General features: G+C 33.7%; 158 protein-coding genes and 2 pseudogenes (1 of these 160 cut by a window edge). 96 read left to right on the top strand and 64 right to left on the bottom strand.

The window, feature by feature from the left end:
* Positions 1–283: 283 nt before the first annotated feature.
* Entirely contained in the window at positions 284–676 is a 393-nt protein-coding gene (locus tag IPK88_03340; protein MBK8242436.1) for a DUF559 domain-containing protein, read from the bottom strand.
* Positions 677–1,065: 389 nt separating this feature from the next.
* On the bottom strand, positions 1,066–4,002 hold the full coding sequence (locus tag IPK88_03335; protein ID MBK8242435.1) for a DNA polymerase III subunit alpha: 2,937 nt from the start codon (positions 4,000–4,002) through the stop codon (positions 1,066–1,068).
* A 297-nt stretch (positions 4,003–4,299) separates the two neighbouring features.
* Here IPK88_03335 and IPK88_03330 point away from each other — a divergent pair, with 297 nt between their 5' ends.
* Positions 4,300–6,570: a hypothetical protein gene (locus tag IPK88_03330; protein ID MBK8242434.1), complete on the top strand. Its 2,271-nt coding sequence runs from the start codon at positions 4,300–4,302 to the stop codon at positions 6,568–6,570.
* 140 nt (positions 6,571–6,710) lie between these two features.
* Here IPK88_03330 and IPK88_03325 read toward each other — a convergent pair whose 3' ends face one another.
* Both IPK88_03325 and IPK88_03320 read right to left on the bottom strand, forming a co-directional pair.
* A complete protein-coding gene (locus IPK88_03325) occupies positions 6,711–9,017 on the bottom strand; it encodes a T9SS type A sorting domain-containing protein (GenBank protein MBK8242433.1) in 2,307 nt (768 codons plus the stop codon).
* A gap of 428 nt (positions 9,018–9,445) precedes the next feature.
* Positions 9,446–11,533: a S9 family peptidase gene (locus IPK88_03320; protein MBK8242432.1), complete on the bottom strand. Its 2,088-nt coding sequence runs from the start codon at positions 11,531–11,533 to the stop codon at positions 9,446–9,448.
* A gap of 174 nt (positions 11,534–11,707) precedes the next feature.
* On the opposite strand from IPK88_03320, the gene IPK88_03315 reads away from it, so the two are divergent.
* The 5 genes from IPK88_03315 (at position 11,708) to IPK88_03295 (ending at position 16,170) form a co-directional block, all read left to right on the top strand.
* A complete protein-coding gene (locus tag IPK88_03315) occupies positions 11,708–11,908 on the top strand; it encodes a dodecin domain-containing protein (protein MBK8242431.1) in 201 nt (66 codons plus the stop codon).
* A gap of 72 nt (positions 11,909–11,980) precedes the next feature.
* Positions 11,981–13,900: a threonine--tRNA ligase gene (thrS, locus tag IPK88_03310; GenBank protein MBK8242430.1), complete on the top strand. Its 1,920-nt coding sequence runs from the start codon at positions 11,981–11,983 to the stop codon at positions 13,898–13,900.
* A gap of 4 nt (positions 13,901–13,904) precedes the next feature.
* Positions 13,905–14,588 carry a DUF4918 family protein gene (locus tag IPK88_03305; GenBank protein MBK8242429.1) on the top strand — a complete coding sequence of 228 codons (684 nt, stop codon included), beginning with the start codon at positions 13,905–13,907 and terminating at the stop codon, positions 14,586–14,588.
* A gap of 85 nt (positions 14,589–14,673) precedes the next feature.
* Positions 14,674–15,201 (top strand): hypothetical protein, encoded by a 528-nt coding sequence (locus tag IPK88_03300; protein ID MBK8242428.1) that lies wholly within the window; start codon positions 14,674–14,676, stop codon positions 15,199–15,201.
* 186 nt (positions 15,202–15,387) lie between these two features.
* Entirely contained in the window at positions 15,388–16,170 is a 783-nt protein-coding gene (locus IPK88_03295; GenBank protein MBK8242427.1) for a class I SAM-dependent methyltransferase, read from the top strand.
* A gap of 141 nt (positions 16,171–16,311) precedes the next feature.
* Here the strand turns inward: IPK88_03295 and mce are convergent, their stop codons facing one another.
* The 6 genes from mce to IPK88_03265 form a co-directional block, all read right to left on the bottom strand.
* Positions 16,312–16,716, bottom strand: a complete 405-nt coding sequence (mce, locus tag IPK88_03290) for a methylmalonyl-CoA epimerase (GenBank protein MBK8242426.1) — start codon at positions 16,714–16,716, stop codon at positions 16,312–16,314.
* Between the two features lie 33 nt (positions 16,717–16,749).
* Entirely contained in the window at positions 16,750–17,496 is a 747-nt protein-coding gene (locus tag IPK88_03285; protein ID MBK8242425.1) for an FAD-dependent oxidoreductase, read from the bottom strand.
* 64 nt (positions 17,497–17,560) lie between these two features.
* Positions 17,561–18,442, bottom strand: a complete 882-nt coding sequence (locus IPK88_03280) for a GHMP kinase (GenBank protein ID MBK8242424.1) — start codon at positions 18,440–18,442, stop codon at positions 17,561–17,563.
* Positions 18,443–18,824: 382 nt separating this feature from the next.
* Positions 18,825–23,396, bottom strand: a complete 4,572-nt coding sequence (locus IPK88_03275) for a lamin tail domain-containing protein (protein MBK8242423.1) — start codon at positions 23,394–23,396, stop codon at positions 18,825–18,827.
* A gap of 374 nt (positions 23,397–23,770) precedes the next feature.
* Positions 23,771–24,112, bottom strand: a complete 342-nt coding sequence (locus tag IPK88_03270) for a hypothetical protein (GenBank protein MBK8242422.1) — start codon at positions 24,110–24,112, stop codon at positions 23,771–23,773.
* A 680-nt stretch (positions 24,113–24,792) separates the two neighbouring features.
* A complete protein-coding gene (locus IPK88_03265) occupies positions 24,793–26,967 on the bottom strand; it encodes a hypothetical protein (protein ID MBK8242421.1) in 2,175 nt (724 codons plus the stop codon).
* 161 nt (positions 26,968–27,128) lie between these two features.
* Between IPK88_03265 and IPK88_03260 the strand changes: the two genes are divergently transcribed.
* Positions 27,129–28,529, top strand: a complete 1,401-nt coding sequence (locus IPK88_03260) for a hypothetical protein (GenBank protein MBK8242420.1) — start codon at positions 27,129–27,131, stop codon at positions 28,527–28,529.
* Positions 28,530–28,576: 47 nt separating this feature from the next.
* Here IPK88_03260 and IPK88_03255 read toward each other — a convergent pair whose 3' ends face one another.
* From IPK88_03255 to IPK88_03245, 3 genes are read right to left on the bottom strand one after another with little or no spacing between them, the layout of a single operon-like run.
* Entirely contained in the window at positions 28,577–29,242 is a 666-nt protein-coding gene (locus tag IPK88_03255; protein ID MBK8242419.1) for a hypothetical protein, read from the bottom strand.
* A gap of 5 nt (positions 29,243–29,247) precedes the next feature.
* Positions 29,248–30,084 carry an ABC transporter permease subunit gene (locus IPK88_03250; GenBank protein MBK8242418.1) on the bottom strand — a complete coding sequence of 279 codons (837 nt, stop codon included), beginning with the start codon at positions 30,082–30,084 and terminating at the stop codon, positions 29,248–29,250.
* Positions 30,084–30,992, bottom strand: a complete 909-nt coding sequence (locus tag IPK88_03245; protein ID MBK8242417.1) for an ABC transporter ATP-binding protein — start codon at positions 30,990–30,992, stop codon at positions 30,084–30,086. The genes IPK88_03250 and IPK88_03245 overlap by 1 nt, the downstream gene beginning before the upstream one ends.
* 155 nt (positions 30,993–31,147) lie before the next feature.
* On the opposite strand from IPK88_03245, the gene IPK88_03240 reads away from it, so the two are divergent.
* From IPK88_03240 to IPK88_03210, 7 genes are all read left to right on the top strand, one after another.
* Positions 31,148–32,470 (top strand): DEAD/DEAH box helicase, encoded by a 1,323-nt coding sequence (locus IPK88_03240; GenBank protein ID MBK8242416.1) that lies wholly within the window; start codon positions 31,148–31,150, stop codon positions 32,468–32,470.
* Between the two features lie 38 nt (positions 32,471–32,508).
* Positions 32,509–32,769, top strand: a complete 261-nt coding sequence (locus IPK88_03235; protein ID MBK8242415.1) for a DUF2132 domain-containing protein — start codon at positions 32,509–32,511, stop codon at positions 32,767–32,769.
* Between the two features lie 33 nt (positions 32,770–32,802).
* Positions 32,803–35,007: a radical SAM protein gene (locus IPK88_03230; protein ID MBK8242414.1), complete on the top strand. Its 2,205-nt coding sequence runs from the start codon at positions 32,803–32,805 to the stop codon at positions 35,005–35,007.
* Positions 35,008–35,176: 169 nt separating this feature from the next.
* Positions 35,177–35,884, top strand: coding sequence for a hypothetical protein (locus tag IPK88_03225; protein ID MBK8242413.1), 708 nt, complete (start codon positions 35,177–35,179; stop codon positions 35,882–35,884).
* A gap of 1 nt (position 35,885) precedes the next feature.
* Positions 35,886–36,512, top strand: coding sequence for a hypothetical protein (locus IPK88_03220; protein MBK8242412.1), 627 nt, complete (start codon positions 35,886–35,888; stop codon positions 36,510–36,512).
* A 60-nt stretch (positions 36,513–36,572) separates the two neighbouring features.
* Positions 36,573–37,385, top strand: a complete 813-nt coding sequence (locus IPK88_03215; protein ID MBK8242411.1) for a TIGR02757 family protein — start codon at positions 36,573–36,575, stop codon at positions 37,383–37,385.
* Between the two features lie 184 nt (positions 37,386–37,569).
* A complete protein-coding gene (locus IPK88_03210; protein MBK8242410.1) occupies positions 37,570–40,269 on the top strand; it encodes an insulinase family protein in 2,700 nt (899 codons plus the stop codon).
* Between the two features lie 80 nt (positions 40,270–40,349).
* Here IPK88_03210 and IPK88_03205 read toward each other — a convergent pair whose 3' ends face one another.
* From IPK88_03205 to IPK88_03195, 3 genes are all read right to left on the bottom strand, one after another.
* Positions 40,350–40,715, bottom strand: a complete 366-nt coding sequence (locus IPK88_03205; protein ID MBK8242409.1) for a hypothetical protein — start codon at positions 40,713–40,715, stop codon at positions 40,350–40,352.
* Positions 40,716–40,748: 33 nt separating this feature from the next.
* Positions 40,749–43,142, bottom strand: a complete 2,394-nt coding sequence (locus IPK88_03200) for a hypothetical protein (GenBank protein ID MBK8242408.1) — start codon at positions 43,140–43,142, stop codon at positions 40,749–40,751.
* A gap of 313 nt (positions 43,143–43,455) precedes the next feature.
* A complete protein-coding gene (locus IPK88_03195; GenBank protein MBK8242407.1) occupies positions 43,456–44,802 on the bottom strand; it encodes a hypothetical protein in 1,347 nt (448 codons plus the stop codon).
* Positions 44,803–44,907: 105 nt separating this feature from the next.
* On the opposite strand from IPK88_03195, the gene IPK88_03190 reads away from it, so the two are divergent.
* Together IPK88_03190 and atpC are read left to right on the top strand one after the other, a co-directional pair.
* A complete protein-coding gene (locus tag IPK88_03190; protein MBK8242406.1) occupies positions 44,908–46,422 on the top strand; it encodes a F0F1 ATP synthase subunit beta in 1,515 nt (504 codons plus the stop codon).
* A 5-nt stretch (positions 46,423–46,427) separates the two neighbouring features.
* The gene (gene atpC / locus IPK88_03185) at positions 46,428–46,670 is read left to right on the top strand and encodes an ATP synthase F1 subunit epsilon (protein MBK8242405.1); all 243 of its coding nucleotides are present in this window, start codon (positions 46,428–46,430) and stop codon (positions 46,668–46,670) included.
* Between the two features lie 156 nt (positions 46,671–46,826).
* On the opposite strand, the gene frr is transcribed toward atpC, so the two are convergent.
* The 3 genes from frr to serS form a co-directional block, all read right to left on the bottom strand.
* Positions 46,827–47,390 carry a ribosome recycling factor gene (frr, locus tag IPK88_03180; GenBank protein ID MBK8242404.1) on the bottom strand — a complete coding sequence of 188 codons (564 nt, stop codon included), beginning with the start codon at positions 47,388–47,390 and terminating at the stop codon, positions 46,827–46,829.
* A gap of 27 nt (positions 47,391–47,417) precedes the next feature.
* Positions 47,418–48,098 (bottom strand): zinc metallopeptidase, encoded by a 681-nt coding sequence (locus IPK88_03175; protein ID MBK8242403.1) that lies wholly within the window; start codon positions 48,096–48,098, stop codon positions 47,418–47,420.
* Positions 48,099–48,215: 117 nt separating this feature from the next.
* Positions 48,216–49,496, bottom strand: coding sequence for a serine--tRNA ligase (gene serS, locus IPK88_03170; protein ID MBK8242402.1), 1,281 nt, complete (start codon positions 49,494–49,496; stop codon positions 48,216–48,218).
* A gap of 258 nt (positions 49,497–49,754) precedes the next feature.
* On the opposite strand from serS, the gene rho reads away from it, so the two are divergent.
* The 6 genes and pseudogenes from rho to IPK88_03140 all read left to right on the top strand — a co-directional run bounded on the left by rho (position 49,755) and on the right by IPK88_03140 (position 55,927).
* Positions 49,755–51,575 (top strand): transcription termination factor Rho, encoded by a 1,821-nt coding sequence (gene rho, locus IPK88_03165; protein ID MBK8242401.1) that lies wholly within the window; start codon positions 49,755–49,757, stop codon positions 51,573–51,575.
* A gap of 84 nt (positions 51,576–51,659) precedes the next feature.
* Complete coding sequence (gene rpmH / locus IPK88_03160) at positions 51,660–51,815, top strand: 50S ribosomal protein L34 (protein MBK8242400.1); 156 nt, start codon at positions 51,660–51,662, stop codon at positions 51,813–51,815.
* Positions 51,816–51,832: 17 nt separating this feature from the next.
* A complete protein-coding gene (gene rnpA / locus IPK88_03155) occupies positions 51,833–52,228 on the top strand; it encodes a ribonuclease P protein component (protein MBK8242399.1) in 396 nt (131 codons plus the stop codon).
* Positions 52,229–52,367: 139 nt separating this feature from the next.
* Positions 52,368–52,454 (top strand): annotated as a pseudogene (locus IPK88_03150) (PKD domain-containing protein).
* Between the two features lie 21 nt (positions 52,455–52,475).
* Positions 52,476–52,757, top strand: a complete 282-nt coding sequence (locus IPK88_03145; GenBank protein MBK8242398.1) for a T9SS type A sorting domain-containing protein — start codon at positions 52,476–52,478, stop codon at positions 52,755–52,757.
* 980 nt (positions 52,758–53,737) lie between these two features.
* Entirely contained in the window at positions 53,738–55,927 is a 2,190-nt protein-coding gene (locus IPK88_03140) for a T9SS type A sorting domain-containing protein (protein ID MBK8242397.1), read from the top strand.
* Between the two features lie 127 nt (positions 55,928–56,054).
* Here the strand turns inward: IPK88_03140 and IPK88_03135 are convergent, their stop codons facing one another.
* The 4 genes from IPK88_03135 to IPK88_03120 all read right to left on the bottom strand — a co-directional run bounded on the left by IPK88_03135 (position 56,055) and on the right by IPK88_03120 (position 60,892).
* Positions 56,055–58,646: a T9SS type A sorting domain-containing protein gene (locus IPK88_03135; GenBank protein MBK8242396.1), complete on the bottom strand. Its 2,592-nt coding sequence runs from the start codon at positions 58,644–58,646 to the stop codon at positions 56,055–56,057.
* An 89-nt stretch (positions 58,647–58,735) separates the two neighbouring features.
* Entirely contained in the window at positions 58,736–59,098 is a 363-nt protein-coding gene (locus IPK88_03130; GenBank protein ID MBK8242395.1) for a CoA-binding protein, read from the bottom strand.
* 67 nt (positions 59,099–59,165) lie between these two features.
* Positions 59,166–59,921 (bottom strand): glycosyltransferase family 2 protein, encoded by a 756-nt coding sequence (locus IPK88_03125; GenBank protein MBK8242394.1) that lies wholly within the window; start codon positions 59,919–59,921, stop codon positions 59,166–59,168.
* Positions 59,922–60,055: 134 nt separating this feature from the next.
* On the bottom strand, positions 60,056–60,892 hold the full coding sequence (locus IPK88_03120; protein ID MBK8242393.1) for a T9SS type A sorting domain-containing protein: 837 nt from the start codon (positions 60,890–60,892) through the stop codon (positions 60,056–60,058).
* 462 nt (positions 60,893–61,354) lie between these two features.
* Between IPK88_03120 and IPK88_03115 the strand changes: the two genes are divergently transcribed.
* On the top strand, positions 61,355–67,384 hold the full coding sequence (locus IPK88_03115; protein MBK8242392.1) for an HYR domain-containing protein: 6,030 nt from the start codon (positions 61,355–61,357) through the stop codon (positions 67,382–67,384).
* A gap of 413 nt (positions 67,385–67,797) precedes the next feature.
* A complete protein-coding gene (locus IPK88_03110; GenBank protein MBK8242391.1) occupies positions 67,798–74,139 on the top strand; it encodes an HYR domain-containing protein in 6,342 nt (2,113 codons plus the stop codon).
* Between the two features lie 252 nt (positions 74,140–74,391).
* Here IPK88_03110 and IPK88_03105 read toward each other — a convergent pair whose 3' ends face one another.
* A complete protein-coding gene (locus IPK88_03105; GenBank protein ID MBK8242390.1) occupies positions 74,392–74,988 on the bottom strand; it encodes an outer membrane beta-barrel protein in 597 nt (198 codons plus the stop codon).
* Between the two features lie 480 nt (positions 74,989–75,468).
* Between IPK88_03105 and IPK88_03100 the strand changes: the two genes are divergently transcribed.
* Entirely contained in the window at positions 75,469–76,194 is a 726-nt protein-coding gene (locus IPK88_03100) for a hypothetical protein (GenBank protein ID MBK8242389.1), read from the top strand.
* 164 nt (positions 76,195–76,358) lie between these two features.
* On the opposite strand, the gene IPK88_03095 is transcribed toward IPK88_03100, so the two are convergent.
* From IPK88_03095 to IPK88_03065, 7 genes are all read right to left on the bottom strand, one after another.
* Positions 76,359–77,072 (bottom strand): endonuclease/exonuclease/phosphatase family protein, encoded by a 714-nt coding sequence (locus IPK88_03095; GenBank protein ID MBK8242388.1) that lies wholly within the window; start codon positions 77,070–77,072, stop codon positions 76,359–76,361.
* A 74-nt stretch (positions 77,073–77,146) separates the two neighbouring features.
* Positions 77,147–77,470, bottom strand: a complete 324-nt coding sequence (locus IPK88_03090; protein MBK8242387.1) for a hypothetical protein — start codon at positions 77,468–77,470, stop codon at positions 77,147–77,149.
* Between the two features lie 321 nt (positions 77,471–77,791).
* Positions 77,792–78,304 carry a hypothetical protein gene (locus IPK88_03085; GenBank protein MBK8242386.1) on the bottom strand — a complete coding sequence of 171 codons (513 nt, stop codon included), beginning with the start codon at positions 78,302–78,304 and terminating at the stop codon, positions 77,792–77,794.
* 10 nt (positions 78,305–78,314) lie between these two features.
* Positions 78,315–78,908: a hypothetical protein gene (locus IPK88_03080; protein ID MBK8242385.1), complete on the bottom strand. Its 594-nt coding sequence runs from the start codon at positions 78,906–78,908 to the stop codon at positions 78,315–78,317.
* Positions 78,909–78,932: 24 nt separating this feature from the next.
* Positions 78,933–79,412: a hypothetical protein gene (locus IPK88_03075; GenBank protein MBK8242384.1), complete on the bottom strand. Its 480-nt coding sequence runs from the start codon at positions 79,410–79,412 to the stop codon at positions 78,933–78,935.
* Between the two features lie 229 nt (positions 79,413–79,641).
* Positions 79,642–80,040, bottom strand: coding sequence for a hypothetical protein (locus IPK88_03070; GenBank protein ID MBK8242383.1), 399 nt, complete (start codon positions 80,038–80,040; stop codon positions 79,642–79,644).
* Between the two features lie 969 nt (positions 80,041–81,009).
* Positions 81,010–82,290, bottom strand: a complete 1,281-nt coding sequence (locus IPK88_03065; protein MBK8242382.1) for an acetyl-CoA hydrolase/transferase family protein — start codon at positions 82,288–82,290, stop codon at positions 81,010–81,012.
* Between the two features lie 243 nt (positions 82,291–82,533).
* Here IPK88_03065 and IPK88_03060 point away from each other — a divergent pair, with 243 nt between their 5' ends.
* The gene (locus tag IPK88_03060) at positions 82,534–84,279 is read left to right on the top strand and encodes a DUF885 domain-containing protein (GenBank protein MBK8242381.1); all 1,746 of its coding nucleotides are present in this window, start codon (positions 82,534–82,536) and stop codon (positions 84,277–84,279) included.
* 10 nt (positions 84,280–84,289) lie between these two features.
* Here the strand turns inward: IPK88_03060 and IPK88_03055 are convergent, their stop codons facing one another.
* The 15 genes from IPK88_03055 to IPK88_02985 form a co-directional block, all read right to left on the bottom strand.
* Positions 84,290–84,640 (bottom strand): MmcQ/YjbR family DNA-binding protein, encoded by a 351-nt coding sequence (locus IPK88_03055; GenBank protein ID MBK8242380.1) that lies wholly within the window; start codon positions 84,638–84,640, stop codon positions 84,290–84,292.
* Between the two features lie 138 nt (positions 84,641–84,778).
* Entirely contained in the window at positions 84,779–85,354 is a 576-nt protein-coding gene (locus IPK88_03050; protein ID MBK8242379.1) for a hypothetical protein, read from the bottom strand.
* A gap of 74 nt (positions 85,355–85,428) precedes the next feature.
* Complete coding sequence (locus IPK88_03045; protein ID MBK8242378.1) at positions 85,429–86,871, bottom strand: hypothetical protein; 1,443 nt, start codon at positions 86,869–86,871, stop codon at positions 85,429–85,431.
* A gap of 19 nt (positions 86,872–86,890) precedes the next feature.
* Positions 86,891–87,469, bottom strand: coding sequence for a YceI family protein (locus IPK88_03040; protein ID MBK8242377.1), 579 nt, complete (start codon positions 87,467–87,469; stop codon positions 86,891–86,893).
* 516 nt (positions 87,470–87,985) lie between these two features.
* Positions 87,986–88,198 (bottom strand): hypothetical protein, encoded by a 213-nt coding sequence (locus IPK88_03035; protein ID MBK8242376.1) that lies wholly within the window; start codon positions 88,196–88,198, stop codon positions 87,986–87,988.
* A gap of 76 nt (positions 88,199–88,274) precedes the next feature.
* The gene (locus tag IPK88_03030; protein ID MBK8242375.1) at positions 88,275–88,796 is read right to left on the bottom strand and encodes a nuclear transport factor 2 family protein; all 522 of its coding nucleotides are present in this window, start codon (positions 88,794–88,796) and stop codon (positions 88,275–88,277) included.
* Between the two features lie 314 nt (positions 88,797–89,110).
* Positions 89,111–89,962, bottom strand: a complete 852-nt coding sequence (locus IPK88_03025; protein ID MBK8242374.1) for a pentapeptide repeat-containing protein — start codon at positions 89,960–89,962, stop codon at positions 89,111–89,113.
* Positions 89,963–90,129: 167 nt separating this feature from the next.
* Positions 90,130–91,761 carry a C1 family peptidase gene (locus IPK88_03020; protein ID MBK8242373.1) on the bottom strand — a complete coding sequence of 544 codons (1,632 nt, stop codon included), beginning with the start codon at positions 91,759–91,761 and terminating at the stop codon, positions 90,130–90,132.
* Between the two features lie 243 nt (positions 91,762–92,004).
* Positions 92,005–92,643 (bottom strand): response regulator transcription factor, encoded by a 639-nt coding sequence (locus IPK88_03015; protein MBK8242372.1) that lies wholly within the window; start codon positions 92,641–92,643, stop codon positions 92,005–92,007.
* Between the two features lie 9 nt (positions 92,644–92,652).
* Positions 92,653–94,596 (bottom strand): sensor histidine kinase, encoded by a 1,944-nt coding sequence (locus IPK88_03010; protein MBK8242371.1) that lies wholly within the window; start codon positions 94,594–94,596, stop codon positions 92,653–92,655.
* Between the two features lie 184 nt (positions 94,597–94,780).
* Entirely contained in the window at positions 94,781–95,359 is a 579-nt protein-coding gene (locus tag IPK88_03005; GenBank protein ID MBK8242370.1) for a nitroreductase family protein, read from the bottom strand.
* Positions 95,360–95,361: 2 nt separating this feature from the next.
* A complete protein-coding gene (locus IPK88_03000; protein ID MBK8242369.1) occupies positions 95,362–96,078 on the bottom strand; it encodes a pirin family protein in 717 nt (238 codons plus the stop codon).
* 133 nt (positions 96,079–96,211) lie between these two features.
* Entirely contained in the window at positions 96,212–96,886 is a 675-nt protein-coding gene (locus tag IPK88_02995) for a hypothetical protein (GenBank protein ID MBK8242368.1), read from the bottom strand.
* Positions 96,887–96,913: 27 nt separating this feature from the next.
* On the bottom strand, positions 96,914–97,309 hold the full coding sequence (locus IPK88_02990; GenBank protein ID MBK8242367.1) for an OsmC family protein: 396 nt from the start codon (positions 97,307–97,309) through the stop codon (positions 96,914–96,916).
* Between the two features lie 56 nt (positions 97,310–97,365).
* Positions 97,366–97,932, bottom strand: a complete 567-nt coding sequence (locus IPK88_02985; protein ID MBK8242366.1) for a hypothetical protein — start codon at positions 97,930–97,932, stop codon at positions 97,366–97,368.
* Positions 97,933–98,038: 106 nt separating this feature from the next.
* On the opposite strand from IPK88_02985, the gene IPK88_02980 reads away from it, so the two are divergent.
* The 12 genes from IPK88_02980 to IPK88_02925 all read left to right on the top strand — a co-directional run bounded on the left by IPK88_02980 (position 98,039) and on the right by IPK88_02925 (position 111,239).
* The gene (locus IPK88_02980; protein MBK8242365.1) at positions 98,039–99,193 is read left to right on the top strand and encodes a prolipoprotein diacylglyceryl transferase; all 1,155 of its coding nucleotides are present in this window, start codon (positions 98,039–98,041) and stop codon (positions 99,191–99,193) included.
* 73 nt (positions 99,194–99,266) lie between these two features.
* Positions 99,267–100,223, top strand: coding sequence for a methylenetetrahydrofolate reductase [NAD(P)H] (gene metF, locus IPK88_02975; GenBank protein MBK8242364.1), 957 nt, complete (start codon positions 99,267–99,269; stop codon positions 100,221–100,223).
* Between the two features lie 70 nt (positions 100,224–100,293).
* Entirely contained in the window at positions 100,294–101,583 is a 1,290-nt protein-coding gene (locus tag IPK88_02970; GenBank protein ID MBK8242363.1) for a nucleotide sugar dehydrogenase, read from the top strand.
* Between the two features lie 9 nt (positions 101,584–101,592).
* Entirely contained in the window at positions 101,593–102,897 is a 1,305-nt protein-coding gene (locus IPK88_02965; protein MBK8242362.1) for a UDP-glucose/GDP-mannose dehydrogenase family protein, read from the top strand.
* 9 nt (positions 102,898–102,906) lie between these two features.
* Entirely contained in the window at positions 102,907–104,031 is a 1,125-nt protein-coding gene (locus tag IPK88_02960) for a DegT/DnrJ/EryC1/StrS family aminotransferase (GenBank protein MBK8242361.1), read from the top strand.
* Positions 104,032–104,040: 9 nt separating this feature from the next.
* Positions 104,041–104,625: an N-acetyltransferase gene (locus IPK88_02955; protein MBK8242360.1), complete on the top strand. Its 585-nt coding sequence runs from the start codon at positions 104,041–104,043 to the stop codon at positions 104,623–104,625.
* A complete protein-coding gene (locus tag IPK88_02950) occupies positions 104,622–105,587 on the top strand; it encodes a Gfo/Idh/MocA family oxidoreductase (protein ID MBK8242359.1) in 966 nt (321 codons plus the stop codon). Before IPK88_02955 ends, IPK88_02950 begins: the two co-directional genes overlap by 4 nt.
* Positions 105,588–105,646: 59 nt before the next feature.
* Complete coding sequence (gene wecB, locus IPK88_02945; GenBank protein MBK8242358.1) at positions 105,647–106,744, top strand: UDP-N-acetylglucosamine 2-epimerase (non-hydrolyzing); 1,098 nt, start codon at positions 105,647–105,649, stop codon at positions 106,742–106,744.
* A 129-nt stretch (positions 106,745–106,873) separates the two neighbouring features.
* Positions 106,874–108,331: a heparinase II/III family protein gene (locus tag IPK88_02940; GenBank protein MBK8242357.1), complete on the top strand. Its 1,458-nt coding sequence runs from the start codon at positions 106,874–106,876 to the stop codon at positions 108,329–108,331.
* Positions 108,324–109,508, top strand: a complete 1,185-nt coding sequence (locus tag IPK88_02935) for a glycosyltransferase family 4 protein (GenBank protein ID MBK8242356.1) — start codon at positions 108,324–108,326, stop codon at positions 109,506–109,508. The genes IPK88_02940 and IPK88_02935 overlap by 8 nt, the downstream gene beginning before the upstream one ends.
* 2 nt (positions 109,509–109,510) lie before the next feature.
* Positions 109,511–110,620 (top strand): glycosyltransferase family 4 protein, encoded by a 1,110-nt coding sequence (locus IPK88_02930; protein ID MBK8242355.1) that lies wholly within the window; start codon positions 109,511–109,513, stop codon positions 110,618–110,620.
* A 424-nt stretch (positions 110,621–111,044) separates the two neighbouring features.
* The gene (locus IPK88_02925; protein MBK8242354.1) at positions 111,045–111,239 is read left to right on the top strand and encodes a hypothetical protein; all 195 of its coding nucleotides are present in this window, start codon (positions 111,045–111,047) and stop codon (positions 111,237–111,239) included.
* 121 nt (positions 111,240–111,360) lie between these two features.
* Here the strand turns inward: IPK88_02925 and IPK88_02920 are convergent, their stop codons facing one another.
* The 3 genes from IPK88_02920 to IPK88_02910 form a co-directional block, all read right to left on the bottom strand.
* Positions 111,361–112,761: a tetratricopeptide repeat protein gene (locus IPK88_02920; protein MBK8242353.1), complete on the bottom strand. Its 1,401-nt coding sequence runs from the start codon at positions 112,759–112,761 to the stop codon at positions 111,361–111,363.
* Between the two features lie 237 nt (positions 112,762–112,998).
* Entirely contained in the window at positions 112,999–113,910 is a 912-nt protein-coding gene (locus IPK88_02915; GenBank protein ID MBK8242352.1) for a DMT family transporter, read from the bottom strand.
* Between the two features lie 5 nt (positions 113,911–113,915).
* Positions 113,916–115,157 (bottom strand): O-antigen ligase family protein, encoded by a 1,242-nt coding sequence (locus IPK88_02910; GenBank protein MBK8242351.1) that lies wholly within the window; start codon positions 115,155–115,157, stop codon positions 113,916–113,918.
* Between the two features lie 202 nt (positions 115,158–115,359).
* On the opposite strand from IPK88_02910, the gene pheS reads away from it, so the two are divergent.
* From pheS to IPK88_02855, 11 genes are all read left to right on the top strand, one after another.
* Positions 115,360–116,391 (top strand): phenylalanine--tRNA ligase subunit alpha, encoded by a 1,032-nt coding sequence (gene pheS, locus IPK88_02905; protein MBK8242350.1) that lies wholly within the window; start codon positions 115,360–115,362, stop codon positions 116,389–116,391.
* 3 nt (positions 116,392–116,394) lie between these two features.
* A complete protein-coding gene (locus tag IPK88_02900) occupies positions 116,395–117,732 on the top strand; it encodes a histidine--tRNA ligase (protein ID MBK8242349.1) in 1,338 nt (445 codons plus the stop codon).
* A gap of 212 nt (positions 117,733–117,944) precedes the next feature.
* Complete coding sequence (locus IPK88_02895) at positions 117,945–119,243, top strand: transglycosylase SLT domain-containing protein (GenBank protein ID MBK8242348.1); 1,299 nt, start codon at positions 117,945–117,947, stop codon at positions 119,241–119,243.
* 511 nt (positions 119,244–119,754) lie between these two features.
* Positions 119,755–120,381 carry a sigma-70 family RNA polymerase sigma factor gene (locus IPK88_02890; GenBank protein ID MBK8242347.1) on the top strand — a complete coding sequence of 209 codons (627 nt, stop codon included), beginning with the start codon at positions 119,755–119,757 and terminating at the stop codon, positions 120,379–120,381.
* The gene (locus IPK88_02885) at positions 120,359–121,273 is read left to right on the top strand and encodes a tetratricopeptide repeat protein (protein ID MBK8242346.1); all 915 of its coding nucleotides are present in this window, start codon (positions 120,359–120,361) and stop codon (positions 121,271–121,273) included. The genes IPK88_02890 and IPK88_02885 overlap by 23 nt, the downstream gene beginning before the upstream one ends.
* A 100-nt stretch (positions 121,274–121,373) precedes the next feature.
* Complete coding sequence (locus tag IPK88_02880; protein MBK8242345.1) at positions 121,374–124,652, top strand: CHAT domain-containing protein; 3,279 nt, start codon at positions 121,374–121,376, stop codon at positions 124,650–124,652.
* 457 nt (positions 124,653–125,109) lie between these two features.
* Positions 125,110–125,604: a hypothetical protein gene (locus IPK88_02875; GenBank protein ID MBK8242344.1), complete on the top strand. Its 495-nt coding sequence runs from the start codon at positions 125,110–125,112 to the stop codon at positions 125,602–125,604.
* Between the two features lie 139 nt (positions 125,605–125,743).
* Positions 125,744–127,576, top strand: coding sequence for a SprB repeat-containing protein (locus IPK88_02870; protein MBK8242343.1), 1,833 nt, complete (start codon positions 125,744–125,746; stop codon positions 127,574–127,576).
* Between the two features lie 380 nt (positions 127,577–127,956).
* Positions 127,957–128,517 (top strand): hypothetical protein, encoded by a 561-nt coding sequence (locus tag IPK88_02865; GenBank protein MBK8242342.1) that lies wholly within the window; start codon positions 127,957–127,959, stop codon positions 128,515–128,517.
* 59 nt (positions 128,518–128,576) lie between these two features.
* The gene (locus tag IPK88_02860) at positions 128,577–129,062 is read left to right on the top strand and encodes a T9SS type A sorting domain-containing protein (GenBank protein ID MBK8242341.1); all 486 of its coding nucleotides are present in this window, start codon (positions 128,577–128,579) and stop codon (positions 129,060–129,062) included.
* A 5-nt stretch (positions 129,063–129,067) separates the two neighbouring features.
* Entirely contained in the window at positions 129,068–130,762 is a 1,695-nt protein-coding gene (locus IPK88_02855) for a tail fiber domain-containing protein (GenBank protein MBK8242340.1), read from the top strand.
* A gap of 98 nt (positions 130,763–130,860) precedes the next feature.
* On the opposite strand, the gene IPK88_02850 is transcribed toward IPK88_02855, so the two are convergent.
* Complete coding sequence (locus tag IPK88_02850; GenBank protein MBK8242339.1) at positions 130,861–132,636, bottom strand: T9SS type A sorting domain-containing protein; 1,776 nt, start codon at positions 132,634–132,636, stop codon at positions 130,861–130,863.
* An 871-nt stretch (positions 132,637–133,507) separates the two neighbouring features.
* Between IPK88_02850 and IPK88_02845 the strand changes: the two genes are divergently transcribed.
* From IPK88_02845 to creD, 3 genes are all read left to right on the top strand, one after another.
* Positions 133,508–134,143, top strand: coding sequence for a hypothetical protein (locus IPK88_02845; GenBank protein ID MBK8242338.1), 636 nt, complete (start codon positions 133,508–133,510; stop codon positions 134,141–134,143).
* Between the two features lie 2 nt (positions 134,144–134,145).
* A complete protein-coding gene (locus IPK88_02840; protein MBK8242337.1) occupies positions 134,146–134,442 on the top strand; it encodes a transcriptional regulator in 297 nt (98 codons plus the stop codon).
* 92 nt (positions 134,443–134,534) lie between these two features.
* On the top strand, positions 134,535–135,875 hold the full coding sequence (creD, locus tag IPK88_02835) for a cell envelope integrity protein CreD (protein ID MBK8242336.1): 1,341 nt from the start codon (positions 134,535–134,537) through the stop codon (positions 135,873–135,875).
* Positions 135,876–135,885: 10 nt separating this feature from the next.
* On the opposite strand, the gene IPK88_02830 is transcribed toward creD, so the two are convergent.
* Positions 135,886–138,771 (bottom strand): glycoside hydrolase, encoded by a 2,886-nt coding sequence (locus IPK88_02830; GenBank protein MBK8242335.1) that lies wholly within the window; start codon positions 138,769–138,771, stop codon positions 135,886–135,888.
* Between the two features lie 170 nt (positions 138,772–138,941).
* On the opposite strand from IPK88_02830, the gene IPK88_02825 reads away from it, so the two are divergent.
* On the top strand, positions 138,942–139,307 hold the full coding sequence (locus tag IPK88_02825; GenBank protein ID MBK8242334.1) for a hypothetical protein: 366 nt from the start codon (positions 138,942–138,944) through the stop codon (positions 139,305–139,307).
* A gap of 44 nt (positions 139,308–139,351) precedes the next feature.
* Complete coding sequence (locus IPK88_02820; protein ID MBK8242333.1) at positions 139,352–140,212, top strand: GNAT family N-acetyltransferase; 861 nt, start codon at positions 139,352–139,354, stop codon at positions 140,210–140,212.
* Between the two features lie 3 nt (positions 140,213–140,215).
* On the opposite strand, the gene IPK88_02815 is transcribed toward IPK88_02820, so the two are convergent.
* Complete coding sequence (locus IPK88_02815) at positions 140,216–141,715, bottom strand: right-handed parallel beta-helix repeat-containing protein (protein ID MBK8242332.1); 1,500 nt, start codon at positions 141,713–141,715, stop codon at positions 140,216–140,218.
* A 71-nt stretch (positions 141,716–141,786) separates the two neighbouring features.
* Between IPK88_02815 and IPK88_02810 the strand changes: the two genes are divergently transcribed.
* The 6 genes from IPK88_02810 (at position 141,787) to IPK88_02785 (ending at position 148,137) form a co-directional block, all read left to right on the top strand.
* On the top strand, positions 141,787–141,942 hold the full coding sequence (locus tag IPK88_02810) for a hypothetical protein (GenBank protein ID MBK8242331.1): 156 nt from the start codon (positions 141,787–141,789) through the stop codon (positions 141,940–141,942).
* Between the two features lie 35 nt (positions 141,943–141,977).
* Positions 141,978–142,667 (top strand): glycosyltransferase family 2 protein, encoded by a 690-nt coding sequence (locus IPK88_02805; protein MBK8242330.1) that lies wholly within the window; start codon positions 141,978–141,980, stop codon positions 142,665–142,667.
* 200 nt (positions 142,668–142,867) lie between these two features.
* On the top strand, positions 142,868–144,421 hold the full coding sequence (locus tag IPK88_02800) for a hypothetical protein (GenBank protein ID MBK8242329.1): 1,554 nt from the start codon (positions 142,868–142,870) through the stop codon (positions 144,419–144,421).
* A gap of 70 nt (positions 144,422–144,491) precedes the next feature.
* Positions 144,492–144,923: a DUF1761 domain-containing protein gene (locus tag IPK88_02795; protein ID MBK8242328.1), complete on the top strand. Its 432-nt coding sequence runs from the start codon at positions 144,492–144,494 to the stop codon at positions 144,921–144,923.
* 338 nt (positions 144,924–145,261) lie between these two features.
* Complete coding sequence (locus tag IPK88_02790; protein MBK8242327.1) at positions 145,262–146,740, top strand: glycosyltransferase; 1,479 nt, start codon at positions 145,262–145,264, stop codon at positions 146,738–146,740.
* Between the two features lie 59 nt (positions 146,741–146,799).
* Positions 146,800–148,137 (top strand): DUF2029 domain-containing protein, encoded by a 1,338-nt coding sequence (locus tag IPK88_02785; GenBank protein MBK8242326.1) that lies wholly within the window; start codon positions 146,800–146,802, stop codon positions 148,135–148,137.
* 26 nt (positions 148,138–148,163) lie between these two features.
* On the opposite strand, the gene IPK88_02780 is transcribed toward IPK88_02785, so the two are convergent.
* Complete coding sequence (locus IPK88_02780; protein MBK8242325.1) at positions 148,164–150,950, bottom strand: TonB-dependent receptor; 2,787 nt, start codon at positions 150,948–150,950, stop codon at positions 148,164–148,166.
* A 223-nt stretch (positions 150,951–151,173) separates the two neighbouring features.
* Here IPK88_02780 and IPK88_02775 point away from each other — a divergent pair, with 223 nt between their 5' ends.
* From IPK88_02775 to IPK88_02750, 6 genes and pseudogenes are all read left to right on the top strand, one after another.
* Positions 151,174–151,491 (top strand): DUF3467 domain-containing protein, encoded by a 318-nt coding sequence (locus IPK88_02775; protein MBK8242324.1) that lies wholly within the window; start codon positions 151,174–151,176, stop codon positions 151,489–151,491.
* Between the two features lie 57 nt (positions 151,492–151,548).
* Complete coding sequence (locus tag IPK88_02770; protein MBK8242323.1) at positions 151,549–153,561, top strand: S9 family peptidase; 2,013 nt, start codon at positions 151,549–151,551, stop codon at positions 153,559–153,561.
* Between the two features lie 65 nt (positions 153,562–153,626).
* Entirely contained in the window at positions 153,627–154,055 is a 429-nt protein-coding gene (locus tag IPK88_02765; GenBank protein ID MBK8242322.1) for a phosphoheptose isomerase, read from the top strand.
* Between the two features lie 199 nt (positions 154,056–154,254).
* Positions 154,255–154,698, top strand: a pseudogene (locus tag IPK88_02760) (GxxExxY protein).
* Complete coding sequence (locus IPK88_02755) at positions 154,649–155,284, top strand: ribonuclease H family protein (protein ID MBK8242321.1); 636 nt, start codon at positions 154,649–154,651, stop codon at positions 155,282–155,284. Before IPK88_02760 ends, IPK88_02755 begins: the two are co-directional and overlap by 50 nt.
* Positions 155,285–155,402: 118 nt before the next feature.
* Complete coding sequence (locus IPK88_02750) at positions 155,403–158,087, top strand: response regulator (GenBank protein ID MBK8242320.1); 2,685 nt, start codon at positions 155,403–155,405, stop codon at positions 158,085–158,087.
* 3 nt (positions 158,088–158,090) lie between these two features.
* Here the strand turns inward: IPK88_02750 and IPK88_02745 are convergent, their stop codons facing one another.
* Positions 158,091–158,789 (bottom strand): response regulator transcription factor, encoded by a 699-nt coding sequence (locus IPK88_02745; GenBank protein ID MBK8242319.1) that lies wholly within the window; start codon positions 158,787–158,789, stop codon positions 158,091–158,093.
* Between the two features lie 305 nt (positions 158,790–159,094).
* On the opposite strand from IPK88_02745, the gene IPK88_02740 reads away from it, so the two are divergent.
* From IPK88_02740 to IPK88_02725, 4 genes are all read left to right on the top strand, one after another.
* Positions 159,095–160,525, top strand: coding sequence for a vanadium-dependent haloperoxidase (locus tag IPK88_02740; protein ID MBK8242318.1), 1,431 nt, complete (start codon positions 159,095–159,097; stop codon positions 160,523–160,525).
* A 49-nt stretch (positions 160,526–160,574) separates the two neighbouring features.
* Complete coding sequence (locus IPK88_02735) at positions 160,575–161,510, top strand: transporter (protein MBK8242317.1); 936 nt, start codon at positions 160,575–160,577, stop codon at positions 161,508–161,510.
* 6 nt (positions 161,511–161,516) lie between these two features.
* A complete protein-coding gene (locus IPK88_02730; GenBank protein ID MBK8242316.1) occupies positions 161,517–163,055 on the top strand; it encodes a phosphatase PAP2 family protein in 1,539 nt (512 codons plus the stop codon).
* Positions 163,056–163,167: 112 nt separating this feature from the next.
* Entirely contained in the window at positions 163,168–163,584 is a 417-nt protein-coding gene (locus IPK88_02725) for a hypothetical protein (GenBank protein MBK8242315.1), read from the top strand.
* 5 nt (positions 163,585–163,589) lie between these two features.
* Here the strand turns inward: IPK88_02725 and IPK88_02720 are convergent, their stop codons facing one another.
* From IPK88_02720 to IPK88_02710, 3 genes are all read right to left on the bottom strand, one after another.
* On the bottom strand, positions 163,590–164,942 hold the full coding sequence (locus IPK88_02720; GenBank protein ID MBK8242314.1) for a vanadium-dependent haloperoxidase: 1,353 nt from the start codon (positions 164,940–164,942) through the stop codon (positions 163,590–163,592).
* Between the two features lie 208 nt (positions 164,943–165,150).
* On the bottom strand, positions 165,151–166,530 hold the full coding sequence (locus IPK88_02715; GenBank protein ID MBK8242313.1) for a HAMP domain-containing protein: 1,380 nt from the start codon (positions 166,528–166,530) through the stop codon (positions 165,151–165,153).
* Positions 166,531–166,537: 7 nt separating this feature from the next.
* A complete protein-coding gene (locus IPK88_02710) occupies positions 166,538–167,215 on the bottom strand; it encodes a response regulator transcription factor (protein ID MBK8242312.1) in 678 nt (225 codons plus the stop codon).
* Between the two features lie 178 nt (positions 167,216–167,393).
* Between IPK88_02710 and IPK88_02705 the strand changes: the two genes are divergently transcribed.
* Together IPK88_02705 and IPK88_02700 are read left to right on the top strand one after the other, a co-directional pair.
* Complete coding sequence (locus IPK88_02705) at positions 167,394–168,758, top strand: vanadium-dependent haloperoxidase (GenBank protein ID MBK8242311.1); 1,365 nt, start codon at positions 167,394–167,396, stop codon at positions 168,756–168,758.
* 441 nt (positions 168,759–169,199) lie between these two features.
* The gene (locus tag IPK88_02700; GenBank protein ID MBK8242310.1) at positions 169,200–171,383 is read left to right on the top strand and encodes a TonB-dependent receptor; all 2,184 of its coding nucleotides are present in this window, start codon (positions 169,200–169,202) and stop codon (positions 171,381–171,383) included.
* A gap of 454 nt (positions 171,384–171,837) precedes the next feature.
* Here IPK88_02700 and IPK88_02695 read toward each other — a convergent pair whose 3' ends face one another.
* A complete protein-coding gene (locus tag IPK88_02695) occupies positions 171,838–171,990 on the bottom strand; it encodes a hypothetical protein (protein ID MBK8242309.1) in 153 nt (50 codons plus the stop codon).
* A gap of 69 nt (positions 171,991–172,059) precedes the next feature.
* Between IPK88_02695 and IPK88_02690 the strand changes: the two genes are divergently transcribed.
* From IPK88_02690 to IPK88_02660, 7 genes are all read left to right on the top strand, one after another.
* Positions 172,060–172,443, top strand: a complete 384-nt coding sequence (locus IPK88_02690; protein ID MBK8242308.1) for a hypothetical protein — start codon at positions 172,060–172,062, stop codon at positions 172,441–172,443.
* A 24-nt stretch (positions 172,444–172,467) separates the two neighbouring features.
* Positions 172,468–173,208, top strand: a complete 741-nt coding sequence (locus tag IPK88_02685; protein ID MBK8242307.1) for a hypothetical protein — start codon at positions 172,468–172,470, stop codon at positions 173,206–173,208.
* A gap of 255 nt (positions 173,209–173,463) precedes the next feature.
* Positions 173,464–173,982 (top strand): archaeosortase/exosortase family protein, encoded by a 519-nt coding sequence (locus tag IPK88_02680; protein MBK8242306.1) that lies wholly within the window; start codon positions 173,464–173,466, stop codon positions 173,980–173,982.
* 9 nt (positions 173,983–173,991) lie between these two features.
* The gene (locus tag IPK88_02675; GenBank protein MBK8242305.1) at positions 173,992–174,651 is read left to right on the top strand and encodes a hypothetical protein; all 660 of its coding nucleotides are present in this window, start codon (positions 173,992–173,994) and stop codon (positions 174,649–174,651) included.
* Between the two features lie 88 nt (positions 174,652–174,739).
* Positions 174,740–175,282 (top strand): hypothetical protein, encoded by a 543-nt coding sequence (locus tag IPK88_02670; GenBank protein MBK8242304.1) that lies wholly within the window; start codon positions 174,740–174,742, stop codon positions 175,280–175,282.
* Position 175,283: 1 nt separating this feature from the next.
* Entirely contained in the window at positions 175,284–179,288 is a 4,005-nt protein-coding gene (locus tag IPK88_02665) for a S8 family serine peptidase (GenBank protein MBK8242303.1), read from the top strand.
* Positions 179,289–179,435: 147 nt separating this feature from the next.
* A complete protein-coding gene (locus tag IPK88_02660) occupies positions 179,436–181,856 on the top strand; it encodes a T9SS type A sorting domain-containing protein (GenBank protein MBK8242302.1) in 2,421 nt (806 codons plus the stop codon).
* A gap of 39 nt (positions 181,857–181,895) precedes the next feature.
* On the opposite strand, the gene IPK88_02655 is transcribed toward IPK88_02660, so the two are convergent.
* Positions 181,896–182,243 carry a 4Fe-4S dicluster domain-containing protein gene (locus tag IPK88_02655; protein ID MBK8242301.1) on the bottom strand — a complete coding sequence of 116 codons (348 nt, stop codon included), beginning with the start codon at positions 182,241–182,243 and terminating at the stop codon, positions 181,896–181,898.
* A gap of 368 nt (positions 182,244–182,611) precedes the next feature.
* On the opposite strand from IPK88_02655, the gene IPK88_02650 reads away from it, so the two are divergent.
* The 6 genes from IPK88_02650 (at position 182,612) to IPK88_02625 (ending at position 206,136) form a co-directional block, all read left to right on the top strand.
* Complete coding sequence (locus tag IPK88_02650; protein ID MBK8242300.1) at positions 182,612–185,557, top strand: hypothetical protein; 2,946 nt, start codon at positions 182,612–182,614, stop codon at positions 185,555–185,557.
* A 74-nt stretch (positions 185,558–185,631) separates the two neighbouring features.
* Positions 185,632–187,920, top strand: coding sequence for a T9SS type A sorting domain-containing protein (locus IPK88_02645; protein ID MBK8242299.1), 2,289 nt, complete (start codon positions 185,632–185,634; stop codon positions 187,918–187,920).
* A gap of 386 nt (positions 187,921–188,306) precedes the next feature.
* Positions 188,307–192,845 carry a T9SS type A sorting domain-containing protein gene (locus tag IPK88_02640; protein ID MBK8242298.1) on the top strand — a complete coding sequence of 1,513 codons (4,539 nt, stop codon included), beginning with the start codon at positions 188,307–188,309 and terminating at the stop codon, positions 192,843–192,845.
* Between the two features lie 102 nt (positions 192,846–192,947).
* Positions 192,948–193,493, top strand: a complete 546-nt coding sequence (locus IPK88_02635) for a GNAT family N-acetyltransferase (GenBank protein MBK8242297.1) — start codon at positions 192,948–192,950, stop codon at positions 193,491–193,493.
* Positions 193,494–193,893: 400 nt separating this feature from the next.
* Positions 193,894–202,713 carry a T9SS type A sorting domain-containing protein gene (locus tag IPK88_02630; protein MBK8242296.1) on the top strand — a complete coding sequence of 2,940 codons (8,820 nt, stop codon included), beginning with the start codon at positions 193,894–193,896 and terminating at the stop codon, positions 202,711–202,713.
* A 171-nt stretch (positions 202,714–202,884) separates the two neighbouring features.
* On the top strand, positions 202,885–206,136 hold the full coding sequence (locus IPK88_02625) for a M36 family metallopeptidase (GenBank protein ID MBK8242295.1): 3,252 nt from the start codon (positions 202,885–202,887) through the stop codon (positions 206,134–206,136).
* Between the two features lie 40 nt (positions 206,137–206,176).
* Here IPK88_02625 and IPK88_02620 read toward each other — a convergent pair whose 3' ends face one another.
* On the bottom strand, positions 206,177–206,617 hold the full coding sequence (locus IPK88_02620) for a helix-turn-helix transcriptional regulator (protein MBK8242294.1): 441 nt from the start codon (positions 206,615–206,617) through the stop codon (positions 206,177–206,179).
* A gap of 369 nt (positions 206,618–206,986) precedes the next feature.
* Here IPK88_02620 and IPK88_02615 point away from each other — a divergent pair, with 369 nt between their 5' ends.
* The 4 genes from IPK88_02615 to IPK88_02600 all read left to right on the top strand — a co-directional run bounded on the left by IPK88_02615 (position 206,987) and on the right by IPK88_02600 (position 216,488).
* On the top strand, positions 206,987–210,130 hold the full coding sequence (locus tag IPK88_02615) for a T9SS type A sorting domain-containing protein (GenBank protein ID MBK8242293.1): 3,144 nt from the start codon (positions 206,987–206,989) through the stop codon (positions 210,128–210,130).
* A gap of 58 nt (positions 210,131–210,188) precedes the next feature.
* Complete coding sequence (locus IPK88_02610; GenBank protein MBK8242292.1) at positions 210,189–211,694, top strand: T9SS type A sorting domain-containing protein; 1,506 nt, start codon at positions 210,189–210,191, stop codon at positions 211,692–211,694.
* A 187-nt stretch (positions 211,695–211,881) separates the two neighbouring features.
* Entirely contained in the window at positions 211,882–213,828 is a 1,947-nt protein-coding gene (locus IPK88_02605; GenBank protein MBK8242291.1) for a hypothetical protein, read from the top strand.
* 206 nt (positions 213,829–214,034) lie between these two features.
* The gene (locus tag IPK88_02600; GenBank protein MBK8242290.1) at positions 214,035–216,488 is read left to right on the top strand and encodes a PKD domain-containing protein; all 2,454 of its coding nucleotides are present in this window, start codon (positions 214,035–214,037) and stop codon (positions 216,486–216,488) included.
* A 571-nt stretch (positions 216,489–217,059) separates the two neighbouring features.
* On the opposite strand, the gene IPK88_02595 is transcribed toward IPK88_02600, so the two are convergent.
* From IPK88_02595 to IPK88_02585, 3 genes are all read right to left on the bottom strand, one after another.
* Positions 217,060–217,674 carry a GNAT family N-acetyltransferase gene (locus tag IPK88_02595; protein MBK8242289.1) on the bottom strand — a complete coding sequence of 205 codons (615 nt, stop codon included), beginning with the start codon at positions 217,672–217,674 and terminating at the stop codon, positions 217,060–217,062.
* A 4-nt stretch (positions 217,675–217,678) separates the two neighbouring features.
* On the bottom strand, positions 217,679–218,722 hold the full coding sequence (locus IPK88_02590) for a hypothetical protein (protein MBK8242288.1): 1,044 nt from the start codon (positions 218,720–218,722) through the stop codon (positions 217,679–217,681).
* A 241-nt stretch (positions 218,723–218,963) separates the two neighbouring features.
* Positions 218,964–221,459, bottom strand: a complete 2,496-nt coding sequence (locus tag IPK88_02585) for a hypothetical protein (protein ID MBK8242287.1) — start codon at positions 221,457–221,459, stop codon at positions 218,964–218,966.
* A gap of 174 nt (positions 221,460–221,633) precedes the next feature.
* Between IPK88_02585 and IPK88_02580 the strand changes: the two genes are divergently transcribed.
* From IPK88_02580 to IPK88_02550, 7 genes are all read left to right on the top strand, one after another.
* Positions 221,634–222,416 carry a nitrilase family protein gene (locus IPK88_02580; GenBank protein MBK8242286.1) on the top strand — a complete coding sequence of 261 codons (783 nt, stop codon included), beginning with the start codon at positions 221,634–221,636 and terminating at the stop codon, positions 222,414–222,416.
* A 50-nt stretch (positions 222,417–222,466) separates the two neighbouring features.
* Positions 222,467–223,009: a C40 family peptidase gene (locus IPK88_02575; GenBank protein MBK8242285.1), complete on the top strand. Its 543-nt coding sequence runs from the start codon at positions 222,467–222,469 to the stop codon at positions 223,007–223,009.
* Positions 223,010–223,261: 252 nt separating this feature from the next.
* Positions 223,262–223,834, top strand: a complete 573-nt coding sequence (locus IPK88_02570; protein ID MBK8242284.1) for an adenylate kinase — start codon at positions 223,262–223,264, stop codon at positions 223,832–223,834.
* Positions 223,835–223,900: 66 nt separating this feature from the next.
* Complete coding sequence (gene obgE, locus IPK88_02565) at positions 223,901–224,893, top strand: GTPase ObgE (GenBank protein ID MBK8242283.1); 993 nt, start codon at positions 223,901–223,903, stop codon at positions 224,891–224,893.
* Between the two features lie 257 nt (positions 224,894–225,150).
* Positions 225,151–227,577, top strand: coding sequence for a T9SS type A sorting domain-containing protein (locus IPK88_02560; protein ID MBK8242282.1), 2,427 nt, complete (start codon positions 225,151–225,153; stop codon positions 227,575–227,577).
* A 15-nt stretch (positions 227,578–227,592) separates the two neighbouring features.
* Positions 227,593–228,273, top strand: coding sequence for a hypothetical protein (locus IPK88_02555; protein ID MBK8242281.1), 681 nt, complete (start codon positions 227,593–227,595; stop codon positions 228,271–228,273).
* Complete coding sequence (locus IPK88_02550) at positions 228,270–228,683, top strand: hypothetical protein (protein MBK8242280.1); 414 nt, start codon at positions 228,270–228,272, stop codon at positions 228,681–228,683. Before IPK88_02555 ends, IPK88_02550 begins: the two co-directional genes overlap by 4 nt.
* A 304-nt stretch (positions 228,684–228,987) precedes the next feature.
* Here the strand turns inward: IPK88_02550 and IPK88_02545 are convergent, their stop codons facing one another.
* Positions 228,988–230,686, bottom strand: partial view of a PKD domain-containing protein gene (locus tag IPK88_02545; GenBank protein ID MBK8242279.1) — the 3' end only. 2,120 nt of this gene lie beyond the right edge of the window; the window shows 1,699 of its 3,819 coding nt (coding positions 2,121–3,819); the start codon falls outside the window, past its right edge; it ends in the stop codon at positions 228,988–228,990.

Below are 230,686 nucleotides of genomic sequence, written 5' to 3'. Positions count from 1 at the left end.
GATCATCGATATTGAATTCACTCTGAATTTGAACATATATTGCAAATGCATGACACAATACCATTGGGAAAATATCATGCTATTAATTGATTGATTTGAAATAGTTGAATGCTCAGTGTTATTTTATTATGGAGGGTGGGATCATGTTGCAAAGAGAGAGAATTTGGTGAATATGCGGGAACCCATCCCCGACCCTTCCCTTGGAAAGGGAAGGGAGTGTATACTGATATTTTTAAGTTGAGAATTGACCATAAACTCATTTAATGGAACTTTCAAGACTAGTTTAAAATGTATCGTTATTCTTTTCTAATAATAATTTTTTGCAATAAGTTTCTAATGTTTGCATAATATCAATAGATTTTATCTCCTCATTTTTAATTCTATATACATTATATCCCATCTGGGTTAATATGTCTTCTCTTTCCTGATCATATTCTTTTTGTAATAGGTGAATTTCTCCATCCACCTCAATAATCAACTTTAGTTCGTGACAATATAAATCAACAAAAAAATAATTTTTTATGCTCATGATATTGGAATGTTCAATTCGATATTGCCTTAGAAAACGCAGTCCAAGTAATCTTTTTTTTCTAATCAATTTCCAAAGGAATATTTCTGAAGTAGTTTGATCTTTTCTAAGCTCTCTTGCAAAATACAATGCATCATTTTGTTTCATAGTATTAATATTTTTACTTGAAAATATTCATCAAAATACTAAATTTTTATTTTTAATGTAACTAGCTCCCTTCCCTTTTCAAGGGAAGGGCCGGGGATGGGTTTTCTCTTTTATTCATAATTTCTTTATCCACTTCTCAAACTCCATCTTCTCAATAAACTAATTTATTCTAAAAATCAAAACATTCAATTTGTAAATAGCGTTTCGGATAGTCCCTTGTAAGTCTGAAATAAATTCATGCATAAAAATAGGGTTTGTTCAAATGAATACTTTTTTGGATACCCTTTGACCTCCATTTCCCTAAAACTTTTTACATATTCCATATACATTTTTATTTATTATTTAAATCCACTTACCTGATTACCTGATTACCCGATTACCCTTCCTACCTAATACCTTTCATCCTTAATAAAAGGCAACTTCACCATACTATAAACCTCTACACTCGGAAAATCAAAATCAACCGTTACCTTACCTACAATCTTATAGCATCCACGTCCCTGAAAAGGACTTCGTTCCAGACTCGGTGGAAAGTGTGTGGTGTCAAAGAAGTGGCCGGCGGAATCTACCCAGGTTCCGAAAGCCATCAGACTGCCTTTAATCGTGGTGACGTGTTTGCGGGTGACATAATAACCTATCATCGTTACTGAGCGTCCTATAGAGGTCTGGAGGTCTTTGGCCTGATTGTGGTCTTGCGGTTGTTGGGCCAATAAGTCAAAGGGGCTACACAAGGGGAATCCTAACAGCTCCATTTCGTCAAAAGCCTGATCATAGCGACCTTCTTCGAGTGTTGGGAGCACAAAGACGTCTTCTTCATGAGCAAACATGGGTTTGGAACCATACCAGTGTGTTCTGGGTTCGTGTACCACATTCTTGTCCCACATGAGTTCACATTTGGTCTTGCCCGTAAAGCGAAAGGCACCAATGCGGACCAGTAAGTGCAGTTGTTCACGGCCTATTTTGATCCTTTGAGTGAAATCATCTAAGCCGGTATAAAGACCGTGTTGTTCGCGTTCTCGGACGATTCGTCTGCCGAGGTCTTGTTCGAGAGATTGGATGTGAATGAATCCAATCCAGATGTTATGACCTTGGAGATCAGTCAAATAGTTGCTATTATTGATACATGGTGCTTCGATGTGCGCTCCTTGCATTCGCGCCTCGTGGACATAGAGTTCGGTATTATAGAATCCACCAAAATTATTGATCACCGCCACCATAAATTCGAGTGGATAATGGGATTTCAAATACAAGCTTTGAAACGATTCTACAGCATAAGATGCGGAGTGTGCTTTACAGAAAGAATAACCGCTAAAACTCTCGATTTGGCGCCAAACCTCGTGCGTTAGTTCGTCGGAATAACCACGTTCCTTACAATTCCGAAAATACTTCTCCATGAGATTGCGAAAGGTGTCGGAGGATTTCTTTTTGCCGGTCATGATGCGGCGCAAAACATCAGATTCATCGAGATCCAATCCTGCAAAATGGTGGACGATTTTCATCACATCCTCTTGATAGACCATCACACCAAATGTCTCCTGAAGGTTGTCCTTGAATACAGGATGCAGATACTTGACTTTATCAGGAGCGTGAAATCGTTCTATGTATTCGCGCATCATGCCCGATTTAGCGACACCGGGTCGAATGATGGAACTGGCAGCTACTAAGTGAACATAATTATCACAATGAAGCTTGGTCAAGAGACCGCGCATAGCCGGAGATTCTATATAAAAACATCCGATACAGTTTCCTGAAAAAAGTTGTGCCTTGACCTTCGCATTTTCCTTGATCGACGCGATGTTGTGAATTTCGACACTCTTACCCTGATTGCGTCGGACCAGATCAACAGCGTCTTTGATGTGTCCGAGACCCCGTTGGCTGAGAATATCGTATTTATGAAAGTGAAGATCTTCCGCTCCATACATGTCAAAATGGGTGACCGGAAATCCCTTGGGCATCTGCAACAAGGCGGTGTGGTAGTTCAGCGGTCGTTCCGAAATGATGACCCCGCCGGCATGGATAGACAAGTAATTCGGGAAGCCTTCCATTTTTTTGCCATAATGGAAGATGTGTTTTGCATAGGGGTGGTGTTTTTCGGTAGCTAATGCCTGATCTACGATGATGTCGATATCTGCTTTTGGGAGACCGAATACTTTACCCAGTTCGCGAACAATGGATTTGCCCTTGAAGGTATTGTATGTGGCGAGTAATGCGGTATAATCCCGACCATAGCGTTCGAAAATGTATTCGGTCACATCATCCCGGTCACTCCATGAAAAATCAATATCAAAATCCGGTGGTGAGGTCCTGTGTGGATTGATGAACCGTTCGAAATAGAGATCCAGTTCCAGGGGATCGACGTCCGTAATATACAGGCAAAAAGCGACTATACTATTAGCTCCACTACCACGTCCGACATGATAATATCCCGCACTCTGACCGTAGCGGACGATATCCCAGGTAATTAAAAAGTAAGCTGAAAAATGCATCCTATAAATCACTTGCAATTCACGTTTTACGCGTTCTTTGGCCTTCTCGTTATGATCCCCATATCGCCTCCGGCAACCCTGGAAAGCCAGTTTGGAAAGGAGTTTATAATCACTCTCTTTTTGTCCGGTAAAGGTCCTGCGGTTATTATCATCGTGGGAAGGCATATCGGTATGGCAATCCGCCAATAATCGATGCGTGTTTTCTAAAATAATAGGATAAGGTTCAAAGGCTTGTTCCAGAGCTTCAGGGGTATAAAAGACCTCGTCTTTAGGCGCACAGGAATGCGGATCCAGCTTGCCAATAATCGTATTGCGGTCTATGCAGCGAAGCAATTTGTGGACTTTCCATCCATCCTCATCTAGAAAGGTCACCGGAGCAAAGACGACCAATTTGTTGTGATGTTTTTTTAAGGGTCCGTTGTAGAGCGTGTGTAATTCAGCGGGTTTTATTCCCAGATACTCATGGTCCAGGTAGGAGTCGATGGGTCGATCAAGGTCCCGATAGATGACATAACAATGTTCCCATTTGGGCGCATGAGGCGGCATCGGTTCTTTTGAAAAAGAATAGTTGCTCAGGTGGCTCGTTAGTTCGCGAATGCCCTCATTGTTTTTCGCTATGCCGATATAAAGCAGCTGGTCTTCATTGCGAAATTCGATGCCAAACACTGCTTTAATCCCGTATTTCTGGCATATCACGGCAAACTGGTAGTAGGTAGAAGTATTGTTGATATCTGTCAGGGCCAATTCCCGAACACCAAGGCGATGGGCTTCAGCTGCCAGTTGTTCTGGAGATAGGGTCCCATAGCGGAGTGAATAATAGGAATGGCAATTGAGATACATGACGAATTATTCGACAAATGTAATCAATAATTATTATATGTCGAATAATTCGGCATATAATAATTCAAATACCCTAGGCCTTGTTTATTTAAATAAAGTGGAACGGTTAGGATACTGTTTCAAAGAGATATGATATTGCTGGATTAACTTACAGTCAATTAAATTTATGAGTGGCAGTTGAGATAGAATTCATGTATAGACAATATAAATCACGTTCCTTGTGTCTACTATAATAAGTAAATATACCCTGTACTGAATAAACTCATTTATACATTTTAGGTGTAACTTTGTAATCACATGGAGACTCAAACTAAAATCATACTTATTTTATTGATCTTGATCCCTTCGTTAGGCGAAAGTCAAGTGTCTTGGTCCAGGAGAAATACTCCGCAAAAATATGAATTAGGAGATATACTGATTTCTCCTGAGGGTTATTATTTCATTAGTTTATCTCAAAATTCACCTGTTTATATTTCCACTGATGAAGGTGACAATTGGAAAGATATTGCAGACAAAACACAATTGTATTATTCATTTTATTCAGGAAGTAAATTACTTAAATTAATTAATGGTACAGTTTATTATGGGAAATGCAATGGTTTATGTAAGCCATATATTTTAATAAATGGAAAATTCAATATCAAGCCAGGTATAACTTCAAATTTTGAGAAATTGTATACAGACTCAAATAATTCGATTTATTATGTAGACGAATTTAACATATATCAAACAGATAGCAATTGGAGAGCCGATAATACTCAGAATTCATGGAAAACTCAAGATAATAGAATAATGGATGCTTTCTTCTTTCAGCATGATATAAATTATGTTGTTACAGATGCATACGATAAATCCAACCCTTCTAGTGAAAATGTAAGAATTTATTACCTGAATACAGAAAAGATGACTTCTACTCTATATTCAAAAATTAGAGCACTAGTTCAGAAAGATCAAGTATTAATTTCTAAAGAAGGTAATATTTGTATTAATGTTACCTATTGGAATAGGAATCAATTATTGTATGCAAATTCAGCAAATCCAAATGTATTTAAGGAAATTATCTTAGATTCACAGAACTTAAATATAAATGTCCAATATCTTGGTTCTGCCGACGATGGAACTTATTATGCCATAACAAACGCAGGAGTTTATTTTAGTGATGGTATTGATTTTTCAATCTGGAAAAAGGTTTTTTACATGAGTCAGAATTTACCTTCATTGAATTATTTTAGTATAGAGAATAAATACTATTTTAAAGATAGCTTAACCGCTATAATAAATTATGGAAACAATTGTGGAGAATCTAATGCCTATATCTTTAATAAAAAATATCTACAATGGAAACCAATTAATCTAGATATAAATATTAACAATCTTGACAATCTCCAAAAAGATGTACACGGAAATTTATATGCTTTTAGCCCTTGTAGAAATTATCCTGCTCGTGAATATTATCGGATAAGTGAAGATGATGGTAAAACTTGGGAGCTATTTTTTATAAATGGTGAATATGTTCGATCTGTAGGAATAAACAAAGATAAAGCAGCAATTGTGTTAGCAGGTGAAAATTTATTTTTACAGAATAGCTTAGACAAAACTTGGAAGTTTATCCAAAATCCAATACCAGATTCAGGTATTTTTTCATCCTTATTTTTTTATTCGAGCAATGGGATTTTATTTTTTGAAGCATATTATCTTAGTAAGGATGGATTCAATAAAATTGGGTTTTACTTTTCTAAAGATGGTGGATTGAACTGGAAAGAATTTAGTCCTTTCCATCAATCATCAACTGATAATTACAATGATCGCAATATTTTAGTTACTAAAGATAGATGGATAGCATATAGCTATTTATCTGACCCTACTGTTTTTAGTGAAGATGAAGGCAAAACATGGCAATTAGATCCCATGTTTGTAGGGTGCGATCATATCACGCAAATGGCTTTGTTACCGGATAACAGATTGCTTATTAGTTGCCAAGCAAAGAATGAATTCGGTGTGTTTGTATCTAATTCAAATAATGAATTAGAATTATTGTCACCCTATTTTAGAGGTAAGTTGAACACGGTAAATTTTAATGCTCCTTCATATATATTTGGGTATCATGATTTGAATTCATTGCCATTTTTTAGCAAGGATTTAGGTAAAAGTGTATTGGAATTAGACCAGGGTATAAATCCAATTATTAGTGATTATAGATATTTTACAAGTTCTTTATTAGATGCCAATAATAGAGCATATCTTACGATTCAAAATGATGGATTGTATGTAACCGACACTAATGTTTTTACTCATATTAAAGAAGAAAATATTAAGAAGAATCATGCAAACATTTATCTTCAACAAATAGGGAAAAATCTTCAAATAAGTATTCAAAATGAAATCTCTGAGGTAAATAATTATAAGTATTATATTTATAATCAATTGTCTCAAATTGTTGCTCAAGGCCTTTTGAACCACAATTCAACTTTAATTAATTTAGAAGACTTTACATCTGGAATTTATTTTTTTCAAATTGTTGACAAAACAAACCAATCGCATATTTTAAAATTAGCATATATCGAATAACTTATGAAGAGAATTTTTGATTAAAGTGTTGTTCCATAATGATGTATGGCTAGATATTGGAACTATGATCAATAATGCAAATTGTCTTTCTAGTTATGTACTGCATTGAATAGTATAGAATAATAACTCATAATTCACCATCACCTCACCATCACGATCATTTTATCCACACCTATAAATTTCCCTTTTCCATAGGCTTGGATAAAATATAATCCATTATTGATATCGTTTATTTGGAGTAGTTTGGTGTCCTGGATTTCAATGGTTCTGATTATGTCACCACTTGCTGAAGTTATCAGTAATTTATCGATGGATGGATCTACAGTTATATTTAAATCTCCATTTGAAGGATTTGGTGTTATGGTCATGATGGAGATATAATTTTTATTGGCATCTTTCGTTTCAACTAACCGATCACAGTCCACAACCCATATGGTTTGAGTGGCATTTGTTATAGAACCATTCGGACCATTTACTGAAATCAAGCGTTGAATTTCACCAAGTCCATTGATTCGCAAATCTTTTATTACAATGTTAATATTTTTTACTTCACATGAGGATAATGCATATCCATCAAAACCCCAAACTAATTCGTACTTTCGATTGAAATGAGCCGTGTCAAACAATTGATTGTAAAAAATACATGCTTGATTTGGTGCAGGTACCGGCACTTGATTCGTTTGTACATATCCGGGATAACCGGTTTTATTATTTGGTTCACAGTACCGATGACATACATAGTCTATTGTAAATACTCTTTGTCTGGCAGAAAGGGTAGTTACGATTCGTCCAAAAGTTGGATCATCGGCTTGCGTTAATTTATTGATGTCTAACGTAAACGTACTGCTTACAACCATATTCGGTGGAGCAACTAAAGTGGGTACAGATTTGTCCTGGACATCTACGACGGTAATACAATCGCTAAATTTTCCATACAGTGGACTGGAAGGATTAGCCATTAGTTCAGGATCAATAGGTCCATCACCCGGATTAACGTTAAATGCTCTAAGTACAATTTGAATTTTTTTACCAATATCATTGCAACAAAAAATTGCAAAGTCATCAAAATACATTTGTTGCCCAATTCGAATGCTATCATCATCTGTATCTAATCCATCACAACTTATAATTTGATCAGCATGACTACCATCTTTGGTTCCCAATAAGGCTTCGAGTCTAATTACTTTGTACCATAATTGGACATGGCAACTATCAACAGTTTTATCTATTGAATCTGCAACTATTTTTGCAATATTAAACCCAGGAGTCAGTGTACCATTTAGACTTACTACTGTGGTGTCACAAATTGGCATGGGAAGGATTTGTTTTACATTGACAATAATTTTCTTAATGGTTTTATTGCCGACAAGGTCCGTGGCTATTATGTGGGCGATATTTGTGCCTCCGGGAATATTAATAACTTTGAAACCAATAAATTCATCACCTAAAATAGTGCCGTGATTTATGTCCAGGGTATATCGAATATCTTGAAAACAATTATCTGTGATTTTAGGAATAGGAACTTCCCATATACCTTGGCATGTACCTACATCCGGAATCAATGATATGGTATCCGGAAAAATAATGCGAGGAGGAATAGTATCCTTAATAATGCCATGACTCCAACATGAATTTCCGGTTATTGGATCCCGAACCGTAAATTTAAATTCCTTGGATAAATCACCAAAACCTAGTTGCACACCTTTTTTTATAGTGTCTCTATCAATCAGTCCTCCTGAACCAGTTGTCGTCCAGTATCTTGCTTCAACAATATATTGTTGCCAACATCCATAAGTTTGTCCTTCAAGAAACATATCAGCAGTAAGCGTTACCATACAATTTGAATCTAATGAAATCTCTACGTTATCAATGCATTCCAATATTCCTGTTGAATTGGAACTATATTCGCAATCCACTACCCAAATGGTTTGGGTATCTTTAAGCGTGAGATTATTATGATCCAATATTTGTATAACCCTTAAAATGGGTCCATGAAGATTATTTGTAAACTTATTTAGAATTCTGTTATCTAATACAGTTATAGTTGGTGGATTACCATTCTTATTTATTACATATCCATCTTTACCCCAAATTAACTTATAAACGCTATTTTTACGAGCTGTATCAAATAAATTATTATAATACCTACAAGCTAAATCCCAAGTAGGATTAAGTTGGCCTCTTTCAAAATATCCAGTGCAGGGATTATAAGCACAGTAATTATAACAGACGAAGTCTCTGGTAATGATATCTTTTCTTTCAGCAATACTGTTTGCAATCTTTCCAAATGTTGTATCTAATGGGTCTTTTAGTTGAGTTAAATCAACTTTAAATTTATGACTTATAACGACATCCGCAGGCGCGACTAACGTGTCATTTTGGGAATAGACCTGATGCATGTTGAATATCATCAGACAAGTAAGTAAAAGAGTGACTTGATTTTTCATAGTAAAATAATTTATTTGTTTAACATTTGAATTCCTCTACATTAATATAATTAAGCTCAAATTGCTTCTATTAAAATCAATTTGCAATTCAAATAGGTTATTAGTCTGAAGATTTTTAAAATAGAAATCCTATTGAAAAAAAACTACTGCCTATTTTTCACAATTGAGTTTAAAATATGAAATGTTTAGATTTATGGAGGTTTATACTAAATAGAATGCCCAAGTTTAATTAGGACCAATCAAGATAAATTTATGTGTTTAGTTGACTATTGAGATTAATATGTAAACTAATTATAGAAAAATTAAGTTTCACTTATTAAGTATAACAAAGTTATAGAGACTTTGCAACAATTCCAAATTTATTTTTGTAATTGTGTTTTATTAATGCTTAGAAACTATGATTAGTTAATTTAAACTCACCATATCATTTATTCAGACATCCCTTCCAGCATCAAATAAAAAGCATACTTCAAAGCAATTTCTTCAAGATATTTATAGCGTCCTGATTTGCCGCCATGTCCTGCTTCCATATTGGTTTTTAGTAAAAGCACATTTTGATCTGTCTTGAGTGTGCGAATTTTTGCGACCCATTTGGCAGGTTCGAAATATTGAACCTGACTGTCATGAAGCCCAGTTGTGACCAGCATATGTGGATAATCCTGTACTTTTAGATTATCATAAGGTGCATATTGCTTCATATAGAAATAATCTTTTTCATTCGCAGGATTGCCCCATTCATCATATTCATTAGTGGTCAATGGAATCGTTGGATCGCTCATCGTAGTAAGCACATCAACAAAAGGGACATCAGCAATAATGCCGTGATATAAATCGGGGCGGAAATTGACTATTGCGCCCATCAATAATCCTCCCGCACTACCACCATTTGCATACAGATGAGGTGCGGAGGTATATTGTTGATTAATTAAGTATTCAGCACAATCATTGAAGTCCGTGAACGTATTCATTTTATGATGCATTTTTCCTGATTCATACCAATGACGACCCATTTCCTGTCCTCCGCGTATGTGTGCAATGGCATAAACAAATCCGCGATTCAGTAGACTTAATCTATTCGAATTAAAGGTAGCATCAACGCTTAATCCATAAGATCCGTAAGCATAAAGCAGACAAGGAGCTTGACCGTTTTTCTCGAAGCCTTTTTTGTAGACCAATGAAATGGGAACTAGCGTTCCATCAGTTACTTTTACGAAATGTCGTTCAGAAATATATTCCGTTTTATCATATCCACCAATAACTTCTTGCTGTTTCATAATGGTTTTTTCTTTCGTTACCATATGATAGTCATATACAGTTGCTGGTGTGATCAAAGAGTTATAATTAAATCTCAATAATGAATAATCATATTCAGCATTAGCAAATGTTCCTGCATCATAAGTGGTTTCATCGAATTCAATATGGTAATCTTGTTGATCTATTAGATTGCGAACATGAAGTTGGACCAAACCATTTTTTCTTTCTGTTAGTACCCAGAAGTTTCGAAACACATCTATGCCTTCTATGAGTACATCAGCACGATGCGGAATGACTTCTGTCCAGTTATTCACTTGGGTATGTATTAATGGACAAGACATGAGTTTGAAGTTCTGTGCTTGCAGATTTGTAATCATTAGAAATTGATCTTGTTGGTGATACACATCGTACAAGACTTCTTTCATTCTTTCCTGAAATAAAATAAATGTCCCCTGTGGATCATTCGCTGATAAATATTTTACTTCTGATGAAAGCGTCGATGAAGAATTTATAAAAATATATTGACCTGATTTACTTCGCTCCACACTGATGTAATTACTTTGATCCATCTCTCGATATACGATGACATCCAGATCACATTCAGTACCAATAATATGTTTTTTTATTTCTTCGGATAAGAGCGTAACAGGATGTTTTGAAGTATAAAAAAATGTTGCGTTGTCATTAGCCCATACGCCATAACCTTCGGTATTGTGTATGACATCCTTTAGTAATTCTCCTGTCTCCAGATTTTTAATGTAAAGGTCATATTGTCTACGAGAAACTGTGTCAACAGCATAAAGTAAAAAACGATTATCCGGACTTATACTAAAACCACTGGCAGAATAATAATCAAAACCTTTGGCCATTTCATTGACATCCAAGAGAATTTCCTCGGGAGCTGACAGCGTTGCTTTTTTACGACAATATAAAAAATAGTCTGTTCCTTCTACTGTACGTGTGTAGTAGAAATACCCGTTTTTGTACATAGGTACACTCTCATCTTCATCCTTAATTCTTGATTTGAGTTCATGATATAACGCTCTTTGTAATGTTTGGGTATGATGCATCATCGTATCCAAATAGGCATTTTCTTGATTTAAATATTCGATGACATGATCACTATCAGGACCTTTTAGCCAGAAATCATTCAACCAATAATAGGGATCTGAACGCAAATCTCCATGCGCTATCATATGGTGTTCCTTGGTGGGACAAACTGGAGGCTTAATTCCTTGGGGCAGACTTTTCAATGATTTCATGCAAAACGATTTCAAAATTGAATAAACAACAAATTGAATTAGAATAATTAATAAAAGTGGTCGATTGTTCAAATAGTTCTCAATGGAACTGGTTTTTGTGAAAATCGAAGATTGAAACTTTTATTCAGATTTATTTGTTTCTTTTTTTTTAATTGTGAATAAAATAGAATTAAAATGAGTGTATTGAAAGTTATTGAAGTTATGGCGAGTTCTTCTAAAAGTTGGGAAGACGCTACAAGCAAAGCTGTTGAAAAAGCATCTAAATCCGTTAAAAATATAAGATCTGCCTGGGTTCAAGATCAAAGTGTATCTGTAGAAAAGGGTAAAATCAAGGAATACAGAGTTACTTTGAAACTCAGCTTTGAAGTAGTTTAGACTCAGGAGATCTCTAACCTTTATTTTTGCAAGACAATTATGTTAACTTTGCGCTTGTAAAGAGATTTTTATATGATAAATATTACTTTTCCAGATGGTAGGGTTCAAGAATATGCCTCTGGAGTTAGCGCTTTTCAAATTGCGCAATCCATTAGTGAAGGATTGGCCCGCAACGTATTATCAGCCAAGGTTAATGGCGAAGTTATTGATGCATCGAGGCCTATCACTCAAGATTCCACCTTGCAGTTATTAACCTGGAATGATTTGGAAGGCAAAGCCACGTATTGGCATTCTTCAGCTCATCTTATGGCAGAGGCTTTAGAAAGTCTTTATCCTGATACCAAATTTGGAATTGGTCCAGCTATCGAGCATGGTTTTTATTATGATATTGACACGAATGGTGTTGCGCTCTCTTCCCACGAATTAGGGCAGATTGAAGCCAAAATGATAGAATTGGCGCGACAAAATAACGTTTATACGCGTCGGGAAGTCTCTAAAATAGAAGCAATTGCATATTTTACAGAAAAGAATGATCCCTATAAATTAGAATTATTACAAGATCTTGAAGATGGTAAAATTACCTTTTATACCCAAGGTCAATTCACAGATCTATGCAAAGGGCCTCATATTCCTAACACCGGTTTTATTAAAGCTGCAAAATTATTAAATGTGGCCGGCGCATATTGGCGCGGAGATGAATCCAGACCACAAATGACCCGAATTTATGGGATTACTTTTCCTAAAGCTAAAGAACTTGAGGATTACCTATTTATGCTTGAAGAAGCTAAAAAACGGGATCATAGGAAATTGGGTGTCGAATTAGAATTATTCATGTTTTCGGAACGCGTTGGGGCTGGATTACCTATTTGGTTACCAAAGGGAACGGCACTGCGCCAAAGACTTGAAGATTTTCTTAAAGCAGAGCAATTAAAGCGGGGATACACTCCGGTTATTACCCCACATATTGGACATAAAAATCTATACATAACAAGCGGACACTGGGAAAAATACGGTGAAGACTCTTTTCAGCCTATTCGTACACCTCGTGAAGGTGAAGAATTTCTCCTTAAACCTATGAATTGTCCGCATCATTGTGAAATCTACGGACATAAGCCAAGGTCTTATCGGGATTTACCATTAAGGATTGCAGAATTTGGAACCGTTTATCGATATGAACAAAGTGGTGAATTACATGGATTAACTCGAGTTCGGTGTTTTACTCAAGACGATGCGCATATATTCTGTACACCGGATCAGGTTAAAGGTGAGTTCTTGAATGTGTTAGATCTTACCATGCATGTTATTAAGAAATTGGGTTTTGATCATTTTACAGCCCAAATTTCCTTAAGAGATCCTCTGAACAAAGCTAAATATATTGGTTCTGATGAAAATTGGGAAAAGGCAGAGCAAGCTATTATTGATGCAACTAAAGAAGTAGCATTGACGACAACTACAGTTTTAGGTGAAGCAGCTTTTTATGGACCTAAACTGGACTTTATGGTAAAAGATGCACTGGGCCGAAGCTGGCAATTGGGTACGATTCAAGTTGACTATAATTTACCCGAACGATTTGAACTAGAGTATATCGGTGCAGATAATTCCAAGCACAGACCAGTTATGATACATAGAGCACCATTCGGTTCTATGGAGCGTTTCATAGGCGTGCTTACAGAGCACTGTGCAGGTAAATTTCCATTGTGGTTGACTCCTGATCAGTTTGCGATTTTGCCGATTAGTGATAAATATATAGACTATGCGAAATCCGTTTTGGACACTTTGAATCAAGCTGGATTAAGAGGATATATAGACGATCGTGTGGAATCTATTGGAAAGAAAATACGCGATAACGAATTAAAGAAAATACCTTTCATGCTCATCGTCGGAGAAAAGGAACAGAATGAAAAAAATATATCCGTTAGGCGACAAGGTTCCGGAGATCAGGGAGCTGAAGATATACAACAGTTTATTAGTCAATTATTAGAAATGATGTAAGCTTTTGGATCAAGACTTATATTTTCAAAAGATCTTAATTTATTATCGTCAAATCAAGGATCATATACCCAATTTACCTAAGGGAATAGCGATATTGAATCCTTATGATGCTCCGGAAGTCCAAGCTTTAATGTATTCATTCTACAGCAAATATTATGCTGATGATAAAATCAGAAAACTAATCATTGGAATTAATCCTGGACGTCTTGGAGCAGGAACTACGGGAATTCCATTTACTGATCCTGTAAGACTGGTAAAGGATTGTAACATCCCTTGTGAACTCAAAAGTTACGAACCATCTTCTTCCTTTGTGTATCAAATGATTCAGGCTTTTGGAGGGGTAGCGTCCTTTTACAATACATTTTTAATATCCTCGGTGTCACCCATAGGTTTTACAAAAGACGGCAAGAATTTCAACTATTATGACGACCCTCAAGTTTTTAAAATATTAAAACCCTATATCGTTCATCAAATGGAGTCTTTGATCCAATTACCTTTGGACACCGATAAGATCTACTGTTGGGGTGAAGGCAAAAACTACAAACATATATCACTATTAAACAAAGAATTCAAGTGGTTCAAAACCATAATCCCTATGGCACACCCCAGGTATATCATGCAATATAAACAGAAGCAAATTGAAGTTTATATAGATCAATATTTAGAAATATTTGCAAACAAGCATTAACTAAGTATTGACGAAAAGTTAATCACTGTTAACAGCCGCAACTTTGGAATAGGATATCTTTGCACAAAATTAAAAAACAAATAAAATGAAAAAATTAATTCTTCTTATCGCTCCTGTATTATTTATTATTGCTTGCAAGAATGTAGAACAATTTCGTGCTCCTATCGAAGCTTTGACTGCTGATTGGGCTAAGGCTGGTGCTTCTGTAACTGAAGTAGGTAGTTTATTAAATACAACTCAAGTAATGATGGCATCTATGTCTGATAGTTTAGTAGTTGCTCCAACTGCAAAATTAAAACCAGGTGTAATGGCTTCTTTGGACAGCATCAAAACTATTTATACTAACCAACTTGCTGGATTAGGAACATTGGGTAATGACTTAAAAGCTTTTTCTTCTAGCTGGCAAGAAATGTCAACTAAAGTTGATGCTTTAAGCGCTGGTTTAAAATCAGGTAAATTAGATGGAGATGTTATGGCTCAAATCAATGAATTAAAAACTGCAAGCACTGACGCAATGTCTAAAGCTGATGGTTGGAAATCTGCTATTGAAGCTGCAAAAACAGCTGCAATGGGTGCTTATGATTTATACAAAACAACTTCAATGTCTAAATAAGACTTTGAACATATTATAAGGATGAATACTCCTAAAAGATAAAGGGACTTCGATTTGAGGTCCCTTTTTCTTTTTATCCAATACATTGATTAGCTTAGTATTCATTCGTATTCCTTTCACGCTTATCTTTACTCATCAAAAGAAGAATTGATTTCATTCTAAATTTAACTTTTAGTATTTAATTGTATGCAGGAAAGACATTTCAATCGTAAGCAATATTTTGATGAGCAAGGGATTACAACTGCAGCTTACGTTATACCCTATATTAATGACATTAAACCAATAACTTCAACATTAAAAATATTAGAAGTCGGTTGCGGAGAAGGCGGGAATATGAAACCTTTTTTGGACATGGGGTGTGAAGTTTATGGAATCGATATATTAGCACACCAAATTGCTATTGCAGAAGGTTTTTATGCAGATCATATAAATAAAAAAAACCTACATTTAATAGCAAGCGATATTTATAAAATTGATTCAACGACCTTGCCATTGTTTGATGTGATCATGCTGAGAGATGTAATTGAACACATTCCTAATCAAATACAATTTTTGGAATTCATTAAAACATTTATGGCTCCTCGTGGAATTATTTTTTTTGGTTTTCCACCTTGGTGTATGCCATTTGGTGGTCACCAACAAGTATGTAAATCTAAGGTCACTGCTTTAATGCCTTATTACCACATTTTGCCAAAGTTCTTATACAATGGCATCTTAAAATTATTTGGCGAACTTCCTGAAACAATTATTGGACTTAATGAAGTAAAAGATACAGGCCTAAGTATTCCAGCATTTCATAGGATGATTAAAAAATTAAATTATAAGATAGTCAAAGAGACGCACTATCTGATTAATCCAAATTATGAGACTAAGTTTAAACTTAAGAAAAGAGAATTGCCCAAGTTATTTCAAATATCATACCTAAGCGATTTTTATACTACTGCTGTATATTGTATTATTTCTTTATAATATCTGATATTAGGTATTCTCTTTTTAGACTGATATGACTTAAAAAAAGGTCATGAATAGTACTTTGGAACCAAGAAATACAGCTTCAAACATTATACTATAAGTTTAATCTGTTAATTAATATCTACCAAGTAATTACATTTATGGTTTTATACTTTGACATAATTCAATGAGTACACCATGTGTGGATTTGGGATGTACAAAACAAACTAATTTTTGGTCTGCACCTTTTTTGGGAACGTCATTGATTAATCTAAAACCAGCTTTTTTTAGTCGTTCCATTTCTTCAATAATATTCTCTACTTCAAAGGCGATATGATGAATACCTTCTCCTTTTTTTTCAATAAATTGATAAATAGAACTAACTGGATCTGTCGCTTCAAGAAGTTCAATTTTGTTGATTCCTACTTTGAAAAAAGAGGTATTAACGTGTTCAGAATCAACAAGCTCTTCTTTGTAAGGGCCAACACCAAGAAGTGATGTATACAAAGAATTGGCATCGGTTAAATTTTTGACTGCAATACCAATATGATCAATATGTAACATAGATTTTAATTGAGTAAAGGGAAATAAAACCGATCAACCAAAAAGTTCATATTTGATTTGGGTACGATCTATTTTTAAAGTATTTACCAAATGTGCCACAGCTTCATCTATCATCCCTGACCATCCACAAATCATAAATACTTCATTTTTCTTATCTGAATATTTTTTATTGAGATACACTTGATGTACATGTCCTTCAAAAAAATCCATATTATTTTTAGGTTTAGGTAATTTGGTTTCTTTGGACAAGCAAATACTGGTTGTAAAATGGTCTATGAAGTGGGACCAATCTTCCAACTCTTCATAAAAAAGTATGGTTTTCTCTTTTCTGGCACCAAAAATGAGGTGTACCGATTTGTATTTCAATTTTTCTTGTTCAATTTGTTGAATCATTGCTCTGAAAGGAACCAAACCAGCACCGGTGGCAATGAATACTAAAGATTTCGATGTGTCCTCAGGGAGTATAAAATTTCCTTCAGGGCCTTTGCATTTTACAACATCACCTTTATTGATATCATTAAACAAATATTGACTTGCGACGCCACCTTTTTCATAGGTGATGCATAATTCCAATATATTCGAGCCATCGTAAATATTTGCTATGCTATAACTACGCCAGCGATCGGCTCTTTTTTCTCCAGATGGAAGATCAAATACAAAAAACTGTCCAGGCTTATATGCAACAGGGGAATCCGACTTCAATTTGAACCAAAACCGATTGGTTCCTGAGACTTCTACTTTTTGTCCTATAAATTCAGCATCGTACCACACTGTTGACATGTTTTATACATTTTGTTGGTATAAAAAATTGTTTCAAACTTAGCTAATAATCTAAAACAAGAAATTATAATATTAGTTCTTTGTACGGGATTAATACACCAAATCCTTTGGATTTGAAATATTCTTCAGTATCGCTTTTTGAGTGATTACTTGTAACTAAAACGAGGTCCCCGCCCCATGCTCCAAGTGATTTCACTGCGCCCCAATAATCTGCAAAACGTGTATCCTTGACTTTTTTTTCAGATATAAATGATGAAATGATATTCTCATGTTCTACAATCCAATCTTCGAATGAATTCAGAGTTTTAAGCTCCAATACTTTTTCTGCGAGATCAGATATTTTATTAATTAATGATTTTTCGGGAACTTTTTTCTTAGCAATTTTGACGGCCTCTCTACTATCCGTTTTCTGATTTAGAGGCAAGAAATAGATTTGATCTTGAAAAGATGGCTTGAATTCTACCTGCTCGAGATCGATACTACCATCGCCCAGAGTATATAAAATCGGTCCCTTGGCTCCAGCACAAGCAATATCATATCCTGAACCATCCTCAATATCAAAATACAAATGGTATGGATTCACATCAGCCCAAAGTGCCATGTTATAAATCAATGTGGATGAAGAACCCAAACCCCAGCTAATTGGGAATTCCAGGTAATGATCTATCTTATATTTTTTCCAATGTGAGAGAAATTCAGAATTGTTATTACAACAGGCTCTAAATAATTTTTTAATAAATTTAGCTGTATCAGGATCTGAACTTTCGACCACATCAAGACCCATGAGGTCGATTTCTGCTTCAAACCATTTTTTTCCCTGGTGGTCAAAACTATTCCATAACACTTCGGACCCAGATAACTCTTGAATTTTCATGCGCTGACCCATTTTTGTAGGCAAAGCCAATGCAGTGGCACCTTGTACAACGAGGTATTCTGAACTTAACAATACCTTTCCTCGGGCGAAATATTCAGCTTTTATATATATAAAATTTAAAAATTCATGCGAAGATACATTGAAGATTTTGATTATATATCATTTTTCAATAAAATATAGAATAATTGGAAAATAAGCGGTTAGAAATGGAAAAAAAGTCGTCAAATAACTTTCAAATTTGATTTCTTAAACCATTTGAATGGATAAAATGGAATTTTTTAGTACATCAAATATTCATAATATTAAGCTAAATAACGAAATGCAAATAAATTCTGGTCAACATATTCGTTAAATGTAATTGAATTCAACAAACGGATCTGGTAAAAATCCATTATTATTTATGATAAATATACCTAAATCAAGTGGTGAAAAGTTGAATTTTTCAGATATGATTTTAAGGTATTAAATTCAATAATTGACTTGATTTTTGTCCTGATGCCGTTAGATAACTGAGTAAAATTATTCCGCTTTGTAACTTTAGTTGATCCGCATCAATATAAATGCGATGTTCTGTACCAAGCGTTTTCATACTGAAAACGGATTGTCCTAATTCGTTATACAAATTTAATATGCCTTCTTCATGATTATGGTTGAACACAACATAAAATCCGTGCCTGGCAGGATTAGGGATAACCTGGAAATCGAACTTAAAATAATCTAACGTTGAAGTAGAGAAATCAACTATTCCCGGAGTGCCGTCTTGGTGATTGCTTTCCCTCCAGCTCGTACCAAAATGGTTATCCAATTGATCTGAAACAATTTCAATAGATTTCCCTTGAAGATTACTGGACTTGGGCCATGGGGATTTATTATTGTAATTTACAAAATCCACCAATATGCCATCAGCATCAAATAAATTTATAGCCTCACCTTCATTTCGTAATTTTCCAGTGGTCCATTCAAATACTTGATAATTCTGACCAATAAATTTTGATTTATCTAATGTTACTATAACCGCTTCATGAGGAGCTATTTTCGTTCCTGATGGGAAACTAAAATCTATGGCAAGACTTATGGTATAATTGCTCATGTTGATTTCTTTATTTCCAGGGTTATATATTTCTATATATTCAGCAAGGCCACTTAATGAATCATCATAAAATATTTCTGAAATCATTAATTGCGGTTCTTGTAAATATTTGGGCAAGCTTAATGCTCCAAGGTCTTTTCCATCAGTTGCCCTATTCTTAGCAGGCGAATTGGATTTTAAATTAAAATTATATAGCGTAGGTTGTTCAAAGATCGGATTTGAAATGATTGTTCCTTGTGAGTTGCCTGACGAATCTAAATCGGAAAGACAAGATTTTAGATTTAATGTCGAATAGGAATCAGATAAATAGGCATCTGAAGATTCATTACTAACAATACAATTTTCAATATTACCATGGCCACCTAAATACCCGGCATTTTTTTCATATGCTGAGATACCAACTTGATTGCCGAATAAGGTACAATGGTTGATGGTTACTAAACTTTCATCTTTAAGTGCAATTCCAATAGCAGTATAGGCTATGGTATTATCTATAATATGAGCAGAAGATTGTTGGCCTACAGATATTCCTTTATCAAAACAATGATAAATAAAATTATTTTCAATGATCAAATTTTCACACTGTTCGCCAATATCTAAACCATCGCAATTATCTCCACGAAAATCATGAATAATATTATTTCGAATAATACCACCTTGCACACCATCAAAGTCTATCCCATCCATATCAGCTTCTCTACCACCAACAAATTCACATTGTTCGACAAGTCCGTATCCTTGTTTTATATTTATACAATCGCCGGTAACATTGGATTTCAAAATCGAATGGGTAAGTTCAACATTAGAGTATCTTGCAAATATGGGATTATCGGTAATCTTAGTTAAATCTAAATGATCCATCTTAAGATTTGCATGATAAGCACTGATGGCTGCTGGAAAATAAGTACGATCGATACCAGCACTTGCATTTTCGATTTTAGTATAATGCAAATTTGATAAGGCAGTCGTATTTCTTAAAAAAATTCCACCCCAGTCTTGTTGATTATCTGTTCCTTTTATGATTACCGGATTACTTTCAGTACCATTTATTTGAAGATCACCATCAATAAATAAATTTGCATGAGCCGGAAATAATAGTTCAACTCCCTTCTCAATAGTTAATGTCACATTGGGTTTAACATAAACATTACCGGATGCAACATATGGCGAACATTGTGAAGTTAATGTCAATGGTGTAAGTACTGAATCAGGAAGAATACCACAAGATCCATTAGATTCAAAAACTGCTTGTAAAGAAGTGGGTGTAGAATCTAACATAGTCGTATATATGTTATTCATGCTAAGGATAGAAGAGGCGCCGATTACATTCATTATAACTTCCCCGTCAAAACTTATATCAGAACTATTTCTGGCATTTTGATGTACTTCAACAGCAATTTTATTTTTTCCATTGATTAGTGCTTTGGATAAAATATTTATTTCATTCCAATCATTTTCTGCAGTGCCACTTATAGCAGAGAGTGCCAAAGAGTCAAAGGAAATAGTTACTGGAAATGGCGCCATATTGATACGCCAAATTTCTTTTCCATTTAGAAAAACAACGGCTCCATCGTCGACTTTCAATCTTAAAATCACGCTGGCTGTTTTTGTTAGGTCGGCGATATTAAATTCAGTTCTGAAATAATAGCTAGGTGTTTTGTTGTTTTGATCTGTTCCATAATTAAGGGTGGTGGTTTCATCTCCATCACCATATCCAAACTCTCCGTTTCCGGTTGCCCAGGATAAGTCATTATAGGTAGCAGAAAACCAATTTGATGGTGGCGCAACTGCGGCATCACGATATTTCCATTTTGATTTTGTTGGAATTAAGGTAGTTTGAACATAAGTCATTTTGGTCCAATGAGAAAACTGAAACCCAGGTTTAGCTTCTGCGGTTAAGGTAACATTCCGATGTTGGAAGTAAGTACCAGTCCATGGGTAATTGGGTATTTTTATTTCATGAAGTCGAATGGTTCCATGATTATTATCACTTACGTCCAGACTTAATGATGTCAAGCCATTTAAATTAAAAAAAGAATTTAAATCGTTCCACATATGGGCATTTCGTTGGACACCAAACAGTTTTAATTTTTCAACCTCAGATTCCCAATAAGCAAATGAAGGTATGGCATCGCCGTAACTCGACATAGTACCTTTCCATCTATCTATTTGGTAAGGCATTTCATTAACAATTAGTTGCTTGTGATCATTAACTTTTTTATTTATCGTTTGGGGATGATAAGTCACATATAAATGTTCTGCAAATCGGTCAATAAATCGTTGTTTAAAATTTTCATTTTCTAGCATTCTTCTCAAAAATAATGTAGCCCATGCAGGATTTTCAGAGGGTTGACCATTGGTTGCCGTAGCCCAACTCATATCAATGGAATTTACATTTGATAAATTAAAACCCCTGTCATAATCATGTAAAAGCCAACGCCATCGGCCGTTCTGGCTTCGTTTGCGAAAGCAAGAAATATTATGACCCCAACTTGTATTTGCGGAAAAAATTTGAGATATAATATAGTCAGTATAATTTTTAGTATCTGCAACCTGATCAAATGTATTAAATGCGGCATCTGATTTTATGCCTGTATTTAATTGATTCAGCATTTCTTTATACGCTAAATCATTGCCTTCATCAATGGTTGTGTTATTCTCTATGTAATCCAAGCTATCAGGATCAATGTTATGATAATATTCGCAATAATCAGCATCTTGTTTTTCACGAATGTTTTGCATACCTAAATAGGCTCCATTAAAATAGATCGAGCAGGGTCTAAAATCCTGTCCATCTAAATCTGCATAATCTTTGATGAGGCTTTGCATCATGCCATCTCTAAAAAATGTATTGGACCAATCATTGCCTGAACATCGCAAAGCAAAATCGCTGTTTGTTTTTCTTGGATTATTTGGAAATAATTGAAAGTCAAAATGACCTGCGCCGTAAATTTTTCTGGAATAAATATTTAATAATTTTTGTGGAAGTATCCAGGCATTTTCTCCACCCACGGCCATTCCAGCATCATGATGGAATCCCAATAATCCATCGGGCTGATAAAATTCAAGGTGTACTGGATATTCCCAAAGTGGTTTAAAGTTTTGTACATAAAGACCGCTGTCTTTATTATAAAAATATTCCGAATGGGTAGATAATGAAATGACTGGCAATTTTCGTTGATCAAAATGCTCATTGATAAAATAAGTGTTTGTAACTACCGGGCCAGGTATTTGATTGGGATAAAACATTCTTGCCTTAACAACGGTAGTTTTTGATAATGTTAAAGCTTGACCGAATTGAGGACTTTTTTCATTGGGTTCAGAGCCATCAATAGTGTACCGGATGATCCCTTTTTTATATAGATCTTGAATATTTACGATAACATTGGAAGTAAAGAAGCCTCCTGATATTGAAAAAATCGGAACCTGTTCGACAAAGTTGGTATAGAAAATTCCTTTATTATTAGTGCTTCCTGGAGTAGGAATATTAAAAAATCCTAAAACAGCATCTCCATCTGTTTTCCTACCATATGAGACATCTGTTTGTTGCATTGAAAATTGAATTAAATCCATTTGATTTCCTGATGGATCCAATAATATAATTTCTTCGCCAGTGGCACTTAGCTTAAAATTGGTATGCAGCTTTTGATCCATTCCATCTGCCCAAAATATTAAATATCCTTTAGCAGGGATAATGGTCCCATTAGGAATTTTCCAATTTAAAGTAGCATTGGATTGATCATTGAGATACCACCCACTGATATCCACAGGACTATTTTTTGAATTGTACAGTTCTATCCAGTCAGAATAACTATTAAAATCAGGATCAATAATATTGGCACTATTGGAAGCTAAAAATTCATTAATAAATATTTGTGCATGAAGATTTTGTGTATAAACTATTGGTAAGATAAAGTAAATAAAATATTTTTTCATAAGAATTAATGCTTTCAAAAGGTTAATGACAGGGCATAATTTGAATACTTTTAATCGAGTGGTTTTTATCCAATGCCAAGATAGAAAATATTAGATCTATTCTATTCAAACCGCTCATATAAAATGAACACCCATCTATGAATGATCGTTCATAAAGTATGAAATTATATATTACAAACTGTAAATTAATATTATATATATATATTAAATTTATATCCATGAATCAATAGATCGCTCTGGCGTTAATAATATTGTTGAAATCGCAAGTTAATTGAATTTGTTACAAACAGGAACGTAACGACTTTTATCTTTAATTCAATGAATAATATGACAACATAAATGCATTCAAATATTACTCAATGTGCAGGAAAGTATTAATAACTTCCAAATAGGCCTTTGTTTCTAAACCAAAAATAAAATATACTTAGGAATCCACAGGTAAAAAAGATTAAAGCAATGCTACTGGAGTTAACGTGTAAATAAAATTCTCCTATCATCCAAATGGAATTTGCAGTAATCCAAAATACAGTTGCTAAGTTATACCAGAAATCTGAAGTGTTCTGCTTGCATTTATAAGTAATCCAAATAGAAAGAAGAATGGTTGGAATGGCCAAAAAAGCACCAATATATTTCCATCCCATCATCCAACTCATATCTTTCATAAGCCATAACAGTACAAGTATCATATCGAACTCTCTAATGCTTAATGTTTTCATTTTTGAAATAATTTTCAAAGCTAGTAAAATATAGAAGGTAAATATTAATGAAATGAATAAATATAGAAATTGTTGAATAATTTAATACTTTCAAAAAATGACATACCTGAGATACCAGATTATAAAGTTAGTTGGAAAATGGTAAATGAGTGTGTAATAGATTTTAAACAAGTTTATATTCCTTTTAAGAGCAAAAGGATCTCAAATTCGAAATTCAATAAAACAGATTAAAAAATCTGATTAGTACTAACCATGTAATTGGAGATCATTCCTAATTATGAAATTTGATCAAAAAAAAACTCCGACCTTTGTCGGAGTGTAGAATTTTTTTTAGAAAATTCTCGGATAAACCACATAAATCAAAACAAAAAATATAAATACGTCTTTAATTGATATCTACAATGTATGATAGCAAAAATTCTTTTTTATATAAATCCGAATATTGTAAAAATTTATTACCTGGCTACTGACGAATGCAAGTCTGGTTTGGATATGCATATATGGCCAAGCGATTGGATGTTCGCTTAGTGAATTTGGTTTTAGATGCATAAAATAAATCATTCGGTTTCGCCAAGTAATAAAAAGGTTAGCGATAGTAAAATAAATATTGTTTATTGTAAAAATACAAATTGCAGTTTTTATTAATAGGGTTGTATGTATATTAAAACATTTAAGCATAATTACATTTTTATCAATTTTCCTGAAGAAATAATATGTTCATCAGTATATATTTTAAATAAATATGTTTCTTTATTTAATTCACGATCTAATTGAATATTTAATGTTGATCCAATTCCTTTTACTTTTTGAATGCTACGACCTTGAAGATCTAACAATTCAAAATAATATGGAGTATTGATAGATTGATTTAAATCGATTGAAAAGTGATTAATAAAAGGGTTTGGTGATACTGTAACTTTTGATTTTTCTCGGCCATGATCAATAACAGCCGTGTATAGAATTCGACCAATCGTATGAAAATAAGTGTTTGTTGACACTGGAGGATTGATATCAAAATAGATATCTGCCTTATTTGGAATAACGGATTGTAATGGAATATTTTTAATTGGTTTAATGGAGAAATGAATATATCCGTGTGAATTCACCTGATCCGTTGTACTATCAGGCAATTCAATATTTTGAAATCTGAAAGTTAATTTTCTATCAGCATTTAATGTCCATGTAAATGGGTGACTTGCTCCAAGTATTTGTAAAGTAGAAAGATCAAGTAATGGGTCTATAGCATCTTCAATGGACACTAGAAATGCGGTATCATTTCCAGTATTTTGAAATCTAACCAGATAAGGAATACGATCATTAGGCTCGATAATGTGAGCTATTCCGGAACCTTCCAATACTGCAATTTTATCATTTGGGTCGTAAGCAGCTTTTACTTCACCACAATAAGTGGAAATATAAGGGGCCTGATCACCAAGTGCAAAGTTATTAAGATATCCGGTTGTAAATCCTCCAGAAGGCAAGGTCCCACATGCTTCTATTGCCGATGATGCTTTAACTTGAAATGGATTTAACGGGATAGTATCAAAAATAATTCTTAAAGAATGACCATTGGCTGGGTAAATAAAATCTTTGCTTTCATTCATTTTAAGATTTATTTTCCCAGAGAATCCCGGCATTACATCATCTTCTACAGTTGCAAAATTTAAGTCTTGCTGCAAATCTCCGGACCCAATATTTTTGACAGAAAAAACGATGGTGCCATTATCACATTTTGATGTTATTGATAATTCAGCTTTTGAAAAATTAGTATGTGCATTACAAATACTATCAGGATAAATGTGAGCCGAAGCACATAACGTGCGTTTGAGCCAACTGATATCACAAGTTGATTGGGTAATAACTGTAAATTGTCCTGCTTCTAAAGCCTTAATGGTACCTAAAATAAACCTAAAAACATTCCCAGTAATGGGTTGATAAGGAATATTAGCAGATTTCAATTGCAAGCTATCATCCAAAGTGACATCTACATATGCATTAAGCGCATCTTTCGAACCAAAGTTACTGTAGTTAATTTTAAAAATTTGTTCAGAACATAGTCTAATGAATGGTGTAGAAATATTTACAGATAAAAATGGACAATCAAAATTGGGCTTTGCAGTTTCATTGACATTGATAACTTGCTTTGTTGAAGTATAATTTAGTGTGTTTATTGTATTACAAGATGTCCAAAGGTTATCATTGTTATAAATAGAAACATTGTATGTTGCTAAAGGAAGGAACGTGTAGAAAGAACCATCAGACCTGGTTTGGGTGAAATATTCGATGGGTCCATTTTTAAAGCGAACTTGCATTTCAGGTATTCCTTTAAAAGTGGATTGAGCATTGCAATTATTATCATCATCTCTTCGCACAAAACCTTGAGCGATTACATAATTGAAATTGCCGCAACCTGATATTCCGCGTGAAGGAATGGTTTGTAGTTGGGAAGTAACAAATTCAACCTGTGCAGAGGCAACTTGAGAATATGCAAAACAAAAAGTTGTTGCATTGCTAAGTATTTTAAATTTTACTTTAATTAAAGTTGAGAAATCCGGTAAGTTTTCGGGTTTTGAATTAGGTGAAACCCATGAATATCTGACAGTGGTATCTACTTCTACTTGAGCGTCGTTAGTAAATACCGGGAATTCACTAGAAATATAACTCAAATCAAATTTCGAAACTGTAATTGCAAATTTTCCAGAAATTATATCATTGGCGTTAATGGCATTGATGGATAAAGTTAGGGTATCATTGCTTACCTGATATTCATTTAATAGATAGACTGAATCCTTGCCCTGAGCAAAAATATGGAAGGTGCTGAGTACGAAGAAGATCAAGAATATTACAGATTTCATAATCTAGGGTTTAAATCCGATGTAAAAGTCCAAAGAATGTCTTTTGAAATCAAAGACAATTATTTGCAATTGTACATGAATATTTAAAAAAAATTACTATATTATACTGTTTATCAATAATTTATGATTATTTTTATACTTGATATTATGTAAAAATTAATATGAAGCTTATAAAATTATTGCAAACATTTGATAATCAGCAAATTAAATCCTTTGACAGGTACTTAAAATCGCCTTATTTTTGTACGGACACACTCATGGAACAATTATTTTCTGTGTTAATTAACACACAGTTGAAAAAAAACACAGAATTAGATAAAGAAATGACCTTCAAATCATTGTTCGGCAAGATCCCTTACAATGACACCAGAATGCGGTTATTGTTGAGCAGGTTGTTTAAATATGCAGAAGCATTTCTTGTCCAGGAACAACAAATGCTTCAATGTAAAACCGATTTATTGTTAAAATCATACCGTCATAAATCGTTAGATAAGTTATTTCAGGAAACCATGGCTTCCATTGATGAAGAGCAAAAAAGCCAATTTCCAAAAAATGAATCATTTTATGATGATCAATACTTAATAGCTATAGAACATTATGAGTATTTAGTCAGTAAAAAGCGTCAGGGAGAATTTAACTTAAAGGACATTTCGGATGCCATGGAAACGGCATATATTATAAAAAAATTAAGACATTGTTGCCGGGTTATGCATGTTCATTCCGTTTATAAACTAGAAACTCCTTTTCCATTTATTGATCAGATTTTAAGTTTTGTAGCGGAAAATAAATTGTATGAAATACCAGTATTGGGATTTTATTATTATAATTATTTGTCGATCATTTTTGGAGCAAAGGATGAATATTTTCAAAAATGTTTATCCTTGCATCAATTGTACGAAAACCATTTTGAACAAGATGAACGAAGGGAAATTTATTTAAATTTATTAAACTATTGCATACGAAAAGTAAATGAAGGTCAAAGTCAATATAATGCAACAGTTTTTGAATTATACATGAAAGGATTGGAAAAGGATTTTTTATTAGATCAAGGGAAATTATCCAGATTCACTTATCGAAATATTGCTGAAATCGGGATTAATCTCAAAGAATATGATTGGGTCAATTCTTTTCTGGAGAGATATCAATCTAAATTGGAGAAAAATCATCAGAATTCATTTTACCTGTTAGAAAAGGCAAGAGTTCTTAGTGATCAACGTAATTATCATCAGGCTGTTGCATTGCTCGCTAATTTAAGTTTTGATGACCATATTATCGAATTATCAACAAGATTAGAACGTATTCGTATTTTTTATGAAATGGAAGAATTGGAGCTATCTCAATATCATATTGAATCCATGGAAATCTATTTGCGGAGAAAAAATAATTTTGGATATCACTCTGAACATTACAAAGCGTTTATTCATTTTATGCGTAAAATTTTGAAGCAAATGAACCCTAATAAACTTCAATGGACTGCTCTAAGAAAACAAATTGAACAAGAAGAAAAATTGACAGGAAGGAAATGGTTGTTGGAAAAAGTAGATCAAAAAATACTGAAATAAATTAAAGTGATTAACGTTTTTTCTCTACGCGCTTCAATAGATCAATCTCATATTTCTGTAACAGGTATGTTAATTTGATATTCAGTAAAAAGCATTTGAATGGTTCCTGTATTCGCACCGGTAGATTTTTTTACTTTTTTCTTTCCATTCAGGTCTACAGCAAGCGCTTTTGGAATTTTGAATTTATTCATTTCTATTTCATAAATTGTTTTGTCAGGTAATCCTGATTTAATATATGAACCATAATAATAATCTGCCAATATGGTTCCATTCGATTTAGTAGTTAATTGAATTTTATAAATTAATTGATTCCGATCCTCTATCCATAATTTACAAAGAATAATATCTTCTTGTTTTGTAGGGACTACTAAGATGATTTTACATTTTTTTTGTTGGACTATTTCTTCATTAACTAAAACAGCAGTATATGCATTTGTATCTCTAAGCAAATCAAAACTTTCATATGGATTTTGCTTGGGTAAAAAAAGTATTCCTTGCGACTTAATCTTGAATTTATTGGGCTTTTTATAATAGACTTTTGCGTCTCTCGATTTCATATTGATATCAGGTAAATCAAAATCCAGATGAACCTTAGCCTTATAAGAATTAATTAATTCAAATTTTTTTACGCAGGAATGTACGATTTGTTTTGGTGATTGGGCATCGACAGAGAACGCAATGCATAAGAGTATAAATCCTAAATAATATTTCATCTTCATTAATTCAATATATCTTTATGTTTAAAATGGTACCATCCCACCCAATAGAATACGATAATATGAATAATCAAAACAATGGATGATTTCCAAATGAGTAAAAAATCTAATTGTTGATCAAACATATTTTTCCAAATAATCATGTGAGTTGTGAATAGATATGGTCGTATCAAATCGAATAAGGGCACATCCATAGTGCCAATAATGGTAAAAAGTATAATGATAGCCATAGTTAGAATGATTGGACTTATGGAATTATCCACGTAAGTCGATATCATCATGGACAGTGTCGCTACAACACTTAGTCCTAATATTGCGAAACAAAATGAAAGTCCAAATCGCCAAATAAGATCTTGAGATTGAATAATTTCTACACCATCACTTTTTAACACCATGAGATCACCTATACCAAATAAGAGGACACCACATAACAGAGATATGATTCCTAATATCATTACAATACTGGCAGTATATAATTCACCACTGATCCATTTTGAAAAAAAGATGGCTGAACGAGAGTTGGGCTTTGTTAAGAGGATTTTTATTGTTCCACTGGAAGCTTCACCTGAAATTAGATCACCAGTAACTAATGCAACCAACAATGGCATTTGGATAATTAGTGTTTGTAAGATGATGAATGATACCATATATCCATTGAGAATATTACCTTCTAAAACAAAACTATCCTTAAATGTATTGAGTATAAAATCAAGATATTCCTCGCCACTAGCCTTAAGTGCGAACTCGATGAGAAAGATGATAATTAATATAGATCCATAGGCTATATAAGTCCGTGGTTTCGAAAATATTTTATACAATTCAAAAGTGATGAGTTTCATTAGATGTTCGTGGTTATATTTAAATACAATTCTTCTAATCCTCTTTTTGAATCTAAACGAAATATTTTAATTTGGTGCTGTACCAAAGTATTTACAAGAGATGGTATATTATTTTTATTTAATTTAAACTGAATAAATAGATCATCAGATTTCACGTTAATGCCAAAGGTTTCTTGAATAATTGCTATACATCTTGATACATCATCTACTTCAAGATGTATGATCATATCTTCCTCATTTAATAATTGCATGATATTGCCTTGGGAAATTAATTTCCCTTTATTGATAATGATAATATGATCGGCGACTAATTCTATTTCACTTAAAATGTGGCTGCTTAACAATATAGTTTTCTTGAATTCATCGCGAAGTCGTATGATCAATTGTCTGAATTCAATAATACCCTCCGGATCAAGACCTGTAGTTGGTTCATCAAGTATAATGATTTCAGGATCATGGATTAGACATTGTGCAATTCCTAATCTTTGTTTCATTCCATGTGAGAAGGTCTTTACTTTATCTTTTTCTCTGCCTGTCAATCCAACTAAGTCAATACATTTTTGAATATTTGATATAGCCTGATCACTTTTGCTAATCATGGCCAATAATTCAAGATTTTTTTTAGCTGTTAAATAAGTATAGAAATCTGGTTTTTCAATAATGCAACCTATATCTTTAAAAATGTTATGTTTATTACCAACCAAAGATTGATTCAAAATATTTATATAGCCGGTAGTCGGTTTGATTAATCCTAAGATACATCTCATCAAAGTACTTTTACCAGCACCGTTGGGGCCTAATAAGCCAGTGATTTTTCCTTTTGGTACCTCAATGCTCAGATCATGCAAGGCTTCAAAGTGGCCGTAACTTTTATATAGATTTTTGACAGAAATAGCTGACGTATGCATGATCAAAAGTTAACAGTAATGCGTGATTTTTGTTTATGTTTTGTACCTAATTAACAAATATTTCTTAGGCCATAATTGCATAAAATATTAGATTCTTATTTGATTCTTGGCTAAAACAGTTTTTCTAAAAATTTAATGTGTATCTTTGTGTAAATATGTCTAATTTAATACAAGAGAAAGTACTTTTATCCAATTTAGGAATTGAGGCTTTTAATGAAATGCAAACTAAATCATTTCAAACGATCCAAGATCAAAATGAAGTGGTATTATTAGCACCAACAGGATCCGGAAAAACTTTAGCTTTTTTGTGGCCTATCATCAACCAATTGAACCCGGAGATTAAACAAGTTCAATGCTTGATATTAGCCCCAACCAGGGAGTTGGCATTACAAATAGAACAAGTGTGGAAAAAACTGGGAACTGGGTATAAAGTAAATGTTTGTTATGGAGGCCACTCCATGCAAACCGAAATCCAAAATCTTACTGCGCCTCCAGCCTTACTTATTGGAACTCCCGGGCGAATTGAAGATCATTTGGTTAGAGATTCTTTCAGGACTCAGGATATTAAGTTATTAATATTGGATGAATTCGATAAATCATTGCAGTTGGGATTTCATGAACAAATGGCTACTATTATCCAACGGTTGAGTCACTTGAAGAAAAAAGTTCTTGTTTCTGCAACGCCTTGTCCTGATGTACCTGACTTTGTTAAGTTGAAACATCCGGTAACTTTGGACTATATTGTAAATGACCAACACAATAATAAATTACAATTACACTGGGTCCGTAGTACAGATTCCAATCGCAATAAAATTGTTGTCCAACTGTTAAGTACATTTAAAGATGAGACCGCATTGATTTTTTGTAATCAAAGAGAGACCGCAGAAAGTTTATGTAATTATATTTTATCACATAACATTGCAGCCACATTTTATCATGGAAAATTGGAACAGGAAGATCGTGAATTAGCTTTAATCAGATTTAGAAATAGTAGTGTGCATTTTTTAATTTCAACTGATTTGGCATCCAGGGGTTTGGATATTCCGGAAATGAAACATGTAATTCATTATGATCTGCCTGGTAAATTGGATGAATTTACACATCGCAATGGTCGAACAGCCCGTATGTATGAATCAGGATCAGTTTATGTTTTAGCAAGTCATGTAGATCATTTACCAAAATACATAGATCCGAATATTCCTGAATTTGTATTACCTACAGCTACTTCAATTCCTCTGGCTCCTCAATTTACAACAGTCTATATTAGTGGAGGAAAAAAAGATAAAATTAATAAAGTTGATATCGTTGGTTTTTTCTTACAGAAGGGGAAATTAGCCAAAGAAGATCTTGGATTAATTGATATTAAGGACCACTATTCTTTTGCGGCAATTAAAAACAACAAGGTGAATAGTTTATTAAAAAATGTGTACGAAGAAAAAATGAAAGGTAAAAAATATCGGATTCAAATTGCAAAATAGTAGTGAAATGATTTTTTTGAATTGATTAGATACGTTTTATGGAACCAAAATTACCTAATAAAAAAGATCCATTGCATGGTGTGACATTGGAAGTTATCGTAAATCATTTAGTCAACACGTATGGTTGGAAAGAACTTGGTCAACGAATTACGATCAATTGTTTTATCCATGATCAAAGTATTCCTTCTAGTTTAAAATTTTTAAGAAAAATGCCTTGGGCTAGAAAGAAAGTTGAAGATTTTTATTTGTATACACTTCGTCAAGATAGAAAGATTCAAAATAATACCACTGAAAAATAGTATTGGCCAATTGATTATAAATAAAAAGGTTTTGTGAATCCGAAAGTTGTCATCGTTACCCCACCTTTTACTCAGTTAAATACGCCTTATCCTGCTTCTGCATATCTTAAAGGTTTTTTAAACACTAAAGGTATTACTTCGGTTCAATGGGACTTGGGAATTGAAGTTGTATTAGATCTGTTTTCATCAAAAGGATTGTTGGCTTTGTTTGAAGATGTTTATCGAACAGAGAACACTATGGAATCCGAAATCGCAGTGAGAATATTTCAATTGAGATCTGAATATATTCAAACTATAGATCACGTAATACACTTTCTTCAAGGTAAACTTCCAGAATTAGCACATCGAATCGTTCAAGGTCATTTTTTACCGGAAGCATCTCGTTTTAGTCAATTGGATGATCTTGATTGGGCATTTGGTCGAATGGGTATTCAGGATAAAGCTAAACATTTAGCCACCCTTTATTTAGAGGATTTATCAGATTTTATTCAATTATGTGTTGATTCCCATTTTGGTTTTAGTAGGTACGCGGAACATCTTGGTAGATCTGCACATTCTTTTGATGATATTTATGACCTGTTAAATAGTCCACCATCTTATATTGACCAGATTTTACTAAAATTATTGACTGATAAATTAAATCTAATATCACCAAAGTTAGTTGCCATCTCAGTTCCTTTTCCGGGTAATTTACTCTCAGCTTTTAGAATTGCACAATGGATAAAAAATCATCGACCAGAAATAAAATTAGCTATGGGTGGTGGCTTCCCCAATACAGAGTTAAGATCAGTTTCTGATGTTAGAGTATTTGAATTTTTTGATTTCATATCATTAGATGATGGAGAAGCACCAATAGAACATATCATAGAGTATTTAGATGGAAAAAGACCTATAGAATTATTAAAACGAACTTTTGTTTTACAAGATAAAAAAGTGAGTTATTCCAATTTGAGTTTAAATAAGGATTATTCACAAGCAGATACTGGGACTCCGGATTACAGTGATCTATTAATGGACCAATACATTTCTGTTATTGAAATGGCTAATCCTATGCATAGTCTTTGGAGTGATGGCACATGGAATAAATTGACGATGGCACATGGATGTTATTGGGGTAAATGTACTTTTTGTGATATCTCATTAGATTATATTAAGGTGTATGAACCGATTACAGCGAGTTTATTATGTGATCGAATGGAGATTCTGATTGCACAGAACGGAATTCGGGGATTTCATTTTGTAGATGAAGCGGCACCTCCAGCATTAATGCGTGCCTTAGCCTTGGAAATCTTAAGACGGAAATTAGTTGTCAGTTGGTGGACTAATATACGGTTTGAAAAGAATTTTTCCAGAGATTTATGTTTATTATTAAGTGCTTCTGGATGTATTGCAGTTTCTGGAGGATTGGAAGTAGCTTCAGATCGTTTGCTCGATTTAATTAAAAAGGGGGTCACTGTATCGCAAGTAGCACAGGTAACAAGAAATTTTTCAGAAGCCAATATTATGGTGCATTCTTATCTGATGTATGGATTTCCGACTCAGACAAAACAAGAGATTATAGATTCTCTGGAAATGGTGCGACAGCTCTTTGAACTCAATGTTTTACAATCTGGTTTTTGGCATCAATTCGCAATGACAGCACATAGTCCCGTTGGTTTGAGACCTCAAGATTTTGGGATTCAAAAATATAATACAGATATTGGTGCTTTTGCAAATAACGATATGGAATATATAGATCCTTTGGGCATTGATTATAGCCAATTTAGTTTTGGATTAAAGAAATCATTGTTGAATTATATGCATGGGATTGGTTTTGAGTTTCCTTTACAGGATTGGTTTGATATGAAGGTTCCGAAAACGAAAGTGGATCGTGATTTTATATTGAACGCTATTCAGGAAAGTCCATTTGTTGAGATTAAATCCAGTGCAAAAATAATTTTTTTAGGTGGAGCTCCTTTATTAAAATGCATGCATAAAATTAAGAAAGGTCAATCCATGGAATATATTGAATTAATTTTTCACACTAAAGTAAGCACTATTGTATTATTATTAGAATCAAATGATGCCAGGTGGCTTTTACAAATATTAGATAAGCTTTCAATTGGTCCATCTGAGGTATTAACTTTTGAAGATGTAAAGAATGATTATATGTCCTATGGATTGGGAGCGTTTGATGTTTTATGGTTTGGTAAGGAAATGGATCAATTGAGAGAAGCTGGTCTATTATTAGTAGTCTAGTTAATAACAAATCAAAATTATAAACAAATAAATGTGATCTAGCTGTTAGACATTTTCGCTTCTAATTGAGTGGTTATTAGGAGAATTAATTGTTATTTATTTAAAAATTTTCAATATGTCAACTATATATTTACTTTTGTGAGATTAATATTAGGTAAATAATCCAATTATGAGTCAAGCTTTTAAATTCTTTATTTTTAAACCACTTTGCGTTTTTATACTTTTTAGTCTAACCTGGTTGACCTCATGCCGAATTATTGATAATAATGTGGAGGTGGTGTATCAATTTAAACAGCATCTGAACATTTACCCAGAAAAGAAAATCTATCATATTGGTGATACCATTTGGGTAAGTAATAGTTCTCATGAACCCTTTATCATCAATGAAATAAATCAAGAAAAAATTTCCTTGAGTGATAAATTGCTTAATATTCATTTTAGAATTTATGATGCCGAATTTAAATCCCAATGGTTCTATCCAAATAAACCATTTGATATCTATATTGAAACTAAAGTGGCACAATTGCTAGAAAATGTTGATACAAACAATCAGTATTTTTATTTTAATTATGGATGTCCTGAGAAATCTATTTATTTTAAATTTGGTGTTATTCCAAAAACCAAAGGTATTTTTATAATAGCGCCAGATAATAATTCATTTCAATATCATACATTCCAACAAACAGATTCATTTTGTAATTATACTGGAAATCAATATGATGCGTATTTTGGACAAATTACGGAATATATTTACTATTTCGATGTAGCTAACAATAATGGAGAATTAAATAGTTCCAATCCTATCGACGAAAAGGAAAAGGAGCATTTAAAGAAACTAACAGAGAACAAACATATTTATTGGTTTAAAGTAGATTAATATGAAAAACATTAGAATACTGGGCTTTATTTGTTGCTGTTGTATTTTAGATATAAAAGCTCAGTTGCATCAGAATGCTGTTCAATTGAGTTCGAGTGTGGTGACAGGTGCATTTGATGATTATAAGGGTAAATTATTTTTAGATGGCATCAGCATAGCTTATCTGATTCCTTTTAAAAATATTAGAAAGTATAAGTATATTGAATTAACGGATTTAATACTTGGCACATATCATAATCAAAAATCAGATATTAAAGTATTAGGTTTGGGAATGAGTTTTGGATATGGGTTTTTTATGAAACAAACAATGAAAAGTTTAATTAAAGTTGTTTTTGATTTTCAATTAGGTATTAAGTATCAAAAGCAATTTGAACATTCCATTACAAGTTACGGGGCTGATAGTAAAAGTAAGTATTTTGGAATGAATTTGTATATTAATCCACAAGCCAATTATAATATTTCAAAAAATTGGAGTTGCTTTCTGGGTATTTCTAATAAACTTGATGTTGGATTAAAATATAAAACAATCTTTTCAGAACTTAAATTCAATAATATTAGTAATGAAATTTTTAACCCAAGTGCTACTTTTAACAAAGGTATTCGGTTTGGAATAATATATAGATTTTAATTTTGCAACTTGTGACTTTAGGATTATTAATAATAATTTGACCATGCATCCATTTTTTAAATGCATCAAGACAATATAAAAGAATTTCTCGATTTCTATTCTGATAAATATAATCATCGGGCATTTATTGAACATGATCCTATCTCTATTCCACATCAATTTTCAAAGAAACAGGATATTGAGATTATAGGCTTTTGGGTGGCCATGCTTTCATGGGGTAATCGGAAGACCATTATTAATAAAGGGCTTGAATTATGTGAGCGGATGGACCATGCTCCGTATGATTTTGTAGTGAATCATCAGGAAGAAGACCGTCGAAAGTTTGAGACTTTTGTTCAGCGAACATTTAATTATACGGATAGCTTATATTTTTTAAGTTTTTTTCAATCATGGTATAAAACACATGACAGCCTAGAAGAGGCATTCATTGGTTTCGAAGAACATCCATTTATGAATTTGGAGGCGAGTTTAGAATCATTGAATCAACATTTTTTTAGTGGAGATGAGGTGCCTCAGAGAACTCGAAAACATGTCTCTAAGCCTTCATCCGGATCCAGGTGCAAACGGATCCTTATGTTTTTAAGATGGATGGTTCGAAAGGATGACAGGGGTGTGGACTTTGGTATTTGGAAAAAGTTGCAACCTTCGCAACTAATGCTGCCTCTAGACGTTCATGTAGAGCGGACAGCTAGATTGTTGGGGCTATTGAAGCGCAACATTTTAGACTGGAAGGCTGTGATTGAAATATCTGAGGCTTGTAGAGCTATGAGACCCGAAGATCCTGCCTTTTATGACTATGGATTGTTTGGAATCAGTCTAGCCATGAAACAAGAAGAACCCGATATTTTAAAGTTTCTACGAAATAATTCGTAGATTTCTTGACAATCTGAGTTTGTTGATATTATCTTGCAAAAAAATTGTTGAAATCTTAAAATTTATAAACATGCGAAATCAGTTTTTAATTCTTTTGGCCTTGCTATTCTTGTGTCCAAATATTGGTGAGACCCAGGCTAATGCAGGTTCAGGTAAAAAATCAAACAAATCTGCTTCCAAGCCAATGGAGCAGAAAATGAAAGTTGGATCTAACACCTCATCGGTGGTAGCCACTAAATTATCCACAGTAGAAGGAATCACAGAATATTCATTACCTAATGGTATGAACTTTTTACTGTTTCCCGATCAGTCTAAACAAACCATTACCGTGAACATTACCTACAAAGTAGGATCCAGACATGAAGGATATGGAGAGACTGGTATGGCTCATTTATTGGAACATATGGTCTTCAAAGGGACGCCTAAGCATCCAGATATCCCTAACGAATTATCTAGTCATGGTGCTAGACCCAACGGTACTACCTGGCTCGATAGAACCAATTATTTTGAAACATTTTCAGCCACTGAAGAAAACTTAAAATGGGCATTGGATTTAGAATCAGATCGGATGATCAATTCTTATATAGCCAAAAAAGACCTTGATAAAGAAATGAGCGTAGTGCGCAATGAATTTGAGATGGGAGAGAATGATCCCGGAAGCATACTTTCAGAACGGGTCATGTCCACCGCCTTTTTATGGCACAATTATGGAAAATCAACGATCGGAGCGCGATCAGATATTGAAAAAGTTCCTATTGAGCGTTTACAAGCATTCTATCACAAATATTATCAACCGGACAATGCTGTATTAATGGTCGCCGGTAAGTTTGATGAAAAAAAAGTAGTAGAATTAGTTACTTCCTATTTCGGAAAGATTCCAAGACCAACAAGACAATTAATTCCTACTTATACGGAAGAGCCTATTCAAGATGGAGAAAGAAATGTAGTTTTAAAGCGAGTTGGGGATGTACAAGTTGCTACTTGTCTGTATCACATTCCTGCTGGGTCACATCCTGATGCGGCAGCTGTTGATTTATTAACAGACATCATGACGATTGAACCGTCCGGAAGATTATATAAATCATTAATTGAAACAAAAAAAGCTTCCAGTCAATACGGTTGGTGTGCTTCAATGAACGAACCTGGTTTTGTAATTTTTTCAACTCAGGTTAGGAAAGAAAATAATTTAGAAGAGGCTAAGAATGTACTTTTAAATACCTTGGATGATATAAATAAAAATCCAGTAACTAAGGAAGAAGTAGAGCGTGCTAAAGCAAAACAACTCAAAGATTTTGATATGTTGTTTAACAATACAGAAGCTTTAGGTCGAATTATTAGTGAGTATATTGGAATGGGGGATTGGAGATTATTATTCATCTATCGAGATAATATTCGTAAAGCAACAGTTGAAGATGTTCAAAGAGTAGCATACAGTTATTTTAAACCATCCAACAGGACAACAGGCGTTTTTATTCCTGAGGAAAAACCTGATAGATCAGAAATTCCAAAACCATTAGATATTGCATCAATGGTAAAAGATTATAAAGGTGATGCGCCAAAAGCAGAAGGTGAAGAATTTGACCCAAGCCCAATGAACATAGAAAAAAGAACTCATCGGGGACAAGAAGCGAATTCATTCAAATGGTCATTCTTGCCAAAATTAACCAAAGGAAATGTAGTTAATGCTACTTTAACCTTTAGAATGGGCGACGAAAATAGTTTAAATGGAATGGCTACTGCAAGTTCATTTGCAGCATCTTTATTGAATCGCGGAACTAAAACGATGACACGTCAGCAAATTAAAGATGAATTAGATCAATTGAAAGCCAGAGTTTCTTTTAATGGAAGCGGTGGTACAGTTACGGCAAGTATTCAATCCACTAAGGAGAATTTACCTGCAGTCATCAAAATGGTTACTGATATGCTGAAAAATCCGATTTTTCCAGAAAAAGAATTTGAGGAGTTAAAAAACGAACAATTGGCTGGGATAGAAGAACAAAGATCTGATCCACAAGCTATGGTTGGAAATGCGTTTAGCAGACATCTTAATCCGTATCCAAAGAATGATATTCGTTACGTCATGACTCCGGATGAAGAAATAGCAGCAGTTAAGAATTTGAAATTGGATGAGGTTAAGAAATTTCACAGTGAATTCTATGGTGCGAATAATGCAACCGTTTCAGTAGTAGGAGATTTCAATGAAGTAGAAATTAAACATTTAGTTAAGTCTGAATTAGGACAATGGAAGAGTCAAAAACCTTATGCAAGAATTGAAGATAAATTCATTGATGTTCCGAAAACGGATCAAAATATTGAAGCACCAGATAAGGCTAATGCAATGTTTTTAGCAGGATGTAATTTGAAAATTAGAGATGATGATCCAGATTATGCTGCTATGGTAATGGGGAATTATATTCTGGGAGGTGGCTTTTTAAATAGTCGTCTTGCAACACGTATTCGTCAAAAAGAAGGATTAAGTTATGGTGTAGGATCGCAATTTAATGCTGACGCTTTAGATCAATCCGGAGGATTCACTGTATATGCTATTTATGCTCCTGAAAATAGAGATAAATTGGAAGCAGCATTTAAAGAAGAAATAGCGAGAATGCTCAAAGATGGTTTTACCGATAAAGAATTGGTTGATGCCAAAACAGGATTATTACAGTCGAGAAAAGTAACGCGTTCTCAGGATAACAATCTGGCCAATATGTTGGGAGGATTTAGTTATCTTAATAGAACGATGCAGTTTACTGAAGATTTTGAGAAAAAGTTAAATGCACTTACAGTCGATCAGGTGAATCAAGCAATGAGAAAGCACATTAGCTTAGATAAGATAAGTACATTTAAGGGTGGAGATTTTGCAAACAAATTGAAAAAGCCATAAAGCAATTATTGATTTAAAAAGTTTGAGCGGCAATGAGTATTACTCATTGCCGTTTTTTATTAATTTGTTTTTTTATAACTTTAATTTTTAGTTATCCAAACTCTAATTATAGTTGCATTGTTTTTACCTGGAATATTATTGTAATCCACATGAACTCTAAAATTATTAGCTAATGCATCTCTTAATAAATCGACCATACCTTGATGCACTAATTTATTATTATTGTCTCTGAGTTGGAAACCAAAAGCTCTGGTCGGTTGTGAATCCAATTGGAAAATAACTTCAGAGTCAATTTGATCATTAGGTGGACCATATTTAGTTCCGACATCATGAATTCTCAATAAACTTATTTTTCCACTTGTATTTAACAATTGAGCATTTGCATAATGCGAAGTAAATAAAAAGAAAAGGCATACAGTGATGCTTAATTTGATTAATTGTTTCATATGATTTATTTTAATTTTTACTTAATAATATTTTTATAGAAGTATAACTCTAAATATTTCTCCAGAATGAATACCCGTTTTAATATATTCTATTTTTACGGGTAAATCTTTTTTAAATGCAAATCGAAGTGTTTCTAAAAAATGTTTATGAGTTAGCCCATTAGTTCCTATTCGCATTTTGAATCCAAAATATTTATTGGGTTCAGAATTTAAAGTGATTACAACCTCCACATCTAAGGCGTCTGAAGATGGTCCATATCCAGTGCCAACATCATGAACTCTTAATAAATTAATTTTATCCTTAATATCCAAAACAGAACCTATTGGATAATCTGAATGAACTTCAAACGCACCCCTTCCGAAAGTGGCAATTCTCATGATACCAGTTTTAGGATTTATATCAATATCTCTTACATCTACAGCTTGTGGCATACCATTACTATATAGACTCCAAGTCCATGTGAGTCCTTCATCAAAAGATTTACCGCAATACAATCCTTCATTAGTTCCAATATAAATTCGATTTTTATGATTCAAATCTTTTGCGATGGTTTTAACCAATAAATTTTCTGGCAAATTACTTGTAATATCACTTGATGAAAAAGTTAACGGATTTTGATTAGTCCTTTTATATTGGAATACTCGATTCTGTCTTGATCCATTAAAAACTGCAAAAAATTGATTACTATTATCTATATCTATTTCAATGTCGTTGCATGGTTGATTGAAAGGATGAGTAAATACTTCTATCCAATTTAAACCTGATATTCCAATATAAATACTACCTCTAGTTGTTGAAGAAATATAATAGTCATTTTTGGGTTCAATGTTAATACAATTAGCATTGCCTATGGGTGGTGTAAAAATAATTGAAAATGGATTGCCTTTCCAAACCGAATGACAAGTAGCCAACATAATATTTGGATGTAATGGATGAATAATAAATTGATTCAGTGTTGTTCCAGGGGTTTCTCCAGCTTTAATATCGCAATCTGTTTGAAAGTTTGTAGATATTGTGCTCCAACCAGATCCACCATTTGATGAAGTATGCAATTGGTGCATGGATTGGCCAATTTCAAATAAATTGTTGGAATTATTAGGATCAACCTCAACGAATTCTGAATCCCCCCCAGTAAGATATTTCCATATTGTGTTTCCAGGATTGTATTTTGAAGTTCCATTATCTTGAGTCCCACCTATAAGTAAATTGGAGTTACTTACACCATCAGCAATTTCATAGAATTCTACATTGGAAATTCCTTCTCCAATAAATTGCCAACTACCTGTTTTACCATTTTCAGTTGAAGTATATATACCACCATCATTTCCAAGGAATATTTTATTTGGAGATATTGGATAGAATAAAAATGCATGTTGATCTGCATGCATTTCATTAAGTACCTGAAATGATTCACCTCCGTTATCAGATCTGTATAATTGTGTACCGCAAATGAATATTAATTTGGGATTTATTGGATTTGAATGGAGTCCACTCCATAATTTTTTATAATGTAATGCATTTCCTTCATCTGTTGGAGCAGTCCAAATTAATTTCCAAGCACGCTCTATTAAACCTATATCATTAAGACATGTTGATGTTTTTTGACTGTATAAAAAATAACCATCAGCAGTTTTAAAACTGGCAAAAAGCGTATTAGAAGAAAGCGAAATGTGAATAGTATTTTCAATATTTAGTACTGGTAATAGGCCATCCAGGCATCCCTTAAGAATTTGCCATGAAACACCTAAATTTGTACTAACATATATACCAGCCCTCATTGCTGTATTTCCGGATAATGAAGCATACAATATATTTGAATTGCTTGGATCCATAATTAGATCCGAAGGATTAACCCCTTGTAGTGAAATTTGCCAATTTTCTCCACCATCCAAAGATTTATAAATGCCACTTGGAATTGCACATTTGCCTACACCAAAAATAATATCTGGATTTGTTGGGTGGACAATTAAATGGGCACCTCCAAAACCATTAAAGCAGAAATTTCTATTGGAAATTAATGTCCAGTGTTCGCCAAAATCATTTGATCTATAAATACCCTTTGGTGTAGTTATGTAAACACGTGAAGGTGAAGATGGTGCAATTGCAATTGCTTGGATAGTTAAAGTAGAAAGTTGATCGGAGATAGGGGACCATGATATTCCACCATTTGTTGTTTTCCAAACGCCTGAACCTCGTGCACCGACATACATTACTTGTGGATTCTGAGGATGTACGGCAATACTTGTAATTCGACCAATATATTTTCTCCCACCTGATATTACGGTAGGGCCTAAAGGCTTCCATTGATCAATATTTATTTGATCTTGAGCTATAATATGATCAAAGGCCATAATCAAAGTAGAAAAAAAAAATGTCTTAACCATTCTCAGAACTATATTATTATTAAGTAGCTTTAAAATTTTCATTTTTCATTAATTTTAGAATATCAAAAGTAGGAGGTTTATGGTGTCCAGCTTATAGGAAAAATACCCTTTATTTTGAGGTATTTTTCCTAATCATTAATCTAGTGTAAAGGGTATGGAATAAATTTTATTTTATTTTCAATAATTTGAGAAATGTTTTAACGACACCATTAATTGTAAATCAAATTCAGTATTTGTAATTGTCAATTTTGCATTACCAATTGAATTTTTATCGTTTAAATACAAACACAAATTCAATCAAATGATTTAAATTATAGAGTATAATAGAAACAATTCACATTATACTTATAGAAATTTATTTTCTTAAATCTTGTCTGAATTTAATGATTTGGTTAAAGTCAAAATGTGGATCTTCACTGAATTGAATTTGTTTATGAATTTTGCCCAATTGTTTTGAATTGGGATTAATCTTGTAGGGTATTTTTTCAAAAAAGACTTCAAGATTATATTCTTTTACCAATCGTTTGTATTCTGAAAAAGAGAGAATTCCAAGTAACAAATCGTCTGACCAAAAATGTTTTTCAACGCGTATGAATTTTAGAAAAGCTTCTAGGTCTATATCGCCTTTATTGCTTTTGATCCAATATAAGGCTAATTGATTGAACGTCTCGTAATTTAATAGTTCCGAAATCTTTTCTACAGGAATTAGTTCCGTAAATAACTTTTGATCAATCAGAAATTTAGCAAAATCAAGAGCACTCAGTTCATCTTGATATTGTGATAGACAATCTATGAATTCTGTAATCCAGCCAAATTTTATGAGTTGATTATACACTTCAATTTTTCGGGTGCTCGTATTATACCAGGAAGGAGGAATAGTTCCTAATATTTTTTTAAATTCCAAAGGTTTTTTTGATTTTTTGATTGCCGGAACTTCAATGGTTTCTATTTTGGTTGTATGGAATTTTTGATCAAATTCAGATTTAAATTTTTGTGTTATTTCATGATCTGGAAATTGAAATACCAACCGTAATAAATGCAAACCAGAAGTAGTATTCAAACCATTTAAAGCATTCATAATTAACGGCTCATGTTCATGCTGAATATTTTTTAATATTATTGAACAAGATAGACCGAGTTCTTTTTCAGTCCATGATGTTATATTTTTAAAAAAATACAATATCGCTTCCCCGGTGTTTTGTTTAACATACATTTCAAAAGCGAACATTCTTTGGAGCGATGCCTTAAATGAACATGCATCATTCCAATAATCAGGATGCAACCAATGCCATTCTTTATTTTTATTGCAAATAAAATATCCGGTTTCTCCCAGAACGGGAACAATGTAAGCCGCCAATTGAGGATGATGATGACAACATTCAATGGCTTCAATCAGTAAGTTTACCGGTAGACTGGAGTCCCTACGCACGAGAATCGCACAATATTCATAGATGAGATCATACTGAAGATTATGAAAAATATGATGCAGTAAGCCAGCCCATTCTTTTACAATGTATCCTTTTGGGATGAATTCAGTAGTGGTGGTGCTAAGTTTTTTATAAGTTCCGGCTTTTCTGATCAAATTTAAATAAGCCAGCTGATGAGCTGATTGAATTGGCTCTGAACTTGGTAAATGAAGTTGATTTAATAACTTGGACCAATCATCAAATGGGTTATCAGCAGAATCTATAAGTTTAATCATTATTAACAAAATTAAGGCTTTTTCCTCATATTTTTATTTGGTATTAGCTGTGTTGCGGTCTATCTTTGCGGCGTTTTTGAAGATAAACTGAATAAAATTTTAATTATGGCAAATATCGGTCGCGTAAGTCAAATCATTGGTCCAGTAGTAGATGTTTCTTTTTCTGAAGAGGGTTCTGTCCTTCCTGAAATTTATAATGCATTATGTATCAAACGTCCGGGAAAGGATGATTTGATCCTTGAAGTTCAGCTTCATTTAGGTGAAGACAGTGTTCGGGCTATTGCAATGGATTCAACAGATGGTTTGACTCGTGGTGCAGAAGTTATAGACATGAATGAGACCATCGCAATGCCTGTGGGTGATGAGATTAAAGGTCGCTTATTCAATGTTGTGGGCCAGGCGATAGATGGTTTAGGTGAAGTGTCAAGAAAGAATACCTATTCGATTCATCAAAAACCACCAACGTATGAAGATTTATCAACTGAAACAGAGGTTTTGTACACTGGTATCAAGGTTATTGATCTAATTGAACCTTATTCTAAAGGGGGTAAGATTGGACTTTTCGGAGGAGCAGGTGTTGGTAAAACAGTATTAATTCAAGAGTTGATTAATAATATTGCTAAAGGTTATGGAGGTTTGTCAGTATTTGCCGGTGTAGGTGAGCGTACACGTGAAGGTAATGACTTACTTCGTGAGATGATTGAAGCAGGTATTATTAACTATGGAGATAAATTCAAACACAGTATGGAAGAAGGAGGATGGGATCTTTCTGCTGTTGATAAAAAAGGATTGGAAGATTCAAAAGCTACCTTTATTTTTGGTCAGATGAACGAACCTCCTGGTGCTCGTGCGCGAGTTGCATTATCTGGACTTACTGTTGCTGAATATTTTAGAGATGGAGATCTTAATGATCCTGCAGGAGGAAAAGACATTTTATTTTTTATCGACAATATCTTCCGTTTTACACAAGCCGGATCCGAGGTATCAGCGCTACTTGGAAGGATGCCATCAGCGGTAGGGTATCAACCAACATTAGCTACTGAAATGGGTCTAATGCAAGAGCGTATTACTTCAACTAAGCGAGGATCTATTACTTCGGTTCAGGCTGTATATGTACCTGCGGATGACCTTACCGATCCAGCACCGGCAACTACATTCGCTCACTTAGATGCTACCACAGTATTGAGCCGTAAAATTGCTTCATTGGGTATTTATCCAGCGGTGGATCCTTTGGATTCAACGTCCAGAATTTTGGATCCACTTATTATTGGAGAACATCACTATAATACTGCACAAAGAGTTAAAAATACATTACAGAGATATAACGAATTACTTGATATCATTGCGATATTAGGTATGGAAGAATTATCTGAAGAAGATAAATTAATCGTACACCGTGCGCGTAGGGTTCAAAGATTTTTATCACAACCTTTCCATGTTGCTGAACAATTTACCGGGATGAAAGGAGTACTTGTTCCGATTGAAGAAACCATTAGAGGCTTTAATATGATTATGGATGGGGAGGTAGATCAATATCCTGAAGCGGCATTCAACTTAGTTGGAACCATTGATGATGCTATTGAAAAAGGTAAGAAAATATTAGCAGAAGGTTCAAACTAATACCTATGAAAGTTACGATACTTACACCAGAGGCCCAGTTATATGAAGGACACGCCAAAGCCATTATATTGCCTGGTTTAGATGGTCAATTTGAAATATTGGATCGACATGCCCCTTTAATTTCTGCGCTGGATAACGGCACTGTTAACCTTACCGATGAAAAGGGTCAAAAACACTTATTTCCAATTGTGAATGGCTTTGTGGAGGTGCTGAGAAATGAAGTTAATATTCTAGTTCAAAAGAAATAAATCTACAGTTATTTCTAAACCTTTTTTATAGAACAGAAGAATCTGTGCCTTAATTTAGGCATAAAAAAAACCCAATTATTAAATATTATTTTAATAATTGCCAAATCTTGTTCTAGAAATTAAATCTTCAATACTCCTATAGAATTCCTATAAGTATTACACCGTCATGATTTCCTTTTCTTTCGACTCTACGATTTTATCTATTTTTGAAGAATACTCTGTAACCTTTGCTTGAATTTCAGTTTCTCTTCGCTTGGCGATATCTTCAGCAAGACCATTTTTTTGTTCTTTCTTGATGAATTCCAGTACTTTATGTCTACTGGATCTTACACTTACCTTGCCTTCCTCACCATATTGCTTTATATGTTTGACGAATTCCTTACGTCGTTCTTCGGTTAAAGGCGGTATCGTAATTCGAATCATTTCACCATCATTCTGAGGAGTTATTCCCAAATTGGATTCAAAAATGGCTTTTTCAATGTCGCCGATTACTTTTTTCTCGAAAGGCTGTATGGCAATGGTTCGTGAATCAGATAAACTGATATTGGCCACCTGATTAATTGGAACATTGGAGCCATAATAATTAACTAATATGCCGTCAACGATATTTGTGGATGCCTTGCCTGTTCTGACTTTTTGTAATTCCTTTTGTAAATGATCTATTGCTCGGTCAAATTCCGTTAAACTATGTTTTATAAATGCATCCAGTTCAGCTGACATATTAAATAATTTAGATATATGATTGAATTAATCTCTATTTCCAGTTGTGTAGCGCAAAATTAAGAAAATTAACATTACCAGAGAAGATAAAGCCGCAACAACATAAGTCATAGCTGCCCATTTTAAGGCATCTTTTGCGCCTTCATGTTCTGCACCCTGGGCTGATCCAGTACTATCCAACCACACCAATGCCCTCCTACTCGCATCAAATTCCACAGGAAGTGTGATCAAACTAAATATAGTGGTGATCATAAAAGCAATGATCGTAATAAGTAACAATGATGGAAATGTGTTTGCTAACATAAAGGCGAACATCAATAAGAACTGTTGGGCCATTGATGCTACTTTGACTACGGGTACGATTTTAGAACGCAATTGGAGCATAGCATATGCCGTGTTATGTTGGACCGCGTGACCGCATTCGTGCGAGGCTACAGCAGCTGAAGCTACAGATCTTCCATGATAGACATCTGGACTTAAATTAACCGTTTTATCTGCAGGATTATAATGGTCTGATAAAAATCCTTGAGATTCTAATACTTGTACGTCGTGAATCCCATAATACTTCAACATATTTTCTGCTATTTCTTTACCTGACGCATTAGAACGTAAGCCAACCTGACTATAATGTTGAAATTTAGACTTGAGTTTATTACTTATGATCCAACCTACTCCGGACATTGCTAAAGCCAAAATGTTGAATATCATATAATCCGCATTCATTATCATAATGTAAATTTTTGTGATTTAAAATTCAAGCTTATTAACAAGTAGATCTTGAAAAGATTTCAAAAAAAGATTATTTTTTTCTTAAAATTTAAAAATTTAAGAAATCATTTCTTTTCCAAAATAGGACTGAAGGGCTAAAGGTATCCTTATACCATCGGATGTTTGATGGTTTTCAAGAATGGACGCTACAATTCTGGCAAGGGCTAAAGCGCTACCATTTAAGGTATGAGCGTAACGCATTTCTCCTTTATCTGTTTTGAACCGCAGCTTCATTCTATTGCTTTGAAAAGTTTCAAAATTAGAAACCGAGCTTACTTCAAGCCAGCGCTGTTGTGCAGCAGAAAACACTTCGAAGTCATAAGTTATTGAAGATGCAAATCCCATATCTCCCCCACACAATCTAAGTATGCGATAGGGCAATTCCAATTTGATCAAAAGTCCTTCCACATGTGCGATCATGCCCTCAAGTGCTTTTTCTGATTGGTCAGGATGCTCTATTCTGACGATTTCAACTTTATCAAACTGATGCACCCGATTGAGTCCTTTAACATGAGCGCCATAGGAGCCTGCTTCTCTTCGAAAGCAAGGTGAATAACCAGTCATAGTGATCGGAAAATCCTGTTCTTTAAGGATCACATCTCTATAAATATTAGTCACTGGAACTTCAGCTGTCGGAATCATGTATAAGTCATCCTTCTCCATATAATACATTTGTGCTTCTTTGTCCGGAAGTTGACCTGTCGCTCTAGCACTTTCTGCATTTACCATATAGGGGGTCTGAACTTCTTCATAGCCAGCTTTAGTTGCTTCATCCAGAAAGAAATTAATCAATGCCCGCTGGAGTTTAGCACCTTGATTGCGATACAAAATAAACCCGGAGCCGGTTATTTTTACACCCAACTCCATATCAAAAAGATTGTATTTTTTAGCTAATTCCCAGTGCATCAGTGGATTAGGAGGTAAGTCAGGCATGGGTTTATCCCATGCTTTATATATAAAATTATCATCCGGAGTAAGTCCTTCCGGAACCAATTTATGAGGAACATTAGGGAGTTGGAGCAATTTGGACTCAATACTGGATTCTATTTCCTGAAGTTTTGATTCCATGGCTTTAGTTTCTTCTTTTAGAGAAGCCACTTCAGCCTTAAGGGATATGGTTTGGTTCTGAGCTCCAGATTTCATCAATGTACCAATTTCCCGGGAGACTTCATTTATTCTGGCAAGGCGTTGATCCAGTGTGGCTTGTGTTGTTTTTCTTAAATCGTCCAGAACGATAATTTCTGGTACTAGAGCCAGTTGGTCTTCTTTCAGATTTCGTTTCTTATAGCCTTCAAGAACGCGTTCTTGTTCATTTCTAATAATTCTTACTTCTACCATACCTGTATATTTAGGGCAATTTTACGAGAATATAATGATTTTTTTGTAAAAAACGAATATTTGGAAATATTTATTCTTATATTTGCATCGTCAGAGTAAATCCACTCTTACCGTTATCACTTCCATAGAATTTTACATTTATTTTAGATTGTTATCTTGATAATTATTAATAAAATTTCTATTGGAAGGTTTTGATAAAAACCTTTTTTCCATTTTAATTTTCATTTTTTTTTTTATAAAATACACATACAGTATCCTATGTACGACATTTTGCAACTTAATGATATGCTCGTTCCTGAGCTGAAAGAAATTGCTGAAAAATTATCTATAGCCAATGCCAAAAAACTGACCAAACAAGATCTTATTTACAAGATTTTGGATCAGCAGGCCCTACAAGTCTCTGCAAAATCTGAATCCCCTTCTACAGATCAGTCTTCAAGCCAGGTTGATACAACGCCGAGTTATGAAATCCTTGAGGATGAAAATAATTTGCGAAACAAACGTAAAAGGGTCATCAAGCCTGTAGAAGTACCTGCACCTGAAGCTATTGTTGAAGAACCAAAGCCTGAATTAGTCCAAGAAGCAAAACCACAGGAAGAAGTGCAGGAACAACCGATAGTTAGCCCAAGAGTAGGTAAAAGACCAACCGCTGAGGAAATTATTGAAAAAATATTTGGTGAAGATCCCAAAAAGGAAGATAAGAATAAGGCAAATAATGAAAATGGAAGTGTAGAAGAAGCCAATCAAAATAATGGACAACAAGATAAAGTCCCAGCTCATAAACCAAGAAAAGAACCTGTACATCAGAACAGACACCAAAATAAACATCCAAAAAACAATCCACAGGAGCGCAATGAATCAACTGAGTCCAATAATGAATCGGGATCTAGTGAATTTACTGCAGATACCATTCCGGCGCCACCCGTACAACCCGCAGAACCTGTATTTGTAGTTGAATTAGAAGGTGTTATCGAAGGGCAAGGGGTACTTGAAATGATGCCAGATGGATATGGATTTTTGAGAAGTTCAGATTATAATTACCTATCATCACCGGATGATATTTATGTTTCACCATCCCAAATCAAGCTTTTTGGAGTGAAGACGGGTGATACTATGGTAGGGGCAATACGTCCTCCAAAAGAAGGTGAGAAATATTTTGCATTATTAAAAGTATCCAGGATTAATGGTTTGGAACCTAAGTTGATCAGAGATCGGGTGCCATTCGATTACTTAACGCCCTTATTTCCAAACGAAAAATTCAAATTAACGACTTCGCCTACGGGAAAAGATTACGGAAACAGAATGATTGACCTGTTTACACCAATAGGTAAAGGACAACGTGGACTTATTGTAGCACAGCCCAAGACCGGTAAAACATTCTTATTAAAAGATATTGCCAATGCCATTTCAGCGAATCACCCAGAGTGTTATCTGATCATATTATTAGTGGATGAGCGTCCTGAAGAGGTAACAGACATGAAGCGAAGTGTTAATGCTGAGGTTATTTCTTCAACATTCGATGAACCGGCAGACAACCATACCCGTGTGGCCAATATTGTATTGGAAAAAGCGAAAAGATTGGTAGAGTGTGGGCATGATGTCGTTATACTTTTGGATTCCATCACACGTTTGGCCCGGGCATATAACACCGTAGCACCATCATCAGGTAAGGTATTATCGGGAGGGGTGGAAGCGAATGCGCTCCAAAAACCTAAAAAATTCTTTGGTGCTGCCCGTAAGATTGAGAATGGCGGTTCATTGACCATATTAGCTACAGCCTTGATCGATACTGGATCCAAGATGGATAGTGTGATCTTTGAGGAGTTCAAAGGTACAGGTAATATGGAGTTGCAATTGGATAGAGCATTGGCTAATAAGCGTATCTATCCTTCTATAGACCTGACTAAATCGAGTACTCGTCGGGAAGACTTGTTATTGGATGATGCCATTGTACAGAGAATGTTTGTTCTACGTAACCATCTGGCTGATATGAAGCCTGAAGAAGCAGTGGATTTCATCAAAAAGCACATGGTTGGAACGGTTAAGAACGAAGACTTCTTGATTTCGATGAATAGTTAGAAAAAAAATAGTTTGTAGTATAATAAATTTATTTACCTTTGCAATCCCTTAGACTAAGGGGTATTCAAAATATGATTTTAAGCCATGAAACGTACATTTCAGCCATCTAGAAGAAAAAGAGCCAATAAACATGGATTCAGAACCCGTATGAAGTCCAAAAATGGCCGTAGAATCCTTGCTCGACGTAGATCTAGAGGTCGTCTTAAGCTTACCGTATCTGACGAAAGCAAGGCAAAATAATTGAATAAATGGCCGATGTGAGCCATCGTCACAAATTTCCTGCTACTTTAAGACTTAAATCTAAAAAGCAAATAGCTAGCTTATTTACCAATAAGACAAGCGTTTTCAATCATCCACTTTTATTAAAATACAACATTGAACCTACTGAAGGCCTGCCTCAGGTAGCTTTTTCCGTATCCAAAAAATTATTTAAATCAGCGGTCATACGCAATCATATCAAGCGTAAAATGCTTGAATCCTACCGTCTGGAATGGCGCGATCATTTAATTGATATCGGTCCCCAGAAACTTGTAGTGATGTGGATATATATTGGTAAGACCGATCTGGATTATTGTGAGATTCGTTCAGGTATGGTAAAAGCGATGAAGGAATTAAATCGAAGAGTTCTTGACTTTGAACCTAAAAAACTATAACTCAAAAAATGGTATTTGGTGAATTGGATCATATTTTAAATACTCAAATAAAATATGATTAACCGAATACCCTAAGAGGTAAAACTTGTAACTAAAATTTAAATCTTCGGTATTCTAAAATTGGGATTTTGGTGATGGGATTACAAGTAGAGATACCAATCCTTCGCATACCTATTCTAAGAATGGCGTTTATGAATTATGTCTCATCGTTAAGAATAAGAATGGGGTTGATACATTATACAGGACATTGTATATTGGTGTGGTCAGTAATTATGATCAAAATGAAAATATTGATTTTCAATTGTTTCCAAATCCTTCTACTGTATTTTTGATCATCAATGTGAACGATTACCTTCCTTCGAAAATGTTAATAACATTGTATGACTTGCAAAGCAAAGAAGTGCTCCAAAAAAGATTATATCAAGGAAGTAATATGATTGATTTAGAGGAGGTGAACACAAGAGTTTATGTAGTGGAGATTAGGGAGCGCGGGATAATGGTGAAGAGTGAGAAGTTGGTGAAAATGTAGATGTCTGAATAGGGATTTATGGGATGTTTGTGATTTTTGAGCTCAATATTTTTGGTTTTCATGATCAAATTTAGTTTTTAAAATTAAACAATTCTGTAGAAAGTAAATGCAAAAATTGGAAATTATCCCAAGAATCAATTGAATCTTATAAATCCCATCAGTCAGCTGACTGACAGGGCTCAGACCATTTTTTAATTCGTAAATTCTCGCATTCCCGACCTTGAATCGCTTCCTTGTTAAACTACTTAAAGGGCTAGTGTAATATATCCATCTAGTCTATCACGTAGAGTACACTAAACAAGTTAGAATCGTTCGGTCATCATGAAAAGGGAAGGGAGTAATTCAGTACAAAAATTACATCTTTTCAACACATGATAGTAGAATAATGGTTATGCATATTATAAATTTATTAAAGGATGAGAATAATTTTATTTTAACGTTAGTGGGTCCTCCCTTTTCAAGCTTGTCCAACTCAAAATGGTGGAGGAGGATATAGGTGGGTTATATTTTTGTGATTTAATCGTTCATTCAAATTGGAAAGGAAAGAGAAAAACTCAATGATTTGGATGAAGAAGAGAACCCATCCCCGACCCTTCCCTTGGAAAGGGAAGGGAGTGCCTCAGTGCAATAATTATATTTTCCTTACTAATATTTTTAATTAATATCTGCATCAATTTACAATTAAATGAATGATGTAAACAATAATGATAAACGGGAACAAGTCATCCTTTTCATTCATGCGGAGCTAGAAGGGATGGAAAGGGATATAAATGGATCGAACAATTTTTTATGTGGATTGGAATCACCCTAAATTTTATTTAATGGCTCTTAAATATGTTGCTTGTCTCTTTTTTTTGTTGGCTAAAGCCAAGTTACCAAAGCGAGAACTCTCAAAACTGCAATTGGTTATACACACTAATTTATTTGGATTTTAAGTAAGTATGAATTTTTATGTATCTTTAATTCTCAACTCATAGTTTATGCTTAAGTACAGGATCTTAGTAATAGCTTTTTTATTGAGTCATTATTCTTTATCTGCGCAATTACCCAATGGAAGTACCGCGCCGGATTTTACAGTAAATGATATAAATGGGAATGGGTTCAGCTTATACAGTGCAATGGCGGGTGGTAAGTCAGCTTGTGTTGAATTTTTTAAAACCTCATGTACTTTTTGTTGGCATTTTCATAACAGTGGTGTGCTTCATGATGTACAAAGCAATCTAGGGTATACTACAGCTGTAGTCATGCTAGAAGCTGATTTGAATACAAATGTCGAATGTTTTTATGGACCTAATAATTGCAATGATTACACTTTTGGAAATTGGGTGGCTGGAGCCAACTATCAACAAGTTAATTTAGAACCCGGCAATGGCGAACAAATTCCAGGGGAATATAACTTTGCTTATTATCCTACGCTTTATGTTATTTCTCCTGATTACAGAACGTGGCTCATTGATGCACGTACGTATCAAAACTATTACAATTGGATCATCCATAGCTTCTCTTTAGATGCGACAAGTACCGTATCCCATTCAGATTGTGGAGATAATGGAAAAATCATAATGAATGTTACTGGCGGGTACAGTTTATTAAAATATAAATGGAGCAATGGGGCAAAAACAAAAGATATATCAAATATTCCCGGTGGAACTTATTCCGTAACGGTAACAGACGCCAATGGTTATTTTAAGTCCTTTGGTCCTTGGGTGGTCAATGGACCAGTAAAACGAACAACAATTATCAATCAAAATGTAACGAACAACAAATGTTATGGCGAACAGCAAGGAAAAATAGCTATAAACCTTGATTATGGTACTCCGCCCTATTCATACAATTGGAGTAATTTTGAAAAAACGAATCCATTGCTTAATCTAACAGCAGGGGATTATAAAGTGACGATTACGGATGCAAATAATTGCAATATAATTCAAACATATGTTATCACTGAGCCCAATCCAATAACAGCCACTTTAGTAAAAAAAGATGAGACCTGTGATGAACAGAATGGAAGTATAAGCATTCAAGCGAAAGGTGGTGTGCAACCCTATGAATATGTATTGGGAACAAAAAGACAAACCACTGATCAATTTATAAATTTGATTGGTGGAACTTATGATGTAAGCATCATTGATAAAAATTTATGTGAGAAAAAACAAAACATTACATTAAGTGCGACCCATAGTCCAACAATAAATTTGAATACCAGAGATCGTATAAATTGTGTAAAAGATACTGCTTTTTTAAATGCTTCCAATGGATCATCAAAAGGATCTGAATTCAGTTATCATTGGTCTACAAAAAATGGAATAATAATCGGAAAAATAAATTCATTGGAAGTGCAAGCAGTGCGTGGTGGAACTTATTATTTTAAAATCAGCAATACGGTGAATCATTGTGAAAGCAATGATAGTGTTATCGTTGACGATATCCGTTATTTTCCAAATATCAATGGGTCTGGTGATGGTTACCTCGATTGTAAACATATTGTAAAGACATTAATTGGAAATACGAGTGATACAGGTGTGCAATATTATTGGACAAAATTGGATGATCCATTTCTGGATACATCCAGAATGATTCAAGTATCAGAAGCAGGAAAGTATGTTTTTAATGTGAAGGATACTTTCTCGCAGTGTATTTCGAAGGACACTGTAGATATTGTAGCGTATTCGGAATTGTTTTTAGCAGGACATCACATTGTCAACAATAATTCAAGTACACCTTCAGGAAGTATAGACATAGACATACAAGGAGGACGTTCGCCTTATCGTTTCGAATGGAGCCATGGAGCTACAAGTCAACAAGTCAAAGATCTTAAAGCAGGAATTTATTTTGTAAAAGTTATAGATGCCAATGATTGTGAAAATACCTTCGGACCCTTTGAAGTAGGAGCACTTACCGTTACGAATTCAACAGAAAAAATAGAACCATTTATATTGATACCGAATCCAGCTTCAAATGAAATTGAAATAACTAACAAGACTTCAGTTTCAGGAAATTACTCTGGCTATTTTTATTCTATTGAACAAAAATTAATTAAGGAAATTATTATTAATTCTACAAGTAGAAATAAAGTCGATCTCACAAGTATTCCGAATGGTATATATATAATTAGAATACTTAAAGATGGCGCTACTGTTCAAATACAAAAATTGATCATTCATAAATAGTTTAAGAAATACCTTCAGTTAGACTATTCGATGTTAAAGGGTGTGTTTCTGTAAAACACACCTGTGGATGTTTGAAAATCAACAAATCTTTTGTAAAAATGAACCATTCCTTGATTGATTTTAATTTTTATTTAATAAATTTTATGACCTGATTGTATTGATCCTGTACAATACTTAAGTAGTAAGTTCCTGAAGCTAATGTTTGAACTTGAATTGAAAATTCTGAATGATTTAGTGGTTCATGTTTTTGTTCAAAAATGGTTTTGCCTAGAGCATCGATAATGCCAATATGGAAAGGTTTATGTTCGAAGTTAAGGCATGACAATCTTAAATTGTTTTGAACTGGATTTTGTTGGATGAAGCAATGACATTGATGATTTACTTGGTCTGTATGGACAGGTTTTTGGTAGAGTACAACATGGTGTGCAGATAATGGTCGAACCTGTATATTGAGTTCGTTTTGTTTCATATTTCCTTTTGGTCCTGCTACTAAATCTTTTTGTCCGTTCCAGAACCCAAAGGACTCATATCTATCATAATCGATACTTCCATCAAGATTTAAATTGATGTCTAGAGAATCATCTTGATTTTTATTCAATATGATAAGGTGGATATTTTTTAATTCGTCTTGTGCTGCATATAAACTGCTATTTTTATAATCGGTATAATGTACTTTAAGACCCTTGTTAGGAAATTTTAATCCTTTGCCATTTGCATCAAGATACAAGTCATAAGCAGATACTAGGTAATCAGAAATGTCATACCATTTAGAAGCGAAAAACACTTTTTCTTTTCCAAAAATTCCTAAAGCATCCGCTTGTGCAATGCCTCCTGATATATGATTGGCACCACCGTAACTATATTCCGTAACTGCTAATTTAGTATCGGGAAAATAAGTATCGATGGATTTATGAATGGATCTTAATATTTCTACACCGCCAAAATATTGTCCAATCCATGTTGGTTCTTTGTAGCTACTATCCCAAAGTGTTCGAGGCAATTGCATTCTGATAAATGATTGTGACTTGCTTGTATCAGTTGCCATTCCAGGGACATCAGGATACCAATGGGTATCGAAAACATCGAGTAATCTTCTGCCGGCGGATTTACTTGCCGTATTCATTTTATCCAAATAAACATCAGTGAACCGTGGGTATGAATTTTTAAATTGATCCCAATCCGGTGCATCTAATAAATTTAATAAAGCCGGAAATCCGAAAACTGCAGGTCCAAATATTAATGCATCAGGATCAACTTGTTTCACTGCGTCGCTGGTGCGAATTGATTTATCTATTAATTCTTGAATGCGCGTAGGCGTTGGATGAATTCTAGGATGTGTGCTGGTCCATAATGAAGGCTCATTATCCAATGAATACGCTTTAATTCCTTTAGTTGATAAACTGTTCCCAAATTTTTGAACCAGAAAATGAACAGATTCATCAACATATATTTTTCCATCTGTTGTATTTGGATTTAAAGAAAATCCTGATGGTTTTTTTTCGATGACCTGATCCCATCTCTCGGAAGGTGCTGTTTCAGTTATCGAAACATTTCCATTTTTATCATGTGATACAAAACCAGCCATTGGAAGTGTGATTAATGACATCACAGATCGATCTATAGCTTGTTGGTGGAAATGGGAAAGAACGGCACCAACTTTATTATAGTCAGCCGTAGGTAATCCAACAGCATAAGGCATGAAGTCATCACTTGAATGAAAATAATCCTGGCCGGCATTACTTGCATTATTTTCCCAATTGTAACCTGTCATTCTGTTCCCTCCTAAACGAAGTGCAGTACTTTTTTTATAATCAGTGGTGTTAGCGCCATAAATAAAGGGACTTATTGTAAAGGAATCTGTTAGATTGATATTGGCTGTTACAGGTATTTTTTTTGGGACATGAATAACAGTTATACTTCGTTTATTTGAAGTTGTTGCTTTAAATTCATTATCGATTGCAATTGCATACACTTCATAGGTTCCTTCTTCCCAAGGTGAAGCAGACCATGTGTAAGGACTTGATAAATCACTGCCCAATAATTCGTTGTATCGATAGAACAATACCTCCTGAATACTGCCGTCAGAATCTGATGCAGTTGCTTCGAAGTTAATCATTTGATCATCTGTAAATTGAGCTCCTAGAGATGGATTAATTAACTTAACTATTGGAGCTTTATTATTGGGATTTGATGGTATCAGTTCAATAGCATCTATTCGAAGTGTGCCTGTTCCTGTTTCTACATTTCCAATACCAATTTGAATGACAGAAATTTGGCTTAGGTCAATGTTGCTGCTTCCTTTCAAATTTTGGATAGGAATGGTTTGATATTCATAAGATTGATTTTTTTTGCCAAGAGCAAATGGATTGGTCGAATTATTTTTTTTATCTACTAATACGATATAGACTTCTTGATCATCAGCTAATCCTTGGTAAGCAATTCCTAAATGTGTATAGGGTAAAAAATTCAGAGGTGTACCATTACCCCAGTCATCTAAATTAAGTCCAAAGCCCGCCCAAAAATTATTGACTTTGTAATCAAACAAATAATGTTCATTTCCTTCAAAAGCCCCAGTACCCAATACTTCTGTAAGCGTACCCTGATCATTCCATGTACCTGTAATTTGTGAAGTTCCATTTTTGTATATGGGATTATTCTGAGCTTGGATTTCAAGAGTAGTAAATATTGTGATCAAAATGGTAATGAATCTTATATACATATTTTAGTATTTAGATCTATAAAAATAAATCAACTGGTTTTTAAAAAATAGGATTCGGTTATTTATTTTATTAAAAGTAAAGATATGCATTAATACTGTCCTGTAGATAACATAACCAGAGTGCATGCTTCAATGGTTTCTATACCATGGGCATTGGCTATTGTTTCAAAAGTTTCATTTTCAGTGCCGGGATTAAAAATGATTCTACGTGGATGCAAGGACAAAATATAATCATACCATTTCTCTTGAAGTGTTGGATTGATATACAAGGTTACGGTATCTACATCCTTAAAATAATCTGGTTGGGTTATTATTTCAAGGCCGTCTACTATGCCTTTTTTTATCCCAACAGGGATGACATTATGGTGGTAGGAAAGCAACATATGGATTGCTTTATTGGAATAGCGATCTGGATTCTCACTTGCACCTAAGACAAGGGTAATTTTATTCATAATGATCTAAGACAAAAATAAATAAAAAGTTCAATAAAAATCGAATTTTTGCTTTAGAAATGATTTTCTAGGATCGATTCAGCAAATGCAGTTTATGATATTTTAAAAATTGGCCATAAGCGGATAGTAATGCTATCGTAAATCCAGTTTTTCCATCTAAAATTCCTAATTTATAAATATATATTTCTAGAAATTTAATCACATAAGACCATTGAGCCTGGAAGAGGAATGATTTTTTTCCCTGGTCAAAATATTTTTTGGCAGCCATGGTGCTAAATCGATCCAATTGGTTGAGGTGATCTTGGGTTGTTTTGTAACTATAATGAAGGATGTTTCCCTTTAATAATTGAGTTGGTGTATGAGGATTATTGGGTAATACGGTCTCATGGAGTTTATCCAATGACCAATTGGCATGGATTCGATTCCATAAGCGTAATTTTTTATCAGGGTACCAACCACAATATTTAACCCAATGACCGCAATAAAATGTTTTTCTTTTAATTAAATACAATTCATCAAAACCATTGCGTTTTAAATTTTGTATTTCTGCAATGGCTTCTTCATCCAAACTTTCATCTGCATCAAGTGAAAGAATCATATCATGAGTTGCTAAATTTGCTGCATAACTTTTTTGCTGACCATACCCTTCGAAGGCATGAGTAAATACTTTAGCTCCGGCAGCTTCACAAAGTTCTCTGGTACGATCTGTACTGTATGAATCTACTACAATGATTTCATCTGCAATACGCTTTAGGGAATTAAGGCAAGAAGAGATATTTATTTCTTCATTGTAAGTAATAATAATAGCAGATAACGAATTCATGAATCATTTAAAATGGATGCTGCAAAGAAACGCATGATTTGTCAATTGATCACTATATCCTAAAGGTATTTAGTGTGTTGCTTTTTGTTAAAATAATTCTGTTTTGGACAGCTTTAGGAATTCACACAGTCCATTTATTGTTTCATCCATTTAAAGATAAATCTTTTCCCTTGATGATTCATTTCTAAGTAATACATGCCTGGATTTAAATTTTTGATATCGAATATCCATTGATCATCATTTTGGTGATGTGCTAAAGGAATATTAAGTCCATGAACATTGACACAATCTGTAAATAATGATTCATGTGGAAAATTCAAAGCTAAAAATTCTGAAGCAGGATTAGGATAAAGTAAATATTCTAAGTTGGGCACAATATTGGTATTGACTTTTATATCACAATAAACATTGAAGACATATAATTTAGGGGCTTTACCACCAATACTAACTTTAACATAATCTTGACCTTGATATCCTTTATTTGGAATATAAAGAACACCGGCGCCATCTGTGGGTTCTAGAATTATTTTGGCAAATCCATGAAGTGGGTTAGTTATGATTTGAGGCTGCCAGAATGCATTTAAGTTATTTATATAAATAGAATCCATGCAATCTACTTCGTGTGTTGTAAAATCCGGTGTACTTGAAGTGCACGATATATCAAAAATATAGATACCAGTATCGCAAGTGATTTGTGTGGCTTTGGCACAAAGCACCATAATGGTATCACTTCCGATCAGACAGGGCGGGGCGGTGTATTTCATGGTATTTTCAAAAGATTTATCGCCAATCAAAATAGCATGCCCAAGCTTAGGTCTTTGAATGATTTTGGGTGGATTCCAGCTGGGATATCCCAGTCCAGTGATGTTAATGGAATCACCACATGGGATAGATTTTACAATGGTAAATGTTTGGGCCATTAAACCATGCAACAAGAAAATACTGAGCAGGGTTAATTTTAATTTTATCATATAACAAATTTACACTTTAATGGACACTTTTGACTATCTAAATGGTTGGGTGCTTTATATACAAAATATTGGGAATCTAAGTTTTATTCATTTAATTTGAGAAAGATATCTTTTGTTGGATTTACGTATTTAAATTATTTTTCATATTTACATTATTCAATTTTTTTTTGACCCCTATATTTTTAAATTATTGATATGTTAAAAATGCTATGTGTTTTTTTTTATTTGTTTAATAAATATTAATTGTGCATCATTACACATTATCTTTTTTGATAAATTAAATATTTTTTAAATACTAAAAAAATTACATATAAAGTACCTGATATTTTTTTATCATTTATTGCTATTAATTTTGGAAAATACTTAATTACCTTTACATCAATAAGAACACCAATCCTCAATTTCTCATAGTCTTTTATATCACTTCCAACAAAGTAATTTATTGGAACAAACTAAATGTTTATGAAGAAAAATTGGACACTCATTGCTGGATTTCTGATTTTGGAATTCTTAAATTTTGAACAATCATTTTGTCAAACTACGATGCCTACTGAAGCTAAGGTTTTCAAGGCATTGGTTGATTGCGACAATCCACCGAATATTATTTGTGCACATGATTTTCATGGTTGTCCGGGAGGCCCTGAAGATCCAAATGCTACAGGTTATGCCAAGGCTTCACCAGGTGGACCAAATTGCTCAACACCTTTGGTCAGTTTTAGCGATAGAATAATTTCTACTGGACCTTGTGTAGGTCAAAAAACGATACAGCGAATCTGGGTAGCTGAGGATCCTGAAAAACCTAATTTAAGAAATTTCTGTATTCAATATTTATATTTTCAAGATAGTATTGCTCCTGTTTTTGCACATTGCCCAAAAGATACCGTAGTCAATTCGAATGAAAATTGTGTTGCATTGGTGAGATGGGAATCTCCTTTTGTTAGTGATGCTTGCGGCAAGGTTTGTGTAGAGAGTACATTGGCCAGTGGTAGTTCATTTACAGAAGGTAAACACATCGTAACATATACGGCAACGGATGCTTGTGGAAATAAATCCACATGCTCATTTTCAATAACTGTAGTTGCCACCTGTTGTACTGCACCACCAGTGATTCATTGTCCAAATGATTTTAACGGATGTCCACAAGGCACAGAGCCAGGTATTACCGGAAATGCAACTGCAAGTCCGGGAAGTCCATTTTGTGCAACACCTATTTTGACTTTTAGAGATTCAATTATTGAAGCAAGTGGCTGCACTTTGAAATTAATCAGAATATGGACTGCTACAGATCCTGATCATCCACTATTAAGGTCTACTTGTTTACAAAAAATAGATCAAAGTGATACTCAAAAACCATCTATAATTTGTCCGCCAAATCTAACCTTACAATCAGATCCGGATTGTAAAGCAGTTGCTACCTGGGTTGATCCTGTTGTATCGGATAATTGTAGCAATACTACCTTAGCTGGTTCACATGTTTCAGGCAATAGATTTAATTCAGGAATTACTACAGTTACTTATACTGCGACAGATGATTGTGGAAATTCGGCAAGTTGTAGTTTTACCATTACAGTTATTGCTAACTGTTGTAATAACAATCCAATTATAGTTTGTCCATCCGACTTCAATGGATGCCCGCAAGGAATAGAGCCGGCCATAACGGGTACTGCCATTGGTAAACCATTCCAAGCAGGATGCCCTGATCCGGTCATTTCTTTTACAGATCAAATCTTATATCAACAAGGATGTTCATTAAGAGTGGTGCGTACATGGGTAGCTCAAGATCCGACAAATATTAATTTAAGTACTTCATGTGCTCAAGTGATCGACCTTCACGATAATGAATCACCAAATATTATTTGCCCGGCTAATATTACAGTAGCATCTAATCTGAACTGTAAAGCAATAGTACAGTGGATTGAGCCAGCTACCTCTGATAATTGCAGTCGTGTGACAATGACCAGTTCAGTAATTTCAGGAAGTGAATTTAGTATTGGAACTACACCCGTGAATTATACAGCAACTGATGCTTGTGGAAATACTGCCACCTGTCGATTTAACATCACTGTTGATGATAGTTGTTGTAATAACAATCCAATTATAATATGTCCTCCGGATTTCAATGGATGTCCGCAAGGAATTGAACCGGCAATTACAGGCAATGCTATTGGAAAACCATATAGAGTGGGATGTCCAGAGCCAGTAATATCATTTACAGATCTAATTACATACCAACAAGGATGCTCGTTGCGAGTAGTGCGTACTTGGCTAGCTCAAGACCCAACAAATATTAATTTAAGTACTTCATGTGCTCAAGTGATCGACCTTCATGATAATGAATCACCAAATATTATTTGCCCTGCAAATATTACAGTAGCATCTAATCTGAACTGCAAAGCGATAGTACAATGGACGGAGCCAACTACTTCTGATAATTGCAGTCGTGTTACTTTAAGTGGTTCATTAATTTCTGGAAGTGAATTTAGTATTGGAACTTCAACAGTGGCTTATACAGCGTCAGATGCTTGTGGAAATACTGCTACCTGTCGATTTAACATCACTGTTGAAGATAGCTGTTGTAATCACAATCCAATTATAATATGTCCTGCGGATTTCAATGGATGTCCACAAGGAATTGAACCGGCTATTACAGGTAATGCCATTGGAAAGCCATATAGAGTGGGATGTCCAGAGCCAGTTGTATCATTTACAGATCTAATCACATACCAACAAGGATGCTCGTTGCGAGTAGTGCGTACTTGGCTAGCTCAAGACCCAACAAATATTAATTTAAGTGCTTCGTGTGATCAATTGATCGACCTTCATGATAATGAATCACCAAATATTATTTGCCCTGCAAATATTACTGTACAATCTAATTTGAATTGTAAAGCCATTGTGCAATGGACGGAGCCAACTACTTCTGATAACTGCAGTCGTGTTAATTTGACAAGTTCAATTCTTTCAGGAAGTGAATTGAATCTGGGTAATACCGATGTAATTTATACCGCAACTGATGCTTGCGGAAATACGGCTACTTGTCAATTTACTATTACCGTAGAGGAAAATTGTTGTAATCAAAATCCTACAATTGTGTGTCCGCCTGATTTCTTTGGATGTCCTCAAGGGATAGAACCTGCGATTACAGGATCCGCAACTTCGACCAGATTAAATCCAAATTGTCAACCAGCAATTATATCATTTAAGGATGAAATTATGTATCAGCAGGGTTGTTCATTGCGAGTGGAAAGAACATGGACCGCAGCAGATTCAATTCATCCTAATTTATTGGCTTCATGTGTTCAAACGATTGATTTAAAGGATATAGAATCACCAAATATTATTTGCCCTGCTAATATTACAGCTCAACCTGACCTGCAATGTAATGCGGTAGTCAGCTGGAATAATCCAGGCATTTCTGATAATTGTAGTAGGGTATCGTTAAATAGTAATCATGTGAACGGAGGTGTCTTTACTGTAGGTATTACAGATGTTATTTATACAGCAACTGATGCTTGTGGTAATTCTGCTACTTGTACATTTAGAGTTACGGTGACAGATGATTGTTGTAATAAACCACCTATAATTGTTTGTCCTAGAGATTATAATGGATGTCCTCAAAGTACTGATCCTTCCAATACAGGTATTGCAACTGGGCGAGCTGCCAAAGTAGGGTGCCCGGATCCAATTATTAGCTATACGGATGAAATTATTTATCAACAACCTTGCTCATTGCGTTTAGCTAGAACTTGGAGAGCTACAGATCCAAATGATGTCCAATTATTTGCTGTGTGTGCTCAAGTCATTGATATGTATGACAAAGACGGACCGAATATTACTTGCCCATCTGAGATTTTCGTTATGTCAGATTTAAATTGTTCTGCAAGAATATTTTGGAGTGAACCATTAGTAACGGACGAGTGTAGTATTTTTACGATCACCAGTACACATCAACCTGGAGATTCTTTTGGTTTAAATACAACCGTTGTAACTTATACTGCAACAGATGCATGCGGGAATTTAAGTTCTTGTAGTTTTAATGTGAATGTCATAGAAAATTGTTGTTATAAACCTCCAGTTATAACATGTGTACCGGATTATTTTTCATGTCCGGGTTCGACAGATCCAATCCGTACAGGAACTCCGTTAGTGACTAAAGGAAATAACGCTTGTGGAACGCCGCTGTTAACTTACCGGGATGATACATTGAAGATATCATCATGTATACTCATACTATCAAGAACTTGGATAGCACAAGATTCAGCCAATAGCAATTTATTTTCAACTTGTATTCAGAATATAGCATTGGTTGATACTGTCGCTCCGGTGATGACTAATTGCCCTGCGAATTTTACTATCAATCCAAATTATAATTGTGATGCATTTCCAATTTGGACACCACCTATTTTTATAGATCAATGCAGCAGTACTTCAATAACTACAAATCATGAAATCGGTAGTCCATTTAATATTGGAAGTACAGAAGTTATTTATACAGCGACAGATGCATGTGGAAATAGTTCTACCTGTTCGTTTGTGGTTACAGTGACGGATAGTTGTTGTAATAAGCCTCCAACTTTAGTTTGTCCAAACAATTACCAAGCATGTCCTAGTTTGTCCATTCAACCTGAAGCAACAGGTTTTGCAATTGCTGTACCTGGATCTGATTTTTGTGGTTCGCTTGTACTTAGTTATAGAGATAGTGTAATCACTACAGGGCCTTGTGCAGGAGCACTTAAAATAGCGAGAACATGGATTGCTAAAGATTCCATATTGTCTCAATTATCGAGTCAATGCAAACAAATTATTGAATTAAGTGATCAACAAGTGCCCAGGTTTACGAGTACTCCAAGAAATATTACAGTTGATGCCAATGGAAATTGTGAAGCAGTAGCACATTGGACCATTCCAGTGGCACTTGATAATTGTGGTATTGCATCACTAACTAGTAATTATAGTTCAGGATCCAGTTTTACAGCAGGAAATTGGAATATTATTTATACGGTAACGGATTATTGTGGTAATTCTGCGACTACTGGTTTTACAGTAAGTGTACAAAATACAGAAATTGGAATTTCATGTCCTAATGATACTGTAGTATACCGTCTTAATCCACAAATAAATGGTGCTGTTGTAGATTGGCAATATCCAAGTGTCAAACATTGTAATCCATGTATTGAAACATTACCAGGATTCATTTATATGGGCGAGCATAACGGGCACCGATATTTTTGTTCTAAGGGGCCTGAATCATGGGTCAATGCTCAAATTTTATGTGATATCAACGGAGGTAAATTGGCAGTTATAGAAGATGCTGATGAAAATCAATTTATCGCCAGTAAATTAAACGGTCAGACAGCATGGATAGGTGGTACGGATAGAAGAATTGAAGGTTTATTTGAATGGCATGATGGCACATTATTTAAATATCAAAACTGGATGCCTGGTCAACCGAATCATGTTCGTGCGAATGATGATTACATAGAACTATTTCCTGATGGTACTTGGAATGATCAGGATGGAAATGAATCTCGTGAATTTGTATGTGAAATTACTTGTTTTGATTTAAAACAAATTGCCGGACCAGCGAGAGGAACAGTGGTGCCATGTGGACATTCCACAATAACCTATGTTGCTTCAAAGGATGGTAAAAAAGATACCTGTAGTTTTGATATAAAAGTGGACTGTGATTCTATTACTAAGTACTGTAATGTTAAAGCAGAAAATAGTAAATTAATGTGGATCGATCGTTTGGTATTTGCAAATATTGATAATCGATCTGGAGACAATGGAGGGTATCATTATTTTAATACCCAATGCGGTGAATTGACATCAGGACAGAATTATAATCTTTGTGTAACACCTGGATTTTTAAATACCATTTATAATGTTTATTGGAAAATATGGATAGACTATAATGCAGATGGGTTCTTTAGCAATAATGAACAGATCGTATATGGATATGGTAACACAACGATGTGTGCTAATATACAAATGCCTCCAACATTTGCACCACATCTTGTGAGAATGCGAATAGCTATGTCATATGGTTCCTATCCAAAAGATGCATGCAGTAATATTTTGTTTGGAGAAATTGAAGATTATTGTATTTCATTAGATGGTGGAACTGAATTAAAAGTTGATGGATCATTCCATGAAGGTGCTGTAGCATTAAAATGTTTAGGTATTTGTGATCAGCCGGATGATATAGCAAACATTGACCTTTTTGATCCTCTTGAATTGATTTCAAGGCCTGTTGATGTTCGTGTAATTCCAAATCCAGCAAATGAAGAGATACAGATTAAAATAAGTAAAGGTCAATTTAGTACCATGTCTATTTTTAATTCGGATGGGAAGATGGTATTAAAGAAATTAAATGAACAAGAATTTATTGAACCAATCAATACCTATGATTGGAATAACGGAATGTATTTTTTATTGCTAGAAACAGAGCAAAAGGAACAAATCTTAAAGCGATTTGTGATACAACATTGAAATCATTTTAAATAGATATGAAAAGCAAGACCACTCCATTTGGAGTGGTTTTTTTTATATAACAAAAATTACCAGAATGAAAAAAAAGTCTCAGTATTTCGGCATTTTAGCGTTCTTTTCAATGCGCTTATTGAGGCCAATTCAAAGTAAAAAAATGCTTGCTGAATTAATACAAGAATACCTAAATTCTTATCATGAAAATTAGAAAAAAATACATAACAATTATTCATCATTTGAGATCATTATTCATTCATATTAATGATTTATATAAAGGATAAAAATTACAATTATAGTATACTATATAATTTTTTTTATTCATATAACATTTTTAAAAAAAAATCATACAATAGTTGTAATTTTCGAACTGGAATTGAAACTTCCACCCATTTAATCAAGCAAAATATAGTTTTAAAATGAAAGTTAAATTAGCATTAACCGGCCTGTTATTCTGTTGCTTACTTTTTGTTATACTTCAAGCTAGACAAGAATTTTTTGAATTACCTGTAGGTAGTCAGTCTAGAATCCAAAAAGTATTTTCCGCTGCAACTTTAGATTTGAACAGTTCCAAGCAACATTTCCAAGCAGCCCCAGGGAATGAGATCGATTTTATAAATCCTGTATTACCAAAGGTCGTTGCATGTGGCGAGACTGCGTTGGCGGTGATCGATGTTGTAAAATTAAATACTGGAAAAACCAGTTCAAGTATGCAGCTATCCATTGCATTAGATAAAGGATTAAGGTTTTCAGGCCAATTTTTTGCTGTAGGGTGTACTGGCATTCAATCCAATGTAAAATTCAGAAATGATCTTTCAACAGCACAAAATATTGTATTCGACTTTCCTGATATGCAAACAGGTGTTTGTTCTATGATCAAATTTAGTTTTGGGCTCAAGGTAGATTGTGAAGTCATTCAAATAATAAATACCAACCCTAATGAAGTTTTCAATTGGTCATACAAAATGAATTACACCGGTGGATTCGATACTAAGGAAGAAAGTCCAATACCTATCAATAAACCTAAACTTACCATAACTGATCCTGGTTCCGCAATAGCATCGCCGGGTTCTATATTGACAAGAAGTTTTACCATTTGTCAAACGGGCGTGGATGCCTATTTATTAGATTCTCTTATCATTAATGATTTTGGCGCTTCTGATATCAATATTAAAGGAGTAAAAATTAATGGAGGAGTAGAAAAAAGTCAATATGTTTCCGGCTTACCCGGAAATCAAACCATTACGATTCCTGCATCTGAATTTGTCAATGCAACACTTTCTGGAACGAATAATTTAGGAAATGCAAATACTAAATTTGATGGACCTGAGGGAGGTAATCCTAATTCAAAGGCGGAGTGTTTAGTTATAACAGAGGTGATTGAAATTAATGGTTGCAAGAGCAATAGTTTATCATCTCAGGTTGTAGCAGGTTGGGGATGTGGTGGTAACATTTGTCAATATTCTGATCCGGTAAATCCTAATATCTCCATAGAAATTTCTGGAGGACCTAAATTAACTATTTCAGAAGAGGTTGGATCTGAATTGTGCTTAGGTAGAAGTTACCAACATTCAGTAACCGTACAAAATGAAGGAACCAGTATTGCGACCAATATAGATTTTGATGTCTACTTATGGTCGAATACCATAGATCAATTAGCTGATTGTAATGGTGGATCTTTAGATTCTAACGCATTCCAAATAAGTATTAATAATGGAGGTTTTCAATCCATTAAACCGATAAAAGTCCAAACCAAAAATTGTAATGGATTTCTTTCTTGTTATACCCAAGATATTGTATTGGGATCAACATTAAGGTTGCCGGAGATGAGACCCAATGATCGTATAGAAATCAGGTACACCAAAAAATTATGTTGCCCTTCCTCAACCGGATATTATAATGCAAGTGGAGATGCTATAAAGGCTGATTATATGGACCGTTGTGGCAATCTAAATAATATTTTACCTACTCTGGTAACTGATCAAATATTTTTTACTAAAGGAGAAATTTCAAATGAAACACCTGGAGCTTTTCGGGATGGAGTCTTTTCAGAATTAACACTCATTTATAGAGAATTAATTATCAGTAATTATAATGCGAATTCTTTGATTGAATTGGAGATCACTTTACCTCCAGGATTTAGTTGGTCTGGAAATATTTCTGATATCATGTGGACTGATGCTGCAAGAAGAGTTTGGCAAACAAAATCATTGAACTTCAATAATGGTGTCATTAGAGCGCGATTCAATGTTCAAGAATTACAAACGATGCTGTTTTCAAAAGTTAATTCAGAAATCAAATTGAAGAATTTAGTATTGGATTGTAATCAATTGGGCTCAGCAAATCCATTGTTTACTGAATTTGGAGTTGAAGTTAAATTTTTTCCTGATCCGAATAATTGTGATTGTGAAATTCCATTAGCATCGAATAAAGTGATCAATGAAATATTCTGCCCTATTATTAATAATGACCAATGTAGAGGAGTATTTTTCTATGATTTTGATGTTAAAAGGACTACCTATGGATTGCAGGATAGTAATGATGATGAACTTCCGGATAATAATAATATTGCAGATCCAAATATCGACCCAATAAAAACCATTCGCGCAATGGCAGGTGATGAAATTACAGCTCGTTATAGTGGTGTAATAGAGGATACTGTAGATGTATTTCCAATGCATCAATATTTATATGCCGAAAGTAATTTTCCAAGTGCTTCTGAAATGATAGTTGCTAATGCATCTGCTGAAATTTATGATGCAAGTCGTAATGTTGTTATCCATTGTCAGGATATTAAATCAGAATATTTGGGAAATGATGTATGGAAATTTGATTTAAGTAGACCAGCCATTTTAGCTGCGGGTTGTGCAGATCCCAATTTAGCCGGCTTTGGTGGTTATGAAAAAAATGATACCGTTAAATTAAAAGTGATTTACAGAATCAATAAAAATATTCCGAACGTAGTAGTCGAAAATTTAATGTTAAACCGATTATACGTTTCGAGTATTCCGGATCCCATAAATGATATTGACAAGAAACAATGTTATAATAGATTTGGAAGATTTATTTACATTGGTTATTATTTAACTAATAATGGTATACCGGCTGTATTCGAAGGTTGTGAGAATGATTTCGTTGCTGTGAATTTCGAATATCACAATATTCCCACAAGTACATCTACAGGTTCTAATTTATTTCCATTTGAATATCGTCCTCAAATAGTATTGGATCAAATGGAAGTTAAGTTACCTGCGGGATATTCGTATGTAAGTTCAGAAGCAGTTCTTTCTGTGGGGAGGGGTTCCGGAATTCCTGTTAACCTTAGAGCAAATGTAGCTCCTGTTAATCCGAATGTTTCAAATCTGGTTTTTGATTTAAGACCATTATTTAAATCAAATAATCCAAATGGTCCATGGGATGATCCTGATGATGCATTTATTGTTGAAATTCGGGTATTTATTAATCCGGATTGTCAAGTCCCTAAGATATCAAAATTCTCTGGTCGAACGATTGCTAGTCGAAGAGGATTTTTACTCAACATTCCGGCCAATGGAAATAATACGGAACCTATCGATAATGAAGACCAAGTGTTGGATCCTTCAAACACCGCATTCAATTTGACTTTTGTAAGGCCTCACCTTGCTTTGCAATCGAGTAACCAAACCGTTAATGGGATAACTTCTAATTTTAATTGGCCTTTAAATATATATAATACTGCAGCTAATACTCAAGCTAGAAATGTTTGGTTGTATTTTAAGAATCCATCTGGACAAATTGCTATTAATGAATTAAAAATTGGAAATACAAAAATCAATGCATCAGCAGGTGGCTTTTTCCAATTGGGAAATTTAACTTCTCAAGGTGGACAATTAAATTTGGAAATTAATGGAAGCAGTAATTTCTTATGTAATTTAGATAGTGTTATTGTTTATGCCGGTTGGAATTGTGTAGGTTATCCAACACAATTTGAAGCAGATCTCTGTGATAAAGCTGAATATACCTTGTACATAAAACCCTTTAGTACAAACATGAGTATAACCAGTCTATTGCCCATTGAAAATGCATCTAAAATTTACAAATTATGTGAAAACATTGAATTTGTTGTACAAGTTGATAATATTGGTCAATCCAATGCTTCAAACATTGATTTTGACTTTATAGCTCCACCGGGATTCGAATACATACCGGATAGTACTTATATTGAATATCGGATAAAATCTGTAATTCCACCTAGCCCTAATGTTAGAAGTGGAAATTGGAGAAAAATTGGCAACCCTGTCATTGTAGGAAATGATCCTTTGGGTGTTATCCATAGATTTGACATAACTAAACAGTGGAACGCTGCTACAGGACAAAACACACTTGGTGGTGTTAATGGTTCGCTGCCATATACGGTAATTAATCCGGACTCTAGTAAATTCTATATTCGGTTTATGGCCAAAGCAAGATGTGGTTTTAATCCTGGAACACGAATACCATATCGGGTTTCAGCTCAATCAACTTGTCAATTGGGATCCAATCAAAAAGAAATTTCAATTACTGAATTTTCTGTTCCTATTAACAGTACAAATCTTAAAGATCCAAATTATTCCAACATTACCTGTCCACCCAACATTACGATTGCATCAGGACCTGATTGCAGTGTTAATGTCAATTGGATTGAACCTGCACCAAAAGATTTATGTAATCCAGTAACCGTTAAAGGAACGCATAAGCCTGGTGATCGATTTAATATAGGAACAACTACCGTTAGTTATACGGGTACCGATGCATGTGGTAATCAAAATACATGTAGTTTCACCATCACAGTGACAGAGAATTGTTGTAACAACAAACCTATCATAACATGCCCTGCAAATATTTCGGGATGTCCAGGAGGATCTATTCATCCTGATATTACAGGATACGCAACGGCAAGACCGCTCATTTCAACTTGTCTTCCTCCGATTATGACTTATACAGATAAAACGATTTATGCGGGACCTTGTAAAGGTGCTATAAAAATTGAAAGAACATGGAGAGCAGCAGTTCCTGGTATACCTACTACATTTAGTGAGTGTATCCAAACGATAGAATATAAAGATGACATAGCCCCTGTATTTACTAGTATTCCGAAGAACATTACCATTCAGGTTTTTGGTGCTTGTGATGGAATTGCAACTTGGGTAGATCCCATTGCGACTGATAAATGTGGTGGTGTTACGATTACAAGTAATAGATCATCAGGAAGTAAGTTTTTAGTAGGTGTAACTAAAGTTGTATTTACTGCGACAGATTTATGTGGTAATACAAGTACTGCTAGTATGTTAGTAAATGTAGATGGAAATGAAATAGAAGTATTTTGTCCAAACGATACAACAGTATTTAGAACAAATGTTTATTTGAATGGAACTTATTATACTTGGCCTTTGCCAACAGTGAAGTATTGTACTCCTTGTATTGATAGTATGGCTGGATTTATTTATATGGGCGAATACAATGGTCATCGATATTTTTGTTCAAAGGCGGCAGAGACATGGAATACTGCAAAATTAATTTGTGAATTAAATGGTGGAAAATTGGCGATCATGAATGACGCACAAGAAAATCAATTTCTATCAAAAAAATTAATGGGACAAACAGCTTGGATCGGTGGCACAGATGCTAGAATTGAAGGTGTGTTTGAATGGCATGATCGTACACCTTTCGTGTACACCAATTGGAAAAAAGGAGAGCCTAATAAATTAACTTCTAATGATGATTATATTGAAATGTTTCCTGATGGAACATGGAATGATCAGGATGGAAAAGTATCACGGGAATTTGTTTGCGAATTTACTTGTTTCGATTTAACTCAAATAGCAGGGCCAAAAAGAGGAACATTAATTCCTTGTGGAAATTCTATTATAAAATATGAAGCACTTAAAAATGGAAAACGGGATACCTGTGAATTTAATGTAAATATAGATTGCGATTCGATCAGTAAGTATTGCAACACAAGAGCAGAAAACAGTCAATTGATGTGGATCCAAAATGTAACTATAGCAAATATTAATAATACTTCAGGGGATAACAATGGCTACAAATATTTTAATACGAATTGTGGGCAATTGTCCAATGGACAAAAAACATCTATATGGCTGACTCCGGGTTTTAAAGCAACTACCTACAATGTATATTGGAAGGCATGGATCGATTATAATGCGGATGGATTTTTTAGTAATAATGAACTCATCATAACAGGATCAGGAAAAAATACGATAAACGCAAATGTAACTGTACCAAATAAATTACTCCCAAGACTGGTAAGAATGAGAGTCATGATGTCATACGGAACTTACCCAGCTGGTGAATGTAGTAAAATATTATATGGTGAAGTTGAAGATTATTGTATTTCAATTAATGGTGGAACCAGTTTCAGTAATTTCTTGAATGAGGAATTGGAATCATTTTTAACTCCAAATGATAACAAGGAAATTGAAATTAAAGAAGACTATTCGATAGGTACAGAATTACAAACGTATCGACCAATCAATCCGCTATTTTTGGTGGATATATTGCCAAATCCTGCAAATAATGAAATTACATTACATGTTAATCAGGGTGATATACAATCTGTATTTATTTATGATATCTATGGAAATGAAGTCATTAAAATGCAAGACCAGCAACATGTTACCTATTTGTTTGATGTTTCTAATTGGAATAATGGAGTCTATGTATTCGTCATGAGAAATACCAAGGGAGAGCAGTTGGTCAAGAGAATAGTGGTTCAGCACTAAGAATAAATTAGGAGCGTCAATACAAGTAAATGATATTTTGATTTACTTGTATTGATTCTATTTTTTATAAAATTATTGAATGTACTTAATGCGAGGCAGTATTATTTTTATTGCAACTTAAGGGTATATTATATTAGAGTAGATTATTTGTGGGTCTGATCAGACAAGTACAAAAAAGCATGATGTGAATTAGGCTTCGATTAGAAAATCTCATGCAAGAAATGGGTTTATTGTAGTTTGATGTTATGAGTTTTAAATAACGTAAACTAATCTTGCTGCCAATGTCCAATTTAGTCCTTCAATTCTAATAGGTAAAGAGGCTTTAAGGTTGAGCCCAATATTTTTTGTAAAATTATAGATTGTTCCGGCCTGTAATAAAATAGCTTGCTTATTTTCATAGCTGATAAGATCATTGACATTTACTTTGTCATTGTTTTCAATATTATAATTAAGTAAACGTGTATAGGCTATACCTATATTTAAATTCCAGTCGTAAAATTTGTTCCTTTGAAATACACCAATAAGCCAGTCGAAATGAATGGGCACTTCAATATGATTTAACCATATTTGTCCATATTGAAGTGCAGGATAAGACTTTGGTAAAATATATTCTCCATTTTGGCTAAATAAAATTTCCATTCCTAATTGTGTGTGTTTTGAAAGTCTTGCTGTGCCTATTAACCCAGCATTAAGTCCAAGGTAATCAGTAATTTCATCACCCTCCAATTCAGAAAAATTCAAACCAGCAACAACCCCAGTTTTAAATCTTGATGATTGAGCAAAACAATCGCAAGAATACAAACCTATAAATATGAAGCTTATTAATAATAATTTTGTTTGACTTTTCATGTGTTTGCCATTTATAATGAATAGAAAAACGGATCTAAAGTTTAAATATTGTAATTCAATTAAATTTTGATGCTTATATTGTTATTTTTTAAATATATCCTAACACGATAGATCATTTATTATTGTTCTGAAGTATGGTGTTTTGAAATGTATATATTGTAAAATCTATCTTAGATAATTTATTGTTATTGGGGTAATTCATAACATTTTCTGTGAGTTCAATTTATTGTTTCAAAAAATTCATTACTATTAAATGTTTTTCATCATGCTGTAAAAGGCAATTTGATCAATATCACTTTAGTATTATCTCATGTTAGGAAATCAAATTTTTATGTATGAAATTTCAATATTTTATTCTTTGGTTTTAATTCCATTATTTATGCATTGTTATTTATAAATTCAATTCAGCCAAATCATTATTTGTAAGATTAGGAGATGGAAATCAGGAATTTATTATATTTGTAATCAAACGTATAGACCATGCCAGATATTCATGCTGTAATTTCCGATGCCGACCGATATAATATTGTTGTAACAATAGTTGTCCGCGACCCGGAAGGCGTGCGGAAAGTCCGATTAATAGACCGTTTCGGAGTCGATATAGGTTCCAGAGATGGAGATTGTACAGATACTTTGATTTATGTTACAGATGCAATTCCTCGCGGAAGATGTCCTTTTCAAGTAGAAGTAACAACTTGTAATTCTGGGATGGTAACCATATCCAACCCCTATTTTTCACCAGAACCTGGTGCATCATCTCCAATGCCATGCAGTCCTGTCATGTGTGAAGAGCGATCAACGTGCAGAGACAAACAGAATGAATTAATCAGACAACGGAACTTAATATTACTAATGTGTGAAAGAGTAAATCGATATCGGTCCAAAATTAGAGAATTGCTTACTTTGATGCTTACTTTTTATACCATTGCATTTGTATTAGCTGCTGCAGCGATTGCAGTTGCATTTATTCCATATGTGGGGCCAATTATTGCTGCTGGATTAGCTGCATTGGCAGCAGTTGCATTGGGTTTAGCCATCTTCTTCAATTATCATTTAAATAATGTTCGAAAATTCCTTGATGAACAACTCCGCGAAATGGATGAAGCAAAAATTAGATTTACAGATATAGTAGACGAAATTATTGCAAATTGTTGTTCTGGATGCATTGATGTGGATTTGGAACTTCCCAGGTGTCCTTCGAGTTAAAGTTTTTACTTAATAATCTTGGAGCATTGGATTTGTTAAAATTTAATGTTTTATTAATGATTCAAATAAATTCAATAATCTGGAATTGTATGCATTTGGTGTCAATGGTTGAATTGATGATTACATTCAACAATCTTTAGGCTTTGTGGTATCCTTGTTTGAGATTATAGATCAAAGGAAATGATTATTGGTGTGTGATCACTATGTTGAATCCAATTTTCGAAAGATCCAATTTGAATATTTGTGACTTTGTCGTAAAGATCTTTTGATGCAAAGCAATAGTCCAGATGATATGGTTTATTTTTGTTGCGTTGTAAGAAAAAGGTAGGATGATCTTCCTTTCCTTGTACTTGATTAAAGTATCTATGGTATGCACTATAAATATTTTTGAGTGCTAGTTTATCAACAACAGCAGAATGGTTAGCCATTCTATTTTTTCTATCCCAAATGGTATTGCTGTTGAAATCACCCGTTAATATGGTTCGTCCGTTATTTAAAAGATGGTCGTATTGATGAATGGCTTTCCATACCTGCTCAACGTATTGTCCATCTGGATCATTGGGATTGTGAGCCCAAATGGCAAACAGTGTAAAATTAATGCGTTCTCCTATAACGGAAATGGGTGAAATGATTTTAATCTCCGGATTGTGATCGTCTAATAATTCTAATTTGTAATCACCGTATGAAAAAACTCCAAGGCCTTTATGTTTGTTGTTACCAAACCATAGATAGTCCTTTGGTTTTGGAGTTGATGAATTGAAAATCAATAGATCTGGATGTTCACATTCCTGGACAACCAGTAGATCTGGTAGTTGAAGTAATATGGTATCGGCTTTTTTTCTAAATGCTCCTTGGCAATTCCAGCTAATTAGTTTCATTTTGAGAAAATGGATTTGATGTGTGGCTCATTCAATGATTTCAAACTTTGGTATCAATTTATTATATTGTATGATTAGTTGTTTTCAAATTTTAATTTTGCTTCTTTCCAGCTTATCAAGTCCTCAGTATGAATTCGTAGAGAATGAATGTTTGATGAAAATGTTTTGGATTGTTTCATTGCTTCTAAATGGGTTCCGTTTTGATAAAATTCATTGATCTCATATACATTTTCCCATAAAGTCATAGTGTACCAAATTTTCAAATTCCAATTGGGTGTCAATTTATATTTTATGCACTTTGATTGTTTCAGCTCTTTAATTATTTGGCCATTAAATTTTAGAAATGCAAGCAATTTAGAATAGGAGTTGAGTTCAATTTTTGTTATAGATACGATCATTGGGTATATTTGATGGGACTTTGATTTATATAATAACCAAAAACTAGTTGAAAAGTTAATATCAAAACTAAACGTATTCCATTATACTATAATTTTGTTGAAGTGATTTGTGCCAATGAAATTTTAGTATTGATATAGGCGAATCATTGAAGTCAATTTCAACAATATCCCAGAATTAATTCGAGAAATCCGAAAATTGTTACCTATATAATTGGAAGGTCTTTCATAATTTATTTCTAACTTAGTGTTATGTTTAAGAGTATAATGCTCTTTAAAGACCAAAAGAGTATTTTGATTTTGAAATATACATTTTTTATCATATTACGCATTAGAATCTTTAATCCGATTGAGAATATCGATTGTTGTCTCATATTTTCCAATTTTACTTTCAATTGTAAATAAATAATTTGAGTGAATATCTTCGAATTTATTGTAATCAAAGTTATCTAATGATTTTGCATTACTTAAATGAAATTCTATGTTAGCGCTTAATTGATTCATGATGCCAATTGTACTTTTACTTTCAGTTGTGAATATTTGTATTCCAGTGTTTAAATCGAATTTGTCAAATAGAAATTCAAAATTATGTCTAGTCAAATATTTTTTTAATCTGTCCGGTAATTGTTTAATTGCAAGATTTAAAGATTTGGTTGGACAAATTATGGAAATCTTTGCATTATTATGAAAAAACAACACTACTAACCTTCCAAAATGGCCAGTTTTTACAGTTTTTGCATACCAATCTCCAGGTAAAATATCATTAGAAGCATCATTAAACTTTACAGGTTTAATACCAGAAATATTTAATAATTTTTTTGTGGCTCTAATAGTCATATTAAATAATTTAATTTTTATTTCTTTTTGTATCTAGAATGTTAATTATTCTATCAAAATAATCTTTGAATGACTCTGTTTTACTTTTAGGATGATTTTTTATTGAAGATTCAAATTCATTTATCAAATTGGTATAAAGCTTAAATTGTTCTTCCAAAATGGATTCGTCTTCTGATTCCCAATAATAACCTTCATCTGAAAGATGAAATTCTTGAAAATAGATTTTATTTAAATATTTGAATAGATGTATAATTATTTTGTGAATGGTACTTCCGGCAAATTGAGTTTTGGTACTCAACATGTATAGATATTGTTTATCTTTTTCCATATCTGAATGACCAAAACATTTTAATCCAAAGCCACTACACATTTTACCATTAGATAAAAAAGTCAAGGAAATAGTTTCGCAATCCGGTGGAGTTAATGAAATGCCATATAGCTGTCCATCATACGCTTCTATTCCAAAAGTACTTTCTGGAAAATGTATGTTGTGAATAAAATATTTCCATTCATAGATTTGAGCAATGTCTTTCACTTCTTCAATCATTCTTTCTAATGAGGCTTCTTGTTTGAAACTACCACTATAGTGTATACTTAATCCCATGTTTTAATTTAATTAAAAATTGAATCATTTTTTGCCAAAAGGAGATTCATTGAATTGTACGTTTTCCAATTCAAATACTTCACTTTTCATGTTATATTTATAGTTAATATTATAGTCATATTGGTGGTCAAATCCATTGGAAAAAACTACAAAAATAAATTCTGCTTTTTCTCTATCAACCCAACCCATTATGTTAATATATATCCTTGACTTTCGCGATTTTTGTGATATCTCCGCAAGCTTAGGAGTAATAAGAACGATTTGTGTATTTTCAATTTTTTCAGGTAGATCAATATCTGGGAAGTCTTCAGGTTGATCCATTTTTCGATTTGCTATGAATAGAGTATCAAAAATGGTCGTGTTTTTTTTATTTGCAACTTTAATAAAATCTGCAATGGCTTGGATATAAATATTTGATAAGACAAGTTTATTTGTATGGGATTTATTCGTTTGTGCGCAAGCAGAATGTAAAACTATTAAATTAAATAGGAATAACCTGAACATGATATGGTGAGTATATTTTTATTGTTATCAGTTAAATAGAATATTAAGATTTTTTTTTTGCCATTCTTCAAATCAATCAAATTAGGACCATAAAGACTATTTGATTATCATATTAATTGATCTGACAACACAAATCTAGTAAAATGGGGGCAAATTTCATATTTTCTTAATTCAGTATTTAAGTGTTTTACTTTTATGAGTAAATTACTAAAAAAATTTGAAATTGTTGTCAATATGTCCAATCAATCAGAGTCTCTAAATATAGTATTAATGATTCAGCTAATGGGCTAATGGACATGTTAACAAATCTGGTTTCATAATGTAATTCATTGGCTTTTATTACACTCTTGCTTCCTAGCTTTATAAGTCGATGTAATCGTTTGGCATTTCGATAATCTTGTAAAGCAACGGCGTCACCAAATGCAAAGGCATTTGCAGGTATACTATATCCTAGGAATATGGGTCCACTGTCTAAATCACCTTCAGTCGTTTCATTATTATTATATCGCTCCTTAAAACAACTAATAAATATCAATTGAGTACTGAATTTATTTTTATAATGTTCATAAAGTTCTCTTGCAAATTTCTTGTCAAAATAATTTATAAATAATATGCTCCAACCTATCATGCTGCCACGTGCCTCTTCAAGTTGCATGCCATTATCTATATTAACCATAGAACATAACAAACCGGTATGATGTTCTATCCAGTTAATTTTTGCATACTTAACCCAATCCTCAAATATGTTATCATAGCTAATTCCACTATTCAGACTGTGTATCTTAAGTGATGCTAAAGCGGTGGTGTTATCTGGAATCCATATCAATTCCGAATAAGATTCTAGACATTTAAATTTTGCAGATAAAAAACGTCTTTGTAAATTACTTGACAAACTATCATTTAATGAATTGTATTTGGAATTCTTTGATAATATGCGATAACAACCAAGCATCATATTCAAGTGGCCATAATAGAGAACAGAACCGTTTGTATCTAATTTTGGAAAGAATGGATGATCTCCTGAAAAATAGCATTTATAAACAGTATCAGTTATTGCCTTTTGAATAGCTAAATCAATCAATTCAATCGATTGTTGCTTGAAAGTTGGATCTAAAAATGAAATATTAGTCAAAGCAAAACTGGCAAATGAAAAGGTAAATAAATTCCATTCAGAATTTTGTTTTTCTATTTTTGGAATGTCTATATTTGTTAAAAAAGGTTGATTTATTACCTTAGACAAATAATTTATTTTTAATTGGATTTCGGTTCTATTTGGATATTTATATTTTTGAAGTCCAATAATTAATATGCATATTGATAGTACAATGAGTACTGATATTTTTGTTTTAAGATGTTGCAATATGTACTTAATAAATTTGATATTACGGAATTATTACCTTAGAGATCAATGTCTCAGTGAATCATACATAAATTTTATCCTTATGGTCTTTTTTTCTTTTTACAAGCTTATAACGAATTGTACTTGCAATTTATTTAGAAATTACTTAGGATAGTCATTATTTACTTCAATAGTTTAGATATTTTAATATCAAACACAAAATATGATAAACTGTGATACATGTTGACAAAGCAGCTTTTAATGCACCAACTTTCCAAATCGCTTGATGGTTTCTGCTTCAAGCCATTCTCTGTGTGCGGGATGGGCTATATTTAATAGGGCATGAGCCCTTTGGCATAAATTTTTTCCGAATAAGTAGGCTACGCCATATTCTGTAACAACATAATGTACATGTGCCCTTGTAGTTACAACGGACCCACCTTCTTTAAGGAAAGGTACTATTTTAGATTCGCCATTCTTTGTAGTGGATGGCAATGCAATGATAGGCTTGCCGCCTTCTGATAAAGCAGCTCCACGAATGAAATCCATTTGTCCTCCGACACCGGAATATTGATAGATACCCAGAGAATCAGAACATACCTGACCGGTCAAATCGATTTCTAAGGCAGAATTAATGGCGATCATTTTGGGATTAGATCGGATGACTTTAGTGTCATTGACATAATCGATTTCCAAAAAAAGAACTTCCGGATTATCATCTACAAAATCGTATAATTTTTTTGTACCTATGGCAAAACTTGTTACTATTTTTCCACGATGCTTACCTTTATAAGTATTGGTGATAATACCTTTCTCAACTAATGGCAATAAACCGTCTGAAAACATTTCGGTATGAATGCCCAAATCTTTGTGATTGCCCAAACATGATAAAACAGCATCAGGAATAGCCCCAATACCCATTTGTAAAGTAGAACGATCCTCTATTAATTCAGCACAATATTTACCTATGGCATTTGTGATTTCATTTCGATCATGATCATAACTTACTTCAGGTAGAGCTTCATCGATTTCTATATAGGTATTGATTTCAGAAATATGAATCTGTCCATCACCATGGGTTCTGGGCATTTGTTTATTGATTTGCGCAATTGTGTATTTGGCATATTTGACAGCTGCGCGTGTTATATCTACAGAAGTTCCCAGCGAACAAAAACCATGTTTGTCCGGTGGAGAAACATGTATCAACGCCACATCCAATGGAAGAATATTATTTTTAAAGAGTAAATGTATTTCGCTTAAAAATATCGGCACGTAATCCCCATATTCGGTATTTACCATGTCTCTGACGTTTTTAGAAACAAAGAGAGAATTGACAAAAAAACTGTCTTTTATCTCTTCCGTATCGAAGACCAGATTTCCTAAGGTGCTTATACTCAACAATTCTACATTTTTTAGCTCATTTTTCCTATTAAACAAAGCTTTCATTAAGGAAGTTGGTGTGGCTACTCCACCTTGGAAAAAAACTCTATTTCCGCTGTTGATCCTATTCACTGCGTGCTCTGCTGACTGGATTTTCATATGTTGGATTATGGAATATGGTTTGATTTCTGATAAGGAACAATACGATGCATAAAGAGTTTTACCTTTAAAAAAATTTAATATAGGATCTAATTGGATTGTTGTTTGGTGCAACGATTTCCTTCAATTTAACATTTTGGACTTAAGGTATTTATGGGAAATGCCAGATTATATACATACATATTAACGCACATATTATGATATACGAAAGTTATCGTATATTTGCAATCTAAACAAAAAAGGATGATTAAATACCTAGGGATTTTTCTAATTGTAATAGCTAGCTCTTGCAGCCAACAAAAAAACAGTCAAACTCCAATTACACCATTTGCAGATTTCTTAAAACAGTATCATGAAGAACGCCAAACTTTTTATCCTTTGGAGAGTACATATGCTGGTGAAACTAAATTAAATCATCTGCTTCCAATAGATATTTCACAGAAATTTATTCATGATTTAAAATCAATGTACTTGAAATATCAGCAAGGCCTTGCAAATTATGATGTTTCGAAATTTTCAGAAGTTGATCAACTTAGTTATGATATCTTAAAATGGGAATGTGAAGTTAATTTGGATGATGAGCAATTTGAGAATTACCTGATACCCATCAATCAGTTTAATTCTTTACATCTTACTATGGGGACTTTTGCATCGGGGGAGGGCACTCAGCCTTTTAAGACTGTAAAAGATTATGACAACTGGTTACAACGATTGGATGCTTATGTAATATGGCTCGATACAGCTATGGTCAATATGCATCTTGGAATTCAAAAAGGAATCGTTTTACCAAAAGCCTTAACAAAAAAATTGATACCACAATTTGAGGCAATGACCATTACAGATATGGAAAAACACCTTTACTATAGCCCAATTAGGAGGATACCTGCAGATTTTAGTTCAGAAGATAAATCCAGATTATCTAGTGCTTATGAATCGATGATCAAAGATAAATTGGTACCCAGATTTAAGGCTATGACCGAATTTTTAAAGGGTGATTATTTGACTGCATCTAGAGAAAGTTCAGGGATCAGTGAATTGACTAATGGAAAAATCTATTATGCAGCAAAATTGAAAGAGCAGACTACAACTCATTTAACGCCAGAGGAGATTCATCAGTTAGGCCTTAATGAAGTGAGTAGAATAAAAACAGAAATGGAGAAAGTCATGGCGCAGGTTGGATTTAAGGGTAGCTTAAAAGAATTTTTTGATCATGTTAGACAAAAAAAAGAATTAATGCCATTTAATGAACCGAAACAAGTGATTGATAATTTTTATGCCATTTATGAAAAAATGAAACCCAATTTATCAAAATTGTTTGATCTGGAACCCAAGTCAAAATTTGAAATCAGAAGAACAGAAGCATTCAGAGAAGCAAGTGCAAGTGCAGAATACAATCAAGGATCCATAGATGGTACGAGACCAGGCATATTTTATGTGCCCATTCCAAATGTGAAAACGTATAATTTGTATTCAGACGAAGATTTATTTTTACACGAAGCTATTCCAGGGCATCACTACCAAATATCCTTAGCTCAAGAGAATACATCTTTACCTGAATTTCGAAAATTATTATGGTACGGAGCGTATGGTGAAGGATGGGCATTATACAGTGAATCATTAGGTCAAGAACTTGGATTATACCAAGACCCTTATCAATATTTTGGTATGTTGGGTGCAGAAATGCATCGATCCATTAGATTAGTGGTTGATACCGGAATGCACGCTTTCGGATGGTCAAGAGAAAAAGCAATCCAGTATTCCATAGAGAATGAGGCAGAGAGTGAAGAAAGTATTATCAGTGAAATAGAACGATATATGGCTTGGCCTGGACAGGCCTGCAGTTATAAAATTGGACAACTTAAAATTCGAGAGTTGCGAAGTATTCTTGAAAAAAGAGATGGTCAGTCATTTGATGTGAAAAAATTTCATCGAATGGTTTTAGAATCCGGATGTTTGCCTTTAGCTGTTTTAGAAAAAAGACTAATATAAACTAATCTTTTTATCTATCACCCAGGGTCTTAATAAAGGCATCGGATATTTTTTTTGGCGCTACTTCACAATAGGCAGCTAATAAAGAGTCGTACAGTAATTCATTAGAAATAGTTTCCAGATTGACCAAGGTCCATCCTTGTTTTCCCCATTTGTTGGGAACAGGATAAATTACAGTTGGATCAAAAGAGGAGAAGACATTCTGATCTATTTCGGAAAGTTTTACACAAATTCTATTTTCTTTCAAATTGTGGGTAGCAAATATTTTTTTACCTATTCTAAAAGACGGCTTATCAAAATGAGACTGCTCGGAAGTTTGTGGAAAGGAGAGGGCTATGTGTTTAATAACATCTTTGTCCATTGATTTTAATTTGGTGTAAATATATGATCCATATGACTTAAAAAATTTAAATGCAATAAAATATAGAATGAAAATGCAAAATATTGAAATAGATATTGGAAAAAAATGTAAAACGAATTAGTTAAAATAAAATTGCGACTATTCAATGATTTCGATTGATAAGTCAAAATGAAAAACGATATAGTCTTCAACTTGAACTAGACCAAAAAGGATTTGAGGTACCACCACATTATAGTCTTTCATACTTAAAGTTTGTGATCCTTTTATACGGTATTTATTTGGTGATATTCTGATTCCCTGAGCAAATATTTGTTTATTTTGTTTAGTATCTTTAATGGTTAAATTGGTGTTAGCTATAACATCAAACCATTGAGTTTCATTCATAAACATCGAGTAGTCAGATTTCCAAGCTTCTAATAAATCTATAGAAATAAAGGGAAATTTATCTGACTCTAGGCCTTTTTTTAAATTATAGTTATAAAGATCTCGGTGACATTCAATATTTGAAGTTGATATCTTCATTCTTATGTTTTGAAATACCGTTTTTTGATTTTGAAAATCAAAACAAAGTGGAATATATACTTGTGGGGTTTCACAATCACAAGTATATAAACCAACATTTGTTTTTCCAGTCAAATACATTTTGCTATCTGACGAGAATAATATTTTGCTGTCTGGATATACAAATGGAATGCTTGGTTTATTTGTATTCATCAAATAACTATATGGAAACAAGCAAAGTAATATAAATCTTGTCAGCAACATTTTGTTTATAATAACTTAGTTGATTAGAAACTTACAGCAGCTTCTAATACAAAGCCACTAAATTCGCCATCTTTTCTATAATCTTTGAAGTCGTTATATTTTTGCATAACATATTCACCTTTGATTTGTAAATTATGTAGTGGAAACCATCCAGCAGCAATAGCAAGTCTTGTAATTGTACCATCTTCGGTTGCAGCAGGTGGTGGTGCAAATGCAGATGAAGCAACAAATGGAGTGCCTGTCATTGAATTATATCGAACACCTAGATAGCATTGTTCTTTTTTACAAAAACGATAGACTAACTCAGTAGAGTATTGTGAAACTTTTCTTGGTTCATCTTTTCTTAAATAGAAAGGAAGTTCAACTCTACCTTCAGCACTTTCAAAAGTACCAAAAAACTCTAGCCCCATATATTTAACGAAAGCATTAACCATAAAACTATTTACTTCACTATTAAATACTGGAATGAATCGTCCGGAATCTTTATTGTTGCGATAGGTACTTTGTCCTATACCTTGTGAAATTCCATCAACCCGAATTTCAGAACGGTTTTGTTCCATCACCATAAAATAGTGTGATCCTGCTCTGTCACCATAATATAATGTATGATTAGGGCTTCCACCATTCTGATAAATCGAAGCAGAAAGACGATATCTCAATTTATTGATCGAATTGTCATAAGCAACTTTTGCTAAAAACGAAGGCTTACGTTTAGTTTTATCAAATGTAAATGGTTCTGGTCTGGCATCAGATACATCAATATTACCTTCCAAGGTTCCTCCCGTCATTCCTACCATTAACATAAGGCCTTTAATTGGAAAAACATATGCTTCACCACCAATTTCAGTAGTAAATGCGTCTAATATATTATTCTCAACAAATGGATTATACATCGTATTTCCTCCATCTGATCTGCGGAATTGCATATCACCATAATTCGGTTGGAAGTGTCCAACTTTTAATCTTAAGTATTTTTTGAACCACTCAGGATTTCCAAACATGGGTAATTTGTCTACTTGGATATATCCACCTTTTACCCAGAATTCATTATGATGTCTTGTTGACATATACGATTCCACACACATCCTGATTCCATCACCTAATTGAACATCTAAATTTAGATTGGCCATTGCTGTATTAAAACCAGTGAGCGTTGCTGTGGTAGAATCTGAAGTAGTAGTGCCATAAAGTAAATTGGTGTTAAAATTGGGGTCTCTAGGGTCAATAGCAAATGTAGGCGTATTGGAATGTTTCAAAGATTGAAAATCTTGTGTAAAACTGGCTCCGAATTTAAAGTGTAAACCTTTAAATTCGGGTTGATCAGCTGTTTTTGAAGGTTCAAAAACGTTGATACCACTTTTGTTGTTGTCTCTGTAGTACTGAATTCCTGAATCCTGTGCTGACAGGTTGAAACTAATAAAGCCGATTAGGCAAATCAAAAAATGGGTTAGTTGTTTGTTTTTCATTGTAAAAATATTTAATTAATTAATTTTTTTGCAATACCATTTCAAAAGTTACGGTAACTTCATCACCAGATGTTATAGCACCTAGCATGGCACTTGGAGGTTTGATTTTGTAATCCGTCATCTTTATTTTTTTACTTCCAGTGCATGTTATTGTGGCATCTGAATTTATTTTGGTATGGACCGTTAAACTTTCGTCCTTATTTGTCCCAGCAATGTTAAATACGCCTTGAGTATTTAAAGTATTACCATTTTGATCTGTGGTATTAGAGATGATTTGATTGAATTGGTAGGTAATGGTTGGACATTTAATGATATTTAGCGCCTCATAAATTTTTTGATCCATTCCTTTACTTTTCTTATCGCTTTTCAATTCTGGGCCTTCTATAGCTACACGCATCGATTTAATTTCTTTAATTTTAATGCCTTCTAGTACAAAAACTCCGCTTGCAGAAGCCTTATTTGCTGTAATACTCCAATCATGTAATGTTGAAGTTCCATATATTTTTATTACATGTGATTTAAGAGTGTAGGAGACTTGGGCTGTTGTACGAATTGTATTTATCCCAAAAATCATTGATAAAATGAGGAAATATTTCATTTAATTAATTAAAGCTTGATATTAAAAAATTTGGTATTTAGATGATATTTATAAATTTCATCAGGTCGAAATTAATGATTTTTTTGGAATTACCCTAAAAAAAGACTTTTATTGGCTTTATTTGAAAAATGGGGTAAACTATAATTGTATAATTATATAAAATAGTGATATAATATTTAAAAAATATAACATAAATAATTGATTATAAATATTATATATATAATTAATTAAAAAAATATTTAAACCAACTAAGAATTTGAACTATAAGTAACAAGCAACTTATAAAATGAATCTTGTTTATTTTATAAGTGTTTATCCAAATTGTAACAATTAAAAATAGCTCAATTACCATAGAATAAACAAGATCACTAAATAAAGGATTCATTGAAATTACAGAGTTGATCGCCAAAATAGAAATGAAAACATGTTCTCAAATTTTTCTGAAATGGATTCACATGTATTATTCAAAATATGTTGAATGTCAGTAATCGTTCTATCAAAATTTGATGAAAACTCCTATGTACTGAAAGCTAATATTGTGTTAGTGTTATCATTTTGGATCTGTTTGTTATTTAATATCCAAATTCTAGCTTTTGGTGTAGCATGGGTATTGGTTTGTGAGATGGCTTTAAGACTTCCAGCCCAAATGCCACCACCTGGCTGAGCATGTAAATTTGATGAGCAAATGAGTATTAATATGAATGCTAATGTTTTTAATAAATGGTTCATAATAAAATAGTTTAATAAATGATATAAAAAATGAATTTTATAAAAATTAGATATAACACAAGACATATAATTGAGATCACTTTTGTGTTTCCGGCATAGGGATTACTGGTGTCAGTGAATCAAATTCAATGAACCACTGACCCTTGATTTTTCGAACGACTGCCATGCCTTTTGTTTTACCTCCCAATTGTTTACCACCCATTTGGATGTCGGCTGAAGAGTCCCATACGATCAAGGCAATGTCATTGGTCAATATGCGAACCTGTGGGTCCCCATATGTAAAACTTGGTGCTTTATCTGCCATTTTCATAAATGCCTCCCAAGAAGCTTTCAATGCTTTTTTACCGTAAGTGATGTTGCCATCAGGACTGATTTCTGCAGCATCATTAGTATAAGCCGCCCACATTTTTTTGTTGTCACCCGCTTGATAAGCATCCCAGGTATCTTTCCACATTTTGTGGATAGCAGTAGCATTGGAATTAACTAAGCCTTTTGTAGTTTTACTTCCAACCCAAAAACCTCCAGCAGTTTGAGCTTTTGATTGTAATGAAGTAATAAGTAAAGTGAATATTAACATGGATTTTAATAAATGATTCATAAAAAAATAGTTTTAATAAATGAAATAATGTTTGTAATTTAAATTAGAAAATCTTGCATTTGATATTCTAAATTTGATGATACAAAGATGCACTGAGGAAGAGGGGATATTAATCAGTAGGTTTGTGTAAAATCACTACATAGATCTACGTATTTTTTATTTATAAATACACGGACTAAATGAAATATTCAAGACAGTAGATATTATGGAAAAGAGTGATAGGTAAATTAGTCGCTGTACATTGTATTCAAACCAGAGTAGTTGAATACGATGAACTATCGATTATTTGTTCTGAACTTAGTGCTTGATCAATATTAATTTTTATATATTGTTACCACTTCATTTACCGTTAGATTTTCTTTCTGAATGGTGCATTGATCCAGAGGAATAGCTTGCGTAAAAAAAGTAACACGATCCCAAATAGCTTTTCCTGATATAGCAGCGTTCACAAAAGATGCTAAGCCTCTAAATTGTGTATTCTTAAATTCTACATGATACATTTTGGTATCATTCCATTCTGCCCGATTATTAAAAACACATTGATTGAATATAGCTTTTTTCTGAAAAATCGAATAATTAAAAAACACATTTTCATGAAATTGACAGATACCGAAATCGCAATATTCTAAAAATTTAATATTACTCAATTGGGCATCCCCTCTAAAACTAGATCCCTGAAAACTTGCCACTTTGGTGAATTCACATCCCAGCATATTGAGTCTTCTTTGGAATACTGCATTTTGGAAACGCACTTCTTCATTGAAGATGGATTTTGAAAAATTAACATCGTGATTCGCATTGATGTCTTCAAAGTTGGCTAATTTACTAAAAGTACATGAAGGGAAGGAAAGTATTCCCGATATATCTAAAGATTTAGCCATGAATTCAGCATCAAAACCACAATTGACAAAACTTATAGTGGCATTTATTTTTCCACTGATCATTTTGTTTTTTTCTTGCTTGAAGAATATAATTTTTCCTAAAAAACGACAATTTGAAAAATGCATACCTGAATTGATAATATATTGGTCCAATGATTCATTGACTTGGTCTGCATTTGAAATGGTAGTGAAATCAAGGTCGTCTTGTATAGTTCTATTTTGAATATTGACAGGCTTTTGACTATTAATTAATCCTATTATTTCTTTGGCAGAAATGGAATTCATTTTACTTTTTTTTTGGGCTTGACAAGAATTCAAAAGAAATAAAGAAGTTAGGGCAAGTATCCAATGTAATCTTTTTTTGTGGTCGAAGGTCATTGTTGTTATTTTTTCTTTGAATAAAAAAACAGAACCAGGCCGTATTGACCTGGTTCAGATATAATCATCAATAATTATTTAGCAGCATTAATTTTTGTGTTTTGCTTTGGAAGACTTTTTACCATTCGATCTATTTGACCTGATTTCTTTTGATATTTAACGAATTGTACAATTTCTTCAGGAGTATAGGCATTTCTATGCTTGGCATTAACAGCCGAATGATATTTGCATTGCTCAATATTTGATGAAGTTGCCTTTAATGGATTTAGGAAGTCAAAATTCTTATTGGAATCTGTTCTTTGTGTTGGCCCAGATTTTAATTCTCCGTAACCATCAATAAATTCTATAGGTTCATCAGAAGAATAATATAGATTATTCAATTCATCGTCTTCCTGAATGACATCATCTCCATCCGCTAACAATAACAAATAATAATCGCCTGTAATATCAGCCATCTTATAGGTCTGACGAATACCTAATGTTCCAATACCAAAGAGAACTTCAGCCAGATTTTTTCCGGAATTGACTACATAATTAATTTTGCAATTATTTCCATTACATGATATCGTATTACTTGGAATGCTCTGCGTGAACTCATCATAAAATATTACACCATAATCATCGGCATCATACGCATTGTAATAGATATAATAGATTCTCCAACCTGTTGCAGGAGATATATTAGAATTTCCAATATTATAAATATTGAATTCTGTTGATCGGGCTAGAGGATCGCCGGTGTTATCATATTCTGATAGATCAGAAAAAATCCAACCCGCAAGGTCAGCACTGCTACCGCCTGGATTAGGATCTGGTTTTTTGCCATCACCTTTTTCATTTGCTGCTATGTAAAAATTATTATTAAACTGGAAATCATTAACCATGAAATTATAATCGACCCAAATATACCCTTTGCTACCCCATGTTTGTCCCCATGAATTCACTACTTTGAATGCACCATTTGGACCTTTGTCGTCATCATAACCTAAAATAGCTAATGCATGATAGGCATGCTGACCCGTATTATTGTAGGTTGTATTGGATGAGATCACCTCATCTGAATTCCAAGACATAAAATTATCACTTAGTTTCGCTCCTAAAATAATCGGGACATTATTTGCCAGCTGTTCCTTTATGGTATTCACTTTTGGATCTACCTTTCTATAGTACTTTATTTTATTGGATGCAGCTTCTGCTGTCCAAGATGACTGCACCTGACTTTTATCACAATTACCTAAATTGGTATAAGGAACTGTAGCTAATGTAGCAACTCCTCTGTTTTGTATGAGATCTAAAGCGTTGTCAAAACCAGTACCATTACAATTAGCGCCTTTTAGATTATTATCTATAGATACAAACAAATCCTTAGGACTAAATTGATTTCTTGAATCTTTAAGGTCATTAGTTGAATAATTATTATCTATGCCATTAATCGCTGTTTTAACATTATAGGCAGTAGCCCAACCAACACAAGTTCCATATTGCCCTTGATCTCCAATTGGAGGAAATTTGCTGGTTAAATCAACGGATTTTGGTAGGTTAGAATTACCATTTCCAAAAACAACTTTTGAAGGTACTTTGGAAGCATCATCGTTACCATCCCAACCAAAGGTATATGGATTATTCCCAGGGCCGTTATCAATAACATCCTCTTCCTTACAGGAAAAGATGAATAAGAATAAAGTGAAGTAAAGTAAATTTTTCATAATAATAGTTTTAATGGTTTTTTTAATGAATGATAAAGTTTAAACATGTGATGTAATCATAAATCGAAAATTACAAATTTGATTACGATGCAAAGTTGAGCTTTAATAATTCAATGTAGTATCCGTAAATCTTTGTAATTTACTACAAAGATCTACGTAAAGTTAAAATATGTGCACTGGATTGGGGTAGCAAGTTAGTTTTTTTAGTTAGAAAAAGCTAACTTTCCTTTATTTTTTAAATTTTTACACCAATTTAGCTTTAATGGCAAATCGAACCAATCCTGCAACCCCATTTACCTGAAGTTTTTGGATAATATTGTTGCGATGGGTATCGACAGTCCTTGGACTGATAAATAATTGTTGTCCAATTTCTGTGCTGGAATACCCTCCAGCCACGAGTTTTAAAATTTCAATCTCCCGAGGAGACAATTGATATAATGCTGAATCTTCAAAGGAAGTTGATTTACTAAGTAAGGTAAGTGTTACTTCTTCAGAAAAATAATGACCGCCATCTGCAACTTTTCGAATAGCGTCTCCAAGTTCTGACATTGATGCATTTTTAAATAAATATCCTTTGGCACCTTTTTCTATACAATTTTGGATGATATCTTTGTTATTGACCATAGAAAGCATGATGACTTTAATACCAAAATAATCTTTTGAAATAATCTCAGTTGTTTCAAGTCCTCCCATTACAGGCATTTCAACATCCATCAATATAATTTGAGGCCTCAATCCATTACGCAATAATTGTAAAGCTTGTTTTCCATCAGCAGCTTCTCCTATAAGTTCTACAAAATCCATATCAGTAAGCAAAGATTTAAACCCTTCTCTGACTAACAAATGATCATCAACTAAAATTAATTTAATTTTGGATTGCATGGATTCATATTATAGTGGAATTCTAATCGTAGATATAGTCCCATGGGGTTCTGCAGGTTCTGTATTAAATGTCCCGCCCAGCGTAATAACCCGACTAAGAATATTCAACAAGCCCATACTGCCCTTATTCCTTTCATGATGATAATCAAAACCAATGCCATCGTCCTCTAAACGCATGATGAGATTTTGATTGGCTTGATAGAACTGCAACATTAAATGATTTGCCTGAGCATGTTTAATAACATTATTTAATAATTCTTGTACAATGCGATATAATCCGGTTTCTATTTTTTTATCCAGATTAGAAGGCAATACACCCAATTCAATTTGAGCCTTAATATTAGAATGTTGCATAACATTATGAAGTAAGGTCTCCAATGCAGAAATTAAACCGGCTTGTTCCAATGCAGGGGGCATCATTATGTGTGAAATGTTCCGAACCTCAGTACAGGAATTGTTTAACTGATTTTCAAGTTCTAACATAAGTGCAGCTTCGGTAGGTGCATGACCTTCAATTCTGTTTCTTAATTTAGTAAAACCCAATTTCAATGCAACAAGTTCCTGTGCTATACTATCGTGAAGATCTTTAGCGATTCGTTTGCGTTCATTTTCCTGGGCTTCAATGACGGCATTTAATCCTTGTCGTTGTTCTTGAATAATTGCAGCATCTAATTCTGCTTTTTTACGCAATCGGAATCGATTATAAAACAACCATGCTAGAACAACAAAGGCAATTAGGCTCGCAAGTAAACTATAATTTATCGTATTTTTTTTAAATATTTCTGATTGTTGAGCACTGATTTGTAATTTCTTTTCTGCAATTTCTTTTTCTTTTTGAGCAGTTTCATATTGAACTTGATATTCGCTTATTTGGTCCAAAACGTTTTTGTTCAGTATGGTATCCTCATAGGATTTAGATAATTCTTTATAAGTTTTTGCTTTTTCATAATCGCCTGTTAAACAACTTAAATCATTCAAATTACTATACACTTCTTTTAAAATAGCTGGTAAACTTGAATTTTTAGATATTTTTTCTGCTTGTTTAAAGTAATTAAAAGCTTCATCATAATGCTGATGCTGCATTTCTAATATTCCCAAACCATTCAATGACACACAGCTTAATTCAGGGTCTTGAACTGATTTGTTCATTTCTAAAATTTCTTTAAAAGTATTTTGGGCTTCATTGAAATGGTTGCTTTTCATATATGTGCCAGCCAAAGCAGCATTAGCAAATAAAACACCTGAAGGGTATTTGAATTTTGAAAAATATTCTTTTCCTTTAACGAAATTCGAAATGGCCTCATTGTATCGCTTTTGACTAACATAAACTTCACCTAAATTAACACTTACACGACCATATTCAAAAAGACGTGTTGGAAGAAATTGGAGTAAATCAATTTCTTGTTGATATACTTTGATAGCTTCTTCATATTGATGTAAATCTTTATATGCAGCAGCTATAATTTCTAAGGCATCTAACATACCTACAGAATCTTTTATTTCCTCAGAAATCTTAAGTGCTTCTTGTGCATAAGGTAAGGCTTTAACAATTTGTTTCATTCCACCGTAAGCGGTAGCTTTAAATCCTAAACATTCCACTAATTGTACTTTATTTCCATTTTTTCGAGTGATTTCAATACCCCTATCTATGTATTGAAGACTTTTTTGACGTTCTCCTGCATGTTGAAGAGCTCCGGATAAGTTATTTAAACTTCTTACCAAAAAGGTGTCATTGTTCAGTTTTTCTGCTTCTACAACGGATTCTCTAGCATATTCCAAGGATTTTACTTTGTCTGCTCCAATATAGGCCCGACTCAAATGACGTAATGTCTCTACTCGATCAGTGCCAGTTGTGTGCTCTAAAACCTGCAATAAGGAGTCCGCTTTATATCTTTGCTGAGCGCAAAGAACATCTGAAAAAAAAATAAAAAGACTGCAAAAAAAGAATTTCATATTCAACGGAATATTTAAGGATCTATATATCTTGATATGCCATTGCAAAATAAGGAATATACTCCAAATGGAAATATAATTGTATTAAAAAATTACGATTATTTCCTTGCCAGTGATTTTATTTTATGTTAAAACGTGACGGCGAAATTCATGACTTTGTATTAAATAGATATAAATTTTTTATTTATTTTATTTTGGTCGCAAATTGTGAAACGGCGTTTCGGGTACGAGGAGTCAATTCTCTTGTTTTGAAGGGTTCTTCAAGGGTTTCTGCATTTGACAGATAGCCCAGAGCAATAATGCACACCGGATCAAGGAGTTCTTCAATGTTTAGGGTTTCTCTTAGTTTGATTTTATCAAAACCGGCCATCGGATGTGAATAAATATCCATAGATCTAGCTTGAAGCAATAAATGAGCATTGGCCATACCTAAATCATGATGGGCTAAAAAATTAACTTTCTGATTGGAATGGAATGTTGTGCGAGCCATTGAAACTACAAATGTACCTGCATGAATGGCCCAAGGTTGGTTCCCGGGCATCAAACAATTCCATATTTGTTTAAATCCTTCACTTCCTCTGTGGGCATAAATATATTGCCAGGGTTGTTCGTTATTAGCACTTGCTGCCCAGCTTGCAGCTTCCAGCAAAGTATCAATTTGGGTATCCGTAATTATTTCTGGAGCGAATGCTCTTGCACTCCATCTGTTTTTGATGATGTCAAGAACAGGAAATTCGGTTATAGGTATTTTAATAGAATTCATATTTATAAGTTCATGGGTAAGTCCATTAATAAAAACGAGGTGTTAGCGGTGACATTAATGTCTATTTGATCTGTATCCCAAATTCCAAGCCCATCTCTCGAATGAAGTGTCAAATCATTAATTTGTATTTGGCCATTTAAGATAAAAATATACAATCCATTTTCTTTAGATTTTATGGAATAGCTTAGGCTAAAATCAGTATCAAAATCTGCAAGATAAAACCATGCATTCTGATGAATCCATATTCCGGCATCATTTGGATTTGGAGAAATAATTTGTTGTAACTGGTTTTTTCTGTCTAGGGGATTTAAAGTGATTTGATCATATCGAGGTGTAACATTTTTTTTATTGGGTATAATCCAAATTTGTAAAAATTTAACTTCAGCATCCTTGTTTTTATTGTATTCACTATGCTGAATGCCTGTTCCGGCACTCATGATTTGTATGTCGCCTTTACGGATTACAGTTGTGTTACCCATACTATCCTTGTGTTCAAGATCACCTTCCAATGGAATACTTATGATTTCCATATTGTTATGTGAATGGGTTCCGAATCCCATTCCTGCTGATACCGTATCATCGTTTAATACACGTAAAACTCCAAAATGCATTCTGTTAGCATCATAATAGTTGGCAAAACTGAATGTGTGTTTGCTGTGTAGCCATCCATGATTGGCATCCCCTCTGGTTTCTGCTTTATGTAAAGTATATTGTAACATGTTAAATGGAATGAAATGGAATTGAAATATTATAAATTCAGTACTTCCAATAATAAAGGTTATTTAAAGAAATATCTAAAACATTTTTTATTGATCAACAGAACTAAGCAATAATTGTTTTACGAATAATGCATCAATTTTTTAAAAATTGACATGCCTTCCACACATATTCTTTTGGAAATTCTCCAAAATAGCTTTCAAATTGTCCTTGTTGAGAAATGACAACAAAACTGTTGCAAGGATATGAGTATTTAAAAAAAGTTTTTTCAATAATATTCAAAGGGTCTTTATACCACACCATGTGCTTGCCATATTTTTCTATGGCATCATCTTTTTTGTAAATGTAAATCGGTTTTGTCTGAGTAATTTGAAATACACCTGATTCGAGTTCTTCATACCATTTTTCAAAATACTCAACATTTTGTGAGCCATTTGAATTACATGCATCTTTCCCGGGATAGTATATGATAATGAGCGGTTTTTTATAATCTAATTTTTGTTTTAATTCGACTTCAAAAGTATGATATAACAATGCAATATTTTCTATTTGACCACTTTGAGCTCTTGCTATCAATTTTATGCAATGGATTGAGTCTCCAGGAATTTCTAAATAGTTTTTTGAATTCAGTTTATGATTATATTGTTTTTTAGAGATTTCAATATTTTCTTCATCAAAATATTTTATCTTTTGCGCAATGATGGAATCTGGAAGAAACCAAATGAATGCCAATATTCCAATTACAGTAGAAATGACTTTTATTTGATTATCTACAATTTGAATGGTCAAATTTATTGTATTAAATCGCATAATTTGGAAGACATGAAATCTCTAATTTTATGAAATCGATGTATTAATATAAATGCCATTACTGAGTGTTTTATGTATTGGACATACATTAGCAATCTCTAGTAAACGATCACGTTGTTCATCACTTAAATGACCATGTACTGTTATACTTCGCTCAAAGTGAGTAGAAGCTAAAACTTTATCTTTTGAAATAGAAACCTGAACATCAATTTTTTCAATAGGCCATTGTTTGCGTTCTGCATACATTCGAAGTGTGATACATGTACAAGAGGCAAGTGACGCAGCCAAAAGTTCATGTGGATTGAATCCGGTCCCACCGCCACCTACAGAGACTGCTTCATCTGATATCAGTTCATTGAGTTCTGACTTGATTATTGTTTTGTAATTTTCTGTTTGGATTGAGGCTGTAACATGGGTATGCATAGGAAGCTAAGTTTTAATACGTTTCAAAAAATGAATATTAAGAATAAGTAAATTATTTAAAAGAAAAAACCAGCAGACATGATCCAATAATTAGCTTCAAAACCAGTATCAGTATAGAGTTCAGTAATGCCTTTTTCATAACTGAGATCTAAGGTGAAGTTATTCAGATCTATTCCAATAGTTCCCAAAATTCCGAATTGCAAATCACTCATGGTGTTATGATTCAGATTTTGATCATTATCCTGAATGACAGAGATATAACTAACTTGTCCACCTGCAGCTAACCTTAATTTGAATAAATCGGTCTTGATGAGCCGTGCACCAATTTGAACAGGAATCTTTAGCATATAGGTGTGAGGAATGTCTTGAAATAATTCGATGGTGTTGGATGAACTCAAGGATATCTTGTGAAGTTCCAGTCCTGTTCTTAGATACCAAAAATCAGGTCCAAAACGAGCTGTTAATGATGCATGCCAGCCGTTATGATGTTGTCCACTCTTGGTAACTTTAGGATTTTGCGAATCCATTAGGCTTAAACCCACAGAAAGTACTGCTCCACTTTGAGCAAAAGTCCCGCTAATACTCAAAAGGACAACAATTATTGGTGATAATATCCATTTCATTATACAAAGAAACAATATTTATATTATAAATTATACTTATATATAAGTTTTTACATATCTATACCCAAAAAACCCCTACCTTAGCCGCGTTCTAATCAAAGAATTCATGTATCCAGATTTATCTTACATTTTACACGCATTGATAGGTACCCAGCCTGATAATGCTTTTTCGATTATCAAGAGTTTTGGCTTGTTTTTAGGGTTTTCCTTCCTAGCCAGCGGGTATTTATTGTATTTAGAATTAAAACGAAAGGAAAAATCAGGCCAAATTGTAGGTCGAATGGAGAACATTATCGTTTATAAACCCATTGATTGGCAGGAAATTGGTATTCAAACCTTTGTAAATTTTCTTTTTGGTTTTAAATTAGGTCTAATCGTTTCCGATTTTGCAGCATTCAAATCCAGTCCAGAGAAGGCCATTTTTTCACTAAATGGGAATTGGTTTTGGGGATTAGGATTTGCTGTACTTACTGCAGGATATTGGATTTATAAAATGAATCAACAAAAAGATAAAGAGATTCAGAGAAAAGATGTATTCATTACACCGCAATCAAGGCTTTTCGATATTACAGGTATTGCTGCTTTATCGGGTATTATTGGATCGAAATTATTTTCCATATTGGAGAATCTTGGTGATTTCTTTAGAGATCCCATAGGTACTTTTTTTTCTGGAAGTGGATTGACTATATACGGTGGGTTAATTTTAGCCTTTATTATAGTATTTCGTTATGTTAAATCTAAAGGTTTACATCCCATTCATATGATGGACGCGATTGCACCAACATTAATGATTGGTTATTGTGTTGGAAGAATGGGCTGTCATATTTCAGGAGACGGGGATTGGGGAATTGTCAATGAGATGGCTAAACCAGGATGGTTTTTGCTTCCGGACTCCTGGTGGGCGTTTTCATATCCACATAATGTAATCGAAGAAGGAGTCAAAATAGAAGGATGCACTTGGCATTATTGTACTGAATTAATACCTAAAGTGTTTCCTACCCCTTTATATGAATCCATTTTGGCATTATTGATTACAGGTATATTATGGTTTCTTCGGACACGAATTCCATATGCAGGTGTGCTCTTTTTTATCTATGCCTTATTGAATGGCATTGAGCGGTTTTTTATTGAAATGATACGAGTGAATCCAAGATACAATATATTGGGAATGAATCCTTCAATGTCTCAAGGCATTGCATTGTTGTTAATTTTTACGGGCATCATTGGAATTGTTATTTTTTGGCGTAAAAAAATTCAATAATTTTTTACATAAAAAGATTATTTAAGAATTTCATTTTGTCGAAACATAATCACGAATAATTGTTATTAAAAGTATGAAAGTTACAGAATATTTTGAAAAAGCAAAAGGCAAAACGTTAGTGTCTTTTGAAGTATTACCTCCACTCAAAGGAGGTAGTATCCATTCATTATTCGATCAATTAGATCCACTCATGGAATTTCAACCTCCTTTTATTGATGTTACATACCATCGAGAGGAGTTTATTTATAATCTACAACCGAGTGGTTATTATCAGAAAATTGCCATTCGAAAACGTCCTGGTACCGTTGGTATTTGTGCGGCAATCATGAACCGTTACAAAGTCGAAGCAGTGCCCCATTTAATATGTGGTGGATTTACTAAAGAGGATACAGAAAACGCATTAATTGATTTGCATTTTCTTCAGATTAACAATGTGTTGGCATTAAGAGGTGATGCACGAAAATTTGATGATAAATTTATACCCGAAACTGGTGGGCATGAGCATGCTATTGATTTGATCAAACAGATAGATTCAATGAATCAAGGCATTTATTTAGATAGTAATATCTCTAACGGTTCCCCTGTTGACTTTTGCATTGGTGTAGCCGGTTATCCTGAAAAGCATTTTGAATCTCCAAGTTTAAAATCTGATTTGAAATTTCTAAAGAAAAAAATGGATGCAGGAGGAGATTATATTGTGACGCAAATGTTTTTTGACAACCAAAAGTATTTTGATTACGTCAAATTGTGTAGAGAAGAGGGTATCGATGTTCCTATAGTACCTGGCATCAAACCCATAACTAAGAAATATCAATTGACAGCCATTCCTCGAAATTTTTTTATTGAAATGCCAAATGATTTAGTAAAGTCAATACAAAAAGCAAAATCAGATGAAGCCATTAAAGAAGCTGGAATAGAGTGGTGTGTGCATCAGTCTATAGAACTTAAAAAAGCTGGTGTGCCATGCATACATTATTATACCATGAGCGATCGTGAAGTCATCAGTAAAATAGTAAAACAAATTATGTAAATTTTAACTCACAAATACCATAAATTTAGGAATTTCGTTTAGGCATGTGTGATCGTATAAATTAGTATTCATGTATCAGGATTTATTAGAAAAAAAGAAATCAATTGCAGTCGTTGGATTAGGATATGTCGGTCTTCCTTTGGCCTTAGTTTTTGCTAAGAAGTTTAAAGTCATCGGCTTCGATATCAATCAAAAAAGAATTGATATGATGAAAAACAAAATAGATCCTTCTAAGGAATTATTGAGTACTGCTTTTGAAAATGTTGATATTGAATTTACAACATCCCTTGATATTTTGGCTAAAGCCAGCTTTTACATTGTGGCAGTTCCGACACCGGTGGATGAACATAAGGTGCCAGATCTTAAGCCAATATTAGGGGCATCACACACTGTAGGTAAAGTGCTTAAAAAAGGAGATTATGTAGTTTATGAATCCACAGTTTACCCTGGTTGCACTGAAGAAGACTGTAAGCCGGTTTTAGAATTAGAGTCAGGTCTTACTTTTGGTCCTGACTTCAAACTGGGATATTCACCTGAACGGATTAATCCGGGGGATAAAGAAAGAACAGTAGAGCATATTTTAAAAATTGTATCCGGCAGTGATCCTGAAGCAACAGAAGAAGTCGCTAAGGTTTATAGTGCAATAATAAAAGCTGGAATCTATAAAGCTACAAGTATTAAAGTAGCAGAAGCTGCTAAAGTCATTGAAAATACCCAACGTGATTTGAACATTTCATTCATGAATGAACTATCCATTATTTTTGACCGCATGGGCATTGATACAAGGGAAGTTTTGGAGGCAGCAGGAACTAAATGGAATTTTTTGAAATTTTATCCAGGTTTAGTGGGTGGACATTGTATTGGTGTCGATCCTTATTATTTACTGCATAAATCGAAAGAATTGGGCTATGATCCTGAAGTCATTTTGAGTGGCCGACGAATCAACGATCAAATGCCCGCTTTTGTAGCTAAAAAATTAGTACAATTATTAATTTCAAAGGATAAAAATCTTAAACAATGTAAAGTACTTATTTTGGGAATTACATTCAAAGAAAATGTATCTGACATTCGTAATTCTAAAGTTGCTGATTTATATCATGAATTAGCTGCATATTCCATTAAAATGGATTTGGTGGATTCTTGCGCTTGTTCTGATGAAGTGCTACATGAGTATAATATTCAATTAAAGAATCAAATTGAATCCAATTATGACGCTGTGGTAGTTGCTGTTGCACATGATGAGTATAAACACTTAACAATTGAAGATTTTAAAAAAATAATGAACATCAATCCAATATTAATTGACCTCAAAGGTATTTATCAAAGACCTGACGATTCAGTGCATTATTGGCGCTTATAAAGTAATATTATGAAAATAGGAGTAATAGGGACTGGATATGTTGGATTGGTAACAGGGACTTGTTTTGCAGAGACCGGGAATCATGTTATTTGTATGGATAATAATGAAGCCAAAGTGAGTCAATTGAAAGCAGGTAAAATCCCTATTTTTGAACCAGGTTTGGAATTATTATTTGATCGTAATACTCATGATCAACGATTAGAAATTACATCTAATCTGGATACACTTGTTGATTTTGCAGAAATTATTTTTTTAGCTTTGCCTACACCTCCGGGTGAAGATGGTTCAGCTGACTTGAGTTATGTATTGAGTGTAGCGGAATCTCTAGCCCGAAAAATAAAGCGATATACGATTATTGTCAATAAAAGTACAGTACCTGTTGGTACAGCCGAAAAAGTAAAGGACATTTTATTACAATATCTCGACACATCTTTATTTGATGTGGTGTCTAATCCGGAATTTCTTAGAGAGGGAGTAGCTGTAGATGATTTTTTAAGACCAGATCGTGTCGTGATTGGAGCAGATTCAGATCGTGCAGTTGCAAAAATGAAGGAACTTTATGAACCTTTTGTACGACAGGGAAATCCCATTTATATTATGGATTTACGCAGTGCAGAACTTACTAAATATGCTGCCAATGCCTACCTGGCTGCGCGTATTAGTTTTATGAATGAAATAGCTAATCTATGTGAGGCTACGGGAGGAAATGTCGATATGGTTCGTATAGGTATGGGAAGCGATAATCGAATAGGCAAACGATTTTTATTTCCAGGTGTAGGGTATGGAGGGAGTTGTTTTCCAAAAGATGTTAAAGCACTTAATCATATAGCAGAAAGTCATGACTATTCATTTAAAATTCTTAAATCAGTTATGGAAGTTAATGCTATCCAGAAAAGAATTTTAAGTGATAAAATTATTCGATTTTTTAAAGGAGATCTAAAGAATAAGAAAATCGCGGTTTGGGGTTTAGCATTCAAACCAAATACAGATGATATTAGAGATGCTCCTGCCCTTGACATAATAGAAGCATTACTTGACGCAGGTGCTCAAATTAGTTGTTATGATCCTGAAGCAATGAATCATGTTAAACATATATTTGGATCGCGAATCCAATATGGGGAACATATGTATCAAATTTTAGATCAGGCTGATGCCTTAGCAATAATAACAGAATGGAGTGTCTTCAGGTCGCCGGAATTTGATGAGATCAAATCGAGAATGAATCAAGCAGTTATTTTCGATGGTCGCAATTTATATGAACCTGAAAAAATAAAATCATTAGGAATAAATTATTTTAGTATCGGAAGAAATTAAATATACAATATGGCAAAATTACAAATGGTGGATCTTGCATCCCAATATGCTAAAATCAAAACAGAAATAGATCAAGCAGTATTGGATGTGATTGCTTCCACTTCTTTTATTGGAGGAGCTCCGATAAAAACATTTAAACATAATCTAGAACAGTATTTAGGAGTCAACCATGTCATTCCGTGTGCAAATGGTACAGATGCTTTGCAGATTGCATTAATGGCATTGGAATTACAACCGGGTGACGAAGTCATAGTTCCTGCATTTACCTATGTTGCTACAGCAGAAGTGATTGCTTTGCTTCAATTGAAACCAATTATGGTGGATGTGCGAATGGATGATTTTAATATTGATGTTGAAGGAATCAGAGCAGCTATTACGCCTCGTACTAAAGCTATTGTGCCGGTTCATTTATTTGGTCAATGCGCCCAAATGGATGAAATTATGTCCATTGCTCAAGAGTATGGGATCTATGTAGTAGAAGATAATGCTCAAGCCATTGGTGCTTATTATCAACATGCTAATGGTCAGAAACAACGAGCAGGTGGTATTGGACACATTGGAACCACATCTTTTTTTCCATCAAAAAATTTAGGATGTTATGGTGATGGCGGAGCTATTTTTACCAATGATGATGCATTGGCAAAAAAGATGACCATGATCGCCAATCATGGACAATCAGTACAGTATTATCATGAGGTGGTAGGCGTTAACTCCCGCTTGGATACTATACAAGCTGCAATATTGGATATCAAATTAAAACATCTTGATGAATATGCTCGTGCAAGAAATGAAGCAGCAAATTATTATGACAGGGCATTTGCTAATCATCCACATATAATAACTCCTCGAAGATCAAAGCATAGTGATCATATTTTTCATCAATACACAATGAGAATTACGAATGGTACGAGAGACGCATTAAAAGAATATTTAACGCTGAAAGGTATTCCTTGCGCCATTTATTATCCTGTACCCTTGTATAAGCAAAAAGCTTTTGCACCTTTCAGAGGAAGTATAGATTTTTTACCCGTAACAGAACAATTATGTAAAGAGGTGATTTCATTGGCTATACACACTGAAATGACACCTGCTATTCAATATGAAATCATTCAAGCAGTGCTTTCTTTTTTTTAAATCAGAATAATGAATCAGGATCCTATTTATTTTGTCCATGAAAGTGCTTATGTCGATGAAGGATGTGAGATTGGTGCTGGCACTAAAATATGGCATTTTAGTCATATCATGTCACATTGTAAAATTGGGAATAGGTGCAATATTGGTCAGAATGTTGTAATCTCTCCGGAAGTGATTTTAGGAGATAATGTAAAAATTCAAAATAACGTTTCCATTTATACAGGTGTGATTTGTGAAGATGATGTTTTTCTCGGCCCTTCCATGGTTTTTACGAATGTCATTAATCCAAGGAGTGCGGTAAATCGCAAAAGTGAATACGCAAAAACCATCGTTCGAAAAGGCGCTTCTATTGGTGCGAATGCTACAATAGTATGTGGAAATAATATTGGAAAGTATGCATTTATTGGAGCCGGAGCTGTAGTCACCAAAGAAGTTCCGGATTATGCCTTGGTAATGGGAAATCCAGCAAAACAGACAGGATGGATGAGTGCTTTCGGGCACAAATTAATTTTTGACAAAAATGGATTTGCTATCTGTCCGGAATCCAATGAACAATATAAATTAGAAAATGGTAGAGTAATTCAAGTGATATGAGTAAACGATTCGCATTAATTGGTGCAGGAGGTTATATCGCACCTCGTCATATGAAAGCTATTAAGGAAACAGGAAATAACCTGGTAGCAGCTATAGATAAAAATGATTCTGTAGGTATAATGGATAGTTATTTTCCCGGGGCAGATTTTTTTACGGAATTCGAAAGATTTGATCGTCATTTGGAGAAATTAAAAAGAGCACAACAACCAGTTGATTTTATGAGCATTTGTTCACCAAATTATTTGCACGACTCTCACATGCGATTTGGATTAAGATTGGGTGCAGATGTTATTTGTGAAAAACCCTTAGTGCTCAATCCTTGGAATATCGATGCATTACAAGAAATAGAATTGGAGACCAACAAGAAAGTAAATACTATTCTTCAATTGCGATTACATCCCAAAGTACAAGAATTACGAAAAAAAATTCAATCTGAAAATGCGCTCCATAAATATGAAGTTGATTTAGTTTATATCACCTCCCGAGGTAAATGGTATTTTACTTCATGGAAAGGAGATTTGCAAAAATCCGGAGGAATTGCAACAAATATTGGTGTGCATTTTTATGATTTATTGGGTTGGTTGTTTGGAAAAGTACAACAGAATATAGTACACGTCCAACAACACGATCGCGTCGCCGGATATCTGGAATATGAACAAGCCAGAGTTCGATATTTTTTAAGTATTAATGAACAAACACTCCCACAAGAGTTATTAGATGCCGGAAAAAAAACATTTCGTTCACTTCAAATTGGTGGAGAAGAATTTGAATTTAGTGAAGGTTTTGGTGACTTACACACAGTTTCATATCAAGAAATTTTAAATGGAAATGGATTTGGATTGAATGAATCCAAACAATCCATTGAGACCGTGCATAATATTCGCAATGCTCAACCTGTTGGATTGGTTGGCGATTATCATCCTTTTGCTTCAAAGCCATTATCAAGACATCCATTTGAATAATACTATGCTTTTAATCAGATCGCTCAAATTGTATTTTTTTATAAGTTAAGTTGTGAGGCATGAAAATCATAAGTATAGTTGGAGCACGTCCGAATTTTATGAAAGTAGCTCCATTACATAGAGCGTTTAAGCAAAATCAATCCATTCAATCTAAAATCATTCACACAGGCCAGCATTTTGATCGGGCTATGAGTGCCATTTTTTTTGAAGAATTAGAATTACCTGAACCAGATTATTTTCTGGGTGTAGGTTCTGGTACTCATTCGATCATTACGGCTAAAATTATGACAGCCATTGAACCCATTTTACAATCAGAACGTCCTGATCTGGTAATTGTTGTAGGTGATGTCACCTCAACTTTAGCTTGTGCTTTAGTGGCTAATAGAAATGGTATACCGGTAGCACATGTTGAAGCAGGATTACGAAGTTTTGATCGAAGTATGCCGGAAGAAATCAATCGTTTGCTCACAGATCAAATCTCTGATCTTTTATTTACAACAGAACGACTGGCCACGGATCACTTGATTAAAGAAAATATTTCGCCTGATAAAATTCATTTTGTAGGCAATTGTATGATTGATTCCCTTCATTATTATCAAAAGAAAACAAGTGATCAATCCATATTGAAACAATTTAATTTGGTACCCGCGTCTTATGTCATCATGACCATGCATAGACCATCGAATGTTGATACACTTGAAGGCTTGCAGAAACTTATTCATTTGCTCTCAGTAATTTGTACAATGAGAACTGTTTTATTGCCGCTGCATCCTAGAACAAAGGATCGGTTAAATCATTTTGGATTACTGAATACATTGACACAAATTCCAAACCTGATCATAACGGAACCACTTGGATATATTGAATTTATTACCTTAATCCGTTACAGCCAATTGATATTAACAGACTCAGGAGGTGTTCAGGAAGAAACCACTTATTTAGGTGTTCCATGTTTGACGTTTAGAAGATCTACTGAACGACCCATTACTGTTGATGTTGGAACAAATATATTATTGGACGATTTAAATCCGGAAGTCGCTATTCACCACGTAAGAGAAATATTAGATGGTCATATTAAACAAGGACAAATACCTGAATTGTGGGATGGACAAGCTGCCTTTAGGATTAGGGATATTTTATTGAATCAGTTCGGTTAACTTATGTTGCGAACGATTTCATTATATTTCCATACCATTAGATATCTGAAATGTTCCCAGGTCTTTTTTCAACTTTGGTATCCAATTAAAAACCTATGTATTAATTCGTGGTACCCATATTCAAAATATGTGAATGCTAAATTATTGACATTTTCAAATATCAGCACCTATTCGGAAACAGGAAGCTATAATTCCGTAAGCAAAACATTTACGTTCTTGAATAAAACACATACTTTTTCTGATCGCATAGATTGGCAATTCATGGGTCACGGTAAATTGTGGAATTACCATTTACAATACCTGAATTATTTAAATGATGATACAACAAGTATTTCAGAAAGGAATAAAGTATTAATTCAATTATCTGAATCGGTTAATGCCTCTGCATTCAAATTAGAAGCCTATCCGGTTTCATTACGCATTATTAACACACTGTTGTTTTATGAATATGTCACAACAGATCAAAAATCTATTAACCGTGCACTCTTTAGACAAATCCATTTTTTGGAGAACAATCTGGAATATCAGATTCTCGCCAATCATTTGTTAGAGAATTATATAGCCTTATGTATGGCAGCGCTCTATATGAATGATGACCGTTTGTGGAATAAATGTTATGCCAAATTATGTTCTGAATTAGAGGAGCAAATTTTAGCAGATGGAGCCCATTATGAGCGATCACCTATGTACCACAGTATTATTTTATATCGATTAATATTGTTGTACCAAGTTTTAATAAAAAGCAATAAGGGAGATTACGATCTTATAAGGTATTATATTCAGAAGATGGCAACTTGGTTGTTTACAATTTGTTTGCCTAATGGTCGGTATCCACTTTTTCAAGATAGTTGTAACTCCGGTGCCCCGCCCGCTTCATGGATATTTGATACGTTAAGTCTGTTAAATATGGAAGTCCATCAGGGAATATTAAGTGATAGCGCATATTTTAAATTTGAACATGATCCTATTGTTTTATATGTCAACGCAGGAAATGTTGTTCCAACTTATCAGCCCGGTCACGCACATGCTGACATGTTGCATTTTGATCTTTATTTTAAAGCCCAACCCATATTTGTAGATTATGGAATTTCTACATATGAATCTGGTCCACAACGTCAATATGAGCGATCAACTCAAGCGCATAATACAGTTGTTATTAATGGGTTAAATCAATCAGAAATATGGTCTCAGTTTAGAATGGCACAACGTGCAGACATCAAAGTAAGTCGAGTGGATCAACATCATCTTGAAGGTGAGATTAATCATTATGCTGGTCAAGCATGGAGCCACAAAAGAATTTTTGATGTACACCCCAATCAATTGATCATCGAGGATCTTGTATTAACAAATGAAACTGTATCGTCTGTTATGTATTTACATTGTCATCATAATGTGGGTAACGTTGATTTGGATTTTGAAAAAAGTAAAATAAATATTGCTGGAATGCAATTATTAATATTAGGTGCTCATAAAATTGTAATAGAGGATATGGATGAAGCTTTAGATTTTAATGTCTACGTTAAATCCAAGCGTATTTCTATTATTTTTGAGAAACAAATAAAAACCATAATAACCTGGCATGATTAAAAGAATACTATTCTTGTCATATTATTATACACCTGATTTGGGGCCGGGAGCTTTTCGGAATACGGCTTTGGTCGAATCTATATTAAAAGAAATCCATGAAGATACTATCTTGGATGTGATGACCACAATGCCTAATCGATACCAATCTTTCAATGACGAAGTACCAGCTCATGTTAACTCAGGTTCTCTGCGATTACATCGATTTGCAGTTCCTCAGCATACCAATGGATTTTGGAAACAAATAAAATCTTTTATATCTTATAGAAAACAGGTGCTACAAGCTACTAAGGCTAATGATTATGATTTGGTTTTTGCATCCAGTTCTAAATTATTCACGGCTTATTTAGCTTTCCAAATTGCAAAGAAAAGGCGCTTGCCCTTATATATCGATCTACGAGATTTGTTCGCTGAAAATATAAGAGAACTGATAAAATGGCCATTTATAGCTTATCCATTAAGTTGGATATTAAAAATATTTTTTGAAAAACCATGTTTGAAATATGCTACACACATCAATGTTAATTCTGAAGGATTTCTAAAGTCACTGGATTATATTAAACATGAGCGAATTAGTTTTTTCCCAAATGGTATTGACGATCTGTTTCTAAATGTTCCACCAAGTCAGATGGCGCAGTCGAATATTAGAATCGTTTGTTATGCAGGTAATATTGGAGAAGGTCAGGGATTAGATAAAGTAATTCCACCTTTAGCACAAAAACTGGGTTCTGGATTTATGTTTTATATCATTGGTGCGGGAAATACAAAACAAAAACTTATCGATGCCTTACATAGCTTGGATATTCAGAATGTTAAATTGATATCACCTGTTAAAAGAGCTGAATTAATGCAATATTATCAACAATCACATTACTTGTTTCTTCACTTAAATGATTTCGAAGCTTTTAGAAAAGTATTACCCTCTAAACTATTTGAATATGGTGCGTTGGACAAGCCTATTCTTGCAGGTGTTGCGGGATATGCTAAAGAATTTATTGAAAAACATATACAATCCAATTATTTTGTTTTCGAACCCTGTGATTGGAAGTCGGCTTACCATTATTTAGTTAATGATCATTATCAAGTAATGACTCGTCCTACGTTTATTGCCAAGTTTAGAAGAGAAACGATTTCTGTTCAAATGGCTAAATCAATACTTTTTTATGTGCCTAAAAACTGAATATGAAAGTAGCCATTGTTGCTAATTCATGCTGGAATTTATTTAATTATAGACGAGAGTTAATACAGGCTATACATTCAGAATTTGGAGAAGTCGTACTAATCGCTCCTGAAGATAGATATGCTTCAATGCTTCCAAAAGGACAGGGTATACATTATATTCCGGTACTTCATTTAAATAAGACAAGTTCTAATTTAATTAAGGAATTTAGATTTATTATAGAATTATTTAGAATTTATTATCGTGAGAAACCGGATCTTGTATTGCATTATACCATTAAACCTAATGTTTTTGGTAGTGTGATCGCTCATGTTTTGGGTATTCCTAGTATAGCTACGGTTACAGGATTGGGAAGTTCATTCACTAAACATAATAGATTAAGTTTACTAATAAATTGGTTATATAAGTTAGCTTTTAGGTATAATAAAAAAAACATTTTTCAAAACCATACAGATAGAAATTTCTTTCTGCAAAAGAAGTTAGTAAATGAAATTAATTCTGGTGTCATTTTAGGGTCTGGAGTTGATTGTAATTATTTTGTACCTCGTGCAAAATCTGAATCAAACAAATTTATTTTTTTATTTATTGGGAGGTTAATTCGGAGCAAAGGAATAGTAGAGTATTTAAAAGCAGCTTCGATTATAAAAAGTAAATGGCCAGATATTGAATGTCAGGTAGTGGGTAGTTATGATTCGACTCATCCGGATCGAATGTTCAAAAAAGAATTGGACGAAGCATTGAATCAGAATGATATTCGATGGTTTGATCATGTTGATGATGTACGTGATCTGATAGCTGCGGCCGATGTTGTAGTCTTGCCTTCGTATCGTGAAGGAATGCCAAGGTCTATTCTGGAATCCATGGCTATGGGTAAACCAATAATTACAACAAATGTTGCCGGTTGTAATGAGACAGTCGTCAATGGAATAAATGGATATATAATTCCAATGCAAGATGTTGATTCATTAATTAATGCTATGATTGACATGTCTTCTTTAGCTCAAGAAGTGCGATTACAAATGGGGAAAGAGAGTAGAGCAATAGCATTGGATCAATTCGAAGTTAAACATATTATTGCAAACTATTTACAGGAAATATCAGCATTAAGATGAAATTTTATTTTTAAATTCGATGAAGTTAGTTTGTTATTTTATGTTCTGGGCGCCCAAATCATTGAAGAAATCTTAATTTAAACGAATAGATAAAATTCAAAATTTTTTGTAATTCTGAGAAAAAGTTCAATGATTGCATCCTTATACAATGGTACCCAACATTAGATTGTTAACCTTAATTTAACACCCAACTTTTATTATTTTTATTGAAATTAGAAATTTCGATTACCTTTGCACTATGATTTTAATTCAAAAATATTGCTGGAAGAGACATGAGTGCATGAAAGTGCTTATGAGGCTTATGAGTTGATATTTTTATTATATAAAAAAAATTAAATATAAAAGGCCTTATCCAATCGATGAGGCCTTTTTTTTTTTAAGTTTAATGAAATAAAATTATTTATAGATTTTAAATGATGGTATTATGGGAGAAGTAGAAACAAGATTAATATGGATGTTTATATCCAATATTTCAGGATTTTTTATTTGTCTGGGGCTGGGATTTTTTTTATCGAAAGGAAGGAAGAAATTACGTTCAGATCAAGATTTGTCTATTCCTGATCGATTGGAAAACATCAAGAAAGAACTTGAACATATCGAAAAGAAGATTAAATTATAATGATTTTGAAAATTAAATATTCAATTCTGATGCCGGAAGCATATCCCTTGTTGATTCATCTTATGGAGTAATGCTAAGATATTGCAAGTATAAAGGAAAAAAACAAGTTTATTTCACCAGATTAAACAGAAAAATATCTAATCATTCCTTTGATTTCAACATCATCCTGAAGTGTTGGAATAATTTCGAATAGTATTTTACTCATGGACGAATCCTCTTGCAATGCTTCTTCAAGATCAATTAAGGCAGCAGGTCTATTATTGGTTAAGAGATTATAGGCAACCTTACAAAAAGTAAGGTCTGTTCCAACAGAATATTTATCTGCTCTGCGAATGATTTTTTCAGCTTTTTCGAAGTTTTGCTTTTCTAAAAGAAACTTGATATACATAGCCCAATATTGGCTTTGTTCCTGTCCGCATCGGGCAGCTTTAGCAAAATGAGTTTCAGCTTTTTTGAAATTTCCCATTTCACAATAGACATGAGCTAAAGCAGAATGGTATTCTTCACGATATTCATCGATTTCAATAGACTCTTTATAATAATGCAATGCTTTATCCCAGTTTTTTTCACTGAAGTAACATTCTCCTAGATAGAAGAAAATCTCATCATTGAATGGATCCTGATGTACTGCTTTAAGCAGCATGGATTTGGCATCTTTATGTCTGTTTAATTTAATCAGACATTCTGCCATATAAGCCACTAATTCTGTATCTGGTCCAAATATATCATTCGCGTCTGAATAACACTGAAAAGCTTTCTCATATTGGCCTATCTGTAATGCCAATTCTGCACAGTCCATATATCCTTGTTCGAATCTGGAATTGATCAGGAATGAGTATTCCAAAGCATCAATGGCTTTTTTGTATTCTCCAAGGCATGAATAAGCATGCCCTAAGTTATACCAAGCTAAATACGAATATGGATTTTTGTCTATTAGATTAAGATGAAGGCTTACACTTTCATCGTATTTTTTTGAAAATTCAACACTAACCCAGATTTGTTCTAGGGCTTCAGTGTTATTTGGGTTGATGATTAACGCTTCTCTTAGCGTATAGAACATTTTGTCAAAATCTTTCATTGATTCTTGTATAAAAGCTTCCATTAATAAAATTTCATGCAAATCGGCATTTTGGAAGATTAGTTTTACTTCATCAATTATAATTAAAGCTTCTTCAGGATTACCCTGAAGGGTCAGGATTTTTGCTTTAAGTAAGGGAACCTCGATTTCATATGGTGAAATAGAAAAAGCCTGGTTTAATATATTCAGAGCTTCTGCAAATCGCATATTGATCATCATCAGTCTGGCTTTTTGCAAATAAAAATCGACTCTATATTTATATTGTTTAATAGCCAAATCTGCAACTGCTAGTGCCCGATCGAATGATCCTTGATTTTCGTAATGTGATATTAGTTTAAGAAATGATTTCTCTTCCCAAAGTTCAGGGCTGAAACTTTGTACGGCATCTTCAAACTCTGCAATGAGTTTTGAGAGCTTATTGTTTTGGTTCGTTTTTCTTGACACTATCTTCTCAGGGATTGAATGACTGTGTAAAAGTAATTATTTAAATCAATTCAGCACTAAACTAATTTTATTTTTTATTTTTTTATTTCATATTAATAATTCATCTAATTTATTCTAAAATATATTCTTTCAATGTAATACATATATTTGATTTATCAAATGTATGAATACTGTATTCATAACTTGTTAGCATTCATGAACAAATAAATTTATTTTATTTTTTGAAAAATATCTAAATTAATTTCGATGCATCAATTTTTTGCCCTTCCAATCGGATAAAAATACACCCGTAATAATAATTATACCAATAAATAAATGACGCCATTGAAAAAAATCTTTTCCCAGCCAAATCGCAATGATACTTGCAATGAAGGGTTGTAAATAGATGTAATTACTAACTAAAGAAGAATGACTGAGTTGCAATGCAAATGCATTTAATGCATACGCTAAAAACGTTGTACATATAAGAACAAAAATTAATGCAAGCCATGCATCGCGATCTAATAAAGTCCATTGAGTTACCACTAAATCATGTATTCCAAAAGGTATACAACAAATGCCACCAATCAAAAATAACCACTTCATGGTTTCAAACGGACCATATTTTTGAATCAATTTTGGCGCTTGTAATAAATAATAGCCATACGATAGCGCATTGATTAAAATATAAATGTCTCCAAGTGCACTACTGTTTTGACCATGACCATTTTTTGAAGAAAGTATTAACCATGCTGCACCAAAAAATCCTAAAATACATCCGAAGATGTTCGTAGGCGAGAGTGGTGATCCCCTAAAGTATCGCATGATAAGTACTAACATAGGAGTACAAACCATAATGAGTGCGGCATGAATAGGAGATGTTAATGATAAACCATTGAAAAAAAAGAGTTGGTTGCATAACACTCCGCTCAATGCACATACTATCAGTAATCGAAAATCAGATTTTTCTATTCGTTTTAAGGGTCCGAAAAACACAATAAATAATATTACCGCACTCCAAATTCGCAATAAAATAAATCCATTAGGTTGAATGTATTTTGGGTCTAAAACTATTTTTGCAATGGAGTAATTTGCGCCATATATTAATGCAACAATGAACAATACTAAATGAGCCAAATAGCTTTGATTGGAATGTATCTTTGTGTTCAATGAATTTATTTATTTTTAAAAATCATCCAACCAATAATTGTAAAATATAAGTATACACATATGCCGATTTCAGAGCTGAGTGTTGCTTCATATAGAAAAGAACTCAATAATATTCCTTGTAAGCTTAATATTAATGGATTGCGCCATTGGGCATTCGAAAATAGAGAATAATAAATCATGGCCATCAAGGAAAACAAAGATGGTAATCCACAATAGGCCCAGGAAAAAATAAATTGATTGTGCGCCAGTTTGAATTCTTTATGATTTAAATGCAACATATAAAGTTTGTCCGTACTGGTTTTTAAATCTCCAATACCTGTGCCTAAAATAGGATGATCCAGTATATTATTCCAACCCATTTGAATGGATAGCCAGCGTTCGATATCTGAGTAGTACAACCATTTCCCTCTAGACCATTCTCCAATTTGCCATATCGAATATAAATATTTGTGCTTTAAACTAGGAATGAAATAAATCATGGATGCTATAATGATTACCATGCTAATGATGCACATGATCCATATGGTATATTTTTTTCGCAAGAGCATATAATAACTCATGTATAAAAAAACACCTATGTAAAGTCCTAGTAAACCAGATTTAACACTAAGAATATGAATCACTATGAATAAATACAATAGGCAAAAACCATATACCCATTTTTCCCAATTAAATTTGAAAGCCCAATGCATAACCAACCAGTGAATCAGAATCATACAGCTAGCAGCAATGATGAGACTATATCTGATGTGTGAGATATAAGTTTTAATAGGTTTGCCTTTTAATATTTCTAATTGATATACTTCATAGTTTGTAAAGTAATCATAAAGTATGAATTCTGAGGTGATTAGTACAGAAATAATCCCGATTAGAATGACAGCGTTTAATTTAAAACTGCTTACAGGACTCTGATGTATAAAAATAATGGGAAGAAATAGAAATGGTAGCATGAGACGGCTGTAATGCACCCATTCAATATATTCTTCAGACCATAATCCCGATATGACAAAACTGAAATAATAGGCTATCATCCAACAGAATAAAGGTTCTTTTCTCAATAAACGGATGGTGTTTTTTAAACCTATATTAAATCCAAATGGAAATCCATAAGGTTTATATTGAAACAAACATAATGCAGTCATGAGTACCATACTCGCAGAAACAACATACATAGCCCAGGGCAAAGCAAATGCAAAGGCAGAAAAAAGAAATAAAAAAAGAAAAGGAATGATGAATTTTAATTGCATAAATGAATCAAGCCAATCTATCGGAATTTGAATTATCTTTCATAAAATTTGATGTAATAGTAAATTAAAATACTGTATTTGTTTAAAAAATATTGTTTAAGACCCTACATATTATGGAATGAAATCATCAAACTTATACGATTTATAGACTAAAACTGCAAAAATTAGGTTTATTTTGCATTGAAATTTATAAAAGATAAAGATGTCCAACGATTGGTTTAGTTCAATAAAAGAAATTAAATTATCCATTGAATCCTTTGAAATTAATTCATTGGATGCATTGGAACATTTTCGGATTCGATTTTTAGGATCAAAAAACATTATTAAACCAGTATTTGGAGAAATTGGCAAAGTGCCTGTGGAATTAAAAAAAGCCTATGGTCAACAAGTCAATGAATTAAAACAATTAGCCGAAGAAAAATTTGAAACTGCTTCAAGTCAGTTGTCTTCCATAGCCGAAACACCGCAGGATATTCCTGATCTTAGCCTTCCGGCAGTAGATTTTGGGAAAGGTAGCAGGCATCCCATTTCATTGGTTATGGATCGCATCATTGATATTTTTACTAAAATAGGATTTCAAGTTTCAGAGGATCGTGAAATAGAAGACGAATGGTATAATTTCACATCCTTAAATACTCCGGATGATCATCCTGCCAGAGATATGCAGGATACCTTTTATTTAAAGGATTTTGCCAATATGTTGCTAAGAACCCATACATCATCGGTTCAAGCAAGATTTATGACCAGTCATAAGCCACCTTTTAGGATACTTGCTCCAGGTCGTGTGTACCGAAATGAAACCATATCGGCTAGGTCACATTGTCAATTTCATCAAGTGGAGGGATTATATGTAGATAAAGAGGTTTCTATGGGCGATATGAAACAAACCTTGTTGTTTTTTGCTAAAGAAATGTTTGGTCCCGATGTGAGAATTAGATTAAGACCTTCCTATTTTCCCTTCACAGAGCCATCTGCAGAAATGGATATTTATTGGGGACTTACCAATGAAACAGACTATCGAATTACTAAAGGCACCGGATGGTTAGAGATACTTGGCTGTGGAATGGTAGATCCTGCTGTTTTGCAAAATTGTGGTATCGACCCAACTGTTTATTCTGGATTTGCTTTTGGAATGGGAATAGAGCGACAAGCTATGTTGCTTTATAAAATACCCGATATTCGGTATTATTTCGAGAATGATGTACGCTTTTTAAGTCAATTCAAAGGCGCTTAGAAGATGATCAACAAACCAAGTTTACCTAAGGGCACCAGGGATTTTTTGCCACTTCAGGCCAAAAGAAGAAAACATATTTTTAAAACTATAGAAGATTGTTTTATCCTGTTTGGGTATCAACCTTTAGAGACTCCGGCCATGGAAAATCTTTCCACACTTACCGGTAAATATGGAGATGAGGGGGATAAATTGCTATTTAAAATTTTGAATAGCGGGGATTATTTAAAAGATGCAAATGAGGAACTATTACTAAAAAAAGAGTCTACTAAACTCATTCCTTCGATAAGTGAAAAAGGTTTGAGATATGACCTAACAGTTCCATTTGCAAGAGTCGTTGCCATGTACAGAAACGATATTACCTTTCCCTTCAAAAGATATCAGATTCAGGCAGTATGGCGTGCAGATCGTCCCCAAAGAGGTAGATATAGAGAATTTTATCAATGCGATGCTGATGTAGTCGGTTCTAACAGTCTCATGTATGAAGCTGAATTAATTAGAATTTATGATTCGGTATTCAAAACTTTGGGAATACCTGTTAAGATTTTGGTTAATCATCGTTCAATATTAGAAGGGATTGCTATTCAGGCAGGATGTCAGGATCAATTTATGGCTATGACAGTAGCTATTGATAAATTAGACAAGATTGGTGTAGAGGGAGTGACAAAAGAATTAGAATGCATAGGTATCACTCAAGAGACGAGTGCTTGGATTTTGTCCCAACTAAAACAAACCCAATTAGATACTTTTAAATTCAATGATAAAGCCACTTTAGGTGTTCAGGAAATGAATACTGCTTTAGATTATTTGAAAAATATAGGAACACATAATGAAGTAGTTTTTGATGCTACATTGGCACGTGGATTAAGTTATTATACAGGCTGTATTTTTGAAGTAGTTCCGACGACTATAAAAATGGGGAGCCTTGGTGGAGGTGGGAGATATGATAATCTGACCAGTATATTTGGTCTTAATGGGGTCTCGGGTGTGGGAATATCCTTTGGGGCAGATCGTATTTATGATGTCATGCAGGAATTGGGGCTTTGGCCAACATCCTTGGAAGTCCCCGTAAAGGTATTATTTATGGCTTTAGACGAACAGAGTCACAGGCATGCATTTGATTTGGCGCAGCAGTGCAGAGCAGCCGCTATTCCAGTAGATGTTTATCCAGATCCGGGTAAATTGAAGAAACAATTTAAGTTTGCTGAGGACCTCAAGATCCCTTTTCTGGTCATTTTAGGTGAAGATGAGGTAAAAACGGGGCGCTATAATCTCAAAAATCAATCCAACGGGGAACAAACATCACAATCCATAGAAGCGATTATTGAACAGTTAAATTCCTGATAACAAAGACCTTAGCTCGTTAAAATAAATCATATTATAATTTTACATAATATGTATTAACAATGCGTTAAAGACTTTAACTCTTTATTTTAAAATTTAATGGGTATCTTTGCCGTTCATAAGGACTTAGATCATCAATATTTATCTTATATGAATATTATAATTGGATGACTTTAAGTATTTTATTGTAATTTAGACTTTTAATTCTGACCATGAATATAAGAACTTACATTTTCCTAGGCTTGCTATCTCTTGTCGTGAGGGTTCAGGCCGAGCGAAATATAAGTTCACCATTATTTTTAGATCTGGTCAACAGAATTGATAATAATTATTCAGAGAATGAAGTGATTTCACGATTACAGGGTATGTATTGCCTTGTTGACTTAAAGATTGAAGATGATGTGATCGATCAAGTTAAGCGGTACATCATTACAGACAGAGGTTCAAGTCGAAGAATACTCTACCGAAAAGATCTATATTTTCCATTAATGGATAAATTATTTATCGAAAATGATTTACCCATTGAATTAAAACATTTAGCTGCAATAGAATCTGCATTAAATCCTTCCGCCAAATCAAGTGTGGGCGCAGCTGGATTATGGCAATTGATGCCAGGCACCGCAAAAATCAGAGGTTTAAAAATAGACCATAAAGTGGATCAGCGCATGGATGCAGTGGTTTCTACTGTAGCTGCCATCAAATATTTTAAAACCTTGTATCAGATTTTTGGTGATTGGACCTTAGTATTAGCTGCTTATAATTGTGGTGAGAACAGGGTTTTGGATGTTATGGAAAAAACGGGTTCTAAAGATTTTTGGACTATTCGAAAGTTTCTTCCCAGACAGACCCAATTGTTTGTACCGGCTTTCATAGGTGTTAGTTATATGCTTCAATTTTATTATGAGCACAACTTAGTTCCAGAAGTAGAAGAAATGCCGACAAATCTCTTATCGTTCGCCAAAGTAACTCAAGAAATCAATATCCATAAGATGTTAAAAGCTACTGGTATTGATAAAGAGACATTTGAAAATTTCAATCCATCATATCAGAAATTAACCATACCTGGAGAGACTAAAGGGCAATACATTGCATTACCTGATAGCCAGATGGTATCTTTTGTTGATTATTATATGGAACAACTTAAGTCTTCACCTTTAATGAAAAAGGACACGGCAATGAATCAGTCATTGAATGAAAATGCATCAGATAGTCTATTGGTCGAAGTGATAAGTTTTTCAAGGCCATTTAATTTTCCACCTGAAGATATAGTAGAAAAACAAACCCAAGAAATTCCAAACGACTATATGGAAGATGCCTCAGTTTCTGATGTCCCAACCCCTGAAATTGAATGGACCACCGATTACAAATATCACATCATTCGTTCCAGAGAAAGTCTTAGTGATATCGCAACTTTGTATGATAAGGTCAGTGTAGATGAACTCATGTATTGGAATGAATTATCTCCTGAGTCTAGCCTCAAAGTGGGATCAGTGTTGGTAATTAAGAAATAGTGAGTTGTTTCACTTTCGCCAAATCCATATAAATTAAGCCACATTTGGCGGATCTGATTTTGATAAGAATCATGTGATTCAGTGATAGGAACAATAGTTGATGACATCGAAATAATTCCTACTATCCAGAAATACATTGGATTAAAGAACTTATCCATACCATTAAATGAATATCACTTTACTGTTATTACCATAAAGATCTTTTCCTAAAAACTTCACTCACCATAGTCTGATATCATATCTTTAATCCATACTTAGAGGATCTGATCATTGTTTTCTCAACCTTGTAGATACTAGTTATATGCATAAATAATTATGGTCAGTTCATTTTGGAAAAACTATTTATTTTTTTCGATTAGTACCTAATGAGGCAGTGGCATAATGTAAGCTGAAATATGTGAACATGGGCGAAAGATTATTCATGGAAGTTATGATACAAGTAAGTTTATCTAATTTATAGATAAATTAATCATTATTTTTATATTTTTGGATCCAAATGACCTAGCGTACTATGTTGCCACCAAAGTTAAAGATTGAGGATTTAGATGGTAATACCATTGTTTCCTTAATAGTACAGGGTAATATGGAGGTATTAGATCAAGTGTATGCAAGCTATAAGCCGGCTTTCTTAAACTGGGCACGGCAGCGCTATCCATCAACCAATCAGCAAGATATTGTGGATAGTTGGCATGATGCCGTTATTGCGTTTTATGAGCAAGTTATATCTAAGAAGTTAACCGTTTTAACCTGTGAATTAAAAACCTATTTATTTACTATTGGATACCGATCATTAATTAAAAAGCATAAAAAGATTCAAAGAATTATTGAAGATACAGAAATAGATAAACACTTGATAAGTGCATCATTGAATTTATTCTTTGAGGTTGAGGATCCTTGGAAAGAGCAAAAAGAGATTCTATTAAAAGAAATTAATGAATTGCCAACGCAAAGTCAACAGATCTTGATGTTAAGATTTATTGATGGTAAATCATTAAAGGATATATCTGAAATTGTAAATTACAAATCATTGAATGTATTAAGCGCTACTATATCGAGGAGTTTGAAGCTTTTGAAAAATAAAATTCAGGGCAAACAAGAATTAAAAAAGCATGCAGGTGAAAGATCAAGAATGGATTGAACGGTATTTTGCTGGAGAGCTAACCGAAGCAGAACTTGCTATTTTGGAATCCAGGATGGCAGATGACCCTATATTTAAAAATGAAGTAGAGCAATATCAATTAATTATAGGCTCCTTACAACTTAAACGTAGGGGGGAATTATTGGATCGGTTTAAGGAGAAAGATAGAATCGTAAGAAGAATTTTTCCCTGGAAATCTTTAGCCGCGGCATTTTTGGTTATTTGTGGGGCATTTTGGTTGTGGAATAGTCAAAATTCCAGTCCTGAAATAAATGAATATGTTGCTCCCATTATTGATTCGAATAACATTCATGAAAAGGAAATGGTATTTGTAGATAGCGTAGTAAGTAAATCAAAGCCCACAGAAAGGGAAGAAAAGGACAATGATTCAACAGCCAATATAAAAAATCGAAAACCTATAATTCCTAAATCAATAGAACAACCCATTGCGAATAACAAGTTTAATCATGAAGAATTATACGCAATGAATTTTGAACCCTATAAGGACGAAACCATGAATCTTAACCTACGAGGAGAAGACGCTATAAGTCCTTATGATCAATTTGTAAAGAATTATTGGAGTGGTAAATACCAAGTAGTTATTGACTCGTTCAGTACTTTAAATACAGCATTACAAAAGAACGATAATGTATTATTTATAAAAGCTAATGCGTTGATGGCAACCGATAGATTCGAAGAGGCTATTTTGATTTTAGAAAATATCATTAGATCGGATAAATCAAGATATAAGATGGAGTCAAGATGGTATCTTGGACTATGTTACTTGAAGACGAATGCAATGGTTAAAGCTAGAGAACAATTTAGAATTATAAAATCTTTAAATAACCCTAAATATAATAAGGCAGTTGATAAATTTTTAAAACAACTATAAACTATTGATGAGTTGTTTGAGCTTCAAGATTGTAGTAGTATGATATTGTTTTTTTTACTAGTTAGGATATATAAATTTTTGGAATATTAAATTTAGCTCGATGAAATATTTGTGTCTTTCTTTTCTATTATGGATGCCGTACTTATTATCTTCTCAAAGCATAGATTCTTCAGCAATAAAGGAAATTGATAGTCTTATTAAGGTGTCACGGAAGTTAATAGGTAAAAATGAATTTGATAAAGCATTAGAAGTTAATATGATTGCAGAAAAATTAGCTCTAGAAAAATTAGGGCTAGAGTCGGTGGAGTATGGAAATGCATGTTTTAATCATGGAAGAATATTGCATTTCAAAAGTGATTTTTTAGGAGCTGAAGGATATTATTTAGAATCAAAGGAAATTAGAAAAAAAATACTAGGGACTCAAAATCTCGATTATGCTCTTAACCTAAATAACTTAGCAAATCTCTATAAAGAAATTGGCCAATATGATAAAGCTGAAATGTTTTTTTTAGAATCTATTCAAATTAAGAAGAAAATTCTTGGGATTGAACATTCAGATTATGCATCAAGCTTAAATAATATTGGATTATTATATTTTGCAAAGGGAAATTTAGAGAAAGCTGGTGAATATGCATTAGAAGCAAAAGTAATTTTTAAAAAAGCGAATGGTCAAAATGATATTAATTTTTTAGGAGCCACTATAAATTTAGCTAACGTCTATTATATAATGTATAATTATGAAAAGGCTGAATTTTTATATCTTGAAGTAATCAAAATATTCGAAGAAAGATTAAAAAATTTTAATCACCCTTTTTATTCAAATTGTTTAAATAATTTAGCTAATTTATATAAAGATGAATACAAATTTGAAAAAGCAGAAAAGCTATATCTTAAATCTGCAGACCTTGTTATAAATAATTTTGGTGCAAATCATGAAGATTATGCGATAAGACTAAGCAACATGGCAAGCTTGTATTTGAATATGGGTAATTATAAGAAAGCAGAATCATTGTATCTAAGTTCTAAAGATATTTATGAGGCGAAGTATGGAAAAGTACACCCAGATTATATTTCAATTTTGCATAATCTAGCAACCTTATACAAGAAATTGGCAAATTTTGAAAAAGCAGAATTATTATTTCTTGAGTCTAAAGCATTACGAGAACAAGCACTTGGTAAAGAGCATGTAGATTATTCTTCTAGTTTAAATGGTCTTGCTAATCTTTATGCGGATTTAGGTGATTTTGAAAAAGCAGAACAATTCTATTTGGAATCGAAAACCATTCGAGAAAATGTATTAGGAAAGGAACATCCTGAATATGCAACAAGTTTGGATAATCTTGCAATTTTATATAAAATGGAAGGGAAATTTGAAGAAGCAGAACAACTCTATTTGGAATCGAAAACCATTCGAGAAAATGTATTAGGAAAGGAACATCCTGAATATGCATCAAGTTTGAATAATCTTGCAATTTTATATGAAGAATCATCTAATTACAAAGAAGCCGAACGGTTCTATTTGGAATCCAAAGTCATTCGAGAAAAAATATTAGGAAAAGAACATCTTGATTATATTTCTATTATTAAAAACCTTGCATGTTTTTATGAAGTGCAAAAGCGTTTTATTGAATCTAATCAATTGTTAATGGAATTTTACTCTCTAGAGCAAGTGGTGCTAACTAAAGGGACTACTTTTCTTTCAGAAAGAGAACTAACCAATTATATATCAATCTTTAAACAAAATGGTGATGATCTTGGAAAATATCTAATTTCTCGATACTCGAATAGTACTCCATTTGGAATTCTTGCTTCAATTTATTATAATCATGTATTGTTTCATAAAGGATTTCTTCTTGCTTCATCTACAAAGCTTAACATTAATGCTAGCCAATACCCTCTTGAATATGAAATTAATTGTAAATTAAAAAGTTGTAGAAGGCAAATTGCAAATGAATACTCCAAGCCTAAAATTAATGGGGTAACATTAACTGAACTTGAAGAGAGTTCAAACGCATTAGAAAAGGAACTTATTAATAGTTTAGCTAGTTATGGAGAAGCTATTCGACAAATAAAATGGCGAGAAGTTAGAAATAAATTAGAATTGAAAGATGTTGCCATAGAGTTTATACATTTTAAATTCAATGATAAAAACCAAACAGATAGCTTCTTGTATGCTGCCTTAGTCTTACTCCCAAATGACACCACACCTCATTTTGTGCCGCTTTTTGAAGAAAAAGAACTGAATCAATTGTTATCAACATCGCAATCCAGACGCATGGATTATGTTGCCGATGTGTATCATTCTCCAAATGACAGAGGAACTATGCCACAAGATGTTCAAACCAAATCTCTTTATGAATTAATATGGAAGCCAATAGAGCCATACCTCAAAGGCGTGAATAAAATCTATTTTTCTCCAAGTGGATTGTTGCATCGAATCAACCAAAATGCTATTGCCATAAATGATCAATCATTGCTGTCTGATAGATATGACTTGGTTCAATTGGGTAGTACCAGACAATTGGTTTCAAACAATGATGATAAAAAGTCAAAAATACTTAATGCATGCATATATGGAGGAATCAATTTTGAAATGGACAGTACGGCAGTGAAGGCTACACATCACGAGATTGATACCAATGGTATAGCATTAAGATCTGAACTTAGTTTTTCTTATACAGATTCCACTTTAAGAGGGGGTTCATGGAACTATCTCAATGGATCAGAACAAGAAGCTAATGAGATTAACAAAATAATTCATAAGGCAGGAATTAAATCTTCTCTCTTCAAAGGAAATGATGCGACTGAAGAAGCCTTTAAAAAGCTAGGAGATTATAAAACAGAATCACCTCAAGTCATACATATTTCTACTCATGGGTATTTTTTTCCTGATCCGAAAATCAGTCGACAGTCATCAGTCCTCAGCCTTCAGGAAGAACCTGTTTTTAAAATGTCCGAGCATCCCATGTTACGATCTGGACTTATCATGGCAGGTGCAAATCACGCCTGGAAGACAGGAAAACCGATTACCCCCGAGGCAGAAGATGGTATACTTACAGCTTATGAAATCAGTCAATTGAATCTTCGAAATACAGAACTTGTGGTGCTGTCAGCATGCGAAACAGGACTGGGAGATATACAAGGTAATGAAGGTGTGTACGGATTACAGCGCGCTTTCAAGATAGCGGGTGCTAAGAATCTGATCATGTCCTTATGGCAAGTGCCAGACCAACAGACCAGTGAGTTAATGACTGCATTTTATAAGTATTGGCTCATCAAGAAAAAAAGTATCCGAGAGTCTTTGAAACTTGCTCAAAATGATCTAAGAAAAAAGGGTCTTGAATCGTTTTATTGGGCTGGGTTTGTGCTGGTGGAGTAAGCATAAATTACTTGTCCGATTTGCAATACACTTAAGGTTGGAAAAATTTTCATCGGGCTCATTCCTTATTAGCTTTAATTATCTTGATTATTGGCTTCAAAATATGAAGAGCTATTCTATTAAATTGAAGGATTTTATCTACGGCAATCAATTTTAAAGTTCTATTTATATATTTTATTTTACATTCTTGATATTTTTAAATTATCAAAATAATTTATTGATATATAATATGTTATATAACTTATAAAATTTTATATATATTAATTTTGTGACTTCGCTTTTGTGTTTTTCAAAATATTTATTTTAACATGTTAAGATTTATCTAACCCAAAGTATTAACCAATACAAAGACATGAAAAAGCAATATTCTGTACATAATATTATGGTTTTGATAAATCGAGAATCCGAAAGCGTTAGTGGAGGCATAACTAATTAAAGTAAAGTCAAAATGAAGGTGGTGTTTAAACTCTTACTTGTTTCTATGATGTTTTTTGGGGCTATTGTAAATGGCAATGCTCAGGACAAACCAAAAAATGACCCAAAGTGGCCAGATATTGCTCTTCAAAAGAAAATAATTAAATATGATTTACAATCAACCAATGGTGATAAGAGAACATATAACGTATCAGTATCAATTGAAGTTATAAATTTTGGTGAAAAACAAACACCAGCAAATAAATTAAATTTAAAATTGACAATTGGTGTTTTGGGTCCCAACGATTCACATGATTTTATTGGGAATGGTAAAACATTCACTAAAGTATATTCTATACCATCCTTAAATCAAAACCAGAAACAAAATGTAGAATGGAAATTCACATATACTACACTTGGAGAAATTTATTGTCATGATTTTAGCACATTGGTAGCAAACAAAGTGCCATTAGAATTAGTAGTAAATAACAATAAATTAATGGATAACCAATTATATAAATGTGTGCATGTGCACTGATTCAGGTAGTTTTTATATAAACACCTTTGAATAATTATTATTAACTCTCAATAAAGTTTAAATTATTCATTTGCTGAAATCATAAAAATGTCTTTTAATTTATATATCAATACTTATTCCATAATATAATAATAATTTCATGAAAAATCTTAATTTATTTGTTTTATTTTTAATTCAATTTTTTTTAATTGAAAGTCTTCAATTAAATGCAAAAGAAATGAATTCATCAGAATGCAAATCTCCTCAAGGAACCTTTAAACTTTCTATACAAGAATTAAGTCCAATTCGATGTTTTAATGGCGCGACTAACTTAAAAGCTTTAATAACTGTTACTTCAGGCACTGTTACCGGACTACTATATAGTTGGTCAGGCGGTGGAAATACTCAAACCATTTTAAAATTTGCTGGTACATATACAGTAACAGTAACCTCTACAAATAGTGGATCTAAAACTGCATCTTACACATTAACTGAACCAGATGAAATAACTATTTCTGAATTAGAAATTAAAGATGCATGTTATGGTGGGTATGGTCAAGTAAAATTGCAAGGAGTAAATGGTGGAGTTCTTCCAATAACTTTTTTTATTTTAAATAGTCAGGGTCAAATATTATATTCTGCATTTCTTTTTAGTAATAAAATACCATATATGGGTAATTATCCTCCAGGTAAATATAAAATTAAAATCAACGATTCGAATGGATGTTTATTTATAGAAGATATAGAAATTAAATCAACAACAAAAGCATTTACAAATGCCGGAATTGTGCCATCTCCGGTAAGTTGTTATCAATCAATAGATGGCAAATATGTAAGCACCCCGGAACAAATTATTCCAGGAGTTACTAAAAATTTCGATTGGGTTCTAAAAGATGTAAATGGAATAATTATTGATACAGATTGTTGTAATCCATCATCATCAAAAGACGACCTCAAAGCCGGGACTTATACTTTGGAAATAACAATGGATCAATGTCTATGTCCTAAACTTGTTAAATCATTTACAATTACACAACCTACCCAATTAGTTTTTAGTGGTCAAAAGACAGATGTTGATTGTTTTAGTAATGCAACTGGTAACATTATTTTAACTACAAGTGGTGGAAATGGAGGTTATAAATATGAATGGAATACTGGAGCTACAAGTAAGGATCTTATTGGACTTAAAATTGGATCATACCATGTATCTGTCACTGATTCAAAAAATTGCAAATCAAATCCAAGTTCATTAAGCTTTACTATTAATCAACCTGATATTATTGAAAACTCAGGATTTGTTATTAAGGATGTACTTTGTTTCAGTCAACGAAATGGTGAGATTATACAAAACATTAAGGGCGGGATAAGCCCTTATAGCTACTCTTGGATCGATGGAAGTCAATTAGCTAATCGAGATCAATTGCTTAAGGGTATGTATTCTTGTAAAATTACGGATAAAAATAAGTGTATAAGTAATTTTAATTATATGGTCAATAAACCAAAAGAACTCATTCAGTCTGTAGATACTATATTGCCGTATACATCTATGCAAAAGGGAGCTATTAATATTGATGTGACTGGTGGTTTTGGTCAATATTTTTTCGATTGGTCAGGACCGAATGGTTACAAGGCAAGTAGTGAAGATATTTTTGATTTAATGCATGGAGATTATACAATGTCCATACAAGATGAGAATGGATGTGTTAATGAGAAGAAATATAATGTTCCATTGTTAACATCAGCATCAAATGATGAATTCAAGTCAGTTTATTACATACAATATTCGGATCGTATCTTATTTAAAAATATTCCAATTGGGCATACCAATGCGGCTCGGGTTATAAAAGCAGACGGCTCATTAATTCAGGGGTCATCAGTTCTGTATTCGAATGGTGAATTACAAATGGATACCAAGCATCTAAGTTCAGGTATTTATTTCGTGCAACTAAGTAATTTAACCCATTCCTATTCTTTTAAAGTAAATATTTTTTAGATTTAATTTATTTTTTTACTTAAGTCTTTATTGCATATAGCATACTATATCACTTATTTTGGTATGAGTTGAATAAAATTCAAGCATTTGAATTGCGTCAAAATGGTTTTATCATTTAATTGAAAATAGTAATATTAAAGAGCTAAATCAGTTTAATTAAAATTTATATCAATTGATGTTAAGATTCTTTAAGTCAAATGCATTAATTGATAACTTAATAAAAAATTATTGTGATTTATGATGATTTTTAGTTTACTTCTGAAATTGTTGGTGATAAAGTAATTCATAATTTTATAATCAAATTTGAAAACCAAATCACTAGAAAAATATTTTTGAAAAACATTTTAATTTATTATTCATTAACTTAAATAAACATTTCTATGAAAATTACAACATTAAATTTCATCTTTGGAATTTTACTTTTTACAATTAATGCAAATGTTTTAGTGTCTCAGGTTAAAATTATGGATATCAATAATATTTCCATTTTTGAAACTAAAGACAAATCTGGGAAATTATCATATTCTGGAATTGGACCAAATGGATCTAAGGTGCCTGTTTCCATAACTTACTTAAAGGCTGCAGATATTACAAACAAAAATAATGGAAATAAAACCAGCAATTGCAGTTATTCATGCTTTCCTTGCGGCAATGGAAATACAGATTTATGTTGTCTGTGTAAGAATGACGCAAAGTCTGCTAAAGTATTATTAGAAAAGATAACAAAATTTAAAAAAGTGTATGAAGAACCAAATTTTAAATTATATAAAATTCAAGAAAACAAAGATACTGGATATTTGGGATTAGACAATAATGGGAATTACGTACAAACTAAAGTAAATAAACCCAAAGGACCAATTACTATTCCTGGTGATGAATGTTATAAATGTACTATGCAAGGAAAGGTAAAAGTATGTGAGTTTTTTCCTTGTAAGAAATAATTCTAATTCTAATTTAGTTTTCAATATTTTTTATTAACTAATTCTAAAATAGATATAATATGAGTTTACATAAAATTAAGTTTTTGTTCATTTTTGCAAGTCTAATTTTTACCGCACCTGAGCTTTATTCACAGAATGGATTTGTAACATTAGGTGGTAACACTTCTGGAAATGGAGGCACATTGAGTTATTCAGTTGGACAATTAGTATATAAATCTCAAACTGGTTTTAATGGTAATATTAACCAAGGTGTCCAACAACCATATGAAATATTTACTGTAGCTATAGCTGAAGAATTTTTAGATATTTCTGTATCCATTTTTCCAAATCCGACATTAGATATGCTAATCATTAATATAAACGATGTTGATTCAAAAACCTTGAATTATCAATTGTATGATATTCAGGGAAAATTATTAATAAGGCATAACATATTTAAAAATCAAACGAAGATAACTACTGAAAATTTACCAGCATCAACTTATGTTTTAAAAATTAATTCGGAAAACAAACCTATTCAATCATTTAAAATTATTAAAAATTAAATATCATGAAAAAACTTACGTTCATTTTTTTGACATTATTAGTTTCATTAGGAGCATTCGCTCAACCAAACAAGATGAGTTTCCAGGCAGTTATTAGGAATGCAAATGGTCAGTTGGTTGCAAATACTAATGTTGGTATTCGTTTGCTCATATTAAAAGGTTCAGAATTTGGTGCAGCCGTTTTTGTAGAGACTCATGTTGCTTCAACAAACGCAAATGGATTAGCTTCATTTGAAATTGGAGGTGGAACCAATGTTACTGGTAGTATTGCTAGTATTGATTGGGCATCAGGACCTTACTTTCTAAAAACCGAGACAGATCCAAATGGAGGTTCCAATTATTCTATTTCTGGTACAAGTCAAATGCTTAGTGTGCCTTATGCGTTATATGCTGGTTCTGGTGTTAAAGGGGACAAAGGAGACAAAGGAGACAAAGGAGATCAGGGTCTTCCTGGTATAAAAGGCGATAAAGGTGATCCAGGTTTACAAGGATCTAAGGGTGATGATGGATCGCCAGGTATTAAGGGTGAGAAAGGAGATAAAGGAGATAAAGGGGATGTTGGAATGGAGGGTCAAAAAGGAGAAAAGGGAGACCAAGGTTTACAGGGAGTAAAAGGGGACAAAGGAGATAAAGGCGATGTTGGGAATCCTGGTAGTGCCAATATAAATGGCACAACTGGATATATTATTAAATTCAATGGACCTACTTCAGGTGATAATTCTATTATCCGTCAAGAAAATAATATTATAAATATAAATAATCCTAGTGGAACTGGTGGTAAATTAAACGTCAAAGGAGTAAGTGGTGGTTATGGTATTCACGGAGAATCAGATTTTATTGGAGTTCAGGGGGAAGGTAATATTGGAGTTTATGGAAATGGCACAGGTGGGGGTGTTGGAGTAAAGGGTAATAGCTCTTCAAGTGATGGGGTACAAGGTGTAGCAGCTTCTAGTGGCGATGGGGTTCAGGGTACTTCTTCAAGTGGTAATGGAGTTAGAGGAACTTCTACAAGTGGCTACGGTATTCAAGGAACTTCTACAAGTGGAGATGGATTAAGAGGATCCTCATCTAGTGCCGATGGAGTACAAGGCACATCTACAACTGGTGCAGGAGGTAGATTTGGTTCTACTTCTGGGGCAGGCGTTGTAATTGAAGTTGCAACCAATAAATTAGCATTGCTTGCAAATTATGGAGATGTTTTTATAGGAACTGGAAACATAGGTATAGGAACTACAGCATTTAATTATAAATTGCAACTTGGAACTAATTCAGCTGCAAAACCAACTACAAATACATGGACAGTTGCTTCTGATGCTAGATTAAAGAAAGATATCATTTCATATAAAGATGGACTTAGTGAATTATTGAAAATTAATCCTGTATGGTTTACCTATAATGGTCAAGGTGGCATGCCAAATGAAACTGGGGTGGGCGTTCTTGCTCAAGAATTGCAAAAAATTGCGCCCTACATGGTAAATAAATGGATTTATAAAAAAGATCAACTTGATCCTGGAACTGAATATCTTGGAGTGGATAATGGTTCAATGACTTACATGCTCATCAACGCAATCAAAGAACAACAACAAATGATTGAATCACTAAATCAACAAATCGATGCTAAAAATAAAATGTTTGAATCATTCCAAACAAAACTTGATGCATTGTATTCACAATTAAAATTAGAAGGTGATGCGCATTAATAAATTGATAAAATGAATCAAATAATTTTTAAATAGTTTCATCTTTTTGAAAGCAAGAAAGTATATTATTTTCTTGCTTTCATTTTTTTAAAATAACATCACTTCTTCACCACCTTAATAGTCTCAGTCCTTATTCCATCATATACTTTCAAGAAATAAATTCCTGAAGTTAAATATGAAAAATCATGTTCCTCAATATGTGGTCCATGCCATAACAATTGACCCATGATATCAATTAATTCGCAATAATGATTTTGTTGATGGATAGACAAACGAATGAAATGTGTAAATGGATTGGGTTCTACTCTAATGGGTTTATTTAAAGATGGTAAATGGTTAAATCCAGTGTTGGCATTATTCTTTACACATCGACAAGAGAATCCAGTATTGCTGCCAAGTGCTAGTCGTTGGATGGTGTCATTTGTAGACCATAAAGTATAATGATAAGCTTGATTTTGGTTTACTGGCGTAGAGGTCCAAAAAATACTGCGAAACCGTAGTCCATTAAATATCCCAAAACCGTCTCGATCACCAGCATGTCTGGCTGAGAATCCAACTAAATCTGTACCCATTCCTGCACCCATTCCTTCCCCAATCAATTTGAGGGCGTTGCCTCCTCGACCTTCAGAATTGGATATTAATTGTCCACCTGCTGTTTTGATTAATCGTTGCCATTCTTCATCAGTGGATACATGCCAACCTTGGGGACATAATCCTTGTGCTCCATTGATTCTGTTGTAATTCATGAGTTCATCCCATTCATAAAGTCCGCCGTATGGATTCAATTGTAGCGAATCATTATTGGCAGCATATTTTTCTGGAATATTATTATTGAACATGTCTGAATGTACTGTTGTAGAAATATTACTCAACACCATTTTCCCATAATTCAAATTGCGTTTCATCCAACAATCAGATCCTATTTGTACAGTGCCATATTTTTGTTGGTCCCTTGGATCGGTGTAAATAGTTCCGCAAGTAAATATATTATTGCTGTATGGAGGTCCAACATAGATCGCTAAATAACTTGTATCATTTATTTTAATAATGGATGGATCGCCACCTTGCAAATTGGTATTTGTAAATCCACTCCAAATGAAACCATCAGTGGTAGAGTTATGCCAAATTCGTTGACCGGATCCATAAAAACGCATTTCGTTGGGTTGATTCAACATCAGATTTCCGGTCCAATTATGGGATGCATCAGAAGTATAATTGGCCTGTTGGATAAATTGAAGGCCGTCAACACTGGTTGCATGGTAGGCCCCATCCTGTGGTGCTCCAGCTGGAGCTGAATAATGCCACTGACCATTGAAATATAAAATTGCTGGGTCTATTACGGGTCTGGTAGGATGATCAAATCTGGCATTCTGTTCAAAAACGTAGTGAATGCCATCGGTGCTTACTGCAGAATAAGTATTCACCAAAGCATCCAATCCCATGGGTGATAAACCATCACTGGAAGAATAATATATTCTCAAACTATCAGCATTCAATACCGCCAAAGTCGGATCAAATGGACGTTGATAGGTAGTCGGCAAACCTGAAACTATTATGGGTATGGGTTCTTCCCAGGTCTTTCCGGCATCATATGAAAATTTCACCGCAACTCGATCCCAACTCGGAGAATTCATGGGTTGTCTAAACCATTGGAATGCACAAATCAAGGTATCGCCTTTCCACCGAACAACACATGGCACTCCTGAGGAATCTTGAAATATAGTTGGATTTGTGAATTGAGTTCCATCAGACGACCATGCCATGTTCAATGGATTATTCCAAGGGCCATTGTTTTGGGTGTAAATTTGTTCCTTAATTAAGATATATAGGATTAAAATTAAACCAAGTGATTTTATTTTATGGATTAGAGACATGTATGTGGAATTTATGATGCAGTCATAAATATAAGTCATTTTGCTCAAACATATTTTAAACTAATCCTTTAATTGAGATTCAAAATAAGCTTCTTTCTCGGTTTTAAGATAACTGACTGATTTGCTCCTAAAGCGCAACTGATCATGACAATTTTTCAAGTTTAGGAACCTTGCCCGTCTCTGCTTAACTTGTCAAGTCTTCCAACTTCGTCAATCTAGGTGGGCCAGCCCGATTAGTTCTCAGAGTTTAGATGTCTTTATAGATGTCTTTATAGGTGTTTAGTTCAATATTTATCCAAATATAAGAGGACTACTCACCGCGTCTATTTCACGTATAATCCACGTATTATCCACGTCTATTCCACGTCTATTTTCGTCCAGTCTCACCAATGGACGTAACGGCTGATTTCACCAATTGAAGACGAGGTAAGTTGTACCAAGTCTATTACAAGCCTATCTCATTGAATTATTAAATAAATAAGCTTGTGCCATTCAGAGTGGACGAGCTACCACTGTGGTTTCAATTTAACTAAATTTATGAAAAAATCTACTAAATATGCTTTGCGATTAAACTTGTTTACAATCAAATAAATCCGCAAACTTTAAAATATTGTAAATAGACTTAATTACTGAAATTACCATTTCCTATCCATAAATTCACACAACATCATTCCATTATTTATTTAGCACCATAACTTATATTGGATCCCTTTTTTAAGTTCATTCACCATTTGCTTATACTATTTTATCCTTCAAAGTCAATTAAATTAAGCTTTCTATCCATTTTAATAGATCGTTGTGCATAATTTGTAATTATGAATACTAAGAATCTTATCATTTCGTTTTAACTTTGCAGTACAAAGTACTTTTTATGGAAAAAAATGAACTACTTCAGGATATAAGCTCCATTCGAAAACTGATGGAAAGGTCCTCACGATTCATATCATTAAGTGGGCTGTCAGGTATCATTCCAGGAATATTGGCTTTGATAACGGTTGGTGCAATCTATTATAAGGTCTGGCCATCGGAGGAGAAGGCACTCAGTCATAAATTAAATGTATATAGATATATAACTTTTGATGGTGAATTGTTAAATTATGTAGCTGGGTTATTAGGATGCTTATTTATTTGTTCTATTATTTCAGGAATCTATTTTACAGCTCGAAGAACAAAACAAATGAATCTAACGATTTGGGATCATACTTCAAAACAATTATTGATCAGTTTGATGATACCAATTGGGGTTGGGTGTTTATTTTGTTTGGCTTTATTCATGAATGGCCTGTGGGGTCTGGTATTACCGGCTTCACTCCTGTTCTATGGATTGGCACTCTTAAATGCAAGTAAATACACATTAGTTGACATTCAATACCTGGCCTATAGCGAATTGGTTCTGGGATTAATAGCTTGTTATTTTTATGGATATAGTTTAGTTTTTTGGGGCGTCGGATTTGGATTATTGCACATCATTTATGGTGCTGTCATGTATTATAAATATGAAAAGTAAGGATGAAAAAATTTATTCATAAAATCAATAAAGCTTTTGAAAATAGAGTTCGATTAAGCATAATGGCGTTGCTCATGATTCATGAAGAACTTAGTTTTAATCAATTGAAGGAATGGCTAGAAGTGAGTGATGGAAATTTAGCCAGCCATATTCAGGCATTAGAGAAAGCAGAATACCTTATAGTGCTCAAACAATTTATTGATAAAAAGCCAAACACGTCGTATAAGGTTACGAAAAAAGGGAAAAAAGAGTTCAAGGAACATATCGATGCTATTGAACAATTAATCAAGGATATATGATACCAATATGATGAATATTTAGGTTCAAAATGATTTGGTATCTTTTTTTACTTAACAACTTTGCAATACAAAGTACTTTTAATTTATTTATTATGAAAATAGAAATGGTCAGCAGTCAGCAATTCAATTCAAGAACAAATCTTATGGTAAAATCCATTATCATTTTTTTTCTTGTCATTATTCTTTTCGCGTTAACCAATGCGATAAGTGGTTTAGTTTATGAACGTTCTCAAAATAAAAATAAAATAGGCAATGAAATAGCTTCCAGTTGGGGCCAGGAACAAACCATCACAGGTCCCATTATTGCGATACCATATCATAAAATGGATCAAAAGGGAATTAATTCGATAAATGGATTTTTATACATTATGCCGGATCAGTTGAATATTAGTGGACAGATGGATCCTGAAATTCGTTCCAGAGGAATTTATCAAGCCTTACTTTATAAGAGTTCTTTAAATTTCAAATCTACTTTTAACATTAAAAACAAAATAGAATCTAAAGTCAGTTCTGAGATATTAGACTATAATAAAGCTACCGTCATCATAGGTATATCTGATTTAACTGGGATTCGAAATCCCATCATGCTTCATTGTAATGAATCTCAGATTAGTTTAGTTTCCGGAACATCGGGTAGCGATGTGTTATCAAGCGGCGTCTCAGGATATCTTCCATCATTAGATCAAAAGGATAGCATTGACATTCATTTTTCCATTGACCTTAACGGTTATCAATCCCTTTCATGCATTCCGGTTGGTAAAAACACAAACATTAATCTAAAATCTTCGTGGTCCTCTCCAAGCTTTTATGGTCAATTTTTGCCACAGAAAAGAGAGATCAGTGATAAAGGATTTAATGCTGATTGGCAAGTTTTAGAACAAAATAGAATATTTAATTCAGTATTTTATGATTTCGAATCTAAGATTGGATCTAGTGGCATTGGTGTGCGATTAATTGAACCTGTAGATAGCTATTTGAAAAACGAACGCAATATAAAATATGCTTTACTCATTATTTGCCTTTGCTTTATGTGTTATTTTTTTATTGAAATATTTTTCAAAATCAGAATTCATCCGATTCAATATTTTTTAATTGGAGCTGCATTGACAATATTTTATTTGCTTATTTTATCCATGTCTGAACATATTGGTTTTAACTTATCTTATTTTATTTCCAGTGCAGTCACGATTTTTATCATTGTTTATTATTCTCATTCGTTTCTTAAGCGCATAAGAATAGCTTTGATCATTTCTGGAATATTAAGTTTATTATTTGGTTATATTTTTATTATTTTACAATTGGAAGATTATGCATTAATTGCAGGCAGTATAGGATTATTCATAATATTGGCAATCATCATGATGGTAACCAGAAAGATAAATTATTATGATTATGAAGCAGAAAAAATATCTAATGAGATCAAAGAGATATGATGAAGTAAAATTATTTTTGATTTGTCAATCGGAATTTTTGAAACTCCAAATCTGTTTTTTTAACCGCATCTATAACATGTTGTGTTGGAATCATATCACTATCTTGTAATATATTATGTAGTCGTGTGAAAATTCCAATAAATTGGTTTAACTGATTTTCTTTAGCAGATTCGAGTTTGCCTTGGTTTAATATATCATGACAAGTTATAGTATTATGGTAGCAGATCAAACTAAGGTCATGTTGTTTTTGTAAATCCTTTAGTGAAGTTTTAACTCGTGGATCCATTACAACTTGTATTTTTTGAGTAAGTATTTTACCATCAGTGGTTAATCGGATAGTATATTCTCCGGGCATGACCCAGGGTGAAGTTTCGTCTGGTGCCGTATTATTATAAATAGCAGCAATGGGAAATGATGGACTTACATTTCGAGGTTGATAGTGCATGTCCCATAGGAATCGATGTGCACCAGACTTACCTGATAATATATGTTGTGGCCGAATCCAATATAATGGAATATTGACTTTTGGAATCTTATATAATGTATCTTGATTTGAATAATGACGAATGACTTCAGATTGTTGATTTAAAATATCCAATTGAATAAGTTGTGCGGGATGTTCTAAATAATAATCAATAATGGCGCCATCTGGTGGATTCTGACCACCTGGTTCTTCTTGTGGAAGAGGTGTGTCCGTATTCATATTCCATCTGACTCGGTAAGCTTTTTGTGGTTTAAATAAAATATTATGATCCAAGGTCATATCAAGTTTAAATTGTCTAAGTCTTGTAATATCATCTAAGATCCAAAAACTTCGTCCATGTGTGCCAATGACTAGATCATCATCCTTAATGACCAAGTCCCGTATAGAAGTAGCTGGCATATTGAGTCTTAATGTTTGCCAATGTTCCCCGTCATCAAATGAAACAGAAACATTTGTTTCGCTACCTGCAAATAATAAGCCTTTTCTTTTCGGATCTTCTTTGACTACATTGATAGGTTGATTGGGTAATCCATTTACGATTTCTTTCCAGGTAACACCACCATCTGTTGTTTTATAAATATGTGGTCGCATATCATCGAGACGAATGCCATTTATTGCAGCATATGCTGTATTGACATCAGTATGACTTGCATCCATCAATGATACCTTGCTCCAACTTGAAATCATAGGTGGTGTAACATTGATCCAAGTTTTTCCGCCATCATTCGTTTTATGTATAAGTCCATCATCAGTTCCGCACCAAATGGTTTTGGAATCAACATATGATGGGGCAATCGTGTAGATTACACCACGTTGGGGCATTTTTTTAATGTCTTCAGTGGAATAAATACCAATACATGAGGGTATATCATACGTTTTTCTGGTTAAATCAGGACTGATAACATCCCAATGGTTACCCCCATCTATAGTTTTGAATAAAACATTTCCGGCAAAATAGAGTGTCTTATTGTCGATAGGATTAAATATTATAGGCGCAGTTCTAATATATCTATAAGCACCTTCTTTGGGCGATATGGGAGTAATATTTTGTGTTTGTCCGGTTCTTTTATCATGCTTAGAAATTTTTCCTCCATATACAATGTTTGGATCCTTGGGATCCGCTACCACATAACCATATTCTTCTGCACCAACAGGATGCCAATCTCTGAAAGTGATTTGACCATCATGACCCCTTGAAGAAATACAGACCGAACCGCTTTCTTGTTGGCCGCTATATACATTATATGGAAAACTATTATCAGCACTAACGTGATAGAATTGTGCAGTGGGTTGGTTGTACCAACTTGAAAAAGTCTCCCCGCCATTTACTGTGATGATAGCGCCTTGATCACTGGCTAACAAAATAATATTTGGTTGCTCGGGATTGATCCATATCCTATGATAATCATCTCCACCTGGTGCGCCTCGAAAGCCTTGCCAATGAAGTCCCCCATCTGTGCTTTTCCAAACCACCACATTAGCAGAATAAACGATATCTTCATTTTTAGGATCCACTTTGATTTCTGCAAAATCACTTCCACGACTCCACAATCTGGCATCTGAATCTAATAATCGCCAAGTTTCACCAGCATCGTCGCTCCTGTAGATTCCTCCGAGCTGACCAGCGTCAACTGTTGCATATAAGCGGTTAGAGTTAGAAGGAGCAATACAAAATCCAATCCTGCCAAGGCCTTGTTCTGTAGTTGGTAAGCCATTGATTAATTTTTTCCAAGTATTTCCGCCATCAATAGATTTATACAAACCACTTCCTTGGCCACTCCACATGCCATTCTCCCACGGTGCTAATCTAGCAGCCCACATGTCTGCGTAAATAATATTTGAATGAACCGGATCAATGGTTACTTGTATGGCACCGGTATTGTCATCTATATAAAATACTTTTTCCCAGCTTAGACCTCCATTCAAAGTACGATAAACGCCCCTTTCCGAATTGGCGCCATAGGGATGGCCAAGTACAGCAGCAAAAACCCGGTTTTCATCTTTAGGATCTATTGCCATTCCTCCAATTTGGTGACCTTCCTTTAAGCCAGTATTTATCCATGTTTTACCAGCGTCAATGGATTTGTAAACACCATTTCCTACTGATAAATCAGGGCGTTGTAATCCTTCACCAGTGCCCACATATATAGTATTGGGATTTGATGGTGCTACCACAATATCACCAATTGATCCGGTCGATTGTTCATCAAAAATGGGGACCCAGGATCTTCCATAGTCTGTGGTTTTCCAAACCCCACCGTTATTTACACCTATGTAAAATACATTGTGTTGAGATGGTAAACCTACTGCACCTACAGTTCTACCGCCTCGATGTGGTCCAATCATTCGCCATTGCATGCCTTCAAAATATTTAGGTGCGATCGATTGACTTTCGCCATTGGTGATAACCATTAAAGCGTATATTAGGAACAATATATAATTTGGTTTTTGAAAAAAAGGATAGACCTTATTAATCAAAAATGTTAATCTATTCATGCTTGTAATTATTTTATTTGTAACTGTAAATTTAAGAATCAAAATAACAAATAAGCGATATCTTACACAATTATAAATGATAGGGTATGAAACACAAAATTATAGCTACAATATTCATTGTTATATTAACAATGAGTTGCAAACAATTGTACAAACAACCTTACATTCATATCGAACCGCAATTTGCAGAAGTCCATTTTGAAAGACCCATGTCGAGAATTCAGTTAGAACAATTACGGAATGATTTAGCAGCCATACAAATTCAAATCAACTATACTGATATAAAGTATGATGGTGAACTTTTAAATTTTTTGGCTTTTACTTTGGATTATAAAGGACAACAGGCAGAGGGAAGTACACATTTTGTACATAAGGTCAGACCTTATGGGTTTATAGTAGATGACCGGAATAATGGAACACTCCGATATGTAGTAGGTGAATTAGCGCCATAAACCTTGATTCACTTGTATTGATAAACATATGACTTTGTGATTCTATGAATGTTCAAATTAGAGATTTAAGTTCCATTAGTATTTCAGAATTAGTGCAAGTTTTTAATCATGCTTTTGCAGATTATGCCATTCCAATTTCGCTCACAGTAGAATTAATGGAATTAAAGATTGTTCAGGAACATATACAATTGAATTTATCTGTTGGTATTTTTGATGAAGATAAAATTGTAGGATTTATTCTTACTGGTGTTCTATGGTTGGATGGATATCTTAATGTTTATAATGCCGGAACAGGAGTCATTCCTCAATATAGAGGGCAAGAATGGACAATGAAAATGTATGCATTTCTAGATCAAAAACTTAAGACAGTTCAAGTAAAACAGCATCAACTCGAAGTACTAACAACTAATAAAAAAGCAATTCATTTATATACATCATTGGGCTTCAAAATTTCAAGAACCTTATCCTGTTATAAAGGATTTATCGCTAGACATGAAATCAATCCTAAAATCAAAATTATAGAAGAAGCGAACATAGAACAGCACGTTTTAAAAACGTTTTGGACCATTGAGCCTGCTTGGCAGTATTCCTTTGCATCATTGGAAGAGGGAAAATTATCTAATACGTTATTATGTGCATATTTAGAAGGAATATGTGTTGGTTACGCAGTTATTAATTTAAAAAAATCAAGAATTTTACATATTGCAGTTGATCAAAAATATAGAAGACAAGGAATAGGTAGCACATTAATGACCAATATCCTAAATCAATTCAATTCAAAAGAAGTCACTATCATTAATGTTGATAAAAGTGAAATAGGAATCCATGCATTTTTTGAATATTGTGGAATGAAGATTTTTATTGAACAATATGAAATGAAGCGATCGATACAATATGAAATTTAATTTTTATTTCAATCGTTCGTAACAACCTAAATCTGGTTTAACTGGATCTCGTAATACATTTTCTAAATCATTAAAAATATTATTTATTGGAATGCCTTTTCCATCTGCAATGGACAGCGTATCCAATCTATAATTGTCTTTAGAAATATCAATAAATAATGGATCAAGAGAACCGCTGATGATACAATTTTGAGTATAATCTTGAACGAATTTTGGAAATTGATTTTGATCCGTTAGTTTTCGAATTTTGAGAAGACAATGATCAAATAATAGATTAAACCGAACGGTAGGATCTGCTACTGGCTTTAAACTTAGCTCATCATCGTCCGATCCGGTAACAATGCAATTGGTCATTTTTGCATCCAGTGGAAAAGTATAAGGATGTGGACAGTCGATAGGATCTTCACAATAAAAATTACTCCACACTATTCCTGAATAAGAATTTCCTAAATTAGCAAAAGTGCAATAGGTAAAATCATATTTTCCACCATTAATTGCAGAAAATGAAGCTTGCCCTTGATTGTAAAACAAACTATTATTCATGGTAATTTCTGCTGCATATCCATATAATCCTCCGACAGAATTGTTTGCAAATATGGTATTTGAGATTTTGCATTGAGCAGCTGAATCTACATATATTCCAATTTGATTATTTTTAATAGTGGTGTAATTAATTGTATTTCCTTGAGAAAACTTATCTATGACAATCCCCGACCATTGACCTGAAACTTCCTGATATTCGGGTTCAAGTCTAACACCTTGTATGATAACCGGTTTTTCATGAGTACCCTCTATTTGTATATTCGCATCAGAACCTATAAAAATTCGACCATCATTATAAAAAAACGTATTTCCCTGGCTGTCTGATCCCTTAGTTATCCCCCCAAATACGTGAATTCTCGTCCCGGCTTTTATAGACAGGCTGCCATGATCGAAATATACTATTCCATAAATAATATATGGTTTGGGATCATCCCATACTAAGGTCTGACCTTGTAAATCTATAATACTAGCCTGACCTTTATTTAATTTTTCAGGAAAATAGTTTGCGTTTTGACCTCGAGCCTCAAGAATTACCCTTTGTTTGGCCCCATTAGTTTCAAATACGATGGAATCTGTAATGATAAAAGGACTGACTTCTAAGGGATCATTTGGATTGATAGTCACCTCACAAAATACATATACACTATCATGGGGTCTAATTTCTATATCCCTCAAAGACTGACCAGGGTTGCCATCAATATTCATTCTGAACGGTGTTTTCTGGCCGGTTCCTATATATGCTTTTGAAATTTTTAGGAATTCTTTATGTGGATTATAGATTTTGAAAATAAGGGTGGCAGAACCAATAGTAGAAAAAACCGTATCAAATTGAACTGTATCTGTTGAAAAAGTGGGTTGGCTAGAAATGTCCGTGCTAAATACCTCCTTTTGACAGGAATTGGAAATAAACAGTCCAATGACCAGAAATAATATTGACCAAATTGAATATTTGAAGACCATTCTTTTAAGAAACTTGATTGAGGAACGAAGATATAAGAGAAAAATGTACTATTTTTGCTAAAATTTTTCACATGTCTGAAATTAACAAAACGAGGCGAACTGATATTTTGATCTTTTTAGTTTCTACTGTCATTATGTGCGGGCTTTTGTATGCTGCTCCTGCATGGTTTTGGGTTCCATTGCCCTTTGTATTAACTTATCTCACTAAGGCATTTAATGCCATTTAGGTTTAAGATTAAATTGAAATTGATGCACGGTAGGGATGATCGTTGATGTTATTATTCCTGCATTAAACGAAGAAAAGTCAATTTCATATGTCTTGGATGACATACCTGCTGGATTAGTAAGGCATATTTATGTATGTGACAACGGGAGTTCTGACAGAACCGCTGAAGTGGCAAGATTACATGGAGCTATTGTGCTTCAAGAATTCGAAAAAGGATATGGCGCTGCGTGCCTAAAAGCTATTCATTTTATTCATTCACAGCCTAAAGAAGCATTTCCGGATATCATAGTTTTTATTGATGCAGATTATTCAGATTTTCCTGAGGAAATCCCCATATTAATACAACCCATATTGGACCATCAAGTCGATCTAGTTATAGGGTCTCGCGTCTTAGGGAAAGCAGAATCTGGCTCTTTGACCTTTGTACAGCGTTTCGGGAATGCCCTTTCCACACATTTGATTCGTTGGATTTATGGCTATCAATTCACAGATTTAGGGCCATTCCGTGCTATTCGTTTTGATACTTTAATCCAAATGAATATGCAAGACAGAAATTATGGATGGACTGTTGAAATGCAAATACGTGCTGCAAAAATGAAAGTAAGAAGTACAGAAGTTCCAGTAGATTATAAAATCAGGATTGGCAGATCCAAGGTCTCGGGTACTATCAAAGGCAGTGTATTAGCTGGTTATAAAATTCTGTACACAATTTTCAAAATGTGGTAGATGGCATTTGGTCTATCTTCAAAATTTTGATAGTATGCATCTAATTAAAGCTACGATACTAAGATTTAACAACACTTCAATAATTGACCATCATCCTATTTTTTAATGTTATTGACTGGTTGTGATTTAGTTAATTTGCTTTTCGTTTTCATATTAACTATCTTTGATAATATGGTATTTTACGATTAAAATTGATAAATATGAAACTAAATAAATTCACCCCTGGTATTTTAGTTGTTATCTTCCTAAATATATATTTATTTAATAATGTATTTGGACAATGTGGATCTGGTGGGATCATTCTTACACGCCAAGGAGAGATTGATAGTTTTGGATTTAATTATCCAGCCTGCCACAGAATTAAGGGTAATGTCATTATAGAAAATACGAATATTACGAATTTAGATGGTCTTAGTGTCATTGATACTATTGATGAATATTTTAATTTAAGTTCAAATTATCAAGTGCTTAATATTGAAGGTCTTCGAAATGTTCAATCCGTTCAGGATATTTATATTTATGACGACACCTTATTAACAACATTGAATGGTTTTAGAAATTTATTGGATGCTAATAATTCATTATCCATAGTTGGATTGCCTAAAATTTCAAATTTAGAGGGCCTAAATCGATTAAAATTCACAAGACAATTTTATGTTGGAAATTGTAGTCACTTACAGAATTTATCTGGTATCGATAGCCTTACACGCGTTCAATCTTTTAGATTGCTCAATAATGCAAATTTAGATACCCTGCTTGGATTGAATCCTTCACTAACCTATGATTTGAATCCACTAGAAATCAGTGAGTGTTCTAAACTTCGTTCATTGATACCCTTTCCAAAATTAAAATCAATCTGGCAATTTAATATGATGAATAACGAACAGTTGATTAACTTAAATGGAATGGATTCAGTAGAACGCATAACTTATTTGACTATATCGGAGAATAAACATTTGGAAGATATTTCTGCTCTGAGTCAGATAAAGAATATACAGCATTATGCGAGAATCATTAATAACCCGGAATTGAGCGACATAGGAAGCCTTAGAAATATTGATTTGGAAAGAATGGATTCATTAGTTTTGGTAGATAATCCATTGCTCTCCTATTGTCATTATCCAAATATTTGTGATTATTTAAGCAATACCAATAATTATGCTAGAATACAAGGTAATGCCCTTCATTGTGAAGATCGATCGTCTATTTCAGCGCAATGTCAATTATTGCCTTTTAAATTATTAGACTTCACTGCAACACTCGATCAAAGTAAAGTTGCGCTCAATTGGATAACGGTAAATGAAACCAAACTTAGAACAATTTCATTAGAACATCAAGATCCGTCAGGTTCATGGAATATAATTGATTCCATGAGTATAGCCTATCAAAAACTTGCTGGTAAAAATTATTACAGATTCATACATGATGCTTCTCAGCAAGGTGACAATAATTATCAATTGAGATTTGAAGATCTTGCAGGCAATTCTAAGTATTCCCAAGTGTTAACCGTATATTTGAAAACAACAGGTACGGTAGAATATATTAGTAAACAAACCAAAAATTCTTTTTGGCTTGAATCACCTAGTAAAATTAGTTCATTTATATTATTTGATCAAATAGGACGTGTGGTTAAAAGCGGAAATGGGCATTCAACTTTGGTTGAAGTTCAGTGTGCAGATATACCTTCTGGACTGTATTTTCTAAGGCTTGAACTGGAGAACAAAATAAATATTTCTATTAAGTTATTTTTATAGGTATTCAAATTTTGATATCTTTGAAAAACAATTTCGAAAAACAATTTTAGTTACCAAAAAATTTTAAATTATGAATGCTTATTTGGCAATTTTTATTGCAGGTTTGATCCCTATGGTCCTTGGCTATATTTGGTATCATCCCAAAATATTTGGGAATGCATGGATGAAATCTTTAGGTTTTACTGAAGCATCACTCAAGGAAGGAAACATGGCCCTTACTATGGGTTTAGCAACTTTAATCTCATTTGCTCTCGCCTGGAAACTAAATGAATGGTCAACCCATACTCAACCGGGTATGAGTCAATTCGTTCATGGGTTTTATCATGGATCTATGGGCGTTGGACTTACCGCTATTTTGGTATTAATAAGCAATAGTTTATTTCAAAGAAATACATTGACCAATATACTTATTAACGCGGTTTATTGGGTTTTAGCACTTGGGTTAATGGGAGCCTTTCTTTATTCTGTTGCTACCCCAGAAATTACTCCTGCAGCTGGTTAGTTTAAATTACATTAAAACATCAGAATGCGTCTCCATTACTTTGGATACGCATTTTTTTTTATATCATATATCCATTCTAGTTGGCCTTTAAATTCGACATCTAATTTACTCTTTAATACTATCTTTGATTATGGATTAGGCATACAAGTCAATTGATTTTTTTAAAGATTTATCAACAAAAATATTTTAGCAATAAACCCATTAGAATAAAGAAATGGTGACAATATGACCTATCTAAGCCCTTGGGTATTAAATTTTTAGCAAATGTTGTGAATGATATCTTAATCTCGAAATGATTAGGATAAGTTCCTTGTTATTCCACTTACATTTGTAAGGAAATGAATCAACTACAGCTAATCCTCATCGTCGTCTATACTGCTTGTTTGCTCTATATGACCGTATTCTGCTTAATGCAGTTAAATCTTTTGAAAGCATATCGTCGACAAAAGAAAAATAAACAAGCCTTAAAACCTCTTCAAGAAGGAGATCATTTTCCGATGGTAACTGTACAATTACCATTGTTTAATGAACTTTTTGTCGTGGATCGACTATTGGACAACATTACCAGTCTGGTATATCCTAAGGATAAATTGCAGATTCAGGTATTGGACGATTCAACTGATGAAACGATCGCTCATGCCAGTGCCAAGGTAGATTTTTATAAGTCTAAAGGATTTGACATAGAATATATACACCGAACCAATCGTGAGGGATTTAAAGCAGGAGCTTTAAAAGAAGGCATGTTGAAAGCAAAGGGGGAATTTATTGCCATTTTTGATGCAGATTTTTTGCCTGATGCAGATTTTCTATTAAGAGCATTACCTCATTTTACTCACGAAAAAGTAGGTGTCGTCCAAACCCGTTGGGCTCATCTCAATGAAGATTATTCTTTGTTGACTCGTCTCCAAGCTTTTCAATTAAACGTACACTTTACTGTAGAACAAGCTGGAAGATGCGAGGCCGGTCATTTTTTACAATTTAATGGAACTGCCGGAATTTGGAGGAAAGCAACGATTGATGATGCGGGTGGATGGCATTCAGATACATTAACTGAAGATTTGGATCTAAGCTACAGGGCTCAATTAAAAGGGTGGAAAATTAATTTTGTTGAAGATATCACATGTCCAGCAGAATTACCTATAGAAATATATGGTTATAAATCTCAACAGTTCAGATGGATGAAAGGCGGTGCAGAAAATTCAAAAAAATTATTACCTGTAATTTTGAAATCTGACTTACCATTTAAAACTAAATTTTTTGCAGGAATGCATTTATTGTCCAGCAGTATCTTTTTAGTGATTTTTTGGGTAGCAGCAATTAGTGTACCAGTACTTTATGCAATGGACGATTTAGGCCTTAAAGCAACGTTTTTAGGTTTTTGTTTACTGGGGACCCTCTCTATGTTGGCTGTATTCTATGAAGCCAATGTAATCACTTGTTGGAAGGATCAATCACTTGCTAAACGATTATTAAATTTCGCTATATTGTTTCCGGTTTTTATGGCTGTTTCTATGGGATTAAGTTTTCACAATAGCATAGCTGTAATTCAAGGATTCCGTGGCAAGAAATCGAGCTTTGTTAGAACTCCAAAGTACAGTATTATTAGTTTGAGGGATACATTGAAATCCAATAATTATCTTATTCAAAAAATCGATTGGAAAACCTGGACTGAAGCTCTGATATGTCTATATTTTATTTTTGCGATCGGCTTAGCATTTAGAATAGATTATTATTCTTTTTTAATGTTCCACATCATGCTCATGTTTGGATTTGGGATTAATTTTTTCTATTCTTTGCGACACCTAAGTTTGAAATAGTATTAAAATTGTGATGTAAAGACCTGTTATAGGTTTGTTTAATAGAGGCAGGGAATTGGATGATTTATAAGATACTAATTGGGCTTGTTGGGATTTTAGCACAAACGTATTTATTTTATTTTTCTGATCAGAATCAATTCGACACAATTTGTGTACCCTTTTTTATTGCTTTTTTATTTTATTTACATGTTGTCGTTGAATCCATTGAATCCACAAACAATTTATATTTTTGGATCAAAATAGGATTTCTTATCCGCGTAATAGGATTATTTTCTTTTCCTAATTTATCTGATGATATTTATCGGTATTGGTGGGACGGTCATTTGTTGACTATGGGATTAAATCCGTTCGAATATACACCTTCCGAGCTTATGGCACACGTTTATCTGCCATTTGATAAAGAACAACTAACCATCATATTTCCCTTATTAAATTCGCCGAATTATTATAGTGTATACCCTCCTTTTGCACAGTTTATTTTTAGTCTGGGAGCATTGATTGCGGGTAAGAATGTGTTCCTTTTTAGTTTTGCATTAAAATTTATTCTAATCTGCGTTGACGGAGGGATCATTTATTTCCTTATTCGTTTATTACGCATATTAAGCTTGCCAGCATTTATGGCTATTTGTTATTTTATGCACCCATTGGTTATGACTGAGATCAATGGAAATGTTCATTTAGAATCTTTTGTGGTACTCTTTACTTTGATGGCAGTTTATTTTGTTTTAAAACTAGAATATCTAAAAAGTGGTGTGACTTTGGGATTAGCTGTAATGACTAAACTTGTTCCTATTCTACTAGTTCCACTTTTTTTACACTGGAAACACATTAAATCAAACATTTTATTTTTAATAGGTCTTGGAGTGATCTGTCTAAGTTTTATTCCTTTCTTGTTTACTTTTTATCATCATTTGATGTCAAGTATTAAATTGTTTTTTGTTCAGTTCGAATTCAATTCATCTTTTTATTCTTTGATAGAACATTATTTCATAAGTGAAAAAAATTACGAATGGCAAAAATTAACATCCTTGATATTAATGGTGTGCTTTATTTTGGGTACATTAGTTATTCTAATAAGACATTTTATATTTTTTAGAACTCAAGATTTTAATATAAATGCAGCTTGGATTTTAATATTTATGTATTTGATATGTTCTTCAACAGTACATCCATGGTACTTGATTCCTTTATTAGCTTTAGGTATGTTATCATACCCAATGACAAGTATTGTATGGTCAGTATTGAGCGTGTTGAGTTATATTAAATTTGATCAAACTTTTTTTGATCATTATAGTGCCTTAAAATGGATTGAATACCTTATTACTCTAAGTGTATTTATGTATGAGTTAATTCAACTTAAAAGAAATAAAAAAGGCGCAATGACTATTGCGCCTTGATAATTATCTGTGATATTTTTTCGAAATTAAAATGTAAGCCCTAATTTTCCAAACAATCGTAATCCATTACCACCCATTTGCACCGCATCCCATGGTCCACCTGTCTCATTATTGAATGCCCACCACTTAGCTCCGCTAACAGCGCCTAGGTCCGGATGTATATTAAACAGATTGTCAGCACCAAGATTTAAATTGATATTTTTTGTAATCGAATAGGATAGGTAGATGTCAGTAACCCATTTTCCATTGTATAGATAGGAGTCAGCAACATTCCTACTTTCATCATCAGTTGGTATTGTGGGATTAATACCCAATCCATCTTGTCCATATCCCAGTATTTTGGTCTTTCCAAAATAACTTAAACGAGTTCCAACATTTAATTTTTTGTAACCATATTCAAGGTTGATTCCCATTTTTATAGGAGGTGCTGAGGCAATAATAAAAGCCTGTTCTCGATCACTTAAGAATTGTTTTTGATGTGATTCTGTATCATTGAGTTTATTTGGGACATTAATTTTGTTAATGCTCATTCTTTGAAAGTTAGCGGTTGTTAATAATCGATATCTGCTGGATCCACATTTTTTATTATAATCAATAACGATATCAATACCTCTATTTGTTGTATTAACAGCATTGGCAAAAAATTGAGCCAATCCAACATTTAAATCTTTCAACGCATTGGTTAGTGCAGTGTCTAGGGTGTTATCGGAAGCGTCAAATTGTCCAGATAGTACGACACGATCTTTTATTTTTACCCAATAAAAATCATAAGAAATGTTTAGATTATTATTGAGCTTCCATGAATAACCAATATTAGCATTGATGGATTTTTCTTCTTTGAGTTTAGGAATTCCTGCTGCCTTTGTTATGATATTGTCATTAGGGGCAATTTTAACTTCGGAAATCGTTCCACCTTGAACTGTAGTAAAAGTAGATGAGAAATTAATTTGTTGTAATGACGGAGCTCTAAATCCAGTAGAAAGCGATCCACGAATATTAAAATTCTGATTGGTTTTATAAATAGAGGCAATTTTATAATTATGTGTAAATCCAAAGTCACTGTAATTTTCCAATCGGATGGCTGTGTTTACCAACCAGGCTTTGGTTACATCAAATTCAAGGTCAGTATAAATAGCAGATGCAGATCTTGATGAATTGACTGCATCATTGGGTTGATATCCCGGAAAGCCTTGAGAACCCGTTGCCTTGGCATCATTATAATTTTTATAAGATGCTTCTTCACCCGCATATAGTTTATATTGTTCCATTCTATATTCTGCTCCAGCAGCGAGATTCATCCCATGTAGTATTCCTGAAATTTCTTTGGTGACATTAAAATTACTGGTATTTTGGAAAAATGAAAATCCTCCATCATCAAAGTGATTTTTATTTGGATTACCCAATGATGCATTGAATGTTTGATCCCCATAAAAGTGGAAATCATTCTGGCCAGATACATTGCTTAAATCCCAATTCCATCCACTTTTAAATTCACGTTTAATACCAACTGCGGCTGAAAAGTCTTTTATTTTTGTTTGAATGTGAGGGTTATAATATTGATCCGCATTTGCAGTAGCGGTTGAATCAGAATTTCTAATGATGTCTTTAACGATAATGATTTGATCCATAGAGTCTGTTACAAACCGGTCAGGTCTTGCTGAAAAATTTCGTGTGAATGCATATGAATCAGCATCTTTAAGATTGTAGCCACCAAAACTATAAATTTTTAATTTCTCACTTAATGGATATTCAGCATTTAGAAATCCTCCAATTGAAGTTAACGAACCATCACCATGTGCTCTTCGATAAATGTTGACAGGGAGACCATATTCAGCATCAAAATTTTGATCCAAAGATTGTCTATAGGTTTTTCCACCATCTAAATATTGGAGCGTCAAATTGACAAAACTTCCTTCTTTTCCCAGACCAAATCCGTAATTAACATCTGCTGCAAAGGTTTGTCCATCAAGAGCCTTCTCATAGACATATTGATTAAGTTCTTTTTTGAAATAAGGGTTAAATTTTTTATCATAGTATCCTGAATATCCAGCATTGAAACTAAACTCCCCGGTATTTTTTTTAAGTATCAAATTAATAACACCTGCGATTGCATCTGAACCGTACTGAGCAGATGCTCCATCGCGTAAAATTTCTACACGATCAATTGCAGCTGCTGGAAATGCATTCAAATCAGTGCCGGAATTACCTCTTCCTCGTGTTCCGAAAACTGAAACCAGTGCCGTTTGGTGACGTCGTTTACCATTAATCATAACCAGTGATTGATCAGGACCTAAACCCCTAAGTGTAGCTAATTCAATATGATCAGATCCATCAGATCCTGATTGTTTATTGTAATTCATGGATGGAGCTGCATAATTAAGTATCGATGTCAAATCCATTCTTGCGGTGGAACCGGTTTGTTGTTTGATATTAACGATGTCAACCGGAGATGTACTTTCTATGAGTATCCTGCCTGGCCTCCTAGATCCAACAACAATGACCTGATCCAAATTTGTTTGTTCAGCTACCAAGCTAAAATTATGACTCGTTTCTCCTTGCAATTGATAGGTTTGGGTTACATATCCTAAATAGCTAATAACTAATGTCGATTTATTGGTAGCAGAAATGGAATAATTTCCCGATAAATCTGTTAGTGTACCTTTGACATCATTTAATAAAACTATGTTTGCCCCAACGAGGGGGTCACCAGTTTTTGAATCATAAACTTTGCCGGTGATCATTGTGGTTTGAGCCACACTAAAGAATGGAATAAGCATGAAGATAGATACTGAATAAAGTATTACTTTTTTCATAATGGGTCCGTTTTGTTTGTTTGAAAACAAATATATGCTTAATTTAACATGGATCAATAAAATTGGAATTTTTTATTTTGTTCATTTTTTTACAATATGGATTTCATATTATATAAATATGTTATGTATTATTTGATTTTTAAATGTCGTTGGATTAAAAATTTAACGAAATATTATATTGAATTGTGGCGAATCCGATTATTTTTGCAATAAAAATATAAGCATGTCTGAACAAACAAAAAATCCAAATGAAATTAATATCGAGCTTTCTGAAAAAATTTCAGAAGGTATTTATTCAAATTTAGCCATTATATCACATTCACATTCAGAATTTGTATTGGATTTTATACGATTAATGCCAAACGTACCAAAGGCAAAAGTTAAATCAAGAATTATATTGACACCTCAACATGCTAAAAGGTTGATGAAGGCGATTTCTGAGAATTTAACAAAGTTTGAAAATCAATATGGGATTATCCAAGATCCTGAACCACCGTCTTTTCCGCCAATGTCCTTCAATACCCCTACTGCGCAGGCATAAGTTTATTTTAGTAGCAATTATCAATTTATTCTCGCTGATTATTAATATTGGATTATTATGAAAAATTTCTTTGTATTACTTTTAAGCATGTCCATTGGATTTTATTCCATGGCTCAAAATCAACTTTGTACTGCTGAGACATTATGGAAATTAGGACGTGTAAATCTTGAAGATGTTTCACCTGATGGATCATTAGTAGTTTATTCTGTTACTTATTATAACACAACAGCAAACAAAGGGAATACAGATTTATATCTAACTTCATCGGATGGTGTAGGCTTAGCTAGAAAAATTACAAATTATGAAGGCCATGAAAATAATGCCCGCTTCAGACCTGATGGAAAAAAAATTGCTTTTTTGTTAAATGGTTTATTGTATGAAATGAATGCAGATGGTTCTGATCAAAATAAACTGAGTGACCTTGAAATGAATGGATTTTTGTGGGCACCTTCTGGTAATAGAATAGTATTTATTGCGGATGTAAAATATAGACAAACTACTAAAGAACAATATCCTGATTTACCACTGGCAAACGCAAGAGTTTACAATGATTTGATGTATCGACATTGGAAATCTTGGGATGATCAACATGATAGTAATGTATTTTTTATTGATTATAAAGATGGCGCATTATCGGGTGTACCAATGAATATAGTGAATGAGGCTTTTGAGGCTCCCACTGAGCCCAATGACGGTATTGAACAGATTGCAGTAAGTACTGATGGACGTTACATTGCTTATAGCTGTAGAAAGCTAATTGGTAAAGCATATTCTTTAAGTACCAATTCAGATATTTATCTTTATGATATTCAATCTAAAATAACGAAGAATTTAAGTGTAACTAATTTGGGTTATGATAAGAATCCGGTATTTTCATCAGATGGCAAATTTTTAATCTGGAATAGTATGTATACGCCAGGTTATGAAGCTGATAAAAATAGTATTACATATTATGATCTGAGTAATAATAAAATTCAAAATTTAAGTAAGAATTTTGATAACGATGCCGAAAATGCAGTGTTTTCATTAGATCAAAAAAGTATTTATTTTATAAGTGCAATTAAAGGTTGTAAACAATTAATGATGCAGGAAATTGCATCTGCCAAAGTAAAACAAATCACAAACGGGATACACGATTATAATAGCTTTATTATTTCTAATAAGGGATTAATTGCTACGAAGTGTTCAATGACACAACCTGTTGAAATTTTCAATGTAAATACAGGAACTGGAGAATCCAAACAAATAACGAATGTTAACACGAGCTATTGGAGTCAGATAAAAAAAGCAGATGTACAACAAAAAATGATTAAGACCACGGATGGCAAAGATATGCTGGTGTGGATTATTAAACCACCCGATTTTAATCCTTCAAAAAAATACCCAACCCTATTATATTGTCAAGGAGGACCTCAATCTACAGTGAGCCAATTTTTTTCTTATCGTTGGAATTTGGAATTAATGGCCTCCAATGGATATATAATTGTTGCTCCATGTCGTCGCGGAATGCCAGGCTTTGGCCAAGAATGGAATTTGGCTATCTCCAAAGATTGGGGTGGACAATGTATGAAAGATTATCTTAGTGCCATAGATGATGCATGTAAGGAATCGTATGTAGATAAGGATAAATTAGGAGCAGTTGGTGCAAGTTTTGGAGGATATTCAGTTTATTATTTAGCTGGTCATCATAATAAAAGATTTAAATGTTTTATTTCCCATTGTGGAATGTTCAATATTGAGAGTTGGTATGGCACAACGGAGGAGATGTGGTTCGCAAATTATGATATTGGTGGACCCTATTGGGAACAACAATATAAAAAACAATATGAACAATTCTCTCCACACCGGTTTGTACAAAACTGGGATACTCCATTATTGGTAATGCATGGAGAAAAAGATTTTAGGGTTCCTGTTAGTGAAGGTCTGCAAGCTTATCAAGCTGCTCAGTTAAAAGGTATACCAAGTCGTCTTGTATTGTTTCCTGAAGAGGGCCATTGGATCCAATCACCACAGAATGGTTTGTTGTGGCAAAGAGAGTTTTACAATTGGTTAGATAAGTATTTGAAATAATAGATTTGTAAGAAATAAATCGTAAAAATATTTTGCATTTATTTTTTTATTTAGGCTGTGATGGTATGGATGAAACAAACAAGCTAAATTTATTGACTGATGCTGAAGGTCATTCTTTAAGCCCGGTACTTGCACCAGGAATAAAAAATTACTTGATTGATATTGATGGAACCATCTGTGATGACGTTCCAAATGAGGATCCGGAACGAATGAAAATCGTGTTACCATATGTTGATGCACAACAATACATCAATCGATGGTATAATGAAGGTCATAGAATTTATTTTTTTACCAGTCGCACAGAATCTTTGAGGAAAATCACCGAAGAATGGTTAAATAAACATGATTTTTTATATCATGGTATAGTTATGGGCAAGCCCAGAGGTGGAAATTATCATTGGATCGATAATCATGTCGTCGCTAGTACTTTATTTAAAGGTAAGTTTACACCTTTCAAAAAAGAAATGATTGAATGTGATGTATTTGAAGATTAATTCTTGAATTTAAATAGCAGCGAATGCACGAATTTGATAAGTATCTATTAGTGAATTAGTGGCAAAAAAATATAGAAACTATAGACACGAATACACAAATGGGATAGGTAATTATTCGTGCATTAGTGGCTAAAAATTTTAGGCTATTAAATTGTCACTAAAGTAAAAATAATATATCAAACATCAAAGTATCAGCACTATGGACACACTAATTTATCAAGCTGAAAGTTATCAAATTATAGGTTTATGCATGGAAGTACATAACAACCTTGGAGCTGGATTTTTAGAAATCGTTTACAAAGATGAATTAGAGTATGAGTTTAGAAATGCAGGTATTGAATTTGAGAGAGAAAAGATATATGAAGTTAATTATACAGGAATCATATTAACACATTAATTTTATGCGGATTTCATCGTGAACGGAACTATTATTTTGGAAGTAAAGGGAGTTACAGGTATAGCGGATGAATTTGTTGCACAAGCCATTAATTATTTAAAAGTTTCTCAGAATAAATTAGCATTGATTGTTAATTTTGGTGAACTCAAATTGAAAACTACAAAAGAATTGTGCTTTAAACGCCATATAGTTAATAATGTCAAAAAAGGAAAAAACAAAATTTTATGTCGTTTGGGAAGGAAATAATACCGGAATTTTTACTTCTTGGGCTGATTGTCTCCAGCAAGTTAAAGGTTATCCAAATGCTAAGTATAAGTCTTTTTTAACCAAACAAGAAGCAGAAGACGCCTATTATCTTGGGACTCCCAAACATTCATTACCCAGAACATCATCAAGTAGCGAATTTGAAGATTGGAAACCATTTGTTCCACAAGGAAGTATAGCTGTAGATGCTGCATGTTCAGGGAATCCAGGAGATATGGAATACCAGGGAGTAGATCCATATAATAGGGATGTCCTATTTTTGGTGGGTCCATTAAAAATGGGAACTAATAATATTGGCGAGTTTTTGGCCATCGTTCATGCATTAGCTTTACTAAAAAAACAGAATAATTCTACTGCTACTATTTTTACAGATTCCAAAACAGCAATGAGCTGGGTTAAAAGAAAAAAAGCTAACACTAAATTAGAATTTGTTTCTGCAAATCAGCCTATCAAAGAATTACTCCAAAGAGCTACATTATGGCTCAATCAGAATACTTTTTTAAATCCTATTGTGAAATGGGAAACAGAAAGATGGGGCGAAATTCCTGCCGACTTCGGTCGTAAATAATCAATAAATCAATGACTTTTAATGAATATTATATACAAATTTGATTATCTTTGAAGAGCTGTATCTTTGTAGATTCAATAAATTAATTATAAATCTTGCTTAATTGTAAGTTAAAACAATGTCCGATTATAAACCAAAATTTGTTTCACTTGCATTAAAAAATGCAATAGTTTATATTATATTAATAGTTGTATCATCGGCACTCATTGGGTATTTTTTATATAGAAAAAGTTCTGCAATAATTGTCAATTCATCCATCCAACAATTGGAACATGATCTGGAGGTATTGGATGTAAGATTTATTTCTTATATTGAACAAATCAGACAAGACATTTTGTATTTATCGAGAAGTCCATATTTGAATGATTATCTTATAGCACCAAATAGTGCACAAAGGGAGTTCAATAAAGTTAAATTATCTAATGATTACTTTTCTTTTTTATCCACTAAACCAGATTATGGTCAGTTGAGATTTATTGCCAATGATTCTTTAGGATTGGAGAAAATTCGAACGGATCGTTTGAAAGGACATATTTTTATTGTTCCGTCAGATGCATTACAAAGAAAAGGTTCAAGTGCTTATTTTAGAGAAACCATATTACTGCCTAAGGATTCAGTGTATTTTTCAGAAATAGATTTGAATAAAGAGTATGGTAAAATAAGTTACCCCATTATGCCAACCTTAAGAGCGGCATGTCCATTGTACGTAAATGGAAGAGTGGAAGGAATCATCATCCTGAATACGATATTAAATAATTTTTTCGAACATTTTAAAAAGAGCGTTCACTCGAATTCGGAATTATACCTTTTTAATGATATTGGTCATTTCATAATTCATCCCGATTCTACTAAAGAGTTTGGATTTGAATATGCAAAATTGCCTTATGCACCTTTGGAATTTAAATTACCATTAGATTTTTTAACTACAATAGGTAATGAAATAAAGTCCGTTGATACAAAAACACATATTTATTATTTTAAAAAAATTAATTATCCTCGGAGTAATTATTCATTATATATCTGTCTTGGTGCAGCTAAGGATGTGATCTTATCACCATTTTATGATTGGCAATGGTCCGTCTTTGTAATCACACTAATTATTATTTTATTGTTGGTTTTTTTAGCATTGTTTTGGATGCGCAAACAAACAAATGGGTTAGAGTCAATTACTAAATCCATGATTAGTTTTCCGAACAGTTTATCGGTTTCGGATCTCCCCTTGAATCGAAATGATGAAATTGGTTTGTTAGCCAATACCTTCCAAGCCATGTCTTCGACCTTACAACAGAATATTCAATCGTTGGCCGATGCAAAGGCATCAGCAGAAAGTGCCAATAAGTCTAAGGAATTATTTTTGGAAAATATGAGTCATGAGATCAGAAATCCACTGCATTCTATTGTTGGTATGACGCGATTGCTTGAAGATAATAATCCTAGAACTAATCAGTTGCCATTTATCGAAACATTAAAATTTAGCACGCACAATTTACTATCTTTAGTAAATGATATATTGGATTTTTCTAAATTAAAGGAAGGTAAAATTCAATTGCAGAATGAGCCTCTTCAATTTTATGACTTAATAAATAAAATTTATAAAAGTTATATTTTTGAAGCGGTATCCAAAAAAATTAGTTTTAAGTTAATTTGTGATGAGTCACTAAAAAATTTATGGGTAAACTTGGACGCCTTGCGTTTTAGTCAAGTATTGTCCAACTTAATTTCTAATGCCATTAAATTCACACCTGAATATGGACATGTTGAGCTTAATATCAAAAATGAAATCAAAAACGATCATAGTGTCTTTTTATTGATTCAGGTAAAAGATAGTGGTATTGGAATTCGGCTTGAGAATTATAAATTAATATTGGAGCGGTTTCAAAAGGAGAACAGGCAAGATTATTTAAAAAACGAGTCGGGTGCTGGTTTAGGATTGCCGATCGTGGTCCAGCTTTTGGAATTATTTGGTAGCACATTGAAGTTGGATTCTACTTTTGGAGAAGGTTCGATATTCTCTTTTGAAATAACACTAGAATCTATTAATAATCCGGATTCAAATACAATTTCAAAAGAAGCCCAAGTTTCTTTTTTTGAAATCCCAAGATCCATTTTAATTATTGAAGATGATCCTCAATTAAGAATGCTTTATCAACGAATATTTGAAAATGGACATAACACAATAAAACAATTATCAAAATCTCTTGAAATTGGTGAATTGGCGGTTGATCAAAAGTATGACTTAATTATTACAGATTTCTGGTTGGAAAATGTTTCCCTCTTTGATTTATTTGAACAGATATTCAGTTATAAAAAACAAGATGGACTCTTTATTGCAGTAACGGGACATCATGATATAGATGCCGTTTTAAAGTCAAGCCATTATCTTTTGGATATGGTGATACAAAAGCCGATCAGCCCGGATAAAATGATTTCTGAAATTGAGTATGCATTTACTCACATGGGATTTCAGATACCAACTTTAGAAGTATTATATAAGGATTATGATTATGATCCTGCCTTGATTTTATCGGCACTAAAATTATTAATCAATGAATGGAAGGATGCGCGCGAGCAATTGTCTAAAGCCATTTTATCACGAGATATAGGAATGAAAGATGCTGTGGTGCATAAGTTGGCAAATAGTCTTCGCCGATTTAATTTGATTAAGTTGGAAAATCAATTGATTATGATTAAGTTTGAGCCATTTGTAAATTCTAAACAGCTTGAATCAACTAATAGTGACATCCAAGTTAAAATGCACCAATGTGAAATGTTTTTTGAAAATGAATTGAAGAAATGGTTATAGATGTTATGTTCTGTTAATGTATTCCATAACCTCTTTTCGATAAGTTTGACCTATAGGTATAGTTGTTTTATTGATGATTAATTCATCAGTTGTTAACACTTCAATTTTATTTAAGTTAACAATATATGAACGATGAACTTTTAAGAAATGATTGGGTAATTTTGATTCTAACTCCTTTAATGTGATCAAACTCAGAGTGGTTTTTTCTGCAGTTACAAATGCTACATAATTTTCTTCAGATTTTAAGAATAATAAACTTGAGAAATGTATCCTGACCCATTTATTGCCATCCTTTACAAACAGGGCTTCTTTAGTGTTTTTTAAGTTCTGTTTTATTTGACTATCCAATTTTCCAAGGGCTTTATTTATGCCCTTTTGAAAACGGTCAAATGAAATAGGTTTAACTAAATAGTCTATGATATCATGGTATTCGTAAGATTTAGTTGCAAAGTCAGTCTCAGAAGTAACCATTATCACTGGCAGGGCGTTTTGTTTTAATTCAAGTAAGCCCTGACCTTTCATATCGGGTAGATTATAATCCAGGAAAACCAAATCAATTGCTTGTGAAGATAATAATTCTAAACCATCTCTCCCCGTACCAGCTGAAATACAATATTCAATTTCTTTTATTTTAGTGCAAAAATATTTGACAAGATCACATATCATAGGATCATCATCAATAATCAAGCATTTTAGTCCCATAAAAAGGATTTAATACATACAGTATCACAAATTATGCCATTATTGGATTTCATTTCGTCAATCATTTTACTGGATTCATCAATAATATGCCTTTCTTCATGTATTCATAAATGGATAGATTATAGCGCAACATATCTTTGTAAGGTCAAAAGACAAGAATTTGGTTTGATAAATAAAAATTTACTTTCATGATATAAAGGAGGGATGGGAACCCTCCTTTGTTATTTAGGGAATTTAAAAACAATTATTAAAATTATATACTTAAACCACTTAAAATGAAAAAACTATGTATTAAAATTGGTGTTATGCTTTTTGTTGCCACTTATAGCATTTACGCTACTCCCGTTTCTAATTTAGTTGCCGATCCTAAAAATTCAATAGCTTATAAATGGCTTGACATAGCATTGGAAGTAACTGCGAATGATGTTGATAGGGTTGGTGCAAAGCCGACAGTTCAATCCCGACAGTTGGGAATTGTTGTTAATACCATATATGATGCCTGGGCAGCATACGATGCTAAAGCTATTGGAACCCAATTTGGTGGCAAACTAAGAAGACCGGCAGCTGAGAGAACCCAAAAAAATAAGGAAATAGCCATTAGTTATGCTATTTATCGAGTTTTAATGGATCAGTATAAGGATGATGCTAAATACATCACTGCAGAATTTGTTAAAATGGGTTATAAACCAGAAAATAAAACGTTGGACCGCACAAAACCCGAAGGTATTGGTAATTTAGTTGCTAAATCCATAATTGAATTTAGACATAATGATGGTTCGAATCAGCTTGGAAATGAACCGGGAGGAAATGGAGAACCATTTTCTGATTACACTTTTTATAATGCTATAAATACTTACAAGAAAGTGGTTGATCCAGATCGCTGGCACCCACTGCCATTTGTAAAATCGAATGGGGACACTTTTTTAGTGAATTTTTTAACCCCTTTTTGGTATAGAGTAAAGCCTTTTGGTTTAAAAAGTTCTTCTCAATTCAGAGCTCCTGCTCCTCCAAAAGTTGGATCCGAACAGATGAAAAATGAAGTAGATGAAGTCATGGCAATTAATGCCAATTTGGATCATAATCGAAAAGCAACCATTGAATTTATGCGTGACGGTCCAAGATCTACAGGTCAGGCAGGACATTGGTTGAGATTCGCACAAATGGTTTCGATCAGAGATCATAATGATTTAGATAAAGATGTAAAATTATTTTTTGCTGTTGGAGTAACTGCAATGGATGCATTTATTGCTTGTTGGGAATCAAAGCGATTTTATGATAGCTCAAGACCTTGGACACTAGTTAGATATTACTATAAAGGCCAACAAATTCAAGGTTGGGGAGGTCCAGATAAAGGTACTGTTACTGAAGCAGCTGAGAGTTGGCATCCCTATTCACCTGCTAATTTTGTTTCTCCACCATTTCCAGCTTATGTTTCTGGACATAGCACGGTAAGTGGAGCCTGTGCCAAGATGTTAGAATTATTTACAGGTAGTGACAAATTTGGGATTGTAGAGAATCGCATATGTGGTATAATAACGGAGACTCCAGGAGATCCTGTTTCACTTCCTTTGCCAACTTTTAGTGGAACTGCTGATATGGCAGGAATATCAAGGGTTATGGGAGGATATCATATACAAGCAGATAATGTAGCAGGCCTCAAAATGGGCCGAGATATAGCAGGGTATTTATGGAACGATGTCATTCAGGGATATTTTAATGGAACATTGAAGAAATAATGTAATAGGTTTTAATTAGTATATTTTTTTATAAATTAAACATATTGAAATGAAACAATTTTATGGGTTATTAACTGTGCTTTTTATGAGCCTAAATGGGGTTTTAGCACAAACTGCAAATGACGCTTTTATGATGAAGAAAGGTGAAATTTGTATTGCAGTACCTTATCAGTATAGTTCTTGGGATTATTATTGGGAAGGAACTTTATATAGGGATAACCCAAATCTTGGTACCGTATCTTCACATATGGTTGCTCCAATGTTTGCATTGGGATTGCATTCCAGATTGAATTTAATTGCCGGACTTCCATGGATGAAAACGAAAGCATCTGCAGGCACTTTAAGAGGTGAATCAGGATTTCAGGACTTGTCTCTATGGCTTAAAGGCAAAGTAATTAATTTTGAAATTAATCCTAAGCATCGATTAGAAGTAATGGCAAGTGTTGGTTTAATTTTGCCGGTTGGATCTTATTATGCTGACTATTTGCCTTTGTCTTTAGGCTTAGGATGTAAAGCTTTTGGAAGTCGTTTAATGGCCAATTGGTTTTCTGATTTTGGATTGTTTGCAAGTGCAAATGTTGGATATGATGCTCGAAGCAATGTCAAAGGTGATAGAACCAATTATTACACTGACCAAGGTTATCAAACCAACGAATACAAAATGCCAAATCTATTAACTGGTGGATTGACTTTAGGATATTTTAAAAATACAACCAGAGTTGAACTTCAATATAACGTGATAAATACCCAAGGAGGTGTTGACATTCGTAGAAATGACGCACCTTTTTTAACATCTAATATGGATCAAACTCAAATTGGGGCAATGATTCAACAAAGAATGCCATTTCATAAAAATTTGGGAATCATATTAATGGCAGCACACACATTAAGCGGCAGAAATGTTGGAAAATCAAATTCTTTTGGAATTGGATTATTATATCAATTCAAACTATTTAACAAAACAAAATCTGAAGTAGCAAAATAAATTTTTATGAAAACTAAAGTAGGACTTTTAATTGGAATTTGTATTATCATAGCTTTAATAGCGTGTGAAAAAGAATTGGATATACAAAAAAATGCATCTGCATATACGTATTCTAATGTAGACGAAAAAGCTGGACAATGGAAACCGGTATTCTTAACTAATGTAACCGATATTACCGTTTCAACGCCTGCACAAACAAATAGCGCTGAATATCTAGCTTCATTGGCAGCTTTGAAATCTCTTTCATCATCCGTAACAGCAGATCAAAAAACTGCAATTGAATTTTGGGGTGCTAATTCTATTGCCAGTTGGAATCAAATTGCAAGAACATTAGCTGCAAAATATAATTTACCACCGGCAGCAAATGCAGATGGAACCTATCCTGTTCCAAATGCTGCAGAACCCGGAAAATATCCATATTTCCCATTTGCTAATCCACCCTATGCAAGTCGTGCTTTCGCCTATTTGGGTGCTGCACAATTTGATGCACTTATTGTAGCATGGAAATACAAATATGATTTCAATCGTCCTGCACCATATCAAGTTGATAACACTATAATTCCTGCTTTGCCAAAACAAACCTTGCCTTCTTACCCATCAGAAGACGCAGTTATTGCTGAAGTTTCACTTGGAATATTACGCGTTATGTTTCCTAATGATACGACTTATTTAAAAGAAAAAGCAGCAGAATTAAAGAATACAAGACTATGGGCTGGAATGAATACACAAGATGATATTGATGCTGGTACAGCTATTGGAAAACAGGTTGCCGCCAAATTTATTAATGATCGTGCTAAAAAAGATAATATGGGTAAAGCAATAAGTACCATTGCTGTTACAGATTCATTGGCAACTTTAGCAGAATTGAAATATGGCTGGCGTTGGAGAAGTTTAGAGTCACCAGTTAGACCAGGAATGTTGCCAAAATTTGGAGATGTAAAACCTTGGTGTATCCCAGATGTTGCAACCGTGCGACCTGGACCACCACCAGCACCTGGAACTCCTGAATTCATTGCAGATGTCAACGAGATTAAAGATTTTACAGAAAATCCAACTTCTGAAACCCGAAGAATAGCTAATTTTTGGGCAGATGGACCAAGTACATCGACACCTCCTGGACATTGGAATGCAATTGCTTCAGATTTAATTTTAAAATATCAAATGAATCCAATTAGAAGTGCGAGAACAATGGCTTATATGAATATGGCAATTCAAGATGCAGGAATCAGTTGTTGGGATACTAAATATTATTACAATGGTTTAAGACCAAGTAATGCCATATCAGATTTTAGAACACTGATAGGTGTTCCGAATTTTCCAGGATATATTTCTGGGCACTCTACTTTTTCTGCAGCAGGTGCCGAAGTTTTAGCTTACATTTTTCCAAATGAGACAGCATCCATAAATCAATTTGCGCAAGATGCATCCAATAGTAGAATATATGGCGGCATTCATTTTAGAGTGGATTGTAAAGTTGGATTGGAGACCGGTAAAAAAGTTGCAGGATATGCAATTAATATAGCTAGAGCAGATGGTTCTGAATAATTGTTTTTTATAATAAGTGGCGGGCATGTTTTCGTAATGAAAGCATGCCCTTTTTAAATTTACATCCTAATTGAAAATGAAATAAATTGTTTATCTTGCAAAAAAAATATTTATGAAATATCAATTATTATTTTTTATAGGTTATATATTTTTAACCAGTTGCTCAAAAAAAATCAATGAGAATGATTTGAATAGAGATGCTGAACAATTGGCTATGGACCTATGTCATACACAATGGGTAGAGACTAAGTTAAAGCAGGTGGAACAAAAAATTATTAGACTACAAGATTCATTAAACTTAGATTTAGCAGACAGTTTGAAAGCTGATTTAACTTTTAAATTGAGAAAGGCTAAAGATGGTCTTGAATATTATACTGAACAAAAAAGTGGTTATGTAAAAAACAATCTTGAAGAACAAAATAAATATACTTCAGGCTTATATTCAGATCCAAAAAATTATCAATTGCTGAAAGATAAAGCTAACGAATTACTGAGCAAAATGCCGAGTTGTGTTTCAAAAGAATATTAATGTTATCATTTGTTGTAGAGTAAAGCTTCGTTGGATTTTAGCAGATTGATTTTAGAAATTATATTTCCTACATTAAAACCTATTCGTAACCCTTCCTCACAATCATTTCTATAATGAACTCCCATAGAGATACGTGAAAAGGCATTTTCTTTCGCCATATCATAAAAAGAATTGAATGATCTGGGATTTCCATTAAATTCTCTTCGGTCTGCATGACTGAAGTCAGTAAAAGCAAATTCATTACCGTATAATTGACTTAAAACCTGTGCAGCTGAAGCCCCAAATGCTGAGTGTCCTGAAGGATATGTGGGAAAGGGTGGACTATCGTGATAAGATTCCCAACGGCTATTAATAACACGATTGATATATTCTATTGGCCTTTCACGTTTATATTTATACTTGGTTTTCCAAACTATAATACCAGCATCACAAAGTGCAAGACCTACTTTTAAGTAAGATTCTAATTGTTTCCCTATATTTGGTTTTGTTAATTTGATCACTTGATTTGTAATAGATACCCATCTGGTTGAAGGGGTAAAAGTTAAACCATGATGATCATCACTCCAAAATTCAGAGATCCACTTGTTTTCTTCACTGAGTGGTTGAGACATTGAATACACTTCAATAGCCTCCTTGTACATTTGAGAAGATTTATCTATGGAATAATCCATAGGTGGATTTACTTTAAACATGCTTGGATCAATGACAAACGGTCGCACTTCACCCCAATGGGGTAATATGGGTAATGACGGGTGAAGTTTAGGCGACCGCCAAATACCGGGTTTGTCCTCCATTTTATAACATGAATCGTATAAATGAAAATCCGCTCGATCACCTCTTAGATCCTGTGAAGACCAGAAAATGATAGCATCAGTTAACCTATTCGCATAAATCACGGAAGAATCGCTGTAATTAATGGATGCATGTTTTGAACTCGAAGTATTAAAGTATTTTTCTAACTGGGTTATTTTGTCAATTTCTTCAATTGGCGCAGAACTAAAAAAATACCTAAAACTTTTAGCATAAGAGGCATTTAAAGCGTCAACTAAATTATAATTAACAGGACTTTGTATGGCTGTTAGGTTCAGTCCATTTAGCAGACCTGACATAGATCTATATTGATCAATAGTTGGAATCGCCGTTTCATATGCAATCAGTGAAATGTATGCAAAACTTCGGGCAGCTAAGGGCGGTCGGTAATTAGGCGTATTTCGATCCAAATCCAAAAATAAGTTGTTCCATTTTTGGATAATTTGAGTTACTTGGGCGTCTGAATCAAAGGATGGCATCTTTTCTTTCGAACATGACAATGCCCATAACAATCCTATAGAAATTATAGAAATGAATTGTATTCTCATTTTATTTCTTAGGAAATAAATCACATTTGGCTTTATTATGGTTTCGAACAAAAGTATGGGTTAAGTGTTTAATAGAAATAATAATTTCATTAGAATTACATTAGAAAAGTACCAGTTAGATTTGTTTTTTTCTAATTATTAGTTCGATTCTTTAATAGTTGTCAACGCTTTTGGTCATATTAAATCTGTTCAAGTTATCAAATTTTTCTTAATCTTCTGACGACTTATTAAAGGTAATGATAAAAGAGGTTCCTTGATGCTCTTGGGTTTCTACTGTCAATACTGCATGATGTATTTTGACAATACTTTTTACTAAAGACAATCCAATTCCTGATCCTTTAATGGTGTTGGTTTTTGAGCTTCTATAAAAAGGTTCAAAAATGAGTTGTCGCTCTTCATCAGAAATTCCTGGGCCATGATCCTGAACCACTACATATAAATGATTATTTTTATTAAAACCTAGGAAAACGTGTACCGTGTGATCCGGAGAAAATTTACAACCATTGTCCATTAAGTTAATAAGTGCTGTTCTTAGCAAATTGGCACTTCCCATGATTTGCATTTTTTCCGGATTATCTGGAAAATCATTGGTTTGAAATAAAACTTTATAGTCCGAATGATTTTTCATAACCTGCTCTCGGGCTTGCCAAATCACATCATCCACTCTTAATTCATCAAAAATTATTTCATTACTATTGGATGAGAGCCGAGCTAATTGCATCAATTGATCGGATACTATATTTAATGCTTTGACATCTTCTAAAACTGATGCTAAAGTTTGATGATAGGCTTCTGCATTTCTATCTTTAGAAAGGATGACTTCAATCTGTGATGTAATAACAGTTAATGGATTTTTAAGTTCGTGTGAAATATTAGATAAGAAACTTTTTTGAATTTTAAATGCTTCTTGGATTCGATCCAACAATTGATTAAAAGTCATACTAAGCCTAGATAATTCATCTTTGTTTTTTGATTCTACAAGTCGTTGACTCAGATCCGATGGTAAAATTCGGTCAATTTGATTCATAATGTTTGCAACAGGTTGCATGGCTCTACCTGCAAAAAACCACCCGAAAAGTGATACAAATAAAAGGATAATTAAAAAATCTATGATTAATATCGTTTTTAAGTTATTTAAATTATGTAAATCAATAATACCTTCAGATATAATGATGAATTGTTTGTTGTATTTATTGGGATAGTAGATTCCTAATGCGTTTAATGGGCCATGTTTAAATCTCAATTCACCTTTTGAAATAATTTGCTGAAGTGTATGTTCAGGTACATTATCCCCATGCTGGGGGCTAAAGGAATAAACTTTTTCGAGCCTCTGGTTATAGATGATAAAATTCTCACGAACTGGCATCTGAATAATTTCTGACTCATCAGAATGGCGAATGATTGGAGCTAATTCTTTATCATTATTGATCACCATTTCAGCAGTCATAAAGGCTTTTGATTTTAAACCAGTATAAAACTCATCTTCAGTATAATCTTTGAATTTATAGTAGATAAAATACAAGGAGGCCTGTAGTAAAAATGCAACCAATAAAATAAACCACAGCGTGAGTTTAGTACGAATTTGCATAAGTTGATTAATTCAATTTGAGTATATATCCTACCCCAAATTTATTGTGAATTAATTTATGGTTGAATCCTTTATCAATTTTATTTCGAAGGTAGTTGACATATACCTCTACAACGTTTGTGCCAGTTTCAAAATTAATATCCCACACGTGTTCAAAGATTTCCGCTTTAGAAACTACTTTTTCCTTATTGCGCATAAAGTACTCGAGTAGGGCAAATTCTTTTGCAGTCAATTCAATGGTTTTGTCTTCCCGGGTTACTTTTTTGGTATGGAGATTGAGTTCCAATGTCGCATAATTCAAACGGTTCGATACAGAAGTCAATTCGCTTCCTCTGCGACTTATAGCTTTAATTCGAGCCAACAGCTCTCTGAATTCAAAAGGCTTAACAACGTAATCATCTGCTCCGGCCTCTAAACCAATAATTTTATCTTCTAAAGTATCAAGGGCAGAGAGCATTATGATTGGAGTGATCAACCCTTTTTGCCTAAAAAGTCTACACAATTCAACGCCATTCGTATGCGGAATAATAATATCAGTAACAATGATGTCATAAGTATTTCTTTCTGCAAGTAATTTGCCGGTATAGCCATCATATGCAAAATCAACTTCCATTTGATTTTCTTCAAAGCCTTGTTTTAAGCTTTGTACGGTCTTTGGTTCGTCCTCAATGAGTAAGATTCGCATTATTTTTAGAGATAAGTAACAAATATAGGCTTTAAAGTAAAGATATAGGAATATGGCTCAAATTCTAATGAGATTCTAATACCATTCTAAAGGGTTTTTAAGAGGGAATGGGCTTTGTTTCTACTAGTTTTGTGCCGAATTAAGATCAAATTTATTTCATTATTTAACTTTTAATAATATGTTTAAAACTACAAAAATTTTTGCATTACTTACCGTAGTCATCATGGGGTTTTTATTTTCTTGTAATCCAGATGATAATAAAACCTCCACTACTAATGGAAATTTGGTAAAAGATACCAAGGATCATGATGTAATCAACCGTTGGAATACAGTCATGTTGGATTTGGATAAAACTGCTGCAGGTTTCCGTCCATGCCCAATTGCTCGTGTAGCGGGTTATATTGGATTTGCAACCTATGAGACAGCAGTTTCAGGAATGCCGGGATACAAATCCCTTGCAAAAAATTATTCAGGATATAATGTGCCTGCGTTTGATGCTTCAAAAACCATTAATTATCCACTGGCAATAAATGCAGCAACTGCCTACATGTATAAGCAATTTTTTCCAAATGATGTTCCGAGTAAAATTTTACCTACAGAAGAAGATCTTAGAAGTAAATATGGAAAAGGAGTAAATCAGGATGTAATTGATAATTCAATTGCATGGGGAACAGCTGTAGCTAAGGCTACTTATGATTGGGCAAAATCAGATGTAAGTGTACATAATTCTAATGTAGACGCAACACAAGGAGGTTATCAAGTTCTTCCTGGAAATGGGATTTATCACACAGAAACTAATTTTCCATTAGTAACAACAGCAGCATGGTTTCCTAAATATGGTCAAGGAAGAGTATTTGCTATCAATGGAGCTGATCGCATTATCCCTCCACCGATTGCTTATAGCGAGGATCCAAAATCACCATATTATGGTCAAGCCATTGAAGTTTATACTTTAGTAAAACAAGGTACTTTTGACGATAAATGGTTGGGTGAGTTTTGGAGTGATGATTTGTTGGGATTAACGTTCAGCCCTCCGGCAAGATGGTTTGCTGTTGCCAATCAAGTTTATGACATTGATAATTCAAATTTAGAGAAAGCTTTATTTACCAATGCTAAAATAGGTATGGCTCTAAATGATGTGGTGGTTGCTTGTTGGGACAATAAATACAAATATCAAATTGAGCGCCCGGTAGCTTATATTCGTAAATTTATCGATCCTGATTTTAAATCAATTCTAGGCGGAGATAAAGGAATTACACCTCCATTTCCTGCTTATCCTTCTGGGCACTCCACTATGGGTGGTGCTGCAGCAGAAGTGTTAACAGCTGATTTCGGAATTGAATTTCCAATGTACGATCGTTGCCATGAAGGTAGAACAGAATTCATCGGTCGTCCAAGATTTTACCCCAACTTTTATTTAATGGCTGAAGAAAATGCTTACTCTCGTATTCCACTAGGTGTTCACTGGAGAATGGATTGTAAAGCTGGGATTGACCTAGGTTATGTTATTGGTAGAAAAGTCAATAAATTACCGTTCAAGTAGTTCATCATTTTGAAACATTTATAGATTCTAGAGGTCTTTGATTATTTCAAAGGCCTCTTTTTTTTATCATCTTTTCAGTTGAGGCATTTTAAATTATTACTTAAAATTACATTCCAATATTTGCTTAATTATGAATCTAATTCATGTTTAATACAGAGTATTAAATCGATACAATTATGAGCGAAATTCGGCTAGCTATAAAAATGACTTCTAGTTATTTGATTCATTTCAATAAAAATTAAAAGATTAAAATATTGATACGAAATTTATTGATCTAAATATTCATAAATCATTGAATTGGTTGAACATTTCTAATGATTTTTAATTGGTTATGATAGTAATATGACCATACGATTTCATTAATTTGAATAAAAATAAGTAGGGTCTAAATGACAATATTATTCGGTAACTAAATTTACTTAGCAAACAAGAAAGATTAACATGAAAAAATTTATTTTAACATCAGTAATTATTTATTTTTCATCAGTAATATTTGGACAAAATGATAAAGATACCATTAAATCTTATATCCTTGAACCCGTTATTTTAGATGCAATAAGAATCAATCAGGACATACAGCGTTTGGAGCCAATACAGGGTACTTACATTTATTCAGGAAAAAAAACTGAAGTCATAGATTTAACTCAAAAAAATGTGGCGCTAACTGAGAAATACGGACGGCAAATTTTTGCTAAAATTCCAGGAGTGTTTGTTTACGATATGGATGGAACCGGTAATCAAATGAATATTTCGACCCGAGGGTTAGATCCACATCGTGGATGGGAATTTAATATTCGCAAAGATGGTATAGTTACCAATTCAGATATGTATGGATATCCGGCTAGTCATTATAATATTCCCATGGAAGCTGTAGAACGGATTGAGATGGTTAGGGGTACAGGTTCTTTACAATATGGAGCACAATTTGGTGGAATGTTGAATTATATCAGTAAGAAACCCAATAATCAAAAAATAATTAACTTGGAAAGTATTAATACAGTAGGTTCTTATGGTTTAGTGAGTACTTACAACAATATTTCCGGTGGTAAGGGTAAAATCAGATATTCAGCCTGGGCTAATAAAAAGTGGATTACAGGATATCGAGACAATAGTGATGCAGCCTATAATGCAGAAGCCATATCCTTATATTATGATGCGTCGAAGAATCTTAATTTCAAATTGGAATGGACCCACTCCAATTATGTTACCCATCTTGCAGGTCCACTAACAGATAGCATGTTTGCGATTGATCCTAAAATGTCCACCCGGGCTAGAAATTATTATAATCCTAACATCCATGTTCCTTCCTTTGTCATGGATTGGAAGCTCAATCTAAAAACTCAATTGAAGTTTACAAGTTCAGCAGTCATTGGTTCAAGAAATAGCGTACTTTTTGATAAACCAGCCACGACACCAGATAATATTGTTCCAGCCACATTACAATACAATAATAGACAAGTGGATATTGATCATTTTAATAGTTATACCAATGAACTCAGGTTGTTACATTCTTATAAGATGATGCACCAGTCCAGTACATTCACAATTGGAGTGCAATTCATGAATAACAATTTACATCGCCAGCAACAAGGAAAGGGGACTACTGGAAGCGATTTTGATTTAAGTTTAGTAACTCCGGGATGGGGTAGAGACTTAAATTACAAAACCAGCAATGTAGCTGCTTTTGTAGAAAACAGGTGGATGTTTACTAAAAAGTTTTCAGTGAATGCTGGAGCTAGATTGGAAATTGGTAAAACTGATTTCACTGGTGTTATCGTGTATTATGCCGATACTGCCTTGCCGAATACTATTGAACATCAGTTTCCTTTGTTTGGTCTAGGAAGTCAATATGACTTTACTAAAGACATTAATATTTACGCTGGCTGGTCCCAGGCTTATCGACCGGTTATTTTTAAGGATATCATTCCGGCATCGATCTACGAAATCTCGGACAAAAATCTAAAAGATGCTTATGGTTATAATCTAGAACTTGGATTCAGAGGCAAGTGGAATCACATAAAATGGGATGTCAACGCATTTAATTTGCAATACAACAATCGCTTAGGAACTTTAGCTCAATCAGACAGTTCAGGTAATTTAATTATCTTCAGAACCAATATAGGGGATTCTAGAACTTCAGGTCTGGAGATGTTTCTGCAAGGTGATATTTCTGTAAGCAAAAATTGCATGTTGTCTTTATTTACGTCTACGTCTTTTATGGATGCTAAGTATCATAATGCCACCCTTAGATCCGGAAACGCTAATGTAAGTATTGAAGGAAACAAGGTAGAAAGTGTACCGGCATGGATTTCCAGAAATGGATTGACATTCACTTACTCTGATTATAGCCTATCTGTACTATATAGTTATACATCAGATAGTTATGCTGATGCACTAAATGCAGTATTACCATCTTCTACGGGTGCTACTGGATTGGTACCGTCCTACCAGTTAGTGGATCTGAACTTGGCATTTAAAATATCCAATTCGATCAAATTGCAGATTAATGTAAACAATCTGTTTGACATACATTATTTTACCAAGCGTCCTCAATTTTACCCGGGACCTGGAATATGGCCTTCTGATGGAAGAACATTTTCCGGAACGGTATCGATAAAGATATAATAACATAAATGCACTTAAATACTATCAAATTGGCTTTGACAACAGCCTTAGGTGTGAATTTGGTAGCCTGAAAATCAATGTGCCCAATACTCTAAACGCTTAAAAGTATGGCGTTGATGTCTTGGTATGTATATATTTTATATATAAATTATTTTTTGATTTTTTAACTAAACTATTGATATACATATATTTAAAAGTTGTTTGAAATATTTTTAATAAGATATTAGGCATATTTAGCTTAATGTATTACCTTCGCATTGAACCTATAATATGTTCAATTTCAGGAGTATCAGAAATGTTCTGATTTATTGAATTTGAAATATATTAGAATCAAATTGGCAAATAAAGTTTTGTAATTAGAATATTGGAATATTAAGTCGGCTTATTAAAGGCTAATAAATATTACAGTATTTGTTAATATTAAAAATACCTTTTACCAAGTATATATTTGATATTAAAGCCTAACTACTTTTGCCTTCGGTTCTGTAGAGACATTGTTGTTCATTAAACCAAACTCATTTACTTCATAGGAATGAATTTGTTTTTCTGACACGATGGACAGATAACCAAGCCAATCCTTAGAGTAAATGATATAAACGTCTATCATTATTTTATTCAGATTGCGGTTATCTTCCCCAGAGACTTTTATTAGATTATAATTTTTAAAACCAAAATCATGAATAGTATGTTTAAAATTCTAGCTTTTCTACTGCTTTTATGCTTAAACCTAGGCGTAAATGCTCAAACTCGACCTGCTACTGTAACAGCAGACGGTCTTATTATTCTGGATGCTACAGCAAATGATGTTGCTCCTGAATATGTTGCGGATATCTCAAGATTCGGTCTTGCGTCATATCAGCAAGCAATCAATTATTTCCAAAAGTATATCAATGTTACTTCTACTAGAGGTATCACTTATACTTTCGATTTGAATGCTAACGAAATGCACATTTTCGTTAATACAACAAATCAATTCCTTGTACCTTTGTCAAACGTACCTTTAACTGTGAATAACTTTAACGAGGCTCTTCGCCAAGTTCACGAAGGACTTCTTAATTAATAAAATCTTAAAAAAAACCAAATCATGAAAAAACTATTATCAATCATACTTACTGTTATCGTATCAGTGAACTTAGTGTTAGCTGGCGGCGGAGGTGGTGGATCTATATTCCCTATCACAACTGGAATGAACGGATCAAAACCTGCTAAATATCCTTGTGCTGATCCAGGATGGAAAACTGCAAACTTAGTTGGAAACGTAGGTGTTCCTTTGACAACTGGTGCTTCAGCTTGCCCAACAGGTGGATGTACTAACCCAGGTTACTTTGCTCCATATTATGAAACATTCGCTTTCAAAAATACTTTATTGACTCCTCAGTGTATTAAAGTGGTTTGGACAGCAGCAGCAGCAGCTGGATGTAACATTACTTTTACATATATGGGTACTGGTCCAGTTTTGTTATGGACTGCAACTGGTGCTCCTTGTTATACTGATAACATGGGTTCTCCTGGTCCTGTATGTATGGGTACTAACGTTTCTTATGGTGTTGAAGTACCAGCTTGTTCTGACTTCACAGTATTCTTAGGAAACAATAACGGTGCAAGAAATACATTCAATCTTGACATTCAAAACGCTACTGGTGGAAAAGCTAGTATCGGTTGTGTTGGTGCTGAATGTTTGAAAGTACTTACTTTAGGTGGTACTCCAGTTCCAACTATGACTCAATGGGGATTATTCTTATTCGGATTAATCTTAATCACATTGGGAGTTGTTACTGTTTACAACATGTCTCGCAGAAATGCTAATGAGACTTCCGTTCGTTAAGCAAGTTTACGACAAAGCATTCTGGATATCTTGCTTCTTAGCAATCCTAGGGTGGATAATGATCTACTTAATCTGGGGTGAATATACTACAGCAGATATTATTGGAATGATAGTTACTGTCCCAATCTTAGCTTATCTCATTCATGTTCTCATGATTTTTAATAAAAATTAAGATAAGTTAGTATTATTAAAACATATAAAGGTCGATGTATTTTTGCATCGGCCTTTTTTTATTTAATCTAGTTTTAATCAATTATGTCTGCATTATTAGAAAGATGGAAATCAACTCAACCTGTGTATCGTTTTTTAATAGGGTTCATTGGAATGATGTTGGTTTTTTATATGGTTTACAAATCATCCCTTTATGAGACTTATATCATGACACCCCTGTTAAGTGGACAAGCCTTTTTAGCTAATGCGTTTTTGAACCTACTCGGATTCAAGACTCAAGCGATGGGAGATGGAATATTAGGGGAACAATTTCGAGTGAGTATTAAAGATGGTTGCGATGGCATGGAAGCTACAGCCATTTATGTTTTTGCGATTCTGGCATTTCCAATGGTAGCCTTAAAGGATAAGTGGAAAGGATTGATTACCGGTGTACTCATACTTGGCGTATTGAATATTATGAGGATAGCGGGTCTTTATCTTGCTGGCATATATTGGCCACAGGGATTTGAGTTTTTGCATTTGCACGGAGGTGTTGTTATTTTTATTATCATTGCTGTGTGCTTATGGTTAATTTGGGTTAATCAGATTTCATCAAAAACATAATCATTTGATATGGTAGCAATAGTTCGGTTCGTGATTATTTTTATCGTTTTATATGCGCTTTTAACTTTTTTGTCGGGACAAAAACCTGTAGCAAATACCATTTATCCGGCATTAAAATCGCTGACCACCTGGATCATAGAAATCTCACTCCCTTCTTCATTTATAGAATCTCAGGATGTGGTAAATGAACAAACTAAAAAACCTGAACCCGATAAAATGTATTTGGTATATGGCAATCCTATATTGATCAACAAAGCCATCGAAGAAGCAAAGCTTACCCACAATCAGTATGCTAAAATCCCAAGTTATTCTACTCAGTTTTTTCTGTTTGAAATGTTTATTGTACCACTGATTTTTGTTATTGCGTTATTTATAGGAAGTCCAATTCCAAATCATAGGAAATGGAAGGGATTGGGTATTTCATTGGCGATATTAATTTTATTTGTATTAACTAAAATCATCATTTTGACCTTATTTACGATCTCTAATTCTCAAATTGGGATTTATGAATTATCGGATAATATGATGAACTTTTTAAGCCGATTTATTTCGTTTTTAAGCTTGGGTTTAAGTATTTTTATAGGGTTTATGCTCTGGTTGATATTTGGTTTTAGATATAGTACCTTTACAAATGTATTCGAGTCGTTATTTAAAAGTAAATCCCTATAAATATCTGAGTTCTCAGTTGTTCCTATTTTTGTATCATTTAATCCAATTCACCTTCTAAACAACTAGTATTATTATGAAATCTAAGTATATGAAATTTTTAGTTTTTTTGATCATGATGTCCTTGAGTTTATCGTTTTGTAAAGTCAGCCATCAAATGACCCAACTTACAGAAAAGAAGTGTGGACAATATACCTATGGTAGAATTGAATTTAAGCGTAGCATTTCAACTGAAGAAAAAAATCAATTGGCCTTACAAGGATTATTGATTCAAGATTTTATTTTTGAAAATATTTATTTAGGACTATGGTATAAATCATGGGACAAAAAAAATTTAAATAAGACTGCAATCCGAACTTTAATTCCATTTTCGCCGGATGATAAATTGGCCGGAGGTCTTTTAGTAAGAGATATTAAGGCAGATGATAATAGCAATTGTCTTATTCTTATTCAAACTATTGGCCCTTTGTCCAAGGATGAATTAAATGATTATGGATTAATCATCTCAAGTAATGATGATTTTTATAAAATGGAAGTTCAAAAGAGAAATATATTACCTTTATTGGACCATCCTTGTATAAAGATGGTCAGTTTAGTTAAGGAGGACTATATTCATGACGCTAAAACCAATTAATATGCAGTTTTTAAAATTCATTTCTTGTGTGCTAATCTTTGTGGTTTATCATTCCATAAATGCTCAAAGATTATCCAATCCCTTTGAACAACCATTTGTACAAGCAAATGCAACAGATCAAGTCGATCATCAATATTATAGAATGGTTCAGTTTAAACACCTATTGTCACAAGAAGAGAAATTGGATTTGAGCCGCGAAGGTATATGGGTTGACGCTTATATTAGTGGTACAACATACTTATGTACGATACAACAAACTATTCAAAATCGGTCTACAAATAAATTAATGATTTCATCCTATGCGGTGGATCCGAAACAGAAAATGTCTGATGAATTTTCAAATGGTGTAGGATGTACAAATAATCCAAATTATGGTACCTACATCATTAAATATATGCCTCATATTAGTGATGCATTGTTAAGTTCCTTGTGTGATCAATCAGGTCTTCAATTGATTAAACAATCAAACCTGGATAGAATCTTTTATACGGATTATGATCCTAAAAAAGTTGCTGATTTAGCGAACTTACCTTGGATCGAATATATAGCCTGCAAACCTGCACCGGGTCAACCGGAAGATCGCGAAGGACGTTCGCTTCATAGGGTAAATCAAATTAGTGCTAATTTTAAAGAGAATTTATTTCTAGATGGGGAAGGTGTGTCCATTTGCGTTAGGGATGATGGCTTTGTTGGGCCTCATATTGACTTTAAAGGAAGAATCACCAATGATGTATATGGTCAGGATGGAACACATGGTGATATGACAAGTGGTATAGCTTGTGGTGCAGGAAATATTGATCCTTTAATTTCTGGTATGGCTCCTGCAGCTAAATTATTTGTGATTAATTATCAGGATGATTTCTTAGACCAAACATTAAATCTCCATCAAAAACAAGGTGTAGTTATAACTAATAATTCATACAGTAATGGGTGTAATGCTGGATATACGGCCATCACACAAATCGTGGATAAACAACTGTATGATAACCCCAATCTACTTCATGTTTTTTCTGCAGGAAATGCTAATGGATCTGATTGCGGATATGGTGCTGGAACACAATGGGGAAATATAACCGGAGGACATAAAATCGGTAAGAATGTAATCACTGTGGCTAACGTCATGATAGGTGGAACGATAGATCCAACTTCAAGCAGGGGACCGACAAAAGATGGCCGATTAAAGCCAGATGTATCGGCCAGGGGTAATGGAGAATTGTCCACCTTAAATGGTAATGCATATCAAGTAGGAGGTGGTACCTCCGCGGCATGTCCAGGTGTAGCAGGTACTTCAGCATTACTTTATCAGGCTTATAAAAAATTCAATGGACAAAATCCGGAAGCTGCTTTAATTAAAGCTACTTTAATGAATACGGCAACAGATATTGGTCCGATAGGGCCTGATTTTACTTTTGGTTATGGTATGATTGACGCATATAGAGCCTACAAATTGTTAGAAGAAAAACGATACCAAAAACTGAATATAAATCAACAAGAAATCAAAGAAATTGAAATCCAAGTTCCCCCTGGGATTGCAAAAGCTAAATTCATGATTTATTGGGCAGAAAAAGAGTCATCACTATTAGCTAAAAAGGTGCTCATTAATGATATCGATATGGAGGTTATTAATCCTACGGGAACCACAATATTGCCCCTAATAAGCAATCCTACGTCTGATCCAAATACCTTAGGTTTGGATGCACAACCTGGTATCGATACCTTAAATAATTTTGAGCAAGTAAGTATTTCTTTTCCCGTTTCAGGAACTTATAAAATTCGTATTAAAGGAAAGTTTTTACCGGATAATCAGGTACCCTTTTATTTATTGTATGAATTAGAAGACAAAGCACTCAGACTTACTTCCCCAATAGGTGGAGAAAAATTCACCTCGTTAGAATCTACGAACCTTTATTTTACAGCTTATGGAAGCGATAGTATAAAAGTGCGTTTTTCATCCAATGGCGGTAGAACCTGGTCCAATATAAAAAATTATTTGTCGGGTGTAAGGTTGGGAACTTGGACCGTACCACTTGGAATTAATTCTGATTCTTGTTTAATGGAAGTCATACAAGGTAATGAAATAGATCGAAGTGGATTTTTTACCATTACCAATGCGGTGACTGGAGTAAAAGCGAAGAAATATTGTCCGAATGAATTAATTCTAACTTGGAATAGAACCAAGAAAGATAGTTTTATTGTATATGCTATAGGTGAACAATTTATGTATCCATTTATGAAAGTCACCGATACATTCGCCATTATACCTATAGATGATCCAAGAAAAGATTGGTGGTTCTCAGTAGCAGGATATACTGGATCTGCATTGAGTAGAAGAACCAAAGCAATTAAAATTCCGGATACATTAATAGCTTGTACTATAACTGATGATATTTCAATAAGACCTACAAATGAATCGTTTGATAATACCTATGTCAGCTGTGGAAATCAAACTATAATTTATCCTAAGGTAACTATTCAAAATAGATACCGACATACGATTTCAAATTTTTCGATACAATATTATGATCAGAATAATTTAATATCAGAGCCTGTGACAAGTGTGTTGGATTATAATGATTCTGTTACAATCACGCTGAATAATGGTATACATCTTGATTTTAATGGCAAGAAAAATATTCCAATCTGGATACAATTAGCTACTGATCAAAACCCATATAATGATACAACTTCAATTACTGTTGATAATCGTTTGATCAATGATCCAATTGGCGTTTATCCTATGCTAGAAAATTTTGATCAGGTATCATTTCCTGCTACTTGGGAAGTGGTCAATGCAATACCAGCTTCTGCATGGCAAGTTAAGAGTCAGAAAAATAAATCAGGACAACCCAGTAATGTTATTCAATTTAATAATTCGGTATTTAATTATTTAGGATTTAATGTTGATTTTTATACGAATACTATAGATTTATCAACAGCAATAAATCCATATCTCTATTTTGATTATGCTTATCATAAACAATTAGAATATACGACCTACCATGACTCATTGTATGTAGAGGTACAAACCGTGTGTGAAGGTAAAACCTTGACTCAAAGAATTTTTGCATCAGGAGGCCCAAGTCTATATACAGTGGATACCAGTAGCAGATTCAATTGGGTTCCATTTGCTGCTTCGAACTGGCGAACTGTTGCCTATGATTTGAGTTCTTTCAAAGGTAAAAAAATCACAGTGAAATTTAAATATTTGAGAGGGTTAGAAGGCAATATGTTTATAGATAATATCCATGTAAAAGAAAAAACAAATGAAACTGAAGTTGTCCAATTAGGAAGAAATCTTAATGAAGTATGTACCAGTAAAGAAATCCTTTACAATACCGTTCAATTGCCAAGTGCAACTTATGCATGGGACTTTGGTGAGTATGCAATTCCTAGAACATCAACAGTTGCAGGACCAAATAGTGTACAATATAGTTTACCGGGAAAAAAGACCATTACTTTATCTGTGAAATATTTGAGTTTCACTTATGTTGATGTTAGACAGATTGAAGTATTTGGTAATTCTAATGCCAATTTTTCTTTTATTAAAGAGTTGAATAATGGTGTACGTTTTCAAAACAACTCAACTTACATCAAAGATGTATTGTGGGAATTTGGAGATAACAGCAGTAGTACTGAAATAAATCCAACTCATCAATTCCCTGCCGCGCAGAAATATCAGGTTAAATTGAGTAATACCAATGCTTGTGGTGCGTCTTTCAAGACACAAGAAGTGGACTTAACTCCTGTGTCCAATCAGGATGAATCCAAAACAAGTGTGCTGATCTATCCCAATCCAACACAACATCAGATGATGGTTAAAAGTAATGAGTATATTCATTATATTAAGATTAGTTCGATTACCGGAAAGACGATACGCACCATACATTTTAATAAACCTGAATATCAGATAGAACTCGATACTAAAATGCTAGCCAATGGTATGTATATATTGGAAATGAATAGTGGAATTTCCAGACAGACCGTGAAATTTGAGAAGACGGAATAGGGTAAATATAAAGTTAGTTTTTTTTTAAAGTAAAGTGAAACTAAAGAGGTGTTGCATCTTTAGAAACTTTATAATTTAAATTTAGGAAATTTAATTCAAGCAGCGTTTAATTTTTTATGACGTTTGTATAATTAATATTCCTAAGTTATGTTCAAGAATATAATATTTATTTTTATTTTAACATTTCAATTGTTTCTTGTCGAGGCTCAACCAAATATCAATTCAATACAAGTAAATAAATTGCGTCAAAATGGAACACCTAATATTGGGAATGATACCAATGACAAACCTTTTTTACAACTTGTTCAAAGTAATGGGAGCATCGTAAGTTTGATTAAAAAGTTTGATTTTTATATTTGTGTGCAAGATGCAAGAGGTGTTTTTTACAATACGCTTGATCCATTATACACCCATCCAGGGCCATTGTATGATAAACTTGATCCTTTTGATTCACTAGAGGCAAAGCATTTTAACAAATCTTGGCAAGTTTTTGATAGCGAAATTCAAAACCATAAAAAAGATTATTGGGATAATTCAATAATTGATAATCGGATTAATTCAATTTATTCTTGGCCTGGTAAAGGAAATCCATATTTTGAAAAGTATAATGGATTTAAATTAAAAAAACAAGATTATAATTTAGCACCTTTTTTTGATTATAACGGAGATGATATTTATAATCCTGATGATGGAGACTACCCAAATCATAATCGAATTCACATTAATGACATTAATATTAATCCAACAGTAATTTCTTGGTCCGTTTTTCATTTTTTACCGCCCAAAATTCCTTATAGTTTGGCTATAGAGTTTAATTTACTTACTTGTGCCTATCAATGTAGTGAAAATGATATTTTTGATCACACTATTTTTAATTCATTGTGGATTACAAATAGAGGTGATGAAGAATTATTTGATTTTAATCTATCGTTTTTAACAGATTTTGCATTAGGTTGTGAAGATGATGATTACATTGGATGTTCTCCTTCTACAAATTCATTTTACGGATACAATTCCAATAAAGTGGATGCTACAACTTCTATGTCATGTGATTTTGATCCTTTAAATTATTTTTTAAATGGATCTATAAGTTGTGTGTTTTTTACAGATCTTATGAGTACTTTTATGTATTATCCTGAATCGCCAACAAAAACAACTTTTCCATTTGGAATGAGCGGCCCTGAGTTAACAAATGAATATCATTATTATTCATTCGGATATTGGCGTGACGGGTCTAATTTGACTAATTTTGGGAATGGATATAATCCAGGGTCTACTTTATATTCACATTTTGCTTTTTCAGGAAATCCCAAATTATCAAATCAATGGAGTATGTATAAAGAAAAAATGCCATTGGAAAATTACAAAACGATTTCAAGTATACATGTTGAATATTTGTTCCCTGAACAAACAAAACAAATACATTATGCTTTCGTATATTCTCAACATCCTGGGGCAAATCATTTGGAAAACGTTGAAATTGCTAAGTGGGACGCTACTTTTTTACGCAGCATTTATGGTGTTTTTGATGGGTTTCAAGTAAAATGTAGTTCCGAGAAATGTTCAGATGATTGTCTTTGGAATGGGGATACAAATCGTGATGGAATTGTAAATCAAGAAGACTTGTACAATATTGCTGTTGGCTATAAATTATCAATAGGAAAAATAAGAGAGTATATTGATTCTTGGATTCCAAACGAATCTGAAAATTGGAATGTACATTTATTTGATTCAACGGATTTAAAACATGTTGACGCTGATGGAAATGGAACAATAGCATTTGATGACGTTAATATCATTAAAAGGTTTTTTGGATTTAAAAATTCAAATTTTAATGAAAACAGTTTGTGCAATCAATCCAACGAGCTTATTAAAATTAAATCGAAGTTAGAATCAGATACATTGCCCTCCATGAGATCAACTGATCTTTTATATATAGATTGGAGCTTTAGACATGACAGCATCATAGGTGTCAGTTTTGAAGTAAGTTATGATAATAAATTTGTTGAAGTTCTTTTGCCTGAGACATCCATTGAATATGGGATTAATAATTATGCTTTATATTTTAACGAAATTAGGAATAATAGGTTTGAAAAAAGAAATTATTTTTCTATGGCCATAACGAATAAAGACAGCAGTATTAATGAATTAATTAATACTAAAATCAAAATTCAATATTTGGGAAATAATACGGATGCGATACAATTCACAAAATTAAAACTAGACCAAATTAAAATATTAACCGCAGATGGTCAAGTTCATTGTTTAGGTAATGTTGAGAAATTATTTAGGTTAGAAAAATCAGTTGCTACAAAGGTTGACGAGCTAATTGGACATAACCCATTTATTTTTTATCCTAATCCAACACTAGGAATACTGAATTATAAATCGTTTGAAACTCATTATTCAAGGTGTTTGATATTTAACGCTATTGGACAATTAATAAAAGAAGAAAATATGTTGGATAGGGATAATATTGATATTACTGATCTAAATCCGGGAATCTATTTTATAGAAGTTGTTGCCGGAAACCTAAAAAGGGTATTTACTGTGATCAAAAGCGAATGAGGGTATCCAAGCCCAATTTTGAGTAATTTATCAGAAATATTATAAATGCAAATCTCCCTTTCGCTTAAGGAGTACCTCTTGTGATTCCTTTCTATCAGGATCCGGAACACAACAATCTACCGGACAAACAGCAGCGCACTGAGGTTCTTCATGAAATCCAACACACTCAGTACATTTATCAGGTACAATAAAATAGTAATCGTTGGAAACAGGGGTGTTTTTTTTATGAACATCTAAAGATTCACCGGAAGAGAGTTGGTAGAATCCTTGTAAGGTATTTCCTTCGGACATAGCCCATTCCATACCACCTTCATAAATGGCATTATTTGGGCATTCAGGTTCACATGCGCCACAATTAATACATTCGTCGGTAATTATGATTGCCATAGTTAGATTGCTTTATAAAGGCTTAAAAATGGTTATTTACTCAATTACTGGGTAAACATAATACTTGACTAAAGGTTAGGAATTTCGAAGATTTTTTAGAAGAAATATTAACTCTAGTCACTTTTGAAATCATAATGGAACAGATTTTTTAGGTTTTAACTTCAGATAAGCAATAAAAATATATTTATAAATTATTGAAAATTAATTCTTTAAAATTATTTTTTGATATTTTTTAAAATATTATATTAAATATATTTTGATATATAAAAAATCATTATATTTGCGCTGTATTTAACCCCCCAAAATAAGTAAAGTCGTTTAGACCAGATTGTCATTTAGCGTTTTAGATTATTCACAAACGCAGATTTATGACTTGTTCTAGACTTATTACACACATTACATGGATTTTATTTGTATTTGCATCTATTTTAAATGATTCAAATACCCTTCATGCACAATGTAATCAAGATGTTACTCCGCCTACCGTATTAACTTGCCCTTCCGATTTCGAAGTTTCGATAGATCAGGGAAGATGTACACCTTCATTATATTGGCCTATTCCGACTGCTACAGACGCCTGTCAAACTATTACCAATGGATTTACTAATTCTGTTGCATTCGGCAATTGGTCTTCAGCATCCAATGGAACAGGTGCCTTATTTACCAGTTTTGCTCCTGATTCCATAAGAATTAAGGGAACGAACACAGGTATTGGTTCCACCTATGCAGATTTTTGTATCCGTCCTCTTTGTAATGGTTCATTTAGTTTCCATTGGGCAGCTAGAAAGACAGGTTTTTCTACATCATTTGCTGGGGATCATGCCTTTTACTTGCTTAATGGTACGCCACATCAATTGACACCCAATAATAATGTTATTAATGCTTCAGGTGACGTCAAGGTTAATTTCGTATTGGGTGATGTATTCTGCTTTCGTGTTCTATCCAATAACCTGGGAGCACAAACTTTATTAACGATTAGTAATTTCGTATATGATGATTTATTGATCCAACAAATATTAGGCCCTACACCAGAAACATCTCCGGGTGCAGACAATGGGACACCCGTCCTAGCGGGGACTTATCCCGTTTCTTATTCCATAAAGGATTGCTCAGGGAATGAAAGCTTTTGCAATTTTACAGTTATATTAACGGATGCCCCACCAACCATAACTTGCCCTCCAAGTGTGGATATATTGTTAGATACCATGGATTGTAACCGGGTATTTTGTTACAATGTAGAGGGAAATGATAATTGTATTAATACAGGTTTAAATTTACCGGGTCTTCAGTTTATCGGAGAATATAATGGAAATACATATTATATATCTGATCCGGCCACTGCAAATCATGTACATTGGTTGACAGCTAATCTGCTAGCAGCTCAGGCGGGTGGTCATCTGGTCACCATTCAGGATGCAGCTGAAAATTCTTTTTTAACTAATAACATTCCTTTTGCTAATCCATTATTACCCGGGAATGGTATTGGATCCAATCAATATTGGTTAGGTATGCGATATTCACCAAGTCAAGGACAGTATAAATGGACTACAGGTGAGCCTGTCAATTATACCAATTGGGGATTGTTTCAACCTGGAGTAGTCCCAGGGGATTTCATATGGTTTTTAGATTTATTTAATTCAGGAACATGGTGGGATTCACCCTCATTGTTATTCAGAAGGTATATTGTAGAAATTGAAGGGGGTGTCCAAACTAAATTAGTATCTGGTATCCCTTCAGGGAATCCTTTTCCACCCGGAGTAACCACTAACGTGTATATGGTAACCGATGCCATTGGTCAAACATCGACGTGTAGTTTTGACGTAAATGTTATTGGTTCTACTAGTATTTCTTGTAAAAATATAAATGTATCCTTAGATCAAGATTGTCAGGTAAGGATAACACCTCAGATGTTATTGACCGGGCCTTATAATTGTTACGATGTGTTTGAAGTTAATTTAACACATTACGGAAAACCCATTCCTAACCCAATTGATTCGCATTACTTAGGTCAACATATCATAGCAACAGTAAGAGATCAGACAACAGGTAATTCATGTTGGAGTGATGTAATTATTGAAGACAAACTATCCCCTGAGATTATTTGTCGCAATGATACCATGAGTTGTTTTGAACTTGAAACAAGTGTTAATCCTGCTACAGTAGAAGATTGCAGCAGATATACAGTTACATTGCTTGATGAGCTGGTCCAGAATATAAGTTGTGATACTTATTACATCAAACGAGTCATTCGTAAATGGGTGTCTACAGATGCACAAGGTAACGTAAGCGATACCTGCAGTCAAAATATATTGGTAAGACGGCCAAATATTGATGCTATCGTTTTTCCAGAACAAAATATTATTTTGTATTGTCAGGACTCACTAAGAGTGGATGAAAATGGTAATCCTAGTCCATATATTACGGATATTCCTTATTTGGATAAAGTTGGGATTTGGCCAACAGTCAATTTTAATTGTAATCTCTATGTAGATTATACAGACCAGGATTTGGGAGAGATCGCATGTACACATAAGATCATGCGAACATGGCGAGTCAGAGAATGGTGGTGTAATCAGGAACTGATCAGAACCTTCCAACAATTTATACAAATCAAGGATATAGAGGGACCTATTATTACTCATGCGCCTTATGATTTTCATGCGACGACGAGTCATAAGTCATGTTATGCAGATATCGAATTACCACCAGTAGATGCTTATGATGCATGTCATAAAGTATTGCGAACAGATGTAGAATATCCAGGAGGAATATTGGTTAATAAAAATGGTGGACGAGTGTTATTGCCAGTAGGAGTGGATACTATAGTTTATCGAATCTATGATAATTGTTACAATGTGACGATAGATACTTTATTGGTAACCGTGAAGGACGAAACAGAACCTGTAGCGATCTGCGAAAGACGCACAGTAGTATCGTTGAATGATGCGGGAGTCAATTGGGTGCCTGCAGAAGTATTTGATGATGGAAGTTTTGATGAATGTCATTTGCATCATTTCGAAGTGCGAAGAATGGATGACAACAGATGTGGCATAGTTGGAGCAGATGATTGGGGTCCGGAAGTTGGATTTTGTTGTGAGGATGTAGGAGCATCATGGATGGTAGCGTTTAGAGCTATAGATGCGAGTGGAAACGCTAGTGTATGTATGGTGAGTGTGGAAGTTCAGGACAAAGATGTACCTACGATTAGTTGCCCACCAGATGTGTATGTGGATTGTCGATATGATATAGATATGGACCACTTGGATGCATCTTTTGGAAAGGTAGTAACGCGTCAGGAAGATCGGGAAAAATAATAATAGATCCAATTTATTGGAGTGAAATACATGGACATCCGGAAGATGGATTGGCTCATGATAATTGTGATCCTGTGGTACGGGAATTTATTGATTCATCATCCATCAATCAATGTGGAATAGGAACGATCATCAGATTATTTACAGTAACAGATCGTCAGGGCAATAGTGCATCATGTACCCAACATATTTCGATCACGAATCACCATCGTGATGGAAGAATAGGAATTATATGGCCAGAGAATTTTGACACATCGGGAATTTGTAATCCGGATTTGTTGATTCCAGAGCGATTGGCAGCACCATATAATTTACCAACATTCACGGATGATGAATGTAGTTTAGTAGGAATCAGTTATCACGATCATGTATTTTCACAAACGGTACCCGGGGATCCATGTTTTAAAATATTTAGGGTATGGAAGGTGATCGATTGGTGTTATCGGAATGATGCGGGAGATATCCAATTTTATATTGATACGCAAATCATAAAAATAAGTAATTTAGTGGATCCGGTTATTACGAAGCTATGTAGAGATACTACAATATGTACGTATGATGTAGAATGCAGACCGATCCCGATCCGATTAAGTATTGATGCCACAGATGATTGTACGGAAGCAACAGATTTATTATATCGATATAAAGTAGATTTGAATAGCGATGGAATTATAGATATCGTTAATGCATCCATAGGAGGAAATGTAGCGACAGGAACATGGCCATTGGGCAGACACATATTGAAGTGGGAAGTTGAAGATCGATGTGGGAATACAGCAATATGTCAATCTGTAGTGAATTTAATTAATTGTAAAGCACCAACAGCATATTGTCATCGAGATATCTCAGTCGGTTTAGTACCTATGGATTTAGATGGAGATGGGACAGCAGATACAAAGATGGTACAAGTGTGGGCTAGTGATATAGATGCGGGCTCAAGCCATAACTGCGGATATAAAGTAAACTTAAGTTTTAGCAAAGACACAGCAGACAAGTCAAGAATATTTACATGTAATGAAGTCGGACCACAAAATGTGGAATTATGGGTAACAGATATCAATGGAAATACATCTGTGTGTAAGACCGTGATCATTGTGTGGGATAATCCGGAGAATTTGCCAAAGTGTAATACAAACTTACAAGATGTTACAGTAAGCGGATTGATTAAGACAGAAGATGGAAAGAAAGTAGAATATGTAGAGGTAGAATTAGCACAAGCTGCCATTGGAAAAGTGAATACCAATTTTGAAGGAGAGTATGCGTTTGGTCCGATACCAACTGGAGGAGCGCATGAAGTAGTAGCGAATAAGAATGATGATTGGTTGAATGGAGTAAGTACGGCAGATATCGTTAAAATACAACGCCATATCTTAGGAATCGAAGTCATTAAAACGCCATACAGAATGATAGCTGCGGATGTGAATAAATCGAAGTCAGTAACAGCGAAAGATATCTCAGATCTCAGAAAATTAATCTTAGGAGTTACGAATGCGATACCTGGGAATACAAGTTGGAGATTTGTAGATGAGAATTTTACATTTAGAAATGTGAGTGAAGCGTTGAATGAAAACTTTCCTGAAAATTATCCGATCAATGTATTGAGCAGTAATATGAATGTAAATTTCATCGGAGTAAAAGTGGGAGATGTGAATCAATCAGCGAAGACTCGAGGAGTAAGTAATACCGTGATCAGAAGTAGCCAGGTATTGGATTTGAATTTTGAAAATCAAAGTGTGAAAGAAAATGATATCATAGAAATACCATTTTCATCAAACAATATATCAGAATTTGGAGGTTTCCAAATGACCTTAGAGGTGAGACCAGAGGCGATGGAAATAATAGATGTAGAAGGAAACAAATCCATACGATTTGGGGATGACAATTACTCGATGTATCATGAAGGATTAGGAAAGATAACGATCAGTTGGAATGGTCAGGCCGTGAATAACGAAAGATTGTTTACGCTTAAGTTAAGAGCAAGAACAAATGTTAAGTTGAGTGATGTGATCAGTATCAATTCATCAATCACACCAATGTTGGGATTTGATAAAGAATTGGAAGATAGCAGAATCCAATTGCGATCCAGTACAGGAGTAGCAACTGAATTTGTATTGTTACAAAACGAACCGAATCCATGGTCAACGACAACATCAATAGGCATGTTGTTGCCACACAAAGGTGAAGTGATGTTGACGATCTATGATGCGACAGGAAAAATATATTACAAAGAAGAGAAGACATTCAATAAAGGATATAATGAATGGATGATTGAAAAGACGCAAATAGAATCCAATGGTGTATATTATTATCAAGTAGATTTTGATACCAATACGCAAACCAGGAAAATGGTGATATTGAAATAGGTTAAATAAAAAAATGTTTCAAAAGCGATCTCTAGCGGGGATCGCTTTTTTTAATAATTAATTGTAGTTATTAAAAGTTAAGTTTGAAATATAAATATGGTAGTTTATAGAATGTTTATAAATACTAATTAGGCCTAAAGACTAAATGAACTAAGAAATAAATGCAAATAGTTAATAGGTTTGATACAACATTAAAAATATTTTACATTATAATTATCACATTTACAGTTATATATATATTATGTATAAAAATATATTATAATTTAATATAATATATAAAATAATTGCTATATTTGCATTGTATTTACACCTCCCAAAAGGTATAATTTCTAGGTTCATTACGTCATTTAGCGTTTAAAGGAAGATTATTCACAAACGCTTTTGTTATGACATATACTAGACTTATTGCTCACACTACAAGATTATTACGATTTTTTAGATTAATGCTGATTAGCATTTACAATTTAAAAGATGGTGTAATTCATTCCATTCAATTCAAACAAAGAAGGTATGCAACATCGTTTGCATTAGCCTCAGTATTTTTACTGATCCAATCTGGATTGAATCCTTTAACAGCAGGAATTGTATTTGATGGAACACTTGGAATTAATGCACCTCCAGCAACCATTGGAGGTTATCAAATGACTCCGTTTCCATTAGATGACAGACCATTATTTAATTTGGAAATAGATGTTATTGCACCTTCTGTTTGTCCAAAGACGATTGATTTTTCTATTGCAGGGGATCATCGAAGAATTGGTAATGGGTGGGCGACCTGGTCCCATGGCTATGCTGGTGATATTTATTTTATTAATGACCAAACAATAACCATCACGTTACCAACTAAGACAAATGCTTTTTATTGCTATGTTGAGCCAAACAATTTTGCAGTGTATACTGTAGAAGCGCTTGCGAATGATGGCACTTCTTCTGGTCTTATCAATGTAGATGGTGCAGGTGGTGCAACAGGGTTCGCTTTTTATACCTTGGGTAATTGTAATTTAACTTCAATTACAATTACAGTCGATGCAGGCGCAAATGGATTCGGACTTGGTGAATTTGGTATTAATTTGGATACCGATAATGGTGCGCTTTCTTGTAAGAATGTAAACATTTCATTGGATCAGAATTGCGAAGCTTTTATAACACCACAAATGTTATTAACCGGACCTTATAATTGTTATGAAGCATTTGATGTAAGTTTGTCTCATTATGGTAAACTTATACCGAATCCAATTGATTCACATTATCTAGGAGATCAAATCATTGCAACAGTTCTTGATAGAATATCAGGTAATTCTTGTTGGTCATACCTTAAAATCGAAGATAAACTGGCTCCAGAAATAATCTGTAGGGATGAAATTGTAAGTTGTTTGCAATTTGAGCATCAGATCAATCCTGCTGTTTCAGAAGATTGCAGCCGTTATACCGTTCAATTGCTTGATGAAATAGTTGAAAAAATTGAATGTGATGAATTGTATATTAAAGAAGTCATACGTAAATGGGTATCTACAGATGCACAAGGAAACGTCAGCGATACTTGCAGTCAAAGTATTTTGGTAAGACGGCCGGATATTAATGCTGTCGTTTATCCGGAACAAAATATTATTTTGTATTGCCAAGAAATTATAAGAGAAGATGAGAATGGTAATCCACATCCTTATGTAACTGGAATTCCTACTTTAGAAGGGGATAGCATTTGGCCAAGTGTCAATTTTGTTTGTAATCTTTATGTAGATTATACAGACCAGGATTTGGGAGAGATCGCATGTACACATAAGATCATGCGAACATGGAGAGTCAGAGAATGGTGGTGTAATCAAGAACTCACTAGAACCTTCCAACAATTTATACAAATCAAAGATGTCGAGGGACCTATTATTACCCATGCGCCGTATGATTTTCATGCGACGACGAGTCATAAATCATGTTATGCAGATATCGAATTACCACCAGTAGATGCCTATGATGCATGTCATAAAGTATTGCGAACAGATGTAGAATATCCAGGAGGAATATTAATTAATAAAAATGGCGGACGAGTGTTATTGCCAGTAGGAGTGGACACTATAGTTTATCGAATCTATGATAATTGTTACAATGTAACAATAGATACTTTATTGGTGACTGTGAGGGATGAAACAGAACCTGTAGCGATCTGCGAAAGACGCACAGTAGTATCATTGAATGATGCAGGAGTCAATTGGGTGCCTGCAGAAGTATTTGATGATGGAAGTTTTGATGAATGTCATTTACATCATTTCGAAGTGCGAAGAATGGATGACAACAGATGTGGGATAGTAGGAGCAGATGATTGGGGTCCAGAAGTAGGATTTTGTTGCGAGGATGTAGGGGCATCATGGATGGTAGCGTTTAGAGCTATAGATGCGAGTGGAAACGCAAGTGTATGTATGGTGAGTGTGGAAGTTCAGGACAAAGATGTACCTACGATTAGTTGCCCACCAGATGTGTATGTGGATTGTCGATATGATATAGATATGGACCACTTGGATGCATCTTTTGGAAAGGTAGTAACGCGTCAGGAAGATCGGGAAAAAATAATAATAGATCCAATTTATTGGAGTGAAATACATGGACATCCGGAAGATGGATTGGCTCATGATAATTGTGATCCTGTGGTACGGGAATTTATTGATTCATCATCCATCAATCAATGTGGAATAGGAACGATCATCAGATTATTTACAGTAACAGATCGTCAGGGCAATAGTGCATCATGTACCCAACATATTTCGATCACGAATCACCATCGAGGAGGAAGAATAGGAATTATATGGCCAGAGAATTTTGACACATCGGGAATTTGTAATCCGGATTTATTGATACCAGAGCGATTGGCAGCACCATATAATTTACCAACATTCACGGATGATGAATGTAGTTTAATAGGAATCAGTTATAAAGATCATGTATTTTCACAAACGGTACCCGGGGATCCATGTTTTAAAATATTTAGGGTATGGAAGGTGATCGATTGGTGTTATCGGAATGATGCGGGAGATATCCAATTTTATATAGATACGCAAATCATAAAAATAAGTAATTTAGTGGATCCGGTTATTACGAAGCTATGTAGAGATACGACAATATGTACGTATGATGTAGAATGCAGACCGATCCCTATCCGATTAAGTATTGATGCCACAGATGATTGTACGGAAGCAACAGATTTATTATATCGATATAAAGTAGATTTGAATAGCGATGGAATTATAGATATCGTTAATGCATCCATCGGAGGAAATGTAGCGACAGGAACATGGCCATTGGGCAGACACATATTGAAGTGGGAAGTTGAAGATCGATGCGGAAACACAGCAATATGTCAATCGGAGGTGAATTTAATCAATTGCAAAGCGCCAACAGCATATTGTCATCGAGATATCTCAGTCGGATTAGTACCTATGGATTTAGATGGAGATGGGACAGCAGATACGAAGATGGTACAAGTGTGGGCAAGTGATATAGATGCGGGCTCAAGCCATAACTGCGGATATAAAGTAAACTTAAGTTTTAGCAAAGACACAGCAGACAAGTCTAGAATATTTACATGTAATGAAGTCGGACCACAAAATGTGGAATTATGGGTAACAGATATCAATGGAAATACATCCGTGTGTAAGACCGTGATCATAGTGTGGGATAATCCGGAAAATTTACCAAAATGTAATACAAACTTACAAGACGTAACCGTAAGTGGATTGATCAAGACAGAAGATGGAAAGAAAGTAGAATATGTAGAGGTAGAATTAGCACAAGCTGCCATCGGAAAAGTGAATACCAATTTTGAAGGAGAGTATGCGTTTGGTCCGATACCAACTGGAGGAGCGCATGAAGTAGTAGCGAATAAGAATGATGATTGGTTGAATGGAGTAAGTACAGCAGATATCGTTAAAATACAACGCCATATCTTAGGAGTAGAAGTCATCAAGACGCCATATAGAATGATAGCAGCAGATGTGAATAAATCGAAGTCAGTAACGGCGAAAGATATATCGGATCTGAGAAAATTAATCTTAGGAGTTACGAATGCGATACCTGGGAATACAAGTTGGAGATTTGTAGATGAGAACTTCACATTTAGAAATGTGAGTGAAGCATTGAATGAAAACTTTCCTGAAAATTATCCGATCAATGTATTGAGCAGTAATATGAATGTCAATTTCATCGGAGTAAAAGTGGGAGATGTGAATCAATCAGCGAAGACTCGAGGAGTAAGTAATACCGTGATCAGAAGTAGCCAGGTATTGGATTTGAATTTTGAAAATCAAAGTGTGAAGGAGAATGAGATCATAGAAATACCATTTTCGTCAAACAATATATCAGAATTCGGAGGTTTCCAAATGACTTTAGAAGTGAGACCAGAGGCGATGGAAATCATGGATTTAGAAGGAAACAAATCGATACGATTCGGGGATGACAATTACTCGATGTATCATGAAGGATTAGGAAAGATAACGATCAGTTGGAATGGACAGGCGACGAATAACGAAAGATTGTTTACACTTAAGTTAAGAGCAAGAACGGATGTTAAATTGAGTGATGTGATCAGTATCAATTCATCGATCACGCCGATGTTGGGATTTGATAAAGCATTGGAAGATAGCAGAATCCAATTGCGATCTAGCGCTGGAGTAGCAACAGAATTTGTGTTATTACAAAACGAACCGAATCCATGGTCGACGACAACATCAATAGGAATGTTGTTGCCACATAAAGGAGAAGTGATGTTGACGATCTATGATGCGACAGGAAAAATATATTACAAAGAAGAGAAGACATTCAATAAAGGATATAATGAATGGATGATCGAGAAGACGCAAATAGAATCCAATGGAGTATATTATTATCAAGTAGATTTTGATACCAATACACAAACCAGGAAGATGGTGATATTGAAATAAGGTGGATTGATTTAAAGTGAATAATACAAAAGGGGGTTACTGGAAACAGTAACTCCCTTTTTGAATTTATGGATATTTTTTATTGATGTATTAATAGAGTGTATGAATCTTGAGTATTTAGAAACACCCAGAATGAAACTACGAATATTGACTCCTGATGTTTATGATTTCGTTTTTAATCATTATTCGAATCAGGAGATCATGCATTTTTTTGGTTTAGAAAATGGACAATTAATGCAAGAAGAGAAAAGAAAGTATAGTCTTGGTTTCGCTACATTTAATAAGACTTTTGTCAACTTTCAACTCATCAATAAGAAAACTGAATCTATAATAGGTGCGTGTGGATTTCATACGTATTATATTGAACATGGTCGTGCAGAAATAGGTTACCATTTATTTTCTGAGCGAGATAAAAATAAGGGATTGATGACCGAGGCTCTTCAGAAAATAATTCATTATGGTTTTGAAGTAATGCATCTTAATAGAATAGAAGCTTTCGTGAGTCCCCAAAATGAAGTATCCATTAAGTTGCTCAAAAAATTTAATTTTGTGGAAGAAGGATTATTGAGAAAGCACTACTTTAAAAATAATATTATGGAAGATTCACTGGTATGTTCATTACTTCGAAGTGAATACATCTTAAAATAAATGATCAATCTTGATTGGTTGAATGCTTTATTTTTTACGTTCGCTCCATCTTTGGATCATTAGGTTAACTTTAAATTATTTAAGAAGAGGTTCAAAATGTTTATAAATTTTTTCTTATCGTCAAAACTTGAAATAGAAACTATCCTATGTAAGGGTATAAAATAAAACAACCCATATAGGAATATTAATTATATAATTAATTATTAATAAGTGTATTATATATAAAATAAAATAAATATATAAATAAATTATTATATTAAATTATTTCATAATATGTTTGCATCAAGAATTGACTCCAAGTAGTTTATTCTTTTTTACCCAAAGTATTTCTTTAGCACCAGTTGCATTCTGCATCAAGACGGTTTAGTAAAAATTTAATGTTTTACTAAAATTGTAATTTATGACTAGGATGTCGAACCCTCATTTTTGTGCTATTACAAAGTTCAAAGTCAATAGAACTTCATCTTCCTTTTTTAAAACCAAGAAGTCTGTACTTTTATTTGAAAAAATAAGATTACATGTATTTACTTTAGTTCTATTCTTTGGAATCAATCCATATAATTATGCACAGGTCACAAATGTTAATACCGGAAATAATTATGCAACGATTCAAGCTGCCATTGATGACCCATTGACTTTGGATGGACACGTCATTACCATAGCCGCAGGAACTTATCCAGAATTGGTAACTGTATATAAACAATTAACATTTAATGGACCTCAGGCCAATACAAATGCGAATACACGTTTTGCATTATTTACAAATGGTGTCGATGGCCCTAAAGCAGATCCGACAACTGAAGCCATCATAACACCTCCTACAAGCAATCCACTAGGAGGAAATCCGGGAGCGAATGATTTATTTAGAATATTGGTTGATCAGGTAACCCTTAATGGTATAGTAATTGATGGAAATAATCCTGCAATTGTTGGTCCCAGTATTTTACAAACGGGAACCATTGATATTGATGCAAGACGAGGTGTTACCAATAGAGATAACAGTGATGTATCAAATCCTTTAAATAATTTTACAATTGAATATTGTATCATTCAAAATATTGCACAACGAGGAATAAGTTTATCGAATGATGGGCCAGTTTCAAGTGGCAACATTATTAATGAAAATATTATCCGAAATTTTGGATCAGACCCAGTCAATGGTGGTCAAGCAGTGATTTTATTTACCAATGCATATGCGGATATTACAAATAATACCATTGAAGTTAGCACGAATAATATTGGAATCCATTTACAAAATTTCTTCAGCAATGGTAGCATGACTTGGAGCGGTAATAATGTGACTGTAGGCCAAGATGCAATAGGTATACATACAAATTTATTCTATGCCCCAAATGCTTTAGTGACCATAAGTAATAATACAATCAATGCAGCATCTGGAGTAACAGGAACTTCAGATTTTACCTGGGGTATTAATCTTTGGTCTGTTCAATTAGGGTCTACGGTTTTATTGTCTAATAATATCGTTGGAGACAACGGAGGAGAATTTGGACGCGGTATTAATTTATGGAATTTGCCTACATCAAATGTTATCACGATATATGGTGGTTCAGTTGGTAATTCCCTAATTGGAATTAATGCAGATAATGTAGATCCGTACTTTGGAGGTGGCGGAAATTGTGAAATTTATATGAGTAATGTTTTAATTAACGCAATTCAAGTTGGTATTCGCGCAAGAGTAGACACATTACTAAATCCACCTTTGTTTGCTCCAAATACAGTATTAGGATTTGTAGCTTTATTTTTAGATCAGGTTTCTGTAATCGGTGGTTTATCTGGAATCGAAGTAATATCACCATCAAGTTCAAGTCCATACAGTGCATCTATAATCATTGAAAACAATTCAGAATTAAATAATACAGGACAGACAGGAATAGGCCTTGTAGTAATGGGATCAGAAGCGTCAGCATCCATTTCAGGAAATCTTTCATCCATAAATGGGTATGCTATTGGTATTGATGTTAATGGTGGTTTTGCAAATGTTGATAATAATCATATTTACGACAATGGCATTGGTGTACGATTCATAAATTCCGGATACGGAAGTGTGACCGGAAATATATTCAATGATGTCATTGATAATGGCACAGATGTACTCTTGATGGCAGATGCTGGTAATGTTACTGCTACACCCGGTAACTGGTTTGCCGGTGATCAATTTGGAGTTAATAATTTAAGTCCAAATATAGTGGATGCAACCATTAATTATTGGGATGATCCATCCGGTCCAACAACTCCTAATGGAGGATCCGGAGCTGCCGTTTCAGATTTAGTCATTTATTGTCCATGGCTTGAAGGAGCACCTCCTGCAGCTCCTGTTGGAGCAGTGCCAACGGCTTCTTTCACATATAATACGAATGGTGGGCCAGCAATTCTGGTGTCAAGTAATAATGATGGAAATCAAGATCCATCTGAAGTTGCCACGATAAATATTTGTAATGGAACATTCTATACTTGGAATGCAGTTACCACCAATGCTTCTCATGCTTATATTGCACAAACAGCCTCGAATGGTAATATTAATGGTTTGGTAGCAAGCCCGCCGCCTGCGGAGATTGAACAATTTGATAATACAGTGGGTGTATTAAATTCAACCATATTTAATGGAACGAATTATAGTTTGACTTTAGTTGATCCAACTATGGTTGGAACTGCAACACAAAAAATTATTTTTTATTCCGATGTAGATTTTGATAATAATTTTGATCCGTTGATTGATTGTTTTGGTGATTCAATAACAATAAATTATATCATTAATCCTAAGCCAAGATTACAAGCTGAAGTAAACAATGTTTTAGTCATTAATAATTTTGATGGTATTACAGATACAGGTAGGGTTACCGTTTGTGATGGTATCACAAATAATGTTTTTATTTCTGATGCATTTCAGGAATTGACGGGTGCTTCTGAACCCAATGTGTTTCAATCCTTCATTACAAATGGTACTAATTTTGTTCCATGGTGCAATAATTGTGCTACCTCCATTGGAAATTTTACGCCACCAAATTTTGCTACAGCCAGTTTGGTGAATCCATTAATTGGAGGAACAGTCACTGTTACTTTTTTAGTATGGCAAGATGAATCAGATGATCAGATCATAGATCCAGACGAATGTACAGGTGATACCTTAAGGTATGTCATTACCGTATTACCAAAACCAACCATACAAGCTAATATCAATGGAGTACAGCTAACAAATAACAATGATGGCATTCCAGATACAGCAAGATTTTCTGTTTGTAATGCCACACCTAATAATGTTTTTATTAGTAGTCCGTTTTTAGAATTAACTGGTTCGGCAAATGTTAGAATTTATCAAACGATTTCTAATTCGGGTACTTTGTTTGCACCTTGGTGTAATGCATGTTCTGCACCTGTTTCCAGTTTTATTCCTGTTAATCCTGCTACCGCCGGTTTAGTTAATCCTGCAGTTGGAGGAATTGTAACTATCACTTTATTGCCATGGTCAGATACGAATAATAATACGGCCATAGATCCCGGTGAATGTCTTGGAGATACCATCAGATATTTAATTACTGTAAATCCTGTGCCTTCTTTACAAACGACTATAAATGGAATTCAATTAACCAATAATCATAACGGTGTTGATGAGTCCGGTACTTTCAATGTTTGCGGTACAACGCCGAATAATATTACATTTACACAGTTTATAGATCAAACTAATGTTTCACTCAGTGCACAGGTAAAAGTCATTCAGCAATTCACACGCACAAATGTAAATTTTGCACCTGCAGATGGTACATTTCCAATTGCAGCATTTGCTGGAACACCTTATTCTAGAAGTGTATCATTGGTTGATCCACTTATACCTGGCACACTTGTAATGAACTTTAGAATATTTTTTGATGCAGATAATGATAATCTTTTAGATCCGGATGAATGTGCAAATGACCTGGTTGTTTATACTGTAACAGTTTATGGACCTCCTGTAATTCAATGTCCAAATCATTTAACGGTTTCATGTTCTTCAGAAGTTCCTGTAGCAAATATCAATTCAGTACAAATACTTGGAAATCCTTGTCCTGGTGGTGCGTTAAATGTTGTGTTGCAAAGTGAAGTAGAATCTGGCAGAACTTGTGCACATAAATTTACTTTGACAAGGACTTATAGAGTTACTAATAATTGTTGTCCATTTGTAGAATGTGTTCAAGTTATTACTGTGAATGATACCACTAGACCTGTGGTCAATTGCCCTGCAAATCAAACTGTAACTTGTGCATCCAATGTCCCTGCATCTAATGTAGGCTTAATAACTTCATCTGATAATTGTTCTGGAATTGTGACTAACAGTTTTCTGAATGATGTAATAGAAGGACAGACCTGTTTAAATAAATTTACGGTAAGAAGAACTTATGCTGCGGTTGATGCATGTGGGAATCAAGGAACCTGTGTTCAACTTATTACAGTGAATGATGATATCAATCCGCGACTTACATGCCCACCGAATTTGAATTTAATTTGTCCAAATGAAGTTCCGCCAATTGATCCGGCTACTGTGAATAGTATTGATAATTGTGCAGGAGCTGTTGTGAATTCTCATGTGTCTGATGTTAAAAGTAATCAATCGTTTCCAAGTAAATTTACTTTAACGAGAACTTATAAAGCAACAGATGTGTGTGGTAATATGAGTACTTGTGCACAGATCATTAATGTAAATGATACCATAGCACCAACCATAACTTGCCCTGCAGATATGACTTTATTATTGGATAGTATGGAGTGTAATAGAGTATTGTGTTATAATGTGGAAGCCAATGATAATTGTTTTGATACTACAGCAGTATTTCCTGGATTATCCTATTTGGGATCATATAATGGCAACACATATTATATATCCAATGCAGGACTTCCAAATCATAAAATCTGGACCGATGCTAACTTGACTGCGGCACAATTAGGCGGACATTTAGTAACCATTGATAATGCCAATGAAAATAATTTTCTTCAAACTAAAATTCAAACCATTATCGGATTATTGGACAATCAATACTGGATTGGTTTAAGATATTTTCCTTCACTTAATGGTTTTAAATGGACTACAGGAGAACCATTCAATTATGCCAATTGGGGATTAGGTCAACCCGGAGTAATTCCTGGAGATTTTGTTTGGTTCTGGGATCCAACCGGTAGATGGTTTGATAGTCCATCTTTATTATCCCGCAGATATATAGTCGAATTTGAAGGAGGTTTGCAGAATAAACTTATTGCCGGAATTCCAAGTGGTAATCCATTTCCTCCGGGCGTAACTACTAATGTTTATGAAGTTACAGATGGCGGTGGAAATAAGGCAACATGTAGTTTTGAAATTAATATTTTGGGATCTACAAGTATTTCATGTAAGAATATTAATCTGGCTTTAGATAGTTCTTGTCAAACCTACATTACCGCTAAATCCTTATTAACGAATGATTTTAATTGCTACGATATTTTTATTGTTGATTTGAGTTTCCATGGAAAACCAATTCCAAACCCAATTACTGCAGAATGGCTTGGTGAGACAATAATAGCTACTGTAACAGATCCAACTACTGGTAATTCTTGTTGGTCTTATGTTAAGATTGAAGATAAATTAGCTCCGGAAATATTATGTCTTAATGACACGGTTAGTTGTAGGGTATTTAATAATATGGAACGACCTGCTGTTGCTACCGATTGTAGTCAATATGAGGTAACCTTATTAGATGAATTTGTTGAACCGATTTATTGTGATCCTCGTTTTATTAAGCGGGTAACACGTAAATATGTTTCAACCGATTTATTAGGAAATGTTAGTGATACTTGTTCACAATTGTTAATTGTGGAGCGTCCAAATTTAGATAGCATTATTTTTCCACCAGAAAAAGTTGAATTATTCTGTGGAAGAATTGATCGATTAGATGCTGAAGGACATCCACATCCATATGTTACTGGATTACCTACTCTAGAAGGTGATAGTATATGGCCCAATGTAAATGTGATTTGCAATTTAGTAGCAGATTATTCAGATATTGATCTTGGTGAAATCAATTGCGTTCGTAAAATCATGCGTACTTGGAGAGTTCGTGAATGGTGGTGCAGTGGAGAAATAACCCGAACAAGTTTACAAATTTTTGAAATTAAAGATATTGATGGTCCGGTGGTTAGTTTCTTAGGAAATGATTTCCACGCTACGACAACCAATAAATCATGTTATGCACAAGTAGTATTGCCTCCAATTTATGCGGAAGATGCATGTCATGGAATTAGAACCATCGATGTAGTCTATCCGGGAGGAATATTAAAAAACAAGAATGGAGGTTCTGTTGAATTACCAGTAGGTTTAGACACGATCGTATATCGCTTATATGATTCATGTTATAATTTGACAACAGATACACTTATTGTTACGGTTCGTGATGCCACAGAACCAGTGGCCATTTGTCAGCGTAGAACTGTTGTATCTTTAAATGGGGCTGGCGTCAATTGGATTCCTGCTGCTGTATTTGATGATGGAAGTTTTGATGAATGTCATGTGGATCATTTCGAAGTTCGACGAATGGATAATTTGAGCTGTGATACATCTGCAAGTGTTTGGGGTCCAGAAGTGGGATTGTGTTGTGATGATGTTGGGAAAGAAATTATGATTGGATTTAAAGTAATAGATCAAAGTGGTAATGAAGGCATATGTATGGTGTTAGTTGAAGTTCAGGACAAAGATAAACCAAGAATCACTTGTCCTCCTGATATTGCAATTGATTGTAGATTTGATATTGATTTTAGTCAATTGGATTATACATTTGGAAAAGTAGTTTTATCACAATTAGATCGGGATACAATCATCATTGATCCAATTTATGAACATGATGTTTATGGTTATCCTTTAGATGGAATAGCGCTTGATAATTGTCCACCTACAATATTGGAGGAGACGGATACCAGCCACTTAGATCAATGTGGAAAAGGATTTATATATCGAAAATTTATTGCCATAGATCAGTTTGGTAATCAGGATAGTTGTACTCAAGGAATTCACATTATCAATTACAAACCATTAAATGATTTAAGTATTGTGTGGCCACTGGATTTAGATACCACCGGAATTTGTGATCCAAGTGTATTGATACCAGAACATTTGCCTGCGATTAATGGACTTCCAACATTTAAAGATGATGAATGTAGTCAGGTGGGAATCAGTTATGACGACCTTAAGTTTTCACCAACTATACCAGGAGATCCATGTTTTAAAATATTTAGAGTGTGGAAAATTATAGATTGGTGCGAACGCGATTTCAAAAATAATATCATAATCTATACCGATACACAAATAATAAAAGTAATCAATAGTGTAGATCCTCGAATAGTTGACGTTTGTCCTGATACTATAATTTGCAATTATGGAGCGGATTGTTCACCATTTGAAATCGACCTCAGGATAAAAGCTGTGGATGATTGTACGGATCCGGATGATATGATTTATAGATATAAAATCGATTTTAATAGTGATGGTACTATCGACTATTCCTTCCGCGATATTGGTAAAATACGAACCAGAAATCTTTGGCCTAAGGGAATACATATCATTTATTGGGAAGTAGAAGATCTATGTGGAAATGTAGCTAAATGTCATAATCAGGTTGAGATAAGATTCTGTAAGGCGCCAACTGCATATTGCATTAAAGGATTAGCTATTGGTTTGGTGCCAGTAGATGTCAATGGAAATGGAATTTACGAACCATACCCTATCGATAATGAAGAAGCCATGATTCGTGCATCAGATATTAATGTTGCAAGTTCCGGGGCATGTGGTGCAGCCATTAAATTTAGTTTTACTTCTGATACCAATGATGTATCACGAACTTTTGGTTGTGGTGATATTGGACGTGTTGATTTAGATTTGTATGTTACTGATGAAAATGGTAATCAATCAGTATGTAAAACATTTATTATCGTTCAAGACAGCAATCTAGTTGACATTTGTCCGAATACTTTGACGAATGTTGTTGTCGAAGGATTGATTACCTCTGAAAGGAATAAACAAGTAGAGTATGCTTCAGTTAATTTGGATCAAAGTAACATGAATGCAACACTAACTAATTTCGAGGGGCAATATAAATTTGAACAAGTTCCAACAAGAAATGATTACGTGATCAAACCTGAGAAAAATGATGATTGGTTGAATGGGGTTACGACTGCAGATATTGTGAAAATTCAAAAACATATATTGGGTCAAGAAAAAATAATCTCGCCTTATAAACTGATCGCAGCTGATGTGAATAAATCTGGTTCCATAACAGCCAAAGATATTTCTGATATCAGGAAATTGATTTTGGGTGTTACTGCTGATATTCCGGGTAATACAAGCTGGAGATTTGTGGATCAATCCTATTCATTTAATGATCCACTGAATGCCATGAATGAGACTTTTCCAGAGTCTTATATCATCAAACCATTAATGAGTGATATGAAAGTTAATTTCATTGGAATAAAGATTGGAGACATCAATGAAAGTGCTAAAACAAGAGGTTTAAATCAAAATGTTGTGATTCGTTCTCAGCATCCTTTAGAGCTAGGTTTAGAAAACCAAAAAATAGAAGCAGGACAGATTTATGATGCCATTATTACTTTGAAGAATTGCAGTGAATTTTTAGGATTCCAATCAACATTTGATTTTAATCCTAAGGCTATTCAAATATTGGATGTCATTGGTTTTGAATCAACAGGATTTACAGAGGCGAATGCTAACTTATCAAAAACTGCTCAAGGTTTAATGAGTGTTTGTTGGAATGGTAAGCTTGAGGATAATACACCATTATTTAGAATTAAATTCTTGGCAAAAGATTATGGTCAGCTAGCTCAATACTTAAAACTTAGTTCAGCAGTAACTCCTTCACTGGCCATTAATATCAATGATGATCAGGAAGAACAAGTGTCCTTGATTTATAATCAATGGACTAAATCTCCTGATTTTAATGTGATGCAAAATGAGCCAAATCCAATGGTCAATGAATCAACGATCGATGTCTTTATTCCTAGTCAGGGCGAAGCAAAATTGTCGATTTATGATGCTACTGGAAAGGTTTATTACCAAGAAGCCAAACTCATGCAAAAGGGTATCAATCGATTTACGGTAAGTAGAAATGTATTGTCAGTGTCAGGCGTTTACTACTATCAAGTAGATTATGCCAATCAAACCATCACGAAAAAGATGGTAGTTCAAAATTGAAATATGTATAACAAACGATAATTAGTGATTGAGGAACATTACCTTCATTGGTGATGTTCCTTTTTTTGTAAAGCTATTTTTTTATCCTAATACCGCAGAGTATTTTTTATCTTTGTAACTTATATTGAAATGAACATTTTGTATTTAAAGTTAAGGATTTTATTTGTGGCAATGATTTTTATAAATTATTGCGCAATAGGACAATTTACTTTGGAACATATATTGCCAAATCTTTCGGATCAGAAATTAAACGTACAAGACCTATCAACAATTCGCATTTCATCACAATATGCAGATCCCACTACTGGTTTTAAACATGTTTATTTAGAACAACAATATAAGGGAATACCCATTTATCCCATACAAATGTCTCTTCATTTCGATGCACATAATCAACTTATGCATAAAAGTGGATTTTTAGTATCAGATATTGATTCAAAAATTCAAACATCACGTTCACGATATTCAACAATAGAATGTGTTCAAGTAGTGATTAAAAGTAAACAAAATGTTGGAACCATTTCACCTAAAGTATCTCGTTCAGCACAAAAGGATCAATGGGAAACTTATTTAATTACAGAATTTAATCAGGATGAAATTAAATCCAGACCATCATTTTATGTTCAGGAGCAATTAATCAAACAAGCAGTTCAAATATTTTGGAAAAGAAAAAACAGTGCCGAATGGTGGAATGTATTTGTAGATCCTGTTAATGGTTCAATATTGGAGGAACACAATCAAATGTTGTCCTGCGATTTAAGCCACAGGAGTTTTGAACAAAAAAGTTTATTTTCCAAAGATGAATCTTCACAAACTACAGCTTTAAGTAACTCTTGTTATAGGGTCTATTCCATTCCGGTAGAAAGTCCCAATCACGGATCACGCAGTTTAGTCATGACTCCTTGGGTTAAGGCTCCTAACGCCAGTCCTTTTGGCTGGCATAGTGATGGACAGTTCAATTACAGGTCCAGTCAGGGAAATAATGTGGATGCCTATGAGGACATGGATAATAATGATATGCCTACAGGTGGTGATGCAGCACGTGCTGTAGGTGGTAGTGCATTAAATTTTGATTTTACTTACAATCCTGCCAATGCTCCTGCACAAAATAAAAATGCTGCGATTACCAATTTGTTTTATTGGAATAATGTGATGCATGATGTTTGGTATCAATACGGATTTATTGAAGCTGCCGGAAATTTTCAATACAATAATGTGAATCGTGGAGGTCAGGATTTGGATAATGTTATTGCTGAAGGAATAGACTATATTGATGGGGCAAGAAATAATGCCAATTTTGGAACACCGGTGGACGGGTATCCGCCACAGATGCAAATGTATGTCTGGCAGACGCCTACGTTCGATACTGCGATTATTGAATCTCCTTCAAATATTGCTGGTAAAATAATGTTTGTTCCTGCTGCAATAGGTCCGGTGATCAAGGCGCCTATTTCAAGTGATCTTATATTAGCCAATGATGGTTCTTCCAATCCAAGTCTGGGGTGTAACAATTATGTAAATGCCAGTGCTGTGAATGGAAAGATTGCTTTAGTGGACCGTGGTATTTGTTCTTATGTCAGCAAAATTAGTAAGGCACAAAGTGCAGGTGCTATAGCACTGGTCATCTGCAATAACGATCCAACAGAACCATTCGTCATTGGCGGATTTAGTAGTGGCGTTAATATTCCTGTGGTCATGATTCGTGAGTCTGATTGTGTTAAAATAAAAATGGAATTGTCCCGTGGTGTAAAATTGACATTATTGCCTTCCTCATCTTATAAATTTGTTGTTAATAATACCTCCTATATTTTTTCAAGGGCTGGTTTTGGTCCACAAATTCCTACTTATTTGAAAGCTTCTAATGTATTGGCTTATGATGCTGTAGGAAATTTCAATGATGTCTGTCAGCCGATAGTGAATGGAAGTGCCATTAATGGTAAGATTGCATTTGTGGATGATGGCAACTGTGATATCAGTTTTAAAGCTTATAAGGCACAATTAGAGGGTGCAGTGGCCACAGCGGTATGTAAAACAACGGCGGGTTATCCGGACCCTATACCAACCGGAGGTTATGGTCAATTGGTTACTATACCTGTGATCGAATTAAGTCAATCGGATTGTCAAAAAATAAAAAATGGTTTGCCATCTTTCGGTGAATTATCCAATACTTTTCCTGCGTTAGCAGATGGAAATTTTGATGGTGGTATTATATCACATGAATATGGTCATGGCATATCGAATAGACTAACCGGGGGACCGAATAATGTAAATTGTTTATCCAATGCAGAACAAGCGGGTGAGGGATGGAGTGATTATTTTGGTTTAGCTATGACCATGAAAATTACTGATTACGCTTATCAGAATCGCGGATTGGCTACTTGGTCTTCAGGTCATGCACCTTCAGGAATGGGTATCAGAAATACACCATACAATGTAGATCTGAATATTAATCCAGCAAATTACAATCAGATGCCCGATGTATACCACATAACACAGCCCCATGGGATCGGATATATCTGGTGTTCTATGATTTGGGATATGACCTGGGCATTAATAACGCAGTATGGGATGGAGCCTGATATTTATAAAAGTAATTCTTCTGCAGGAAATATAAAGGCATTTAAATTGGTCATGGAAGGACTCAAACTACAAGTTTGTTCGCCAGGATTTGTAGACTCCAGAAATGCAATATTAAAGGCCGACACCTTGCTTTATGGGGGAGCTAATAGTTGTATTATTTGGAATGTTTTCGCTCGTCGTGGATTGGGATATTCAGCTAATCAAGGCAGTAGTTTCAGGCGGGATGATGGCGTATCGGCTTCTAATCTACCGCCAGGATGTCTTCAAATGTCAGAATTTCAATTATTTGGTTTAAGACCATTAGGATTAAATGATGTAGTACTTTTTGCAGACCCACAAACAGATCACATTGGGTTAAGTTGGAATGTTGAATCTGCTGTTGAAATGCAATCCATGCGTTTACTTAAAAGATATAAATCCTTAGATCGAGAAGCTATCGACACCATTGCATTGAATGTGCAGTCCAATCCATTGCAATATCTGGACTATGCTATAGTACCAAATCAGGACTATCATTATAAATTACAAATCATAGATTCTAATCAAGAATTACTCACCAGTAATTGGGCTACTGCAAAAATAGGTTCTGCTAAACATTCAGATTGGACTTTGTATCCCAATCCTGTTTCCAATGAATTAAAAATAGTTTCTAATCTTCGGGACATCCAATCCATATCTATCCAATTGTACAATCTTCAAAAACAGCAGTTGGATGAGAACCATTTTGTCGTTCATCCACATGATGTGATTCGATTGAATACCTCTTTGTTGATTCCCGGAATATATTTCGTAGCCATCAGATCCGGAGAGCGTGTTGAGTATTTGAAATTTGTGAAGGGATAGGTGCGAATTGTTGCCACGAATGCACGAATGAAGATTTAAATTAAATAGGCTTAAATGGTTTTTTTAAATCACTGAGAATTTGATTTAAAAATGATATTTGATCTTTTAGAAAATTATTTTCAGAAATCAAATGATTGATATATTCATTCTGAGAATGTTCGAATTTTTCAGAAATAGTATTTAATTTTTCAGAAATTTCTTTGTTGTGATCTGTATGATAAGTGTTAGTAGCAATGTTTGTGCTGTTTTCCATATAATTATTTTGACTGAAATAAGTATCATAATTATTTAAAACTTCTTCAGCGATTTCTAATTTTGATAATATTTTGGATAGTTGTTCAGATTGAATCTTTCCTTGACCATTTTCTAATTCGCGATACCACCGTTCTGTGATATTTAGTTCTTTTGCCATTTCTTGAACTTCGATTCCTTTTATTTGTCTAAATTTTTTAATTTTTAATCCGATTGGCATTTCCTTCATAATAGTTATTTATAGTGCTAAGATAAGCAATTAAATTAACCTAATAGTAAATTAGGAATTTTTTATTCCCTTTTGACTACAAAAAAGGAAGTAAAATGGAATTAAAATATTTTAATTGTAAATTTTTTTAATTATACCTTTGATAGTCACATGAGATATTTTCGAGAATATACCTATTTTAAACCTTAAAATTCTATACTATGAAACTAAAACACGAGTAATTTCTTTAACTCAATTCAATAAATCAATTTTATTTATTTAATTAAGGATTAATGGTCATAAAGATCATTTGATTCAATTTTAACTTAATGCTGTTTGTATTCAGGAAAGCAGCATGGTATCTTATTTATAAATTTAAAATTTCAAATCATGAAAAAATTAATTTCTATAGTAATATTATTAAGTGTATGGGCTGAAATAGGTCTATCACAGTGCAATTTTTTTCCAAGTTTTAGTCCAGATCCTAGACCACAATACAATAGTTTTTCATCAGAAGCAGGTTGTGAAGTTATTAAGTTTACAGTAACACCTTGGTTTGATGATCAAGGTCAATATCCACTGGTGGGTGAGGCAATGATTTATATAGAATCTAACAAGCCAATGACTGTTGTTAATTTAGGCAAATTTACGCAACAAAATTATTATCAGAATGGTAAATTAATGGGAGTTCTATATAAATATACCTTTTCATTAAATCAATTTGATCCTTTCTTACCGGAATCTTTTGAACTAAGTGATGATATTGGTATTCCATTTTGCCATGTGTATTACTATTATAAATGTCCAAATCAAGCTAATTATACTACTAATGCAAATTTAACATACGCTAGTAGTACAGGGCCTGTCGTTAATGGCTCATTAAACCAATTAATTACCAATGGTGTATTGACTCTTGCCTCAACTTCATGTCAAGGTCCTACAAAATTTACTGTTAATGGTAATTTAGATATAGATGTGCCCAATTATTGTGGAATTGGCCAAGGGACATATTTAGCTGGAGCTGCACATATTAGAATGACTGCTGGTTCGTCAATAACTGTTAAGTCTGGAAACACGTTTAATCTCAAAGATAATTATATCATAGCATGCGATGGGCAAAGATGGAATAGTATTATTGTTGAGCCTGGTGCCACATTAAATGTCATTAATACAACTTTTGATAATGGTCATTTTGAAATCAATGCTTTGGCTGGATCTAGAGTAACATGTCAAGGATCAACTTTCAAAGATGGAGCAATCGGAATTAATGCAGAGAATGGGGCGATTATTAACTCAGACGATTGTGATTTTGTATTTACAGGCGCATTTAAATCTTTCTATCCGAATGAACCACCAATAGTTGGAAACAGAACCTTTGCTGGTATTAAAGCTGATTTCGCCCATATTAAAGTTTCAAATGGTTCGACTTTCTCAAACCTTTTAAATGGAATTTGGGGGGACAATTCAAATATTGATGATTATGGATCTACTTATTCGAATTTTTGGGACTATGGTACAAATAATTACAGTACAGGTTCTGGGGCAGTATTTAATGGGAATGGAATTCATTCCATCTCAGCCGTTGGTAATAAATTGAGTGTAGAAGGATCAACTTTCAATGTTGGGAATACAGGAATATATACAAAAGGAGTAAACTGCACCGATATAAAGCAAAATACTATGCCTTATGTTTTAACTGGAATGTATTTTGACCAAAGCCCGGGAAGGAATTTCAATATAATGCAAAATACCATAAACGCTACTAGCAGAGGAATGATATTCGGATGGACAGGAGTAGTGAATAGCATTGTGGTGAATGATCAGAACAATATAAATCTAATTGGTGAAAATAGTGTTGGTATAGACCTATTCGAAGTAGGCGGTCCAAATAAATACATTCATAATAATAATATATCAATTGGTCCAGGATATATTGGAATTAATCATAACAATAGTCAAAATACCTGGATGTATAACAATTCAATTTTTTCGAATGGTGCAGGATCTCAGAAGACATTTGGAATATCCATACTGGGTAAAGAAAATGCATTAACTGCTTGCAATCTATTATCTTCGAGTATGAATTGTCAGAATGTTGGACTATTTGTATCTCAGAGTTCGAATAATGCAGATCTTGGGAATTATGCCACTGGTTGGTATTATGACTATCAATTCTTAGGAACTTCTCTAGGTACGTTTTTTTCTTCGAATCGAATGGGGAATGCCAATCATGGTCTAATTCTAGGATATCAAGAACCTGGTAATACCAATAGTGCCAGAATCGGACCACAAGTACACTTAGCTAACCGTTGGACGGGAAATCATACAAGAGGAGCTTATCATTATGGTAATGTTCAAGATAGAATTGCTTCAAAATTCACAGTCAATGATCAAGATCCTAATAATCCAGATCTCAAGCCAAATAATGTAGATGAGTTAGTAAGTATTCAGTTGTTCGCAAAGGATAATAATCCAATTGCTCTCAATTTCTCTTGTTTGGGAATAGGTTCCGGAAATCCTAATCCATTCACTAGGGCCTTTCCTAGATCTGATGATTACTTTATTGTAAATAATGATTTCGATAATAATAATGATTGGGGTTCAAGAATATGGACAGATCGCAGACAATTATATAGGGAATTATTGAATAAGTATGAACAGGGGAATGGAAATTCTATTCCACAGAGTTTCAATACTTTTTTCAATCAATATACTAATACAACTGTGGGTCAATTTGAATTGGTTGAACATGATCTTTCCAGTTTATTTCAGAATCAATCCATGAATCAAATAATTATTAATTCCAATGTTGAAAGTATTGTTTCACTTGAGGAAGAAATAAATGACTTGTTGATTGAGATAAGAGATCATCCTGAGAATATTGATATTCCTGCCACACATTTATTGATTGATAATTTGACAAATCAAAGGAATGCAATAAACATTTCAAAAAATAATTTAGCATCAATAAATAATACTAGTATTCTAAGTGGATTAAATCAATTATTAGCTACAAATAATTCAATTCAAGTATCTGAAATCTATGAACAAAACCAGAAGTCAGTTAATACAATTATGTTAGATAAAATGATCTCTGGATTGTGGAGTTTTAATGAGTCAGAGAAAGCTCAAATAGAATCCATTGCTGTTCAATGTCCATATATTGGAGGAGAAGGGGTATATCGTGCTCGAGCTCTAGCAGCTAATTACTGTGTAAACCGTTATAATGATGAAATAACTTGTACAAGCGCACTGCCAGTTGAAAAATTAGATTCAAGAATAAAAGATACTAGCAATGAAATAGTTATATTTCCAAATCCTGTCAATGATGAACTTACCATTATGAATAATAAGCAACTTATTACTAAAATAGCAATAAGTAGTTTGGAAGGAAAAGTAGTTAGTTCAAATGAAGTTCAGGAAGGAGTAAATCAAATTAATATTCATACCGATGGATTTAATTCAGGTATTTATCTTGCTGAAATAAGTCTAATGGATGGAAGTATAGTTTTCAAAAAATTTTATAAAAAATAGTTAAACTTTAATGAGCGTAATTCTGGAAATAAGAATTGCGCTCATTATTTATTAAAGCATGAAAAAGACATTATTGTTTTTATTACTTCCTCTACTATTGTCAGGTCAAGGAAAAAGAGATTATGTTTGGTTGCTAGGTGGTTCAAATTCCTTTATTGATGACACCAATTTCTATCGATTCACTTTAGACTTTAATAAATACCCTGTTGGAATTAGCAGAGTAAAAAAAGACTATCGCATTCATCAAAACAATGCCAGTATAGCTGATAGGAATGGCAATTTATTAATGTACACTACTGGATGTAATGTTTCAGATCGATTATTTCGGCCTATGCCAAATGGAAAGATTAATGAGGGCTTTGTGGCGAATTTTTATTGCAAAACTGAAGATTATCCCCTTTTTAATGCTTGCTTATTCATTCCTTCAACTATTGAAGAAAATCAATATTTTTTGTTTCATAAATTTGAAGAATTCGATCCTGATACTGCATTACCAGGAGCAACTGTCTCTAAATTGCTTTATTCTAAAATAGATCTCAATTCTAATAATGGATTTGGCGATATAGTAGATAAAAATATTGTAGCAATAAATAAGTATTTATCAGGAGGTGACCTAACTGCAGCTAAAAATATCAATAATAGCGATTGGTGGATAGTTGTTCCTGGTCGAGGTAATAATTCTTATTATTCATTACTATTTAATAGTATTAGTATTCAAGAAACAGTTGAATCTAAGGTTGGATTAACAATGGGCATTCAAGATGATGGTGGATCGCAGTCTTGTTTCTCTCCTGATGGTACTAAATATGCAAGAATGGTTCCAAGCGATGGCTTATATGTTATGGATTTTAATAGAGCAACTGGTGTATTATCCAATTATATGAATATAAAGACAGGCAAGGAAACAAACGAATATACTGTTGGAGTTGCTTTTTCACCTAATTCAAGGTTTATTTATATAACCACACAAGTTGATTTATTCCAAATAGATACCTGGGCATCCGATATTCCTGCTAGTCTTACTTTAATAGATACCTGGGATGGATATGTAGATGAACAAATCTGGGCAGCTCAATTCGGACAAATGATGCTAGCTCCTGACTGTAAGATCTATATGATAACACGAACGAGTAATCGGGTTATGCATGTGATTCATAGTCCCAATGAAAAAGGTAAAGCATGCAATTTCGAACAACATGGCATTCATCTGCCAGCCTGGAATCATGCTAGTATTCCCAACTTTGTGAATTATCGTTTGGGTTATGAACCTGTATGTGATAGTACTATGACCATGACTTGGAATCCTTTTCCATCAGAAGAGGCAGTTGTGTGTTATCCCAATCCGGTTCAGGATAAAATATTTGTTGAGTTATTGAATAGGGATAAATTGATTCAATCGATTGAAGTATTAGATATAACCGGACAGCTTATAATTTACAAATCTTTTCAAGGCATTAATTTTAAAGAGTTATTAGATTTGGGAAATCTTGAGTCTGGAATTTATTTGATTAAAGTTAGAGATAAAGTTGGGATAGAAATAATTGAGAAAGTTATTAAGAAATAATAATGGGTGCAATTTTTAAGATTTAAAATAGCATAAGAGTTGATCCTATTTTCACTATAGAATAAGGTTGCCACGAATGAACGAATAGAGATTTATACTTTAAGAATTAATGGCTATTCAGGATTAAACTTGATTTTACAATAAGATCTATCTCGTCTCGTTATCAGAATAGCTAATTCTATCGATCATGATGAAGTGCTTTCTCCAATGCTTATTTTTTATTTTTTGTATTGGTATTATTAGATCCCAGGATATAGAATGGGTGAAATTAAATGGGCTCAAAGGGATAACTTTATTGGATGGTATATATCTAGAAAAGACCCAAGAGCTTATGATCCTGACCGGCAGTTTTCAAGTATACAAAAGCAAAGATTTTGGTGAGCATTGGGAGCATATTGAAATGAATTTTGATAGTAAACATAGTTATTACAATAATGCTACAGATGTTTATTCTAGTTACTTCCAACAAGAAAGAAATTTTAAGTTTCTTTACAGAATGCCTAATGACTCTATTTATTTTTTGTTGGACCATGGCTTGTATTGTTTCAATCAAATGAATCAATTAATATTGATAGATAGTTTGTGTGGTCAATATAATAGTTATATTGGTGATGATGGGTATATATTTCGTTGGGATAGAAATGAATTGTTCTATTCCAATGACTTTACTAGAACTTATTATAAGATCAATAATAAAGTTTTTCCAGGTGATAATATACTATTTAATGATAGTTCCATTTTATATAGTATGTATGATAATGAATGTTTGGTTAAAAAATTACCTAACTTTCAGAATCAAGAAATTAATATTCCAATTGATGAAAACAATAATGAGCATATCTTTGAAAGTAATTTCCGGCACTCCAAACAATTGAATTCAAAATTAAGAATATATTATCGAAATTACAGCAAATTAAAATATTCAGATGACAATGGTGAGCATTGGAATTCATTAGAAAATGAGATAGAATACGGATCTTTTCCAGATTTATTTGAAATCAATGGTCATTCATTATTCATAAGCAAGGGCCAATATTCTTTCAAATTAATTAATGATCAAAATTGGAGTCATTACAAATCAAAAGAAAATTGTTCTAACGCACTAAATGTTCAATTTATCAATAAAATAGGGTGGATAATTTTTTCGAGTGGAGGAATTGTTATAATTAATAATAATCATATAGAAAAACGAATTTCAATTCCAAATAATGAACCAAAGATTAATCAATTTATAAGTTATTCTAAAGGACATATTTTGGCAAAAGTAGACAATAGATGGCAACTTACTAATAATAATGGCATAACTTGGAAATATATTGAACCTGATTTTTTAAATGGTAATTATGTAAACATATCATGTAGAAAATTAAATTCAGAAATTTCTTATTTTTCGAATTGTTATCCCTATACTAATGTTATAAGTATTTACGATAATGACTTTAATATTTTATTTAATATTGCTAAACCTGACACACTTAAAAATTTAGCAAATGTTTTTTTATCAGAAAGTAAATCACAAACTATTTCCTTGATAAGTAATGATGAAATGTGGTATACTACAGATGAGGCTAAGTCATGGACAAAGTTTTCTACCCCACATTTAACAATGGATGGTTTGTTAATTAATGATCAAGACATCATATTTGTATATGGGGATAGCTCTATTTACTATTCAAAAAATTTTGGTAAAACTTGGAGTCAATTTTTATCAACGAGGAATCAACTTTCTGACAAAATATTTTGTTTTGAAAAAGGTTATTTATATTGGACAGAAATTACAAATATTAGTCTGCAATATAATACCTACTTATACGCCTCACCTGATTATGGAAAGACTAAGATATTAGTAGATTCAGGGATTAATTCTGAAGTGTGTTTCAAAGGCTACTATTATATTGATCACAAAGATGATTTATTTCTGTATGACTCTGATTCCATTTATTTAAAAGCCATTCAAAAGGGAGTCATAACAGATCAATTGGCTATCATGCACAATTCATTTTATCATACTCCTAATTGGGTGACCATGGGAGATAATGGATATTTGTATTATACTAGCCCAAATTGTGTTCTGCAACGTTCTAAGTATCATTATAAAGTGAATGAGAAAGGAAAGATTATAGCTTATGAATGATGGCATTGATGGGTTCTAATAAGTCAATCATAGTTAAATAAGACTGGCATATTAGACTTTATAAAGACAAAATTTGTTGAAATCATAGGCTTTGAAGAATAATCATCTATAATCTTCCTATAATCAGAATAATTGTATAAAATAATATATAGGGTAAGATACAATTTAAATGAAATGTCACTAGATTTGTAGTAAAATCATTTTATATGAAACTCCTTTATTCACTTTGTTTGGTTGTTTTGATAACAAACCATCTACTCGCTCAGGACATTATTGCTCCTTCTGTTAAGAACGATGCCGCCGACGTTACATTGAAGAACATGTTTACTAAGTATGAAATTGTATCAATCGATGTACCCGCCATTCAAAAATTATTAAGCTCCAAAGGGGTATACCACAAAGTGAACATTCAATTGGGAAACAATAAAAAATGGACCTTAGACTTGTTTGAATATGACTTATTGAAACCCAATTATTATTTACAATTGGCTCAAAAGAATAATAATAGAAGAGTCCCAAAAGATGATAGAATTAAGACTTATCATTGTTCATTAAATGCATCACATGATGCTATGAGCAGTATAACCATTGCAGATCATTTCTTTTACGGCTATATAGTAGATCATGGTATTGAATATTTTTTTGAACCGCTGAGCGGACTTGTAGAAAATGCGCCCAAAGACCAATTGATCTTCTATCAATCCAATGATGCAATCAACAATCCTAATGTAAAAAGTGCTGTAGTAGATGCTCATGAAAATAGATCTATAATCTTGAGTCAAAAAAACAATTCAAAGAGATCGGTACCAGCTTGCTATGGTTTTGATATTGCTATTGCAAATGACTATACCGTTTACCAAAAAAGAGGAACGGGTACGGAAGCATGGTGCGTAGGTGTATTAGCAAATGCGGCTACTTTATTTGACAATGAATTTCTAGTAGGAATTGAATTAAATTTATCGACTGTTTTTATTGCTACTGATACTGCTACAGATCCATGGGATGGGGTCAACAATATTAATACACATTTGGATGTACATAAAGCTTGGGGAAATGCGGGTGGATATGGTAGTGCGGATTATGCTATGGCTGTAGCTTGGAGCACCAAATATACTGCAGGTGCTGTCGGTTTGACTTGGATAGGTGCATTATGTAACGAAAATAAATATATGGTGTTGAGTGATTTTGGAGGAGGTCCAAGTGTTCTTCGGAATTTACAGGCACATCATACAGGTCATGTTTGTAATGCACAAAATGATGCCGGATCAACCACTATTATGGGAACTTGTGTTGTTTGCGAAACATGGTCTAATCAATCTATTAATGTAATTAGTGCCTTTGTAGAAAACGCTTCTTGTGCTATAGGTTGTAGCACATTAGGAAATCCACCTGTAGCTTCATTTAAAGCTTCGAATACAACACTATGCATATCCAATTCAAATACCGTACAATTTACAGATCAATCAACAGAAAATCCATATCAATGGGAGTGGTCGTTTCCTGGAGGAACGCCTTCAGCTTCTAATTTAAAAAATCCATCTGTTGTATATAAAACTCGGGGAGTCTATGATGTAACACTAAAAGTGACCAATGTTGCGGGTACTGATATAGTTACAATAAATCAAATGATTGACGTTGAAGCACCTCCTGTTTCTGCCTTCGATGTTCAAATTATTGAATCTGACATTACCACTAAAAACAACTCAAAGTATGGCAGTACTTATATTTGGAAATTTGGAGATGGTGAAATTTCTTCAGATTTTGAACCCATTCATACTTATAAAAAGGAAGGTGTCTATAATCTTACTTTAGAAGTTATTAATCGATGCGGTTCTACAAAGAAGACTTTTAAAGTAACTATTGCTGCACAAAATATTGCAAACTTTTCTGCCAATACTCAAAGGGCCTGTGCTCCATATAAAGTACAATACAAAAATCTATCAGCGCCAACCGCTACAGATTATTTATGGGAATTCCCAGGAGGAATACCTTCAAGTTCTAAAGACAAGAATCCACCAGAAATTGAATATACCATTCCGGGTACTTATGATGTTAAATTAACTGCTTGTAATGCTACAACAACCATGACTAAAGTCAATAAAAATTATATTAGCATAGATGCAATGCCTTCACCTTCTTTTTCAACTAGCATTACAGGCATTCAAGTTTTCTTTACGAACACCAGTCAATATGGAAATATCTATGAATGGAATTTTGGTGATGACTCTACAAGTACAGAAGCTTCGCCCATTCATCAATATAGTAAAGAAGGCGAATACAATGTAAGGCTCAAAGTACACAACTCATGTGGTACAGTAGAACTCCTTGAAACCGTCACGGTACTTCTCATTCCTAAGATAGATTTCACGGTTGAAAAAAATGAGGTCTGTGCTGGTGATGCAATTAAATTATTTGATGCATCTTCCAAAGATGTCAAATCATGGTTCTGGCAATTTGAAGGCACTAATAAAGATACTTCTTCGGTTCAATATCCTACTATTGTTTATCATAAACAAGGTACTTATAGTGTCAAACTAGAAGTAAAAAATTCCAATGGCACAAATCAATTGGAAAAACAACAATTTATTAAAGTGGTTTCACCAGTGCAGTGTCCGGATAGAACTAAGAAGAAAATAAAATTAGAAAAAGGAAGGGAGTAATAAACAAAAAAATATTTTTAATCAATTCAGTAAGATATTATTTTCATTAACATACAATATTATTCAGTTAATAGTAATCGCTTTGTTTTTAATAAAATGGTGGGTCACAAGGTTTTTCTTGAGAGCGAGGTATTTTCTAGTACCAATTGATTTCGTGAAACACAGCTTACTAAGCCTTAGAATATCCAGACATTATTTACTAATTAGACTAAAGGTCCGTTGCAGGATCGTTGGTGGCACAGTGTGGCCATAGTGTGGTAATCGGGTTACTTGTCACAGGGTTGTCTCAATGTTGTTCTAATTGAGAATAAGACAACATATTAATAAATATCGAACAAAATCATTAATAATAGGCTTTACTTATGATCAGCCTTCCCAATTATATTGCGCATAATGCCGGTTTTGGCAAAAATAAATGTCTTCTGGTATTAAACGATTAATCCAGAAATATTGTATGCTAGCGTCCTCAAATGTTGTACTCTCAGTGACAAAAAAACTACCAATATTTCAATTAAATTTATGCAATGCCTTTGACAATTCATGTATTTTTTTTAGAACTTCAGTAAATTCATTACAACTTCCCCCTCAACATCGCCTTCACCGAATCCTTCCATTCTTCATCTAAAATACTTAATACGATGCTGTCTCTTCTTCCGCCTTCTGGTGCCGGCATATGACGTCGCAATACACCCTCTACCGTGCATCCGATGCTTTGCATCGCAGCTTTACTTCTGGTATTTCGATTGTCGGCTCGAAGTTCTACGCGTTCGAAACCCATTTGTTCGAAAGCGAAAGTAAATAATAGAAACTTGCAATGTTTATTCAGTCCGGTGCCTTGAAATTTTTTTCCATACCAGGTGTATCCTAATTGTAAAGTGTGATAAGCTAACTGAATATCATAGAAGCGGGTGCTACCGGCATACGATTGATTGATTTTATCATAGACGATGAAGGGATATTCTTTATGCGCTTGTCTGGCTTCCACAGCTTGCGTTATATACTTCTTGAGGCCTTCTTCTCCGGCACCGGAAAGTAAAGAATATTTCCAAATCTCTGGTTCATCCACAGCAAAAGTTAATAGATGGTTGAAATCATTTATTTCCAAAGGTCGCAGCAATACAAAGTCATCTTCCAATATATAGTCTTTTGAAAAATCAAATGGAATGATTGCTGAATTATTTGACATGACGTTATGATTTTATGAGCTTCATTGCAAGAAAAGGAGATATATGGATTCGCCATGGACCTGGAATGATGAGTAATAAATTCAAAAATAAACCTGTCATGTTTTTATACCAGGCACTGTATGACGTGCTATAAAAACCAGATAAATGTTTGAATTCAAATTGTTGTTGAACCGCTGCATTTTTGTAATCCTGAATAGAGACCAGACGCTCTACCCACGTTCCGGTATAGGGATCACAGGTATTAGTTGGATCTGAATGTGGCGTGGGAAGAATTCCAGTCTTAATATAGTTTTCAATTCTTTGTACAATGAGCGCTTCAGTGAAACCACGATTGAGTATGGCTAATCGATTGACTTCATCTGATGAAAGGTCTGGAAAATGTGTTTGAATTAGTGAGCTTCTAATTTTTATGCCGCACTGTGCTTCATTAATGGTGGGATCGTCCATATCCATTCCAGAACCTACAAGTTCATATTGAGCATGTATTTTTTCATGAATTTTCTTTACCATTGGATGGTGCATATTAGCAGAAGTAGTAATAACCACATTGCACGGACTCTTTAAAAAAGAATTCAATGTTTTAAAAAATTCCCGGTAATCCGGAATGTGTTCGATAACATTTCTGGATCCAATACCATCGATATGAATATTGTTTTGTAGAACAAAAGTAGCCAGGGCCTCTGTTCCTCCAAGTACGTATTCATCAGGCGCCAAATTTAATTTCGTGCCTATAGTTTTGATGCCATCCAAATATTCTTCTGATAAATCATGTGATATGCATCGGGCTCCAATTTTTTTTACTAAAAAAGAAAAAAAACCTAAACCAGCTCCATGATCAACAATCGTTATTTCTTGTATGGGTTTATCCAATCCATCCAAAATGTGATGCAAAATAAATGCATTGCATTGAGTGACATATCTAATTTTTGTAAGATCAAACCGATAATAACTTTTGACACTCGAATGCAAGGTTAAAGATTCAAAATCCAAGCCAATAATTTCTTTCTCTAATGCTAAAGCAACTGACATTATTTTCGAAAAAACCATATTCTTTATTTATTGAAATAGAATTTGCCAAAAAAATAATCAAGAGGCATTTACGATTCCATTTATTAATTTGATCACAGATTTATTTGATCTTTATATTCAACTGATCAACCAATTATATTTCAAACCGATTACCTTCTCAACCTGATCACCATCCAAACCCGATCACCACCCAAACCTGATCACCATTCAAACCCGATTACCATCCAAACCTGATCACCATTCAAACCCGATCACCCGATCACCCCTTCTTCCCGAACCATTCCTTATACCCAACAAATCCCATAAATCCAATCAATAACAACGAACAAATCATTGACAATGTAGTCCCCAAATGATATGATCTAGGTTTGAATTCTAAAATAATTTGATGTTTTCCAGATGGAACATTACATGATCGCAAAACATAATTAGCTCGAATCAACGGTGTTTCTTTTCCATCAATACTTGCTGTCCAACCTAAATCAGGACCATACCACACTTCAGAAAAAACCGCAAACTGATCTGTTGCACAATTGCTTTCATATACCAATTTATTAGGTGTGGATGAAATTAAAGATATTGTTCCTTGTGCATCGAATTGAGTTGATTTAATATCTGATTGAAATGAAGAAGCTACTATGGCTGTTTGTTTTAAATTGGGATTGTTTAATGCCTGAATTTCTTCATCAGGAGTTTGTACAGTCTGAATGGTATTGACAAACCATGCATTGCCAAAAGCGGCACGATTGGGTAATGATATTTCTTTGCCGGGTTGACCTAGTATAAAATATTTTGTGTTCAACATATTTAAAACCTCAAGTGATGCCAGTGCATTATTGATGCTGCTATCCGTAGTACTTGTTTGTAATGAACTGGTGAGTTGATTGATTTCCGGATCAATATGTCTATCGATAATATCCTGATATCGCTGCAACTTAGCCGGGTGGTAACCACCTACATTTTTATGAAAGAAAGATGGTTCTGCACTGTTGAACGTATTCACTGTTAAATCCAATACCCGATAATTGGATGGATCTTTCATGATCTCGATATCTACTGGTCGTGCTTTTTGATTGTTTTCTTTTTTTGATTTAGAAACAAAATCATCATAACTTACATATCGCTTCGCAACACCACCTAGATCAAATAAAGTGATTGCACCTAATAAACAAGCTGCTACGATAGATGAAAATTTGTTTTTGAAATAATAAAAAACAATTCCTGCTACTAATAAGATAATGACTAGGCTCCTAATCGAATCAGATGTCATTAAGGATTGTCTATCAGATATAAGCGCTTCTGTACTGAAACCATTTTTAACATAAGATGCATCACTCGCACTTTCGAAACTGAAAAAACTGGAACCCATCAATATAAAAAACAAACATATACCTCCGGTAATGCTGAGACTGTAGATAAGTTTTTTCTTAAAAGATTCCATCGTCATTTCTTTTTTAGAAATTTCTACAAGTGCCAGCATGGCCAGTATTGGAACAAAATAAGATGTCACAGCAAGTACACTACTCGGTGCTCTGAACTTGCTGTACAATGGAAAATAATCAAACATTAATTTATTTAAAAATTCAAAATGGCGACCCATGGAAAGTAATAATCCCAGAAGAACTGCAATAGCTACCCACCACTTTAATGGTCCGCGGACAATAAACAATCCCAGCACAAAAAGGAAACACATAGCTGCTCCAAAATAATAAGGTCCACTTGTAAATGGAAGTGCGCCCCAATAGAGTGGAGCCTTCATATTTTTAGGTGGATTGTATCCTTTTTTTCTTAAATCTTTGATGACCGCGGCATCTTTTCCTAATGGTTCTGACGAGCCACCTCCAGCTGCGCCCGGAATAATACCGGATATCAAATCGATCATTCCATTACTCCAATTCATGGCATAATCCCATTGCAGACCACTTTCATTGACATCTGCCCCTGAAGCATTTGGATTGGAGACCTCCTTAAGGATATGACCTCCACGCATGGTTTGTTTAGCATATTCATAGGTTGGCAAGATGCTGTTTGCCGATGCCAATAATGCCAGAATCGTAATTGCAGCAAGGCTTCCACTTGGAATCAGAAAGGACTTCCAATCTCCTTTTCGCAAATAATAGATAGCATAAGAAATAACCAATGGTGAAATCAACAGAAATGCATAATAACTCATTTGCACGTGGTTGTTTAGGATGTTGATACCCATTCCCAAAGCGAATAATGCAGCACCGGACCACCATCTGCCTCGATAAGATAAGATTAGTCCAGCTACGATAAATCCGATCATAGCCAATACAACTAGTTTAGGTAAGTGACCTGCTTCCCAGAGGATAAAGTTGCCGGTTACCAGTGCTGAAGACAAAGCACCCACACAAGCGAATCCAGAAGACAATCCAAGGACCAAATACAAGCAATAAAAAGAAATCATGAAATAAAATAGTATAGCAACCGGGCCGGTTAAAAACCCCAGAGAAATGACTTTTTGGACATAAATAAAAAAGTTGGATTCCATTGGAGTAGCTATCTGATAGGAAGGCATCCCGCTAAACATACTTTGAGTCCACAATGCCGGATCATGGGGATTGTTTTTGTTGTAAGTCAGGATTTCTTTCGCAGCACCCTCCCATGAGGAAACATCGCCCTGTTGCATCACCTTACCTTGCCAGTGCGGATAGAAAAAATAGGATGAAACAAGTACAAAAATTCCTATCACAGCTATGTGAGGTAACAATTGCTTAAGTATTGGATTTGACATATTTAGTTTTTAACTATACGAAGGTATGATGTTTTTGATCAATAAAAAAACAGGGTGAATCTGAATGAGATGTTCAGCTTTAAAGTATCCTTGAAAAACAATCTACAGCTCGTAAAATAACTCATGCCTAATCTAAGAAACACCTTACTTTTGGATATTTCTAAGCTTTAGTTTATGTCTTCATTATCATTAGCATTGGTTCAAACGTCATTGGTGTGGGAGCATCCCAAAGAGAACAGATTACATTTTGAACTCATGATCCGGGAACAATGCCCACCAGGAACTGACCTCATCATTTTACCGGAGATGTTTACAACCGGATTCACCATGAACAATGTAGTCTTGGCAGAAGAGATGGAAGGCGAAACCATTCAATGGTTAAAAAAAATAGCTCATCAACACCAAGCTGCCATTATGGGAAGTCTGATTATTAGTGAATCAGGTCGATACTTCAACAGACTTGTATTTATACAGCCGGACTCAGACGATATCCAGACTTATGATAAAAGACACCTGTTTACCTTGGCCAAAGAAGATAAGTATTACACAGCCGGAACTCAGAAATTGATGATCGAATACAAGCAATGGAAGATTATGCCGATCATTTGTTATGATTTAAGATTTCCGGTTTGGATGCGCAATACAGAGGCAGTAGATCTCATAATCTGTGTAGCCAATTTCCCTGAACGCAGACGCAAAGCATGGATATCTTTGTTGCCTGCAAGAGCCATCGAAAATGTGTGTTATGTGCTTGGCCTCAATCGGATTGGGCAAGATGGCTTGGACATTCCTTATGCTGGGGATTCCGGAATTTGGGATTATGAAGGAAATCAAATGCTTGATTTGGGGCATCAGGATACTATTGGAATGATGAGCTTAAATAAGGATAAAATGACGGTGTTTAGGCGTGCTTACCCTTTCCTTAATGACCGGGATAAATTTTATATAGAAATATAAAACAAAAAGTTATATATTAGCGTTTTATTTAATGTGTTAAATAATCGATTATGGTTGTTCATACTGGAATATTGCGCTTTATCTTTATTTTAGGCATCGTATGTTGCCTACAATCGTGTTCTTCTACACCTAAATATACCTATTCAAAGACAAAAACTCACTCAGATACGTCCAAGGATGCTAAATTGAGAGAAGTCATTGTGACTTTAGGGCGCGAATTAATCGGAACTCCGTACCGCAAAGGTGGAAAGACTGAAAAAGGATTTGATTGTAGCGGCTTGGTCATCTATGTATGTGGACGGATGGACATAGATTTGGCTTCCTGCGCAGCGGATCAGGCTAAATGCGGTAAAACGGTGTCCTTGGATCATGCGAAGCCCGGGGATCTCATTTATTTTGGACAAAAAGGTCACATTCACCATGTGGGTATTATTTCTGCCAATCAAAAATCAAATCTTTCAATCATACATAGTTCTTCATCCCAAGGGGTTATTGAAGAAAATATTCTAAAATCGGACTATTGGATTAAAAGAATCAAGTTGATTAAAGATCTGTCGAGTTATCCCAGAGATAAAAGAATCAGTCAAAATTAGTACAGAATAGCCTACCATTAAGTCCTATGGACGATAATTTCAATACTAATGGTTCAACATCAAAAAGTATTAAACTGGACTAGACTTCCCAATAAAGCTTCTGTATAAGTATTCGTATATAGCTTGCTATTTTATAAATCAAATCGATATAAAACCCATTAAAAATGCTATCTTTGCGGCTTCAATGACAATTACGGGATCAAATTAGACGGTGACTGTCCTTGGATCTTTTAGATCATTTATTCAAAAAATATGTTTCATTTAATACTCTTTGGCCCTCCAGGTAGTGGTAAGGGCACCCAAGCAGCTAAATTGGTAGAAAAATATAATTTAGTTCATATTTCGACTGGTGATTTGTTTCGTGCAGAGATGTCTCAAAAAACAGAATTGGGATTAAAAGCTTTAGAATTTATGAATCAGGGGATACTAGTTCCTGATGAAATCACAATAGGAATGTTGCGTCACAAGGTAGAATCCATTCAAGGTGTGGCAGGATTTATATACGATGGCTTTCCAAGAACGATTCCGCAAGCTCAGGCTTTAGATGCCATGTTGGCTGAAAAAGGGGAGGCTATTCATCAATTGATTGCACTGGAAGTCTCTGACGATGAAATTGTAAAGCGGATATTAAATCGCGGACAATCTTCAGGTAGGGCGGATGATAATGATGAAGAGATTATACGCAAACGGATGGATGAATACAGGAAAAAAACTTCTGAAGTGTATAATTACTACCAAGGATTTAACAAATCAACGTTAATTAACGGAGAAGGAAGTATAGATGAAATTTTTGATGGATTGTGTTCAGTAATGGATCAATGTTAAGGTGCATTTCATCTTGTTTGTTTTTTAGAGCAACAATAATTTTTATTAATAACGAATCCTAATCAGGTGGCAGAACAAAATTTTGTAGACTATGTAAAAATTTGTTTTCGTTCAGGACACGGAGGAGCGGGATTTGTACATTTTTTTCGAAGCAAACACAATCCAAAAGGTGGACCCGATGGAGGTAATGGTGGTCACGGAGGACACATCATACTCAAGGGTAATGCCCAACTATGGACCTTATTGCATTTAAAATATAGAAAACATATTTATGCTGCTGATGGGGGTAATGGCAGTGACAATAATTGCACCGGTGCTGATGCAGATGACGTCATCGTGGAAGTCCCCTTGGGTACTGTAGCCATTGATGCAGAGACTAAAACAAAAATGTTCGAGATCACTGAGCATGGTCAAACGAAAATATTACTGCATGGTGGTCGAGGTGGAAAAGGAAATATGTTTTTTACCTCTGCAACACAACAAACACCCGATTATGCACAACCTGGACAAGAAGGCATTGAAGCCTGGAAAATATTAGAATTAAAAGTTCTTGCAGATGTAGGATTGGTTGGTTTTCCAAATGCCGGAAAGTCCACATTATTATCAGTCGTTTCTGCTGCGAAACCGGAGATAGCGAATTATCCATTTACCACATTAACCCCTAATCTTGGTATCGTAAAATATCGCGATGACCGTTCGTTTGTAATGGCAGATATTCCAGGGATCATCGAGAATGCGCATTTAGGTAAGGGCCTTGGTACACGTTTTTTACGGCATATAGAACGCAACAGTATGTTGTTGTTTTTAATCCCTTGCGATAGTGAAGATATTGCTAAAGAATATCAAATTCTATTAAACGAATTAGGACAATACAATCCTGAATTACTCGACAAACCAAGACTATTGGCCATTACTAAAATCGATATCGCTGATGCAGAATGGACCAGCCTCATTGAACCTGAATTACCTAAAGATCTGCCACATATATTTATTTCTGCTGCTGCGCACAAGGGCATAGAAGAACTGAAGGATATGATTTGGAAAAAACTTCAGGAATAAGAAATTATTCCGGTACTAGTCCTGTAGGGACGATCAATGTTGCTACGACGGATAAAATCCGTCGTATAAGGAAAATGTAAATTGTTTTTGGCGGCATTTTTGCCTAATTTTTCCAAAAATGATGACAAAAACAGTCAGTTTTTATTTTCACTTGAATGGTTACGAATAAATAATAGCAATTCAGGGATTGCTACCTGAAATTTTGGCAAGCAGCATTTAACTTGTACCAGCGTTACTCTTGTAACCAATCTTCTAATATGCGACTAATAACACGATTAAATTGGGTGTCATTCAATTGTGGTATTCTACTTTTGTTTTCGACTCTAAATGCACAGTATTCCCCTTTATTTCAATCTGCTATTCTTAATAGTAATGAAATTCGTGCCACTATATCAAATGATGGATCACTATTTTGGAATGATGATATGGGACAATTCTTTGCTCCTTATACAGGTTATAATTCTGTGAGAACTATGTATTATGCAGGATTGCAAGTGGCTAGTCGATTTTCAAATGGAAATGTATTTGTAACCTATCCATCATCAAAAAGTGATTATAAACCAGGACCCTTGTACAATTCCTCTTTCATTCCTGATGATTCGCATTATAATAAATTTAATAAAATTTGGATGACGGATTATACTGATATTATTGCACATCAATTAGATTTTACAAAGGATGGTAAAATTGATGTTAAACGTTCAAGTATTTACTCATGGCCAGGAAAGTCTAATCCCTATTTTGAACAATTTAATGGATTCAAAATTGAGGTTGCAGATTATTCTTTAGCGCCCTTTTATGATAATAATCAGGATGGTATTTATAATCCAGACCAAGGTGATTATCCCTGGCATCCATCCCTTGATCATGCTGTAGTGCCTCAACAATTATTTTGGACCATTTTTAGTAATACCAATATTTATTTGAGACTCGAAATTGGACTCACTGCATGGGCGTTTAATTGCACTTCTAATCCAATATTAAACAGAAGTATTTTTTGTTCCTACCAATTAACAAACAAAGATGTTGGACAAAGAGACCTTATTGATTGCCGAATGGGAATCAATGTTGATCCGGAAATTGGATGTTATAATGATGACTATGTAGGTTCCTACCCAGACGGAAATGCCTCCTATTGGTATAATGCGGATGTCAAAGATGGTGATAGTTTAGGAAAATGTCCAAGTATAAGTGCTTCCTACACCTATAAAAATTCACCACCCGTTCAATCCATAGTCTTTTTAAATAGGCCGATGGATGTATTTAATGTTTATTTTGATAACCACTTTTTTAGTGTTCCTACAGAATTAATTGATCCAGCTAATAATAAAGAACATTATAATTATTTTAAAGGACTCAATCGATTAGGTTACCCAATTATCAATCCAATATCTGGAGATATATCCAAACATGTATTTTCTGATAACCCAAATACAGTCAATGGTTGGTCTATGTATCAGAAAAAATTACCGTACTTTGATAATGAAGTAAGAATATTTAATGTTGCTGAATGTGGGGATGTCGCGTATAATGAATCACAAACTTTAGACCTTGCCTTTGTTTTTCACCATAGTCCGGATTCTAATCATTTGGAAAATGTTAATTTGGCCTATCAACAAATAGAACAAGTTCATCAAATATATAATGACCATTTCGTACATTCATGTATGGATCAAAAATGTGTGTCAGATTGCGTATGGACCGCAGATACAGATAATAATGGGCGAGTCGAATATCTTGATGCTATTAATATTTTTAGAGGATATGGGAGTCAAGGACCTCAACGAGATCATGTGTATGAATGGAATGGTCAAAGTGTAACAGACTGGAATCAGCGATTTGTTAATCAGTTGAATTATAAATTTGCAGATGTGAATGGTGATGGAAGTGTTGATTCACTTGACCTGTATCAATTAAGACCTAATAATTACTTTACCCACGATAATCCAGCACCATTGAAGTCTGAATGTATTGATGGCAATGATCTGGTGTGGCAATGGAAAAATGTAGATTCATTATACAAAGGTTTTGATGGATGCAATATGGTCTTCACGCCTCCAATTAATAGATTTGAAGGTTTGTCTTATGAGATTGAATATGAAACAAAGGCTTTAAGTCTAATATTAAGGAGTGGCGCTTTGAATTGGGAAGACTCACTAGTTGGCAATAATAATTTTCAACTGTATAATGAAAATAAAAATACTGGAAAATCTTATATTCAATGTGTATTCATGAATAAAAATAAATCTAATGAATTATCCAAGAGGCAAATGAATTGGAGTTTTACATTTCAAAAAGCACTTGGTATGGATCCAAAACTTGAATACACAGATCTTAGAATTTGCAATGCCCAGCTCTACACTATCGATGGAAATATCATCCCGCTAACATCCAAAATACTTAGAATTTATTTCAAAAAGAAAACAGGAAATCTTGATGCTAAAAGCAATACATTTTCGTTCGAGTTGTATCCCAATCCTGTATCATCAAAGCTATATGTTGAATCCTTATCTGAGCATTTTCAAGTGAGCATTTTCAATGCACAAGGAGTACTAGTTCGGCAATATTATTTTTCAAATACAAAAAATGAAATAAATATTTCTGCATTAAGTAATGGAATTTATTTTATTAAAACAGAAGATGACTATCATTCCCAAATTCAAAAATTGATTATTTTAAAATAGTTATTAATTTTTAGAATGAAATTAATTATAATTATTTGGATCCTATTATTTTTAAGCTGCTTTAGTGTTTTAAGTGCTCAAAATTTTTATAAAAAATTTGACAAGCATCTTGACACTACACTAAAATATAGGTATAACATTTCTATGGTCCCAATGCCTGCAGATAAGTATTTTCTAGATAGTGTTAATATGTTTATTGAAATCTCAAAAACTAATACTAAGCAGTTTGATGAACTTAGATCTGCTATTGAATCAATATTAAAATTGAAAGACATTCGTTATTCAATTGCTTATCCACTATTTAAAATTTATGTAAGTAATTTTCAAGAGAGTGTAAATTATCCTTTATTTGTCTTAAAGCATGCCTTCATTAAAAAAGAATTAACGACAGAAAGATTGGGTGCTGTTGGCTATAAAGAAATTTATTTATATAATGAAATTTTGGAGAATTGTAAAATAAATCAAGCGTTTAAAAATCAAATTCTTAATTCAGATTTCCTAAAAGAAGATTATAAAAAAGTTAACGCAGAATCATACCAGCTCTTTTTTAAAAAGTGTAATGATGGACTATCAATAGATGATATGATTCGTAAAACTGGTTCAAAGAAGAAGAAAAGGGCTCTTAAAGAAATCAAATACATGATTCAAAAAGATAATTTTAATTCTCTAAACCTTAACACAAAACCAATAAAATGAAAAAATTGTTTTTTCCTTTATTTATTTTGTTAATTTGTAAACAACAATCAAAATATGTTAACCCAAATTTGAAGTTTATTAATGACACGTGGGAATCATTAACAAAACAAAAAATTAGCAAGGATAGTCTATTAATTATATTCTCGAATCAAATAAAACGTGATCCATTCCATAGCGAAAGTATTTTATTGATGCAATCTTTTATTGATAAATTGGAAACTAAATCACAAATTAAATTTTATATAGACAATATTTATGTTCCGCTTTACCCTGATTCAAATGAAAAATTAAATCCACCACCAAGGATTCGTAGACCTAACCTAAATAGTTCTTTAGATACTTACTATATGTCTATTTTAGCTAGTAGAAGTTACAATTCTGATTCAGTTATTTCTTATATAATAAATTGAGTAGCTGCGAATTAAAAAAACCTATCATAAGATTTTACGTGAAGCTAATGCGGATATTAAAGAAAAATAATATTACTAGCATTCTCGATTCAGTGAGTACTAAGAATGATTCTTGCTCACATAAAAATGCAGAAAAATTAAAATATTTATTTAAATACATAATATGATGAAATAGATGCTAACTATTTCACGCTTTAAACTATTATGAAATATTTGTTAGATGTGAAATGCATATCTTATATTTTTTTTAAGCACGAGAACATCTAATTATAATTTTTCAAAATGCAAATTGTAATTCATGTCATCACCTAATAATCGTCACATTCCCCTTACTCACCTGACTATTACAATCACGAATTCTGATTTCAATAAAATAGGCATATACTTCCACAGGAGCATCTATGCCTTGCCATCGACCGTCCCAACCTGTGTTTGGGCTATCATTATTGTATATTAATTTACCCCAACGGTTGTATACTTTGAATTGGACGACTTCTACATAATCTTTGTACGCTGGTTTTACGGCGACATTAAAGTAATCGTTTGTTCCATCATTATTTGGGCTAAATACATTCGGGAATTTATAAAATTCAAGGACCTGCTCTATATCAATTTCTTTAGTAATTTTATCCCGACATTGGGTCAGTGAATCACTGACTATTAATTCCACTGATTTTTTTCCGAGGGATTTATAGACTACTTTGGGATCTCGTTCTTTGCTGGTTAAGCCCTCGCCAAAATTCCATTCATAGGTATCTGCGCCTATCGATTTGTTTTTAAATAGGGCTAAGCCTGGACAATAATTCAAAGTATCAATCCATAAAAAGTCTGCAATGATCTCAGGGACTATTACTGCAAGACTATCTATATGTTCGCATCCTGTATCTGTAGATTTAAGTACCAAAAATACAGATTTAGATCCTACTGAATCAAATCGATACCGAACAGGATTTTCACCTTTAATGATTTTTCCATCATTAAAATCCCATTCTATTTGATTAACATCAACCAGATCATTAGCTGAAAAAACAGCTTCTTCTCCTTTGCAAAGAACTAATTTATCAGCACTGATTTTACCTTCAGGTCCAATCAAGGTATAATCTCTACTAATCGTATCCGAACATCCATAAATGGATCTGACGATGAGTTGTATATGGTGTTTGCCTTTGCCAAATGCAAAAGTGGGATTGACTAAATTGTTGGTTGAGCCGTTATCAAAACTCCAGGTGTACCGGACGATACCTTCAGTACTGGAATTGTTTTTCAATTCAAAAATGGCGGGATAACATATAGGATGTATAGAATCTAATGCAGTGGTAAATTGAGCTTCCGGTATTTTTACAATATCCATTTCTATAGAATCCGTACCCATGCAACCGGATCCTTTTTCTTCATAGTTGAGAACTATTTTTTGTTTGCCGCTTTTATCAAATACTATTTTTGGATTTTGTAAGTTGCTGGTTCCAAATTTACCAAAGTTCCACATGAATTGTAACGATGATCCACCACTGGTAAAATCATTGGCATTAAACTGAACGGTTTCTCCTATACAAAGACCAAGTCCTTTCGAGTATTGAATTTTAGAAATGGGTTTATAGATGCTTAATGTTTTTGCTATAGTATCTACACACCCGATGGTATCTTTTACACTTAATATGACTAGTACCGTATCGTCTTTTGTGAATTTTAAATTTGGGTTTTGATCTTTTGATCCGAAATTCCATGACCATGATACCAGTGTAGTATCAGATTTAGTTTTATCGGTAAATTTTAGATTTGCTGGAATACAAAAATTGGTTTTATCCACATCGAAATTGGGGGTTATCGAATACACTGTAGTGCCCGTAGTAATGGAGTCTTTACAACCATTGATATCTTCTACAACCAGACTGACTTCCTGATACCCTGATTTACCAAAACCGTGCATAATGGTATCCTTTCCTACTTCACGTGGTCTGTGATTTGGAAACCGCCATAAAAAACCTTTATTGCAATCGCGATCC

This window comes from Candidatus Defluviibacterium haderslevense (genome assembly GCA_016712225.1).
Lineage (GTDB): Bacteria > Bacteroidota > Bacteroidia > Chitinophagales > Saprospiraceae > Vicinibacter > Vicinibacter haderslevensis.
The sequence above is the reverse complement of the archived record's forward strand: the minus strand, read 5'-3'. Positions and strand labels throughout refer to the sequence as shown.

Excerpts from the sequence above, each read along its gene's own strand:
- IPK88_03340 (MBK8242436.1), bottom strand. The coding sequence starts at position 676 with ATGAAACAAAATGATGCATTGTATTTTGCAAGAGAGCTTAGAAAAGAT.
- IPK88_03335 (MBK8242435.1), bottom strand. The coding sequence starts at position 4,002 with ATGTATCTCAATTGCCATTCCTATTATTCACTCCGCTATGGGACCCTA.
- IPK88_03330 (MBK8242434.1), top strand. The coding sequence starts at position 4,300 with ATGGAGACTCAAACTAAAATCATACTTATTTTATTGATCTTGATCCCT.
- IPK88_03325 (MBK8242433.1), bottom strand. The coding sequence starts at position 9,017 with ATGAAAAATCAAGTCACTCTTTTACTTACTTGTCTGATGATATTCAAC.
- IPK88_03320 (MBK8242432.1), bottom strand. The coding sequence starts at position 11,533 with ATGAAATCATTGAAAAGTCTGCCCCAAGGAATTAAGCCTCCAGTTTGT.
- IPK88_03315 (MBK8242431.1), top strand. The coding sequence starts at position 11,708 with ATGAGTGTATTGAAAGTTATTGAAGTTATGGCGAGTTCTTCTAAAAGT.
- thrS (MBK8242430.1), top strand. The coding sequence starts at position 11,981 with ATGATAAATATTACTTTTCCAGATGGTAGGGTTCAAGAATATGCCTCT.
- IPK88_03300 (MBK8242428.1), top strand. The coding sequence starts at position 14,674 with ATGAAAAAATTAATTCTTCTTATCGCTCCTGTATTATTTATTATTGCT.
- IPK88_03295 (MBK8242427.1), top strand. The coding sequence starts at position 15,388 with ATGCAGGAAAGACATTTCAATCGTAAGCAATATTTTGATGAGCAAGGG.
- mce (MBK8242426.1), bottom strand. The coding sequence starts at position 16,716 with ATGTTACATATTGATCATATTGGTATTGCAGTCAAAAATTTAACCGAT.
- IPK88_03285 (MBK8242425.1), bottom strand. The coding sequence starts at position 17,496 with ATGTCAACAGTGTGGTACGATGCTGAATTTATAGGACAAAAAGTAGAA.
- IPK88_03275 (MBK8242423.1), bottom strand. The coding sequence starts at position 23,396 with ATGAAAAAATATTTTATTTACTTTATCTTACCAATAGTTTATACACAA.
- IPK88_03270 (MBK8242422.1), bottom strand. The coding sequence starts at position 24,112 with ATGAAAACATTAAGCATTAGAGAGTTCGATATGATACTTGTACTGTTA.
- IPK88_03265 (MBK8242421.1), bottom strand. The coding sequence starts at position 26,967 with ATGAAATCTGTAATATTCTTGATCTTCTTCGTACTCAGCACCTTCCAT.
- IPK88_03260 (MBK8242420.1), top strand. The coding sequence starts at position 27,129 with ATGAAGCTTATAAAATTATTGCAAACATTTGATAATCAGCAAATTAAA.
- IPK88_03255 (MBK8242419.1), bottom strand. The coding sequence starts at position 29,242 with ATGAAATATTATTTAGGATTTATACTCTTATGCATTGCGTTCTCTGTC.
- IPK88_03250 (MBK8242418.1), bottom strand. The coding sequence starts at position 30,084 with ATGAAACTCATCACTTTTGAATTGTATAAAATATTTTCGAAACCACGG.
- IPK88_03245 (MBK8242417.1), bottom strand. The coding sequence starts at position 30,992 with ATGCATACGTCAGCTATTTCTGTCAAAAATCTATATAAAAGTTACGGC.
- IPK88_03240 (MBK8242416.1), top strand. The coding sequence starts at position 31,148 with ATGTCTAATTTAATACAAGAGAAAGTACTTTTATCCAATTTAGGAATT.
- IPK88_03235 (MBK8242415.1), top strand. The coding sequence starts at position 32,509 with ATGGAACCAAAATTACCTAATAAAAAAGATCCATTGCATGGTGTGACA.
- IPK88_03225 (MBK8242413.1), top strand. The coding sequence starts at position 35,177 with ATGAGTCAAGCTTTTAAATTCTTTATTTTTAAACCACTTTGCGTTTTT.
- IPK88_03220 (MBK8242412.1), top strand. The coding sequence starts at position 35,886 with ATGAAAAACATTAGAATACTGGGCTTTATTTGTTGCTGTTGTATTTTA.
- IPK88_03215 (MBK8242411.1), top strand. The coding sequence starts at position 36,573 with ATGCATCAAGACAATATAAAAGAATTTCTCGATTTCTATTCTGATAAA.
- IPK88_03210 (MBK8242410.1), top strand. The coding sequence starts at position 37,570 with ATGGAGCAGAAAATGAAAGTTGGATCTAACACCTCATCGGTGGTAGCC.
- IPK88_03205 (MBK8242409.1), bottom strand. The coding sequence starts at position 40,715 with ATGAAACAATTAATCAAATTAAGCATCACTGTATGCCTTTTCTTTTTA.
- IPK88_03200 (MBK8242408.1), bottom strand. The coding sequence starts at position 43,142 with ATGAAAATTTTAAAGCTACTTAATAATAATATAGTTCTGAGAATGGTT.
- IPK88_03195 (MBK8242407.1), bottom strand. The coding sequence starts at position 44,802 with ATGATTAAACTTATAGATTCTGCTGATAACCCATTTGATGATTGGTCC.
- IPK88_03190 (MBK8242406.1), top strand. The coding sequence starts at position 44,908 with ATGGCAAATATCGGTCGCGTAAGTCAAATCATTGGTCCAGTAGTAGAT.
- atpC (MBK8242405.1), top strand. The coding sequence starts at position 46,428 with ATGAAAGTTACGATACTTACACCAGAGGCCCAGTTATATGAAGGACAC.
- frr (MBK8242404.1), bottom strand. The coding sequence starts at position 47,390 with ATGTCAGCTGAACTGGATGCATTTATAAAACATAGTTTAACGGAATTT.
- IPK88_03175 (MBK8242403.1), bottom strand. The coding sequence starts at position 48,098 with ATGATATTCAACATTTTGGCTTTAGCAATGTCCGGAGTAGGTTGGATC.
- serS (MBK8242402.1), bottom strand. The coding sequence starts at position 49,496 with ATGGTAGAAGTAAGAATTATTAGAAATGAACAAGAACGCGTTCTTGAA.
- rho (MBK8242401.1), top strand. The coding sequence starts at position 49,755 with ATGTACGACATTTTGCAACTTAATGATATGCTCGTTCCTGAGCTGAAA.
- rpmH (MBK8242400.1), top strand. The coding sequence starts at position 51,660 with ATGAAACGTACATTTCAGCCATCTAGAAGAAAAAGAGCCAATAAACAT.
- IPK88_03140 (MBK8242397.1), top strand. The coding sequence starts at position 53,738 with ATGCTTAAGTACAGGATCTTAGTAATAGCTTTTTTATTGAGTCATTAT.
- IPK88_03135 (MBK8242396.1), bottom strand. The coding sequence starts at position 58,646 with ATGTATATAAGATTCATTACCATTTTGATCACAATATTTACTACTCTT.
- IPK88_03130 (MBK8242395.1), bottom strand. The coding sequence starts at position 59,098 with ATGAATAAAATTACCCTTGTCTTAGGTGCAAGTGAGAATCCAGATCGC.
- IPK88_03125 (MBK8242394.1), bottom strand. The coding sequence starts at position 59,921 with ATGAATTCGTTATCTGCTATTATTATTACTTACAATGAAGAAATAAAT.
- IPK88_03120 (MBK8242393.1), bottom strand. The coding sequence starts at position 60,892 with ATGATAAAATTAAAATTAACCCTGCTCAGTATTTTCTTGTTGCATGGT.
- IPK88_03115 (MBK8242392.1), top strand. The coding sequence starts at position 61,355 with ATGAAGAAAAATTGGACACTCATTGCTGGATTTCTGATTTTGGAATTC.
- IPK88_03110 (MBK8242391.1), top strand. The coding sequence starts at position 67,798 with ATGAAAGTTAAATTAGCATTAACCGGCCTGTTATTCTGTTGCTTACTT.
- IPK88_03105 (MBK8242390.1), bottom strand. The coding sequence starts at position 74,988 with ATGAAAAGTCAAACAAAATTATTATTAATAAGCTTCATATTTATAGGT.
- IPK88_03100 (MBK8242389.1), top strand. The coding sequence starts at position 75,469 with ATGCCAGATATTCATGCTGTAATTTCCGATGCCGACCGATATAATATT.
- IPK88_03095 (MBK8242388.1), bottom strand. The coding sequence starts at position 77,072 with ATGAAACTAATTAGCTGGAATTGCCAAGGAGCATTTAGAAAAAAAGCC.
- IPK88_03090 (MBK8242387.1), bottom strand. The coding sequence starts at position 77,470 with ATGATCGTATCTATAACAAAAATTGAACTCAACTCCTATTCTAAATTG.
- IPK88_03085 (MBK8242386.1), bottom strand. The coding sequence starts at position 78,304 with ATGACTATTAGAGCCACAAAAAAATTATTAAATATTTCTGGTATTAAA.
- IPK88_03080 (MBK8242385.1), bottom strand. The coding sequence starts at position 78,908 with ATGGGATTAAGTATACACTATAGTGGTAGTTTCAAACAAGAAGCCTCA.
- IPK88_03075 (MBK8242384.1), bottom strand. The coding sequence starts at position 79,412 with ATGTTCAGGTTATTCCTATTTAATTTAATAGTTTTACATTCTGCTTGC.
- IPK88_03070 (MBK8242383.1), bottom strand. The coding sequence starts at position 80,040 with ATGATAGGTTGGAGCATATTATTTATAAATTATTTTGACAAGAAATTT.
- IPK88_03065 (MBK8242382.1), bottom strand. The coding sequence starts at position 82,290 with ATGAAAATCCAGTCAGCAGAGCACGCAGTGAATAGGATCAACAGCGGA.
- IPK88_03060 (MBK8242381.1), top strand. The coding sequence starts at position 82,534 with ATGATTAAATACCTAGGGATTTTTCTAATTGTAATAGCTAGCTCTTGC.
- IPK88_03055 (MBK8242380.1), bottom strand. The coding sequence starts at position 84,640 with ATGGACAAAGATGTTATTAAACACATAGCCCTCTCCTTTCCACAAACT.
- IPK88_03050 (MBK8242379.1), bottom strand. The coding sequence starts at position 85,354 with ATGAATACAAATAAACCAAGCATTCCATTTGTATATCCAGACAGCAAA.
- IPK88_03045 (MBK8242378.1), bottom strand. The coding sequence starts at position 86,871 with ATGAAAAACAAACAACTAACCCATTTTTTGATTTGCCTAATCGGCTTT.
- IPK88_03040 (MBK8242377.1), bottom strand. The coding sequence starts at position 87,469 with ATGAAATATTTCCTCATTTTATCAATGATTTTTGGGATAAATACAATT.
- IPK88_03035 (MBK8242376.1), bottom strand. The coding sequence starts at position 88,198 with ATGAACCATTTATTAAAAACATTAGCATTCATATTAATACTCATTTGC.
- IPK88_03030 (MBK8242375.1), bottom strand. The coding sequence starts at position 88,796 with ATGAATCATTTATTAAAATCCATGTTAATATTCACTTTACTTATTACT.
- IPK88_03025 (MBK8242374.1), bottom strand. The coding sequence starts at position 89,962 with ATGAATTCCATTTCTGCCAAAGAAATAATAGGATTAATTAATAGTCAA.
- IPK88_03020 (MBK8242373.1), bottom strand. The coding sequence starts at position 91,761 with ATGAAAAATTTACTTTACTTCACTTTATTCTTATTCATCTTTTCCTGT.
- IPK88_03015 (MBK8242372.1), bottom strand. The coding sequence starts at position 92,643 with ATGCAATCCAAAATTAAATTAATTTTAGTTGATGATCATTTGTTAGTC.
- IPK88_03010 (MBK8242371.1), bottom strand. The coding sequence starts at position 94,596 with ATGAAATTCTTTTTTTGCAGTCTTTTTATTTTTTTTTCAGATGTTCTT.
- IPK88_03005 (MBK8242370.1), bottom strand. The coding sequence starts at position 95,359 with ATGAATTCTATTAAAATACCTATAACCGAATTTCCTGTTCTTGACATC.
- IPK88_03000 (MBK8242369.1), bottom strand. The coding sequence starts at position 96,078 with ATGTTACAATATACTTTACATAAAGCAGAAACCAGAGGGGATGCCAAT.
- IPK88_02995 (MBK8242368.1), bottom strand. The coding sequence starts at position 96,886 with ATGCGATTTAATACAATAAATTTGACCATTCAAATTGTAGATAATCAA.
- IPK88_02990 (MBK8242367.1), bottom strand. The coding sequence starts at position 97,309 with ATGCATACCCATGTTACAGCCTCAATCCAAACAGAAAATTACAAAACA.
- IPK88_02985 (MBK8242366.1), bottom strand. The coding sequence starts at position 97,932 with ATGAAATGGATATTATCACCAATAATTGTTGTCCTTTTGAGTATTAGC.
- IPK88_02980 (MBK8242365.1), top strand. The coding sequence starts at position 98,039 with ATGTATCCAGATTTATCTTACATTTTACACGCATTGATAGGTACCCAG.
- metF (MBK8242364.1), top strand. The coding sequence starts at position 99,267 with ATGAAAGTTACAGAATATTTTGAAAAAGCAAAAGGCAAAACGTTAGTG.
- IPK88_02970 (MBK8242363.1), top strand. The coding sequence starts at position 100,294 with ATGTATCAGGATTTATTAGAAAAAAAGAAATCAATTGCAGTCGTTGGA.
- IPK88_02965 (MBK8242362.1), top strand. The coding sequence starts at position 101,593 with ATGAAAATAGGAGTAATAGGGACTGGATATGTTGGATTGGTAACAGGG.
- IPK88_02960 (MBK8242361.1), top strand. The coding sequence starts at position 102,907 with ATGGCAAAATTACAAATGGTGGATCTTGCATCCCAATATGCTAAAATC.
- IPK88_02955 (MBK8242360.1), top strand. The coding sequence starts at position 104,041 with ATGAATCAGGATCCTATTTATTTTGTCCATGAAAGTGCTTATGTCGAT.
- IPK88_02950 (MBK8242359.1), top strand. The coding sequence starts at position 104,622 with ATGAGTAAACGATTCGCATTAATTGGTGCAGGAGGTTATATCGCACCT.
- wecB (MBK8242358.1), top strand. The coding sequence starts at position 105,647 with ATGAAAATCATAAGTATAGTTGGAGCACGTCCGAATTTTATGAAAGTA.
- IPK88_02935 (MBK8242356.1), top strand. The coding sequence starts at position 108,324 with ATGATTAAAAGAATACTATTCTTGTCATATTATTATACACCTGATTTG.
- IPK88_02930 (MBK8242355.1), top strand. The coding sequence starts at position 109,511 with ATGAAAGTAGCCATTGTTGCTAATTCATGCTGGAATTTATTTAATTAT.
- IPK88_02925 (MBK8242354.1), top strand. The coding sequence starts at position 111,045 with ATGGGAGAAGTAGAAACAAGATTAATATGGATGTTTATATCCAATATT.
- IPK88_02910 (MBK8242351.1), bottom strand. The coding sequence starts at position 115,157 with ATGCAATTAAAATTCATCATTCCTTTTCTTTTTTTATTTCTTTTTTCT.
- pheS (MBK8242350.1), top strand. The coding sequence starts at position 115,360 with ATGTCCAACGATTGGTTTAGTTCAATAAAAGAAATTAAATTATCCATT.
- IPK88_02900 (MBK8242349.1), top strand. The coding sequence starts at position 116,395 with ATGATCAACAAACCAAGTTTACCTAAGGGCACCAGGGATTTTTTGCCA.
- IPK88_02895 (MBK8242348.1), top strand. The coding sequence starts at position 117,945 with ATGAATATAAGAACTTACATTTTCCTAGGCTTGCTATCTCTTGTCGTG.
- IPK88_02890 (MBK8242347.1), top strand. The coding sequence starts at position 119,755 with ATGTTGCCACCAAAGTTAAAGATTGAGGATTTAGATGGTAATACCATT.
- IPK88_02880 (MBK8242345.1), top strand. The coding sequence starts at position 121,374 with ATGAAATATTTGTGTCTTTCTTTTCTATTATGGATGCCGTACTTATTA.
- IPK88_02870 (MBK8242343.1), top strand. The coding sequence starts at position 125,744 with ATGAAAAATCTTAATTTATTTGTTTTATTTTTAATTCAATTTTTTTTA.
- IPK88_02865 (MBK8242342.1), top strand. The coding sequence starts at position 127,957 with ATGAAAATTACAACATTAAATTTCATCTTTGGAATTTTACTTTTTACA.
- IPK88_02860 (MBK8242341.1), top strand. The coding sequence starts at position 128,577 with ATGAGTTTACATAAAATTAAGTTTTTGTTCATTTTTGCAAGTCTAATT.
- IPK88_02855 (MBK8242340.1), top strand. The coding sequence starts at position 129,068 with ATGAAAAAACTTACGTTCATTTTTTTGACATTATTAGTTTCATTAGGA.
- IPK88_02850 (MBK8242339.1), bottom strand. The coding sequence starts at position 132,636 with ATGTCTCTAATCCATAAAATAAAATCACTTGGTTTAATTTTAATCCTA.
- IPK88_02845 (MBK8242338.1), top strand. The coding sequence starts at position 133,508 with ATGGAAAAAAATGAACTACTTCAGGATATAAGCTCCATTCGAAAACTG.
- IPK88_02840 (MBK8242337.1), top strand. The coding sequence starts at position 134,146 with ATGAAAAAATTTATTCATAAAATCAATAAAGCTTTTGAAAATAGAGTT.
- creD (MBK8242336.1), top strand. The coding sequence starts at position 134,535 with ATGAAAATAGAAATGGTCAGCAGTCAGCAATTCAATTCAAGAACAAAT.
- IPK88_02830 (MBK8242335.1), bottom strand. The coding sequence starts at position 138,771 with ATGGTTATCACCAATGGCGAAAGTCAATCGATCGCACCTAAATATTTT.
- IPK88_02825 (MBK8242334.1), top strand. The coding sequence starts at position 138,942 with ATGAAACACAAAATTATAGCTACAATATTCATTGTTATATTAACAATG.
- IPK88_02820 (MBK8242333.1), top strand. The coding sequence starts at position 139,352 with ATGAATGTTCAAATTAGAGATTTAAGTTCCATTAGTATTTCAGAATTA.
- IPK88_02815 (MBK8242332.1), bottom strand. The coding sequence starts at position 141,715 with ATGGTCTTCAAATATTCAATTTGGTCAATATTATTTCTGGTCATTGGA.
- IPK88_02810 (MBK8242331.1), top strand. The coding sequence starts at position 141,787 with ATGTCTGAAATTAACAAAACGAGGCGAACTGATATTTTGATCTTTTTA.
- IPK88_02805 (MBK8242330.1), top strand. The coding sequence starts at position 141,978 with ATGATCGTTGATGTTATTATTCCTGCATTAAACGAAGAAAAGTCAATT.
- IPK88_02800 (MBK8242329.1), top strand. The coding sequence starts at position 142,868 with ATGAAACTAAATAAATTCACCCCTGGTATTTTAGTTGTTATCTTCCTA.
- IPK88_02795 (MBK8242328.1), top strand. The coding sequence starts at position 144,492 with ATGAATGCTTATTTGGCAATTTTTATTGCAGGTTTGATCCCTATGGTC.
- IPK88_02790 (MBK8242327.1), top strand. The coding sequence starts at position 145,262 with ATGAATCAACTACAGCTAATCCTCATCGTCGTCTATACTGCTTGTTTG.
- IPK88_02785 (MBK8242326.1), top strand. The coding sequence starts at position 146,800 with ATGATTTATAAGATACTAATTGGGCTTGTTGGGATTTTAGCACAAACG.
- IPK88_02780 (MBK8242325.1), bottom strand. The coding sequence starts at position 150,950 with ATGAAAAAAGTAATACTTTATTCAGTATCTATCTTCATGCTTATTCCA.
- IPK88_02775 (MBK8242324.1), top strand. The coding sequence starts at position 151,174 with ATGTCTGAACAAACAAAAAATCCAAATGAAATTAATATCGAGCTTTCT.
- IPK88_02770 (MBK8242323.1), top strand. The coding sequence starts at position 151,549 with ATGAAAAATTTCTTTGTATTACTTTTAAGCATGTCCATTGGATTTTAT.
- IPK88_02765 (MBK8242322.1), top strand. The coding sequence starts at position 153,627 with ATGGATGAAACAAACAAGCTAAATTTATTGACTGATGCTGAAGGTCAT.
- IPK88_02755 (MBK8242321.1), top strand. The coding sequence starts at position 154,649 with ATGTCAAAAAAGGAAAAAACAAAATTTTATGTCGTTTGGGAAGGAAAT.
- IPK88_02750 (MBK8242320.1), top strand. The coding sequence starts at position 155,403 with ATGTCCGATTATAAACCAAAATTTGTTTCACTTGCATTAAAAAATGCA.
- IPK88_02745 (MBK8242319.1), bottom strand. The coding sequence starts at position 158,789 with ATGGGACTAAAATGCTTGATTATTGATGATGATCCTATGATATGTGAT.
- IPK88_02740 (MBK8242318.1), top strand. The coding sequence starts at position 159,095 with ATGCTTTTTGTTGCCACTTATAGCATTTACGCTACTCCCGTTTCTAAT.
- IPK88_02735 (MBK8242317.1), top strand. The coding sequence starts at position 160,575 with ATGAAACAATTTTATGGGTTATTAACTGTGCTTTTTATGAGCCTAAAT.
- IPK88_02730 (MBK8242316.1), top strand. The coding sequence starts at position 161,517 with ATGAAAACTAAAGTAGGACTTTTAATTGGAATTTGTATTATCATAGCT.
- IPK88_02725 (MBK8242315.1), top strand. The coding sequence starts at position 163,168 with ATGAAATATCAATTATTATTTTTTATAGGTTATATATTTTTAACCAGT.
- IPK88_02720 (MBK8242314.1), bottom strand. The coding sequence starts at position 164,942 with ATGAGAATACAATTCATTTCTATAATTTCTATAGGATTGTTATGGGCA.
- IPK88_02715 (MBK8242313.1), bottom strand. The coding sequence starts at position 166,530 with ATGCAAATTCGTACTAAACTCACGCTGTGGTTTATTTTATTGGTTGCA.
- IPK88_02710 (MBK8242312.1), bottom strand. The coding sequence starts at position 167,215 with ATGCGAATCTTACTCATTGAGGACGAACCAAAGACCGTACAAAGCTTA.
- IPK88_02705 (MBK8242311.1), top strand. The coding sequence starts at position 167,394 with ATGTTTAAAACTACAAAAATTTTTGCATTACTTACCGTAGTCATCATG.
- IPK88_02700 (MBK8242310.1), top strand. The coding sequence starts at position 169,200 with ATGAAAAAATTTATTTTAACATCAGTAATTATTTATTTTTCATCAGTA.
- IPK88_02695 (MBK8242309.1), bottom strand. The coding sequence starts at position 171,990 with ATGATAGACGTTTATATCATTTACTCTAAGGATTGGCTTGGTTATCTG.
- IPK88_02690 (MBK8242308.1), top strand. The coding sequence starts at position 172,060 with ATGAATAGTATGTTTAAAATTCTAGCTTTTCTACTGCTTTTATGCTTA.
- IPK88_02685 (MBK8242307.1), top strand. The coding sequence starts at position 172,468 with ATGAAAAAACTATTATCAATCATACTTACTGTTATCGTATCAGTGAAC.
- IPK88_02680 (MBK8242306.1), top strand. The coding sequence starts at position 173,464 with ATGTCTGCATTATTAGAAAGATGGAAATCAACTCAACCTGTGTATCGT.
- IPK88_02675 (MBK8242305.1), top strand. The coding sequence starts at position 173,992 with ATGGTAGCAATAGTTCGGTTCGTGATTATTTTTATCGTTTTATATGCG.
- IPK88_02670 (MBK8242304.1), top strand. The coding sequence starts at position 174,740 with ATGAAATTTTTAGTTTTTTTGATCATGATGTCCTTGAGTTTATCGTTT.
- IPK88_02665 (MBK8242303.1), top strand. The coding sequence starts at position 175,284 with ATGCAGTTTTTAAAATTCATTTCTTGTGTGCTAATCTTTGTGGTTTAT.
- IPK88_02660 (MBK8242302.1), top strand. The coding sequence starts at position 179,436 with ATGTTCAAGAATATAATATTTATTTTTATTTTAACATTTCAATTGTTT.
- IPK88_02655 (MBK8242301.1), bottom strand. The coding sequence starts at position 182,243 with ATGGCAATCATAATTACCGACGAATGTATTAATTGTGGCGCATGTGAA.
- IPK88_02650 (MBK8242300.1), top strand. The coding sequence starts at position 182,612 with ATGACTTGTTCTAGACTTATTACACACATTACATGGATTTTATTTGTA.
- IPK88_02640 (MBK8242298.1), top strand. The coding sequence starts at position 188,307 with ATGACATATACTAGACTTATTGCTCACACTACAAGATTATTACGATTT.
- IPK88_02635 (MBK8242297.1), top strand. The coding sequence starts at position 192,948 with ATGAATCTTGAGTATTTAGAAACACCCAGAATGAAACTACGAATATTG.
- IPK88_02630 (MBK8242296.1), top strand. The coding sequence starts at position 193,894 with ATGACTAGGATGTCGAACCCTCATTTTTGTGCTATTACAAAGTTCAAA.
- IPK88_02625 (MBK8242295.1), top strand. The coding sequence starts at position 202,885 with ATGATTTTTATAAATTATTGCGCAATAGGACAATTTACTTTGGAACAT.
- IPK88_02620 (MBK8242294.1), bottom strand. The coding sequence starts at position 206,617 with ATGAAGGAAATGCCAATCGGATTAAAAATTAAAAAATTTAGACAAATA.
- IPK88_02615 (MBK8242293.1), top strand. The coding sequence starts at position 206,987 with ATGAAAAAATTAATTTCTATAGTAATATTATTAAGTGTATGGGCTGAA.
- IPK88_02610 (MBK8242292.1), top strand. The coding sequence starts at position 210,189 with ATGAAAAAGACATTATTGTTTTTATTACTTCCTCTACTATTGTCAGGT.
- IPK88_02605 (MBK8242291.1), top strand. The coding sequence starts at position 211,882 with ATGATGAAGTGCTTTCTCCAATGCTTATTTTTTATTTTTTGTATTGGT.
- IPK88_02600 (MBK8242290.1), top strand. The coding sequence starts at position 214,035 with ATGAAACTCCTTTATTCACTTTGTTTGGTTGTTTTGATAACAAACCAT.
- IPK88_02595 (MBK8242289.1), bottom strand. The coding sequence starts at position 217,674 with ATGTCAAATAATTCAGCAATCATTCCATTTGATTTTTCAAAAGACTAT.
- IPK88_02590 (MBK8242288.1), bottom strand. The coding sequence starts at position 218,722 with ATGGTTTTTTCGAAAATAATGTCAGTTGCTTTAGCATTAGAGAAAGAA.
- IPK88_02585 (MBK8242287.1), bottom strand. The coding sequence starts at position 221,459 with ATGTCAAATCCAATACTTAAGCAATTGTTACCTCACATAGCTGTGATA.
- IPK88_02580 (MBK8242286.1), top strand. The coding sequence starts at position 221,634 with ATGTCTTCATTATCATTAGCATTGGTTCAAACGTCATTGGTGTGGGAG.
- IPK88_02575 (MBK8242285.1), top strand. The coding sequence starts at position 222,467 with ATGGTTGTTCATACTGGAATATTGCGCTTTATCTTTATTTTAGGCATC.
- IPK88_02570 (MBK8242284.1), top strand. The coding sequence starts at position 223,262 with ATGTTTCATTTAATACTCTTTGGCCCTCCAGGTAGTGGTAAGGGCACC.
- IPK88_02560 (MBK8242282.1), top strand. The coding sequence starts at position 225,151 with ATGCGACTAATAACACGATTAAATTGGGTGTCATTCAATTGTGGTATT.
- IPK88_02555 (MBK8242281.1), top strand. The coding sequence starts at position 227,593 with ATGAAATTAATTATAATTATTTGGATCCTATTATTTTTAAGCTGCTTT.
- IPK88_02550 (MBK8242280.1), top strand. The coding sequence starts at position 228,270 with ATGAAAAAATTGTTTTTTCCTTTATTTATTTTGTTAATTTGTAAACAA.